Origin of the sequence: Paraburkholderia rhynchosiae (genome assembly GCF_002879865.1) — a bacterium.
In the GTDB taxonomy this organism is placed as follows: domain Bacteria; phylum Pseudomonadota; class Gammaproteobacteria; order Burkholderiales; family Burkholderiaceae; genus Paraburkholderia; species Paraburkholderia rhynchosiae.
Window position 1 is genome coordinate 56,631 of sequence record NZ_PNXY01000001.1, and the last position, 230,686, is coordinate 287,316.

Annotated in this window: 198 protein-coding genes, 1 tRNA gene, 1 other RNA gene and 1 riboswitch (1 of these 201 running past the window's edge); of the genes, 96 read left to right on the forward strand and 104 right to left on the reverse strand. The window is 62.6% G+C overall.

Annotated features, from left to right (window positions below):
* Positions 1 to 400: 400 nt before the first annotated feature.
* From C0Z16_RS00290 to C0Z16_RS00310, 5 genes are all read left to right on the forward strand, one after another.
* Positions 401 to 1,177: an ABC transporter substrate-binding protein gene (locus tag C0Z16_RS00290; RefSeq protein ID WP_102630250.1), complete on the forward strand. Its 777-nt coding sequence runs from the start codon at positions 401 to 403 to the stop codon at positions 1,175 to 1,177.
* Between the two features lie 334 nt (positions 1,178 to 1,511).
* Positions 1,512 to 2,201, forward strand: coding sequence for an ABC transporter permease (locus tag C0Z16_RS00295; protein ID WP_102630251.1), 690 nt, complete (start codon positions 1,512 to 1,514; stop codon positions 2,199 to 2,201).
* Entirely contained in the window at positions 2,198 to 2,911 is a 714-nt protein-coding gene (locus C0Z16_RS00300) for an ABC transporter permease (RefSeq protein ID WP_102630252.1), read from the forward strand. The genes C0Z16_RS00295 and C0Z16_RS00300 overlap by 4 nt, the downstream gene beginning before the upstream one ends.
* A 45-nt stretch (positions 2,912 to 2,956) precedes the next feature.
* A complete protein-coding gene (locus tag C0Z16_RS00305) occupies positions 2,957 to 3,736 on the forward strand; it encodes an ABC transporter ATP-binding protein (RefSeq protein WP_102630253.1) in 780 nt (259 codons plus the stop codon).
* A 617-nt stretch (positions 3,737 to 4,353) separates the two neighbouring features.
* Entirely contained in the window at positions 4,354 to 5,478 is a 1,125-nt protein-coding gene (locus tag C0Z16_RS00310; protein WP_102630254.1) for a porin, read from the forward strand.
* Between the two features lie 208 nt (positions 5,479 to 5,686).
* Here the strand turns inward: C0Z16_RS00310 and glnK are convergent, their stop codons facing one another.
* Together glnK and C0Z16_RS00320 are read right to left on the reverse strand one after the other, a co-directional pair.
* Positions 5,687 to 6,025, reverse strand: a complete 339-nt coding sequence (gene glnK / locus C0Z16_RS00315; protein ID WP_102630255.1) for a P-II family nitrogen regulator — start codon at positions 6,023 to 6,025, stop codon at positions 5,687 to 5,689.
* 154 nt (positions 6,026 to 6,179) lie between these two features.
* Positions 6,180 to 7,907: an NAD+ synthase gene (locus C0Z16_RS00320; RefSeq protein WP_102630256.1), complete on the reverse strand. Its 1,728-nt coding sequence runs from the start codon at positions 7,905 to 7,907 to the stop codon at positions 6,180 to 6,182.
* Positions 7,908 to 8,062: 155 nt separating this feature from the next.
* Here C0Z16_RS00320 and C0Z16_RS00325 point away from each other — a divergent pair, with 155 nt between their 5' ends.
* Positions 8,063 to 9,232 carry a GNAT family N-acetyltransferase gene (locus C0Z16_RS00325; protein WP_102630257.1) on the forward strand — a complete coding sequence of 390 codons (1,170 nt, stop codon included), beginning with the start codon at positions 8,063 to 8,065 and terminating at the stop codon, positions 9,230 to 9,232.
* Between the two features lie 9 nt (positions 9,233 to 9,241).
* Positions 9,242 to 9,568: a GIY-YIG nuclease family protein gene (locus C0Z16_RS00330; protein ID WP_102630258.1), complete on the forward strand. Its 327-nt coding sequence runs from the start codon at positions 9,242 to 9,244 to the stop codon at positions 9,566 to 9,568.
* A gap of 52 nt (positions 9,569 to 9,620) precedes the next feature.
* On the opposite strand, the gene C0Z16_RS37685 is transcribed toward C0Z16_RS00330, so the two are convergent.
* The 3 genes from C0Z16_RS37685 to ppa form a co-directional block, all read right to left on the reverse strand.
* The gene (locus C0Z16_RS37685; protein WP_158244468.1) at positions 9,621 to 9,851 is read right to left on the reverse strand and encodes a hypothetical protein; all 231 of its coding nucleotides are present in this window, start codon (positions 9,849 to 9,851) and stop codon (positions 9,621 to 9,623) included.
* Positions 9,848 to 11,956, reverse strand: a complete 2,109-nt coding sequence (locus C0Z16_RS00340) for an FUSC family protein (protein WP_102630260.1) — start codon at positions 11,954 to 11,956, stop codon at positions 9,848 to 9,850. The genes C0Z16_RS37685 and C0Z16_RS00340 overlap by 4 nt, the downstream gene beginning before the upstream one ends.
* Before the next feature lie 309 nt (positions 11,957 to 12,265).
* On the reverse strand, positions 12,266 to 12,793 hold the full coding sequence (gene ppa, locus C0Z16_RS00345; protein ID WP_102630611.1) for an inorganic diphosphatase: 528 nt from the start codon (positions 12,791 to 12,793) through the stop codon (positions 12,266 to 12,268).
* A 276-nt stretch (positions 12,794 to 13,069) separates the two neighbouring features.
* On the opposite strand from ppa, the gene C0Z16_RS00350 reads away from it, so the two are divergent.
* From C0Z16_RS00350 to C0Z16_RS00380, 7 genes are all read left to right on the forward strand, one after another.
* The gene (locus C0Z16_RS00350; protein WP_102630261.1) at positions 13,070 to 14,509 is read left to right on the forward strand and encodes an aldehyde dehydrogenase family protein; all 1,440 of its coding nucleotides are present in this window, start codon (positions 13,070 to 13,072) and stop codon (positions 14,507 to 14,509) included.
* Positions 14,510 to 14,564: 55 nt separating this feature from the next.
* A complete protein-coding gene (locus tag C0Z16_RS00355; protein ID WP_102630262.1) occupies positions 14,565 to 15,323 on the forward strand; it encodes an SDR family oxidoreductase in 759 nt (252 codons plus the stop codon).
* A 175-nt stretch (positions 15,324 to 15,498) separates the two neighbouring features.
* Positions 15,499 to 16,818, forward strand: coding sequence for an MFS transporter (locus C0Z16_RS00360; protein WP_102630263.1), 1,320 nt, complete (start codon positions 15,499 to 15,501; stop codon positions 16,816 to 16,818).
* A gap of 250 nt (positions 16,819 to 17,068) precedes the next feature.
* Positions 17,069 to 17,884: a helix-turn-helix transcriptional regulator gene (locus C0Z16_RS00365; protein ID WP_102630264.1), complete on the forward strand. Its 816-nt coding sequence runs from the start codon at positions 17,069 to 17,071 to the stop codon at positions 17,882 to 17,884.
* Between the two features lie 227 nt (positions 17,885 to 18,111).
* Positions 18,112 to 19,503: an MFS transporter gene (locus tag C0Z16_RS00370; protein ID WP_244201119.1), complete on the forward strand. Its 1,392-nt coding sequence runs from the start codon at positions 18,112 to 18,114 to the stop codon at positions 19,501 to 19,503.
* A 117-nt stretch (positions 19,504 to 19,620) separates the two neighbouring features.
* A complete protein-coding gene (locus C0Z16_RS00375; RefSeq protein ID WP_102630265.1) occupies positions 19,621 to 21,318 on the forward strand; it encodes an FAD-dependent oxidoreductase in 1,698 nt (565 codons plus the stop codon).
* Positions 21,319 to 21,346: 28 nt separating this feature from the next.
* Positions 21,347 to 21,526, forward strand: coding sequence for a hypothetical protein (locus C0Z16_RS00380; RefSeq protein ID WP_102630266.1), 180 nt, complete (start codon positions 21,347 to 21,349; stop codon positions 21,524 to 21,526).
* A 39-nt stretch (positions 21,527 to 21,565) separates the two neighbouring features.
* Here the strand turns inward: C0Z16_RS00380 and C0Z16_RS00385 are convergent, their stop codons facing one another.
* From C0Z16_RS00385 to hemC, 13 genes are all read right to left on the reverse strand, one after another.
* Positions 21,566 to 22,648 carry a GlxA family transcriptional regulator gene (locus tag C0Z16_RS00385; protein WP_244201120.1) on the reverse strand — a complete coding sequence of 361 codons (1,083 nt, stop codon included), beginning with the start codon at positions 22,646 to 22,648 and terminating at the stop codon, positions 21,566 to 21,568.
* Positions 22,649 to 22,743: 95 nt separating this feature from the next.
* Entirely contained in the window at positions 22,744 to 23,544 is an 801-nt protein-coding gene (locus C0Z16_RS00390; RefSeq protein WP_102630268.1) for a crotonase/enoyl-CoA hydratase family protein, read from the reverse strand.
* Between the two features lie 2 nt (positions 23,545 to 23,546).
* Positions 23,547 to 25,145: a class I adenylate-forming enzyme family protein gene (locus tag C0Z16_RS00395; protein WP_102630269.1), complete on the reverse strand. Its 1,599-nt coding sequence runs from the start codon at positions 25,143 to 25,145 to the stop codon at positions 23,547 to 23,549.
* Between the two features lie 18 nt (positions 25,146 to 25,163).
* On the reverse strand, positions 25,164 to 26,354 hold the full coding sequence (locus tag C0Z16_RS00400) for an acyl-CoA dehydrogenase family protein (RefSeq protein WP_102630270.1): 1,191 nt from the start codon (positions 26,352 to 26,354) through the stop codon (positions 25,164 to 25,166).
* Positions 26,355 to 26,367: 13 nt separating this feature from the next.
* The gene (locus C0Z16_RS00405) at positions 26,368 to 27,246 is read right to left on the reverse strand and encodes a nitrilase-related carbon-nitrogen hydrolase (RefSeq protein WP_102630271.1); all 879 of its coding nucleotides are present in this window, start codon (positions 27,244 to 27,246) and stop codon (positions 26,368 to 26,370) included.
* A 35-nt stretch (positions 27,247 to 27,281) separates the two neighbouring features.
* The gene (locus tag C0Z16_RS00410) at positions 27,282 to 28,178 is read right to left on the reverse strand and encodes a glycine betaine ABC transporter substrate-binding protein (protein WP_102630272.1); all 897 of its coding nucleotides are present in this window, start codon (positions 28,176 to 28,178) and stop codon (positions 27,282 to 27,284) included.
* 36 nt (positions 28,179 to 28,214) lie between these two features.
* On the reverse strand, positions 28,215 to 28,934 hold the full coding sequence (locus tag C0Z16_RS00415) for an ABC transporter permease (protein ID WP_102630273.1): 720 nt from the start codon (positions 28,932 to 28,934) through the stop codon (positions 28,215 to 28,217).
* Positions 28,935 to 28,936: 2 nt separating this feature from the next.
* Positions 28,937 to 30,049 (reverse strand): ABC transporter ATP-binding protein, encoded by a 1,113-nt coding sequence (locus tag C0Z16_RS00420; protein ID WP_102630274.1) that lies wholly within the window; start codon positions 30,047 to 30,049, stop codon positions 28,937 to 28,939.
* A 2-nt stretch (positions 30,050 to 30,051) separates the two neighbouring features.
* Entirely contained in the window at positions 30,052 to 30,777 is a 726-nt protein-coding gene (locus C0Z16_RS00425; protein ID WP_102630613.1) for an ABC transporter permease, read from the reverse strand.
* 340 nt (positions 30,778 to 31,117) lie between these two features.
* Positions 31,118 to 32,470 (reverse strand): MFS transporter, encoded by a 1,353-nt coding sequence (locus tag C0Z16_RS00430; protein ID WP_102630275.1) that lies wholly within the window; start codon positions 32,468 to 32,470, stop codon positions 31,118 to 31,120.
* A 602-nt stretch (positions 32,471 to 33,072) separates the two neighbouring features.
* Positions 33,073 to 34,263: a heme biosynthesis protein HemY gene (locus C0Z16_RS00440; RefSeq protein ID WP_102630276.1), complete on the reverse strand. Its 1,191-nt coding sequence runs from the start codon at positions 34,261 to 34,263 to the stop codon at positions 33,073 to 33,075.
* Between the two features lie 2 nt (positions 34,264 to 34,265).
* Positions 34,266 to 36,284, reverse strand: a complete 2,019-nt coding sequence (gene hemDX, locus C0Z16_RS00445; protein ID WP_102630277.1) for a fused uroporphyrinogen-III synthase HemD/membrane protein HemX — start codon at positions 36,282 to 36,284, stop codon at positions 34,266 to 34,268.
* Positions 36,284 to 37,312: a hydroxymethylbilane synthase gene (gene hemC, locus C0Z16_RS00450; RefSeq protein WP_102630278.1), complete on the reverse strand. Its 1,029-nt coding sequence runs from the start codon at positions 37,310 to 37,312 to the stop codon at positions 36,284 to 36,286. Before hemC ends, hemDX begins: the two co-directional genes overlap by 1 nt.
* A gap of 425 nt (positions 37,313 to 37,737) precedes the next feature.
* Between hemC and ppc the strand changes: the two genes are divergently transcribed.
* The gene (ppc, locus tag C0Z16_RS00455; protein WP_102630279.1) at positions 37,738 to 40,938 is read left to right on the forward strand and encodes a phosphoenolpyruvate carboxylase; all 3,201 of its coding nucleotides are present in this window, start codon (positions 37,738 to 37,740) and stop codon (positions 40,936 to 40,938) included.
* 140 nt (positions 40,939 to 41,078) lie between these two features.
* Here the strand turns inward: ppc and C0Z16_RS00460 are convergent, their stop codons facing one another.
* Entirely contained in the window at positions 41,079 to 41,831 is a 753-nt protein-coding gene (locus C0Z16_RS00460; protein WP_102630280.1) for a class I SAM-dependent methyltransferase, read from the reverse strand.
* A gap of 181 nt (positions 41,832 to 42,012) precedes the next feature.
* On the opposite strand from C0Z16_RS00460, the gene C0Z16_RS00465 reads away from it, so the two are divergent.
* The 5 genes from C0Z16_RS00465 (at position 42,013) to C0Z16_RS00490 (ending at position 47,254) form a co-directional block, all read left to right on the forward strand.
* Complete coding sequence (locus C0Z16_RS00465) at positions 42,013 to 42,837, forward strand: helix-turn-helix transcriptional regulator (protein WP_102630281.1); 825 nt, start codon at positions 42,013 to 42,015, stop codon at positions 42,835 to 42,837.
* 209 nt (positions 42,838 to 43,046) lie between these two features.
* On the forward strand, positions 43,047 to 44,453 hold the full coding sequence (argH, locus tag C0Z16_RS00470) for an argininosuccinate lyase (RefSeq protein ID WP_102630282.1): 1,407 nt from the start codon (positions 43,047 to 43,049) through the stop codon (positions 44,451 to 44,453).
* A gap of 178 nt (positions 44,454 to 44,631) precedes the next feature.
* Positions 44,632 to 45,168, forward strand: a complete 537-nt coding sequence (locus C0Z16_RS00475) for an energy transducer TonB family protein (RefSeq protein WP_102630283.1) — start codon at positions 44,632 to 44,634, stop codon at positions 45,166 to 45,168.
* Positions 45,169 to 45,587: 419 nt separating this feature from the next.
* Complete coding sequence (locus C0Z16_RS00485) at positions 45,588 to 46,895, forward strand: MFS transporter (protein ID WP_102630285.1); 1,308 nt, start codon at positions 45,588 to 45,590, stop codon at positions 46,893 to 46,895.
* A 179-nt stretch (positions 46,896 to 47,074) separates the two neighbouring features.
* Positions 47,075 to 47,254, forward strand: coding sequence for a hypothetical protein (locus C0Z16_RS00490; RefSeq protein WP_102630286.1), 180 nt, complete (start codon positions 47,075 to 47,077; stop codon positions 47,252 to 47,254).
* Positions 47,255 to 47,315: 61 nt separating this feature from the next.
* On the opposite strand, the gene C0Z16_RS38015 is transcribed toward C0Z16_RS00490, so the two are convergent.
* Entirely contained in the window at positions 47,316 to 47,453 is a 138-nt protein-coding gene (locus tag C0Z16_RS38015) for a hypothetical protein (protein WP_167403473.1), read from the reverse strand.
* A gap of 553 nt (positions 47,454 to 48,006) precedes the next feature.
* Positions 48,007 to 49,011 carry a lipopolysaccharide heptosyltransferase I gene (waaC, locus tag C0Z16_RS00495; RefSeq protein ID WP_102630287.1) on the reverse strand — a complete coding sequence of 335 codons (1,005 nt, stop codon included), beginning with the start codon at positions 49,009 to 49,011 and terminating at the stop codon, positions 48,007 to 48,009.
* A gap of 212 nt (positions 49,012 to 49,223) precedes the next feature.
* Here waaC (C0Z16_RS00495) and C0Z16_RS00500 point away from each other — a divergent pair, with 212 nt between their 5' ends.
* Positions 49,224 to 50,702 (forward strand): chloride channel protein, encoded by a 1,479-nt coding sequence (locus C0Z16_RS00500; protein WP_102630288.1) that lies wholly within the window; start codon positions 49,224 to 49,226, stop codon positions 50,700 to 50,702.
* A gap of 73 nt (positions 50,703 to 50,775) precedes the next feature.
* Here the strand turns inward: C0Z16_RS00500 and minE are convergent, their stop codons facing one another.
* The 8 genes from minE to C0Z16_RS00540 all read right to left on the reverse strand — a co-directional run bounded on the left by minE (position 50,776) and on the right by C0Z16_RS00540 (position 57,693).
* A complete protein-coding gene (minE, locus tag C0Z16_RS00505) occupies positions 50,776 to 51,033 on the reverse strand; it encodes a cell division topological specificity factor MinE (RefSeq protein ID WP_020065213.1) in 258 nt (85 codons plus the stop codon).
* A gap of 14 nt (positions 51,034 to 51,047) precedes the next feature.
* Complete coding sequence (gene minD / locus C0Z16_RS00510) at positions 51,048 to 51,863, reverse strand: septum site-determining protein MinD (RefSeq protein ID WP_063495093.1); 816 nt, start codon at positions 51,861 to 51,863, stop codon at positions 51,048 to 51,050.
* 102 nt (positions 51,864 to 51,965) lie between these two features.
* Positions 51,966 to 52,796: a septum site-determining protein MinC gene (minC, locus tag C0Z16_RS00515; protein ID WP_102630289.1), complete on the reverse strand. Its 831-nt coding sequence runs from the start codon at positions 52,794 to 52,796 to the stop codon at positions 51,966 to 51,968.
* Between the two features lie 204 nt (positions 52,797 to 53,000).
* Complete coding sequence (locus C0Z16_RS00520) at positions 53,001 to 53,534, reverse strand: GNAT family N-acetyltransferase (RefSeq protein ID WP_102630290.1); 534 nt, start codon at positions 53,532 to 53,534, stop codon at positions 53,001 to 53,003.
* A gap of 187 nt (positions 53,535 to 53,721) precedes the next feature.
* Positions 53,722 to 54,507, reverse strand: coding sequence for a type I methionyl aminopeptidase (gene map / locus C0Z16_RS00525; RefSeq protein ID WP_102630291.1), 786 nt, complete (start codon positions 54,505 to 54,507; stop codon positions 53,722 to 53,724).
* Positions 54,508 to 54,765: 258 nt separating this feature from the next.
* A tRNA-Ser gene (locus tag C0Z16_RS00530) sits at positions 54,766 to 54,855 on the reverse strand.
* A 164-nt stretch (positions 54,856 to 55,019) separates the two neighbouring features.
* Positions 55,020 to 56,315, reverse strand: a complete 1,296-nt coding sequence (gene serS / locus C0Z16_RS00535; RefSeq protein ID WP_102630292.1) for a serine--tRNA ligase — start codon at positions 56,313 to 56,315, stop codon at positions 55,020 to 55,022.
* Between the two features lie 64 nt (positions 56,316 to 56,379).
* Positions 56,380 to 57,693 carry a replication-associated recombination protein A gene (locus tag C0Z16_RS00540; protein WP_102630293.1) on the reverse strand — a complete coding sequence of 438 codons (1,314 nt, stop codon included), beginning with the start codon at positions 57,691 to 57,693 and terminating at the stop codon, positions 56,380 to 56,382.
* A 229-nt stretch (positions 57,694 to 57,922) separates the two neighbouring features.
* Here C0Z16_RS00540 and cytX point away from each other — a divergent pair, with 229 nt between their 5' ends.
* Positions 57,923 to 59,239, forward strand: a complete 1,317-nt coding sequence (gene cytX, locus C0Z16_RS00545) for a putative hydroxymethylpyrimidine transporter CytX (protein WP_102630294.1) — start codon at positions 57,923 to 57,925, stop codon at positions 59,237 to 59,239.
* 94 nt (positions 59,240 to 59,333) lie between these two features.
* On the opposite strand, the gene speB is transcribed toward cytX, so the two are convergent.
* Positions 59,334 to 60,323 (reverse strand): agmatinase, encoded by a 990-nt coding sequence (speB, locus tag C0Z16_RS00550; protein WP_102630295.1) that lies wholly within the window; start codon positions 60,321 to 60,323, stop codon positions 59,334 to 59,336.
* Positions 60,324 to 60,493: 170 nt separating this feature from the next.
* Here speB and C0Z16_RS00555 point away from each other — a divergent pair, with 170 nt between their 5' ends.
* Positions 60,494 to 61,405: a LysR family transcriptional regulator gene (locus C0Z16_RS00555; protein WP_102630296.1), complete on the forward strand. Its 912-nt coding sequence runs from the start codon at positions 60,494 to 60,496 to the stop codon at positions 61,403 to 61,405.
* An 82-nt stretch (positions 61,406 to 61,487) separates the two neighbouring features.
* Here the strand turns inward: C0Z16_RS00555 and lolA are convergent, their stop codons facing one another.
* Together lolA and C0Z16_RS00565 are read right to left on the reverse strand one after the other, a co-directional pair.
* Positions 61,488 to 62,219 (reverse strand): outer membrane lipoprotein chaperone LolA, encoded by a 732-nt coding sequence (gene lolA, locus C0Z16_RS00560; protein WP_102630297.1) that lies wholly within the window; start codon positions 62,217 to 62,219, stop codon positions 61,488 to 61,490.
* A gap of 328 nt (positions 62,220 to 62,547) precedes the next feature.
* Complete coding sequence (locus tag C0Z16_RS00565) at positions 62,548 to 64,863, reverse strand: DNA translocase FtsK (RefSeq protein ID WP_102630298.1); 2,316 nt, start codon at positions 64,861 to 64,863, stop codon at positions 62,548 to 62,550.
* Positions 64,864 to 65,210: 347 nt separating this feature from the next.
* Here C0Z16_RS00565 and trxB point away from each other — a divergent pair, with 347 nt between their 5' ends.
* The 5 genes from trxB (at position 65,211) to C0Z16_RS00590 (ending at position 69,591) form a co-directional block, all read left to right on the forward strand.
* Positions 65,211 to 66,212: a thioredoxin-disulfide reductase gene (gene trxB, locus C0Z16_RS00570; protein WP_102630299.1), complete on the forward strand. Its 1,002-nt coding sequence runs from the start codon at positions 65,211 to 65,213 to the stop codon at positions 66,210 to 66,212.
* A gap of 171 nt (positions 66,213 to 66,383) precedes the next feature.
* Positions 66,384 to 67,139, forward strand: coding sequence for a Smr/MutS family protein (locus C0Z16_RS00575; protein ID WP_102630300.1), 756 nt, complete (start codon positions 66,384 to 66,386; stop codon positions 67,137 to 67,139).
* A 13-nt stretch (positions 67,140 to 67,152) separates the two neighbouring features.
* Positions 67,153 to 67,773 (forward strand): trimeric intracellular cation channel family protein, encoded by a 621-nt coding sequence (locus C0Z16_RS00580; protein WP_102630614.1) that lies wholly within the window; start codon positions 67,153 to 67,155, stop codon positions 67,771 to 67,773.
* A 142-nt stretch (positions 67,774 to 67,915) separates the two neighbouring features.
* Positions 67,916 to 68,575, forward strand: a complete 660-nt coding sequence (locus C0Z16_RS00585) for a glutathione S-transferase family protein (RefSeq protein ID WP_102630615.1) — start codon at positions 67,916 to 67,918, stop codon at positions 68,573 to 68,575.
* 98 nt (positions 68,576 to 68,673) lie between these two features.
* Positions 68,674 to 69,591 (forward strand): LysR family transcriptional regulator, encoded by a 918-nt coding sequence (locus C0Z16_RS00590; RefSeq protein ID WP_102630301.1) that lies wholly within the window; start codon positions 68,674 to 68,676, stop codon positions 69,589 to 69,591.
* An 82-nt stretch (positions 69,592 to 69,673) separates the two neighbouring features.
* Here C0Z16_RS00590 and C0Z16_RS00595 read toward each other — a convergent pair whose 3' ends face one another.
* From C0Z16_RS00595 to C0Z16_RS00610, 4 genes are all read right to left on the reverse strand, one after another.
* Positions 69,674 to 70,789: an ABC transporter ATP-binding protein gene (locus C0Z16_RS00595; protein WP_102630302.1), complete on the reverse strand. Its 1,116-nt coding sequence runs from the start codon at positions 70,787 to 70,789 to the stop codon at positions 69,674 to 69,676.
* Positions 70,790 to 70,909: 120 nt separating this feature from the next.
* Positions 70,910 to 71,767: a carbohydrate ABC transporter permease gene (locus C0Z16_RS00600; protein WP_102630303.1), complete on the reverse strand. Its 858-nt coding sequence runs from the start codon at positions 71,765 to 71,767 to the stop codon at positions 70,910 to 70,912.
* Positions 71,757 to 72,695, reverse strand: a complete 939-nt coding sequence (locus tag C0Z16_RS00605) for a carbohydrate ABC transporter permease (protein ID WP_102630304.1) — start codon at positions 72,693 to 72,695, stop codon at positions 71,757 to 71,759. Before C0Z16_RS00605 ends, C0Z16_RS00600 begins: the two co-directional genes overlap by 11 nt.
* A gap of 227 nt (positions 72,696 to 72,922) precedes the next feature.
* The gene (locus C0Z16_RS00610; RefSeq protein WP_102630305.1) at positions 72,923 to 74,170 is read right to left on the reverse strand and encodes an ABC transporter substrate-binding protein; all 1,248 of its coding nucleotides are present in this window, start codon (positions 74,168 to 74,170) and stop codon (positions 72,923 to 72,925) included.
* A gap of 546 nt (positions 74,171 to 74,716) precedes the next feature.
* Here C0Z16_RS00610 and zwf point away from each other — a divergent pair.
* The 4 genes from zwf to C0Z16_RS00630 all read left to right on the forward strand — a co-directional run bounded on the left by zwf (position 74,717) and on the right by C0Z16_RS00630 (position 79,944).
* Positions 74,717 to 76,180: a glucose-6-phosphate dehydrogenase gene (gene zwf, locus C0Z16_RS00615; RefSeq protein ID WP_102630306.1), complete on the forward strand. Its 1,464-nt coding sequence runs from the start codon at positions 74,717 to 74,719 to the stop codon at positions 76,178 to 76,180.
* 49 nt (positions 76,181 to 76,229) lie between these two features.
* Positions 76,230 to 76,976 (forward strand): 6-phosphogluconolactonase, encoded by a 747-nt coding sequence (pgl, locus tag C0Z16_RS00620; protein WP_102630307.1) that lies wholly within the window; start codon positions 76,230 to 76,232, stop codon positions 76,974 to 76,976.
* On the forward strand, positions 76,954 to 78,870 hold the full coding sequence (locus C0Z16_RS00625; RefSeq protein ID WP_102630308.1) for a bifunctional transcriptional regulator/glucokinase: 1,917 nt from the start codon (positions 76,954 to 76,956) through the stop codon (positions 78,868 to 78,870). The genes pgl and C0Z16_RS00625 overlap by 23 nt, the downstream gene beginning before the upstream one ends.
* A 147-nt stretch (positions 78,871 to 79,017) precedes the next feature.
* Positions 79,018 to 79,944, forward strand: coding sequence for a bestrophin family protein (locus C0Z16_RS00630; RefSeq protein WP_102630309.1), 927 nt, complete (start codon positions 79,018 to 79,020; stop codon positions 79,942 to 79,944).
* 35 nt (positions 79,945 to 79,979) lie between these two features.
* Here C0Z16_RS00630 and C0Z16_RS00635 read toward each other — a convergent pair whose 3' ends face one another.
* From C0Z16_RS00635 to apbC, 5 genes are all read right to left on the reverse strand, one after another.
* Positions 79,980 to 80,705: a lysozyme inhibitor LprI family protein gene (locus C0Z16_RS00635; protein WP_102630310.1), complete on the reverse strand. Its 726-nt coding sequence runs from the start codon at positions 80,703 to 80,705 to the stop codon at positions 79,980 to 79,982.
* Between the two features lie 2 nt (positions 80,706 to 80,707).
* Positions 80,708 to 82,993 (reverse strand): arginine/lysine/ornithine decarboxylase, encoded by a 2,286-nt coding sequence (locus C0Z16_RS00640; protein WP_102630311.1) that lies wholly within the window; start codon positions 82,991 to 82,993, stop codon positions 80,708 to 80,710.
* Positions 82,994 to 83,080: 87 nt separating this feature from the next.
* Positions 83,081 to 83,650: a dCTP deaminase gene (gene dcd, locus C0Z16_RS00645; protein WP_102630312.1), complete on the reverse strand. Its 570-nt coding sequence runs from the start codon at positions 83,648 to 83,650 to the stop codon at positions 83,081 to 83,083.
* A 272-nt stretch (positions 83,651 to 83,922) separates the two neighbouring features.
* Entirely contained in the window at positions 83,923 to 84,456 is a 534-nt protein-coding gene (locus C0Z16_RS00650) for a superoxide dismutase family protein (RefSeq protein ID WP_102630313.1), read from the reverse strand.
* A gap of 130 nt (positions 84,457 to 84,586) precedes the next feature.
* Positions 84,587 to 85,675, reverse strand: a complete 1,089-nt coding sequence (apbC, locus tag C0Z16_RS00655) for an iron-sulfur cluster carrier protein ApbC (protein WP_102630314.1) — start codon at positions 85,673 to 85,675, stop codon at positions 84,587 to 84,589.
* A 385-nt stretch (positions 85,676 to 86,060) separates the two neighbouring features.
* Between apbC and C0Z16_RS00660 the strand changes: the two genes are divergently transcribed.
* Together C0Z16_RS00660 and metG are read left to right on the forward strand one after the other, a co-directional pair.
* Positions 86,061 to 86,714, forward strand: a complete 654-nt coding sequence (locus tag C0Z16_RS00660; protein WP_102630315.1) for an OmpA family protein — start codon at positions 86,061 to 86,063, stop codon at positions 86,712 to 86,714.
* Between the two features lie 399 nt (positions 86,715 to 87,113).
* Entirely contained in the window at positions 87,114 to 89,252 is a 2,139-nt protein-coding gene (metG, locus tag C0Z16_RS00665) for a methionine--tRNA ligase (RefSeq protein WP_102630316.1), read from the forward strand.
* 143 nt (positions 89,253 to 89,395) lie between these two features.
* Here the strand turns inward: metG and C0Z16_RS00670 are convergent, their stop codons facing one another.
* Positions 89,396 to 93,949 carry a translocation/assembly module TamB domain-containing protein gene (locus C0Z16_RS00670; RefSeq protein ID WP_102630317.1) on the reverse strand — a complete coding sequence of 1,518 codons (4,554 nt, stop codon included), beginning with the start codon at positions 93,947 to 93,949 and terminating at the stop codon, positions 89,396 to 89,398.
* A gap of 28 nt (positions 93,950 to 93,977) precedes the next feature.
* Positions 93,978 to 95,834, reverse strand: coding sequence for an autotransporter assembly complex protein TamA (locus C0Z16_RS00675; protein ID WP_102630318.1), 1,857 nt, complete (start codon positions 95,832 to 95,834; stop codon positions 93,978 to 93,980).
* Positions 95,835 to 96,159: 325 nt separating this feature from the next.
* Between C0Z16_RS00675 and C0Z16_RS00680 the strand changes: the two genes are divergently transcribed.
* From C0Z16_RS00680 to panD, 4 genes are all read left to right on the forward strand, one after another.
* The gene (locus tag C0Z16_RS00680) at positions 96,160 to 96,345 is read left to right on the forward strand and encodes a DUF3460 family protein (protein ID WP_102630319.1); all 186 of its coding nucleotides are present in this window, start codon (positions 96,160 to 96,162) and stop codon (positions 96,343 to 96,345) included.
* A gap of 17 nt (positions 96,346 to 96,362) precedes the next feature.
* Positions 96,363 to 97,232: a segregation and condensation protein A gene (locus C0Z16_RS00685; RefSeq protein ID WP_102630320.1), complete on the forward strand. Its 870-nt coding sequence runs from the start codon at positions 96,363 to 96,365 to the stop codon at positions 97,230 to 97,232.
* A gap of 199 nt (positions 97,233 to 97,431) precedes the next feature.
* On the forward strand, positions 97,432 to 98,265 hold the full coding sequence (panC, locus tag C0Z16_RS00690; protein WP_102630321.1) for a pantoate--beta-alanine ligase: 834 nt from the start codon (positions 97,432 to 97,434) through the stop codon (positions 98,263 to 98,265).
* Positions 98,266 to 98,318: 53 nt separating this feature from the next.
* Entirely contained in the window at positions 98,319 to 98,705 is a 387-nt protein-coding gene (panD, locus tag C0Z16_RS00695) for an aspartate 1-decarboxylase (RefSeq protein WP_094783245.1), read from the forward strand.
* A gap of 182 nt (positions 98,706 to 98,887) precedes the next feature.
* Here the strand turns inward: panD and C0Z16_RS00700 are convergent, their stop codons facing one another.
* Positions 98,888 to 99,526, reverse strand: a complete 639-nt coding sequence (locus tag C0Z16_RS00700; RefSeq protein WP_102630322.1) for a ParA family protein — start codon at positions 99,524 to 99,526, stop codon at positions 98,888 to 98,890.
* A gap of 258 nt (positions 99,527 to 99,784) precedes the next feature.
* On the opposite strand from C0Z16_RS00700, the gene C0Z16_RS00705 reads away from it, so the two are divergent.
* Positions 99,785 to 100,204 (forward strand): PaaI family thioesterase, encoded by a 420-nt coding sequence (locus C0Z16_RS00705; protein ID WP_102630323.1) that lies wholly within the window; start codon positions 99,785 to 99,787, stop codon positions 100,202 to 100,204.
* Positions 100,205 to 100,366: 162 nt separating this feature from the next.
* Here C0Z16_RS00705 and C0Z16_RS00710 read toward each other — a convergent pair whose 3' ends face one another.
* Together C0Z16_RS00710 and C0Z16_RS00715 are read right to left on the reverse strand one after the other, a co-directional pair.
* Positions 100,367 to 100,783 (reverse strand): DoxX family protein, encoded by a 417-nt coding sequence (locus C0Z16_RS00710; RefSeq protein ID WP_102630324.1) that lies wholly within the window; start codon positions 100,781 to 100,783, stop codon positions 100,367 to 100,369.
* Positions 100,784 to 100,941: 158 nt separating this feature from the next.
* Positions 100,942 to 102,402, reverse strand: a complete 1,461-nt coding sequence (locus C0Z16_RS00715) for a cobyric acid synthase (RefSeq protein WP_102630616.1) — start codon at positions 102,400 to 102,402, stop codon at positions 100,942 to 100,944.
* Between the two features lie 238 nt (positions 102,403 to 102,640).
* On the opposite strand from C0Z16_RS00715, the gene cobU reads away from it, so the two are divergent.
* The 4 genes from cobU to C0Z16_RS00735 all read left to right on the forward strand — a co-directional run bounded on the left by cobU (position 102,641) and on the right by C0Z16_RS00735 (position 106,268).
* Positions 102,641 to 103,195 carry a bifunctional adenosylcobinamide kinase/adenosylcobinamide-phosphate guanylyltransferase gene (gene cobU / locus C0Z16_RS00720; RefSeq protein ID WP_102630325.1) on the forward strand — a complete coding sequence of 185 codons (555 nt, stop codon included), beginning with the start codon at positions 102,641 to 102,643 and terminating at the stop codon, positions 103,193 to 103,195.
* Positions 103,195 to 104,130, forward strand: a complete 936-nt coding sequence (gene cbiB, locus C0Z16_RS00725; protein WP_102630326.1) for an adenosylcobinamide-phosphate synthase CbiB — start codon at positions 103,195 to 103,197, stop codon at positions 104,128 to 104,130. Before cobU ends, cbiB begins: the two co-directional genes overlap by 1 nt.
* Positions 104,131 to 104,146: 16 nt before the next feature.
* Positions 104,147 to 105,271: a threonine-phosphate decarboxylase CobD gene (gene cobD, locus C0Z16_RS00730; RefSeq protein WP_102630327.1), complete on the forward strand. Its 1,125-nt coding sequence runs from the start codon at positions 104,147 to 104,149 to the stop codon at positions 105,269 to 105,271.
* 85 nt (positions 105,272 to 105,356) lie between these two features.
* The gene (locus tag C0Z16_RS00735; protein WP_102630617.1) at positions 105,357 to 106,268 is read left to right on the forward strand and encodes a cobalamin-binding protein; all 912 of its coding nucleotides are present in this window, start codon (positions 105,357 to 105,359) and stop codon (positions 106,266 to 106,268) included.
* A 27-nt stretch (positions 106,269 to 106,295) separates the two neighbouring features.
* Here C0Z16_RS00735 and cobC read toward each other — a convergent pair whose 3' ends face one another.
* Genes cobC through C0Z16_RS00765 form a run of 6 tightly spaced genes read right to left on the reverse strand, consistent with a single transcriptional unit; the run spans position 106,296 to position 112,603 of the window.
* Positions 106,296 to 106,886, reverse strand: coding sequence for an alpha-ribazole phosphatase (gene cobC / locus C0Z16_RS00740; protein ID WP_102630328.1), 591 nt, complete (start codon positions 106,884 to 106,886; stop codon positions 106,296 to 106,298).
* Complete coding sequence (locus tag C0Z16_RS00745) at positions 106,871 to 107,656, reverse strand: adenosylcobinamide-GDP ribazoletransferase (protein ID WP_102630329.1); 786 nt, start codon at positions 107,654 to 107,656, stop codon at positions 106,871 to 106,873. The genes cobC and C0Z16_RS00745 overlap by 16 nt, the downstream gene beginning before the upstream one ends.
* On the reverse strand, positions 107,653 to 108,717 hold the full coding sequence (gene cobT, locus C0Z16_RS00750; protein WP_102630330.1) for a nicotinate-nucleotide--dimethylbenzimidazole phosphoribosyltransferase: 1,065 nt from the start codon (positions 108,715 to 108,717) through the stop codon (positions 107,653 to 107,655). The genes C0Z16_RS00745 and cobT overlap by 4 nt, the downstream gene beginning before the upstream one ends.
* Positions 108,718 to 108,752: 35 nt before the next feature.
* Entirely contained in the window at positions 108,753 to 109,592 is an 840-nt protein-coding gene (locus C0Z16_RS00755) for an ABC transporter ATP-binding protein (protein WP_102630618.1), read from the reverse strand.
* Positions 109,589 to 110,713, reverse strand: a complete 1,125-nt coding sequence (locus tag C0Z16_RS00760; RefSeq protein WP_102630331.1) for a FecCD family ABC transporter permease — start codon at positions 110,711 to 110,713, stop codon at positions 109,589 to 109,591. The genes C0Z16_RS00755 and C0Z16_RS00760 overlap by 4 nt, the downstream gene beginning before the upstream one ends.
* 27 nt (positions 110,714 to 110,740) lie before the next feature.
* A complete protein-coding gene (locus tag C0Z16_RS00765; RefSeq protein WP_102630332.1) occupies positions 110,741 to 112,603 on the reverse strand; it encodes a TonB-dependent receptor domain-containing protein in 1,863 nt (620 codons plus the stop codon).
* An 89-nt stretch (positions 112,604 to 112,692) separates the two neighbouring features.
* Positions 112,693 to 112,960, reverse strand: a riboswitch (cobalamin riboswitch).
* A 218-nt stretch (positions 112,961 to 113,178) separates the two neighbouring features.
* On the opposite strand from C0Z16_RS00765, the gene C0Z16_RS00770 reads away from it, so the two are divergent.
* From C0Z16_RS00770 to C0Z16_RS00790, 5 genes are all read left to right on the forward strand, one after another.
* The gene (locus tag C0Z16_RS00770; RefSeq protein ID WP_102630333.1) at positions 113,179 to 113,535 is read left to right on the forward strand and encodes an ATPase; all 357 of its coding nucleotides are present in this window, start codon (positions 113,179 to 113,181) and stop codon (positions 113,533 to 113,535) included.
* Positions 113,532 to 113,846, forward strand: coding sequence for a cell division protein ZapA (locus C0Z16_RS00775; protein WP_102630334.1), 315 nt, complete (start codon positions 113,532 to 113,534; stop codon positions 113,844 to 113,846). Before C0Z16_RS00770 ends, C0Z16_RS00775 begins: the two co-directional genes overlap by 4 nt.
* A gap of 137 nt (positions 113,847 to 113,983) precedes the next feature.
* A non-coding RNA gene (gene ssrS, locus C0Z16_RS00780) (6S RNA) lies at positions 113,984 to 114,165 on the forward strand.
* Between the two features lie 196 nt (positions 114,166 to 114,361).
* Positions 114,362 to 114,820: an EVE domain-containing protein gene (locus C0Z16_RS00785; protein WP_102630335.1), complete on the forward strand. Its 459-nt coding sequence runs from the start codon at positions 114,362 to 114,364 to the stop codon at positions 114,818 to 114,820.
* A 189-nt stretch (positions 114,821 to 115,009) separates the two neighbouring features.
* Positions 115,010 to 115,741 carry an SIMPL domain-containing protein gene (locus C0Z16_RS00790; protein WP_102630336.1) on the forward strand — a complete coding sequence of 244 codons (732 nt, stop codon included), beginning with the start codon at positions 115,010 to 115,012 and terminating at the stop codon, positions 115,739 to 115,741.
* Between the two features lie 93 nt (positions 115,742 to 115,834).
* Here C0Z16_RS00790 and lgt read toward each other — a convergent pair whose 3' ends face one another.
* Together lgt and C0Z16_RS00800 are read right to left on the reverse strand one after the other, a co-directional pair.
* Entirely contained in the window at positions 115,835 to 116,734 is a 900-nt protein-coding gene (lgt, locus tag C0Z16_RS00795) for a prolipoprotein diacylglyceryl transferase (RefSeq protein ID WP_102630337.1), read from the reverse strand.
* Between the two features lie 107 nt (positions 116,735 to 116,841).
* Positions 116,842 to 117,834, reverse strand: coding sequence for a LysR family transcriptional regulator (locus tag C0Z16_RS00800; protein ID WP_102630338.1), 993 nt, complete (start codon positions 117,832 to 117,834; stop codon positions 116,842 to 116,844).
* Between the two features lie 131 nt (positions 117,835 to 117,965).
* Between C0Z16_RS00800 and ilvD the strand changes: the two genes are divergently transcribed.
* Both ilvD and C0Z16_RS00810 read left to right on the forward strand, forming a co-directional pair.
* Positions 117,966 to 119,639, forward strand: coding sequence for a dihydroxy-acid dehydratase (gene ilvD, locus C0Z16_RS00805; protein ID WP_102630339.1), 1,674 nt, complete (start codon positions 117,966 to 117,968; stop codon positions 119,637 to 119,639).
* 148 nt (positions 119,640 to 119,787) lie between these two features.
* The gene (locus tag C0Z16_RS00810; RefSeq protein ID WP_102630340.1) at positions 119,788 to 120,129 is read left to right on the forward strand and encodes a c-type cytochrome; all 342 of its coding nucleotides are present in this window, start codon (positions 119,788 to 119,790) and stop codon (positions 120,127 to 120,129) included.
* Between the two features lie 78 nt (positions 120,130 to 120,207).
* Here C0Z16_RS00810 and C0Z16_RS00815 read toward each other — a convergent pair whose 3' ends face one another.
* The 3 genes from C0Z16_RS00815 to C0Z16_RS00825 form a co-directional block, all read right to left on the reverse strand.
* Complete coding sequence (locus C0Z16_RS00815) at positions 120,208 to 120,984, reverse strand: DUF2486 family protein (protein ID WP_102630341.1); 777 nt, start codon at positions 120,982 to 120,984, stop codon at positions 120,208 to 120,210.
* Between the two features lie 90 nt (positions 120,985 to 121,074).
* Complete coding sequence (locus C0Z16_RS00820; RefSeq protein WP_102630342.1) at positions 121,075 to 121,491, reverse strand: DNA polymerase III subunit chi; 417 nt, start codon at positions 121,489 to 121,491, stop codon at positions 121,075 to 121,077.
* Between the two features lie 61 nt (positions 121,492 to 121,552).
* Positions 121,553 to 123,079 (reverse strand): leucyl aminopeptidase, encoded by a 1,527-nt coding sequence (locus C0Z16_RS00825; RefSeq protein ID WP_102630343.1) that lies wholly within the window; start codon positions 123,077 to 123,079, stop codon positions 121,553 to 121,555.
* A 137-nt stretch (positions 123,080 to 123,216) separates the two neighbouring features.
* Between C0Z16_RS00825 and lptF the strand changes: the two genes are divergently transcribed.
* From lptF to C0Z16_RS00840, 3 genes are read left to right on the forward strand one after another with little or no spacing between them, the layout of a single operon-like run.
* On the forward strand, positions 123,217 to 124,314 hold the full coding sequence (gene lptF / locus C0Z16_RS00830; RefSeq protein ID WP_102630344.1) for an LPS export ABC transporter permease LptF: 1,098 nt from the start codon (positions 123,217 to 123,219) through the stop codon (positions 124,312 to 124,314).
* A 3-nt stretch (positions 124,315 to 124,317) separates the two neighbouring features.
* The gene (gene lptG / locus C0Z16_RS00835; RefSeq protein WP_102630345.1) at positions 124,318 to 125,466 is read left to right on the forward strand and encodes an LPS export ABC transporter permease LptG; all 1,149 of its coding nucleotides are present in this window, start codon (positions 124,318 to 124,320) and stop codon (positions 125,464 to 125,466) included.
* Positions 125,467 to 125,477: 11 nt separating this feature from the next.
* Positions 125,478 to 125,858, forward strand: a complete 381-nt coding sequence (locus C0Z16_RS00840; RefSeq protein WP_102630346.1) for a sirohydrochlorin chelatase — start codon at positions 125,478 to 125,480, stop codon at positions 125,856 to 125,858.
* 74 nt (positions 125,859 to 125,932) lie between these two features.
* Here the strand turns inward: C0Z16_RS00840 and cobA are convergent, their stop codons facing one another.
* The 6 genes from cobA to C0Z16_RS00870 all read right to left on the reverse strand — a co-directional run bounded on the left by cobA (position 125,933) and on the right by C0Z16_RS00870 (position 132,184).
* Positions 125,933 to 126,688: a uroporphyrinogen-III C-methyltransferase gene (gene cobA, locus C0Z16_RS00845; RefSeq protein WP_102630347.1), complete on the reverse strand. Its 756-nt coding sequence runs from the start codon at positions 126,686 to 126,688 to the stop codon at positions 125,933 to 125,935.
* Positions 126,689 to 126,740: 52 nt separating this feature from the next.
* A complete protein-coding gene (locus C0Z16_RS00850; RefSeq protein WP_102630348.1) occupies positions 126,741 to 128,057 on the reverse strand; it encodes a sulfate adenylyltransferase subunit 1 in 1,317 nt (438 codons plus the stop codon).
* Between the two features lie 24 nt (positions 128,058 to 128,081).
* Complete coding sequence (gene cysD, locus C0Z16_RS00855; RefSeq protein WP_102630349.1) at positions 128,082 to 129,044, reverse strand: sulfate adenylyltransferase subunit CysD; 963 nt, start codon at positions 129,042 to 129,044, stop codon at positions 128,082 to 128,084.
* 125 nt (positions 129,045 to 129,169) lie between these two features.
* Positions 129,170 to 129,931, reverse strand: coding sequence for a phosphoadenylyl-sulfate reductase (locus tag C0Z16_RS00860; RefSeq protein WP_102630350.1), 762 nt, complete (start codon positions 129,929 to 129,931; stop codon positions 129,170 to 129,172).
* Complete coding sequence (locus tag C0Z16_RS00865) at positions 129,928 to 130,482, reverse strand: DUF934 domain-containing protein (RefSeq protein WP_102630619.1); 555 nt, start codon at positions 130,480 to 130,482, stop codon at positions 129,928 to 129,930. The genes C0Z16_RS00860 and C0Z16_RS00865 overlap by 4 nt, the downstream gene beginning before the upstream one ends.
* A 22-nt stretch (positions 130,483 to 130,504) precedes the next feature.
* A complete protein-coding gene (locus C0Z16_RS00870; protein ID WP_102630351.1) occupies positions 130,505 to 132,184 on the reverse strand; it encodes a nitrite/sulfite reductase in 1,680 nt (559 codons plus the stop codon).
* Between the two features lie 227 nt (positions 132,185 to 132,411).
* On the opposite strand from C0Z16_RS00870, the gene C0Z16_RS00875 reads away from it, so the two are divergent.
* The 5 genes from C0Z16_RS00875 (at position 132,412) to C0Z16_RS00895 (ending at position 139,521) form a co-directional block, all read left to right on the forward strand.
* Entirely contained in the window at positions 132,412 to 133,353 is a 942-nt protein-coding gene (locus C0Z16_RS00875; RefSeq protein WP_020065144.1) for a CysB family HTH-type transcriptional regulator, read from the forward strand.
* A gap of 43 nt (positions 133,354 to 133,396) precedes the next feature.
* Positions 133,397 to 134,557, forward strand: coding sequence for an ABC transporter substrate-binding protein (locus C0Z16_RS00880; protein ID WP_102630352.1), 1,161 nt, complete (start codon positions 133,397 to 133,399; stop codon positions 134,555 to 134,557).
* Positions 134,558 to 134,794: 237 nt separating this feature from the next.
* Positions 134,795 to 135,988 carry an efflux RND transporter periplasmic adaptor subunit gene (locus C0Z16_RS00885; RefSeq protein ID WP_102630353.1) on the forward strand — a complete coding sequence of 398 codons (1,194 nt, stop codon included), beginning with the start codon at positions 134,795 to 134,797 and terminating at the stop codon, positions 135,986 to 135,988.
* Between the two features lie 15 nt (positions 135,989 to 136,003).
* Positions 136,004 to 139,198: an efflux RND transporter permease subunit gene (locus C0Z16_RS00890; RefSeq protein WP_102630354.1), complete on the forward strand. Its 3,195-nt coding sequence runs from the start codon at positions 136,004 to 136,006 to the stop codon at positions 139,196 to 139,198.
* Between the two features lie 62 nt (positions 139,199 to 139,260).
* Positions 139,261 to 139,521 (forward strand): hypothetical protein, encoded by a 261-nt coding sequence (locus C0Z16_RS00895; protein WP_102630355.1) that lies wholly within the window; start codon positions 139,261 to 139,263, stop codon positions 139,519 to 139,521.
* A gap of 36 nt (positions 139,522 to 139,557) precedes the next feature.
* On the opposite strand, the gene C0Z16_RS00900 is transcribed toward C0Z16_RS00895, so the two are convergent.
* The 6 genes from C0Z16_RS00900 to C0Z16_RS00925 form a co-directional block, all read right to left on the reverse strand.
* Positions 139,558 to 140,706, reverse strand: coding sequence for a Gfo/Idh/MocA family protein (locus tag C0Z16_RS00900; protein WP_102630356.1), 1,149 nt, complete (start codon positions 140,704 to 140,706; stop codon positions 139,558 to 139,560).
* A 35-nt stretch (positions 140,707 to 140,741) separates the two neighbouring features.
* Positions 140,742 to 141,791, reverse strand: coding sequence for a sugar phosphate isomerase/epimerase family protein (locus C0Z16_RS00905; RefSeq protein ID WP_102630357.1), 1,050 nt, complete (start codon positions 141,789 to 141,791; stop codon positions 140,742 to 140,744).
* 69 nt (positions 141,792 to 141,860) lie between these two features.
* Positions 141,861 to 142,823: a substrate-binding domain-containing protein gene (locus tag C0Z16_RS00910; protein ID WP_102630358.1), complete on the reverse strand. Its 963-nt coding sequence runs from the start codon at positions 142,821 to 142,823 to the stop codon at positions 141,861 to 141,863.
* A gap of 99 nt (positions 142,824 to 142,922) precedes the next feature.
* Positions 142,923 to 143,936 carry an ABC transporter permease gene (locus tag C0Z16_RS00915; protein ID WP_102630359.1) on the reverse strand — a complete coding sequence of 338 codons (1,014 nt, stop codon included), beginning with the start codon at positions 143,934 to 143,936 and terminating at the stop codon, positions 142,923 to 142,925.
* Positions 143,917 to 145,404: a sugar ABC transporter ATP-binding protein gene (locus tag C0Z16_RS00920; RefSeq protein WP_102630360.1), complete on the reverse strand. Its 1,488-nt coding sequence runs from the start codon at positions 145,402 to 145,404 to the stop codon at positions 143,917 to 143,919. Before C0Z16_RS00920 ends, C0Z16_RS00915 begins: the two co-directional genes overlap by 20 nt.
* A gap of 3 nt (positions 145,405 to 145,407) precedes the next feature.
* Positions 145,408 to 146,460: a LacI family DNA-binding transcriptional regulator gene (locus C0Z16_RS00925; RefSeq protein WP_407070647.1), complete on the reverse strand. Its 1,053-nt coding sequence runs from the start codon at positions 146,458 to 146,460 to the stop codon at positions 145,408 to 145,410.
* Between the two features lie 318 nt (positions 146,461 to 146,778).
* Here C0Z16_RS00925 and C0Z16_RS00930 point away from each other — a divergent pair, with 318 nt between their 5' ends.
* The 3 genes from C0Z16_RS00930 to C0Z16_RS00940 all read left to right on the forward strand — a co-directional run bounded on the left by C0Z16_RS00930 (position 146,779) and on the right by C0Z16_RS00940 (position 149,392).
* Entirely contained in the window at positions 146,779 to 147,432 is a 654-nt protein-coding gene (locus tag C0Z16_RS00930; protein ID WP_102630362.1) for a protein-L-isoaspartate O-methyltransferase family protein, read from the forward strand.
* A gap of 72 nt (positions 147,433 to 147,504) precedes the next feature.
* Positions 147,505 to 147,828, forward strand: coding sequence for a rhodanese-like domain-containing protein (locus C0Z16_RS00935; protein WP_102630620.1), 324 nt, complete (start codon positions 147,505 to 147,507; stop codon positions 147,826 to 147,828).
* Positions 147,829 to 147,841: 13 nt separating this feature from the next.
* Positions 147,842 to 149,392, forward strand: a complete 1,551-nt coding sequence (locus C0Z16_RS00940) for a TolC family outer membrane protein (RefSeq protein ID WP_102630363.1) — start codon at positions 147,842 to 147,844, stop codon at positions 149,390 to 149,392.
* 195 nt (positions 149,393 to 149,587) lie between these two features.
* On the opposite strand, the gene C0Z16_RS00945 is transcribed toward C0Z16_RS00940, so the two are convergent.
* Positions 149,588 to 150,424 (reverse strand): alpha/beta fold hydrolase, encoded by an 837-nt coding sequence (locus C0Z16_RS00945; protein WP_102630364.1) that lies wholly within the window; start codon positions 150,422 to 150,424, stop codon positions 149,588 to 149,590.
* A gap of 344 nt (positions 150,425 to 150,768) precedes the next feature.
* On the opposite strand from C0Z16_RS00945, the gene C0Z16_RS00950 reads away from it, so the two are divergent.
* From C0Z16_RS00950 to C0Z16_RS00965, 4 genes are all read left to right on the forward strand, one after another.
* On the forward strand, positions 150,769 to 151,266 hold the full coding sequence (locus tag C0Z16_RS00950; protein ID WP_102630365.1) for a DUF2844 domain-containing protein: 498 nt from the start codon (positions 150,769 to 150,771) through the stop codon (positions 151,264 to 151,266).
* A gap of 29 nt (positions 151,267 to 151,295) precedes the next feature.
* Positions 151,296 to 152,612 (forward strand): DUF3443 domain-containing protein, encoded by a 1,317-nt coding sequence (locus tag C0Z16_RS00955; protein WP_102630366.1) that lies wholly within the window; start codon positions 151,296 to 151,298, stop codon positions 152,610 to 152,612.
* Between the two features lie 151 nt (positions 152,613 to 152,763).
* Entirely contained in the window at positions 152,764 to 153,216 is a 453-nt protein-coding gene (locus C0Z16_RS00960) for a DUF2844 domain-containing protein (protein WP_102630367.1), read from the forward strand.
* A gap of 32 nt (positions 153,217 to 153,248) precedes the next feature.
* Positions 153,249 to 154,778, forward strand: a complete 1,530-nt coding sequence (locus C0Z16_RS00965; RefSeq protein WP_102630368.1) for a DUF3443 domain-containing protein — start codon at positions 153,249 to 153,251, stop codon at positions 154,776 to 154,778.
* Positions 154,779 to 154,892: 114 nt separating this feature from the next.
* On the opposite strand, the gene C0Z16_RS00970 is transcribed toward C0Z16_RS00965, so the two are convergent.
* Positions 154,893 to 156,224 (reverse strand): aspartate aminotransferase family protein, encoded by a 1,332-nt coding sequence (locus C0Z16_RS00970; RefSeq protein WP_102630369.1) that lies wholly within the window; start codon positions 156,222 to 156,224, stop codon positions 154,893 to 154,895.
* A gap of 404 nt (positions 156,225 to 156,628) precedes the next feature.
* Between C0Z16_RS00970 and urtA the strand changes: the two genes are divergently transcribed.
* From urtA to ureG, 13 genes are all read left to right on the forward strand, one after another.
* Positions 156,629 to 157,927 (forward strand): urea ABC transporter substrate-binding protein, encoded by a 1,299-nt coding sequence (gene urtA / locus C0Z16_RS00975; protein ID WP_102630370.1) that lies wholly within the window; start codon positions 156,629 to 156,631, stop codon positions 157,925 to 157,927.
* Positions 157,928 to 158,280: 353 nt separating this feature from the next.
* The gene (gene urtB / locus C0Z16_RS00980) at positions 158,281 to 159,942 is read left to right on the forward strand and encodes an urea ABC transporter permease subunit UrtB (RefSeq protein ID WP_102630621.1); all 1,662 of its coding nucleotides are present in this window, start codon (positions 158,281 to 158,283) and stop codon (positions 159,940 to 159,942) included.
* A gap of 1 nt (position 159,943) precedes the next feature.
* Positions 159,944 to 161,137, forward strand: a complete 1,194-nt coding sequence (gene urtC / locus C0Z16_RS00985) for an urea ABC transporter permease subunit UrtC (RefSeq protein WP_102630371.1) — start codon at positions 159,944 to 159,946, stop codon at positions 161,135 to 161,137.
* Positions 161,134 to 161,997, forward strand: a complete 864-nt coding sequence (gene urtD, locus C0Z16_RS00990) for an urea ABC transporter ATP-binding protein UrtD (RefSeq protein ID WP_102630372.1) — start codon at positions 161,134 to 161,136, stop codon at positions 161,995 to 161,997. Before urtC ends, urtD begins: the two co-directional genes overlap by 4 nt.
* Before the next feature lie 30 nt (positions 161,998 to 162,027).
* A complete protein-coding gene (urtE, locus tag C0Z16_RS00995) occupies positions 162,028 to 162,720 on the forward strand; it encodes an urea ABC transporter ATP-binding subunit UrtE (RefSeq protein ID WP_102630373.1) in 693 nt (230 codons plus the stop codon).
* A 100-nt stretch (positions 162,721 to 162,820) separates the two neighbouring features.
* Complete coding sequence (locus tag C0Z16_RS01000) at positions 162,821 to 163,726, forward strand: urease accessory protein UreD (protein ID WP_102630374.1); 906 nt, start codon at positions 162,821 to 162,823, stop codon at positions 163,724 to 163,726.
* Positions 163,727 to 163,993: 267 nt separating this feature from the next.
* Positions 163,994 to 164,797, forward strand: coding sequence for a transporter substrate-binding domain-containing protein (locus C0Z16_RS01005; protein ID WP_102630375.1), 804 nt, complete (start codon positions 163,994 to 163,996; stop codon positions 164,795 to 164,797).
* 139 nt (positions 164,798 to 164,936) lie between these two features.
* Positions 164,937 to 165,239 carry an urease subunit gamma gene (ureA, locus tag C0Z16_RS01010; RefSeq protein WP_006048588.1) on the forward strand — a complete coding sequence of 101 codons (303 nt, stop codon included), beginning with the start codon at positions 164,937 to 164,939 and terminating at the stop codon, positions 165,237 to 165,239.
* 36 nt (positions 165,240 to 165,275) lie between these two features.
* Positions 165,276 to 165,581 (forward strand): urease subunit beta, encoded by a 306-nt coding sequence (locus C0Z16_RS01015; protein ID WP_102630376.1) that lies wholly within the window; start codon positions 165,276 to 165,278, stop codon positions 165,579 to 165,581.
* Positions 165,582 to 165,636: 55 nt separating this feature from the next.
* Positions 165,637 to 167,343 carry an urease subunit alpha gene (gene ureC, locus C0Z16_RS01020; RefSeq protein WP_102630377.1) on the forward strand — a complete coding sequence of 569 codons (1,707 nt, stop codon included), beginning with the start codon at positions 165,637 to 165,639 and terminating at the stop codon, positions 167,341 to 167,343.
* A gap of 2 nt (positions 167,344 to 167,345) precedes the next feature.
* Positions 167,346 to 168,029 carry an urease accessory protein UreE gene (gene ureE / locus C0Z16_RS01025; protein ID WP_102630378.1) on the forward strand — a complete coding sequence of 228 codons (684 nt, stop codon included), beginning with the start codon at positions 167,346 to 167,348 and terminating at the stop codon, positions 168,027 to 168,029.
* Complete coding sequence (locus tag C0Z16_RS01030; protein WP_102630379.1) at positions 168,016 to 168,696, forward strand: urease accessory protein UreF; 681 nt, start codon at positions 168,016 to 168,018, stop codon at positions 168,694 to 168,696. Before ureE ends, C0Z16_RS01030 begins: the two co-directional genes overlap by 14 nt.
* An 11-nt stretch (positions 168,697 to 168,707) precedes the next feature.
* Positions 168,708 to 169,361, forward strand: a complete 654-nt coding sequence (ureG, locus tag C0Z16_RS01035) for an urease accessory protein UreG (protein WP_102630380.1) — start codon at positions 168,708 to 168,710, stop codon at positions 169,359 to 169,361.
* Between the two features lie 23 nt (positions 169,362 to 169,384).
* Here the strand turns inward: ureG and C0Z16_RS39290 are convergent, their stop codons facing one another.
* The 5 genes from C0Z16_RS39290 to C0Z16_RS01060 all read right to left on the reverse strand — a co-directional run bounded on the left by C0Z16_RS39290 (position 169,385) and on the right by C0Z16_RS01060 (position 174,574).
* A complete protein-coding gene (locus C0Z16_RS39290) occupies positions 169,385 to 169,516 on the reverse strand; it encodes a hypothetical protein (protein ID WP_279635043.1) in 132 nt (43 codons plus the stop codon).
* A 58-nt stretch (positions 169,517 to 169,574) separates the two neighbouring features.
* Entirely contained in the window at positions 169,575 to 170,882 is a 1,308-nt protein-coding gene (gene waaA / locus C0Z16_RS01045; protein ID WP_102630381.1) for a lipid IV(A) 3-deoxy-D-manno-octulosonic acid transferase, read from the reverse strand.
* A 67-nt stretch (positions 170,883 to 170,949) separates the two neighbouring features.
* Positions 170,950 to 171,834, reverse strand: coding sequence for a Kdo hydroxylase family protein (locus C0Z16_RS01050; RefSeq protein WP_102630382.1), 885 nt, complete (start codon positions 171,832 to 171,834; stop codon positions 170,950 to 170,952).
* Positions 171,835 to 171,883: 49 nt separating this feature from the next.
* Positions 171,884 to 172,885: a lipopolysaccharide heptosyltransferase I gene (waaC, locus tag C0Z16_RS01055; RefSeq protein ID WP_102630383.1), complete on the reverse strand. Its 1,002-nt coding sequence runs from the start codon at positions 172,883 to 172,885 to the stop codon at positions 171,884 to 171,886.
* A 294-nt stretch (positions 172,886 to 173,179) separates the two neighbouring features.
* Positions 173,180 to 174,574, reverse strand: coding sequence for a phosphomannomutase/phosphoglucomutase (locus tag C0Z16_RS01060; RefSeq protein ID WP_102630384.1), 1,395 nt, complete (start codon positions 174,572 to 174,574; stop codon positions 173,180 to 173,182).
* Between the two features lie 248 nt (positions 174,575 to 174,822).
* Here C0Z16_RS01060 and C0Z16_RS01065 point away from each other — a divergent pair, with 248 nt between their 5' ends.
* The 6 genes from C0Z16_RS01065 to C0Z16_RS01090 all read left to right on the forward strand — a co-directional run bounded on the left by C0Z16_RS01065 (position 174,823) and on the right by C0Z16_RS01090 (position 181,504).
* Complete coding sequence (locus tag C0Z16_RS01065) at positions 174,823 to 176,085, forward strand: oligosaccharide flippase family protein (protein ID WP_102630385.1); 1,263 nt, start codon at positions 174,823 to 174,825, stop codon at positions 176,083 to 176,085.
* Positions 176,082 to 176,915, forward strand: a complete 834-nt coding sequence (locus C0Z16_RS01070; RefSeq protein WP_102630386.1) for a glycosyltransferase — start codon at positions 176,082 to 176,084, stop codon at positions 176,913 to 176,915. The genes C0Z16_RS01065 and C0Z16_RS01070 overlap by 4 nt, the downstream gene beginning before the upstream one ends.
* Before the next feature lie 68 nt (positions 176,916 to 176,983).
* Positions 176,984 to 178,132: a glycosyltransferase family 4 protein gene (locus tag C0Z16_RS01075; protein WP_102630387.1), complete on the forward strand. Its 1,149-nt coding sequence runs from the start codon at positions 176,984 to 176,986 to the stop codon at positions 178,130 to 178,132.
* 12 nt (positions 178,133 to 178,144) lie between these two features.
* Positions 178,145 to 179,167 carry a UDP-glucose 4-epimerase GalE gene (galE, locus tag C0Z16_RS01080; protein WP_102630388.1) on the forward strand — a complete coding sequence of 341 codons (1,023 nt, stop codon included), beginning with the start codon at positions 178,145 to 178,147 and terminating at the stop codon, positions 179,165 to 179,167.
* Positions 179,168 to 179,701: 534 nt separating this feature from the next.
* Positions 179,702 to 181,123, forward strand: a complete 1,422-nt coding sequence (locus C0Z16_RS01085) for a UbiA family prenyltransferase (protein WP_102630389.1) — start codon at positions 179,702 to 179,704, stop codon at positions 181,121 to 181,123.
* Between the two features lie 126 nt (positions 181,124 to 181,249).
* Positions 181,250 to 181,504, forward strand: coding sequence for a DMT family transporter (locus C0Z16_RS01090; protein WP_244201122.1), 255 nt, complete (start codon positions 181,250 to 181,252; stop codon positions 181,502 to 181,504).
* A 236-nt stretch (positions 181,505 to 181,740) separates the two neighbouring features.
* Here C0Z16_RS01090 and C0Z16_RS01095 read toward each other — a convergent pair whose 3' ends face one another.
* Positions 181,741 to 183,375, reverse strand: a complete 1,635-nt coding sequence (locus C0Z16_RS01095) for a methyl-accepting chemotaxis protein (protein WP_102630391.1) — start codon at positions 183,373 to 183,375, stop codon at positions 181,741 to 181,743.
* 253 nt (positions 183,376 to 183,628) lie between these two features.
* Here C0Z16_RS01095 and C0Z16_RS01100 point away from each other — a divergent pair, with 253 nt between their 5' ends.
* Positions 183,629 to 184,729: an MraY family glycosyltransferase gene (locus C0Z16_RS01100; protein WP_102630392.1), complete on the forward strand. Its 1,101-nt coding sequence runs from the start codon at positions 183,629 to 183,631 to the stop codon at positions 184,727 to 184,729.
* Between the two features lie 113 nt (positions 184,730 to 184,842).
* On the opposite strand, the gene C0Z16_RS01105 is transcribed toward C0Z16_RS01100, so the two are convergent.
* Genes C0Z16_RS01105 through C0Z16_RS01115 form a run of 3 tightly spaced genes read right to left on the reverse strand, consistent with a single transcriptional unit; the run spans position 184,843 to position 188,743 of the window.
* Entirely contained in the window at positions 184,843 to 186,726 is a 1,884-nt protein-coding gene (locus C0Z16_RS01105; protein WP_102630393.1) for a polysaccharide biosynthesis protein, read from the reverse strand.
* Positions 186,727 to 186,737: 11 nt separating this feature from the next.
* The gene (locus tag C0Z16_RS01110) at positions 186,738 to 187,772 is read right to left on the reverse strand and encodes an MraY family glycosyltransferase (protein WP_175130606.1); all 1,035 of its coding nucleotides are present in this window, start codon (positions 187,770 to 187,772) and stop codon (positions 186,738 to 186,740) included.
* An 11-nt stretch (positions 187,773 to 187,783) separates the two neighbouring features.
* Positions 187,784 to 188,743: an NAD-dependent epimerase/dehydratase family protein gene (locus C0Z16_RS01115; protein WP_102630623.1), complete on the reverse strand. Its 960-nt coding sequence runs from the start codon at positions 188,741 to 188,743 to the stop codon at positions 187,784 to 187,786.
* Between the two features lie 499 nt (positions 188,744 to 189,242).
* Between C0Z16_RS01115 and C0Z16_RS01120 the strand changes: the two genes are divergently transcribed.
* From C0Z16_RS01120 to C0Z16_RS01165, 10 genes are all read left to right on the forward strand, one after another.
* The gene (locus C0Z16_RS01120; protein ID WP_102630394.1) at positions 189,243 to 190,214 is read left to right on the forward strand and encodes a glycosyltransferase; all 972 of its coding nucleotides are present in this window, start codon (positions 189,243 to 189,245) and stop codon (positions 190,212 to 190,214) included.
* Entirely contained in the window at positions 190,211 to 192,382 is a 2,172-nt protein-coding gene (locus C0Z16_RS01125) for a glycosyltransferase family 2 protein (RefSeq protein ID WP_102630395.1), read from the forward strand. Before C0Z16_RS01120 ends, C0Z16_RS01125 begins: the two co-directional genes overlap by 4 nt.
* Entirely contained in the window at positions 192,375 to 195,155 is a 2,781-nt protein-coding gene (locus C0Z16_RS01130; protein WP_102630624.1) for a glycosyltransferase family 4 protein, read from the forward strand. The genes C0Z16_RS01125 and C0Z16_RS01130 overlap by 8 nt, the downstream gene beginning before the upstream one ends.
* Positions 195,152 to 196,219 (forward strand): glycosyltransferase, encoded by a 1,068-nt coding sequence (locus tag C0Z16_RS01135; RefSeq protein ID WP_102630396.1) that lies wholly within the window; start codon positions 195,152 to 195,154, stop codon positions 196,217 to 196,219. Before C0Z16_RS01130 ends, C0Z16_RS01135 begins: the two co-directional genes overlap by 4 nt.
* A complete protein-coding gene (locus C0Z16_RS01140) occupies positions 196,216 to 197,199 on the forward strand; it encodes a glycosyltransferase family 4 protein (RefSeq protein WP_102630397.1) in 984 nt (327 codons plus the stop codon). The genes C0Z16_RS01135 and C0Z16_RS01140 overlap by 4 nt, the downstream gene beginning before the upstream one ends.
* 1 nt (position 197,200) lies before the next feature.
* Positions 197,201 to 198,256, forward strand: a complete 1,056-nt coding sequence (locus C0Z16_RS01145; protein ID WP_102630398.1) for a glycosyltransferase family protein — start codon at positions 197,201 to 197,203, stop codon at positions 198,254 to 198,256.
* Between the two features lie 15 nt (positions 198,257 to 198,271).
* Positions 198,272 to 198,865, forward strand: a complete 594-nt coding sequence (locus C0Z16_RS01150; RefSeq protein WP_102630399.1) for a histidine phosphatase family protein — start codon at positions 198,272 to 198,274, stop codon at positions 198,863 to 198,865.
* The gene (locus C0Z16_RS01155; RefSeq protein ID WP_102630400.1) at positions 198,862 to 199,740 is read left to right on the forward strand and encodes a hypothetical protein; all 879 of its coding nucleotides are present in this window, start codon (positions 198,862 to 198,864) and stop codon (positions 199,738 to 199,740) included. Before C0Z16_RS01150 ends, C0Z16_RS01155 begins: the two co-directional genes overlap by 4 nt.
* A gap of 99 nt (positions 199,741 to 199,839) precedes the next feature.
* Positions 199,840 to 200,571 carry a class I SAM-dependent methyltransferase gene (locus C0Z16_RS01160; RefSeq protein WP_102630401.1) on the forward strand — a complete coding sequence of 244 codons (732 nt, stop codon included), beginning with the start codon at positions 199,840 to 199,842 and terminating at the stop codon, positions 200,569 to 200,571.
* 304 nt (positions 200,572 to 200,875) lie between these two features.
* The gene (locus C0Z16_RS01165) at positions 200,876 to 202,030 is read left to right on the forward strand and encodes a methyltransferase domain-containing protein (protein ID WP_102630402.1); all 1,155 of its coding nucleotides are present in this window, start codon (positions 200,876 to 200,878) and stop codon (positions 202,028 to 202,030) included.
* A gap of 29 nt (positions 202,031 to 202,059) precedes the next feature.
* Here the strand turns inward: C0Z16_RS01165 and C0Z16_RS01170 are convergent, their stop codons facing one another.
* The 20 genes from C0Z16_RS01170 to C0Z16_RS01265 all read right to left on the reverse strand — a co-directional run bounded on the left by C0Z16_RS01170 (position 202,060) and on the right by C0Z16_RS01265 (position 225,502).
* Positions 202,060 to 205,242, reverse strand: a complete 3,183-nt coding sequence (locus C0Z16_RS01170) for a hypothetical protein (RefSeq protein ID WP_102630403.1) — start codon at positions 205,240 to 205,242, stop codon at positions 202,060 to 202,062.
* 52 nt (positions 205,243 to 205,294) lie between these two features.
* Complete coding sequence (locus C0Z16_RS01175) at positions 205,295 to 206,104, reverse strand: glycosyltransferase family 2 protein (RefSeq protein WP_102630404.1); 810 nt, start codon at positions 206,102 to 206,104, stop codon at positions 205,295 to 205,297.
* Between the two features lie 21 nt (positions 206,105 to 206,125).
* Complete coding sequence (locus C0Z16_RS01180) at positions 206,126 to 206,482, reverse strand: DMT family transporter (RefSeq protein ID WP_102630405.1); 357 nt, start codon at positions 206,480 to 206,482, stop codon at positions 206,126 to 206,128.
* Positions 206,479 to 207,312, reverse strand: coding sequence for a sugar phosphate isomerase/epimerase family protein (locus C0Z16_RS01185; protein WP_102630406.1), 834 nt, complete (start codon positions 207,310 to 207,312; stop codon positions 206,479 to 206,481). Before C0Z16_RS01185 ends, C0Z16_RS01180 begins: the two co-directional genes overlap by 4 nt.
* Positions 207,309 to 208,103 (reverse strand): NAD-dependent epimerase/dehydratase family protein, encoded by a 795-nt coding sequence (locus tag C0Z16_RS01190; RefSeq protein ID WP_102630407.1) that lies wholly within the window; start codon positions 208,101 to 208,103, stop codon positions 207,309 to 207,311. The genes C0Z16_RS01185 and C0Z16_RS01190 overlap by 4 nt, the downstream gene beginning before the upstream one ends.
* Entirely contained in the window at positions 208,100 to 209,239 is a 1,140-nt protein-coding gene (locus C0Z16_RS01195) for an NAD(P)/FAD-dependent oxidoreductase (protein WP_102630408.1), read from the reverse strand. Before C0Z16_RS01195 ends, C0Z16_RS01190 begins: the two co-directional genes overlap by 4 nt.
* A 20-nt stretch (positions 209,240 to 209,259) precedes the next feature.
* Positions 209,260 to 210,273 (reverse strand): glycosyltransferase, encoded by a 1,014-nt coding sequence (locus C0Z16_RS01200; RefSeq protein WP_244201123.1) that lies wholly within the window; start codon positions 210,271 to 210,273, stop codon positions 209,260 to 209,262.
* 344 nt (positions 210,274 to 210,617) lie between these two features.
* Positions 210,618 to 211,745: a glycosyltransferase gene (locus C0Z16_RS01205; protein WP_102630410.1), complete on the reverse strand. Its 1,128-nt coding sequence runs from the start codon at positions 211,743 to 211,745 to the stop codon at positions 210,618 to 210,620.
* A gap of 11 nt (positions 211,746 to 211,756) precedes the next feature.
* Positions 211,757 to 213,013 (reverse strand): glycosyltransferase, encoded by a 1,257-nt coding sequence (locus C0Z16_RS01210; protein ID WP_102630411.1) that lies wholly within the window; start codon positions 213,011 to 213,013, stop codon positions 211,757 to 211,759.
* Entirely contained in the window at positions 213,006 to 214,127 is a 1,122-nt protein-coding gene (gene wecB, locus C0Z16_RS01215; protein WP_102630412.1) for a non-hydrolyzing UDP-N-acetylglucosamine 2-epimerase, read from the reverse strand. Before wecB ends, C0Z16_RS01210 begins: the two co-directional genes overlap by 8 nt.
* Positions 214,124 to 215,734, reverse strand: a complete 1,611-nt coding sequence (locus C0Z16_RS01220; RefSeq protein ID WP_102630413.1) for a polysaccharide deacetylase family protein — start codon at positions 215,732 to 215,734, stop codon at positions 214,124 to 214,126. The genes wecB and C0Z16_RS01220 overlap by 4 nt, the downstream gene beginning before the upstream one ends.
* Entirely contained in the window at positions 215,731 to 217,113 is a 1,383-nt protein-coding gene (locus tag C0Z16_RS01225) for a phenylacetate--CoA ligase family protein (protein WP_102630625.1), read from the reverse strand. The genes C0Z16_RS01220 and C0Z16_RS01225 overlap by 4 nt, the downstream gene beginning before the upstream one ends.
* A 263-nt stretch (positions 217,114 to 217,376) precedes the next feature.
* On the reverse strand, positions 217,377 to 218,153 hold the full coding sequence (locus tag C0Z16_RS01230; RefSeq protein WP_102630414.1) for an ABC transporter ATP-binding protein: 777 nt from the start codon (positions 218,151 to 218,153) through the stop codon (positions 217,377 to 217,379).
* Between the two features lie 4 nt (positions 218,154 to 218,157).
* Positions 218,158 to 218,979 (reverse strand): ABC transporter permease, encoded by an 822-nt coding sequence (locus C0Z16_RS01235; RefSeq protein WP_102630415.1) that lies wholly within the window; start codon positions 218,977 to 218,979, stop codon positions 218,158 to 218,160.
* Between the two features lies 1 nt (position 218,980).
* A complete protein-coding gene (locus C0Z16_RS01240; RefSeq protein WP_102630416.1) occupies positions 218,981 to 220,399 on the reverse strand; it encodes a mannose-1-phosphate guanylyltransferase/mannose-6-phosphate isomerase in 1,419 nt (472 codons plus the stop codon).
* A 303-nt stretch (positions 220,400 to 220,702) separates the two neighbouring features.
* Entirely contained in the window at positions 220,703 to 221,629 is a 927-nt protein-coding gene (rfbD, locus tag C0Z16_RS01245) for a dTDP-4-dehydrorhamnose reductase (protein WP_102630417.1), read from the reverse strand.
* Positions 221,630 to 221,640: 11 nt separating this feature from the next.
* Entirely contained in the window at positions 221,641 to 222,192 is a 552-nt protein-coding gene (gene rfbC / locus C0Z16_RS01250) for a dTDP-4-dehydrorhamnose 3,5-epimerase (RefSeq protein WP_102630418.1), read from the reverse strand.
* Entirely contained in the window at positions 222,177 to 223,070 is an 894-nt protein-coding gene (gene rfbA, locus C0Z16_RS01255) for a glucose-1-phosphate thymidylyltransferase RfbA (protein WP_102630419.1), read from the reverse strand. Before rfbA ends, rfbC begins: the two co-directional genes overlap by 16 nt.
* Positions 223,071 to 223,080: 10 nt before the next feature.
* Entirely contained in the window at positions 223,081 to 224,142 is a 1,062-nt protein-coding gene (rfbB, locus tag C0Z16_RS01260) for a dTDP-glucose 4,6-dehydratase (RefSeq protein WP_102630420.1), read from the reverse strand.
* A gap of 448 nt (positions 224,143 to 224,590) precedes the next feature.
* Positions 224,591 to 225,502, reverse strand: coding sequence for a GDP-mannose 4,6-dehydratase (locus tag C0Z16_RS01265; RefSeq protein ID WP_102630421.1), 912 nt, complete (start codon positions 225,500 to 225,502; stop codon positions 224,591 to 224,593).
* Positions 225,503 to 225,706: 204 nt separating this feature from the next.
* On the opposite strand from C0Z16_RS01265, the gene C0Z16_RS01270 reads away from it, so the two are divergent.
* Positions 225,707 to 226,591, forward strand: coding sequence for a symmetrical bis(5'-nucleosyl)-tetraphosphatase (locus C0Z16_RS01270; RefSeq protein WP_102630422.1), 885 nt, complete (start codon positions 225,707 to 225,709; stop codon positions 226,589 to 226,591).
* An 87-nt stretch (positions 226,592 to 226,678) separates the two neighbouring features.
* Here the strand turns inward: C0Z16_RS01270 and C0Z16_RS01275 are convergent, their stop codons facing one another.
* The 4 genes from C0Z16_RS01275 to pyrR form a co-directional block, all read right to left on the reverse strand.
* Positions 226,679 to 227,518, reverse strand: coding sequence for a lysophospholipid acyltransferase family protein (locus C0Z16_RS01275; protein ID WP_102630423.1), 840 nt, complete (start codon positions 227,516 to 227,518; stop codon positions 226,679 to 226,681).
* A gap of 81 nt (positions 227,519 to 227,599) precedes the next feature.
* Positions 227,600 to 228,880 (reverse strand): dihydroorotase, encoded by a 1,281-nt coding sequence (locus C0Z16_RS01280; protein ID WP_102630424.1) that lies wholly within the window; start codon positions 228,878 to 228,880, stop codon positions 227,600 to 227,602.
* 95 nt (positions 228,881 to 228,975) lie between these two features.
* Positions 228,976 to 230,001: an aspartate carbamoyltransferase catalytic subunit gene (locus tag C0Z16_RS01285; RefSeq protein WP_102630425.1), complete on the reverse strand. Its 1,026-nt coding sequence runs from the start codon at positions 229,999 to 230,001 to the stop codon at positions 228,976 to 228,978.
* 197 nt (positions 230,002 to 230,198) lie between these two features.
* Positions 230,199 to 230,686: the 3' portion of a bifunctional pyr operon transcriptional regulator/uracil phosphoribosyltransferase PyrR gene (gene pyrR, locus C0Z16_RS01290; protein WP_102630426.1), read on the reverse strand. 64 nt of this gene lie beyond the right edge of the window; the window shows 488 of its 552 coding nt (coding positions 65-552); its start codon lies beyond the right edge, outside the window; the stop codon is at positions 230,199 to 230,201.

The following is a 230,686-nucleotide window of genomic DNA, read 5'->3' on the forward strand; positions in this document are numbered from 1 at the left end:
GTACTCCCGGTGAAATTGACGATGGCCAGAATGTATGGGCTGAACGCGCGCCGGACAATCGGGCGCGAACGCACCGGATCGTTTCGCAAATCGGCGTAATCGGGATTCGACCGCGGCAGATCTGGCTGCGGTCTGTCCGGCGTACGCGTCGCGCATACACAACGCCCGTGCGTCAACGCTGCCGCAGTGGACATCGCGCACTGGCGCCGGGCCCCTGTTCGGGTAAAATACCGCGCTTTTCAGCGCACATGGTGGCCGAAGGCGCGCCCGCGCGGTGAAAAGCGGCGCGGAAAACCACACCGGTGCAACAATTTTGACCGCCTAGAATAGCGACGGCCGGCCACAAGCCAACGCTCGCCGAGATCGGACATCACGACGATCAGTTCGACCCAGGAGAAACATGAACAAGCTCGCACTGTGCGTAGCGCTTGCCGTCATGGCCACCGGCGCCATGGCTAAAGAATGGAAAACAGTACGCATCGGGGTGGACGCCAGCTACGCGCCGTTCGAATCGAAGGCGGCCAGCGGCCAGGTAGTCGGGTTCGACGTCGATCTGACCCGTGCACTCTGCGCAAAAATGAACGTCAAGTGCGTCTGGGTCGAGCAGGATTTCGACGGCATCATCCCGGCACTGAAGGGCAAGAAGTTCGACGCGATCGTGTCGTCGCTGACCGTCACGGACAAGCGTCGCCAGCAGATCGATTTCTCCGACAAGCTCTTCGACGCCCCTGCCCGCATGATCGCCAAAGCCGGCTCGCCGCTCCTGCCTACCGCTGAATCGCTGAAGGGCAAACGCGTCGGCGTGGAACAGGGCACGACCCAGGAAGCCTACGCAAAGGCCTATTGGGAGCCGAAAGGCGTGACCGTGGTGCCCTATCAGAACCAGGACCAGGTCTACGCGGATCTCACGTCCGGCCGGCTCGACGCCGCGCTGCAAGACGAGATCCAGGCCGACGCCGGTTTCCTCAAAACGCCGCGCGGCAAGGGCTTCGCCTGGGCCGGCCCGGAAGTGAAAGACCCAAAGACGATCGGCGAAGGCACGGCCATCGGTCTGCGCAAGGAAGACGCCGAACTGAAGGCAATGTTCAACCGGGCGCTGGCGCAGGTTCATCAGGACGGCACATTCACAAAGCTCGAAAAGCAGTACTTCGACTTCGAGATTTATCCGGGCCACTGAGCGGGATACCGACCGGACCACTGCCCCGGCAACCAGCCAGCGGTCCGTGAAGCGTCCCGTCAAACGTCCGTCAAACGCGCCCTGTCAAGCGCGGCATCAACGAAACTCGGGGCTCGCCCGCATGGGCTTCCCCCGGGCTTCGTAATACAGTCGGTCTAGTTTCAAAGAGAGTCAAAAAGCGCGCTGCAAGGCCGGCAACGGCCATGCAGTCATGATTTGCACAGCGGTGCGCTGTGCACTGCGGATCACGGCGAGCGAGGCTCGCGGTACATGCGGTGCAGAGCCGGCCGCGTCTTTCGCGGTGTGTCGCAAACGCATCGTCAAGGACCCCCTTATGCTCCTTCAAGGCTACGGCCCGCTGCTTGTCAACGGCACCTGGCAAACCGTCAAACTGGCGGTGTTGTCGCTGGTGCTCGCCTTCTTGCTGGGCCTCGTCGGCGCGGCGGCGAAACTGTCGAAGAACCGCTTCTCCCACGGCGCCGGCACGGTTTACACCACGCTCGTGCGCGGCGTGCCGGACCTCGTGCTGATGCTGCTTCTCTTCTACAGCATCCAGATCTGGCTAAACAATCTGACCGACCTGCTCGGCTGGGACCAGATCGACATCGACCCATTCGTGGCCGGCGTCGCGGTGCTCGGCTTCATTTACGGCGCGTACTTCACCGAGACGTTCCGCGGCGCGTTCCTCGCCGTGCCGCGCGGCCAGCTCGAAGCCGGCGCGGCCTACGGCATGACGAGCTGGCAGGTCTTCTCGCGCATCATGTTCCCGCAGATGATGCGCTTCGCGCTGCCAGGCATCGGCAATAACTGGCAGGTGATGGTCAAGGCCACGGCGCTCGTGTCGATCATCGGCCTCGCGGATGTCGTCAAGGCTTCGCAGGACGCGGGCAAAGGCACCTTGCGGTTCTTCTTCTTCACCCTGCTTGCCGGGGCGATCTATCTCGTCATCACCACAGTGTCCAACTTCGTGCTGATGTACCTCGAAAAGCGTTACTCGACTGGCGTGCGAAAGGCGGATCTATGATCGAGATCATTCAGGAATACTGGCGCAACTATCTCTACACCGACGGCTACCGCTTCACCGGCCTCGCGATCACGCTGTGGCTGCTGGTGGTGTCGATCGGGCTCGGCTTCTGCCTGTCGATTCCGCTCGCGGTAGCGCGCGTCTCGAAAAAGAAATGGCTCGCGGCTCTGGTCTGGCTCTACACGTACATCTTCCGCGGCACGCCGCTCTACGTGCAGTTGCTGCTTTGCTATACGGGCTTGTACAGCCTCGAGATCGTTCGCAATCACGAGCTGACCAACGCGTTCTTCCGCCAAGGCATGAATTGCACGCTGCTCGCGTTCACGCTGAACACCTGCGCGTACACCACCGAGATTTTCGCCGGCGCGATCAAGGCGACGCCGTATGGCGAAATCGAAGCGGCGCGCGCGTACGGCATGTCGTCCTTCACGTTGTACCGGCGCGTGATTCTGCCCTCGGCGCTGCGCCGCGCGTTGCCGTACTACAGCAACGAAGTGATCCTGATGCTGCACGCCACGACCGTCGCATTCACCGCGACCGTGCCGGACATTCTGAAGATCGCCCGCGACGTGAACTCGGCCACGTATCAGTCGTTCAATGCGTTCGGTATTGCCGCGCTGCTCTATTTGTGCATTTCTTTCGCGCTCGTGTGGCTGTTCCGCCGCGCCGAGCACCGCTGGCTCGCTTACCTGCGGCCGCAAGGCAAATAACCCGAGGCACCGCGCCCAGCACGTCAGCAAGCCCCAAGGATTCTGATGAACACCAGGAAGCAAAAGCTCTTCGTCGACGAGCTTCACAAACAGTACGGCGATAACGAAGTCCTCAAGGGCGTGTCGCTGAAGGCCAACGCCGGCGACGTGATCAGCGTAATCGGCTCATCCGGTTCGGGCAAGAGCACGATGCTCCGCTGCATCAACTTCCTCGAGCAGCCGAACGCCGGGCGCATCTTCGTGGACGGCGAAGAAGTCCGCACGCAGGTCGCCAAAAACGGCGCGCTGCGCGTGTCCGATCCGAAGCAGTTGCAGCGTGTGCGCACGAAACTGTCGATGGTGTTCCAGCACTTCAACTTGTGGTCGCACATGAACGTGCTCGAGAACATCGTCGAGGCGCCGGTCAATGTGCTCGGCCTCAAGCGTAAGGAAGCGGAAGATCGCGCTCGCGAGTACCTGGAAAAAGTCGGCCTTGCGCCGCGTCTGGAGAAGCAATATCCGTCGCATCTGTCGGGCGGCCAGCAGCAACGCGTGGCGATTGCGCGCGCGTTGGCGATGCACCCGGACGTGATGCTGTTCGATGAACCGACCTCCGCGCTCGATCCCGAACTGGTTGGCGAAGTGCTCAAGGTGATGCAGACGCTCGCCGAAGAAGGCCGCACGATGATCGTCGTCACACACGAAATGGCGTTCGCGCGCAACGTGTCGAATCACGTGATGTTCCTGCATCAAGGTCGCGTCGAAGAAGAAGGCCATCCCGACGAGGTGTTCAAAAACACCCGCAGCGAACGTCTCAAGCAATTCCTTTCCGGAAGTCTCAAATAGCTAACATGTCGCACAGCCTGGTATTTGAGATTCAGGCACGGGCTGTTAATCGCGGCTGTAGTCGAAGTAGCATTACAAGGCGCTTACGGGCGCCTTTTTTGTTTCGGTGACCTCTGTATTCTTGTCTTTTCGGCCGCGAAACCTTTACCGCGCCGCCCTTCCAGTGCTGCGTTTTCGCCCTACCTTGCCGTATCGGAAGCGTCAATAGTGGCAATCCTTGATCTTGTCCGCGCTGATCCGTGATTCCCTTATCGCATAAGGGATTCGAGCGTTTTCCCACGCTCTGTGGCCGGCTGTTGCGCACATCGGTATTGCAATTTGGAGACACAGGCCAACGCCGGTACTAATTTCTTCTCCCACTCAAGTGTATTTTTGATAAATTAGTAACCAAAGTAGCAAAACAAAGTTGATTAAAAGTAGTTTTACTTCAAAGCACAGAGGAGAACCGGTCGGCGAGGGATCGGCATGACGACGAGATGGCCCCAAGGCTACACGTCAGGACAGGAGACCTATCCGCCCGCTAATCTCCCTGGTACCGATTTCTGTTCGGCGCGGCCTGCGTCCGAACACCATTCGCAGTACTGGGTTTCACTTTTTGACAGGGTATGGAGGAGAAGATGAAGAAAGCTTTGCTCGCCGCTGCGCTGATGTCGGCCGGTGTTGTTGCGCATGCTCAAAGCAGCGTGACACTGTATGGCCGCCTGGACGCGGGTCTCGAATATATCAGCGGTCTGCCGAACGCCACCTATACCGGTTCTACCTCGCGTTTTCGTGCGGAAAGCGGTGACTGGGGCACGAGCCTGTGGGGCATGAAGGGCGTCGAAGACATCGGCGGCGGCAACAAGGTCCTGTTCCAGTTGGAAGGCTCGTTCAACACTATGACGGGCGCGGGCCCTGGCGGCGGCGGTCTCTTCAATCGCTGGGCAACGGTCGGTCTGTCGAACAATGCGTACGGTACGTTGACGATGGGCCGTATGCTCTTCATTTCGAACGGCGTGTGGGACTTCGACCCGTTCGGTCAATCGAACTGGTCGTCGGCATCGCTGGTGCGTGGCCGCAACTGGCCGCAATCGAGCAACAACATCGCTTACCAGTCGCCGAAGTTCTACGGCTTTGACGTGTACGGCCAGTACGCACTGTCGAACGCGACGAACTGGAACGGTAACGGCACGACCCCGCAAGGTCGTGAAGCCGGTCTGCAACTGACGTACACCTCGTCGCTGTTCCAGGTCCGCGGTCTCTACGACGAAATCCGCAACAGCGCGAACGGCAACTTCACGAACCCGTTCACCGCGTCGCGCGAATACACGGCCGCTTTCAACGTGTTCCTCGGTCAGTTCAAGATCCAGGGCGCGTACCAGGCAGTCCGTACGTCTGCTGCTGCAACCGCGGCAGGCACGTCGCCGACGTCGCTCGATCACGAATGGGGTGGTGTGACGTGGCAAGCCACGCCGGCTGCCGCACTGATCGCTGCGGTGTATCACGTCAACGCGAACAAGGGCGGTGGCAACGCCACGATCTACACGGTCGGCGGTTCGTACAACCTGTCCAAGCGCACGTTGCTGGACATCCAGATCGCGACCGTGCGCAACAGCAAATCGGCTAACTTCGGTCTGGACGCCAACAACGCAGGCAATGGCGGCAACATCACCGCTTCGGACGGCACGGTCTCGTACAACGAGAACCCGCTGCATGGCCACAGCCAGACCGGCGTGTACGCAGGTATTCAGCACTCGTTCTAATCGAACGGTGTTCCCCGAAGGGATTTTCCTTCGGGGCGTAGTCAGAAGTTCTTCAAGAGAATCTTTTTCACGCTGCTGCGAGAGGCGCGTATCGGTGCGATGTCCGAAAGGGTATCGCACCGTTTTTTATTGGCGCGGGCGCTTTGGCTGGCGCTGGCTCGCGCGGTTTGGTCCATGGGCCGGCGCACCGCTTCGGTGCGCGAGCGGCTTAGACTGCCGCCTCGTTTTCCTCGCCCGTACGGATGCGAATGACGCGCTCCACGTCCGCGACAAAAATCTTGCCGTCGCCAATCTTGCCGGTGCGCGCCGCGCCGATGATCGCGTCGATCACCTGGTCGCACTGCGTGTCAGCGACCACGACCTCGATCTTCACTTTCGGCAGGAAGTCGACCACATACTCTGCACCACGATAGAGCTCGGTATGGCCTTTCTGCCGGCCAAACCCTTTGACTTCGGTAACGGTCAGGCCCGTGAGGCCGACTTCAGCGAGCGCCTCGCGCACTTCGTCGAGTTTGAACGGTTTGATGACTGCGGTGATGCGCTTCATGGCGAACCTCGTCTCGTGATTGGAAGAGTGGAAGGGAAATGGATGATTTTTATTCTACGCCGCGCCGGATGCGTTGCGGCAATCCGGCGGTCCGGCGATCCGGCGATCCGGCGGTCCGGCGCGCTTCAGTCAGTGAGAGGCGAGCGGCGTCGGCTCACTCCACCGGTTCGGTATAGCGCGACGTGATCGGATAGCGCCAGTCGCGGCCGAACGCGCGATGCGTGACGCGAATGCCGATCGGCGCCTGACGGCGCTTGTACTCGTTGATCTTGATGAGCCGCGTGACGCGCTTCACGTCTTCGGTTGCATAGCCGGCGGCGATGATTTCCGCGAGCGAGCGGTCCTCTTCCATGTACATGCGCATGATCGCGTCCAGCACGTCATAGGACGGCAAGCTGTCCTGGTCCGTCTGGTTGTCGCGCAATTCCGCCGACGGCGCGCGCGTCAGAATCCGCTCCGGAATTACGTCCTGCTTGCTAAAAGCCGTGGCCTGATTGCGGTAGTGGCAGAGGCGATAGACGAGCGTCTTCGCGATGTCCTTGATCACCGCGAAGCCGCCGGCCATGTCGCCGTAAAGCGTGCAGTAGCCCACCGCCATCTCGCTCTTGTTGCCGGTGGTCAGCACGATGGAGCCGAACTTGTTCGACAGCGCCATCAATAAGGTGCCGCGGATGCGGGCCTGAATGTTCTCTTCGGTGGCGTCTTCGGCGAGGCCCTCGAACTCTTTCGCGAGCGAGCCGCGGAACGCGTCGAACATCGGCGCAATCGCGATCTCGTCGTAGCGCACGCCGACGCGGCGCGCCATGTCGGCGGCGTCGGTGGTCGAGATGTCGGCGGTGTAGCGCGACGGCATCATCACCGCGCGCACGCGGTCCGCGCCGAGCGCGTCGCACGCCACCGCCAGCACCAGCGCCGAATCGACGCCGCCGGATAGCCCTATTAGCGCGCTGGGAAAACCGTTCTTGTTCACGTAGTCGCGCACGCCCATCACGAGCGCCGCATAAACCTGCGCTTCAAGCGAGAGCTCGGGCGCGATGCCGTCATTGGCTTCACTGCGCAACGGTGCGCCGGTTTCGAATTCGACGATCGCAGTCGCCTCCTCGAACTGCGGCATCTTCGCGACCAGTTCACCTTGCGCGTCGAGCACGAACGAGCCGCCGTCGAACACCAGCTCGTCCTGCGCGCCAACCATGTTGACGTAGACCATCGGCAGCCCGGTCTCGCGAATCCGCGCGCGCAGAATGTCGAAGCGTACCGCTTCCTTGTTCAGGTGGAACGGCGAGCCGTTTGGAATCAGCAGCACTTGCGCGCCCGCCGCCTTCGCCATTTGCGCGGCCGACGCATGCCATGCGTCTTCGCAGATCACCACGCCGTACTTCACGCCATCCAGTTCGAAAACGAACGGCTGCGGGTCTGACGCAAAATAGCGCTTCTCGTCGAACACTTCGGTATTGGGCAGATCCTGCTTGCGGTAGGTGCCCGCCACCTTGCCGTCGACCAGCAGCGACGCCGCGTTGAACGTATCGACCGGCGGCACGCCGCGCTCAATTGGCGCGTTTGCATTACCATGACCGTGCGCCGCGCTGTTCGCCACCCGGCTGTTCACCAGTTCTCGCAGCGGATGCCCGACGATCACATGCAAGCCGGCCAACGGCTTCAGTTGCCCGGCGAGGTCTGCTAACGCCGCGGCGCTCGCGGTATAGAACGCGGGACGCAGCAGCAGATCTTCGGGCGGATAGCCGGACAACGCGAGTTCAGGCGCGATCAGCAGCTTCGCGCCGGCCTTGTGCGCGTCACGCGCGGCAGCGACGATCTTCGCGACGTTGCCAGCGAAATCGCCGACGGTGACATTGATTTGAGCAAGAGCGATTCGTGTCTTCATGGCAGGATCGACAGGCAAGCGAAGGGCTTGCGGAGGGCTTGCAAATAACGCGGCTTGTTATTAGCTCGACGGAACGGGCAACTTGGATAAACGAACGACGCAGCGCATAAACATCTTTAACGCGCCCCGTCGCTCATTGGGAACAGTCACACAGATTGAATCAGGAACGCTTTGATTATCGCACGGGCATTCTGGCGTCGCCCTCCGAGGTGGACGCGGCCGAATGGAATGCCCTTCTCGCTCAGCAGCCGCAGCCCACGCCGTTTTTGCGGCATGAGTTCTTGAGCGCACTGCATGCGACCCGATGCGCGGTCGCCGATACCGGCTGGGCGCCGCAATTCGTCACGCTGACCGATCCGCGCACCGGCAAGCTCGCGGCGGCTGCGCCGGTTTATCTGAAGGGCCACTCGTACGGCGAGTATGTGTTCGACTGGGCGTGGGCCGACGCGTACAAGCGCAACGGCTTGCCGTACTACCCGAAGCTCTTGTGCGCGGTTCCGTTCACGCCGGTGCAAGGCAACCGCCTGCTCGCCGCCGACACGCACGCGCTCCGGCATCTCGCGGCCACGTTGATGGCATTCGCCGAGCAAGCGGACGTCTCATCGCTGCACGTGCTGTTTCCGACCGAAACAGAAGCGAACGCGCTCACCGAAATGGGCATGATGCAGCGCGAAGGCGTGCAGTTTCACTGGCTGAACGACGGCTACCGCGACTTCGACGATTTTCTTTCGACGCTCGAACAGAAGAAGCGCAAGAACATTCGCGCGGAACGCCGCAAAGTGCGCGAGGCCGGCGTCACGATGCGCCGGATTCGCGGCGAAGACATTCAGGACGCCGACTGGCGGTTCTTCAGCAAGTGCTATCGGCAAACTTACCGCGAACACTTTTCGACGCCGTATCTGAACCTCGATTTTTTCCGCATGATCGGCGCGTCGATGCCGGAAAATCTGCTGCTGGTGATCGCCGACTATGAAGGCAAGCCGATCGCGAGTTCACTCGTGGTCTACCAGCGCGACGCGAAAACCGGCGGCACGCTGTATGGCCGCTACTGGGGCGCGCTCGAACACGTGCCGTGTCTGCACTTCGAAACGGCGTACTATCAGCCGCTCGAATTCTGCATCGAAGAAAAACTCGGCGCGTTTGAAGGCGGCGCGCAGGGCGAACATAAAATGGCTCGCGGCTTCTTGCCGACGGTCACGCGCTCAGCGCACTGGCTTGCGCATCCCGCTTTCGCCGATGCCGTCGGCCACTTCCTCGACAATGAAAAGAACAGCATCCACGCGTATGTCGACGAGCTGCGCGAACACAATCCGTTTAAAGGCTGACGCGCGTCCATGGCGTGGTTTCTCTATCTGCTCGAATGCTCGGATGGCAGCGTCTATACGGGCATCGCCACTGACGTGCAAGCGCGCTTCGACAAACACCTGAGCGGCACCGGCGCGCGTTATACGCGTTCGCGCAAACCAGTGCGCGTGCTGGCGTCGTTCGAATTGGCGGACCGCTCCAGTGCTTCGCGCGCCGAGTATTGGGTCAAGCGTCTCGCGCCTTGCGAAAAGCGCACGCTCGCTGCGGGCGGACGGACGCTCGAATCTGTCGTGCCGTTGCCCGAACCGATTGTGACTACCGCCGAGCAGACGACCGAGGAAAACGGCACACCGTGACGGTACGCGCCTTGGTGCCTCCAGTGCTTTGGCCTGTTGGCCCTCTTCGCCGTCAGCCGCTTCCTTTGCTCTTTGCTCTTTGCTCTTTGCTCTTTGCTCTTTGCTCTTTGCTCTTTGCTCTTTGCTCTTTGCTCTTTGCTCTTTGCTCTTTGCTCTTTGCTCTTCGCTCTTCGCTCTTCGCTCTTCGCTCTTCGCTCTTCGCTCTTCGCTCTTTGCTCTTCGCTCTTTGCTCTTCGCCACCAGCTTCAGCTCCCAGCCCTTCGCCTTCAGCTCTTGCCTTCACCCCCGCGCCTCGCGCATGCGCTCGGTGAGCAAGCGCTGCATCAACGCAAGCTCTCCCACCGCATCCGCCTCCAGCGACGTCAACCGCTCGCGCGCGGGAAGCTCGTGCCGCAGCGGCGGAATGGTCCGATTCAACGCGGCCTCGATATCGGCGTTCACGGCCGCCATCCACGCGCGAAGCTCGTCGTGCATATTGCGCCGGTTTGCACTCAACCGGAGTTGCGTCGCCGTGCCCGCCATCTTGCGCAGCACGCTCAGCACCGTCAGCGTCACGGTGTCGGCCATCGAATCCTCGAGTTTTTCGAGGCGGATGCGCGCGATCGCTTCCTCGGCGTTATTGCTGCCGAGGCCCGCCGCGCGGCGCAAGCGTTCCATGTCCTTTTCGCTTCGACGAGGCGACTCGAGCGCCGCATTCAGATACGCCAGATTGGCGCGCACTGCGTCGCTGAGATACGCGCGGTAGTCGGTCTTTTCGCGCGTCGGCCAAAGGTAGAACGTCGCAAAGAGCGCCAGCACACAGCCGAGCACATTGTTGCCTAGACGCGTGAGCGCGTACGCGAATTCATTCGCGCCCGGTGTCGCGAAGTCGGCCACGAGGACGAACGTCGGCGTCAGGAACAGCACGAACAGGCTGTAGCTGACCGGGCGCAATGCCATCGTCGCCATCACCAGCGGAAAGACCGCGAGCGAAATGCCGAGCGGCGAATGAATCGCATAGCCGATGCCCGCCGCCAGCACGCCCCCGACGATGCTGCCCGCCGCGCGCTCGATACTCCGTGGCCAGGTGGCGGCAATCGACGGTTGCAGAATCAACAGCGTCGCCATGGTCGCCCAGTAGCCGAACGGCAACGCGAACGCGCGGATCACGAGGAAGCCTGCGGTCGTCGTCACGCCGACGCGCGCCGCGTGGCGCAAGCCGACGGACTCCGGCGACAGATTCGCCTTCAGCGTCGACCAGATTCGCGCGAGCATTGCAGCGGCGCTGTGGCGCCAGCGCGGCGGCGGCGACTGCACCGGCGCGAAGTCGACGAGTTCGAAGTCCGACTTCAGCGTCACAGGCTCCATCAACACGGTTTCAAGACGCCGCGCAAGCCGCCGCAAACGCAGTTGCAATCCAGCGAGATGCGTCCAGCGCGCTTCGTTGGCATCCGCGCCGATGCTGCGCAGCATCTCGCTCATGCCCGTCAGGAGATGAGCCGCGCGCGTGGTGCGGTTGGCGCGCCCCGCGTCGCCGGGCATTTTTTCACACGCGCCCGAGACGGCGATCAGATAGGCGAACAACGCCTCGCCTTCGGTCAGTAAGCCGAGTAATGCGTCGTAAGTCTCGCGGCCGCCCGTTCTCGTCGCCGGCACGCTCGCCAGCGCCTTGCGCGAGCGTTCCAGCGCGGCCCGCGCATCGGCGCGAAATTTCGCAGCATGCGTCGCCCATTCGCCGGGCGTGCTGCGTTGCTGAAGCAGACGCGCGCTGTCGAACGCAATGTCCGCGAGCCGCAGATAAACCGCGCGCAGCGAAGACCGGCTTGCGCCGAACGGTTGAATGCGCCACACGGTCAGGCTCAGCGCGACCGCGAACAGACATCCGATCAGATAGACGCCGAGAAACGCGAGTCCTTCGCGGACGTCGCGCATGGGCCGGTCCACCATTACGACGCACGCGGTCGCGGCGAGAATCGTCACCTGCGAAGTCGCCGCGCCCCAGATGCGGCCAAACGCGCCGAGACTCGTGAAGGCCAACACCGCGAGCGCCGCGAGCAGCGTTCCCCCGGCCGACGCAAAAGCGGTGAGGCCACCGCATAACGTCGATAGCAGCGCGAAGCCCATCATCGAAGCGAAGCGCGCGCGGTTGGAACCGGCGGCATCCGCGAGACAGGTCCAGAAGGCGCCGATCGCAGCCCACGCGAAAGTCGGATCGTGCAGCAGGTTGCCGAGCGCCAGCATTGCCGTCGACGCGCACGCCGCGCGCAGGCCTTCGGACAGACTGGCCTCGCTGGCCGAGAACGACACCATCCATACCGGCCGCTTGCGATAGATCGCCGTCACGATCGCATACAGCCGATTGGACCAGCGAGGCGAGGAAGACGGCGGGTTGGACTTGCGGCTCATCATCCGGATGGTGTGCTCCTGAAGCTCGCGTGGCGCTGCGTCATTGCAGCGACGCCCACGGCTCGGACAATCCGCCGCGGGCGACAAACGACACGAATCATAAGGGTTTACACCTAGATATAAAAATGCGTTCCGTTCATCGCCGCAATGCACTGCGGCTATATACAGCATGCGTGGGGCCGCGCAATGCGACTCGTACGGCGGACGCCGAATAAAAAACCGCGCGGCCTTATCGGGCTCGCGCGGTCTTTTTGCAGGGGGCCGGCTGGATCGAAGAATCAATGATTCGGTTCGATCAGCGCGCCGAGCCGCTTACTTCTTGTAGTTCGCCACGCCTTCGCTGATTTCCTTGTGCGCGGCTTCGAGGTCCGCCCAGCCTTCGACCTTCACCCACTTGCCCTTCTCTAGCGCCTTGTATTGCTCGAAGAAGTGCTTGATCTGGTCTTTCAGGTACGCCGGGACGTCGTCGATCGACTTCAGATCGGCGGTCATCGGGCAGATCTTGTCGTGCGGAACGGCGATCAGCTTCGCGTCCACGCCGGATTCGTCGGTCATTTGCAGCATGCCGAGCGCGCGTGCGCGAACCACTGAGCCTGCCAGCAGCGGGAACGGCGTGATCACCAGCACGTCGACCGGGTCGCCGTCGCCCGACAGCGTTTGCGGAATGAAGCCGTAGTTGGCCGGATAGCGCATGCCGGTGCTGATGAAACGGTCGACGACGAGCAGGCCCAGATCCTTGTCGGCTTCGTACTTCACCGGGTCGCTTTGCGCCGGGATTTCGATGATGACGTTGAAATCTTGCGGAAGGTCTTTGCCTGCGGGGACGTGATTGAAGCTCATGAGCGCTCTCTGGTCAGATGGAATTCGGAGCACGGCATGCGGCGCGTGGGCTCGAAGGGCATGCGTCGTGAAACTCGCCTCGAGCATGAGCGCTGCGGCCGGACAGTACGGAATGCGCCATTATAGCCAATCGGCCGATGGCATCCGTCGCCGGATCGGCGCGATAATCGTCTGGCGTCTTTCGATTGTGCCCGTGGTTTGTGAACACCGCGTAACCGCGTCCGGTTGCTTGTGCGTCGGTCGTGCACCGGTTACGCGACATCTCAAGGAGTCTGCATGGAAGAAGCCCGACACTTCATTGGCGGCGAGTGGTCCGCTGCTTCTGGCGGCGAGACGATCGCCGTGCTCGATCCCTCGGACGGCCAGCCGTTCACGCAGCTTGCACGCGGCACCGCGGCGGATATCGACGCCGCGGTCCACGCCGCGCGCCGCGCGTTCGAAGGCGCATGGGGCGCGGCAAGTGCGGCCGAACGCGGACGTGTGCTGTACCGGCTGTCCATGCTGGTCGCCGCGCGGCAGGAAGAACTGGCGCAACTCGAAGCGCGCGACACGGGCAAGCCGCTCAAACAGGCGCGCGCCGATTCTGCCGCGCTCGTGCGCTACTTCGAGTTCTACGCCGGCGCGGCGGACAAGCTGCATGGCGAAACACTGCCCTACCAGGCCGGCTACACCGTGATGACGATCCGCGAGCCGCATGGCGTAACCGGCCACATCGTGCCCTGGAATTATCCGATGCAGATTTTCGGCCGCAGCGTGGGCGCGGCGCTTGCCACGGGCAACGCATGTGTCGTCAAACCGGCTGAAGATGCGTGTCTCTCGGTGCTGCGCGTCGCAGAACTCGCGGCCGAAGCGGGCCTGCCCGCAGGCGCGCTGAATATCGTCACCGGTTATGGACATGAAGCGGGAGCGGCGCTCGCGCGTCACGCGGGCATCGACCATATTTCGTTTACCGGCTCGCCCGAGACCGGCAAGCTGGTCACGCAAATGGCCGCCGAAAACCATGTGCCGGTCACGCTCGAACTGGGCGGCAAATCGCCGCAAATCGTCTTTGCCGATGCGGACCTCGACGCCGCGCTGCCCGTACTCGTGTCGGCGATCGTGCAGAACGCTGGGCAAACCTGTTCAGCGGGCAGCCGCGTGCTGATCGACCGCGCCATTTACGAGCCCTTGCTCGACCGGCTGAGCGGCGCGTTCAATGCGCTGCGCGTGGGCCCCTCGCACGCGGACCTGGATTGCGGCCCGCTCATCAACGCGAAGCAGCAACGGCGCGTGTGGGACTTTCTCTCCGACGCGCAGCACGACGGCATTGCGATGGCCGCGCACGGCGAGGTGATTCCCGAAGCGCCGGAAAGCGGCTTCTACCAGGCGCCCACGCTATTGCGCGATGTGCCCGCGAGCCACCGTCTCGCACGCGACGAAGTGTTCGGACCCGTGCTCGCCGCCATGTCCTTCAGCGACGAAGACGAAGCGCTCGCGCTCGCCAACGGCACACAATACGGACTCGTGGCCGGCATCTGGACGCGCGACGGCGCTCGGCAGATGCGTCTCGCGCGGCGGCTGCGCTCAGGCCAGGTGTTCATCAACAACTATGGCGCGGGCGGCGGCGTCGAATTGCCGTTCGGCGGCGTGAAGCATTCGGGCCACGGGCGCGAGAAGGGTTTCGAGGCGCTGTACGGCTTCACGGTGCTGAAGACCATTGCCATCCGGCACGGCTAGTTCTTGCTACGCGCTGGTTCACGAATCAACACTCACAACAAATAGCGGAGACATCATGCGGTTGACAGGTAAAACGGCCATCGTCACGGGTGGCGGCTCAGGTTTCGGCGAAGGCATCGCGAAGACCTACGCGCGCGAAGGCGCGAACGTCGTGGTCAACGATCTCAACGGTCCCGCCGCCGAGCGCGTTGCGAGCGAAATCGCGCTGGCCGGCGGCAAGGCCATCGCGGTCGCGGGCAACGTCGCGCAACGTGAGGACTGGCAAAAGCTGCGCGAGGCGGCGCTCGAGGACTTCGGCAGCGTGCAGATCGTCGTCAACAATGCGGGCACCACGCATCGCAACAAGCCGGTGCTCGAAGTCACGGAAGCGGAGTTCGACCGCGTCTACGCGGTGAACGTCAAAAGCATCTACTGGAGCGTGCAGGAATTCGTGCCGTACTTTCGTGAGCAAGGCGGTGGCAATTTCATCAATATCGCGTCGACGGCGGGCGTGCGGCCGCGCCCCGGACTCGTCTGGTACAACGGCAGCAAGGGCGCGGTGATCATCGCGAGCAAGTCGCTCGCCGTGGAACTCGGCCAGGACCGCATTCGCGTGAACTGCGTGAATCCGGTGATCGGCGAAACGGCGCTGCTTTCGGAATTCATGGGCGTCGAAGATACCCCCGAAAACCGCCAGCGCTTTCTCGCCGGCATTCCGCTCGGACGCTTCTCGACGCCGCAGGACATCGCCAACGCCGCGCTCTATCTGGCTTCTGATGAGGCGGAGTTCATCACCGGCGTGTGTCTGGAAGTGGACGGCGGGCGCTGCGTGTAGCGGCTGCATGTAGCCTCGCGCCGCCGCATTCGTGTGTCCTGAGCAAGGGCCGTTCACGCACGGCCCTCGCCGGGCTCAGTGTTTTCCCCCGGTATCTATTTGCCGTGCGAGCCGCGCCGCGCGGCTAGAATCGATCGACGCGGCACTTCAAATCCACAAGAAGAGAGGAGACACCATGGCTAGTCCCGCAGATCCGCTCCACCATCCCGGCGCGGGTGCGCCACCTTCCACTTTCGAAGAGGCCACCTACCGCAAAGTCAACTGGCGGCTCGCTCCGCTCCTGATGCTCTGCTACGTGGTCGCGTATCTGGACCGCGTGAACGTCGGCTTCGCCAAGCTGCAAATGACAACCGACCTGGGCTTAAGCGATGCGGTGTATGGCTTCGGCGCGGGCATTTTCTTTGTCGGCTATTTCTTCTTCGAAATCCCGAGCAATGTGATCCTGCACAAGGTGGGCGCCCGAGTTTGGATCGCGCGGATCATGGTGTCGTGGGGCGTGATCTCCATGCTGACCATGTTCGTCACTACGCCGACCATGTTCTACGTGATGCGTTTCCTGCTCGGCCTGGCTGAAGCGGGCTTCTTCCCCGGCATCATTCTGTATCTCACCTACTGGTATCCGTCGCATCGGCGCGGCCGGATGACGACATGGTTCATGACGGCCATCGCGCTGTCGGGTGTGATCGGCGGTCCGGTGTCGGGCTTTATCCTCAAGACGTTCAATGGCATGAACGGCTGGCACGGCTGGCAGTGGCTGTTTCTGCTCGAAGGGATACCCTCGGTGCTGGTCGGCATTCTGGTGTTCGTCGCGCTCGACGACCGCATTTCGAAAGCGAAGTGGCTGACGAAGGAAGAACAGGATCTGCTGCAGCGTCACGTATCCGCCGAAGAAGCTACCAAGCACGACATGCCGATCCGCCAGGTGCTCACGAATGGCCGCGTGCTGATGCTGAGCTTCACTTACTTTTCGTTCGTGATGGGTCTCTATGGTGTGAGCTTCTGGCTGCCGACTATTATCAAGGCGACCGGTGTGACCGATGCGTTGATGATTGGCCTGCTTTCCGCGATTCCGTTCGCGGCGGCAGTGGTAGCGATGGTGTTCGTCGCGCGCAGCGCGGATCGTCATCGCGAGCGGCGCTGGCATATCGCACTCCCGGCGTTTGCGGGGGCGATTGGGCTGGTGCTGTCGGTCGTGTGGGCGCACAACACGTTGCTCGCGATGGCATCTCTCACGCTTGCGACTATGGGCATTCTCACTACGTTGCCGCTGTTCTGGAGTTTGCCTACGGCGATCCTTGCGGGGACGGGTGCGGCGGCTGGGATCGCGATGATTAATTCGATCGGGAATCTGGCGGGGTTTCTCAGTCCGTATGCGGTTGGGTGGTTGAAGCAGGTGACTGCGGCTAATGATTCGGGGATGTATATGTTGGCGGCATTTATGGTTTTGGGCGGGTTGCTTGCGGTTAGTGTGCCGGCGAAGATGGTTAATCGATGAGTTGAAGTGGATTGCTGGTCTTGAAGCCCGGGCGGCGATGTGCCGCTGGGGCTTTGTCTTCCCGGAGGCAGAGCCGCGGGCTGGCGCGAGAAACTGGCCGCTTGGCCGAGGTGCCGTCAGACGGCGGATAAAAGCGGCTTGTGTCAGGGGGTGGGCGGGGGTAGTCAGCCATCTCCGGTCTTTCGATTGAAATCTGAGTCGGACGTTCGGCGTCTAAAATCGGGGTAACGTAAACTTTCCGAAGCCAATCATGCGCTCATGGCGGCTCGATCGTCCCAGCCCGTCGGGACAGTTGGATCTTTCGCGGGCGACAAGCCTGGTCACATCCATCGGGTGTGCCGATTCCAATGCGTTTGCCGCGGAAGTCTTGAAGCTGCTGGGGAATGCCGCAGGAATCTCGCAGTGCACCGTATTTGCATACGAATTTGGCACACGCCCCAGGACGATATCCGTGGCAGATCACCGTGGCGGCCGATTTTTACGCGACGTAGCAGATGCCTACGCTAAACGCTTCTACGCCCTCGACGGCAATCAAACGATCGTCTCGGCAGCCAGTTCCCAGAAAAGTTCGGTCGTCCTGCTGCATCAGCAAACCAGCGAAGACGTCTTGCACGAGGATTACCGCGCTGCTTGCTATCACCGGCCCAATGTGTCGGGCCGGCTTTCCCTTTTGCTGCAGCCGTCGCAGGGCGTCTGGCTGTCAGTCAATCTCTATCGCGACCGTAGGCATGGACATTTTCACCAGAACGAAATCGCGCTGATTGAGGCCTACGCCCCGCTGATCGCTCAGGCGGCCGGGCATCATTACACGCTCTGTGGTCAGATTCAGACCGGTATTCCGCAGTTGATGTTGACTCGGGTCCGCGGAATCTGCCCAGATTTGTCCAGGCGAGAACTCGATGTGCTCTGCGGCGTTCTGGAGGGCCGCACCGCGCAAGAGATCGGGGAGCTGATGGGTATCAAGCCCTCCAGCGTCGTGACCTACCAGAAGCGCGCCTATCGCCGCCTTGGAATTTCGAGCCAACGCCAGTTATTCGCCTTGTGCCTGGCTCCCGGCAGGAATTGATCCCGCACTGTCCCGCCAGTCCGACGACGGCTGCTCACGCCGCCGCGTGACGCAAAGGGTTTCTCCTGGTCCATCTCGCCCTTCAAGATGTACCCAATTTGGGGACATCGCGAAATAGCGGCACTCCATACTCCAGTCATCGCCATACCTCGCCTCCCGGCCGAGCTTGACGCGATTGCATTGAGTGCGCTGCGCTCGAGATAGACCTCCACGCGGAGACAACCTACATGGAAACGACCCGATCGGCCGATCACGGCCCGTTGCGCGAAGAGCGTTCGGACGCCGCCGGACCGGACCCCGCCTTGCTTGAAAAGCATGTCATGGCCAAAGTCTCGCGGCACCTGCTGTGGTTCCTCTTCGCCCTGTTCTTCTTCTCGTTCCTGGATCGGATCAATATTGGATTCGCCGGACTAACCATGATGAAGGATCTAGGGCTTTCGGGAACCCAATTCGGTCTGGCCACGACGCTGTTCTATATCGCCTACATCGCGTTCGGCATTCCGAGCAACATCGTCTTGGCACGCATTGGCGCAAGGAAATGGATTGGGTCCATCATGATCGCGTGGGGACTGGCATCCACGGCAACCATGTTTGCGTCCAGTCCGAACACGTTATATCTGCTGCGCGTTTTGGTCGGCGTGACCGAAGCCGGGTTTCTGCCGGGCATTTTGCTCTACATGACCTACTGGTTTCCGAGTGCCTATCGCGCGAGAGCCAATGCCTTGTTCATGATTGCAATGCCGGTGACGGCCGCCGTGGGCTCCGCGCTGTCAGGATACATCCTCGCACTGGACGGGACCCTCGGACTCAAAGGGTGGCAATGGCTGTTTTTTCTGGAAGGCTTGCCCTCGGCAATCTTGGGACTGGTTGTGTTCGCCTATCTGCATGATGCCCCGGAAAAGGCAAGCTGGCTCAGCGCGGGTGAGAAGCGCAAGCTGTCACAGACACTTGCAGCGGAGCACCAGGCCGATCCCGTGCCCCGCGCGTCGGCAACGGCAGAAAGAAGCCTTGTCAGCGAACTCGTCTCGCCGACCGTGATCAAGTTTGCACTCGCGTATTTCTGCCTCGTCAACACCCTCGCCATGGTCGCGGTCTGGACACCGCTGATCGTGAAGAGCTTCAGCGCTGACGCGAGCAACCGCACTATCGGTCTGCTGGCTGCAATTCCGCAAATCTGCACCATCGTCGCGATGATCTGGTGGGGAAGACGTTCTGACCGGAAGCAGGAGCGCAAATGGCATCTCATGCTGCCTATGCTGTTCTCCGCTGCTGGCTGGCTTTGCACGGCTTACTCGGCAAACCCCGTCATCCAGATGCTGGGGATCTGCCTGGCGTCGGCAGGGTCGTACACCGCCATGTCGATCTTTTGGACGACGCCGGATCACGCCCTGAGCTTCCGGGCCCGTGCCGTCGGCATTGCAGTGATCAATGCCACTGGCAATATCGGCTCGGCCTTGAATCCGCTGGTGGTGGGCTGGCTGAAAGACCTGACGCACAGTTTCTCCGCTGGGTTGCTTTACGCGGCGGCACTGCTTGTGATCGGCGCCATCGTAGTGGCGGTGCTGCCGATCGAGCCGACGCGCCAGCGCCGCACTGAACCATCAGGCAGCCTTGGTTAGAGGGAGCTTGCTGCGCCGATTGTGCGACTCCAACTACGACAAATGTCTGGCGACGAGATACAGCCCATGCACGGTCCCCAGCCGCACTTCGCCCAAGAATTCGTTAAGGAGCAAACAATGGAATTTAAACCGTATCCCTTTTCTGCAAAAAAATACGCAGCCAAGGTGCCCCAACTGGACAACGGCATCGAGGCGAGGCGACATGCGGTTACGATCGTTGGCGGCGGTCCGGTCGGACTGACCGTTGCCCTCGGCCTCGCGAACCATGGCGTTCCCTCGGTATTGATCGAGGCCGACGACTCCGTGTGCTACGGCAGTCGTGCTATCTGTATCTCGCGCCGAAGCCTGGAAATCATCGAGCGCCTGGGCGCAGCGGACGGATTTCTGAAAACCGGCCTGCCGTGGGCTGGCGGGCGCAGCTTCTACCGCGACACTGAAGTGCTGCATTTCAAGATGCCGCAGGACGAGGATCAAAAGCTGCCGCCCATGGTGAACCTCGCCCAATACCATATCGAGCAATTCCTGTTGGACGCCGCAGAAAAGAAAGCGGATCTGATTGACATCCGCTGGCAGACGCGGGTCACCTCGATCGATTCGCGTGCGGACGGCTGCACGCTGAACCTCGCGACATCCGAAGGCCCCTATTCGCTCAACACGGACTGGGTCGTCGCGTGCGATGGCGGGCGCAGCACGATTCGCGAGGCGCTAGGGCTGCAACTCAAGGGCACGAGCTACGAGGGCCGCTATGTGATCGTCGATATCGAGCTTGAGAGTGACCGGCCGACCGAACGCCTGGCTTACTTCGACCCGTCGTCCAATCCGGGTTCCACCGTCCTTGTTCACAAGCAGCCTGACAATGTCTGGCGCATCGATTATCAACTGCGTGACGGCGAAGACGCTGAACAGGCGGTGAAGCCGGAAAACGTGATCCCGCGGGTGCAAAGCTTGTTGGACATGATGGGCGAGAGAGGCGATTGGTCACCGATCTGGATCACCATCTACAAGGCCAATGCGCTGACCCTGGAAAGCTATCGTCACGGCCGCGTATTATTTGGTGGCGATGCAGCTCACCTGGTCCCGATTTTTGGGGTGCGCGGCGCAAACTCCGGCATTGACGATGCGGACAATCTGGCGTGGAAACTGGCCTTTGTGGTGCGGGGTCTCGCGTCCGGGGGACTGCTCGACAGCTATTCGGCCGAGCGTGTGTTTGCCGCCCACGAAAACCTCAGTTACGGCACAAAGAGTACAGAATTCATGGCGCCGCCGTCGTTCGCCTTCGATCTGATGCGCAAGGCCGTGCTGAGTCTCGCGATCAAGCATGAATGCGTGCGTTCCTTGATCAATCCGCGGCAGACCTCGGCAATCACGTATACCGCGTCGCCGCTAAATGCTGCGGAAACAGAGCCCGGCGCATTTACGCGGGGGCCGGTGCCCGGCGCCGTTCTCCCCGAGTGCCCGTTGACGATCGTCGAGGGCGGTAACGCGAGCGCAGCTCACCTGACAGACCTTGTCACCCCCTGTTTCACGGCCTTGTATTTTAGCGAAGACGGCAGGGTACCCGCGCAGTTCTCTGCGCTCGAAGAAACACTGCAAGGCGAGACCCTGCCGTTCAAGGTGATTCCCCTGACTGCGCATCTGCATCCTGAGACTAGACGCGATCACAACTGGGACCACACGGGTAGGCTGTTTGCCATGTTCGGCGCCAAACCGGGCACCGTCTATCTGGTTCGTCCTGACGGTCATGTGCTCGGACGCTGGCATGCGGCAGCAGCTGCGGACATTACCGCGGCCATCCACCACGCCCTTCACACGTGATCACGATCGATCTGATAAGGAGAACGCCATGACCGACAGCGACCTCGATACCATCTATACCCGACTGTGCAAGACCATGACGCAACTGGGCGAGGCCAACGCATCCTTGTTTCTCGCACGTTTTGCGATGCTCGCGATCCATACGATCGACGACCCGGCCGTTGCGCTGCACCTGATCGACGATGCAAGCGAGGGGATGCCTGAATAAGTGCCGGGTTGCGGCGACAGCCCTATCGCAATGGCAACTTCACTTGCCCCTGGCGGCACGTTCCTGTCCGGGCGTGATGTCAAAGAGCTTCCGATAACACCGCCCCAGATGCGAGGCGCTGGCAAACCCGCACTGCATCGCAATGTCGAAAATGGACGATGTCGATTCATGCAGAAGCTTTTGCGCCGCCTTCAGGCGCACGCCGAGATAGAACTGCGAGGGTCCCATGCCGAAATGCTTGAGCCACATTCGCTCGAACTGGCGAGGCGAAATGCCGACTAGCGAAGCAAGCGTCTGCACGGCGACGGGGCGTTCAATGTTTTGCTCCATCAGCGTAATCGCGTTGACGATGCGCCGATCCTCGATTCCATAGCGCCACTGAATCGCCATCTTCTGGCTTTCCTGTGACGCACGAATACGCGTATGCAGAAACTGGTCGGCGACATCGGCAGCAAGCCGATGGTTATGCGCGCGAGCGATGACGTCCAGCATCAGATCGATCGCGGCCGTGCCGCCGCCGCATGTAAGTCGGTCACCATCGATGCAGTAAAGCTCACGCGTGACCGTTAGCGAGGGAAACTCGTCGGCGAGCGCTTTCAATGCTTCCCAATGGATCGTGCAACGCCGCTTGTCGAGAAGCCCGGCGCGCGCCAGGATCATCGTGCCGAGGCTGACGCCACCGAGCGGTTTGCCTGTCGCGGCGTAGCGGCGCAAAAAATCGAACACCCGCTCGTTGCGGTAGTTCTCCACGCCGATGCTTGCCACCACGAACAGTTGATCGACAGCAATGGACGAGGTCATTGCCGATTCAGGCTGCAGCGAAAATCCTGAACTCGACGACACCGGCTCGCCGTCGGCGCTGATGAGATGCCAGCTATAGAGCGCCTTGCCGCTCATCCGGTTAGCCGCGCGCAGCGGCTCGCTCGCGGAACTGAGCGCCATCATCGAAAAGTTCGGCACCAGAAAGAAACCGATGCGTTGCGTTCCGGGCCGCCGCTCGTGGCTGGAATCCGCCGCGCTCTGCGTGTGCGCGGCAGCGAGTGCGCCCCCGCCCGCCGGTGGCAACTGCGCATGGCGCGCGGCGGCGGGTTGCGGCCTCTCGTCGTTGATTGTCCTGCGCATGTCCATGCTGGATTGGCCAAGGTGGCAAAACTGTCGCATATTGCGCCGCGCCGGTCCATCGCCTCGTTCGTTGCGATTTACCTGTCAGACCGACATCAATCGCCAGTGTAATTCGGCGCGCGCTTTTCGAAAGTTGCTGCAAGCGCCTCGCGGTGATCCGCTGTGCGATGCACGATTCCCTGGAACGCCGCCGAAAGTTCCAGCAGGCTCGGCAGGTCCATCCGCTGTCCTTGGCGAATGAGGCGCTTGCTCATGCGCAACACGTTCGGCGGATTGCTTGCGATGCGTGCCGCCAGTTCCTTCGCCGCGGACAGCAGTTCCGGGTCCGGCACGACCCGCGACACGAGGCCCCAGTCGAGCGCGCATTGCGCATCGATAGGCAAGCCCGTGAAAATCATCTCGGCTGCGCGCGAGAGCCCGATCGCGCGAGGCAGCAACCACGCTCCGCCGTCGCCGGGAATAATGCCGATTTTTGCAAAGCTTTCCGCGAACAGCGCACTGCTTGCCGCGATACGGATATCGCACATCAGTGCGAGATCGCAGCCCGCGCCGTGCGCCGGTCCGTTGACGGCGGCGATGCAAGGCACGTCGAGTTCGTGGAATGCGCGCGGAATGCGTTGAATGCCGCGCCGGTAGTTCTCGCGTATTCGCGCGGAGTTGCCGCTGAACGTGCCGATCTCGTCGCGCATGTGTTTGATGTTGCCGCCTGAGGAGAACGCGGGACCCGCGCCCGTCAGCACGATTGCGCGCACGTTCAGATCGGCTTGCGCGCGTTCGAGGCTCGCTACGAGCGCATCGACCACTTCCATTTCAGTCAGTGCGTTGCGTGTTTCAGGACGGTTCAGCGTGATTGTCGCAACACCGCCGTCCAGTTCGTAAAGTACTGGTTCGTTCATGATCACGTTCCCGTCCGCAAAAGATTCTGGTCCACCGAAGCAGCCAGCTCGCGCCGCAGCACCTTGCCGCTCGGATTCAGCGGCAACCGCTCAAGAAACAGCACTTTCTTTGGCCGCTTGTACGGCGCGAGGTCGTCACTGGCCTTGCAGAATGCAATGATCGCGTCTTCCGTCAACTGGGCGTCGCTGCGCACGACGAACGCCGTCACCGCCTGGCCCCACTTCGCGTCCGGCACGCCGATCACCGCGGCCTCCTGCACGCCAGGGCAGTGATACAACACCTCTTCGACTTCTCGCGGATAGATGTTCTCGCCGCCGGAGACGATCATGTCGTCCGCACGACCGCGGAAGTGGAAATAGCCGCCCTCGTCGACGCTGAACAAATCGCCCGTATAGAGCCAGCCGTCGCGAAACCTCCGGGCCGTTTCACCCGGGTTGTTCCAGTACGCGCGTGCAAGTTGCGGGCCGCGCACGATCAGTTGGCCCACCTCGCCACGCTCGACACTTTCCGTCGAAGGCACGGCGCGATCGGGGTCGTTCGTCACGACGCGGCAGGTGCTAATCAGCGTCGGCTTGCCGCACGACCCAAGACGCGAGAGCGCATCGCGTGGATGCAGGAGCAGCGTGAGGCTCGCTTCCGTCATGCCGTAGCCGTTGTACACGTTCGGACAGAACTCATCGATCACCCGTTGCATCGCCGCGGCGGGAATGGCCGCGCCGCCTGTGGTGATCATCCGCAGACTGCTGTGATCGGTCTGCGTGAACGATGGATGAAACAGCATGTCCTGGATCTGCGTCGGCACGGCGAAGAGCGTCGTGACGCGATAGTGCGCGATCGCGGCGAGCGTGCGCTGCGGATCGTAGCGCGGCAGCACGATGTTGGCCGCGCCGACCATCAGGTGCGGCATGAAATACGCCTGCATGCCGCCGACATGGTAAAGCGGCGCGATATGGAGCGCCGAATCGGTGCTGGTCAGGCTGTACTCCATCACGCAGTTCGTGGCGATCGCCACGTCGTTGCCATGCGTGTGGATCGCGCCTTTCGGGCGCCCCGTCGTGCCCGACGTGTACACGAGCGCGGAGATATCGTCGGGCTTGAGCGGAGGCAGCGGCGCATCGCGATGGCGCGTGCCGTCTATCAGCGCATCGAAGTCGTGATGATGCGAGGGCGCATCGTAATGATCGGGCTCATCGCCGGGGCTTGCATGCCCTGTCACACGAACGTAGATGCGCAGATCGGGCAGACCCTGTTCGATCTTCACGACGACCGGCTGCATCGAGTCGTCGTAGATCAGCACGCGCGCACCGGCATCGCGGATGATGAACACCGCTTCGTTCGCGGACAGCCGGTAGTTCATCGGTACGGCGATCGCGCCAAGCAACTGGCAGGCAAGATAAGCGGTGGCCGTTGCGTCGGACGTCTTTTGAAAAATTGCAACGCGGTCCGTTTGCCGCACGCCCAGGTCGAACAGCGCCTGCGCGAGTCCGCGTACGCGCGCGTCCCACTGCGCGTAGGTAAAGCGCGCGTCGCCGCAGACCAGCGCGAGACGGTCGGGGTACTTCGCGACCGTGTTTTCGAACAGCGAGGTAATGGTCAGCATGATGGAAATGGAGTGCGCTCAGAGGTTGATCTTCAGATCGGGGAGATCGCGCGACGCGATCAGGTATTTCGCCATTTCCGACGTCCCCCCGACAATCGTCAGCGCGCGTGCGTCGCGATACAGCTGTTCGGCACGGCCGTATTCCTTGGTGAGGCCATCGCCACCCAATATCTGCACCGTTTCGTTGACACAGAAATTCGCCGTCTCCGTTGCGACGAGCTTGGCCATTGCCGCTTCCTTCATCAGTGCCTTTCCGTCGGCGCCGGCGTCGTACATCTTGGTGGCGCGATAGGTGATGAGCTCGGCGGCGTCGATGCGCCAGCTCATCTGCGCGATCTTGTCCCAGATCAGTTGCTTGCAGCCGAGGAATTGGCCGAATGTCTTGCGGCTTTGCGCATGCGCACGCGCGATTTCGAACGCGCTGCGCGCGACGCCGAGGCCCGAGCCGCCCAGAATCGCGCGCTCGAAGTTGAACATGCCGCGCATGATCGCGGAGCCCTCGCCCGCCTTGCCCAACAGGTGATCGGCGCGCACGCGGCAATTGTCGAACCTGACCTCGCCGACGATGCAGCCGTGCCGGCCCATGAACGTATAGTTGCGCGGAAAGCTGATGCCGTGGGCGTCCTTCGGCACGGCCACCGCGGTGATGCCCGGCTTCGACGTGCCATCGCGCGGCGTGATGCCGTAGGCGATATAGACGTCCGCTACCGAAGCGTTGGAGATATAGCGCTTGAAGCCGTTGACGACCCATTCGTCGGTACGTGCGTCGTATTCGACGCGCGTTTGGATGTCAGCGGAATCGCTCCCCGTGCCGGGCTCGGTCACGCAGATCGCGCCGACCGCGCGGCCGGCCAGAATCGGTTCGAGATACGCATCGCGCAATGCCTCGCTCGCGTGACGATGCAACGGGTATGCGCAACTCAACGCCGTAGCAATGGTCGTTTCGAATGCATAGTTGATCGCGGACGCTTCTTCCGACAATATCGTCGCGTGCGTGAGTCCGGGCTTTGTCAGCGAGCCGCGGTACAGGTCCGCGAACATCAGTCGCAGATAGCCGGCTTCGGCCAGTGCGCGCACCACACGTTTGACGGCGTCCCAGTCGCGGCGGTCTTCTATATCGGCGGCGCGCGGCGCGAGTTCGCGCTGCAGAAAGGCCCGCACTTCCGCGCGAAACGCGCGGTCTTCGTCGGTAAGGAGAAAATCTTGCATGGCGGACGACGCTTCAGGTGTTGACGTGTGACTGAGCCGCACGGATGCCGCGGCCCGCATAGACCCGTGAATCGCGCACGGTAGGCAGCAGGAAACGCGCTTCGCGCAGCGCTGCATAATCGACTTCGCCAACGACCAGTTCTTCCTCGGTGGTCGAGCCCATAGCGACTGTGTTGCCGAACGGATCGAGAACGCGCGACCCGCCCCAGAAACGCAGCATGCCTTCGGTGCCGATCCGATTCGCCATTACCACGGCGACCCCGTAGGTCACCGCGTAGAAGCGCAGGTTCAGTTCCCATGCAGAGGGATTGTCGAAGCCGCCGCCCACCGCCTCGCGCGCTGAACTGATCGGCGCGGCGAGCAGCGTCACGCCGTCGCACATCAGGTCATGCACGAGCGCGGGGTTCCACAGGTCGTTGCAGATGGGCGTGGCGACGCGCCAGTCGCGGTCGATCCCGAATGCGCCAAGTTCCGCTCCCGGTGCGTAATACAGTCCATCGCGCAGCTTGCCGTAGGTCGCCAGTTGAATCTTGCGATGCACGTGCACGATCCTTCCTTGCGTCACAGTCGCCTGACTGTTGTAGAACTGGCCGCCTGGCGCTTCTTCGATGAAACCGAACGACGTGTAGAGACCGACGCTCGCTTCCGCAAGCGCCGCAATGGCCGGGTGATCGACGCGCAGTGCAAGCTGCAGCGCGTCTTTGCCCGCGCTATGTCCGCACAGCGACAATTCGGGGAACAGCAGCAACATGACGCCGCGCTGGCGCGCTTCGGCGATCATGCTCAGATGCTTGCCGAGGTTGGCGTCGAGATCGCCGTAGGAACTGTCGATCTGCGCGGCGGCGACTTTCAGCGCGCTGTCTCGCGGCGCGTCGAGGGAAGACGAAGGCATGTTCTTGTCTCTCAGGTTGGATCGGGTCGCGAGCGTTACAGCAGACCCGCTTGCTTCAGGAAGTCATGCGAGACTGCGCTGAACGATTTCTTCTGGACATCGACTGATGCGTTCAAACGAGCCATCGTCGGCGCGTCGAGCTTTGCCGAGAGCGAGTTCAGGATCGGGCCGAGCTTCGGATTGGCGTCGAGCGTCGCCCTGCGGATCACGGGCGTGAGCGCATAGGACGGAAAAAAGCCCTTGTCGTCCTTCAGAATGACGAAGTTGAATGCCAGCACGCGGCCATCCGTGGCGAAAACGAGCGCGATGTCTACCTGACGGTCCTTCAGCGCCTGATACGTGAGACCCGAGTCCATCCGCTTGACCTCGTCCTGCGAAAATTCGAAGCCGTACAGCTTTTGCAGCGGACGCAACCCGTCGGGGCGAGCATAGAACTCCGAGTTAGACGCAAAGCTCAGCGTCTTGCCGGACTTGATGGTTCTCGCGAGATCGCTCAAGGTCACGATGCCGAGCTTCTTCGCTTCGTCCTGATTCATCGCGAACGAATACGTATTGTTCGCGCGCGAAGGATCGAGCCACACCAGGCCCTTGCCCGCATCCAGTTCCTTTACCTTCTTGTAGGTATCTTCCGGCGACAAGCGGTCATTGATCTTGTTGTACGTGATCAGCGACGTGCCTGTGTATTCCCAATACACGTCGACCTGTCCATTCTCCTGCGCCGCGCGCAACACCGCGCTGCCCAGGCCGTCCTTTTTGGTGACGGTGAAACCCTTGGCCTGCAATAGCTCGGTCGTCATTTCGGCGAGCAGTTGCTGTTCCGTGAAGTTCTTGCCGCCGACCACGACATTTGCGGCCGCGCAGCTAATGGTCCACGACGACGCAAGAGAAAGGGCAACGAGCGCGCAGGCCCGCTTGAAGAAGGCAGTGTTCATGATGTCCTCGAAGAAACGCGTATGCGTGTGATTGAACTAGCGTTGGGGAGTGACGCCGCGCGACACGAGATGCACCTGCATCTGGCCGATGAGCACGTCGGTGAGAACCGCGAGCACCGCGGTGGGAATCGCGCCTGCCAGCAGCATCGAAAAGTCGTTCATGTCGATGCCGGTAAAGATCAACTCACCGAGTCCACCGCCGCCCACGAGAAATGCAAGCGGCGCCGTGCCGACGGTAATGGCGAGCGCGGTGCGAATGCCCGCGAAGATCACATAAAGCGCGTTGGGCAACTCGACGCGCAATAAGACCTGCGTCGGTGTCATGCCCATGCCGGTGGCCGCTTCGATCAGCGAGCGCGGCACCGCGCGCAAGCCTTCGAGCGTGTTCAGCACGATGGGCAATAAAGTGGCCACCCACAACGCGAAGATCGACGGCCAGCGGCCGATGCCGAGCACGCTCATAGCGAGCGCGAGCAGCGCGAGCTTTGGCACGGCCTGCCCCATGTTGAGCGTCTGCAGGAGCGCTTGACCGACACGGGCGTGTTTGCCCGACTCCCGGCTCAGATAGACGCCCAGCGGCACGGCAATGACGATTGCAAGCCCGCCTGCGATGGCGACCATCGTCATCTGTGTGATGGACTGGTAGACGATATCGCTGCGATATTGCGCAATGGATAGAAGCCAGTTGTCCGCGCGCGCTTGCAGCGGCGCAGCACAAGCGAACAGGACAGCGCAGCGTGAGAGTAGCGTTCTCATGCTCAGGCCTCCGCCGGCAGACGCAACATGTCGACAATGTGCGCCTGACTCACGTAACCGACGAAGCGGCCGTCTTCGTCGACCGTCGCCAGCCAGGATTGCCCGAGTGCGAACATCGACGAAATCACGCTGCGCAGGTCGTCGGTATGACGCGCCACGCCGTGCACCGGTTTCGCGTGAGCTGCCGTCAGCGTGCCCTCTATCTCGCTGAGCGCCGCAGCGTTGAGACAGCCTTGCGGCTTGCCCGCTGCATCGAGCAACACGATCTGTTCGACGCCGTGCAGTTCGAGCAACGCCCGTGCGCGCTCGCTGCTGTCGCCCACGCGTGCGGCGCACTCGCAGGCCGACAAAGCGTCTTTGGCACGCACGAGGCGCAGGCGCTTCAATGCTCGGTCCGCGCCCACAAAACCGGCAATGAACGGGCTCGCGGGCCTTGCGAGAATCGTGTCTGGTGTGTCGAACTGTTCGAGCCTGCCTGCGCGAAAGATGGCGATGCGGTCGGCCATCTTCACCGCTTCGTCAATGTCGTGGCTCACGAACATGATCGTCTTTTTCACCTGCTGCTGAATGCGCAGGAACTCGTCCTGGATCAGCTCGCGGTTGATCGGGTCGATTGCGCCAAACGGTTCGTCCATCAGCATGACGGGCGGGTCGGTCGCGAGCGCGCGGGCTACGCCGACGCGCTGCTGCTGGCCGCCCGAAAGATCCTTCGGATAGCGCGACAGATAGATCGACGGATCGAGCGCCACGATCTCCAGCAATTCGGCCGCGCGGCGCTTTGCCTTCGCTTTGTCCCAGCCGAGCAGACGCGGCACCACGCTGATGTTCTCCTCGACCGTCATGTTGGGGAACAGCCCGATCTGCTGGATCACGTAGCCGATCTGGCGGCGCAATTCGACCACTTCGAACTCGTCGGTATCGCGGCCGTCAATGAAAATCTTGCCCGAACTCGGCTGGATCAGACGGTTGATCATCTTCAACGTGGTCGTCTTGCCGCAGCCTGACGGGCCGAGCAACACACAGATTTCGCCCGCGCCGACCTCCATGTCGATGCCGTCGACCACCGGGGCGCTCGCGCCTTCATAGCGCTTCGAGATGCTGGAGAGCTTGATCATGGTTATTGCGCGTGATGAGGAGATTTACGGAACGACGCCCACGCGCCGAGACGCAATGCCAGTCTGCCGGTACGCGACGGGCTGCGAAGGCCCTTCGGTGTCAGCAGACGTTGCACCCAGCCGAGGCCGTAGTCGGCGGCGATAGCAAGAACGCTCACGAGAATCGCGCCGGCAATCAGCTGACGCGGGTCCGATTGGGAGATGCCGCGGCTGATCAGCTTGCCGAGCCCGCCGGCGCCGATATAGGCGGCGACGGCGGCAATGCCGACATTGATCACCACGGCCATGCGCACGCCGGCCATGATGATGGGCAGGGCAATGGGAATCTCGACTTTCCACAGACGCTGGCGCGTAGTCATGCCAATGCCGCGCGCGGCTTCGCGCAACGCCGGGTCGATATTGGTGATCGCCGTGTACGTGTTGCGCACGATCGGTAGTTGCGAATAGAGAAACAGCGCAATGACCGTCGGCAGAAAGCCGATGCCCTGGCCGATCACCGACAGAACCGGGATCATCAGACCGAACAACGCAACCGATGGAATGGTCATCAGGATCGCCGCGAGGTACAACACGATCTTCGCGGCGCGCGCATTCGCTGTGATCACGATGCCGAGCGGCACGCCTGTGAGAATGGCGAGACCGACACCGACGCCGACGATCTCAACGTGCTCGACGGTGAGCCTGATGATCGACGCCCAGTTGTCGAGCATGAAAGCAAGGGTTTCCACGTTGTCTCCCGTTCCGGCGTTGACGGCCTGTTTCAGGCGCGTGTCGGTGTGCTTCGCTATGCGCCAAAGATAGCCGGACAAAACTGGGAACCCTTCATCTGCATTCGACGTCGTTTGTCACAAAAGCGACATCGCGATTTGGGCGCGGCGCATTCGCCTTACGGAATGGCGCTCGGACGAGGAACAGCTAAGGGTAATCCCCGTCCTTCAAGCGACAGGTCGCGGCCGCGAGGAGATCTTGGAGAATTCGGGAAAGGTGGCTGGCAGGATGTGCTGGACGCCATTCGCCGGACGACGGCTCAGGCTCGACGCTTCGCCTGTGAGCACGCGTGGCTTCCGGTTATCGCCCTTGCTGACGCGACACGCTGCGCACCGTGAGCATGGCGAGCGCACCTGTGACGAGCGCCGTGAACAGATAGAGCCCGGACGGGCCCGCGACCGCCATCGTCGCGGAGGCAAGTGTCGGCCCGGCGCTCGCACCCACAGAGAAGATCAGCAGCAGACCGGCGCTTACGGCGACACGCTCATCGGCCGGAATGCAGTCGTTCACGTACGAAGTGACGACGCCGTACATGGAGAACGCCACCGCCACATAGAGATAGCCGAAGGCCCGGATCAACCCGTCCTCGCGCAGCAGGAACAACAACACGCTCAGCGAGCCGGCGATTGTCGCGAGACATAGCAGCACCTTGCGCCGGTCGAACCGGTCGGCGAGCCGCGCGACCGGCCATTGCGGCACGAGCGCCGCGAGCAGCGCGAAGCCCATGAAGTGCGACACGTCCGCCACCGCATAGCCGACGCGCCGCATGAACACAGGCTGCATCGTATAAAACGCACTGTTGAGCGCGCCGGCCGACAGACACGCGGCTACGCCGAGCGGCGCCCAACGATAGATGCTTCCCAGCCCTGCAAGCCCGCGCGCGAGACGCGAGCCATATGCGGAACGAGAAGCGTCGAGCGCGCCGGCGGTTGCTGGCGCGGTGCCTGCGAGCGCGACCGGGATCAACGACGCCGTGAACAAAGCGGCGACGGCGCTGAAGAGCTCGAAGCTGCCCGGGTCCGCAAGCCCGATGAGGAACTGCCCCGTGCCGACACCGAGATAGTTGGCGATCAGATAGGCGGAGAACACGCGGCCCCGCTGAGCGTTGCTCGCGACCTGATGCAACCAGCTTTCGACGACCGTGAAGATGCCGACAAGACAGAAGCCCGTGACGAAGCGCAGAACGGCCCACATCGCGGCCGCGCCCCATACCGCGTAGCCGAGAGCGCAGCATGCCGAGGCCGCCGCGAACGTGACGAACGCGCGGTGATGACCGACGCGTGTGATCAGCGCGCCGCCATACATGGCGCCCAGCAGGAAGCCGATGTAATACGCCGATTGCACGACCCCCACCACGATCGACGGCGCCTGCTGCTGGATGAGGCGCAGCGAGATGAGCGTGCCGAGCAGGCCGTTTCCGGTGATGAGAATCGCGTAGCCCAACAGGAGGACCGCAGTCGAGCGCAAGCTTCCGACGACCGGCGCGGCCTCGAGGACAGAAGCGGCGGGTTCGGCGCCCACGGCCGGCTCGCCCGACTGGACAGCGGCGCTGAGAGAACCCGTGCCTTGCCACCGGTCGGTAAGCGGTTGCGCGTCCGATAAAAAGGACGCGCCTGTCGGCTGAGGGGCCGCCGGTTCGCATGCCTGTTTCATTCGGGCTGAGTCTCGTTCTTCGTGTGCGGCACGGTTATAGCGACGTGGCGGGCTTTCTTCCTTCGAATGTAGCGGTCCGCCGCCTCGCGCGCATGCCGCGAACACGACGTCCGCTAGCAGCAAAACGACATTCTGTCGCGCTCCGGGCCGGCCGCGGCGCGGTCGCTCGATCCTGCAGGTCCTCTGCTCGTCTATACGACACCGTCAGAAGCTGCTCGAATTGCTGCTGGACACGGCAGAGGACTATCAGCAGGAACTCGAATCCGACCGTGAACTGTTCAAGGTGATTGCCGTCGATGCGAAAGGCGTCCCGCAAAGCCGTATCACCGCGCGCCACGCGACGAAGCTGCTCGCCGAGGCATCGCAGAGACAGAGAGAAAGCTCCCCGTCGCCACGAAAAACGCGACGTGCCCAAAAACGCTTCCGCGAAGCGCGCTGCCACGTTGGCCGCGAATGTCATGCAGCCCCCGGCCGCCGCGCCACACTGAACACGCGCAGCACAAAAAGAAATGGCCACAGCGTCATCGCGCTGTGGCCATCGAATAGCAGTTTCAGCAGAGTCGTGTCGAGCTTAACGATCCAGCGTCGCTCGACCGCGAACCTCACACAATATTCATCGCCAACGCACTCTCGCGGTAATGCTGGCTCGCCTTCTCCGTATCACCAAGCTGCTCATGTAAGCGAGCCAACGCACGGTGCGAACGAATCTTCAGCGTCTCATTATCAGCGAGTTTTAGCGCGCGTTCGAGGAATGACTGCGCCTTACCCCACAACTGTTGATGCAGACACAAGCGCCCCAACGCGAACAGCAAGTCCGCATCTTCCGGACGATCCCTCTGCCACGCTTCTGCCTTCTGGATCAGCGGCAACGCGTCGCCGCCAGCCGTATCCGGATAGCGCCGCAGCAACCGCGCATCCCAATTCTGCGCGAGCGCTTCCTCGACAATCTTGCGCGCCTCCTGCGGACGATTCAACGCGACCAGCAGTTCGGCGGCAAGATCGGCGAGACGTGGCGAATGACGCTCGGTCGGCGTGAGCGAATTCCACAGTTCGAGCAGCGCATCGGCGTTATGCCGACGATCGCGCAGCAGGTTCTCCGCCGCCAGTTGCCGCAACCGTACGGCCACAGCCGGATGAATCGCCTCGCGCTTCTCGAGCGTCTTGACGAGCTTGAGCACCTCGCCCCAGTTCTTCAATTGCTGTTGCGCGCGCAACATGATCTGCTGCGCGTGAATGCGCCGCCCGCCCTGCGATTGCATTTCGGTGAGCGCGGTCAGCGCGCCGTCCGCGTCGCGGCCGTCGGCGCGCATGTCGGCGGTGGCCATCAAACGCGCGTCCTGCCAGTCGGCTTCGTCGATCTGCGCGAGCCATTCGTCGCGCCGCGCATATTCATGCATGCGATGCGCCGCAGTGGCCGCGATCAAACCGGCCGCGCCCTTGTTGTCGCCATTCGCGAGCGCGTCTTTCGCCGCTTTCTCGGCGCGCGAAAAACGTCCGGCGTACAGGTTGCCGATCGCGTCACGCAGCGCGGCGTGCGCCTTCGCGACGCGCGAGCGCGCACGGTAGGCGGCCACGCGTTGCGGCATGCGCCAGATGTTGCGCACGATGCGCAAGAGCGCATACAGCAGGATGAACAGCACCACCAGTCCGACCACGAACAGATTCAACGAGATGTCGACGCGGTACGGCGGATACACCAGCAGCACCTGTCCCGTGTCGAAGCGTCCGACCACCGCAAGCACGACCGCGACGGTAAACAGCAACGCAAGCCATAGAAGTCCCCGGATCGCCATGATTAACCCCGGCTCCGGTATTGATTGACGGCCTGCAGGCTCGTGTTCAGATTCGGCAATTCGACCGCGGCCGAACCGGCATCGACCTGCTTGATGAGATCGACGACGGTCTGCGTTTTCTTCGACGACGTGTCGAAGTAGCGCGTCAGCGCCGTTTGCGCTCCCTGCAGGTCGGACTTCAGCGTGGTCTGGTTGCGCGAGAGCAGCGCGAGGCGCGCCGACAGCAGACGCAGCTTCACGTTCTCACGCACGAAGTAACCTTGATCGGGCGCGACCATCATCGCGTCCGCGTTGTCGATGCGGCGTACTTGCACGAGGCTCGTCAACTGCTGGCCAATGCCGGTGGTCACTTCGCGCCACCACACTTTCCAGCGCGGCTCGCCGGTGGCCGCGGCCACCTTGGCTGTGTCCGCCCATGTCGCCGCGCGCGGCGTCGCATGTGCAATCGGCGCCTCGCCGGAGAGCGGCAAGCTGTCGATCTGATCGACCGCATTGTCGAGCTTGATCGCGAGACCCGTGAGGTCAGTGGAAGGCGCGGCCTTCAGCTTGTCGATGTCTTGCGCGATGGCCTTGCGCACCGCGACCACTTGCGGGCTGTCCGACGCCGCAAGCCGCGTGTCGGCGCTTTGCAGCGCGAACAGCGCAAGCTGCGTGTTGCCGGTGAGCTGCAACTGCTGGCTCGCCGCCGACAGCATCTGGCCGACTTCGGCGAGCGTCCAGTCGTCGCGATTACGCGCGAGGTCGGCGTACTGCTGCTGCAGTGCCTGCTGTGCGGCCTGTGCATCGGCGAGCTTGCCTTCGAGTTGCGCGACCTGGGAGCCCGATTGATGCACCGTGGCAAGCGCCTGCTCGGTCTTGATGCGCAGTTCGTTGGTCTGCGTGTCGTTCGCCTGCTGACGTTGCGCGAGCTGCTGCTCGGCGCGCTCCAGCTTGCGATTGAGCGCATAGCCGCCCACGCCCGCAGCGCAAGCGATGACCACGACGACAAACCACAGCAGCGGTCCGCTCGCGCTGCGGCGCTTTTGCGCTTCGTATGGCGTGAAGGGTTGGTTCGGCGGCAAGGCAGCGGTCGCGGCCGGCTGGGGTGAAGCGTTCGTGGATGCGTTCGTTTCAGTCATGCGTGATTTAGCCGGTGAATGAGCCGGATTGGACGATACCGGTTGAACTACGGGAGGCTGGGCGGCAAGCAGGGCGTGGGCAATGCGTTCGTCGCCCGCGCCGGACACCGTAATCCTATCAAAACCCAATGCCCGCGCGGTCTCAGCAATACGGGGATGCGGCGTGACTAGCGTGGCGTGTTTGAGCTGCGCGACTTCGTCGGCGGTGAGATGCTCTTGCGCGAGTTCGTGCAGATTGCGCACCCCCTCCGAACTGGTCAGAAGCCATGCATGCGGCTCACCTGCAAGCAATGCATGCACGCGCGCCCAGGCGCCGATCGAAGGCTCCGGCGCGACACGCCGGTACGCCGCGACCGTCTCGACTTCCGCGCCGGCTTCGCGCAGACGGTCGGCGAGCCACTCGCGGCCGCCGTCGCCGCGCACGATCAGAACGCGCTTGCCTTCGAGATTCGCCTCGCCGAGCGCCGAGTCGATCGCGGCGAAGAGGCCTTCGGAATCGAAACGTCCGCTATCGTCGTCGGCGCCGGATGCGGGACTGATGACCTGGTGCGCCGGGGCGCTAACCCCGTGACGCGCGAGCGCCCGCACGCTGCCCGGCCCGACCACGCCGACCGGCAATGCATGCGGCCAGATCGCGCCGCTGCGGGCGAACGCGTGATCGATCGCGTTCGGCGACACGAATACGACAAGCGCATAGCGGTCAAGCGAGGTGAGCGCGGCGCGCAATGGCGCGTCGTCGGCGACGGGCGCGATGTCGATCAACGGGAAGTCGAGCGTGGCGATGCCAGCTGCGGACAAGCGCGCGATCAGTTCGCTCGACTGACCGGCCGGTCGCGTAATCACGACCGTGAACGCCGCCTTGCCGACGGATGACGATGCGTTGCCTGGAATGTCGGCCGCCATCAGTCGCCGGACACCGCGCTATCCGCGGCGCCCGTGCTTGTGCCCGAGGCTGCAGAACCGCTGGCCGCGCTGGCTGCACTAAGCGCACGAACGATGTCCATCGCGCCCTGCTGTTCGAGCGCGCTCGCCACTTCCTGACCCAATGCGAGGGCGCGCTCGACGGTCGGCGCGGGCGCCGACGCCTGCGCGCTCAGCACGCGCTGACCGTCGGGCGTGGCCACGATGCCGCGCAGATGCAGCGCGCCGTCATGCCATATCGCGTACGCGGCCAGCGGCACTTCGCAACTGCCGCCGAGCGCGCGCGACACCATGCGCTCCGCTTCGACGGCAGCCGCCGTATGTTCGTGATGCAGTGGCGCGAGCCAGGCCGCGAGGTCGGCGCGATCCGCGCGAATCTCGATGCCAAGCGCGCCCTGCCCCGCCGCGGGCAAGCTGTCTTGCGGATCGAGCAGCGCGCGGATCCGCTCGGCCAGACCCAGACGCTTCAGGCCGGCAGCCGCCAGAATGATCGCCGCGTAATCGCCGCGATCGAGTTTCGCGAGTCGCGTATCCAGATTGCCGCGCAGCGGCCGCACCTCTAGATGCGGATAGCGCATGCGCAGCATCGCTTCGCGGCGTAAGCTCGACGTGCCGACCACGGCACCCGCGGGCAGCTCGGCAAGCGAGTCGTAATCGTTCGAGACGAACGCGTCGCGCGGATCTTCGCGCTCCATGATCGCAGACAGCGCGAAACCGGCGGGCAATTCCATCGGCACATCTTTCAGCGAGTGCACGGCGAGATCGGCGCGGCCATCGGCGAGCGCGGCTTCCAGTTCCTTGACGAAAAGGCCCTTACCACCCACCTTCGACAAAGTGCGATCGAGAATTTGATCGCCACGTGTCGTCATTCCGAGAATTTTTACGTCGCAAGATGGATATAATTTGTGCAGCGCACATCGCACATGCTCCGCTTGCCACATGGCCAGGCGGCTCTCTCGCGACGCAATCACCAGCGTGTGAGGTGGCGCGGAAAACGTCTCGGTGTTCATTAGCTTGTCGATTGAATGACGGGATGTTGACGGAATCTCATAACAATCAATGTTAGCACGCGCCCCTGGGTTCGCCCTTCGGTTCGCCCGCCTGTTGGCCTTATGGATCAAGGCGCGGCGGGGCGTCATGTCAACGCGGTATCGACGCAGGAGACGGGCTTCGCGCACCGCGCGTCTGCCCTGTGCCGGCGGTGTTCACGCACGGTCGTTCGCGCAGCGCTGCGCCGCATGCGCGATGATGCAATGCGGCGCAACTTGCGTCGTATGCGTCTGTCGTGCGAGCGCGCCCGGCCATCCTCCCCGGCGTACCGCCATCGGTGCATACCGTTTCATTCAGTTCACGTTGCAGTTCAGTGCAGTTCCGAGTTCCGCAGCAGCAGTTATCAATCACTTAACAGACCCTGGCTTCCCTGAGGAAACCCATCGTGACGTCTTCCGGATCGGCGCGCTCTGCCCGCCGCAACACTGCATCGCCCAACGCTTCCACTGCCGACGCCGCCGCGTCCACCGCTTCGCTATCCTCCGAAGCAGGCGCCGCCCAGCCGGCCAAAGCTAAACGCGCGACAAAGAGCGCTCAGGCTGAGAGCGCCGCGAAAGCCATCAAGGCTGACAAAACGTCGGCGCCCGTCAAAGCGAAGAAGGCCGCCAAGGCCGCGAACGCGGCAGACAGCTTGAAAGCTTCGAAGACGGACAAGACGACGCAAGCCGCCTCCACTAGCAAGAAGGCGAAAGCGAAAGACAAAGCCGACGATAAAGCGCCGAACCTGCAAGCAGTATCCGATGACACCGTCGTCGCCGCGCCGAAAACCAACGGCCGCACGCGCGCCGACAAGGATCACCCGCTGTTTCAGGACATCCGCTATCTGGGGCGCCTGCTCGGCGACGTGCTGCGCGAACAGGAAGGTGACGCGGTGTTCGACGTCGTCGAAACGATCCGTCAGACGGCCGTGCGTTTTCGCCGCGAAGACGACAACGCGGCCGCGCAAACGCTCGACAAGAAACTGCGCTCGCTCAGCCCCGAGCAGACGGTCAGCGTGGTGCGCGCGTTCAGCTACTTCTCGCATCTCGCGAACATTGCCGAAGACCGCCACCGCAATCGCCGCCACCGCATTCACGCGCTGGCCGGCTCGGCGGCGCAGCCGGGCACCATCGCCTACGCGCTGGAGAGGCTCGTCGAAGCGGGCGCCGCGGCAACGCCCGTGTTGCAGCAGTTTTTCAACGACGCGCTCATCATGCCTGTGCTGACCGCACACCCCACGGAAGTGCAGCGCAAGAGCATTCTCGATGCGGAGCACGATGTCGCGCGCCTGCTCGCGGAACGCGATCAGCAGTTGACCGACCGGGAACGCGCGCACAACGAAGCGATGCTGCGCGCGCGCGTCACCTCGCTGTGGCAAACGCGGATGCTGCGCGACTCGCGGCTCACCGTCGCCGATGAAATCGAAAACGCGCTGTCGTACTACCGTGCCACCTTCCTCGAAGAAATTCCGGCGCTCTACGCCGGTATCGAAGAGGCGCTGAAGGAGCACGGCCTCGAAGCGCGCCTGCCGCCGTTCTTCCAGATGGGCAGCTGGATCGGCGGTGACCGCGACGGCAATCCGAACGTCACGGCCGAAACGCTCGAACACGCGATCGCGCGTCAGGCCGCGGTAATCTTCGAGCACTACATGGAGCAGGTGCACAAGCTCGGCGCGGAGCTGTCCGTGTCGAACCTGCTCGCCGGCGCGAGCGACGAACTCAAGGCGCTCGCGGAAATCTCGCCCGACCAGTCACCGCATCGCACGGACGAGCCGTACCGGCGTGCGCTGATCGGCATGTACACGCGGCTCGCGGCAAGCGCACGCGTGCGTCTCGGCGAAGGCAGCGTGCCGGTGCGCAGCGCAGGCCGCGGCGTGCCGCCGATACGCGCGACGCCCTACGGCGACGCCGCCGAATTCGTGCGCGACCTGCACGTGCTGATGGATTCACTCACCGAGCATCATGGCGCGCCGCTCGCCACGCCGCGTCTCGCGCCGCTCGCGCGCGCGGCCGAAGTATTCGGCTTCCATCTGGCGAGCATCGACTTGCGCCAGAGCTCGGACATCCACGAAGCGGTGATCGCCGAACTGCTCAAGCACGCCGGTGTTCATGACGACTACGCCGCGCTGTCCGAAAGCGAGAAGCTCGACGTGCTGCTCGCGGAACTCGCGCAGCCGCGTCCGTTGCGCCTGCCGTACGCCGAGTATTCGGATCTCGTGAAGAGTGAACTCGGCGTGCTCGAAGAAACGCGTGTCACGCGTGAAAAATTCGGCGCGCGGGCGGTCCGTAATTACATCATTTCGCACACGGAGACGGTCAGCGATCTGGTCGAAGTGATGCTGCTGCAAAAAGAAACGGGCCTCTTGCAAGGGCAACTCGGCAACGCGAACAATCCGGCCAAAGCCGCGCTGATGGTGATCCCGCTCTTCGAGACGATCCCCGACTTGCGTAACGCGCCGCATATCATGCGCGATCTGCTTGCGCTGCCGGGCGTCGACGCGATCATCGAACATCAGGGCAACGAGCAGGAAGTGATGCTCGGCTATTCGGATAGCAACAAGGACGGCGGCTTCCTCACGTCGAATTGGGAGTTGTATCGCGCCGAACTCGCGCTCGTGTCGCTGTTCAATGAACGCGGCATCACGCTGCGCCTTTTCCACGGACGCGGCGGCACCGTCGGCCGGGGCGGCGGCCCGACCTATCAGGCGATTCTGTCGCAGCCGCCAGGCACCGTCGACGGTCAGATCCGTTTGACGGAGCAAGGCGAAGTGATTGCGAGCAAGTTCGGCAATCCGGAAATCGGCCGGCGCAATCTGGAAACCGTGGTGGCCGCCACGCTCGAAGCATCGTTGCTGCCGCACGGCACCGCGCCCGCGGAATTGCCGGTGTTCGAAGCCACGATGCAGCAGTTGTCCGATGCGGCCATGGCTTCGTATCGAGCGCTGGTATATGAAACGCCCGGCTTCAAGGAGTATTTCTTCGAGTCCACGCCGATTTCGGAGATCGCCGAGTTGAACATCGGCAGCCGTCCGGCGTCGCGCAAATTGCAGGATCCGAAGCAACGCAAGATCGAGGATTTGCGCGCAATTCCGTGGGGCTTTTCATGGGGCCAATGCCGCCTGCTGCTGACCGGCTGGTACGGTTTCGGCAGCGCGGTCGCCGCGTATCTCGACAGCGCGCCGAGCGACGCCGAACGCGGGCGCCGTCTCACGTTGCTGAAGAAGATGCACAAGAGCTGGCCGTTCTTTTCGACGCTGCTGTCGAACATGGACATGGTGATGGCGAAGACCGACCTTGCGGTGGCTTCACGCTACGCGGCGCTCGTCACGGACAAGAAGCTGCGCAAGCACGTGTTCGAGCGGCTCGTCGCGGAATGGGAGCGCACGTCGAAGGTGTTGTCAGAGATCACCGGCAAAAGCGAACGGCTCGCGGAAAATCCGCTGCTTGCGCGCTCGATCAAGAACCGCTTCCCGTATCTCGATCCGCTGAATCACCTGCAGGTGGAACTGCTCAAGCGTTACCGCGCGGGCGACACGAACGCACGCGTGCGGCGCGGGATTCATTTAAGCATCAACGGGATTGCGGCGGGGTTGCGGAATACGGGCTAGGTCTTTGCGGGATGTAAAAGCTGCGCGTCAGGCGCCGCTGCAATGCGATAAAAGCCGGACGCGGAACAACAGGCCGCGTCCGGCTTTGCCGTTTTTCCGGCGAGCGAGCAAGACAGGCTGTTCGCTCGCCTTTCGCAAACTCAACACGCCTCAATCATCAACGCATCCAGCTTGAACGAGCCGTCTTCCTTCACGTCGAAATATTGCCGCACTTCATCCGGCGAATCGCGCCACAGCGACTGAATCGCCACGATGCGCGGCTCGGGCGTGCGCATACGCGCCACCCACGAACTGAACTCGATGTCGATGCGCCAACGCTCGCGAATCGACGCATTGAAACCCGCGGCTTCGAACAGCGCGATCCATTCGTCGGCGCGGTAATCGCGGATATGCGAGCCGTCGCGCAACAGCTCGATTGCCTGAATATGCGTGTCGAGCAGCGGATGGTCGATGCCCGCGATATCGATGAACAGCACCTTGCCGTCCGGCTTCAGCACGCGCCGCACTTCGGCAAGCGCGGGCGCGACGTCGTGCCAGTGATGCGCGCTCATCCGGCTGATGACCCAATCGAACGTGTGATCGTCGAACGGCAGTTTTTCCGCCGCGCCCTGCTGCGTGCGGATGTTCGCGAAGCCGCGATCCTTCGCCGCGCCTTCGACCGTTGCGAGCATGGGCGCGGCGATGTCGTAGGCGACCACTTCTTTCGCGTGTGGCGCGACTGCGAAGCTCGCGTGGCCCGCGCCGCAGCCCATGTCGAGCACCGTCGCGTCCGGCGTCGCGGCGATCGATTCGGCCAGTGCGCGCAGATCGGCGCCGGTTGCGTGGGTCGGACTCGTTAAATAGGCGGCGGCGGTCGAGCCAAAGGCGTCGGCGACCTGATCGTGATGCTTCATGGAAGGCTCCGGTTGTCTGCGTGGGTCTACGTAGGTCTGTGTAGGTAGCGTTGCGAGGCGTGCTTTCGCTTCTGCCGTTTTTTGCCACTACGCCGCTACAATAGAGCCCGCCGTGTACCGGTACAAGTTAAGCAATTATTCTGGTATCTATACCACCCTCCTCACGCGCCGCAACAATCGAATGATCACGCGAACCAGCACGCCGTCTTCCGCCGACCAGCCGCCGCCGCTCGACGCCACGCCCGCGCGCGCGCTCGGCGACTTCATCCGCGCGCATCGCGAACGGCTTTCGCCGCAAGCGGTCGGCCTGCCGCCGGGTCCGCGCCGCCGCACGCCGGGTTTGCGTCGCGAGGAAGTAGCACAACTGTGCGGCGTGAGTCCGACCTGGTACACGTGGATCGAGCAAGGGCGCCCGGTTTCCGCTTCCGCCGATGCACTCGCGCGCATCGCGGTCGCGCTGCAATTGTCGCGCGCAGAGCGGGCGTATCTGTTCGAACTGGCCGCCCAACGCGATCCGGCCGAGCCCGATCCGGCCGCCGCCGATGCGCCGGCCACGCTGCTCGAAACCGTGCAGCTCGTGAATGCGCCGGCCTATGTGCTCGACCGTCAATGGAATGCGCTTGCGTGGAACGAGCGCGCCGCCGGTCTTTTCGTCGGCTGGCTGGATGGCGCGCATGACCGCAATCTGCTGCGCTACACGTTCACGGAATCGGCGGCGCGCGAGTTGATCGTCGATTGGGAAACGCGCGCGCGGCGGCTTGCCGCAGAATTTCGCGCCGATTCGATCCGCCATCTGAACGACGCACCCACGCGAGCGCTGATCGATTCGCTGACGGCCGCGAGCGACGCGTTCGCGCGCTTCTGGGCTTCGCAGGATGTCGGCGGCCGCGAAGGCGGAAGGCGCGAATTCAACCATCCGCGCGATGGCCGTCTCGTCTACGATCAGATCACGTTCAAGCCCGCGCATCGCGAGGATTTGAAGCTCGTTGTGCTGGTGCGGGAATAGAGCGCTGCCTCGCACCGACCGCACAGTCCGCCCGAAGCGCCCCCGTTCACACGACGGCCACGCCTCCCGCCAGTGTTAAAATCCTTCTCTTTCTTCGCTTCGGTGGCGCCTTTGCATACCTGCCATGTGCACCCGCGCCGTCAGCCTCTGCACCGCTCGACCTCTTGCCCCTTAACTGCCGCGTAACTGCCGCTTAACTGCCCAACACCATGACGTCCCAACTGCACAAAAAAGGCGAAGCCTGGTCGGCTCGCTTCTCGGAGCCGATGTCGGAACTCGTCAAACGCTACACGTCGTCGGTTTTCTTCGACAAGCGTCTGGCGCTCGTCGACATTGAAGGGTCGCTCGCGCACGCCTCGATGCTGGCCGCGCAGAAGATCATCGCCGCCGACGACCTCGCCGCGATTCAACGCGGCATGGCGCAGATCAAGGGCGAGATCGAGCGAGGCGAGTTCGAATGGCAACTGGATCTCGAAGACGTCCATCTGAACATCGAAGCGCGCCTGACGGCGCTGATCGGCGATGCCGGCAAGCGCCTTCACACGGGCCGCTCGCGTAACGACCAGGTCGCGACCGACATCCGCCTCTGGCTTCGCGGCGAGATCGACCGGATCGGCGAGTTGCTGAAGGAACTGCGCACGGCGCTCCTCGATATGGCGGAGAAGAACGCGTCGACCATCATGCCCGGCTTCACGCACTTGCAGGTCGCGCAGCCCGTCACGTTCGGCCATCACCTGCTTGCCTACGTCGAAATGTTTTCGCGCGACGCTGAGCGCATGCTCGATTGCCGCAAGCGCGTGAACCGTCTGCCGCTCGGCGCGGCGGCACTCGCCGGCACGAGCTATCCGATCGACCGTCACGCGGTAGCGAAGACGCTCGGCTTCGACGGCATCTGCGCGAATTCGCTGGATGCAGTGTCCGACCGCGACTTCGCGATCGAATTCACGGCTGCGTCGGCACTCGTCATGACGCACATCTCGCGCTTCTCGGAAGAGCTCGTGCTGTGGATGAGCCCGCGCGTCGGCTTCATCGATCTGGCTGACCGCTTCTGCACCGGCTCGTCGATCATGCCGCAGAAGAAGAACCCGGACGTACCCGAACTCGCGCGCGGCAAGACCGGTCGTGTGAACGGTCACCTGATGGCGCTGCTCACGCTGATGAAGGGCCAGCCACTTGCGTACAACAAGGACAATCAGGAAGACAAGGAACCGCTGTTCGACACCGTCGACACGGTGGCCGATACGCTGCGCATCTTCGCTGAAATGGTGGCGGGTATTTCGGTGAAGCCGCAAGCCATGCGCGATGCCGCATTGCAAGGCTTCTCGACGGCGACCGATCTGGCCGACTACCTCGTCAAGCGCGGCCTGCCGTTCCGCGACGCGCACGAAGCCGTTGCGCTGGCCGTGCGTATCTGCGCGGACCGCGGCTGCGATCTCGCGGATCTCACGCTCGACGAAATGCGCGCGGAATTGCCGAACGTCGCGCATCTGATTGGCGACGACGTGTTCTCGTATCTGACGCTCGAAGGTTCGGTCGCGAGCCGCAATCATGCGGGCGGCACCGCGCCCGAGCAGGTGCTCGCGGCGGTCCAGGCTGCACGGCAAGCGTTGAAGTAAAGCGTTGCGCGCCCACATTCGGCGCGCTCATGCGCGGCAAATTGCGAAGGCGAACTCGTTGGCGAGTTCGCCTTTTTTCTTTGGTGGTCGTGGCCGCATACGGGGGCGAACGCGGATTGAAACCCCGCGGTTTTTGACTACCATCCAAGATAGGTTCCGCCCTTTGTCGTGGTCCATCATGCTTACCCGCACGCGCTCCTTCCGCACTCTGACTGAATGCAACACCCCCCGCGTCTGCGCATGGTTGCCACGCTCGCGCGGCACCGCATTAATGGCGTTGCTGGCACTCGCTTTCGCCGGCTGCACCTTCACACCGCCGACACGACCGGTCGTCACGACGCCGCCCGCTGCGGTCAACAGCTTGACGCTCGATCAATATCGCGATGCCGTCGCGCGCCGCATCATCGAGCGCAATCCTTCGTACGTGTTGCGCGGCAAACCGCAAGCGATGCTGCGCTCGCTCGTCGTCGTGTCGTTCACGGTCGATCGCAATGGGCAGGTGGTGGAGTCGTCGGTGTATCGCACGAACGGCGACGACGAAGCCGAACGCACCGCGCTCGCCACTCTGCGACGTGCGTCTCCACTGCCATTGCCGCCAGGCAAATTGTTGAACGGCCGAGGCCAAGTCGAGCTATTCGAAGACTGGCTCTTCAACGACGACGGCAAGTTCCAGTTGCGCGAACTCGCCTCGCCGCAAGAGCTGACCATCGACTGAACGCGGCCTGGCCGATCGGCTAGCCGCCTTGCTGCGCGAGCGCCGCGCTCGCTATAATTTTCCGATTCCCTCGCCGGAGCCTTCCGGTATGGCTCAGGCCGCCCGCTCATCCGCGGCGCGGTTCGCAGCCGATTGTCGCGGCGCCGCGCTATCCGCGAGCGTCACGCAAGATCCTCGTTGCTTTGTTGCCTCGTTGCTTTGTTGTCATGCACGCTGACAACGCGCGCATTCGCGCGCGAGCCGCAACGGCCGGCGTTGTATGCTGCCAAAGCGTCGCGCGTCGGATCGACTGCAAAAGCAAACTCGAAGCACCCGGGCAATTCGACACGAGCGCGCACGAACCTGAACAAAGATGCCGATTGAGCACGCCGGCGCCATCGCGCGGCGCATGCCGGCATCACGATATATGGAGACCTTGCATGTCCACATCGCCGATTTCCGCGGCCGAGCCCAATGCGGCTGGGCAGACCAACAGCGCGCGAATCATCTTCGCGAGCTTCATCGGCACCGCGATCGAGTTCTACGATTTCTATGTCTATGCGACCGCCGCGGCGCTCGTCATCGGCCCAGTGTTTTTTCCGCATGGCTCGGCAACGGCTCAGGCCTTGTCGGCTTTCGTCACGTTCGGCATCGCGTTCGTCGCGCGACCCATCGGCTCGTTCCTGTTCGGCCACTTCGGCGACCGCATCGGCCGTAAATCGACACTGGTCGCCTCGCTGCTCGTGATGGGCGTCTCCACCACGCTGATCGGCTTCGTGCCGGGCTACGACTCGATCGGCAGTCTTGCACCGATCCTGCTGTGCATCTTGCGCTTCGGCCAGGGCATCGGGCTCGGCGGCGAATGGGGTGGCGCAGCGCTGCTCGCCACCGAAAACGCGCCGCCCGGCAAGCGCGGCTGGTTCGGCATGTTCCCGCAACTTGGTCCGTCGGTCGGCTTTCTCGCCTCCAACGGATTGTTCTTCGCGCTCGCGATGTCGTTGAGCGATGAGCAATTCCGCAGTTGGGGCTGGCGCGTGCCGTTCCTCGTCAGCGCGGTGCTGGTCGCGCTGGGCCTCTATGTGCGCCTGAAGATTGCTGAAACGCCGGCCTTCCAGGCCGCTATCGAACGGCAGGAACGCGTGAAGGTGCCGATCGCGACGCTGTTGTCGCGGCATTGGCTGCCCATGCTGCTGGGCGCGCTGGCGATGGTGGTCTGCTACACGCTGTTCTACAACGCGACCACTTTTTCGCTGTCGTACGGCGTGTCGGTGCTGCACATTCCGCGGCAGACCTTCCTCGGGCTGCTGTGCATCGCGGTAGTATTCATGGCGCTCGCGACGCCGCTCTCGGCATGGGCAAGCGACCGCTACGGCCGCAAGCCGGTGCTGATCGTCGGCATCGTTGCGGCTGTGCTGTCGGGCTTCACCATGGCCCCGCTTCTCGGCAGCGGACAGACATCTCTTGTGCTGCTGTTTCTCATCATCGAACTGTTTCTGATGGGCGTGACGTTCGCGCCGATGGGCGCGCTGCTGCCCGAGCTGTTTCCCACCAACGTGCGTTATACCGGCGCAGGTGTGTCGTATAACCTGGGCGGGATTCTCGGCGCATCGGTCGCGCCGTACATCGCGCAGATGCTCGCCGCGCGCGGCGGGCTACCGTGGGTCGGCGCGTATGTGTCGATCGCCGCAGCTGTTAGCATGATCGGCGTGTTGTGCATGCGCGAGACACGCGACTCGCGCATGATGTGACGAGCTTGACCTGACAGGCGGGGCGCGTCGGCGGTTTAACGCTGAAGCCCCGCCTGGCGCACGTTTTCCTGAGTGAATCCCCTGCCTTGCGCGCTTTTTTGACTTGCCTATACTCGGCTGAATAAGCTCGGCTGAATAAGCTCGACTCAAATAAGTTCGTGGCGAACAGGGAGGCCCGGATGAATCTTCATCTTCATAATGCCGACGTCGTAATGATCATTGCGCTCGCGCTGCTGTGTTCGCTGCTGCTCGCCCTGCGCTTTCGTCCAGCCACGTGGAAGGGCATTGTGGTCGAGGCGCTGGCGGCGAACGCGGCTGCCATCGCCGCAGTAATCGCGTTCGAAGTGCTGCTCGCATGACGCCGAGGCAGCCACGGCCTGTTCGCGGTTCGCGACGCGCGGCTGCTGGGCAGCGCCGCGCTTAACGATAGTAGTAGCCGTGATGGTGGTAGTAGCCGCCACCGCCTCCGTAGTAGCCCGGTGCCGGAGCGACGATGCAGCCGCCCAGCGTGGTGGCGAGCACGGTGCCGGCGATCAGGGTCAGGATCAAGCGTTTCATATTGTTCTCCGTCGAGTCAGATTCGTTCGAGAAATCCCGAATGACTCGATTGAACACGACGCGCGCTTCCCAGAACGTTGCCAGTTGTAAGGGAAGATCACACGTGTGTTACACGTTCGCCGGCGTTGTGCCGCTTTATCGAAGGCGGGCAAGACGGGCACACATCGGAATAAACCAGCGCCTATACTGACTTGAGCCTGCCGCCGCAGCGCGGGCCTGGCCGATGTTGCGTTGCGGGTCCCCGTTGCGATACCTGGCGCTAGCCAGATGCGGATCGCCAGAAGCGCGGACATCCGCGTGGTATCAAAACCAAGCCGCGGTGCACCGAGCGCAAACATGTCGGCTCAACGAAAAGCGACAGATTTAACAACCGTGTAATGAGCGCTCGCCGCTCGACCCGCACTTGCGCGGCACTTCGAATCTTCTTCGCCCGACGTTCCCCGACGCGGGCGTTTCAGGGGGCGTTACGTGACAGGGCCGGTTCGCATAGGCACCCTACGCGTCACGCCCTTTTCTTTTGAGCAAACGAATGCGGCCGCAAGACAAACCGCCCTCAGGCTGCGGCCGAACGGTGCTGCGCGGCGACGGCCTGCGGCCCGCTATGCACGTAGTCGATTGCATCGAGCACAGCGCTGATGGGCGGCACCGAAAAGCCGTCGCCGACCGACATCGAACGAAATGGCGCTTCCACGCCGCAATGCGACGGCGACGTCGCGACGAAGATCATGACCGTGCGCTTTTGCAGCGCGTGCGCGAGATGGACGAAGCCGGTATCCGTGCCGACCACCAGCGCGCAGGCGTCGATCATTTGCGCGATTTCCGTCACGCTCATCTTCGACAGAACGATCGAGCCCGGGACTTGCGCGGCGATTTGCTCCGCCTCGACGCGCTCGCCCTCCGAACCCCACGGCAAGACCACGCGAAAGCCACGTTGCGCCAACTCCCTGCCGACTACTGCCCAATGCGTGAGCGGCCACTTCTTGTCGTCTTTCGATGTCGCGTGAAACAGCGCGGCGACCGGTGCGTTCTCGCCCCGGAACGGCGGCTTTGCCGGCTCGGGCAAACGCAGGTTATAGACCGGCGGGCCTTCAACTTCGTAGCCCAACGCCTCGCCGGCGCTAATGCGCATGCCGTGCCACGCATTGCATTGCGGACGCGGACCGAACCGTCCGCTATAGGCAAACGCGGCGCCGCGTTCGCCCAGATCTTGAGACTGGTAGCCGATACGCCGTGACGAACGCGCGAGAAACGCGATAATCGCGCTTTTGTACACGCCGTGAATGTCGATGATGTAATCGTAGCGATGCGCGCGCAATGCCGAGACGGACTCGGCGATGGACTTGAAATCGGCCCACCGGCGCGCTTTCTTGAAGCGCCGCAGCGGGGCAAACAGCACGCGGTCGATGCCCTTGCACCACTGCGCCACTTCGGCGAATGCTTCGTCCACGGCCCAATCCACCTGAACGCCGGGAAACGCGCGTTTGATATCCGCAACGACGGGCAGCGCTTGCACGATATCGCCGAGTGAGGTGACCTTGACGATAAGGACTCGCTTCATTGAAGGCCTTTGGTTGTTCAAAACGTCAAAGCATTTTAGCCGACGAATGGAATAGTCTTTGCGGAACCGGACAGTGCTGCCGGCCCACAATCAATACGGCGCGTTACATCGGCCGCCTTACAGTTTGCCTTTTTACTATATTTCAAAACACTTTCATACGGTTTTGCATTATCTGCGAGCTTTATACTTAACCCTTTGCTCATCAGGTACTCATGTCCCGAGCGCAACCTCTTCTTTCTTCCGGGATCGTGCGCCGCGCGAGACGCCTCTGGCGCCAGTACGGCATCTTCTGGCTCGGCGCGATTGCGGTCGGCCTCGTCGCGGTGCTCTACGCGAGGCTGATCGACTGGGGTTACGGTGAATTCCTCGCGGTGCAGCGCGAGCATGTGTGGGCGCCGCTGATCATCACGCCCACCGTGGCGGCGCTCGCTGTGTGGCTCACGCGCAAGTTCTTCCGTGGCGCCGAGGGCAGCGGCATTCCGCAGGTCATCGCCACACTTCATTCGAAACCCGGCGAATACGGCGCACGGCTGCTGTCGTTCCGCATTCTGCTCGGCAAGATCGCCGTGTCGTTTCTGGCGATTCTCGGCGGCTTCACGATTGGCCGGGAAGGACCGACCGTGCAAGTGGGCGCGGCGCTCATGTTCAATTTGCGCAAGCTTTATCCGCGCTCGAATGCGCTGATCGAACGGCAACTGGTGCTCGCCGGCGCGGCGGCGGGATTGTCGGCGGCGTTCAATACGCCGCTTGCCGGTATCGTGTTTGCGATCGAGGAGTTGACGCGCAGTTTCGAAGCGCGCGCGAGCGGCGTGCTGATTACTGCCATCATCATTGCGGGTGTGATTGCGCTTGGGTTGAACGGCAACTACACGTACTTCGGCACCATACAGATCGGCGCGCACTTTCCCGATCTGCTCGCGGTGGCGGTCCTGCTCACGGCGATCATCACGGGCATCGCGGGCGGCGTGTTCTGCTGGCTGCTGCTTAACACCGCGCGCTGGATTCCGGCGCCGCTGCGCCAATTGCACGGCGAGCGGCCTGTCGCGTTCGCCGCGTTGTGCGGCTTCGTGATCGCGGTGGTGGGCATCGTTTCTGGGGGCACCACGTTCGGCAGCGGCTATGCGGAAGCGCGCGGACTGCTCGACGGACACGGACAGATCCCGGTGTTCTATCCGTTCCTCAAGATGATTTCGATGGTGGGCTCATACCTGCCCGGCATTCCGGGCGGCATCTTTGCACCGTCGCTGTCGATCGGCGCGGGCTTCGGCAATCTGCTGCACATGGTGTTCGGCTCGATGCAACTGCCGATGCTGATCGCTCTCGCGATGGTCGGCTATCTGGCCGCCGTCACACAATCGCCGATCACGTCGTTTGTGATCGTGATGGAAATGATCAACGGTCACGCGCTCGTGATTTCGCTGATGGCGACCGCGCTCGTTGCGAGCCGAGTGTCGCGCTTTTTCGCGCCGCCGCTTTACGAGGCACTCTCCGAACGCTATGTAGCCCCTCTGCCGCAGCCGGCGCCCGCACCGGTGCCGGAAGTGCCCGAAGTGGACGCGCCCGAGCCAGTGGCCGAAGCGATTGCCGGAGAGCCTTCCACTGGGCCTTCCATCGAGTCTTCCACCGAGTCTTCCACCGAGCCGCCGGCTGAGACGCCAACTGAAGCTGGCCCAACCGCGCCCCGGCCATAAGCCGCGCTCGTCAGTTCACCCCCGGCGCGCGCATCGACGTGCGCCGCGCCGGCCTGGCTAGTCCGCCGCGGGCTTACAAGGTCTGCGGAATTTCGATCTTGACCTCGAGCACTTCCAGGTCGTCCTGGCGCTCGAGGCTTACGCGGATGTCGTCGTCGGAAATCCGCACGTACTTCGAAATCACGGCTACCAGTTCGCGTTGCAACGCAGGCAGATAATCGGCGGGAGCATGACCGCCGGCGCGCTCATGCGCGATGATCAACTGCAGGCGTTCCTTCGCTACCGACGCGGATTTCTTCTTCTCGCCCAGCAAAAACGAAAGAATCGACATAACGTGCGCTCCCCTTACTTGGTGCCGAAGAGGCGCTGCAGCAGCCCGGGCTTCTGGTAATCGGTAAAGCGAAGCGATTTCTGCTCGCCGAGGAAACGCGATACGACGTCTTTATAAGCTTCGGCCACATCAGTGCCGTCGAGGTGCACAGCCGGCAGCCCCTGATTCGACGCGTGCAGCACCGCTTCCGATTCAGGAATCACGCCGATCAGGTCGATGCGCAAAATTTCCTGGATGTCGGTCAGCGAAAGCATTTCGCCTTCGCTCACGCGCTTCGGGTTGTAACGCGTAATCAGCAGGTGTTCCTTGATCGGCTCCTTGCTTTCGATCGCGCGCTTGGTCTTCGACGAGAGGATGCCGAGAATACGGTCCGAATCGCGCACCGACGACACTTCCGGATTGGTCACGATCAGCGCTTCGTCGGCAAAGTGCATCGCGAGCAGTGCGCCCGATTCGATGCCCGCCGGCGAATCGCACACGATAAATTCAAAGTCCATCGCGATCAGGTCGTTGATGACCTTCTCGACGCCTTCCATGGTCAGCGCGTCTTTGTCACGCGTTTGCGAGGCCGGCAGGATAAACAGGTTCTCGCACTTCTTGTCCTTGATGAGCGCCTGGTTCAGATTGGCTTCGCCCTGAATCACGTTGATCAGGTCGTACACCACGCGGCGCTCGCAGCCCATGATGAGATCGAGGTTACGCAGGCCGACGTCGAAGTCGATCACGGCGGTTTTGCTGCCGCGCAATGCGAGGGCTGATGCAAAACTCGCGCTCGTGGTCGTCTTGCCCACGCCACCTTTGCCCGATGTCACCACAATGATTTTTGCCATTACCCTTACCTTGTGTTCGTCAAATTCGTCAATTATGTGCGGCCATATTTCGCGCGAAACGCCGCGTGCCGCAAACCTTCGGCACAGCGCGCTTCACGACGCTTACGTGAGCCGCAATGGTTCGATCATCAACTTTTCTTCTTCGAGCCAGATCTGCACCGGCTTGCCAAGCACGTCGGCCGGCAGCGGGTTCTCAGTCGTCCGATAGATGCCCGCGATCGAGATCAGTTCCGGTTCGAGACACGTGCAGAAAATGCGCGCGTCGTGATTGCCTTGCACGCCGGCCAACGCACGGCCGCGCAACGGCGCATAAATATGGATGTTGCCTTCCGCGATGACCTCCGCGCCGTAGCTCACGAGCCCGAGCACGACCAGATCGCCCTTTGCGTAGATGCGCTGACCGGAGCGCAGCGGCTTCTCGACCACCATGGTTTGCGAAGACGTGGCAAGACGCACGGGCTCGGCGGCGGACGCAGGCTCGGCCGGCGCAGTTGCGGGCATGCTCGTGGCAGCGGTTGCGGCTTTTGCTTCGGCTTCGGCTTCGGCTTCGGCCTTGGCCGTGCCGGCGGGCGGTGTGCTCGCGGTGTCTTCGTCAGCGGATTTCGCGGCAGCGCCACGGCGGTCGCGCGCTTCGAGCAGCGGCAATGCGCACTGCGTTGCCCACGTCTGCTGCGCGTCGGCGACCACGCCGACCGGACGCATGCGCACGCTCTCCAGCAAATGCGCGATCTCAGCGAGCGGCATGCGTTCGTTTTCAGCGAGGCGGCGCACGTCGATCGCGACGACGTCGTTAGCGAAAAACTCGGGGGTCGCCTCGAAGCGCCGGGTCAGCTCGGCACGCATGGCATCGAGGTCGGTTGTCTTGACCACAAACAGGAGCGTGTCGACGGAACCGCTGCGGAGTTCGAAAAAGGGCGATTTCTTGGGCGACATAACGTTCGGCAAAAATTTTGCGTATTTTACAGGCGTCCAGGCGTGCGGCGAGATTTTTTGCCGGACAACGAGCGGCTACTATCCGCATGCTGCCGCGCAAACACGATCAGGCCGCGCCGCGTATGAACGAGCCGGGCAGGAATGCAGTGGAGATGCGGACGGACGATGAAATGCGGGCGGCAGACTGTTGCGCCGCTCGATAGATCACTGCTCAAGTGCTGGCGAGTTTAACGGCACGTGGCGAACGAGCAGACTTTCGACTTGCTCAGGCGCACGAGCGACGCGCCGGTGCTCGCCGGTCGGACCGAAGCCGAGAGCTTCGTAAAAGCGCATGGCGTTGCGATTGGAGTCGGTCACCCATGCGTAGATTTCCGTGGCGCCCTCATTGGCGAGCCAGCCGCTGGCGGTATCGACCAGCAACTCTCCGCCACGCAGATGCCGTACCGCCGGCGCCACCCACAACTCGCAAACGAATGCGCGGCGCTCCGCGGTATCTTCGAAATGTGCTTCGATGAGTCCGGCCGGATGACCCTCTGTATAGAGGATAAAAGTGCTGACGGTGAGAGAAACTGCGTGCTTCGCGGCGACGACGTCGAAGCTGGCGGCGTCCGCGGACAATGCGTCCTCTAGCGTTGCGCCGAAGGCGTAGGGTGCCTCCCGCAGCGACGCAGTACGGAGTTCGCGGAAAACGGCGCCCTGATCAGCGGCGATACGGCGAACGGTCAATGACGGACTCATGCAGACGAAAACCCCTTGAAACCTTAAGGCGTAGCTTTAACCGAACCGGCGCGCGAGTCAAATCATTCTTCGCCGGGCGATGTTATCGCGCGAGCCGGTTCACGCAAAGCACGCATCAACTACGGAGCATTTCGCGCGCCCGGCGCCGTGCGACCTGCGCGCCAACGCTATGCGAAGCCTGGCTGGCTCACGGCGCCTGGTAGCTGCCGGTACCGTCCGGCCAGGGCGTAAGGAGTTCATAGCCGTCGTCGGTGACGGCGATCATGTGTTCCCACTGCGCCGACAACGAGCGGTCTTTGGTGACCACCGTCCAGCCGTCGCGCAGTACGGTGGTGCCGGCGCGGCCGGCGTTGATCATGGGCTCGATCGTGAAAACCATGCCCGGCTTCAGACGCACACCCTGCCCCGGCTGGCCGTAATGCAAAACCTGTGGGTCTTCGTGATACACCTTGCCGATGCCGTGGCCGCAATAGTCGCGCACGACCGAGAAGCCGTCGCGCTGCGCCACGCTCTGGATTGCATGGCCGATATCGCCAAGCGTCGCGCCCGGTTTCACTTCGCGGATGCCCGCGAGCATCGCTTCATAGGTCGTATCGACGAGTTGACGCGCCACCGTGCTCGGCTGGCCGACGCAATACATGCGGCTCGTGTCGCCGAAGTAGCCGTCCTTGATGATGGCCACATCGATGTTGATGATGTCGCCGTCCTTCAGCACTTCGCTGCGGTTCGGAATACCGTGGCACACCACCTGATTGACCGATGTGCAGACGGTCTTTGGAAAACCCAGGTAGCCGACATTGGCCGGAATCGACTTTTGCGTGTTGACGATGTAGTCGTTGCACAGTGCGTCCAGCTCGTCGGTGGAGACACCGGCCTTCACGTGCTCGCCGATCATGGCCAGCACGTCGGCCGCGAGTCGGCCTGAAATACGCAGTTTGGCGATGTCGTCGGGAGTCTTATAGGTAATGGCCATGAATTCGGTCGATGGGTTCGAAGGTGGGTCGATGTTCAATCGAACGGAACGGCCAATTGTACAGAGGATCGGTGCGGGGGCCGGGGTAAAGCGGAGGTGGCGGTTTGTGAGCCAGTGGTTGGCGTGGTTATTCGGGGCGGGCGCAACAATAAGTTAGCATCGCTTGTGAATGCGTGATGTGCCGCCTAACGCCGGAGTGACAAACAACTTGCCAGGCAGAAACGAAAACAGGCCCCGAAGGGCCTGTTTTCTAAAGTCTGGCGGAAAGGGTGAGATTCGAACTCACGGTACCCCTAAAGGTACACTGGATTTCGAGTCCAGCGCATTCGACCACTCTGCCACCTTTCCGTGTTTTCCAACTCGCCGCGACAAGGCGGTTTTGTCAGATTCAAGCGGGTCGCTGCTTGAGAGAGAAAGATTATAGAACAGCTGATTTCGATTTCCAAGTCCCTTGCCGAAAAAATTTCGAAGAGACCTGCAATCCAATCACTCGTGGCATCAGCCGAAATCAATCAGCCCGCCGGCACTTCCAGCCGTTCGACGGCGCCCAGATACGGCCGCAGCGCCGCCGGCACAGTCACCGAACCATCGGCGTTCTGGAAGTTCTCCAGTACTGCCACGAGCGTGCGGCCCACAGCGAGGCCGGAGCCGTTCAGCGTATGCACGAGCTCCGGCTTGCCTTGCGCATTTCGATAACGCGCCTGCATGCGGCGAGCCTGGAACGACTCGGTGTTCGAGCAGCTCGAAATCTCGCGATAGGTGTTCTGCGCCGGCACCCATACCTCGAGGTCGTAGGTTTTCGCCGCCGAGAAGCCCATATCACCGGTGCACAGCGTGATCACGCGGTACGGCAATTCGAGTTTCTGCAGAATCACCTCAGCGTGGCCGACCATCTCCTCCAACGCGTCATACGACGCTTCCGGCGCGACGATTTGCACCATCTCCACCTTATCGAACTGATGCTGACGGATCATGCCGCGCGTGTCGCGTCCATACGAGCCCGCTTCCGAACGGAAGCACGGCGAATGCGCGGTCAGCTTGATCGGCAAAGCGCTCGCTTCGACGATGCTGTCGCGCACCGTGTTCGTCAGCGAAATTTCCGATGTGGAAATCAGATATTGCGTGACCGTGTTTTCGCCGCCGCCCTTCTCGACGCGGAACATGTCGTCCGCGAATTTGGGCAGTTGGCCCGTGCCGTACAGAATCTCCGGATTCACAATGTACGGCGTGTAAATCTCCGTATAGCCATGCTGCTGCGTATGCGTGTCGATCATGAACTGCGCAAGCGCGCGATGCAGCCGCGCAATCTGCCCGCGCAGCATCGTGAAGCGCGCGCCCGAGAGCTTCGCGCCGGTCTCGAAATCGAGGCCGAGCGGCGCGCCGACATCGACGTGATCCTTCACCTCGAAGTCGAACTGGCGCGGCGTGCCCCAGCGGCGCACTTCGACGTTCTGCGCTTCGTCGCGGCCAACGGGCACGCTCTCATGCGGCAGATTCGGCACGCCGAGCAGCAGATCCGACAGACGCTTCTGAATATCGTCCAGCTTCGCCGCCGACGCCTTCATCTCGTCGCCAATACCGCCAACTTCCGCCATCACAGCCGAAGTGTCCTCGCCCCGCCCCTTCATCGCGCCGATCTGCTTCGACAGGCTGTTGCGGCGCGCCTGCATTTCTTCGGTACGGGTCTGGGTATCGCGGCGTTCCGCTTCGAGCGCGGTGAAGGCCGCCACGTCAAGGATATAGCCGCGGTCGGCGAGGCGTTTCGCGACGCCGTCGAGGTCTTTGCGCAGCAACTGGATGTCGAGCATGAGATGGGGCGGGTATTCGTTGTATGAAGGTGGGATTTTAGCGCACCGGCGCGACTGAACCGTCTCAACCTTTCTTCGGCTTGTTCTCGCTGCGCCATTGCGCATCGAGTTCCGCAAGACGCGCCATCTTGTCGCCGATCTTGCCTTCGAGACCGCGCGGCGTCGGCGTGTACCAATGCGGATCGCGCATGTTCTCCGGCAGGTACGTCTCGCCGGCCGCGTACGCATCAGGTTCGTCGTGCGCGTAGCGATACTCGTGGCCGTAGCCGAGTTCCTTCATCAGCTTGGTTGGCGCGTTGCGCAGATGCACGGGCACGCCGCGCGACTTGTCCTTGCTCACGAAGCGGCGCGCTTCGTTATACGCGTTGTAGCCGGCATTCGACTTCGGCGCGACCGCCAGATAGATGATCGCCTGAGCCAGCGCAAGCTCGCCTTCGGGCGTGCCGAGTCGCTCGTAAGTCTCGGCGGCATCGAGCGCGATGCGCGCGGCGCGCGGGTCGGCGAGACCGATGTCCTCCCACGCCATGCGCACGATGCGGCGCGCCAGATAGCGCGGGTCGGCGCCGCCATCGAGCATGCGGCAGAACCAGTAGAGTGCGCCGTCCGGACTGCTGCCGCGCACCGATTTATGCAGCGCGCTGATCTGGTCATAGAACGCGTCGCCGCCTTTGTCGAAGCGGCGCAGATTCTCCGCGAGCGCGCTGCCGAGCAACGCACCGTCGATCTCCGTGGTCTTCTGCTGTGAAGCCGCGCGCGCGACGATTTCGAGGTTGTTCAGCAGCTTGCGGCCGTCGCCGTCGGCGGAACCGATCAGCGCTTCGCGCGCTTCGTCGGTGAACGTGAGGCCGCCGAGTTCCTGTTGCGCGCGCTCGAGCAGCTCGCCCAACTCTTCTTCGGTGAGACTTTTGAGTACGTACACGGCCGCACGCGACAGCAACGCGCTATTCACCTCGAACGACGGATTCTCTGTCGTCGCGCCGATAAACACGAACAGGCCCGACTCCACGTGCGGCAAGAACGCGTCTTGCTGACTCTTGTTGAAGCGATGCACTTCGTCGACGAACACGAGCGTCTGATGCCCGTTCGCGCGATGAATCTGCGCGGTCTCGACCGCCTCGCGAATGTCCTTCACGCCCGAAAGCACCGCCGACAACGCGATGAACTCAGCATGGAACGCATCGGCCATGAGCCGCGCCAGCGTGGTTTTGCCGACGCCGGGCGGGCCCCAGAGGATCATCGAATGCGCTTCGCCGGATTCGAATGCGACCCGCAACGGCTTGTTCGGGCCGAGCAGGTGCTTCTGGCCGATCACTTCGTCGATATTGCGGGGCCGCAGGCGTTCGGCGAGCGGGACATTGGCACGGGGTTCTTCGAACATGACGTTTTGGGGATAATCTCGGCTTTTCCGGACGCGGTCCGCGCGATGGTCCGTGTGATGGTCGACCTCAACGCGGCGTGCTGCCGGATGAGCGCAAAGCCGGCGCGAGGAAGGTGCCGGCAACGTTCTGCATTATGACAGTGACGGCGTCCGGGCGAGGCCGCACATCTCGATCGCGCGCAAACTTGCACGCAACACCAATAGAAACAGGACTCAGGGATAAGACCAGATGGCACAAGATCCACTCGCCGGCGACGCCGGTTCCACCTACGCGCCGCTCACGCCGGTGCCCGACGCGCGCCGCGCATTCCGAACCGGCGACGCCTTCGCGCTCTGGTTCTCGCTCGGCATTGGCCTGCTGGTCGCGCAAGCCGGCGCGCTGCTGGTGCCGGGTCTTTCGCTGCCGCTTGCGTTGCTGGCGATCGTGATCGGCAGCGTAATCGGCGTGATTCTGCTGGCGCTGGCGGGCGTGATCGGCACGGACACCGGGCTCGCGGCGATGTCGTCGCTGCGTCCGACGCTCGGCGTGCGCGGCGCGTCGGTGCCCGCCGTGCTGAACGCCGTGCAACTGGTCGGCTGGGGCTCGTTCGAGGTGATCGTGATGCGCGATTCCGCCGATGCCCTCGCCAAACAATCCTTCGGCCTCTCGATGCCGCTGATCTGGACCGTCATCTTCGGCTTGCTGGCGACGCTGCTCGCGATCAGCGGGCCGCTGTCGTTCGTGCGGCGCTTTCTGCGCACATGGGGGATCTGGCTGCTGCTTGCGGGCGCGGCATGGCTCACGTGGAATCTGCTCGCGCAACACGACCTCGCTGCGATGATGCGCCGTCCCGGCACGGGCGAGATGCCGTTCGGCGGCGCCATCGACCTTGTGGTGGCGATGCCGCTTTCCTGGCTGCCGTTAATTGCGGATTACACGCGCTTTGGCCGCCGCTCCGGCGACACATTTCGCGGCACGCTGCTGGGCTACGGGATTGCGAACATCTGGTTCTATGCGTTGGGCGCGGTCTACGGTCTCGCCGCGGGCGGCGGTGACGCGCTGCTGACGAGCGCGCTTGCGCAAGCCGGCGGCGGACTCGCATTGCTGCTTATTCTGATCGACGAAGTGGACAACGCGTTCGCCGACATTCATTCGGCAGCCGTTTCGACAGGCACGTTCTGGACGCGCGGCAGCGTGCCGATGCTGTCGGCGGCATTCGGCGCGCTGTGCACGTTGATCGCGCTGCTGGTGCCGATGGCGAAATATCAGAACTTCCTTCTGCTCATCGGCTCGGTGTTCGCGCCGCTTTTCGGCGTGGTGCTGGTCGATCACTTCATTGTGCGCAAGCGCCGTATCGAAGCCGCCGTGCTCGCCGACGTGCGCGGCCGATACGGGTTCTCTGGCGGCTGGCATCTGAGCGCGTTCATTGCGTGGGCGATCGGCATTGCCGCTTATCAGGCGATCAACCAATGGTTGCCGAATCTGGGCGCGACGCTGCCCGCGCTGGTGATCGGCGCGGCGTGTTATCTCGCGTTCGTGTCGACGCGTAAAGCGGCTTACGCGTAAACCTGTAAATTCGCCGTTGCGAAGAAAAGGCCTGCATCTGCAGGCCTTTTTCGTTGCAGCCGCCATGCCGCGACAGGTCACACGGCGGGCAAGCTCAGCGAGCAGCCGTCCGATATTCGACGCCCGGCAGCACGCACAACAACTCGAACGCGAGGTTCGCGGCGAGCAGCGCCGTCGTGCCGAACGGATCGTACGGCGGCGCAACTTCCACCAGATCGCAGCCGACGATGTTCAAGCCGCGCGCCCCACGAATGATTTCGAGCGCCTGCGGCACCGTCAATCCGGCGATTTCCGGCGTGCCCGTGCCCGGCGCAAACGCCGGATCGATACCGTCGATATCGAACGTGATGTAGACCGGGCCGTCGCCCATACGCTCGCGCACGCGCGCCATCAGCGGCGCGAGCGACTGGTTCCAGCACGCCTCGGCCTGCACGACTTCAAAGCCCTGATCGCGGCACCAGTCGAAATCTTCCGCCGCGTAGCCGGTGCCGCGCAAACCGATCTGCACGACACGCTCGCAATCGAGCAAGCCTTCCTCCACCGCGCGACGAAACGGCGTGCCATGCGCGATCTTCTCGCCCATCATCGTGTCGTTAACGTCGGCGTGCGCGTCGACGTGAATCAGACCGACCTTGCCGTGCTTGCGATGAACCGCGCGCAGGATCGGCAGCGCGATGGTGTGATCGCCGCCGAGCGTGATCGGCTTGCAATCGTGCTGAAGAATTTCGTCATACGCGGTTTCGATACGCGCGATCGAATCGTGCAGGTTGTACGGATTAATCGCGACATCGCCGAGATCGGCTACTCGCAGCGAATCGAACGGCGCCGCGCGCGTCGCCATGTTGTAGGGGCGCAGCAGCACCGATTCGCTGCGGATCTGGCGCGGCCCGAAACGGGCACCGGTGCGGTTGGACGTGCCGAGATCGAACGGCACGCCGACGAAACACGCGTCGAATCCCTCGGCGGAGCCGACGTTCGGCAGCCGCATCATCGTCGCAATGCCGCCGCAGCGCGGCATCGCATTGCCGGACAGCGGCTGCGGCCGTTCACCGGCTTCGGGAGAAATGAAGGAAGAACTATTCATCGTGGCTCGGCAATGAAAGAGTGCAGCAAGCGAAGAGCGGCGGAACCGGCCGGAGGAATGCATGAAAATCGCACCGTACCGGGCGAATCTCCATTCTTGAGCAGTTTTTGCGAATTTGAAATAGCCGCGCAATAACCTTCACATCGATTGCGAGCGATGTATCCTGACGCATGTTCTCCCAACTCACCGACCTTGATCTGCGGCTGATCCGCGTGTTCCTTGCCATCGTCGACGCGGGCGGCGTCTCGCCGGCCCAAGCCACGCTCAACATCGGCCAGTCGACCATCAGCACGCAGCTCGCCACGCTGGAAACGCGTCTGGGTTACCGCCTATGCGAGCGCGGCCGCGGCGGCTTCCGCCTGACCGCGCGCGGCGAACAGTTCGTCGATGCCGCTCGCGCGCTGCTCGGTGCGGTCGACAGCTTCGGCATGCAGGCGCGCAATGTGGGCCGCAAGCTGGTCGGTACGCTGGACGTCGGCATGATCGGCCATACGCCCGTGTCGGCAAGCGCGCGCATCAGCGACGCAATCGGCCGGTTTCGCTCGCGCGATCAGTCGGTGCGTTTTTCAATTCTCGTGCGCTCGCCGGGCGAGCTCGAGGAACTGCTGCTCAATGGGCGGATTCAGGTCGGCATCGGCTATTTCTGGCATCGGGTGCCGTCGCTCCAATACACCGAGGTGTTCGCCGAAGAGCAGTTCGCGTACTGCGCGAAGGGGCATCCACTGTTTGCTTCGGCGGGAGAAGTGTCGCTCGCAGAAGCCGCGGCTCACGAATGGGCGTGGCGCAGTTATCCGTTGCCGGAAGCCGAAACTTCGACGACGCCGCGCAACGTCACCGCGGTCGCGGACAACATGGAAGCGGTCGCGATGCTCGTGCTTTCCGGACATCACCTCGGCTATCTGCCGGGACATTTCGCTGCGCCGTTTGTCGAGCAAGGGCTGCTCGCCGCGTTGAATCCGGCCCTCATGCGTTACCGCGTCACGTTTCATATGGTCACGCGGGCGCGACAGCATCGGACGGATATTGTCGAAGCGTTCATCGACGATATGAAGGCCGCGCATGCGCTTGACGCGAAAGAGTAGCGCGCGCACCGCGTGCTATCGGCTATAAAAAAGCCGCGCATCTAGCGCGGCTTTCAGGCCAACATCAAATCACGGCGACGGCTTATCCGTTGATCACATCCGCGCCCTTCGGCACGGTGAACTTGAACGCGTCGGCGGGCAGTGGCGGATTCTTCTGGATGTTCGAGAACGTCAACAACGTCACGTTGCCGAACACGTCGTGCAATTCCATCGCCTCGAGGTTTCCGTCCTTGAAGCCGATGCCCACGCGCTGAAATTGTGTGTCCTTCGCTTTCGGCGTGAGTTCCAGCCAGTCGATGCCGGCCTTCACACCTGCATCGCGCAGCGTGAAGTTCTTATCCAGATCGTTGCTGCCGAACAGGATTGCCGCCGGGCTCGCACCGAGCGCGCCGCCGAGGCTTCGCACCGTCACCTGGTTCAGATCCTTGTCGTACACGTAGAGCTTGTCGCCGTCCGCTTGCAGCAGTTGCGCATAGGGCTTTTCGTATTGCCAGATGAACTTGCCCGGACGCGCGAACGTGAACGTTCCACTCGACGTGCCGTTCTTGCCGCCGCCCGTGGTGGACAACACGCCGCTTGCGCCGCTCGCCGCTTGCGCCTTGCTGGGCGCGCGCACTTCCTGCTGCACGAAGGTGCCGCGCGCCGAGTGAACTTGCGCGACGAACGCCTTCAACTGCTCGGTGCCGCTCGCAAAGGCCTGTGAAGCGACGAGCATCGACGCGCCGATCGCCACCGTGCCGACGCTGCGCGCGATTGCGCGGGCAAACCGGCCCACGCTACAGGATTGAGCGTGCTGCTGCGCGAATAGCTGCATATGATTTTTCTCCCTTGATTGAATTCGTTGAGCGGCCGGAGACTTGCGGCGCATGGCCAGGAGCGGTTTGGCGCTGACTTCGGCCAAGGCATGAAGTGCGAAGCGCGCGGCAAGCCTGAGACAAACCCAACGCAAAGCTAACGCAAAGCGTAAGGCAAATCCACGAAGCTGCAACGCTCGCGGCCAACGTTATCAGCGAGCTTATACAGCCAGCCTTAAGCGAGGCTTAGAAGCCCGGCTTAAGAGCCTGGCTTAAGAGCCCGGCTTTGACGCGACGCCAAACTCGCACGCAGAGCATGACCCGCCACCGGCGCGTTGCCAGCGCGGCTTAGTCCGCCTCGCGCGCCGGCGCGAGAATCTCGCGATTGCCGTTCGATGACATCGCCGATACCACGCCAGAATTTTCCATTTGTTCGAGCAGACGCGCCGCGCGGTTGTAGCCGATGCGCAAATGCCGTTGCACCAGCGAGATCGACGCGCGCCTGTTTTTCAGCACCACATCCACCGCCTGATCGTAGAGCGGGTCTGACTCGCCGTCGCCCGAGCCGCCTGCGCCAGCGCCCGCCGAGCCTTCGTCGCCCTCACCCGTCACGCCGCCCTCGAGAATGCCCTCGATATAGTTCGGCTCGCCCTGTTCCTTGAGCTTGTCGACGACGCGATGCACTTCCTCGTCCGATACGAACGCGCCGTGCACGCGCACCGGCAGGCCGCTGCCCGGCGGCAGATAGAGCATGTCGCCCATGCCGAGCAGCGATTCAGCGCCCTGCTGATCGAGAATCGTGCGCGAGTCGATTTTCGACGACACCTGGAACGCCATTCGCGTCGGCACGTTGGCCTTGATGAGCCCGGTAATCACGTCCACCGACGGACGCTGCGTGGCGAGAATCAGATGGATGCCGGCCGCGCGCGCCTTCTGCGCGATCCGCGCGATCAGTTCTTCGACCTTCTTGCCGACCACCATCATCAGGTCCGCAAGTTCGTCGATCACGACGACGATGTTGGGCAGACGCGTGAGCGGCTCCGGCTCGTCCGGCGTGAGGCTGAACGGGTTCGGCAGCTTCTCGTCGCGCTTGGCGGCTTCGTCGATCTTGTTGTTGTAGCCCGCCAGGTTGCGCACACCGAGCTTGCTCATCAGCTTGTAGCGCCGCTCCATTTCGGCGACCGCCCAATTGAGCGCGTGACCGGCCTGACGCATGTCCGTCACGACCGGACACAGCAGATGCGGAATGCCTTCGTAGACGCTCATTTCGAGCATCTTCGGATCGATCAGGATCATGCGGACCTGGTCGGCGCTCGCCTTATAGAGCAGCGACAGAATCATCGCGTTGATACCGACCGACTTGCCCGAACCGGTGGTACCCGCGACTAGCAGGTGCGGCATCTTCGCGAGATCCGCGCATACGGGCTTGCCGCCGATGTCCTTACCGAGACCCATGGTCAGCGGCGACGCCGCGTCCGCATAAACCGCCGAGCCGAGAATCTCGGAAAGGCTCACGGTCTGGCGACGCTGATTCGGCAATTCGAGCGCCATGAAATTCTTGCCGGGAATCGTTTCCACGACGCGGATCGACACGAGCGACAGCGAACGCGCGAGGTCTTTCGCCAGATTCACGATCTGGCTGCCCTTCACGCCGGTGGCGGGCTCGATCTCGTAACGCGTGACAACCGGACCCGGATACGCGGCGACCACGCTCACGTCGACGCCAAAGTCCTTGAGCTTTTTCTCGATCAGACGCGAGGTGAATTCGAGCGTATCCGCCGAGATGGTTTCCTGCGCGGCGGGCGCCGGATCGAGCAGCGAAATAGGCGGCAACGTGGAATCGCCCGGCAGGTCCGTGAAGAGCGGCACTTGCCGTTCTTTCTCGACGCGCTCCGACTTGGCCGGTGTGACAACCGGCGGCACGATCATGACAGGCTCGTGTTCCTCGATGCGCACGCGGCCCTTTTCGACCTTGCCTTCGCGCTTCACTGCGGCCGCTTCGCCCAGTTTGCGGTCGCGCCCGGCCTCGCGGCGCAGCTTCGCGAAGGTCACCGCCGAAATGATCGACTCGCCGACCTTTTCCGACACCGACAGCCACGAGAAACGGAAATACAGCGACAGGCCGATGCCGAGCACGATCAGCAGCGCCAGCGTGCCGCCCGTGAAACCGAGCGCATGCGACACGCCACGCGCGACCGCCTCTCCGATCACGCCGCCCGGCGCGCGCGGCAACTGCACCTTGAGCGACCACATGCGCAACGCCTCGATGCCATCACATGCGAGCAGCACAAGCATGAATGCAAAGGCGTCCGCGAGCCAGCTCACGTCGCGCGGTGCGTCTTCCTGTAATTCCTCGTGACGCGTGATGCGCTTGTAGTTCGCGGAGATATGGCGGCCGAGCAGCACGATCCACCAGTAAGCGGACAGGCCGAACAGCAGCAGCAGAATGTCCGACGTCCACGCGCCCACGCGGCCCGCCCAGTTAGCGATGTGCTCGACCTGGGCGGCATGCGTCCAGCTCGGGTCGCGCCGGCTATAGCTGACGAGCGCCATCAGCAGGAAAACGCCGAGCGCGACCTGCAGAATCCAGCGGATTTCGGTGAAGAGGCGCGACATGCGGTGCGGCAATGCCTGCGCGCTCGCGGAATAAGGAGCTTTTGCCATTGATCCTGTTGCGTGTGTGGCCAATCCGGTGCGTCGAGCCGCGGGCCGAGCCTCGCCCGGCGCGGCTGCGGGCGCGACACCGGCGAGCCGAAACTTCGATCCGGCCTATTGTAAACGCAGTGCCCCGCGCGAGGCTGTAAATGACAGTAACCTGGCCGATTGCCGACACGCATTGATCGGAGGCCGCGCGACGAGCACACGCCGCAGACTATCGCCGCGATCGGAAAGCTTCATGGAGCAGGCCGCCGCCCCGCCCTTTATAATGCCCGACTGATACCCATCTACAGTTTCAGCTCAAGTCGCGCGGCCTCGCATGGGCGAGCAGCGCGCCGTAAAAGGATTCAATCATGCCAGCAACTTCCACGAAACATGCCAAGGTTCTGATTCTCGGTTCCGGTCCCGCCGGCTATACGGCCGCGGTCTATGCGGCGCGCGCCAACCTCGCGCCGGTGCTCGTCACGGGTCTCGCGCAAGGCGGCCAGTTGATGACCACTACGGACGTCGAAAACTGGCCCGCCGACGCCAACGGCGTGCAAGGCCCGGAACTGATGGCGCGCTTCCTGGAGCACGCTGAGCGCTTCAACACGGAAATCATTTTCGACCACATTCATACGGCCAAACTGAACGAGAAGCCGATCCGCCTGATCGGCGACTCGGGCGAGTACACGTGCGATTCGCTGATCATCTCGACTGGCGCATCGGCGCAATACCTCGGCCTGCCGTCCGAAGAAGCGTTCATGGGCAAGGGCGTGTCGGCCTGTGCCACTTGCGACGGCTTCTTCTACAAGCAGCAGCATGTGGCCGTGGTCGGCGGCGGCAATACCGCCGTTGAAGAAGCGCTGTACCTGTCCGGTATCGCGAAGAAGGTGACGGTGATCCATCGCCGCGACAAGTTCCGCGCCGAGCCGATCCTGATCGACCGGCTGCTGGCGAAAGAAAAGGAAGGCGTCGTCGAGATCAAGTGGAACCATACGCTCGATGAAGTGACCGGCGACCAGTCCGGCGTGACCGGTTTGCGCGTCAAACATACGCAAACCGGCGAGACGACCGACATCGCGTTGCAGGGCCTGTTCGTCGCGATCGGCCATAAGCCGAACACGGACATCTTCGAAGGCCAGGTGGAGATGAAGAACGGCTACATCATCACGAAGGGCGGCCTGAACGGCTTTGCGACCGCCACCAGCGTGCCGGGCGTGTTCGCCGCCGGCGACGTGCAGGACCACGTGTACCGTCAGGCGATCACGAGCGCGGGCACGGGCTGTATGGCCGCGCTCGACGCGCAGCGCTATCTGGAAACCATCAACGAGATGGCCGGCGAGCACGCGATGAGCCAGGAAGCCGAGCGTTGATCGGCAGCGCTTTCGCGCGAACGCAACGGTAAAATGGCGGTTGGGCCTTGCCCGGCCGCTTGCTCGATGGAAGGCCGCGGCTGACAAGCCAGCGGCCTTTTTGCATTCGGGTCGCGTCCCCGTTACGCCAGGCGCCGCGTGACCGAATTACTTTCCGCGTGTATTTCCGCTATGCCGAAGAACCACCCTCATCCGAACGAGCCCAAGCGCGCCCGCGCCGCCGCGCGACCCGCGCCGGAACCGGCTGCGCCGGTCGCCAGAACCAAGATCGAGCCGGCTGCGGGCCTCGCCGGCCTTGGCGCGTTGCGCGATGCGTTGAAGGTCGATGCACAACGTCGCGAGCGCGAACGCGCGGCCGCGGCGGCTGCACAGCGTGAAGCGGCCGCGGATGCGGATCTGTTCCGCCGCGAGATCGGCGTAATTGCGCCGCTCGCGGTGCCGCCGCGCGCGTCGTTGCCGCGCAATCCTCCGCCGCCGCTGCCCGTGCAGACGCGGCTCGACGAAGAAGCCGTGTTGCACGAAGCCATTTCGGACGAGTTCGATCCCGAGGTGCTGCTGGAAACCGACGAAACGCTCTCCTACTGCCGCCCCGGCGTGAGCCAGGAAGTCGTGCGAAAACTGCGGCGCGGCGACTGGATCGTGCAGGCGCAAATCGATCTGCACGGCATGCGGCGGGAGGAAGCGCGCGAGGCGCTGGCTGAATTCATCCGCGAATCGGTGAAGCGCGGTTTGCGGTGTCTGCGCGTGATTCACGGCAAGGGTCTGGGATCGGTCGGCAAGGAACCGGTGCTCAAGGGCAAAGTGCGCGCGTGGCTCGTGCAGAAGAACGAGGTGATTGCGTTTTGCCAGGCGCGTCCGCATGACGGCGGCGCCGGCGCTGTGGTCGTGCTGCTGCAGCCGGGCGCCACGCCGGCTCAGGCCAAGTGACGGAGCCGCGGTGATCCATCCCAGGCTGACGCTCGCGCTGACCATCATGGAGGCGCTGGCGATCTTCGCCTACGCTATTTCCGGTTTCATTGAAGCGAGGACCCGCCGGCTCGACGCCGTCGGCACCTTTCTCGTCGCAATTGCCACAGCCTTCGGAGGCGGCACGCTACGCGACGTGCTGCTGGAGCGCCGCCCGTTTTACTGGGTCGAGCATCAGGAATATCTGATCGCGATCTTCGTGATGTCTCTCTTCGCACCCACGCTGCTGAAGATGACTTCGCGCCTGCTGTCTGAGCGCGTGCTGCTGGTCGCCGACGCAATCGGCCTCGGCCTTTTCAGCATCGCGGGCACCTCGATTGCGCACGACGCCCAGATGCCGTGGTTCACGTCCGTGATGATGGGTGTGGCGACGGGCGTATTCGGCGGTGTAATTCGCGACGTGCTGTGCAACGAGGTGCCGTTGATTCTGCGTGATTCGCGGCCCTACGCGACATGCGCTTTCGTCGGCTGCTGGCTGTATGTGTTGCTGGATTATGTGAACTTCGACACGGTGTATAGCGTGCTGGCCGCCACCGCTTTCATTCTGCTCGCGCGGCTCGTGACGTTCAGGTTCGATGTGCGGTTGCCGCATTAGCGGTCTTTGCGGTGGCAGTCGTAGCGTGCGTTGCTCGCCGGCGGACTGTCGATTTGCGCCGCCTTCGTTCGTCGTCATGTAAACGCGGCCCAGCGGTCTTCGCCGGCCCGCGGTGAACCCGCCCTCCTTCAAGGTGACCACGATGAGCATCAAGCTATACGCCCACCCCTTTTCCTCTTACTGTCAGAAGGCCCTCACCGCGCTCTACGAGAACGGCACGCCGTTCGAGTTCCGCCTGCTCGCGCACGACGATCCACAAACCATGGCCGAGTTTGCCGCGCTGTGGCCGATCAAACGCTTTCCGGTGCTGGTCGACGGCAGCCGGACGGTGACGGAGGCGAGCATCATCATCGAATACCTTGGCTTGTATCATCCGGGGCCGGTGCCGCTTTTGCCGGCCGACGCGCGCGCGGCGCTCGAAGTGCGCAGCATGGATCGCTTCTTCGACAACTATATTTCGACGCCGCAGCAAAGAATCGTCTACGACAGCCTGCGTCCCGAAACGGAGCGCGACGCGCGCGGCGTCTCGGAAGCTCGCGCGATGCTCGACACGGCATACGCGTGGCTCGACAACGTAATGGCCGGGCGCGAATGGGCCGCGGGCGACACTTTCAGCCTCGCCGATTGCGGCGCCGCGCCGTTTCTCTTTTACGCTGACTGGACGCATGCGATCGATCCGGCGTTTGCCCATGTGCGCGCCTATCGAGAGCGGCTGTTGGCGCGTCCGTCGTTCGCACGCGCGGTCGACGAAGCGCGGCCGTATCGTCCGCTCTTCCCGCTCGGCGCGCCCGACCGGGACTGAGCGCGGCCGCCCGTCATCCACCCTTGCGGACAACATTAATTCCAGCCTATACACTTCACGTCAAAAGCTATTTCCGCTAATCACTCACAAGGCCAAACATGGACCGTTTCGAAGCGATGGAGATATTTACGCGTGTGGTCGAGGCGAACAGCTTCACCAAAGTATCCGAATCGCTCGACCTGCCGCGCGCCAAAGTCAGCCGGACGATTCAGGCGCTGGAAGAACACGTCGGCGTGCGGCTGTTGAACCGTTCGACGCGCCAGGTCAGCGTTACTGAGGACGGCGCGCTGTTCTACGACCGCTGCGTGCGCATTCTCGCGGAAGTCGCCGACGCCGAATCGTCGCTGTCGAACAAGCGCGAGAATCCGGTGGGCACGATCCGCGTCGATACGTCCGGCACGCTCGCCCGTGCGCTGCTGCTGCCCGCGCTCGACGATTTCTACCGGCGCTATCCGGAAATCGACGTACGGCTCGGTCTCGCCGACCGCAATATCGACCTGATCCAGGACGCGGTGGATTGCGTGATCCGCATGGGCACGCCGGAAGAGTCGAGTCTCGTCGCGCGGCGCATCGGCCAGGCGCGGATCGTCACGTGCGCGTCGCCCGCGTACCTGGAGAAGTACGGCACGCCGACCACGCTGGAACAGTTGAGCGAGCATCGCGCCGTCAATTATGTGTCGGCCCGCACGGGCAAGACTTTTCCGTTCGAATACGAAGTGAACGGCGAGATCGCCAAGGTCGCGATGAAAAGCGTGCTCGCGGTGAACGACGGATCGGTCTACATTCGCGCGGCCGCGCTCGGACACGGCATGATCCAGCCGTCGCGCTTCATGGTCGCGCATCTGATCGAGCGCGGCGTGCTCAAGGAAATCCTCACGGACTACACGAGCCCCAGCACACCGCTGTCGATCCTTTACGCGCATCGCCGCAATCTGAGTTCGCGGCTACGCGCGTTCACCGAATGGGTCACGGAACTCGTGCGCAATAATCCGGACCTGCGTATTCCGGAGGCTTGACGCCTTCCAGCGAAAAACCCCTTGCGTCTCTCGACGCAAGGGGCTTTCTTCCATTCAGACGAATGCGACGGTCAGATCCGGTTCAGGCAATCCGCTCTTCATTCGACGGATCGAACAACACCGCCTTCGACGCATCGAACAGCAGCGTCGTGTTCGTCAACGGCTGCGGATTCGAAGCCGGATGCACGCGGCTCACCACGCGCTTGCCGTTGACTTGCGCGAACACGAGCGTGTCGGGACCGGTCGGCTCGATCACGTCGACCTTCACTTCGATCTGTTGCAGCTTGCCGTGGTCGCCGTGCGCGCCGCGCGAATCGGTGATTCGTTCCGGGCGCAAGCCGAGAATCACTTCGCGGCCGACGTGCGACTTGACCTTCGCCGAATCGAACGGCAGGTTCAACGCCGTGCGTGCGACTCCCGTGTCAAGTTCGAGGCCAATGCCCGCGCCCTGCTCGACGAGCTTGCCTTGAATGAAGTTCATCGGCGGCGCGCCGATGAAGCCGGCCACGAACAGGTTCGACGGCGAGTCGTAGATTTCCTGCGGCGCGCCAAATTGCTGCACGATGCCGTCCTTCATCACGGCGATGCGGTCGCCGAGCGTCATCGCTTCGATCTGATCATGCGTCACGTAGACGATCGTCGTGCCGAGGCGTTGATGCAGCAGCTTGATTTCCGAACGCATTTCGATACGCAGCTTCGCGTCGAGGTTCGACAGCGGCTCGTCGAACAGGAACATCACCGGATCGCGTGCAAGTGCACGGCCCATGGCCACGCGCTGACGCTGGCCGCCGGAAAGTTGGCCCGGCTTGCGGTCCAGCAGATGTGTGATTTGCAGTGTGTTCGACACGCGGTCGACAATCTGCGCCTGTTCCTGCTTCGGCACCTTGCGGATGTTCAGGCCGAACGAGATGTTCTCGCGCACCGTCATGGACGGATACAGCGCGTACGACTGAAACACCATCGCGATATCGCGGTCTTTCGGCGACAGGTTGTTCACCGTCTTACCGTCGATCTGGATCTCGCCCTTGGTCACGGTTTCGAGACCAGCGATCATGTTGAGCAGCGTCGACTTACCGCAGCCCGAGCCGCCGACGAGAATCAGGAACTGGCCGTCTTCGATGTCGATATTGACACCCTTCAGAACCGGCACCCCATTCGGGTAAGTCTTGTACACGTCACGGATGGAAAGGCTTGCCATGCTGTGAATCCTCTTGTCTCTGGTACTGCTTGAAAACGTCTTCGGGTGACGGCGGTGCTTCACGCGTTCATGCACGAAGCGCCGCCGCGCTCGGATGGTTTAGCCTGGACTGACCTGGCGTTAGCCCTTCACTGCGCCCGCCGTCAGGCCGCGCACGAAATAGCGTCCGGCGACGATGTAGACCAGCAAGGTCGGCAACGCGGCGATGATCGCGCCGGCCATGTCCACGTTGTATTCCTTCACGCCGGTCGAGGTGTTCACGAGGTTGTTCAGCGCCACCGTGATCGGCATCGAATCGACGCCGGAGAACACAATCCCGAACAGGAAGTCATTCCATATCTGCGTGAATTGCCAGATCAGGCACACCATGAAAATGGGCAGCGACACCGGCAGCAGAATCTTCGTGAAGATCGTGAAGAAACCCGCGCCGTCGATACGCGCCGCCTTCACGAGTTCAGCCGGAATGCTGACGTAGAAGTTGCGGAAGAACATCGTGGTGAACGCGATACCGTAGATCACGTGCACCACCACCAGACCGGTCGTAGTGTTCGACAGGCCGAGCATGCCTTCGAAACGCGCCATCGGCAGCAGGATCGCCTGGAACGGAATGAAGCAGCCGACCAGCAGCAACGTGAAGATCGGATCGGCGCCGCGAAAACGCCAGTGCGTCAGCACATAACCGTTGAACGCGCCGATGATCGACGAAATCAGCACCGCCGGTATCACCATGCGCACGGAGTTCATGAAGAACGGCTGCATGCCGTCGCAACGAACGCCGGTACACGCGCCGCTCCATGCCTTGATCCACGGATCGACGGTCCAGTGCGAAGGCGGCGTGAGCAGGTTGCCGGTGCGCAACTGGTCGATGTCCTTGAACGACGTCGACAGCATCACGTACAACGGGAACAGGAAGTACAGGGCAAACAGAATCAACGCCGCGTAAATGACGGCGCGGCTGATCGTCATCTTAGGCTGCATTGCGGGTGCTCCTCGATTCCAGATACATGAGCGGCACGAGCACGGCCACGACGGTTGCGAGCATCATGATCGACGATGCCGCGCCGACGCCGAGTTGCCCGCGATTGAACGAAAACGTGTACATGAAAATCGCCGGCAGCGACGACGAAGTGCCCGGACCGCCCGCCGTCAATGCGACCACCAGGTCGAAGGTCTTGATCGTGATGTGGCAAAGAATCAGCAGCACGGAGAAGAACACCGGACGCATGCTCGGAATCACGATTTTGCGGTAGATGGTGGGCAAGTTCGCGCCGTCCATCTGCGCGGCCTTGAAGATTTCACTGTCGACACCACGCAGTCCCGCGAGGAAGAGCGCCATCACAAACCCGGTGGATTGCCACACCGCCGCAATCACGACGCAGAAAATCGCCTTGTCCGGATCGCCCAGCCAACTGAACGAGAAGCTCGTCCAGCCCCAGTCGTGAAAGACTTTTTCGAGGCCGATGCTCGGCGTCATGATCCATTGCCACGCGGTGCCGGTCACGATGAACGACAACGCCATCGGGTAAAGAAACACCGCGCGCAGCGCGCCTTCGTTGCGGATCTGCTGATCGAGCAGGATTGCGAGGAACAGGCCGAGCCCGATACAGATACCGATGAACGGGATGCCGAACCAGCCGAGGTTCGCAGCCGACGTCCAGAACACGTCGTTATCGAACAGTTCGCGATAACGGTCGAGACCGACAAAATCATAACGAGGCATCAGCCGCGAATTGGACAGCGACAGATAGCCGGTGATGGCAATGAAGCCATACACGAAGACCAGGCTGATGACGACGCTGGGTGCGAGCACCAGCTTCGGAATCCAGCGATCGGCAAGGGCCGCCATGGGCGATACGCGGCGGGCGACGTTAGCCGTTTTCCCGTTTCCGCTGATAGAAGCAGTCACTACTCGACTCCTGCTGAAACTGTACCGCCGGGCCGCTCACGTATGATGCACACGACAAACCTGACAACGTGAGAACGCAAACAAACGCGAAGCCGCAACGGTATAGGTGTGACTCTATGAAACCAGGGTGAAGCCGCCTGCATCGGCGCGTGCAGCGTGTCGCAATCCAACGCAATCAGCGGCGCGAAGCAGCGCCCCCGATTGGACACGCCGCTTCACTGCTTCACTTACTTGGTCTTCGCTGCCTTCGCGAGCGCTGCAACCGCGCTCTTCGAATCCTGCTGCGAGTTCATGAACTTCGTGACCACGTCGGAGATCGCGCCGGCTGCTGCATCCGGCTGAGCCATGCCGTGCGCCAGCGAAGGCACATAGCCGCCCGACTTGATCGCGACCTGTTCATCCGCGTACGACTTCTTCGCGCAGTCGTCGAACTTGGTCATCGACACGCCCAGACGAACTGGAATCGAGCCCTTGTTCAGGCTGAACTGTTCCTGAAATTCCGGCGACATGATGGTCTTGGCGAGCGCCAGTTGACCCGGCGTTGCAGCCTTCTGGCCCTTCTGCTGGAAGAACACGAAGGAGTCGACGTTGAACGTGTAGGCCTTTTCCGTGCCCGGCACGGCAGCGCACACGTAGTCCGAACCCGACTTCTTGCCGGCGTTGGCGAATTCGCCCTTCGCCCAGTCGCCCATGAACTGCATGCCGGCCTTGCCGTTGATGACCATCGCCGTTGCCAGGTTCCAGTCACGGCCCGTGCGGCCCGCGTCGAAGTAACCCTGAATCTTGCGGACCGTGTCGAACACGCCGACCATCTTGTCCGACGTCAGCGTCTTTTCGTCGAGGTCGACCAGCGCCTTCTTGTAGAAGTCCGCGCCTTGCGACAGCACGACGTCTTCCCACAGCGTCAGGTCTTGCCACGGCTGGCCGCCCATCGCGATCGGCTGGATGCCCGCGGCCTTCATCTTGTCGGCCACCGCGAAGAATTCAGGCCACGTGGTCGGCACTTTGCCGCCTGCCTTTTCGAGCGCTGCCTTGTTGATGTACAGCCAGTTCACGCGATGCACCGAGAACGGCGCCGCGACGTAGTGACCGTCCGCGTGCATGATCTTGTCGATTTCCGGCGGCAGGTTCTTCTTCCAGTCGCCCGCGACGGAGTCGATCGGCACCAGCACGCCTTGCGAAGCCCAGTCCTGGATCAGCGGGCCTTTGATCTGCGCGGCGCTCGGTGCATTGCCCGAGATCACCTGCGTCTTGAGTGCCGTCATGGCAGCCGCGCCCGCGCCACCCGCAACCGCAAAGTCCTTCCACGTGTAACCCTGCTTCGTCATGTCGTCCTTGAGGACGCCGACGGCTTTCGATTCGCCGCCCGAAGTCCACCAGTGCAACACTTCGACCGACTCGGCAGCCTGCACGGCCGAGACGCCACACATCAGACCTGCGGCGCACAAAGCGCCCATGATCGCGCGAAATTTCATTGCTTATCTCCTCCAGACACCTGAACAAAAAACAAATGGCCCCTGATGTCGCCAGGGTGCTGTGGTTGGTTCAAAACAGGCAAAACACTGGGCGATCGAGCACGGTCGGGCGCATGCGCGAAGCATGTGCCGGCGGACCGATGTTCGGCCGCTGGAAGCTCAAGAGATGAGTGGTTCGGGATGCAACTGATTGTCTCCTCTTTTGATTTTTGCCTGCCCGCGTCGCGCGGCAGACTCGAGGTGCACTGCACGTCAAACGAGGCAACCGGCGCCTGCCGGCGCGCGACTCCCCGGCGTTCCGGTAACGGCCGCCGGGGGCATGCCGGGCTATGCCGGCACGCAATGTCCGTTAACATGCAGGAGACGCCCGCCGATTAGCGAAAACGCGCAACCTTGCCTGACAGCGCACGCTTTTTTCATCGAATTAGCGCTACCTCTTGATTTGGATTGTAGTTAAACTACAATTCAGTGTCAAAAAAAATTTTATCGGACTACGGTCGCCCTTTTTGCTCCATTCCGGCGGCCCCAGGACATCGACGGAGACTCATGCAAACCGATTCAAGTTTCACCTTCGTTCTCTTCGGCGGAACCGGCGATCTGTCGATGCGCAAGATTCTCCCCGCACTGTTTGAAGCGCACCGTGCGGGCGGCATGCTGGCCGACAGCGGCAAGATCGTCGCGGTGGCGCGCCATGCGGCCGATCGCGGCGAGTACCTTCAGTGGGTCAACGAGCACGTCAAGCCGTACGTATCGAAGAACGGTGTCGACGAAACGGCGTGGGCCAGCTTTCTCGAACGTATCGAGTTCGTGAAGATCGACTTGGGCAATCCGGAAGACTTCACGTTGCTTCGCGATGCGGTCAAGGACCTACCGGGCATCCGCGTGTTTTATCTGGCCACCGGCCCGTCGCTGTTCGTGCCGATCTGCCGCGCGCTCGCCTCGGTCGGGCTCAATGAGAATGCGCGCATCGTGCTCGAAAAGCCGCTCGGCTACGACCTCAAGTCGTCGAATGCGATCAACGACGCGGTCGGTGAAATCTTCGCTGAAGAACAGATCTACCGGATCGACCACTACCTCGGCAAAGAGCCCGTGCAGAACCTGCTGGCGCTGCGCTTCGGCAATGCGCTGTTCGAGCCGCTATGGCGTCGCGAGTGGGTCGAAAGTATCCAGATCACGATTGCCGAGGAACTCGGTGTCGAAGCGCGTGGCGATTTCTACGACAATACCGGCGCACTGCGGGACATGGTGCAGAACCATTTGCTGCAACTGCTTTCGATTGTCGCAATGGAGCCGCCGCATTCAATGGACTCGGACTCGGTCCGCGACGAAAAGCTGCGCGTGCTGCGTGCGTTAAAGCCGATCGATCCGCTCGACATCGGCAAAGTTGCGGTGCGCGGCCAGTATCATTCGGGCGGGATTCGCGGCAGTGCGGTGCCGGCCTATGCGACGGAACCCGGCGTGAAGCCGAACAGCACGACGGAAACCTTCGTCGCGTTGAAAGTCGAGATTGAAAACTGGCGCTGGGCTGGCGTGCCGTTTTTCCTGCGCACCGGCAAACGGCTTGCGGACCGCGTCGCGGAAATCGTCGTGAATTTCCGTGCGGTGCCGCACTCGGCGTTGGGTGTTTCGGCGTTGCGCGCGGGCGCGAATCGTCTGGTGATCCGCTTGCAGCCGAACGAAACCATTCGTCTCTACTGTCTCGCGAAGCAGCCCGGCGAAGGCATGAATCTCGCAAGCGTTCACCTGGATCTCGCGTTCGACCAGTTTTTCCGCGAAGGGCAGATGGAGGCGTATCAGCGCCTGCTGCTCGACGTGATCAACGGCCGGCTCGCGCTGTTTGTGCGACGCGACGAACAGGAAGCCGCGTGGCGTTGGGTCGAACCGATCCTGAACGAATGGAAGGCTTCGAACAAACCGCCGAAGCCGTATGCATCGGGTACCTGGGGTCCTGCCGCCGCCAGCGCGATGCTCGCGCAGCACGGCACCTGCTGGCTCGAAGAAGAGAATTGATTCACGGCGGATTTTCGCAGATCTAACAAAAAAGCAGCACGGAGGAGAAGTGATCGAGCTTCACGCTTTCGACGATCAACGCGCCCAATCCGACGCGTTGGCGAAGGCGGTTGGCGACGCGTTACATGCATCGCTGGCCGCACAGACGGCAACGTCGGACGCCGGTATATCCGGCGCGTCCACAGCCGGCACATCCACTGCCGGCGTGCGCCCGGCCCTGCTTGCCGTGTCCGGCGGCAGCAGTCCGCGCTCGTTCCTGGAGACGTTGTCCACGCAAAGCTTCGACTGGGCGCGCATTGCCGTGACGCTGGTCGACGACCGCTGGGTGCCGGAGACGGACAGCGCAAGCAACTCGCAACTCGTGCACGCCACGTTGCTGCAGAACGCCGCGAAGAACGCAACCTTTTGGCCGCTCGCCGACACCACGCAGGATCTGCACTCTCACGTTGCCGCGCTGAACGCGGATGCGCGTTTTGCCGGCGCCCCCGACGTCGCGATTCTCGGCATGGGTGAAGACGGCCACACTGCGTCGATCTTCGCCGACGCGCCCGAATGGGATCACGCGATCACTACGACCGAGCGCTTCGTCGCCGTGCATCCGGGCAGCGCGCCGCATGCGCGTGTGAGCTGGTCGCTGTCCGCGCTGAAAGAAGTGAAACACCTGTTCTTGCTGATCGCCGGACCGCGCAAGATGGACGTGCTGAATGCCGCCGCATCTTCGCTACAAAAAAATGCCATCTCGCAGTTGGCAAACGACAAGGGAGTGAGACTCGATGTCTACTGGTGTGCAAACTAAGGCTGCTCCGGGCGCGGGCCAGCACGCCGATGGACCGAGGCTGCTGGCCGACATCGGCGGCACGAACGCGCGCTTCGCGCTGGAAACCGGCCCGGGCGAGATCGGCTCGGTGCAGGTCTACCCGTGCGCGGCTTACCCGGGCGTTGCCGAAGTCATCAAGAAGTATCTGAAAGACATGAAGATCGGCCGCGTGAATCACGCGGCGATTGCGATTGCGAACCCGGTCGACGGCGATCAGGTCAGCATGACGAATCACGACTGGAGCTTCTCGATCGAAGCGACGCGCCGCGCGCTCGGCTTCGACACGCTGCTCGTCGTGAACGACTTCACCGCGCTCGCCATGGCCCTGCCAGGCCTGACCGATGCGCAACGCGTGCAGGTCGGCGGCGGCACGCGCCGCCCGAACAGCGTGATCGGGCTGCTCGGTCCGGGCACCGGCATGGGCGTGTCGGGCCTGATTCCCGCCGACGACCGCTGGATCGCGCTCGGCAGCGAAGGCGGTCACGCCACGTTCGCGCCGGCCGATGAGCGCGAAGACATCGTGCTGCAATACGCGCGCAAGAAGTGGTCGCACGTATCGTTCGAGCGCGTGGCCGCGGGGCCCGGTATCGAAGTGATTTACCGTGCGTTGGCGGGCCGCGACAAGAAGCGCGTGGCGGCGAACGTCGACACGGTCGAGATCGTCAAACGCGCGCTGGAAGGCGAGCCGCTCGCAGCGGAATCCGTCGACGTGTTCTGCGGCATTCTCGGCACCTTCGCGGGCAATATCGCGGTGACGCTCGGCGCGCTCGGCGGCATTTATATCGGCGGCGGCGTGGTGCCGCGGCTCGGTGAGTTCTTCGCGCGCTCGTCGTTTCGCAAGCGCTTCGAAGCGAAAGGCCGCTTCGAGGCGTACTTGCAGAACGTGCCGACCTATGTAATCACCGCGGAATATCCGGCGTTCCTCGGCGTGTCCGCGATTCTCGCCGAGCAGTTGTCGAATCGCGCGGGCGGCAGTTCATCGGCGGTATTCGAACGGATTCGTCAGATGCGCGACGCGCTCACGCCGGCGGAGCGCCGCGTCGCCGATCTCGCGTTGAATCATCCGCGCTCGATCATCAACGATCCGATTGTGGACATCGCGCGCAAGGCCGACGTGAGTCAGCCCACCGTGATTCGCTTCTGCCGCTCGCTCGGCTGTCAGGGTCTGTCGGATTTCAAGCTAAAGCTCGCAACCGGTTTGACCGGCACGATTCCGGTGAGCCACAGCCAGGTGCATCTCGGCGATACCGCGACGGATTTCGGCGCGAAGGTGCTGGACAACACCGTCTCCGCGATTCTTCAGTTGCGCGAGCATTTGAACTTCGAGCACGTCGAGCGTGCGATCGACCTGTTGAACGGCGCACGGCGCATCGAGTTCTACGGCCTCGGCAATTCGAACATCGTCGCGCAAGATGCGCACTACAAATTCTTCCGTTTCGGTATCCCGACCATTGCTTACGGCGATCTGTACATGCAGGCGGCTTCGGCTGCGCTGCTCGGCAAGGGCGATGTGATCGTCGCCGTGTCCAAATCCGGACGCGCGCCCGAACTGCTGCGCGTGCTTGACGTCGCGATGCAAGCGGGCGCCAAGGTGATCGCCATCACGTCGAGCAACACGCCGTTGGCCAAGCGTGCGACGGTCGCGCTCGAGACCGATCACATTGAAATTCGCGAGTCGCAACTGTCGATGATTTCGCGAATCCTGCATCTGGTGATGATCGACATTCTCGCGGTAGGCGTGGCGATTCGCCGCGCGGTGCCAAGCGCGGACGTTGCTGAAACGGTGGCGAAAGCGCGTCAAGGCGCCGACGACGATGCGACCGCCGTACTCGACTGGCTCAGTCACGGCGCGGCTTCCTCGGCTCGCGATTGATGTCTGTATGAAAGCCACGCTACGGCGTGGCCTTTCATCTCGTGGAATGCGGATAGAAGCATTGCCTGTACGAGTACTGCGCTCCGATAGCGCCGCTCGAACAACAAGCGATAATAGAAACTCCATCGCTCACGGCAAAGCACACCGATGATCATCCGTCCGCATCTCCATTGGTTTCGCATGCTGCTCGCCTGGCGTGGCTCGGTGCTTCCGCAGTTGCTTCCACGGCTCTTTCTCATTTTTGCAATCTCCGTGATTGCGGTCGCCGCGCATGATCATCTGCTGCCGATCTCGCTGAATCTCAACACGACCGCGCCGTTCTCGCTGATCGGCATCGCTCTCGCGGTGTTTCTCGGCTTTCGCAATAACGCCAGCTATGACCGCTGGTGGGAAGCGCGCAAGCTCTGGGGGCAACTGCTGAACGACTCGCGTTCGCTCACCCGGCAGGCGCTCACGCTGCGAGCGAGGCCGTTGCCCCAACAAGAGCTAATCGAATTTTGCGCCGCGCTGGGCGCGCTCGCGCACGCGCTGCGCCATCAGCTTCGCAGGAGCGATCCGCGCGAAGACCTGGCCGCGCGTCTGCCGCCCGCGCTGTTCGAACGCGTGATGGCGTCGCGCTACAAACCGTCGATGTTGATGCTCTATCTCGGCGAATGGGTGCAGCGTCAGGCGCAGGCAGGCGCAATCGACCCGATGGCTGTACTCGCCTTCGACCGGAATCTGAATGGGTTGTCGGATGTGATCGGCGGATGCGAGCGGATTGCGTCGACGCCGCTGCCGTTTGCCTACTCGGTCATGATCCACCGCACGGTGTACTTCTTCTGCGCGTCGCTGCCGTTTGGACTGGTCGACAGCATCGGCATTTTCACGCCGGTGTTCGCGGTGTTTGTCGGGTACACGTTCATGGCGCACGAAGCAATCGCGTCGCAAATCGAGGAGCCGTTCGGCACCGACGATAACGACCTCGCGCTAAACACCATGTCCATCATCATTGAAGACGCGCTGCGCGATCTGCGCGGCGAACCGGCGCTTACGCTGCCCGATCCGCAAGCCGAAAGCTACGCGCTGACCTGATTCTCCCGTGACGCAGTGCGTTGCCGCTTACGGGCCTAGTCGTTGCCGACCGTTTCCGACAAACGCTTGAGCGTCACCACATGTGCACCGATGATGTCGATGCGGCCGCGCTCGTCGACGAGCGGCGTGGTCGCATTCAGATAGGCTGTCCACGCCTTTTGTGCGCGCGTCAGCGTGGGGCGGGAGCGCACCGGCATTTTTGCTTGCAGACGGCGGTAATAGCGGTTCATGTCGAACATCGCGTGTTCGCAGCGCGCGTCCGCGCGGCAAGTACGTGGACCGCGCACGGGATCGCCGCCGGCGCTCGCCTCGGCCACCGCCCTACGCAGCGCGAGCGCCCGGTCGCGCACCGGCTGCAATTGCATATCCGCTTCGGCGAGAACGTACATCGTGCCGCGCGTGGTGGCGAATACCGCCGCGAACAACTGCTTCTCGGCATCGCGCGAGGCCTGCCAGCTCGCCTGGCTCTTTTGCCACTGCCTACGCCGTGCCGACGGCAACTTCGGCTGTAGCTGTTGCCATGCGTTATCCAACGCGGTATTCCAGCCGATGCGCGCGGTGTCCATGCACTGCACCTGCCCCGCCGTCGACGACATATCGCTGCGGGCGAGACACGTGCGCATGGCGGCGTCGATCGGATCGGCGGCGGCAACTTCCGCGCTCGCCGTGAGCGGCGCGAGGCCACACACGAGCGCAAACACAAGCGCGCGAAACTCGCGCCGCCAGCCGCCGTTGTCCGCGAGGAACGCCGTCAGCCGCATTGTCAGACGCGCACGCAATCGACGAAATATTCGATGCGCCCGTTGATCATCTCGCCGACAAGCCCGTGAATGTCCGTGTGGAAACCCGGGAAGCGCTCATTGAACTCGCGCGCGAACCGCAGATAGTTGACGATGGTCTTGTTAAAGCGCTCGCCCGGAATCAGCAACGGGATGCCTGGGGGATACGGCGTGAGCAGAATCGACGTGACGCGGCCTTCAAGTTCGTCGATAGGCACGCGGTCGATCTCGCGATGCGCGAGCTTCGCGAACGCGTCGGACGGCTTCATCGCCGGTTCCATGCTCGACAGATACATCTCGGTCGTCAGGCGCGCAATGTCGTTCGCGCGGTAGACGCTGTGAATCTGCTGGCACAGATCGCGCAGGCCGACCCGCTCATACGTGGGATGCAGCGCGACGAAATCCGGCAGCACGCGCCACAACGGCTGGTTGTTGTCGTAGTCGTCCTTGAACTGCTGGAGTTCGGTCACCATCGAATTCCAGCGGCCCTTCGTAATGCCGATCGTGAACATGATGAAGAACGAGTACAGGCCGGTCTTCTCGACAATGATGCCGTGCTCCGCCAGATACTTCGTCACGATCGCGGCCGGAATGCCGGTTTCGCCGAACCCGCCGTCCATGTCCAGACCCGGCGTGACGATGGTCGCCTTGATCGGATCGAGCATGTTGAAACCTTCGGCGAGCGGGCCGAAGCCATGCCACGAATCGTTCGGGCGCAGCATCCAGTCTTCGCGCGAACCGATGCCTTCTTCCGCGAACTGGTCCGGTCCCCAGACCTTGAAGAACCAGTCGTCGCCGTACTCGGTATCGACCTTGGTCATCGCTCGGCGGAAATCCAGAGCTTCAGCAATCGACTCTTCGACCAAAGCCGTGCCGCCGGGCGCTTCCATCATCGCCGCGGCCACGTCGCACGACGCGATGATCGCGTATTGCGGGCTCGTCGACGTATGCATCAGATACGCCTCATTGAAGCGGTGCTTGTCGAAGCGGCTGTTTTTCGAATCCTGCACGACGATCTGCGAGGCCTGCGAAATGCCGGCCAGGAGCTTATGCGTGGAGTGCGTCGCGAACACCATCGCGCCGATGCGCGGACGACCCGCGCCGATCGCATGCATGTCCTGATAGAACTCGTGGAATTCCGCGTGCGGCAGCCAGGCTTCGTCGAAGTGAAGCGTGTCGAGCCATTCGCCCAACATTTCCTTGATCATCTCGACGTTGTAGATCACGCCGTCGTACGTGCTTTGCGTGATGGTCAGAATGCGCGGCTTCAGATCGGGATTCTTGGCGAGCGCTTCGCGTGCGAACGGATTCGCCTCGATCTTCTTGCGGATGTTTTCCGGCTCGAACTCCGAACGCGGAATCGGACCGATGATGCCGAAGTTGTTGCGCGTCGGCGTGAGGAACACCGGAATTGCTCCGGTCATCGTGATCGCGTGCAGGATCGACTTGTGGCAGTTGCGGTCCACCAGGACGATGTCGCCGGGTGCGACCGTGCCGTGCCAGACGATCTTGTTCGACGTCGACGTGCCGTTAGTCACGAAAAAGACGTGGTCCGCGCTGAAAATGCGCGCGGCGTTGCGCTCCGAAGCCGCGACCGGACCCGTGTGGTCGAGCAGTTGCCCAAGTTCGTCCACGGCGTTGCAGACGTCCGCGCGCAGCATGTTCTCGCCGAAGAACTGATGGAACATTTGCCCGAGCGGACTCTTCAGAAACGCGACGCCGCCCGAGTGCCCAGGACAGTGCCACGAGTACGAACCTTCTTCGGCGTACTGCACCAGTTCCTTGAAAAACGGCGGCGCGAGCGAATCCAGATAAACCTTTGTCTCGCGGATGATGTGACGCGCGACGAACTCCGGCGTGTCCTCGAACATATGGATGAAGCCGTGCAGTTCGCGCAGGATGTCGTTCGGCAAGTGGCGCGACGTACGCGTTTCGCCGTACAGAAAGATCGGAATGTCCGCGTTGCGGCGGCGCACTTCGGTCACGAACGCGCGCAGCGCGACGATGGCCGCCGCCAGTTCCGGCGTCTCGCCTTCGACAACCACGTTCTCGACGTACGGCAGCAGCTCGTCGTCGTCGATTGAAAGGATGAAGCACGACGCGCGGCTCGACTGCTGCGCGAACGAAGTCAGATCGCCGTAGCTCGTCAACCCGAGCACTTCCGCGCCTTCTTTCTCGATTGCTTCGGCCAAAGCCCGGATGCCGGAACCGGAGATGTTCTCGGAGCGGAAATCTTCGTCGATGATGACGACGGGAAAACGGAACTTCATGGGCGATTCTCCAAAAAGAACGACCGCTGCACTGGATAGATTGCAGCGGTCACCCTGTGTACCTGGTGGGTCAATGCGCTGCCGACGTCACGTCTTCGGCAACGTAACCCCGTGCTGACCTTGATATTTGCCGCCGCGATCCGCGTACGACGTCTCACAAATTTCGTCGCTTTCGAAAAACAGCACCTGGGCGACGCCTTCGTTCGCGTAGATTTTCGCAGGCAAAGGTGTCGTATTCGAGAATTCAAGCGTGACGTGGCCTTCCCATTCCGGCTCGAACGGCGTGACGTTCACAATGATGCCGCAACGCGCGTACGTGGACTTACCAAGACACACGGTCAGCACCGTGCGCGGAATGCGGAAATACTCGACCGTGCGGGCCAGCGCGAACGAATTCGGCGGAATGATGCAGACGTCGCCCTTGAAGTCGACAAACGATTTCTCGTCGAAATTCTTCGGGTCAACGATAGTCGAGTTGATGTTCGTGAAGATCTTGAATTCGTCGGCGCAGCGGATGTCGTAGCCGTAGCTCGATGTGCCGTAGCTGACAATCTTCCGGCCGTCTTCGGAGACGCGAACCTGATCGGGCGCAAACGGCTCGATCATATTGTGCGACTCGGCCATGCGCCGGATCCACTTGTCGGATTTGATGGTCATAGGTGAACGCTGCTCGACGTGAATAACAGGTGTGTGACGGATAACAACCCGGTGTGTGCCGGGCACCTTGCGGCTTACTTTCCCGCTGACGCCGGATCGGCCTGAATGGCTCGCTCAGGAACGGGCTGCATCAGCTGGGCCGCCAGCTACACGCGCTGGCCGGGCACCGCGGCGAAAGGCGCTTATTTTACGCGATCACGAGGATGCTGCCGCACATGCGGCCCGCCGGGGAGGTAACCCTTGGCAACCCGCGGCAACCCCGCGGCGATCGCTCATTGGCGGATCACACCGCAAGCTAGCGCGGCACCAGCGCCATGCTGCGGATAAGCGTAAGGATCTGTCGCGTCGTGATGCAGCAGGACCGCGCGTTGCAACACCGAACGGATGCCGTCGAGCGAGACGTCCGGAGCGACGATGAAGCCGGTCGCCACGCCGTTTGCGTCCGCGTGAATGTTGCCGAGATCGCCTTCGACGCGCGCGCCCGCTTTCAGACGCTCGGCGGCCGGCGAGAACAGCTGGCCGGCGCTGGAGCCGTCGGTGGCGTTGCAGTCGCCGCGCTCGTGGACTTGCAGCGCGTGATCGCTATTGGGCGGCAAGCCCGCGAGGTTGTAGGTGACCTGCACGCCGTCCGAGCGCTCGATGAACGTAACGAGGCCGCGCGCCTGATTGCCCACGGTGGGCAGCAACTGCGCGTCGGCGCGCTTTTCCTGTGGTCTCAGGAATGCGCTGCAGCCGCATAACAGCACGCTGCTGGCAGCCAGCACGATGAACGCATGCACCGCCTGCCCGTCGATTCGTTTTCCCATGCGATCCTCTTGCCGGCTGGTGGCCGCCCCTGCGGCCGCCGAGCCGAACTTGTGAAGTCGACATGATACCGCGAGACAAGGCGCAAATAGACGCCTCGGCCCCCGCCTGGCCCGTCGTCCGAACGGCTCGTCAGGTGTTCTGCACGACGATGCTGGGAAACCTGGACGTCATGTCGCGGGCGCGTTCGGCGATATGCACCGCCACCTTGCGCGCGATCGTCCGATAGATCTGCGCGATGCGCCCTTGCGGATCGGCCACGACGGTCGGCCGGCCCGAGTCGGCCTGCTCGCGGATCGTGATGTCGAGCGGCAGGCTGCCGAGCACGTCGACGCCATACTCCTTGCCCATCCGCTCGCCGCCGCCCGCGCCGAAGATATGCTCTTCATGGCCGCAGTTCGAGCAGATATGCATGGCCATATTCTCGACAATGCCAAGGATCGGAATGCCGACTTTTTCGAACATCTTCAGGCCCTTACGGGCATCGAGCAGCGCAATGTCCTGCGGCGTCGTGACGATTACGGCGCCGGTCACGGGCACGCGTTGCGAGAGCGTCAATTGAATATCGCCGGTGCCCGGCGGCATGTCGACGATCAGGTAGTCGAGATCGCGCCAATTGGTCTGCCGCAGCAGTTGCTCGAGCGCGGAGGTGGCCATCGGACCGCGCCACACCATCGGGTTGTCCTGCTCGATCAGAAAGCCGATGGAGTTGGCCTGCAGGCCATGCCCGGTCATCGGATTCATGGTCTTCTCGTCGGGCGATTCCGGGCGCCCTTCGATGCCGAGCATCAAGGGCAGTGACGGTCCGTAGATGTCCGCGTCGAGTATGCCGACCGACGCGCCCTCGCTCGCCAGCGCGAGCGCGAGGTTCACAGCGGTCGTGCTCTTGCCGACGCCGCCCTTTCCTGACGCCACCGCCACGATGTTTTTAACGTTCGGCAAGAGTTTCACGCCGCGCTGCACGGTATGCGCGGCGATTTCCTGCGACACCTGAATGTGCGCCTGCGCCACGTTGGGCACGGTCTGCAGCGCCTCCGCGAACTGTTTGCGGATCGCATCGAACTGACGCATGGCCGGATAGCCGAGTATCACCGCGACACTAACCGTGTCACCCTCCACGGCGACGTTTTTGATGTTCCTGGCAGCGGCATACGGCCGGCCAGTGTTGGGGTCAGTGACGGCTGCGAGCGCAGCGTCGACCAAAGCCCGATCGATACTCATTGGCACTCCGAGGGAACACTTGCGGCGCGGCGGAATCGAAGTCTCGGCCGCGCGCCAGAATTTGAAAGAAATTGTTAGACAGCATTGCGAAAACCGGTCGTGCCGGGCACCCTTCGGGCAGGCGGACCGCCGGGGACGCATCGCTGCGTGCGCCAGTCATTATTGTAGTGGCTCGCGTCAAGCCCTGCCGGAAGACCCTTCTTCACTGTCGGACCGGGACTGAAGAACGGCCTTAGGTTTTCCGCCGGGGTTCCCCGTATTGTCGAGCAGTCTGCTTTGCTGCCGTGACGTTCGCCGTCCAGGCTTAACGCTGCGGAATGCTTCACCCGCGCGCTTCATTTGCGCGCTTATTCGCGTTATTCGCTTCACTCGAGAGGAATCAAAAATGAATGCAAAAATCATGACTCGCCTGGCTGTTCTGGCCGTTGCCGGCTCCGTGCTGGCAGGCTGCGCTAGCCAACAGGGCACCAACACGGCCGTGGGCACGGGCGTGGGCGCCGGCACCGGCGCGGCACTGGGCGCAATCTTCGGCGGCGGCAAGGGCGCAGCGATTGGCGCCGGGGTCGGCGCCGCGGTGGGCGGCATTACCGGCTACAACTGGCAAGCCATTCACAACAAGCTGTCGGGCGCTACCAAGGGTACCGGCACGCAGATCACCGAGCAGCCGGACGGCTCGCTCAAGCTCAACATCCCGAGCTCGGTCACGTTCGACACCAACAGCTACGCCATCAAGCCGTCGTTCGCGCCGGTGCTGGATCAGTTGACGCAAACGTTGCAGCAGAATCCGGAAGTGGTCGCCCAGGTGGTCGGCCATACGGACAGCACCGGCCAGCCGGCTTATAACCAGACGCTGTCGGTCAATCGCGCGCAAAGCGTGACGGGCTACCTGGCGCAACGCGGCGTCGCGCCGCAGCGTCTGTCGGCAGAAGGCATGGGTCAGAACCAGCCGATCGCCGACAACAATACCGAAGCCGGTCGTGCAGCTAACCGCCGCGTGGAAATCTATCTGCGCGCGACGGCTCAGCACGCCACGCAGTAATCGCAGAGCAGCAGCGTAGAAGAAATTGGGGGTCGGGCGAAAGTCGCGCCGGCCTCCGGCGAGCCGTCCATTCGAGCGTTTCGCCTGCGGCCATCGGGTCGGGATCAAGCCGTGAAATGCGCAGCGAAGAAAATCTCGCACGAGGACGAAAAAATTTCGAACTCTGCCGAAAATCCGCTGTCTCTCTTTACGGTACGTGGTTGGCAATGCCGCCGCGTCACCATTCTCCTCTTGTCGTTGTTGCTCCGGGGTTAATCGCCCCGGTTTTTTTTGGGCGCTCGCTTTTCGCACCGTCCGGTGCGCCACGACAAAGCCGCAGCCCGGCGCGAGCCCGCGCGCAGCGGGTGGCCGCCCTGCTAGAATCGACATTTCGTCCCACCGCAGGCTCCCACCATCCTTATGTCAGCACCCGCAACCGATCTCTCCGCAGGCGCGCCGTCGGGCCGCCGCCAGATTCTCGTCACGTCGGCCCTTCCCTATGCGAACGGGCAAATCCATATTGGCCATCTGGTCGAATATATTCAGACGGACATCTGGGTCCGCACGCTGCGAATGCACGGGCACGAGGTCTACTACGTGGGCGCCGACGACACACACGGCACGCCGGTCATGCTGCGCGCGGAAAAGGAAGGTGTAACGCCGAAGCAGCTGATCGACCGCGTCTGGCAGGAGCACAAGCGCGATTTCGATAGCTTCGGCATCTCGTTCGACAACTATTATTCGACCGATTCCCAGGAGAACCGCGTTCTCAGCGAGAACGTCTATCTTGCGCTCAAGGACGCGGGCCTGATCGAGGCGCGCGACATCGAACAGGCATACGACCCGGTCAAGGAAATGTTCCTGCCGGACCGCTTTATCAAGGGCGAATGTCCGAAATGTGGCGCGAAAGACCAATACGGCGACAGCTGCGAAGTATGCGGCTCGACTTATCTGCCTACTGAACTGGTCAATCCGTATTCGGTGGTGTCGGGCGCCACGCCGATTCGCAAGACGTCCACGCATTACTTCTTCCGCCTCTCCGATCCGCGCTGCGAAAACTTCCTGCGCGCGTGGGTGGGCGGGCTCGCGCAGCCGGAAGCAACCAACAAGATGCGCGAGTGGCTTGGCGACGCCGGCGAAGCGAAGCTCGCCGACTGGGATATTTCGCGAGACGCGCCCTATTTCGGCTTCGAAATTCCTGGCGCGCCGGGCAAGTATTTCTACGTGTGGCTGGATGCGCCGGTCGGCTACTACGCGAGTTTCAAGAACCTCGCGGAAAAGCGCGGGCTCGACTTCGACGCGTGGGTTCGCCAGGGATCGAAGGCCGAGCAGTATCACTTCATCGGCAAAGACATTCTGTATTTCCACACGCTGTTCTGGCCGGCAATGCTCGAGTTCTCCGGCCATCGCACGCCGACCAACGTGTTCGCGCATGGCTTTTTGACCGTGGACGGCGCGAAGATGTCGAAGTCGCGCGGCACTTTCATCACCGCGCAAAGCGTGATCGAAACGGGGCTGAATCCGGAATGGCTGCGCTACTACTTCGCCGCCAAGCTGAACAGCACGATGGAAGACCTCGACCTGAGCCTCGACGACTTCCAGGCACGCGTGAACAGCGATCTGGTCGGCAAATACGTGAACATTGCGAGCCGCGCCGCCGGCTTCCTCATCAAGCGCTTCGACGGCTGCGTGCAGGACAGCGCGATGCAGCATCCGCTGCTCGCCTCGCTGCGCGCCGCCGTACCGCAAATCGCCGCGAACTACGAGGCTCGCGAGTACAACCGCGCGCTGCGTCAGACTATGGACCTGGCCGACGCGGTCAACGCATACGTCGACACCGCCAAGCCATGGGATCAGGCCAAGGACCCGGCCAACGCGGTCGCGCTGCACGAAACCTGCAGCGTCAGCATCGAGGCGTTCCGCCTGCTGTCGCTGGCGCTCAAGCCCGTGCTGCCGAAGCTCGCGGAAGCGGTCGAAGCCTTCCTCGGCATCGAGCCGCTCGTGTGGGCCGACGCCAACGTGCCGCTAAGTTCCACCCGCCCGATCAACGCGTATAAGCATTTGATGACGCGCGTCGATCCGAAGCAGATCGAAGCGTTGCTCGCAGCCAATCGCGACTCGCTGCAAGCCACGCCGGAAGCGGGTGCCCCGGCCGCCGACGCGAAGACCAAGTCCAAAGCGGCGAAGACTGTCGCCGCGGACAAGGACGAAGCGCCCGAAATCATTTCGATCGACGACTTCGCGAAGATCGATCTGCGCGTGGCGAAGATTGTCGACTGCAAGGCGGTGGAAGGTTCGGACAAGCTGCTGCAACTCACGCTCGACGTCGGCGAGGAGAAAACGCGCAATGTATTTTCAGGCATCAAATCGGCGTATCAGCCGGAGCAGCTGATCGGCAAGCTGACGGTGATGGTCGCAAACCTCGCGCCGCGCAAGATGAAGTTCGGCCTGTCGGAAGGCATGGTGCTGGCGGCATCGGCGGCGGACGAGAAAGCCGAACCGGGCCTCTATGTGCTTGAGCCGGACAGCGGCGCGAAGCCGGGCATGCGCGTGAAGTAACGCGCCAGCGCTTACCCAGACTTCAGCCGCAACAAGCAGGACGGCACGCTGTAAAAGGCGTGCTTTTTTTTCCTGCTTCTTTTTTATGGGCCGAGCACGCGATCTTCAAGACAGCCAGAGCGGCAAGAAGGGACGCAAGCACATCACCACTTGATCCGATCATAGCGCCGTGTATAAAGCAGCTCGACTCCCTCGAACGTGCCGCCGTAGGCCGCAACCGACCAGTAGCGCGTGAGGTTGACCGTCGCCTTGATCGCGTTGCTTGCTGACTGCAGCCCTTGCTCATAGCCGATTACGAGCCATTCGTTGATCGCCTTCGACACCATCACCACCTGCGGATCGGTCAGACCGACTTCGCTGCGGCCAATCGAAAACTCGTCGAGCCCGAAAGTCTGCGCGATCCGCTTGCCGCTCGCGCTGCCGAGCAATGCGAGCGCCGTCGTCATCGTGCTTTGTTGGCCGAGGTTGTTGCCCTGATCGGTGCCGTGGCCGAACAGCAGCCAGGAGAGTTTTTCGTTATCCGGCACGTTGGGCTCGGACACGAGTTTCGCGACCGGGAAGTTAACTGTGCCCGTGACCTGCACGCCCGCCTCGACCTGCTGATTGCGGCGCATCGCCAGGATGTTGATGCCCGGATTCGCCACCGGCCCGTTGAACGTGAAGAAGCCGTTCTCGATATTGAGCTTGCGGCCGAACGCGGTGTAGGTCGAGCCCGGCGTCACCCGCACGTTGCCGACCGCGCGCAGCGGCAGGTTCGGCGCGCTCATCGCGGTGATCGTGCCGGTCAGCCCGAGGTCGGCGCCTTGCCCGCGGAAACGGAAGCTGTTGCCGAGGCCGATGTCGATGTTGGCGCGCGGCGCGAACGGACCGATCGGCTTGTTGCTGCCTGGCAGGGGCCGCGGCCGCTCGCCGGCCACGGTGCCGTCCGGCCGCACGACCACCACGTCGTCGCCGAGCTTAGGCGCCGATTTCTCCGGCATGTCGAACAACGCGTGATCGACGACGAATTTGCCGTTGATCGCCATGCCGCCCTGTGCGCCCGCATTCGCGACGCTCGCGCTGCCCGTCAGCGACAAATTGCGGTCTGGCGCGGCGAACAATTCGAGCTTGTCCGCGACGATGCTCGCCGTCAGATCGGGCTGCGCGCCGTCCAGACGCACCCGGCCGGTCGCGCGCAATGTGCCGCTCGCGCCGTGGAATTCGACCTGCTGGAAGTCCACCAGATTCTGCGACAGCGCGATGCGCACGACGCCGTCCTTCAACTGCACGCCCTGATCGACAAGCGTCGCGGAGAGGTTGTCGCCGAGCAGCGAACCCGTCAGATTCGGCTTGGCGACGGTGCCGCCAAGCGCGAGCTTCAGCGCGAGATGGCCGTCGAGCAGGTAACTCGGGCCGAATAGCCCGCCGGTCGTTTTCAGCGACGGCACGTTCGCGTTGACATTGCCGGTGAGCGCGCCTTCCTCGTTGACGGTCAGGAAGCCGTCGCGCGCCACCAGCGTGGTGTGCGCGTCGGCGTCGACCACGCCGATGCGGCTCGCCTGCGCATGCACCGTCGCGTTGAGACGATTGCCGCCGCTGAACTCGGCGCGCGCGGCGATATCCGAAACTCCCAGCGATGCGAGGCCGCGACCGATTTCAACCGTGACATCGCCGCTGCGGCGCTTCAACTGGATGTGGCCGCTCGCCGTCGTGCCGAGCGCGAAGTCCCAGTCGCCGTCGAATATCAGATCGGTCTTGACAGCCGGCGGGGTGCCGGTGATCTCGCGCCGCAAATCCTGTAGACGTGCGACCGAAATGCCGGTCAGGCTGCCCGCCGATTGAACCCTGCCGTGGTCGAAAGCGAACGACTTCAGGCTCAGCACCGCGCCTTCGAGCGTGAGCCGCGTCGCGCCGAGCGTCAGACGGCGAGGCCCGGCGCTTATGGCAAGCGGCGACTCCAGATTCAGTGCCGGCGTGCCACGGTTTTGCAGACGGGTCACCGTGCCGTCCCAACGCGTGCCGTCGCGCGCTTCAGTGAGCTTGCCGTTGGCCGCGAGCGTCAGATCCAGCGGACGGTCCTGCAGCTTGCCGGTAGCCGCGGCTTCGAGCGAATGACTGGCGCGCGTGCCGGTCAGACGCGCTGTGAGCGTGGCTAGATCGACGCCGCCCGCGCTCACATTGCGCGCGTCCGTCGTGAAGACGAGCGCACCGTTCGCGCCGTCGCGCAACTCGGCGTGACCTTCCGCGTGACCGATGCGGTTACTGCTCAACACGACGCTGTCGGCCTTGTAGTTCAGCACCACATTCGGATGCGCGAACGAACCGGTGAGGTCGCCATCCGCGGCGACGAGACCGGCGAGGCCAAAGCCCAGGCGCTCGAGCGCGGGTGCGTCGATGCGAAACCGCAAGCGGTCGCCGCGCGCGCCGAAGCTGCCTTGCAGATCCACCTGATTGCCCGCCACTGACAGGTTTGCGCGGCTCGGCAAGATTCGCGAGCCCGCCAGTTGCACTGTGCCGCTACCGGTGAGCGGCAGACCATCGTAGACGCTCGGGCCCAGCTTGAATTCGGCCTTGGTGGTGAAGACCGGCGCTAGCATGCCGGTCGCGGACAGCGTGCCGTTGACTTTCGCCTCGATCTTGCGCGCTGTCGCCGCGCCGCGTTTCGGCGCGGGCGTCTTGCGCTGGATCACTTCCGTTTTCACGACGGCCTTGCCGGTGTTTCGGACGGCAGCGGCGGCTTTGTCAGCCGGGGCCGCGCTTTTTGCGCCGGCCGTGCTGCCCGCTTCCGCGGCGGCCTGCGCAGCCAGCTTGCTCTTGGCGGCGCTGTGCGGCGCCGCCGGCCCGCTGACCGGCGTGCGCGACGGCATCTGCGACGTCAGCGTCAACGGATCGAAATCGGTCAGTTGCGCCTTGAGGTTATAGGTGGAATTCGCGTCGTGCTTGAGCGCGCCGGACAGATCGATGCGGCCTTTGCCCGACGTGATGCGCACGTCGTTGAAGCTCATCCGCGCCGGGTCCATGGTGAGCTTGCCCTGCGCGCGCAGCGCCGCTTTCGGATCGGCCAGATCGAGCGTGATGCTTTGGATGTCGTCGTTGAGACGGATGCCGACTGGCCCGGAAAGCTGCGTGGGCCGCACCGTGGCCTCGAGCGCGTTCAGGTCCAGACCGGCGACCTGCAGATCGAACTGCCCGCGCTTGCCTGTCAGCACGCCGCCGCCCGTGAGCGTGGCGCTTTTCACGAGCCGTACCGCGAGGTTCGAGACGCGCTGCGCCTGGGCGTCGAGGCGGACGTCGGCGTTGGCGTCGATGAGCGGCAGGAGGTTTTGATCGATTGCGCCGGGGCGGGCGTTGACGATCGAAATGTGGCCAGCGACGGCGAAGCCGGTGGGCGTTTTGTCGGTGCCGGTTTTGTCGGCGGTGCCGCGGTGGTCGGCGCTTGCGGGATGTTCTGCGGTGGAGCGTTGCGCGGGACCGGTTGGAGTGGTCGCACTGGCGTTGCTGGCCGCATGGGTGGCGCTGGTGGCGCTGGTGGCGTTAGTGGCGGGGGTGGCGTTTGTGGCGTTTGTGGCGTTTGTGGCGTTACTGGCGCTGGTGGTCTTGGTGGCCCTAGTGGCGCTGGCTGCGTTGTTCGCGCTCGTTGCACTGGTGGCGCTCGCTGCGTGGCTGGCGCTGGTGGCGTTAGTAGCGCTGGCCGCGCTGGTGACGCCTACGCCACTGCCTGCCCCACCCGCGCCCCCCTCCTGCCCCACTGGTTGCAACTCCGCCCGCACGGCCAGATCGGCGAGCGGCGCTCCCGGCGCGAACGCCTGCGGATTGACATGATTGAAAGTAACCGTGGCGCGTTTCAAAGGCACGTCGCCGAACGGCGTGGCCTCGACCTGCGCGTGCCCGGCGAGCTTCATGCCGCTCGCATCCAGTTCCGCGACCAGGTTCTCCAGCGAGCCGCCCAGATGCCCGCCTACCTGCACCGCTTCGTCGTTGACTTTCCCCGAATAGCCGACGTCGCCAGTCAGTGAAAACGGCCTGACGCCGTCCAGTTTCGCCGAGGCCGTCACCGGGCCGAACGGCGTTTCGAGCCGCTCGATCGCGGCCTCGTGATGACGCCCGTCGCTGCGTCCATGAAAAGCGAAGCGCGAAAACTCGGTGGTCGACGTGCCCTGGCGCAACAGCAGCTTGTCCACCTGGACGTCGCGGATCTCCAGTTGCATCGGCAAGCGCAAGTCTTGCGGCAGCTTCAGCGGCTCGCTGCTGCTCGGCGACGAAGCGCCGATGCGCGCGTCCACCGTACCGATGTGCAGATAGTCGATCGTGAAGCGCCAAGGTTCGCGCGAGAGTCCCCAGCGGCCGGCCGCCCGGTCGATCTGGATGTCGGTGCCGCTGCCGTCGAGCGTGCGCCAGCGCACTGCCCGCAGCCGCACGCCGTTCGCGAGCGCCCCGCCTTCGAGCGTGCCACTCAGCTTGCCGCCCAGCAGCCTGACCGCCGCCTGCCATGCGTACGCGGTGCCGCGCTCGGTCGTGATCGCGCCGTAAAGCAGGCCGAGCGCCAGCGCAAGCAGCAACACCAGCACCGCGACCGTCCAGGCGAACGTTTTCAGCAGCACGCGGCCGACGCGGCGACGCTTCGCCGGCGGCGGTCCGGGCGGTCCAGGCGGTTGCGCACCAGGCGGTCTATCGCCGGGCGGCTGTGCGGGAGGCTGGGCGGAAACGTCCGTGGTCATGCGTGGTTCGGGTAAAAGGAGGTTTCCATCAGAAGGCGATGCCGAGCGTCAGATACGGCCGCACGCTCTTGTTGCGGATCCCGTAGGCCACATCGACATTGACCGGGCCGACCGGGCTGCGCCATCGCGCGCCGACGCCGACGCCCGGATAGAACACTTTTTCGCCCCACGTATCGGTGGCCGTGCCGACGTCGAAGAAGGCCGCCGCGCCCCAGTCGTGCGTGAACCAGTGCTGGTATTCCGCCGACGCCGTCACGAGATATTTGGTGGGCAGCACCGAGCCCTGAACGTTGTTACCGATGCTCTGATACCCATAGCCACGCACCGAGTTCGAGCCGCCGGCACGAAACAGCAGCGAAGCCGGAATGCCGCTTGAACTGCCGCTCGTGAACACGCCGCCGAGCTCGGCGCGAAACACCACGAGGTCTTCCTTGCCGATCGGCAGGTACTGCTGGCCGCGCGCGTAGCCGCGGACAAACGTCTGGTCCGTCAGCGCACCCTTGACCGCGAAACCGGCCTCAACGTGGATCAGGTTGCCTTTGCGCGGGAACAGCAGGTCGTCGGTATTACGCCGGGTCCACGACCACGACGGCACCAGCGCGCGGCTCGTGGTGGGCGCGCCCACGTTCTGATCGAGCCGGTCCTGGTAGAGCAGGATCGCATACGTGTAGTCGATGAATTGCGACGTGCGAGTGCGCTGCACACCGCCACGGATACTGTAGATGCGGGTGTCGGAAACGTCGGTGGTCGTGTAGGACGCCAGCACGCTATTGGTCCATGCGCGCGGCCCCGGCGGCATCGCAAGCTGGATCTGGCCGTATTGCTGGACCTGATCGATGCGGCCGTCGATAGTGAACGGCCAGGCCTTGCCGAACGTGTTCAGATACGAATACGAGCCGCGCACCAGCGCACCGTTATCCGTCGAGTAGCCGACACCGCCGCGAATGCTGTTGTACGGGTACTCGGACACCTTCACATGCAACGGCGTTTCGACCGGCTTCTCGGGGTCGCTGTCCACGTCGATCGCGACGCTCGCGTAGTACGGCGTGTTTTGCAACTGCCGCTGCAATTCGGCGATGCGCTGCAGGTCGTAAATGTCGCCCACCGAAATCGGATTCACATTGTCGACGATCTGTTCGGGATAGCGCCGCGTGCCCGACACGTCGAGCTTGCCCATCGTGAAGGTCGGCCCGCTCTCATAGGCGACCGACAGCTTCGCCTCGTGCGTGCGCGGATCGACGCGCGCCTCCGAGTGATAGATCTTCGCGCCCAGATAGCGGCGCGCCTGCAACGCCTTCAGCGACGCGTTCTTCGCGTCGTCCCATGCGCCCTGCGAGAACGAATCGCCTTCGCGCAGCGAAAAGGCGAAGCGCGCGGCGTTTTCCTGCGCGGGGTCCTCGGTCAGCACCGGGCCGCGGAACGACAGCGAAACCGACGTGATAAGGGTTTGCGGTCCGGGATCGACGCTCACGGTGACGTGCTTCGTGTTGTCGACGGTGCGCACGTCGGTGCGTACGACCGGCGTGAAATAGCCCTGCGTAGCAGTCAGATCGCGTACCTGCTGCGGCGTGGCGGTGATCAGAAACTCAAACTGGTCGTCGCTGATGTCGGGGCGCTTCGCGAACCGCGCGATATCGAGATGCTCCTGGAGCAACTTGCGCAGAGAGCGCGGCGAGGCTTCGACATCGACCTTGTAGCTCGCCGCCGCGCGCGCAGCGTAAGCATGGCCGCCGGCCAGCGTCAGCATCACAATGCCGAACGCAAACCATGTGCGCAGCCAGCGCCGCATCGGCCAGGTGTTGTCCCGCACCGGCCGCGGCGCTTCGCCTGCCTCCGCGGCTTCGCCGTGCCGCACACGCGGCTTTTCGATCGCACACCCCGCCAAGCAGGACCTCCGGCCATGGTTGATGAATTTTGTCGTTCGGGCGCGCAGTGCCGCCGAAGCTCGCTATTTGACCACATTGGCAACGCTGCGCTATCTCTAAACGCGCCCGCCGCGCATGGCGCGGGACCCGGCGCGCCCGCCTTTGACGCGCCGTGCTGCGTGTGGGTTCCCGCCACGCGGGCTAATCACGCATCGCACGCAGAACGTACGGTCTCAGCGGGGTTTTTCGACCACACGCGGCGCATGCGCTAAAATCGCGAAATATAGCGGCGCTCGCAGACAAACTAACGGGCCGCCGCCATTCCCCAACCACGGACGTCGAGCCATGTATCAATCGGACATCACCCAGTTCCTGAACCAGCTCAAGCAACAGAAGCCCAACCTGGAAGCCGAGCAACGCCGCGGCCGGGCCCTGCTGTGGGACAAGCAGCCGGTCGACCTGGAAGAGCGCGCCGAGCAGAAAGCTTCGCGCGTCGAACAGACGCCTTACTCGTACTACCAGAACTTCTGAGCGCCTCGCCGCAACCGATGAGTCACGCCGACGAGGCACACGGCCCGGCTCGGCCTGACGCCGCGCTCGCCGCGCCCGCCACCGATTCGACGCCCGACACCGTCGACGGCATTGCTTTCGCGCGCCTGTACGGCGAGCCGCTCTTCAAGCTGCCGACCGACCTGTACATCCCGCCGGACGCGCTCGAGGTGTTTCTCGAAACGTTCGAGGGACCGCTGGATCTGTTGCTGTACCTGATCCGCAAGCAGAACTTCAACGTGCTCGACATCCCCATGGCGGATGTCACGGTGCAATACCTCGGCTACGTCGACCAGTTGCGCCAGACCAATCTCGAACTCGCGTCCGAATATCTGCTGATGGCCGCGATGCTGATCGAGATCAAGTCGCGCATGTTGCTGCCCGTCAAGAAGGCCGACAGCGGCGACGAAGCCGAAGACCCGCGCGCGGAACTGGTGCGGCGCCTGCTCGAATACGAGCAGATGAAGCTCGCCGCGCAGCGCATCGACCATTTGCCGCAACTCGGGCGCGACTTCCTGCGCGCCGACGTCTATATCGAGCAAAGCATCACGCCGCGCTTTCCGGACGTGAACAGCGAAGACCTGCGCGCCGCGTGGGCCGACGTGATCAAGCGCGCCAAGCTGGTTCAGCATCACAAGATTTCGCGTGAGGAACTGTCTGTGCGCGAGCATATGAGTTCGATCCTGCGGCAATTGCAGAACGCGCGCTTCATCGAGTTCTCCGACCTCTTCGACACGAGCAAGGGCGTGCCGGTCGTGGTGGTCAACTTCATTGCGATGCTCGAGTTGTGCCGTGAGTCGCTCATCGAAATCACCCAGGCCGAGCCGTTCGCACCGATCTATGTGCGCCTCGCCTACTTGCCGGCCTGATGCCGTCACCGGCGCACCGGGCCAGGCCTGCGTGCTCCGCGATGGCCGCCAACGCCTCGTTTCGGTGCGTCCGGCGGCCAAATCCACTACAATCCCGCGCTCCGAACCTGTCATTACCAGTGAGGCCGCGGGCCGCGCAGTAGCCTAAGGTCTTTGCGTCAACCCAGTCTCGCGCCGCGCGAGGAATCCCTGTCCGATCATGAAAGTCATCAGCTCGATCCATGAATTGCGCGACCAGTTGCGCGGCCAGAATCGCACTGCCTTTGTGCCGACCATGGGCAATCTGCATGAGGGCCATCTGTCGCTGATGCGCCTCGCGCGCCAGCACGGCGATCCGGTGGTGGCGAGCATTTTCGTCAATCGTCTGCAGTTCGGGCCGAACGAGGATTTCGACAAGTATCCGCGCACGCTCGAGGCCGATATCGAGAAGCTGCAAAAGGAAAACGTCTACGTGCTGTTCGCGCCGACCGAGCGCGATCTATATCCCGAGCCGCAGGAATATCGCGTGCACCCGCCGCACGATCTGGGCGATATCCTCGAAGGCGAATTCCGGCCGGGCTTCTTCGATGGTGTATGCACCGTCGTGATGAAGCTGATGTCGTGCGTGCAACCACGCGTGGCAGTGTTCGGCAAGAAGGATTATCAGCAGTTGATGATTGTGCGCCGTATGTGCCACCAGTTCGCCGTGCCGACCGATATCATCGCCGCCGAAACCGTGCGCGATACCGACGGCCTCGCGCTCAGCTCGCGAAATCGCTATCTGCAGGCGGCCGAGCGCGCCGAGGCGCCCATGCTGGCGGCCGAACTGAATCGCGTGCGCGACGCGGTGCTTTCCGGCGAACATGACTACCCTGCGCTCGAACGCGCGGCGATGGCTGCGCTGAGCGCGCGTGGCTGGCAGCCCGACTACGTCGCGGTGCGCAAGCGCTCGGATCTGCTGCCGCCAGGCCCGCAAGACGCGAACGCGGAACTGGTCGTGCTGGCCGCCGCCAAGCTGGGTGCGACCCGTCTTATCGATAACCTCGAAATCTGAAACTGTCCCAGACAGCGCAGACACGCGTAAGAAGCTATAAGGATTGACTGGCCATGCAACGCAACATGCTGAAGTCGAAAATTCACCGCGTCGCGGTCACGCACTGCGAGCTCCACTACGAAGGCTCGTGCGCGATCGACGAAGACTTGCTGGAAGCGGCGAACATCGTCGAAAACGAACGGATCGACATCTGGAACATCAACAATGGCGAGCGTTTCTCCACCTATGCGATCAAGGGTGAGCGCGGCAGCGGCATGATTTCGCTGAACGGCTCGGCGGCGCGGCGCGCGCAACTAGGCGACCTGGTGATCATCGCGGCCTTCGCGGTGGTGGATGAAGCGGAGCTGAAGGCGGGCTGGAAGCCGGACCTGGTTTTCGTCGACGAAAACAACCGGATCAAGGGCAGCCGCGACCACGTGCCCACGCAGAACTGGACCTGAGCGACGCCGCTCGCCTAAGTTTTGTTGCAACCGGGCACGGGGCTCTGTGGGCTTGGCCGGGTTAAGCGCGGCTCTTCGGCCCGGCTCCAGCGCCACGTGCCCTATTGAAGCGGGCGGCCATGCCGCCTTTCTCGGGCTGGCTCTGCCGCTTCGGCCTCATTCAGCAAGCGTCAGCATCGGCCTCATCCCTTCCTGCCAGCCCCGTTCGTCCACTCGATGATCGGCTGCCACTGCTCCAGGTCCTTCTCCACCCGGCTTTTGGCGACGTCCCACAACGTCAGACCGTGCGCCGCCAGTTGTACATAGTTCTGCGTGTCGCGCAGATAGCCGAGCACCGGCAGCTTCAGTCCCTCGACGAAACGATGCAACTGCTCCGCTGAGCGCGTGCGTGCATCCACGCGCATGCCGACCACGCCGATCTGGATGGCCCCTTTCCTGACCGCCTTTTCCTTCGCCAGCCGCTCGAGAAATTCCTGGGTGGCGAGAATATCGAACATCGACGGCTGCAGCGGCACGATCACCTTGTCGGCAAGTTCCAGCGCGATATTCATGCGGTTGCCGTGCAGGCCGGCCGGCGTATCGACAATCGCGTGCTCCAGGCCCTTGGGCGGCTTGGCGGGCGTTTCCGGGTTGACTTCCCACGTTTCGATGGCCGGCAACGTGTCCGGCCGCAATGACAGCCACGCGTGCGCCGACTGCTGCTTGTCCAGATCCGCGAGCGCCACCCACTCGCCGGTTGCGGCGAAATAACCGGCCAGATTGGTGGACAGCGTGCTTTTGCCCACACCGCCCTTCGGATTCGCCACCACGATTACCGTCATGAATACTCCCGGAAAGAAGGCTGGACGACGCCAGCCGGTTTGCCGCCTTCTGCTTTGACTTTTGCTTTGACTTTTACTTGAACTTTCTGCTTTGAGCGTCTGCCTTGGTCTGAAGCCGGGCGCACCGGTTTGCAGCCGTCTCAATTCGTCCACCGATCCAGCCGTTGATAATATCGACAAATGCAGCGAGGCCGAAGCCCCCGAACGGCTAATCGGCTGCCTGCATCACCGATTCAACCTTTCGAGGAAACCAACTTCATGAGCAAACTCCGTCCGGAATATACCGTCGAACGCCTGCACGAGCGTCAGAAGGGTACGCTGCCCGGCTTGCTGGGCGTGCATGTGCTGTCGCTGGATGAAGGAATGCTGAGCGCCGAACTGACCGTGCGGGCGGAGTTGCTCGCGCCGAATGGCTTCCTGCACGCGGCCACGGTAATCGGTCTGGCGGACACAGCTTGCGGCTACGCGTGCCTCGCGCATCTGCCGGAGACGGCGCGCAATTTCACGACCGTCGAGTTGAAGAGCAATTTTGTCGGCACCGCGAAGGAAGGCGCGATCCGCGCAGTCGCCAAGGGCGTGCACCTGGGCCGCAGCACGCAGGTATGGGACGCCACGGTCACCGACCCGAACGGCAAGACCATCGCTCTTTTTCGCTGCACGCAGATCGTGCTGTATTGACCCAGGCACCGAAAACTGCAAAAAGCGCGGCGCAACTCGGCGAACTTGCCATGAAAAAAGCACGCAGCCTGACGGCGCGTGCTTTTTCACATACTGCGTGGCTTGATGGGCTTTGTTATGCGGCAACCCGTGCCGCCCTGGCGCTTAGCGGCTTAGCGCCGATCAGGCAGCCGCCGCACTCGGTGCCTTCACGCCGCCCAGTGCGAACGCGCCGCCGCCAAGCAACGACTGCACGACGAGCGTGACCGCCCAGAACGCCGGATACTCCCAGCCGCCATGCGGCGAGCCGAAACCCCAGCCGTTATGCCAATGCGCGGACACCGCGCCGAGCATGAACGGCAGCAGCACGAGCGCGACCCAGCGCACCTGCACACCCAACAACAACGCAATAGCGCCGATCAATTCGACGAACGTCGTCACATAGGCGAGCCATCCCGGCAGTCCGAGCGACGCGAAGAACTGCGCGGTGCCGGGTAGCGTGAAGACGAAAATCTTTTGCAGGCTGTGCGCGAGGTACAGCACGCCAAGGGCGACACGCAAAATCAGGGCCGCCAGATCGGCGGAGCGGTTCGAGTTCATGACCAGTCCTTTGATGAGAGAAGGAGACGGCTCGCGACAAGCCGTCGATGTCCGTGACTTTATTCGAACCAATAGAAGGGAAAAACCGCCGCTGCCGCTTTGATTATTTCTCACGGAGATGCAATCGACGTCCACGGGCGGCGGACAGTGACAAACGGTCACGCCGTCGCGGCAATCAATCTCGCCATATCCACGTGTTCCGCCAGCGTATCGGCGAGCCGATCGAGCGAGGCTTCGCGCAACGCCGGGTAATCGATCGCCTCCGCGTCGCTCAGTCCCGCCCAGGCCAGCAGCGCCGCGCACGCCGCCGGGGTATCGAACAAGCCGTGGACGTACGTCGCGAGAATCTGGCCGTCCGCGGAAATGGCGCCATCGGGACGCGCGGCGCCCATTTGCCCCAACTGCAACGCGGGCGAAACCAGCGCCGCACCTTGCGTCTCGCCCATGTGAATTTCGTAGCCGGACACCTCCGGCGAGCCGGGCAGCGAGAGACGTCCCGTCACGTTTTTCAGCGTCTTTTCGCGTGTCAGCACCGTCGAATAGTCGAGCCAGCCAAGACCCGCCGACGTCCCCGGCGCGCCTTCCACGCCGTGCGGATCGGCCACCTCTCGCCCGAGCATCTGCATGCCGCCGCAAATGCCGATCACCCGCCCGCCGTAGCGCAGATGCCGTTGCAGCACCGCGTCCCAGCCTTGCGCGCGCAGAAATGCCAGATCGCCGGGAACGTTCTTCGAACCCGGCAGGATGATCAGATCGGCGGGCGGCGGCGGTGTGCCGCTTCGCACGTAATGAAAATCGACTTGCGGATGCGCGCGCAGCGCATCGAAATCCGTGTGATTGCTGATGTGCGGCAGCACCGGCACGACCACGCGCAACGTGCGCGCGGCGTCGCCACGCTGCGCCGCGCGCAGTTCGGGCGGCAGCATGTCCTCGGCGTCGAGTGTCAGACCGTGCAGATACGGGACGACGCCCAGCACCGGCTTGCCGGTCTTCGCTTCGAGCCAGTCGAGTCCCGGCTTGAGCAGGCCAATATCGCCGCGAAACCGGTTGATGATGAAGCCGCGCACGCGTGCCTGCTCGCTCGCCGACAGGCATGCAAGCGTCCCCGTCAGATGCGCGAACACGCCGCCCCGGTCGATGTCGGCCACCAGTACGACCGGACAGTCGACCGCTTCGGCGAAACCCATGTTGGCGATATCGCGCTCACGCAGATTGATCTCGGCCGGACTGCCCGCGCCTTCGACGAAAATCGTGTCATACGCAGCTTGCAGGCGCGCATACGACTCCAGCACCGCTTCGAAAGCGACCGGCTTGTAGTCGTGATACGCGCGGGCGTCGAGATTCATGCGCGCCTTGCCGTGGATGATCACCTGCGCGCCGCGATCGCTCGTCGGCTTGAGCAGCACCGGGTTCAGGTCAGTGTGCGCGGCTATCCCCGCCGCCACGGCCTGCAAGGCCTGAGCGCGTCCGATTTCGCCGCCGTCGATCGTTACCGCGCTGTTGAGCGCCATGTTCTGCGGCTTGAACGGCGCGACCCGCACGCCCGCGCGACGCGCGAGCCGGCACAAGCCGGCGACCAGCGTGCTCTTGCCGGCATCGGACGTGGTGCCCTGAATCATCAGCGTGCCGCGCGGCACGGGTATGGCGTTTTGCAGGATCGGATGGGTGCTCACGGAGATGTCGGGCTCGGCGGTGGAGGAATGGTGAAGCGACGGCAGGCGCCTATCACGCGACTATTGCGCCAGTCACGCGATAGTCCACGATAACGGCGCGGTGCTGGAACGCCAATGACGCAGCAGCGAATCGCGGCATTATCCCATCGCGCCTGCTCGCGCTGCACGCCGGTACAATCACGCGATGATTCCCCGCGACCTCACCTTCGTTCTCGGCGGCGCGCGCTCAGGCAAGAGCGTGCACGCGGAACAGCTTGCCGGGCGCAGCGCGCTGCCCGTCACCTACATCGCCACCGCACGCGTGACCGACGACGCCGAATTCAACGCGCGCATCGCGCATCATCGCGAGCGGCGTCCGGCGCATTGGCAATTGCTCGAAGCGGGCGTCGATCTGGCGGGCGCCGTGTCGAAGGCCGACGCGCCTGATCGTTGCACCCTGATCGACTGCCTGACGTTATGGCTCGCCAACCTGCTCTGCCCAGCCGACGGCGACGGCCTGCCTCTGGATCAATACCGCGCCCGCATCGAAGCACTCGAAGCCGCGCTGGCCAACGCGCGCGGCAAAATGATCGTGGTCAGCAATGAAATTGGCCTGGGCGTCGTGCCGCTCGGCGCGGCCACGCGTCTTTACGTCGACGAACTCGGGCGGCTCAATCAGCGCATCGCGGCCTTGAGCACGCAGGCCACGATGATGGTCGCGGGCCTACCGCTCGCGCTCAAAACCGCTGGCGGCGCGTGATGCTGTCGCTTCCTCTCATCGTGACGCTGGCAACCGCGGGCGTGGCCGTCGACCGCTGGATCGGCGAGCCGGGCGGCGCACATCCGCTGGTGGGTTTCGGCAAATGGGCGGCGCGCCTCGAAGCGCATTACAACCGCGGCCGGCGCTTGCGGCTCAAAGGTCTGCTCGCGTGGTCGCTGGCGGTTATGCCGCCGGTGCTGGTCGCGTGGTGGCTCGTCGCCGTGCTGCCGTTTTTTGCGGCGTGTGCGGTGCATGTCGCGTTGCTCTGGTTCGCGCTCGGTGCGCGCAGCCTGCACGATCACATCGAGCCGATCGCGCGGGCGCTCGCGCAACGCGATCTCGCGCAGGCGCGGCTTCTGACCGCGCGGATCGTCTCACGCGAAACCGCCAATGCCGATGAAGCCGCGCTGTCGCGCGCGGCCGTGGAATCGGCGCTGGAAAACGGCAACGACGCGATCTTCGGCGCGCTGTTCTGGTTCGCGATCGCGGGCGGTCCGGGCGCACTCGGGTTTCGTCTGGCCAACACGCTCGATGCAATGTGGGGTTATCGCACGCCGCGCTATTTGCGCTTCGGCTGGGCCGCCGCTCGCCTGGACGACGTGCTGAACTGGATTCCCGCGCGGCTGACCGCCGCGAGCTACGCGCTGCTCGGCGATACACGCACCGCGTGGCGTTGCTGGCGCGAGCAGGCGCCGCGCTGGGACAGCCCGAACGCCGGTCCGGTAATGGCTTCGGGCGCCGGCAGTCTGAATGTGCTGATCGGCGGCCCGGCGGTGTATCAGGGCGCGCTCGAACAACGGCCAACGCTCGGCTTCGGCCATCCCGCGAAGCCCGCTCATATCACGGCCGCGCTGATGCTCGTCGAACGCACGGTCATTCTGTGGCTCTCGGTGCTAATCGTGCTGGCCTTGCTGAGTGTGCCGTTTAATGGCTGACCGAATGTCTCATCGAATGTCCGGCCAAAAGTCAGAGCCAGCGTCCGATCCGATCTCCGAACAGGACGCGGATCGTCAAAACGCTCGCGCCGCGTCGCCTTCGTCCGTTCCTTCCAGCGAACCGTTGACTCACGGCGGCAACTTGCACGAAGCGGCGGAGCGCTACGGCATTCCGTACGCGCAGTGGCTCGACCTGTCGACGGGAATCAATCCGCACGGCTATCCGGTGCCGCCCGTTCCCGCCGATGCATGGCGCCGCCTGCCCGACGAAGGCGACGGCCTCGCCGACTGCGCCGCGCGTTACTACGGCGCGCCGGATGCCGCGCATGTGCTGCCCGTCGCCGGAAGCCAGGCGGCGATTCGCGCGCTGCCCGGGTTGCTGCCGCACGCGCGGATCGGCGTGGCGCCGCTCACCTATAGCGAATATAGACCGGCATTCGAGCGGGCCGGCCACGAAGCGATGCCGCTCGATGTATCGTGGGACGTCTTGCCCGACGCACTCACGCATGTGATCGTCGTGAATCCGAACAATCCGACCGCCGAGCATCTTAGCGCCGCGAAGCTTCTCGATTGGCACGCGCAGCTGAGCGCGCGCGGCGGCACGCTGCTGGTCGATGAAGCCTTCGCGGATACGATGCCCGCGGCTTCGCTCGCAGCTCACACGCATCGCGCCGGTTTGATCGTGCTGCGCTCGCCCGGAAAATTTTTTGGCCTCGCGGGCGTGCGGGCCGGCTTCGTGCTGGCCGCGCCCGCGTTGCTCGACCGCTTGCGCCGCACGCTCGGCGCGTGGACCGTCAGCGGTCCCGCGCGTCACGCCGTGAAGGCCGCGTTCGCCGACCACGCGTGGCAAGAGCAGATGCGCGCACGGCTCGATGCGGACAGCGCGCGCCTGGTTCATCTGCTGGGGGTTCACGGCATTCGCACACACGGCACGCCGCTCTTCGCATGGACCGGCGATGCACGCGCTGCGGCCTTGCACGAAGCACTCGCCGCGCGCGGGATATGGACGCGGCTGTTCCCAGCGTCGGGCAGCGTGCGTTTCGGCTTGCCCGCGAGCCAGGAGGAATGGGGGCGTTTCGAGGACAGCTTGGGTGCGGCGATAGGTGCGATTGGGGCGATAGGCTCGGTAGAACCCGGTTGATTCGACAATGATCGAAATGCCTCGCACGCATTGCAACGCCTCGCAACGCATTCACACACTCAACGCAATCTCAACGCCTGACGCGATGATCCGACTCGCCCGCTTTGCTCTCGCCGTCACGCTGCTCGCCACCGCGTTGCACGCGCATGCCAGCATCACCGTGACCGACGACACTGGCGCTGCCGTCACGCTGCCCGCTCCAGCACAGCGTGTGATCAGCCTCGCGCCGCATGTCACCGAACTGCTATACGCGGCCGGTGGCGGCGCAAAAATCGTGGGCGCGGTCTCGTATAGCGACTATCCTCCCGAGGCGAAACAGCTGCCGCGCGTCGGCGATAACAAGGCGCTCGACCTCGAACGCATCGTCGCGTTGAAGCCCGATCTGATCGTGGTGTGGCGGCACGGCAATGCGCAACGTCAGCTCGACCGTCTGCGCGACTTGCACATCCCGTTGTTCTTCAGCGAGCCGCATCGTCTTGACGATGTTGCTGTCTCCTTGACGAAGCTCGGCCAATTGCTCGGCACCTCTGCAACCGCGGAAAGAGCAGCAGCCGCATATCGTCAGGACATCGCGAGTTTGCGCGCGCAGTATGCGAAACGGCAGGCCGTCAGCGTGTTCTATCAGGTATGGGATCAACCGTTGATGACGCTCAACGGCGAGCATATGGTCAACGACGTAATCGAGCTATGCGGTGGCCGCAATGTCTTCGCCAAACTGCAACCGGTCGTGCCGACAGTCTCGACTGAAGCCGTGCTCGCGGCGAACCCGGAAGCGATCGTCACGGCAGCGCCTGGTGCGACCAAACCCGACACGGCGTTGCCGCAACTCGGCGCATGGCGCGCGTGGCCGCGACTGTCGGCAGTGGCGAACAACAATCTGTTCGCCATCGACGGCGATCTCATCAACCGGCCCGCGCCGCGCATCGCGCAAGGCGCCAAGCAATTGTGCGAAGACCTCGATATCGCGCGTTCGCGCAGGAAGCAGAACGCGCAGTAACGCGCGTTCTGCAAAGCGCCTCAACGCTCACGCATTCCACTTCACGAGCGACCACTGCTGCGCCTCACCGTCCCGGCGCAGCCACACAATGCCGGCAGTTTCCAGCGACCATTGCAAGCAACGCTTGAGCGGCACGTCCAGCGCGAGCGACGCGATCGCACGCATCACGCCCGCATGCGTGACGACATACGCCGGCGATAGCTCGCGGGTTTGCGTGTACGCGTCGAACCATGCGCGCACTCGCACGACGAACTGCGCGACGCTCTCGCCGCCATGCGCACGCGCATGTTCGAAGTTGGACGCCCAGTCATCGAGCAACTGTCGATCGATCGCGTCCCAGCGGCGCTCTTCCCAATCGCCGAAATCCATTTCTTTCAGACGATCGTCGTGACTCAGCACGCAGCCGAAGTCGTTCGCCATCTCCACGGCGAGCGCCGAGCAACGCGTCAACGGGCTCGAGATCACGACGCGGGGCGCCGGCACCTGCAAAGTTGCAAGCCTCAACGCGAGCGCCGCGGACGACACCTCGGCCGCTTCGGCAAGCGCCACATCGCTGTGTCCGTAGCACACGCCCGCGTCGAGCGCGACGGCGGGATGACGGATCAGGACGATATCCATGCGAGCCCCACCAGATAGATGCTCAGTTCAAAAATCTGCTGCGCAAAGCCGAGACAGTCGCCGGTGTAGCCGCCGATGCGCCTGACGAAATAGCGGCCCATCGCAAAGCGCAACGCGACGAGTACCGCGAGCGTCGAGCCGGCGAAGCGCCAGTCCAGCAGATCCAGCCCGCGCAGGCCATCCGGCCATAGCAGCCACGGCAAACCAAAGGCCGCGGCGCATAGCAACGCCCTGCCGCTCAGGCGCTGGGCCACCGGCTTCGCCTTGCCTTCGGCGCGCACATAGTCGAGCGTGGCCAGATAGCTGATCGCGCACGCGCGGCTCGCCGCATGCGCTGCAATCATCAGGCTTGCGGCACGCACCGGCGGTAACGCGGTGAGGGTCTGCCACTTCAGCACGAGCGCGATGACGAGTGCGATGGCGCCGAAAGCACCGATGCGCGAATCGCGCATGATGCCCAGCACATCGTCGCGTGTATAGGCGCCACCGAACGCATCGACGCAATCGGCGAGACCGTCCTCGTGAAATGCGCCGGTTATCAATAATGACGCGGCCATCGACAACAACACCGCGACACCTGCCGGAAACACGCGCAACGCCGCGAGATACACGAGCGCGCTTACGCCGCCGATCAACACACCAACTAGCGGAAAGTAGCGCGCCGCCGCGTTCAGATAATGCGGTTCGTAGCCGACCCATCGCGGCACGGGCACGCGTGTGAAATAGCCGAGCGCCGTAAAGAAGTAGCGCAATTCCGCCAGTGGATTCATGGCGCGTCGCGGGTCGCGACACCGGCCGATTCGAAGCTCGCCATCTCGTTGATGAACGCGCTCGCCGCGCGCAACAGCGGCACCGCGAGCGCCGCGCCGGTGCCTTCGCCGAGCCGCATGTCCAGCGACAACAACGGCAACGCGCCGAAATGATCGAGCATGCGCCGATGCCCCGCCTCATTAGACGCATGCGCGAACACGCAGTACTCGCGCACATTCGGCGCGATGGCGTCCGCGACCAGAAGCGCCGAACTGGCGATGAAGCCGTCGACCAGAATCGTCATCCGCGCTTCGGCTGCGGCGAGATACGCGCCCGCCATCATCGCGATTTCAAAACCGCCGAAGGTTGCAAGCACATCGAGCGGCGTGTTGGATATGTCGTGATGCGCGAGCGCCGCCGCCAGCACGTTGCGTTTTTTCGCGAGCCCGGCATTGTCGAGACCCGTGCCGCGGCCCACGCATTCGTCGATCGGCACGCCGCATAGGCGGCTCATCAAACATGCCGCCGCCGACGTATTGGCAATGCCCATTTCGCCGAAGCCGATCACGTTGCTGCCGAGCGCCGCGTGATGCCGCACGCGCGCGCCGCCGGCTTGCATCGCGATGAGCGCCTGGTCGTGTGTCATCGCCGGTTCGTAAGCGAAGTTGCGCGTGCCCGCTGCAACCGGAATGTCGACGAGTCCGTCCGTGCGCGGCACCGGCGTCGCAATGCCCGCGTTGACGACTTCGAGTTCGATGCCCGCGACGCGGCTCAATGCATTGACCGCCGCGCCGCCCGCCAGAAAATTCGCGACCATCTGCGCGGTCACCGCTTGCGGATAAGGGCTGACGCCTTCCGCCGCAATGCCGTGGTCGCCGGCGAATACGATCAACGCGGGGCGCTCGACCGTGGGACGCGTGGTGCGCTGGATCAACCCCATTTGACGCGCGAGCGTTTCGAGCCGGCCGAGACTGCCGGGCGGCTTCGTCTTTGTATCGATGATGTGTTGAAGTTCGTCGCGCAACGTTTGATCGAGCGGTTCGACTTGGGGCAATCCGGACAAGCGTGGCGTGGAAGTCATAGGTTCGTAGAGATAGATGAAGTTTGTTCTGGCTGTCAGCTTGCCGGTTTGTCATGCGCGGAACCGGATTCATGACGCGAGCGCGGTGCGGGAATCAGCGCCTCATGCTCGCCGTCGCGAATCAGAATCAGCGGATAGCCGAATACGCGGCTCGTCAGCGCGGGCGTCAGTACTTCGTGCACTGGTCCGGCATAAGCAGCGCCGGCGCCGTCGAGCAGCAGCGCGTGCGTCGAGAAGCGCCGCGCGAGGTTCAGGTCGTGACATGAAAATAGCACGCTCCGCCGCGGCTCCTGTGCCCACTCGCTTAGCGCTTCAAGACAGTCGATCTGATGATGCAGATCGAGATGCGATAAAGGTTCGTCGAGCAGCAACAGCGGCGCTTCCTGACACAGTACCGCCGCCAGCGCCACGCGCTGACGTTCGCCGCCGGAAAGCGACAGCACGTCTCGCGCAGCCAATGCGGTGAGGCCCAACAATTCCAGCGCGGCGCGCGCGGCCTCGCGATCGGCTTCGCGCTCCCAACCCCAGCCGGTCAAATGCGGGAAGCGGTTCAGCATCACGATGTCGAGCACGCTCGCGCTGAATGCATCCGGTGCGCTTTGGGGCATCAGCGCGCGGCGCTGCGCGAGTTCCTGCGCGTGCCAGTCGGCGAGCCGCACGCCATCGAGTTCGACATGCCCCGCCGATGGTTGCAACAGACCCGCGAGCGTGGACAACAGCGTCGTCTTGCCCGCGCCGTTCGGACCGGCGACGCACCAGACCTCGCCCGGATAAAAGGTATGCGTGAAGGCGTCGAGCAACGTGCGCGAGCCGGCACGCAATGTCATGCGCTGTGCGCTGAGCACGGGCTGGGCAAACTTGGGCGTGTGCATCATCGGCGGCTGCGCAGCAGCATCCACAGAAAGACCGGCACGCCGATGATCGACGTGATCACGCCGACCGGCAGTTGCGCCGGTGCGATGACCATGCGCGCGATCAGATCGGCGCCCATCACCGCGACGCCGCCGCCGAGCGCCGCGGCGGGCAGCAGCATGCGCTGATCGTTGCCGAACGCGAGCCGCAACATATGCGGCACGACAAGCCCGACAAAGCCGATGGTGCCCGCCGTCGTCACCGCCGCGGCCGCAGCGAGCGACGCCGCGAGATACACGCGCAATCGCAGGGGCATCACCGCAACGCCCAACGCTTGCGCGGCAGCGTCGCCCCGCAACAGCACGTTAAGGCGCGGCGCAACGGGCACGATTGCAATCAGCACGACGGCGAGCGCGGCAAGCGCCGTCCACGGCATCGCGTTGCCATTGAGGTCGCCCGTCAACCAGAACAACATGCCGCGCAGACGATTGTCGGGCGCAACATTGAGCAGCAACGTGATCAGCGCGCCCCAGCCCGCCGCGATCACCGCCCCCGTCAGCAGCAAACGCGGCGACGTGTCCTGCGGTTCGCCGCGCCACAATTCGCGGCGCGCGAGACCGAGCACGAGAAGAATCGACACAAAGGCGCCCGCGAACGCGGACGCATCGACGAGCCACCATGCGCAGCCGGCGATCATCGCGACGAGCGCGAAAGTCGCGGCGCCGCCCGATACGCCTAATACATAGGGCTCCGCGAGCGGATTGCGCAACAGCACTTGCAGCAGTGCGCCCGCCAATGCGAGCAACGCGCCGCAAGCGAAGCCGGCTAACGCACGGGGCAAACGCAGCGTGCGGACTATTTCGCCGGCGAGTAGGTCGGCTTGAGAAGCGGCTTGAGAAGCAGCTTGAGAAGCAGCTTGAGACCCGGCTTGAGACCCGCCTTCAGACGCGGGCAATACTGACGACGCATGCATCGGCGACAGCGCCGCGATCACGCGCGAGGGCGCGAGCGAGACGCTGCCCAAAGTGAGCGAGGCCATCAACACGGCGAGCGCGATGACAGCAAGCACGAGCCAGACGACAGCGGCGCGCTTCGCGCTCATGGCGTGAAGCGTGACGGGCATTGAAGCCGGATGGCGGCTCATCGGCGCGTTCTCAACCTGGCGAGCGCGTCACTGCTGCTGCCAACCGACCATGACATACGCACCGCGCCGCGGCGAGTTATACGAGTAGGCCGTTTCATAGTCCTTGTTCAACAGATTCTGGATTTGCGCGGCCACGTACCATGCCTTTGTGATGTTGTAGCGCGTGGACAGATTCACGATACCGTAGCCGCCCAGCTTGCCGCTGCTGTCTTCGCGCGGCCCGCTCACGATCCACTCGCCACCCACGCGCCAGCCCGCAATGCTGCGATTCACCGCCAGCGACGCGAAACGCCGCGCGCGCCGCAACAAGTCCGCCTCGTTGTCCAGGTCGACGGGATTTTGCAGCGTCACCGACGCGCGCACGTCCGTCTTGCCCACATGTCCGCTCCACGATCCTTCGAGTCCCTGCACTTTCGCATGACCGACGTTCTCCGCCAGATAGATGCCCGGCGTTACCTGCCGATAGTCGATCAGATTCGAATAGCGCGTCTGGAAAGCACTCAAACGCATCACGCCGAGCGCATTCGACGCATACTGCAACGCTGCTTCTATCGAATGACTGCGCTCGGGCTGGATCGACGGATTGCCGCTAATCGGATAGTACAGATCGTCGAAGCTCGGCGCGCGAAACGAATCCGCATAGCTTGCGCTTAGCTTCCAGTTCGACGTGATGTCAAAACCATAGCCGAGATAGTAACTGTTCGCCCCGCCGAAATCGGAGTACTGGTCGCGCCGCACGTTGGCCTGGATCTGATTGCGCCCGAAGCGTCCCGTATAGCCGGCAAAACCTGAGTTCACATGACGCGTGGGCGCCGCAAAGGTATCGGAATCGAGGCTCTGGTCCAGGCGTTCGTAACCGACGCGCAGTTTCTGCTGCGTGGCCAGCGCGAAATCGTTCTGCCACGTGTACTGCCGATTGTCGGTATCGAAGCGGTAGTCATACAGCCCATTGGTGTTCGACACGCTGCGGTCGTCGCCTTCCGAAAGAATGAAGTGCGTGGTCCACCAGCCGGTCAGCTTCCCGTTTGCGGACGCAGACACCTGCCGCACTTTCGTGTACAGGTTGTTCAGATCGGTCGGCACGCCGTACGCATTGTCGTAGCTGTTGTTACCGTTCGACTGGAAATAGCTGATGCCCGCGTCCCACTTGTCGTTGAACTTGTGGCGCAGCGAAGCCGAGATGCTTTCGTTCAGATAGCCGTTGGCATTCGGATTCGCACTGGGCGCCTCGCGCGGATTGAGCGCGGAAAAGCCGTCGTCTTTCGAACGCGAGAGTGAAACGCTGAAGGTCGTGCGGCCGTCTTTATCCAGTGCGCCGTTCGCGCCGACCTGCTGCGTCTGCGTGTGATAGCTGCCATAGCCCAGCGAAAAATTGAAACGCGGCGGGTGATCGCCACCGTCTTTGGTGAACACCTGGACGACGCCGCCGATCGCACCCGAGCCATATAACGCGGACACGTTGCCGTTCACTACTTCGACATGATCGATCTGATCGAGCGGAATCTGCGCGATTTGCGCGGTGCCGAGACTCACCGAATCGACGCGCACGCCGTCGATCAACACGAGCGATTGCGTCGACGACGCACCTCGCAAATACAGGCTCGTTGTCGAACCAGGGCCACCTGTACGCGAGATCTGGGCGCCGGGCGCGAGTTGCAGCAGGCCGGGTAGATCCGTCGCGGTGGTGTCGGCAAGGTCCTGCTGATCGAACAGCGAGGTCTGCGGGATGGTATCGGCAAGCGCTTGCGGTCCGCGCTCCGCGGTGACGACGACCGGCGATAAAACAGTGAACGATGCATCGGCGCTCTGAGGTGTGACGGCCTGCGCGTGGACGACGCGCGGCAGCCCTGCAAACGCGAGCAACGCCGCGCGGGCGATGGGGGACAGCATGGAATGAGATTCCCGTGGATGACGTGCGCGGCCCGCTTCCCCGCAGGCCGTCGCGTAACGAGGCACGCCCGCGTTTGACAATTCACGCGCATGCGCCTCTCCCTCTGGCCGGTATCCGGGCTGACGACGTGTCGATCCCGCCTTCCCACGCGTGACGCGCAGTGGCACACTCGCGTGTTGAACCGGAACACGCGATGGGAATCGAACTGCAAACGTGAACTGCAATGACGAATGCGGTCGCTTACCGTTGCGGGGGCAGCGCAGGTTCGCGCGTTCTTGTGAACGGCGCGCCCTGCTTCCCGTTTAACTGCGCGCAAAATGGAAATGCACGCGGGCACCAGAGTGCGGCCAGTTTATGAGCGCCCTCGGGGTCCGTCAAGAATGCGAGCCACGAACGCGATTCATCCGGACAGGTGCGAAGTATTGTCCGACGCGATCTCCGGCACACGAGTACTTTTTCATCTTCAGTTGAAAAAAGCCTGCATAAAGCGGTGTTGTTACGTCTCGAAACGAGACAATTGTCGGAACGTGCGACATTCCGCGCTAAAATGCGATGTCTTTAGAGGACGCAGCACATGCTCACCGAACTCGAAACACTCTCACAGAATATCGGCAAGCTGATCGCGATCAGCCAGCGCCACAATGAAGCGCGCATCGCGCTCGAAGAGCAACTCGCCCAGTCCCGCGCCGAAGCTAAAGCCACGCGCACGGAACTTGCGCTGCTGCGCGAGGAACGCGATGCACTGCAAGCGGAACGCGATGCGCTCTCCGCCAAGATCGACGACGCTCAGGTGCGTCTGAACGCGATCCTCGAGAAATTGCCGCGAGCGCGCGGTCACAACGAGCCGGACAACCAGCTCGATCTTCTCGAGACCGCTCCGCACCAGGTCGAAACGGAGAGCGACGCCACTCGCCACGGAGAAAATGCATGACCACGAAGCAGATCGAAGTATCGATTCTCGGCGTGCCCTATCGCCTCGCCTGCTCGCCGGAAACGGAAGCCGCGTTGCTCGAGGCAGTCGCGCGAGTCGACGCCGAAATGTCGAAGATCCGCAATAACAGCAACGTACGCGGCACGGATCGTATTGCCGTTATGGCTGCGCTGTCCCTGGCATCGGAACTGCTTAGGCTGCAAACGAGCGTGCGTCACGGAGAAGCATTTCCCGCTGAAGAAATCCGGCGTACAATGCATCAAATGAACGAACAACTAGGTACTGTGATCGAGCAGTACAGCATGCAGTAAGCAGCATGTAGCCGGTCTTTGGGTCGGCTGCGGATTCAAGCGGAGTAGGTCCCGAAGTAACTGAGCAAAGCGTGCGGGCATGCACGAGCAATACTCGGCAAACGTTTGAATTGAATCGTTTCAGCTTCATCGGTTTAGCTTCCCTGCCTGGTTCGCCAAGGTCATATATTCCTTGAACCAATGCCATGTGCACGGTTGCGGAAATTTGTAGCACGGGCGTGCGCGTCACTCTGTCTGATGTACCCGAAGTGCTGCTAACTGCGACCAATTCTGAACCCCCGGTTCAGGATGCCGGCCTAGCGGCTAAGGCGGGGACCTTATTTAGAACGGCATCGGACTTCGGTTCGGTGCCGTTTTTGTTTGGGCCTTACTTGTCTGTGCCTTGCTTGGGCCTTGCTTGGGCCTTGCTTGGGCCTTGCTTGGGCCTTGCTTGGGCCTTGCTTGGGCCTTGTTTGCGTCTGAATTTTCCCGCTTCTTTTCCCGCTTCTTCAAACCCTTAACGTTGAGTTCGATTCATGCGCTACTGGCTAATGAAGTCCGAACCGGACGAAGCAAGCATCGACCATCTCGCTAACGCACCGCATCGCACGCTGCCGTGGACGGGTGTGCGCAACTATCAGGCGCGCAATTTCATGCGCGACGTGATGCAGGTGGGCGACGGTGTGCTGTTCTATCACTCGAGTTGTCCGGAACCTGGCATCGCAGGACTCGCGGAGGTTTCCTCCACCGCTTATCCGGACCCGACTCAGTTCGACAAGAAGAGTCCCTATTACGACCCCAAGTCGTCACAGGAAACACCGCGCTGGCTGCTCGTCGACGTCGTGTTCAAGAAGAAGATTCCATTGATTCCGCTTGCCGCGTTGCGCGAGCACGAAGAGCTGAAAGACATGCGCGTGCTCGCCAGAGGCAACCGTCTGTCGATCACGCCCGTGACCGAAGCCGAGTGGCGCTTCATCACAACGCGGCTCGTTTGATCCACTTCGTGCCGTTGACAGGCACCGCATGCGACGCTGCAAACCGAACGTTACAGCAAGGTTAAATCGGGGAACCAAGCTCAGGTTACAAGCGCCTAACGGAGTCGCGAACGGGACGGGCAAGCACCGTGCCATTGCATGACGCTCGCTCCCATCGTGCGCAACCCTGTTCAAGCAAGGAGTCCAACAATGAAGAAAAACACCGCACGTATGCTCGCTTTCGCGGTTGTCTGCGCGGCGCCTGCCGCGCTCGCGCTGACGCCCGCCATGGCGCGCGCGCAGAATGTCGTGCCCTATCAACCGGCCGGCGTGCTGTCGCTGAACGCGCAGGCCAGCGCGAATGTGCCGCAAGACGTCGTCGACATCACGCTCTTTTATGAGCAGGAAGCGAGCGATCCGTCGGCGCTCACGTCAACGCTGAATCAGCGCGCCGATTCGGCGCTGCAAAAAGCCAAGGGTGTGAGCGGCGTGACGGCACGCACCGGTTCGTTCTCGATTTATCCGTCCACCGATCGTGACGGGCGTATCTCCGCATGGCGCGGCCGCACGGAGGTCGTGCTCGAGTCGCACGACTTCGCCGCGGCATCGAAGCTCGCGGGGCAGATGGCATCCATCATGCAGGTCGGCAACGTGCAGTTCTCGTTGTCGCCCGCCGCGCAGCGCGCCGCCGAACAGAAGCTCACCGGCGAGGCGATCAAGTCGTTTCGCGAGCAGGCGGCTTCATCCGCACAGGCGTTCGGCTACAACGGCTATTCGATTCGCGAGGTCAACGTCGGGCACAACGGCGCGATGCCGCGCCCCGTCATGATGATGAGCGCGCGCGCCATGAGCGCCGACGCCAAGATGTCGGCGCCAGTGCCGATCGAAGGCGGCACGTCGACGGTGACGGTCAACGTATCGGGCTCGGTGCAGATGAAATAGCACGCCGTGTAAGACGCTGTTCGTTCGGCACGAGAGCAAACGCCACGGCATGCCGTGGCGTTTTTTTATCGATCGGGCGCAGCGTGCTATGCGTTACGACAGAGCGTGCGCCGGTTCGCTGCGGCCACGGCGATACGACCACACTAGCATGGCAATGCCCACGAGGATCATCGGCAGCGAAAGCCACTGGCCCATCGACAGGCCCATTGCCAGCAATCCGAGGAAATCGTCCGGTTCACGTGCGAATTCGACGATGAAGCGCGCGAGGCCATAGCCGATCAAAAACACCGCGGAAATCGCGCCGAGCGGCTTCGGTTTGCGCGAGAAGAAGAACAGCACGAAGAACAGCGCGACGCCTTCCAGCGCGATCTCGTACAACTCCGACGGATGACGCGGCAGCATGTGATATTGCGCGAACACTTCGTTCAAGTGCCATTGCGCGGCGAGTTGCGGATGCGCGGCGAGCCACGCGGCGTCGTCCGGCGCTGCGCCTGGAAAGAGCATCGCCCACGGCGCGGAAGGATCGGTCACGCGGCCCCACAGCTCACCGTTGATGAAGTTGCCGAGGCGCCCCGCCGCGAGTCCGGTCGGCACCATCGGCGCGACGAAGTCGGTGACTTGCAGCCACGAGCGTTTGCGTTGGTACGCGAACAGCACCATCGCGAGCGTCACGCCGAGAAATCCGCCGTGAAACGACATGCCGCCTTCCCACACCTTGAAGATGTCGAGCGGATGCGCGAAATAAAAGCTCGCCTTATAGAACAGCACGTAGCCGAGCCGGCCGCCGAGGATCGTGCCGAGCACGCCGTAAAACAGCATGTCGTCGATGTCTTTCGGCGTCCAGCCTTGCGCCGCGACGAACGGCAAACGCAGCCGCAGCCGGCCGACGACGATCGCCGCGATGAACGCGACGAGGTACATCAGTCCATACCAGCGCACGGCGAGCGGCCCCAGATGAATGGCAATGGGGTCGAAATTCGGGTGAATGAGCATCGTGTTGTTATGGGCAGTTCGGGTTCAGAAAATTTTGTATTGAAGACGAGCGGCTTGCGCAGTATGCGTTGGACGGCTCGGCGTGCAATGCGTTCGCCGCCGTTACGCTAATTACGGGACGCGGCCGGTTGCGCCTCGACGGTGGCCGCATGCGCCCGCACGATTTCGATGAAGCCCGCGAGCACCGGACTGACCTCCGCGGTGCGCCACACAAGACCGGTCTCGATAGCGGGCACCGACTCGGACAACGGCCGATAAACGACGCCGGTTCGGCGCAGGTTACGCAACGATTGCGGCACCAGTGCGACACCCATGCCGGCCGACACCAGGCTCACGATGGTCTGCATCTGGATCGCCTCCTGCCCGACGCGAGGCGCGAGCCCCGCCACGCCGTAGCAATCCATAATGATGTCATAAAAGCCTGGGGCCAAACGTCTTGGGAAGATCACGAGCGGCGCATCGGCGACGTCGCGCAGGCTGATCGGCGTGTCGAGCCACTCGGCGCGCGGGTCTTCGACGCTGCCGCCACTGCCACCATTGCGACCCAAACCCGCCGCCGTTTCCGTCGACATCGCGATCACCAGCGGCTCGCGTGCAATCGGCAGCCAGGAGAGCTGCGTGGCGTGGCGCGACGGCAGCGGCGCGATCACAAGACCGGCGTCGATGCGCCCGGCCACGAGTTCGTCCACCTGCACGTCGCTGGTCGCCTCGGTCAGTTCGAGCCGCACGCGCGGATGACGCGCGCCGAAGTCGCGCAGCAGGAGCGGCAACAAGCCGTAGTCCGCCGTCGACACGAAAGCCAGCGACAGCACCCCCGCCTCGCCGCGCGCAAGGCTCTGCGCGAGCGGCCGCAAGCCCTCCGCGCCCGCCAGCAGACGCTGGACTTCCGGCAGCAGATCGGCGCCCACCGGCGTCAGTTCGACCGAACGCTTGGTACGCGCGAACAGTTCGACGCCGAGCGTCTCCTCGAGCGAACGAATGGCCTGCGAGAGCGGCGGCTGCGTCATCGACAGGCGCGCGGCGGCGCGGCCGAAGTGCTTTTCTTCGGCGACGGTCACGAAATAGCGCAACTGGCGCAGGTCGGGAATGGCAGGCAGCATGATTAATACATTTTACGACCTAATCGGCCCTCAATAATATATTGGACACGCGCTTCGCAAAACTGCATCCTTGCGCGACGCGTCGGAACTACACTGGACCGACGAGCAAAACAAAACAGACTGGAGTTCCCATGGCATACAACCGTCGTTCGAAGAACATCACGCAAGGCGTGGCGCGTTCGCCGAACCGCTCGATGTACTACGCGCTCGGCTATCAGAAAGAAGATTTCGACAAGCCGATGATCGGCATCGCGAACGGCCATTCGACCATCACGCCGTGCAACGCCGGCCTGCAGCGTCTCGCCGACGCGGCCGTGGCCGCCGTCAAGGGCGCGGACGCGAATCCGCAGATCTTCGGCACGCCGACCATTTCGGACGGCATGTCGATGGGCACCGAAGGCATGAAGTACTCGCTGGTGTCGCGCGAAGTGATCGCGGACTGTATCGAGACGTGCGTGCAGGGCCAGTGGATGGACGGCGTGGTCGTGATCGGCGGCTGCGACAAGAACATGCCGGGCGGCATGATCGGCCTCGCGCGCATGAATGTGCCGGGCATCTACGTGTATGGCGGCACGATCCGTCCGGGCAACTGGAAGGGCACTGACCTGACCATCGTGTCGTCGTTCGAAGCGGTGGGCGAATTCACAGCGGGCCGGATGTCGCAGGAAGATTTCGAAGGGATCGAAAAGAACTCGTGCCCGTCCACGGGTTCGTGCGGCGGCATGTACACCGCCAACACGATGAGCTCGTCGTTCGAGGCGCTCGGTATGTCGCTGCTGTATTCGTCGACGATGGCCAACCCGGACCAGGAAAAGGTCGACTCGGCAGCCGAATCGGCACGCGTGCTCGTCGAAGCGGTGAAAAGGGATCTGAAGCCGCGCGACATCATCACGAAGAAGTCGATCGAAAACGCCGTGTCGGTCATCATGGCGACCGGCGGCTCGACTAATGCCGTGCTGCACTTTCTGGCAATCGCGCACGCCGCCGAAGTGGAGTGGACCATCGAGGACTTCGAGCGCATGCGCAAGAAAGTGCCGGTGATCTGCAACCTGAAGCCGTCGGGCCAGTTCGTCGCGACGGATCTGCACAAGGCCGGCGGCATTCCGCAAGTCATGAAGATTCTGCTCGACGCGGGTCTGCTGCATGGCGACTGCATCACCATCACCGGCAAGACGCTCGCTGAAGAACTGAAGGACGTGCCGAGCAAGCCGCGCGCCGATCAGCAGGTGATTTTCCCGATCGAGCAGGCGCTGTACAAGGAAGGCCACCTCGCGATCCTGAAGGGCAACCTCGCGGAAGACGGTGCGGTCGCGAAGATCACCGGCCTGAAGAACCCGGTCATCACCGGTCCGGCTCGCGTGTTCGACGACGAGCAAAGCGCGCTCGAAGCGATTCTCGCCGACAGGATCGTGGCCGGCGATGTCGTCGTATTGCGCTATCTCGGCCCGAAGGGCGGTCCGGGTATGCCGGAAATGCTGGCCCCGACTTCGGCGATCATCGGCAAGGGTCTCGGCGAAAGCGTCGGCCTGATCACCGACGGCCGTTTTTCGGGCGGCACGTGGGGCATGGTGGTCGGTCACGTCGCGCCGGAAGCGTTCGTGGGCGGCACGATCGGCCTCGTGCAGGAAGGCGACTCGATCACCATCGACGCGCACAAGCTTCTGCTGCAACTGAACGTCGACGACGCGGAACTGCAGCGCCGCCGCGCCGCATGGCAGCAGCCGAAGCCGCGTTACACGCGTGGCGTGCTGGCCAAGTACTCCGCTCTCGCTTTGCCGGCCAACAAGGGCGCGGTAACGGGCTGAGGCCGAACGGTCTCTGAACGGCGGGCGGGCTGCACGCACGAGCCACAGCCCTACGTAAAAGCGAGAGGGGCGCACGAAAAACCGTGCGCCCCTTTCCTTTTATAATGCTCGCACCACAAGTCGGGCAACTGCACCGGCGGAGACCAGAATGAAATCAATGTCGTATGCGATGCTTGCAGCGGCTGCTGCGCTAGGCGTCATGTCGATCGGCGTCAGTCCGGCCGCGCATGCCGAGGCCGCGACCGGACTCGCGCTTGCCCAGCAGCAGAACTGCATGAGCTGTCACTCGGTTGCCCGTCCGTTCATGGGACCGGCGCTGCACGATGTCGCCGCGAAATATGTGGGCCGCCAGGACGCCGCCACCTATCTGCAACACAAGATTCTGGACGGCAGCACGGGCGTGTGGGGCCAGGTGCCGATGCCCGCGAATACGCAGCTCACGCCGGAGCAGGCGGCCACGCTGGCGGGCTGGGTCTTGACGCTGAAGTAACGCGGCTTGATTTAAACCGCACGCTTCGGCTGACGGCGCGCGGCAAGGGCGCGTCCCGCTTAAGCGCCGATATCTCGACTAATGCGTACCGCCCGTGCGTCGCGCGATCTCCGCTTCCACCGCTTCGCGCACCCAGCCAGTCATTTCGCTTTCGAGTGCTAGCACCACTTCGCGGGTGATCTGATCGACGAGCCGCGTCGTATGTTCCTGCACGGCGCTGCGGCAGCGCGCTTCGATGATGCCGCGTCCATCGCCCGCAAACAATCCGGCAAACCGTTCACGCAAACGCTCGGCGATCAGCTCGGCATCGACGCCGGATGGCCCCTGCCCGCCCGCTTCGTGAGAAAAGTCCGGCGGCACTGTTGCGCCCGCCTCGAGCGGCGTCGGCGGCTCCGCCCGATCGAACACGCCCGCCGATGCCGCGAGCGCTGCGTCTCGCGCATGTTCCGCTTCAGCAGCATGATGCGACCGCGAATGCTTTTTCCCGTGAGCATGGTGGGCCGGACGCGCATGATGAGCCGGATGTGCGCGAGCGGCGGGATGCGCCGCTGCTGCCGAGCTCGCAGCGGTAGCCACAGCCGGCTCCGGTGCAAGCACCGGCTCGGGCGCACGCGTTTCCTCCGGCGTGAGGACGGGCTGCGGCGCGAGTTCGGGCTCCGGCTCCGGCTCCGGCTCCGGAGCCGCGGCCAAGCCTGGCTCGCGAAGCTCCTCCGCTTCACGTGACGTTGGTGCGGCCGGCGCAGCCGGCGCAGTAGGTGCGGCTGCGCCGCTCTCCGGCTCGCGCCGTTGGGCCGCCTGGCCCGGCACGAGGACCTCGTGCAGAATCGGAATCGAGTTGTCGTTGGGATCGGACACGTGCGCTCTCCGTGTTTGAGTCGTAGCGGAAGCAGGCCGCGTGTGCGCCGAATCCCTTAGACCAGACACAACGCGACGCAAGCGGAAGACCTAGCCGCCCTGCTTGTAGTTGTTCAAAGCATAGCCGCGATCGCGATAGAAGCGATAGCGTTCGCGGCCCGCAATGAGCTCGTCGGGTGCGTTACCGACCACTTCCAGCAATCTTTCGAAGCGCGCGAATTGCGCGGGCACGCTCGCACCCAGATTGAGCAGCACCTGATGATGCGGGACGTCGTCGAGATTCTCGGCCAGCACGATCGGCGTTTGCGCGGCGAGCGGCGTGCCCGCCATGCAGTGCGGTACGAAGTCGAGCGGCGAGAAAGTCCACAGCTGTTCGTCGAAAGCGCGCAGGCGCTCGGGCTCGGCGACCACGATGGTCGGCTGCCCCGCCTGGTACGCCTTGCGCACCAGGCGGCACGCGTACAGCAGCGAGTCGCCGACGTTCGAGTGAAAGTCGATTCGCGTCATCGGCGGCTCCGCTTTGCGTCGAGTGAGACCGCTCGCACGCGTGCAACGTTACTGCGATGCGTCATTGCGCGGCGCGACCGTCCGCGGCCCGGTCGATCAGGAACTGCGCGAGCAGCGGCACGGGACGGCCCGTCGCGCCCTTCGCCGCACCGCTCTTCCATGCCGTGCCGGCGATGTCCAGGTGCGCCCACGGGTAGGAATCCGTGAAGCGCGACAGGAAACACGCCGCCGTGACGCTGCCGGCCGGTCGGCCGCCGATGTTCGCCACATCTGCAAAATTCGACTTCAGCTGGTCCTGATACTCGTCGTCGAGCGGCAGGCGCCAGGCCGGGTCCGATGCTTCGCGCGATGCATCGAGCAGCTCACCCGCCAGCGCGTCGTCTTTCGAGAACAGGCCGCTGTTGTGATGACCCAGCGCGATGATGCAAGCGCCCGTGAGCGTGGCAATGTCGATCACCGCAGCCGGCTTGAAGCGCTCCGCATAGGTGAGCGCGTCGCACAGAATCAGGCGGCCTTCGGCGTCCGTGTTCAACACTTCGATCGTCAAACCCTTCATGCTGGTGACGATATCGCCCGGCTTGGTGGCCGTGCCCGACGGCATGTTCTCGACCGCCGGAATGATGCCGACCACGTTGATCTTCAGGCCCATTTCGGCGACGGCGCGCAACGTGCCTAGCACCGAACCGGCGCCGCACATGTCGTACTTCATTTCGTCCATGCCTTCGCCTGGCTTAAGCGAAATGCCGCCCGTGTCGAACGTCACGCCCTTGCCGACCAGCACAACGGGCGCGGCCTTCGCGGCGCCGCCCTGGTACTGCAGCACGATGAATTGCGCGGGTTCGACCGAGCCGGCCGTGACCGACAGGAACGAGCCCATCTTCAACGCTTCGCACTGTTTTTCGCCGAGCACCTCGACCTTCAGCTTCCAGTCTTTCGCGAGCTTCTTGGCGCTGTTCGCAAGATAGGTCGGCGTGCAGACGTTGCTCGGCAAATTGCCGAGATCGCGCGTGAGATCCATGCCGTTGGCGAGCGCCGCGCCCTGCTTTGCGGCGAGCTTGGCGGCCTTCTCGTCGCCGGTATTCACGCTGAACACGATGCGCTTTAACGCGCGCACCGAGTTATCCGGCTTGCTCTTCATTTGCGCGAACTTGTAGGTCAGTTCGCGCAGCGCGAGGATTGCGGCGCGCACGCCCCAGTCGGCCGAACGCTCGAGAATAGGTAGCTGGGCCAGCGTGAACGTGACCTGCACGATCCTGGTGGCGAGGAGCGCGCGCCATGCCGCGCGTACCGCTTCGCCATAGGCTTTCTGGCTGAAAGCGTCCTGTTTGCCGAGGCCGACGAGCAGCACGCGCGACGCGCCGATACCTGAGACTTCATGCAGAAACAGCGTGGCGCCGGCTTTGCCGTCCATGTCGCCGGCCTTGATGATGCGGGTCAGCAAGCCCTTGGTGGCCGCGTCGATCTCAAGTGCGGCGCCCGAGAGCGTTTGCGACTCGAACACGCCGATTACGATGCAATCCGATTTCCCCGTGAGGAAACCGTTTGACGAGCCTTTGGTCCAATCACAGGCTTTTATGCTAAAGTCCATCGCGCTTGTCCTCGGATAAAATCTGGGCTTAGGATGAAAGCCGCAATTATCCGCTATTTTTCCCGCGGCGGCTGCACCGGAGGCGTGACGGAAAGCAATCCGCGCGTCGCTGAGAGCGCCCCCTCTCGTCATCAATAATGATCTTCGAACGCTCCCTCCAGCGCGAACTCGCGTATACGGCTGGTGCCGTGTTCATGGTTCTCCTCACGCTCGTGCTGACCACGATGATGATCCGCATCGTCGGCTTCGCAGCTTCGGGCGAGATCGACCCGCGCGACGTGCTGGTCCTGATCGGCCTGACCGTGATCGGCTACCTCGCAATCATGCTGGTCGCCACGCTGTTCGTGTCGATCCTGTTCGTGCTGACACGCTGGTACAAAGACTCCGAGATGGTCGTGTGGCTGTCGTCGGGCGTCAGTCTCACGCAATTCATCAAGCCTATCGGTATGTTCGCCACGCCGATCGTCATCCTCATCATGTTCTTTGTGTTCGTCGGCTGGCCGTGGTCGAATCAGCAAAGCAAGCTGATCCGCGCGCGCTTCCAGCAGCGCGACGAAGTTTCGCTGCTCGCGCCGGGCCAGTTCCGCGAATCGGCTGCGAGTCACCGCGTGTTCTTCATCGAGAAGATGTCACCCGATCAGGGCCACGTGGAGAACGTGTTCGTGACGAGCACGGAGAACGGCAAGGTCAACGTGGTCGTGTCGAAGAACGGCCATACCGAAACGCATAAGAACGGCGACCGCTTCGTCGTGCTGGAAAACGGCCGCCGCTATGAAGGCGAGCCGGGGCACCCCGATTTCCGCATCATGGAATTCGAGCGTTACGGCGTGCGAATCGAGAGCCAGCCGGTCGTCAATACGCCGACCACAACCGGTACGCCCACGCTTACGCTGCTGCGCAATCCGACCAGGGACAATCTCGCGGAATTCGCATGGCGCGCGGGGCTGCCGCTCATTGCGATCAACCTGATGCTGCTGGCCATTCCGCTCGCGCATCAAAACCCGCGGCGCAGCCGCACGATCAATCTCGTGATGGCCGTGCTCATCTATCTGACCTATTCGAATCTATTGAACGTGGTGCAGTCGTGGATCGAGCAAGGCAAGATGTCGTTCGGCGTTGGACTCGTGATTCTGCATGTGATCGTCGCGGCGATTGTGGCGTTCATCTTCTGGCTGCGCGTGCGCAACCGGCCGCTATTCACGCGGGCCATGTTTAGCCGTTCGCAGGGGGCCTGAACGATGCGCATTTATGAAAGGTACTTCGCGCGTCAGGTCTACCTCACGTTCGTCTTCATTCTGTTCGCGTTTTCGGGTCTGTTCTTTTTCTTCGACCTGATCAACGAACTGAATTCGGTCGGCCACGGCAACTACAAATTCCAGTACGCGGTGCTGCGCGTCGCGCTGCAAACGCCTTCGCGATTCTACGAAATCATTCCAGTCGCCGCGTTGATCAGCGCGATCTACGTGTTCGCGCAGATGGCGGCGAATTCCGAGTACACCATTTTCCGCGTATCCGGGCTCGCCACCAACCAGGCGCTGCGCTCGCTGCTGAAGATCGGCATTCCGCTCGTGTTTCTCACTTACCTGATTGGCGAAGTGGTCGGTCCGTACACCGATCAGTTGTCGGAACGTGTGCGGCTCGAGGCTCTGGGGTCGTCGGTATCGAGCAATTTCCAGTCCGGCGTGTGGGTGAAAGATACGCTCACCGCGCGCGCGGACGGCGAGCAGGTCACGCGCTTTGTCAACGTCGGCGAACTGAAGCCTGACGCGACAATCAGCAACGTGCGGATTTACGAATTCGATTCAAAGTTCCGGCTCTCGAACGTGCGCATTGCGAAGACCGGCGTCTATCAGCCGCCGGGTCATTGGCAATTGACCGGCGTGACCGATACGCAATTGATCGACGTGCCCCCTCCGCCAGGCACGCCAGCCGATGCGTTGAACCCGGTGTATCGTGCAAAACAGGTTGCGCTGCCTGAATATTCGTTGCGCTCGGAACTGACGCCGCAGATTCTGTCGGTGCTGCTCGTGTCGCCGGATCGGATGTCAATGTTCAATCTGTTCCGCTACATCCAGCATTTGACCGAAAATCATCAGGACACGCAGCGCTACGAGATTGCGCTATGGCGCAAGGTGCTGTATCCGTTTGCGGTATTCGTGATGCTGGTGTTGTCGCTGCCCTTCGCGTATTTGCATACGCGAGCCGGCGTGGTCGGCGTGAAGGTGTTCGGCGGGATCATGCTCGGCATGAGTTTCCAGTTGTTCAACACACTGTTCTCGCATATCGGCACGCTGAACACGTGGCCCGCGCCGTTGACGGCGGCGACTCCGGGATTGGTGTATCTGGTCTTGGGACTGGTCGGGCTGAAGTGGGTCGATCGCCATTAGGAGCCTTTGTCATGGCTACGCATGGGTTGGTGTTGTTCGGGCATGGCGCGAGGGATGTGCGCTGGCGCGAGCCGTTTGAGCGGCTTGCGCAGAAGCTGCGCACGGCGCGTGCTTCTGGCGGCGGCGATGGACTCGTCAGGTTGGCTTTTCTTGAGTTGATGGAGCCGGATTTGCTCTCGGCAGTGGGCGAGCTCGTTGCGGACGGCTGTGAGGTGGTCACCGTTGTGCCCGTGTTTTTTGGGCAAGGTGGGCATATCAGGAAGGATTTGCCGGAATTGATTCAGCGCTGTCGGGACGCGCAGCCTTCCGTTGAAATCAGATGCGCTGTGGCCGTTGGTGAAGATGATGCTGTGCTTGATGCTGTCGCAATGTATTGTCTGCGGCAGGTTTGATGCGGTGGCTTCCACCGTCGATTGGCGACGCGTTTCAACCAGGCTGAACGCCGCACCGCCACGCCGTCAAGGACCTAAGCCGCCACCAACATTCCACCCGCCGACCGAACCACGCTGATCTGCCGCGCCGCAAACGCCTCGCCAATCATCAACAAACTTGGCTGCGAAGCATCCACCCATCTTTGCGCTTCGCCAGCAGCGAGTTCTTCGAGCGTCAGCGTCAACATCCGCTCACGCTCGGTACTGCAAGCCTCGACAATCGCGACAGGCGTGGAAACAGGCTTCCCGGCATCGATCAACTGCTGCGCAATCTCAACGCCGCTATCACGCCCCATGTAAAACACGAGCGAATCGGCATTCACCTGCTCGCGAATTTCATCGGACCCCGGCGCGCGGCTGAACGTCGCCAGTGCGACACTGCGCGACACGCCGCGCAGCGTCAACGAGCGCTTTAGCGAAGCCGCACTAGCCAACGCGGCCGTAATCCCAGGCACCACCTCATACTCGATGCCGGCCGCCTCGAGAGCGCGCATCTCTTCATCGGCTCGGCCGAACAGCATCGGATCGCCGCCCTTCAGCCGCACCACCACTTCGTGCTCCAAAGCGGCATCCACGATCTGCTTGTTGATGAACTGCTGCGCCGTCGACAGTTGTCCGCAACGCTTGCCCACGGCAATGCGCCGCGCGTGGGACGGCGCGTAGTCCAGCATTGCGGGCTCGACCAGCGCGTCGTGCAAGACCACGTCGGCGGTGGCGAGAAGCCGCGCGCCGCGTACCGTAATCAGGTCCGCAGCGCCCGGTCCCGCACCGATCAGATAAACCTTACCCATTTGCCTAAGCCTGTTCGTCAGAGCGCTCGCGGTGCGCGGCAGCGCTAACCGCTTACGCCGAAAACGCCCGGATCATCCCGGCGGCGACGGTGTGATGCGTCGCTTCGTCGATCAGCACGAATGCGCCCGTGCCGGGATGCGAGTCGTACACGTCGCACACCAGCGGCTTTTGCAACGTCAGCGCCACGCGGCCGATGTCGTTCATCGCCAATTCCTTGCGATCGGTCGACTGCGACAGCGTATGCACGTCGAGCACTTCCTTGATCGAACCGATGCGCGCGAACACCGTGTTGGTGGTCTGCTTCAACAGATACTTGCGCTGCGTGGAGAGCGGCGTGTCGTCGAACCAGCACAGATCAGCTTCGAGTTTCTTCGCCGGTTCCGGCGCGGCTTCCCGCAGCACGAACGTATCGCCGCGCGACACGTCGACGTCTTCTGCGAGACGGATCGTCACCGTTTGGCCCGCAAACGCGCGATCCACGGCAGCCGTGCCGCCCACCACCGGCGCGATGATCTCGGCAACCGTCGCTTCACGATTGGCCGGCAGCACGACGACCGTGTCGCCGACCTTCACTTCACCCGCTTCGACGCGGCCCATGTAGCCGCGGAAATCGTCGGCCTGACTGCCGTCCTGGCGCGCCACCCATTGCACCGGAAAACGCAGCGCCTGGCCCGTCGCCACTTCGACCGGCAACGCTTCGAGCAGATCGAGCAGCGGTTCGCCCGCATACCACGGCATGCTCTCGCTGGCGGTCACAATGTTGTCGCCCTTGAGCGCCGACACCGGCACGAAACGCACATCGCTCAAACCGAGCTGGCGCGCGAGTTCGACATACGCGTCACGAATCTCGTTGAAGCGCGCCTCGCTGTACTCGACCAGATCCATCTTGTTGATGGCGACGATCACGTGCTGCAAGCCGAGCAGCTTGACGATGGCGCTATGACGCTTGGTTTGCGGCAGCAGTTGCGCGACGCCGTCGATGAACGTCACGCGCGTTGCGTCGACGAGAATAATCGCTGCATGCGCGGTCGACGCGCCCGTCACCATGTTGCGCGTGTACTGCTCGTGGCCAGGCGTATCGGCGATGATGAACTTGCGCTTTGCGGTCGCGAAGTAACGGTACGCCACGTCGATTGTGATGCCCTGCTCGCGTTCGGCTTCGAGGCCGTCCGTCAAGAGCGACAGATCGATTTCGTCGCCAACGGTACGCTTGTTCTTCGCGCGCGACAGCGCAGAAAGCTGATCGCTCAACACGGCCTTGCTGTCGTACAGCAGGCGGCCGATCAACGTGCTTTTGCCGTCGTCCACACTACCCGCGGTAATGAAACGCAGCACGCCGAGGTCTTCTGGTTGATGAATGCCACTCATGATTGTCTTGCCCTCGTCGTGTGCTTAGAAATAACCCTGCTTCTTACGCTGTTCCATCGCGGCTTCGGAGACCTGATCGTCCATCCGCGTCGCACCGCGTTCCGTGATTTCGGTCACGGCTGTTTCGGCAATGATCTTCTCGAGATCGTCCGCGTCGCTCTCAACCGGGCACGTGCAGCTGATGTCGCCAACAGTGCGGAAACGCACCTGCGCCGTTTCGCTGACTTCACCTTCGCGCATCGGCGTGAGCGGCGTGACCGGCACGAGCAGGCCATTGCGTCGAACGATCTCGCGTTGATGCGCGTAATAGATCGACGGCAGTTCGAGCTTTTCGCGAGCGATGTATTGCCACACGTCCAGTTCGGTCCAGTTCGAGATCGGGAACACGCGCAGATGCTCACCGTTATGCAGACGCGCGTTGTAGAGGCTCCACAGTTCCGGGCGTTGCGCTTTCGGATCCCACTGGCCGAATTCATCGCGGAACGAGAAGATGCGCTCTTTCGCACGGGCCTTTTCTTCGTCGCGGCGGGCGCCGCCGATCAGCGCCGTATAGCCGTGTTGTTCGATGGTTTCGAGCAGCGTCACGGCTTGAGCGGCGTTGCGCGAATCCGTTTCGCGGCGCAGACGCACCGTGCCGCGCTTGATCGAATCTTCAACGTGACCGACCACCAGTTCCGCGCCAATCTCTTTCGCGCGACGGTCGCGGAAGTCGATCACTTCGCCGTAGTTGTGACCCGTGTCGATATGCACGAGCGGAAACGGCAGCACGGTCTTGCGATTTGCGCCAATGCCGAAGGCCTTCAGCGCAAGCGCGAGCACGACGACCGAATCCTTGCCGCCCGAAAACAGCAGCGCCGGCTTGCTGCATTCGGCAACCAGTTCGCGCAGGATGTGAATCGACTCGGCTTCGAGCCAATCGAGGTGATCCATCCGGTTCACCGTGTTGGCAAGCGGAGCGTTGATAGTGGAATCGAGCGTGGTGCTCATGTTTGGGTCCTTCGTTGATTCGCTTGTCGAGCGGCTGCTCGTGAAAGCGCAAATATTCAAATCGGTATGTGCGGCGGCGCGACGAAAAGCCAAGTGCTCGACGCCACAAAAATCAAGCCGGTACGTCAGGCCGGAGCGTTCTCGCTGCGGTCGACTGCAATAGGCGTAATGGTCGTGATATGGAGTCCGCATTCCTTCGTATCGCGCGACTCCCACCACCAGCGGCCCGCGCGGCTATCTTCGCCGGGGCGCACGGCACGCGTGCAAGGCTCGCAGCCAATGCTCGGATAACCGCGCGCATGCAGCGGATTGACGGGCACGTCGAACGCTTTCAAGTAATCCCATACGTCGGCTTCAGTCCAGTCCGTGAGCGGATTGAACTTCGCGATGTTGCGCGCGGCGTCGTGCTCTTCCTCGTGCAATTCGGCACGCGTCACCGACTGCTCGCGGCGCTGGCCCGTGATCCATGCGCTCACGTCCGACAGTGCGCGGTTCAACGGCTCGACCTTGCGGATTTCGCAGCAGCGCTTGCGCAGATCGACGCTTTCATAAAACGCGTTCAGACCATGCGATGCGACGTATTCGTCGATTGCGGCAGCCTGCGGATGGAACTGCTCGATGTCGTAGCCATAGCGCTCTTTCACACGATCGATCATGCCGAGCGTCTCGGCATGCAAGCGGCCGGTATTCAACGAGAAGATGCCGATCTTCACGCCGCGCGACAAAATGGCGTGCGTGAGCAACATGTCTTCGGCGGCGAGGCTGCTTGCCAGTTTCACGTTGGCGTGACGTGCGGCGATCGAATCGAGCAGCGCGTCAAGGCGCTCGACTTTCGCGGCGAGTTCCGGCGCGAGCGATTGCAATTGCGACGGGACGGCGGCGCTCATGCCGGGACCTTTTGCGAAGCAGAGGCGGAAGCCGAAGCAGCACGGCGGCGGAACAGCGGGGCCGGTTCGTCGAACGCGCCCTGGTACTGCACGGTAAAGTCGTCGAACGCTTTCAGTGCGTCGCTGATGTCCTTGTCCGCGCGCACCGCGAAAGCGTCGAAGCCGCAGCGGAACATCAAACGCACCTGATCGCGCAGCACGTCACCGATGGCGCGCAGTTCGCCCTTGTAGCCATAGCGTTCGCGCAACAGGCGGCCGATGCTATAGCCGCGGCCGTCGCGAAACACCGGGAAGTCCACAGCGATCACCGCAATCTTGTCGAAGTCGCCGGCAATGTCCGCCGGTTCGCTGTCCGGCGCGAGCCACACGCCGAGTTCGGCGGCAGTTCGCGACGCGCTCAACGCATCGCGTTCAGCTTGCCAGAATGCGAGCGGCACAAGCACTTTGCCGGCCGGCAGTTCATTCACCGCGGGCAGGGAACCGTCTTCCGCCGGGCGCACCACCGTCCAGTCATCGTTGACGATCGCGCGGTTCTTGATGATAGAAGCCATCTGTTCTGTATCCTTTGCGCGGTTACGCATGAGCCGGTTGACGCGACGCGTACACGCGTTCCTTGAACGGGGCGATGCCGATACGGGTGTACGTATCGATGAAACGCTCGCCTTCTTCGCGGTTTTCAACGAACGTGTCGATCACCTTCGAGATCACGTCCGGCATTTCTTCCGCCGAGAACGAAGGGCCGATCACGCGGCCGAGGTGAGCGCCCGTCGCGCCCGTGCCCTGCTCGCCGCCGAGCGTCACCTGATACCACTCCGAGCCGTCCTTATCGACGCCCAGAATGCCGATATTGCCGACATGGTGATGACCGCAAGCGTTGATGCAACCCGAGATGTTCAGCGACACGTCGCCGAGGTCATACACGTAGTCGAGATCGCTGAAACGTTCCTGAATGGCAAGCGCAATCGGAATCGACTTCGCATTTGCGAGCGAGCAGAAATCACCGCCCGGGCACGCGATGATGTCAGTCAGCAAGCCGATGTTCGCCGTCGCGAAACCTTGCGTCTTAGCCTTTTCCCACAGCGCGAACAGGTCGCGCTTCTTGACGTTCGCGAGAATCAGGTTCTGTTCGTGCGACACGCGAATCTCGCCCAGCGAATACTCGTCGGCCCAATCGGCGACCGCTTCCATTTGCGCGTCGGTTGCATCGCCCGGCGCAACAATGCCGTTCTTCAGCGACAGCGTGACGGCTGCATAACCCGACACCTTATGCGGACGCACATTGCGCTCGACCCAGCGTGCGAATGCGCGGTTTTCCAGCAGATGCTTTTCGAACGATGCGTCCGTGTCGGCCAGCTTCTCGTACACCGGCGGCTGGAAGTATTGCGACACGCGATCCAGTTCGGCTTGCGTGAGCGTCGAAGGACCGTCCTTCAGGTGCTGCCATTCTTCTTCGACTTGCGCGGCGAACTTCTCGGGGCTCAGCGCCTTCACGAGAATCTTGATGCGCGCCTTGTACATGTTGTCGCGGCGGCCGTAGCGGTTGTACACACGCAGCACGGCTTCGCTGTAGGTCAGCAGGTGTTGCCACGGCAGGTCTTTGCGGATCACCGCGCCGACAATCGGCGTGCGGCCCAGACCGCCACCGGCCAGAATATCGACCACCAGTTCGCCCTGAGCATTGCGTTTCACGTACACGCCCATGTCGTGAATCTGCACAGCCGCACGGTCTTCGTGCGAACCTGACACGGCGATCTTGAACTTGCGCGGGAGCCACGCGAATTCGGGGTGAAATGTCGACCATTGACGCAGAATTTCCGCCCAGGGACGCGGATCGACGAATTCGTCGGGAGCCACGCCTGCGAACTGATCGGCGGTAATGTTGCGGATGCAATTGCCTGAGGTCTGAATGCCGTGCATCTGCACCGAGGCGAGCTTGCGCAGAATCTCCGGCGTTTCCTCGAGCTGGATCCAGTTGTACTGGATGTTCGAGCGCGTGGAGAAATGGCCGTAGCCGCGGTCGTGCTCGCGCGCGATCGTGGCGAGCATGCGAAGCTGGTCGCTGCGCAGATTGCCGTACGGAATCGCGATGCGGTGCATGTACGCGTGGCGCTGATAGTACAGGCCGTTCTGCAGACGCAGCGGACGAAACTCCTCTTCGCTCAATTCGCCCGACAAGCGGCGGCGAACCTGATCGGCATACTGCGCGACCCGTTCATCGACGATGGTCTGGTCGTACTGATCGTATTGGTACATTCGGGGACCCCAATTTTTTGCGTTACCGCGTGACCCGCGGCGGTCCGGCTCCGCCGCGCTCAGAACGTCCGTGTTTGTCAGCAGGATCGAGTCAGGGTTTAGACCTATCTCTCATTTGCTTATAACAAACACAGATATCCATATTGAAAAAGATGGACAGATCGTAATAAACTCGCCTTATATTTCAAACGACTAAAAAATTCTTTTGATATGCGGAGAGGTTATATATGAACCTGCACCAGTTCCGCTTCGTGCGCGAGGCCGTCCGGCAGAACTTCAATCTGACAGAAGCGGCCAAGGCACTGTATACAAGCCAGCCGGGCGTTTCGAAGGCGATCATCGAGCTCGAGGACGAACTGGGCGTCGAAATCTTCACACGGCACGGAAAGCGCGTGCGCTCGTTGACCGAGCCCGGCCGCATCATACTTCAGTCAGTCGAGCGGATCCTTCAGGAAGTCGAGAGTCTGAAGCGCGTCGGTAAAGACTACGCGGCCCAGGATCAGGGCAACCTCGTGATCGCCGCCACACATACCCAGGCGCGCTACTCGCTGCCCGCCGCCATCGCCGAGTTCAAGAAGCGCTTTCCGAAGGTCCACCTTTCGATTCTGCAAGGGAGCCCGACCCAGGTTGCCGAGATGGTGCTGCACGACCAGGCCGACCTCGCCATCGCCACTGAGGCGATCGCCAACTATAAGGAGCTGGTCTCGCTGCCGTGTTTCCAGTGGCATCACGTGGCGGTGATGCAGCCGGATCACCCGCTGCTCGACCGCAAGCTTTTGTCGCTGGATGATCTGACCCAGTATCCGCTGATTACCTACGACAACGCGTTCGCCGGCCGCACCAAGATCAACGAGGCGTTCCGGCTGCGCGGACTGCATCCGGACATCGTGCTGGAAGCGATCGACGCCGACGTGATCAAGACCTATGTGGAACTGGGTCTCGGCGTCGGCATCATGGCGGACATTGCGTTCAACGCGGAGCGCGACCGCCATTTGCGCGCGATGCCGGTCGGCCACCTGTTCGGCAGCAACGTAACGCGAGTCGCGCTGAAACAGGGCGCGTATCTGCGCAGCTATGTGTACACGCTCGTCGAACTGCTGTCGCCGAGCATGAACCGCAAGCTGATCGAACAGGCGCTCAAGGGCGAACACGAAACCTACGAACTCTGAACTCACCACCGCTTCTCGCTATCCCCGCTACGGAGACCCATCGATGATGTCGCATAACAACAAACTTCGCGGCCTCGCCGCTCTCGGCGCTCTTTTGTTCGCCACTGCCGCACATGCCGACATCAAGGTCGGCGTCGATCTGTCGAGTACCGGCCCCGCGGCCGTGATCGGCATTACGAGCAAGAACGCAATGCTGATGTGGCCGGCCACCATCGCCGGCCAGAAAGCCGACTACATTTTTCTCGACGACGCCTCCGACCCCGGCGCCGCGGTGCGCAACATCCGCAAGCTCATCAACGAAGACCACGTCGATGTGGTCGTCGGCCCGAACATCACGCCGGCCGCCATGGCCGCGCTCGATCCGGTCGCCGGAAGCCAGACGCCGATGATCACGCTGATCGGCTCGGCGAGCGTAGTGGAGCCGCAAGAAGGCAAGAAAGTATGGGCCTACAAGATGGCGCAGACCGACAGCGCGATGGCCGACGTGATGACGCGCTACATGTCGAACCACAACGTGAAGACGGTGGGCTTCATCGGTTTCGCGGACGGCTACGGCGAAAGCTGGCTCAACGAGTTCAGCAAGTTCGCGGCGCTGCGCCACATTCAACTGGTAGCGACCGAGCGCTATAACCGCACGGACGCGAGCGTGACCGGCCAGATTCTCAAGCTGATGGCCGCGAAGCCCGACGCGATTCTGATCGCTGGCGCGGGCACGCCGACTGTGTTGCCGCAGCGCACGCTGATCGAGCGCGGTTTCAAAGGCCCCATTTATCAGACGCATGGCATCGCGACGCCCGAGTTCATCAAGCTGGGCGGCAAGGACGTGGAAGGCACGCTGTTCCCGACGCAGCCGGTCGTGGTGGCGCGCACGCTGCCGGCCGATCATCCGGCGAAAAAGGCGGCGCTCGCGTTCGCGAACGACTATGAGGCGAAGTACGGGCCGGGCAGTGTGACGCAATTCGCGGGCGATGCGGCCGGCGTCTATCCGCGTTTGCAGGACGCGGTGGCGCGCGCACTGAAGACCGCGCAGCCGGGCACTCAGGCGTTCCGCGTTGCGTTGCGCAACGAACTGGAACACGCGCATGAGCTGGTCGTGCCGAATGGTGTGGTCAATACGAGCGCGAAGGACCACGTGGGGCTGGATCAGCGCGCGAGCGTGATGGGCACGATCAAAAACGGCAAGTTCGTTTATTTGAGTCAATAAGCCCGTGAGACGGTCTGGGGGCGCGCCGTTCAGGCGCTGGGTGCTCAACCTGCTGCCCAAGCGTCATGCTCAAACTCTGCGCCGCAGCCTCCGTGTACCATGCTGACGGCCAGCTTGCGGTGAGCGCGGGCTCAGGCTAATTTGCCGATTTTGCGACGAGCGCGCGGCGCGCCCGCTCGTCGAGGCCACCGCCGAATCCGCGTGTATCGCCAATCCGTGAAGTCCGTCAGATCGCGCATGCTAAAGACCAGAAAACGCATCATCATCGCCGCTGTCGTTGCCGTCGTGATCCTCGCCATCGCGATCGCCCAGGCGATCAGAAAGCGCGAGACTCCCGCCGCCGCGACGGACACGGTTTCTTCCGTCATCGAATTCAGCCCCGACGACCTCACCACGGTCAGCCGCCGCACGCTCGTCCAGACGCTACCGCTCACCGGCTCTCTGCGCGCCGTCACGCAAGCCGCGGTCAAATCGAAAGTAGCCGGCTCGGTACTCGAAGTCGCCGTGCGCGAAGGCGACGCGGTCAAGACCGGCCAGATCCTCGCGAAGATCGACGCGCGCGACTATGTTGCCCGCGCCGAGCAAAGCCGCGGACAGATGGCCGCGATGGCGGGCCAGCTCGACATCGCGCGGCAAACGCTCGAGAACAATCGCGTGCTGGTCGAAAAAGGCTTTATTTCGAAGAACGCGTTCGACACCGCGCAAAGCCAGTACGAGATCGCGCGCGCGAATCTCGATGCGGCGCGCGCGGCGCTGGCGTCGTCGAATCTCTCGCTCGCCGATACCGTTGTGCGTTCGCCGCTCGACGGACAGATCGCGTCGCGTTCGGTCGAGCCAGGCGAAAAGGTCGCTGTGGATACCAAGCTGTTCGACGTGGTCGGTTTGCGCACGCTCGAACTCGAAGCGCCGGTGCCGGTCGGCGAGATCGGCCGCGTGCGGATCGGTCAGCCGGTGCAGATCGCGTTCGACGGCATCGACGCGCCCGTAGAAGGCGCGATCACGCGCATCAATCCGGCCGCGCAGCTAGGCTCGCGCTCGATCATGGTCTATGTGCAGGTCGCCAATCCATCGGGCACGTTGCGCGTGGGCATGTTCGGCACGGGCACGATTTCCGTAGGCAGCCGGCCCAACGTGCTCGCGGTGCCCGCCACCGCGGTGCGCACTGACGGCGCGCGTCACAGCGTCTATGCGCTCGTCGGCGGCAAGCTGGTCGAGCAGCTCGTGCAGACCGGCATCACGGGCGACGCTGACGGCGGCACGTGGACCGAAATCGTCGGCGGCCCGCTCGCAACCGGCCAGCGGATCGTGAAGAACAATCTCGGCTCCTTGCGCATCGGCAGCACGGTGCATATGGTGCCCGCGACCGGAGCCACGACGCCGACGTCCACGTCCGCGCCCGCAGCCAGCGCGCCCGGCTCCGGCCAACGCTGAGCGGAGCCCTGGCCCATGTGGTTTACGCGCATCAGCATTGGCAACCCGGTGCTCGCCACAATGATGATGATGGCCTTCCTCGTGATGGGCCTCTTCTCATATCAGCGGCTCAAAGTCGATCAGTTCCCCGACATCACGTTTCCGATTGTGGTCGTGCAGACGGCGTACCCGGGCGCATCGCCGGAATCGGTCGAGTCGGATGTCACGCGCAAGATCGAGGAAGCCGTCAACACGATCAGCGGCATCGATCAGATCACGTCGCGTTCGTACGACGCCCAATCGGTCGTGATCGTGCAGTTCGATCTCGCGGTCGACGCCGTGCAGGCCGCCCAGGACGTGCGCGACAAGATCGCGCTGATCCGGCCCGATCTGCGTGACGGCGTGAAGGAGCCGCGCGTACTGCGCTACGACCCGGCTGATATGCCGATCGTGACGGTAGCGGTATCGAATGCGCCGGGCGCGTCGCTCTCCACGCGCGATCTGACCACCGTTGCCGATCAGATCGTGCGCAAGCGACTGGAGACAGTGCGCGGCGTCGGCTCTGTGTCGCTCGTCGGCGGCGTGAAGCGGCAAGTGCAGATCGACGTGAATCCGCAGAAGCTGCAAGCGCTCTCGGTCGGCGTGGATCAGGTGATCCGCGCGGTGCAGAACGAGAACCAGGAGATTCCCGCCGGGCCGCTGACGTCGAACAGCGTCGAGCAGGCCGTGCAGGTGAAGGGCCGCTTCGAGACGCCGGCCGACTTCAAGCGGATCATCGTCGCGCGGCGCGGCGCGCAGTCCGCGATTCCCACGGCTTCGTCCACCACGCAGCCAGTGACGCTCGATCAGGTCGCCGACGTGATCGACGGTCAACAGGAAGCGGACAGCATGGCGCTGCTGAACGGCCGGCGCGCGCTGTTTCTGTCGATCATCAAGGCGCAAGGCGAAAACACGGTCGATGTCGCCCATGGCGTGCGCGCGGAAGTCGCGCGCTTGCAGCCGCAATTGCCGCCCGGCGTAAAACTCGACATCACCGACGACTCGTCGATCAACATTGAAGAGAGCGTCAACGAAGTGACGCGCACATTGCTCGAAGGCGCCTTGCTGACCGTGTTGATCGTGTTCCTGTTTCTCGGCTCGTGGCGCAGCACGGTCATCACCGGACTCACGCTGCCCATTGCGCTGATCGGCACGTTCGCGGTGATGTACGCGTGCGGCTTCACGGTCAACGTGATCACGCTGATGGCGCTGTCGCTGTGCGTGGGCCTCCTGATCGACGACGCAATCGTGGTGCGCGAGAACATCGTGCGCCACGTGCAGCTCGGCGCGGACCATCGCACGGCGGCGCTCGACGGCACGAAGGAAATTGCGCTCGCCGTGCTCGCAACGACCTTCTCGATTGTCGCGGTGTTTTTGCCGGTCGGCTTCATGGGCGGCATCATCGGCCGCTTCTTCCATCAGTTCGGCATCACGGTCGCCGCCGCCGTGCTGATCTCGATGTTCGTGTCGTTCACGCTCGATCCGATGTTGTCGTCGATCTGGCCGGACCCCGATCTGCACGACGCGGACACCGGCCGCAAAGGCTATCGTTATGGGCGGCTTATCGAGCGTTCGCTGCATCTGTTCGACAGGCAGATCGAGCGACTCACCACGTTCTATCAACGTCTGCTCGACTGGTCGCTCGGACATCGCGCGATCACGCTCGTGGTGGCCGCGGCAACTTTCTTCGGCAGCCTGTTTCTGGTGCCTTTTGTCGGCACCGAGTTCGTGCCGAACGCGGACTTCTCCGTCACGAAGATCGGCTTGAACACGCCCGTGGGCACCTCGCTCGCAGCGACGTCGGAGAAAGTCCAGCAGGTCGAGGCGATTCTCGCCACGTATCCCGAAGTGCGCTTCACGTACGCGACGGTCAACTCGGGCTACACGCAAGGCAAGAACAACGCGCTCATCACCGTGCGCCTGAAAGGCCGGCGCGACCGTGCGCGCGGCGTGGCGGAACTGAATCAGGTGTTTCGCGCGCGGCTTGCCTCGGTGGCGGGGGTGACGGTAACCGAAATCGGCATGCCGGACGGCGCGGGCAGCACGAAGGCGATCCAGTTGAGCTTGCAGGGCGAGAACATGGACGAATTGCGCCGGCTCTCCGAAGCGGCCCAGGTCCGCATGCGCAAGATTCCCGGGCTCGTCGACCTCGATTCGAGCCTGAAGGCGGACAAGCCCATCGTCGCGGTGAATGTGAAGCGCGAGCTGGCGTCCGACCTCGGCGTGGGCGTGGCCGACATCGGCACCGCATTGCGGCCGCTGCTTTCCGGCGACGCGATCAGCACATGGCGTGCGCCGGACGATCAGGACTACGACGTCAGCGTGCGTTTGCCGCGCGCGCAACGCCAGGACGTCGACGATCTCGCTAGGCTGATGATCGCCACCAATCGCACCGACTCGAATGGCGCGCCGGTGCTCGTGCCGCTGCGGCAAATCGCGGACATCGTGAGGACGACCGGGCCCGACGTGCTGAACCGCCGCGACCTGCAGCGAGAGGTCATGCTGACGACGAACGTGAACGGCCGCTCTTCCGGCGAAGTCGCGTCGGACATTGCAAAGACGCTCGACGCAATGCATCTGCCCGCCGGTTATCACTATCGCTTCGAAGGCTCGACGAAAAGCATGAACGAGTCGTTCGTGTATGCAGTCGAGGCGCTCGCACTCGCGGTGATTTTCATCTACATGATTCTCGCGTCGCAGTTCGCGAGCTTCGCGCAACCGCTCGCGATCATGGCGTCGCTGCCGCTGACGCTGATCGGCGTGCTCATCGCACTGCTGTTGTTCGGCAGCACGCTGAACATGTTCTCGATCATTGGCTTCGTGATGCTGATGGGACTCGTCACCAAAAACGCCATCCTGCTTGTGGACTTCGCGAACCAGGCACGACGCGGCACGCTGCTCGACGCATCGGGCAAAGGGCGCGTGATGGAACGGCGCGAGGCGTTGCTCGAAGCGGCACGCGTGCGTTTGCGGCCCATTCTGATGACAACGCTCGCGATGATCTTCGGCATGCTGCCGCTCGCCGCCGCGCTCGGCGAAGGCGGCGAGCAACGCGGGCCGCTTGGGCAGACCGTGATTGGCGGCGTGATTACGTCGTCGATCTTGACGCTCGTCGTCGTGCCGGTGGTGTACACCGTGCTGGAGGATTGGGCGGATTGGCTTCGGCGGAAGTTGCAGCGCCGGACGCGCTAAGGCGCGCGCCGTCGGCGAAATTGTTAAAGTAGGAGTCTTTCCCTGACTAGCAGTCCCACATCATGCGCACCACGCGAGCCATCCACGCTGTCGAGCGGTTGAAAACGCGCAGCGGCAATCCGCAGTTCGCCGCGATCAGCCTCTCCGGCGGCCTCTTCTATCTCGTCGACAAATCGAGCGGCACCGACAAGAAAGTCTCCGATCCGCTCACGCTCGACGACTTCGTCAAATTCGTCGATGCGTACGGTCCGCCAAAACCGCGCAAGGCCAGCAAGCTCGACATTGCCTTCGAAGCTCAGATCAAGAAAAGCAAGGGCGGTTGACGCAAATCGGCCACGTAGCGGTACGGCGTGGCTTTATCACTTTTCGATCTCGCGCCACTGCCCATCCGCTGCATTGCTTGCGAGCACCGCATCGATAAAGCGCAGGCCCGCCACGCCGTCCTCCACTGTCGTCAGCAGCAGACTCTCCGCAGGTAACGCGCGGCCCTCGTCCAACGCTTCTATCTGCAACGCGGCGTCTTTATACAACTGCGCGAACGCTTCCAGATAACCTTCGGGATGACCCGGCGGCACGCGCGTCGCATGGGCCGCGCTCGCGCCGCTCACGCGTCCACGCGTCAAGCGCTCCGCTGTTCCGCCGAGTGGTGTGAACCACAATTCGTTCGGGTTCTCCTGGTCGAAAGCAAGGCTAGCTTTCGTGCCATACACGCGCAGACGCAATGCATTCTCCGCGCCGCTTGCCACCTGGCTCGCCCATAGCATGCCGCGTGCGCCGTTCGCATAGCGCAGCATCGCCTGCACGTGATCGTCGATGCGGCGTCCCGGCACAAACGTATGCAACTCAGCCGAAAGCGCCACAGGCGTCATGCCCGTGACGAACGCGGCAAGATGGTATGCATGCGTGCCGATATCGCCGAGGCAGCCCGCCGGTCCCGCTAACGCCGGGTCCGTGCGCCAGCCAGCCTGCTTGTTCAGGCCGCCGGTTTCGATCGGCTCGGCCAGCCAGTCTTGTGCGTATTCGACCTGCACGACGCGTATCTGGCCCAGTTCGCCCGCTTCGATCAACTCGCGCGCGTGACGCGCCAACGGATAGCCGGAGTACGTATGCGTCAGCGCAAAGAGCTTGTTCTTCTCGCGAGCGAGTTTTGCGAGCGCTTCGCCTTCGGCGAGCGAAATGGCGAGCGGCTTGTCACATACCACATGAATGCCCGCTTCGAGAAACGCGGTGGCAACCGGCGCATGCAGATAATTCGGCGTGACGATCGCGACGGCGTCGATGCCGTCGTCGCGCGCGGCTTCTTCTCGCGCCATTTGCTGCCAATCGGCGTAGCTTCGCGCGATGCCCACCTCGGCGGCGCTCGGTCGCGCGCGTTCGGGATCGGACGACAACGCACCTGCCACCAGTTCGAATCGATCATCGAGGCGCGCCGCGATCCGATGCACCGCGCCGATAAACGCACCCTGCCCGCCGCCGACCATACCCAACCTGAGCCTTCTGTATGGCATCGTGCCCGCTCCCTTCGCCTAAACGTGCAATGCGCTCAGATACCGAGCACACGCTTTAACTGCGCTGCATCGACACCGCTGCCCGCGAAATCGTCGAATGCATGTTCGGCCACGCGGATGATGCGCTCGCGAATAAACTCCGCGCCTTCACGTGCGCCGTCATGTGGATGCTTGAGCGCACACTCCCATTCAAGCACCGCCCAGCCGGGGAAGTCGTATTGCGCCATCTTCGAAAAGACCGCGCGAAAATCGATCTGCCCGTCGCCGAGCGAACGAAAGCGCCCCGCGCGCTCCACCCAGCCGCTATAACCGCCATACACACCCTGCTTGCCGTTCGGCCGGAACTCCGCGTCCTTCACATGAAACGCCTTGATGCGCTCGTGATAGATGTCGATAAACGCGAGGTAGTCGAGTTGCTGCAAAACGAAATGGCTTGGATCGTAGAGGATATTCGCTCGCGAATGCTGTTGTACTGCATCCAGAAAACGCTCGAAAGTGACGCCGTCGTGCAGGTCTTCACCTGGATGCAATTCGTAGCACACGTCCACGCCGGCGGCGTCGAAGGCATCGAGAATCGGCGTCCAGCGGCGCGCGAGTTCGTCGAACGCGGCTTCGATCAAACCGGCCGGGCGCTGCGGCCACGGGTACAGGTACGGCCACGCGAGCGCGCCGGAAAACGACACATGCGTGGTCAGCCCCAAACGCTGCGACGCCTTCGCTGCGAGCTTCAATTGCTCGATGGCCCACTGCGTGCGTGCAGCCGGATTGCCACGCACATGCGGCGCCGCGAAGCCGTCGAACAATGTGTCATACGCGGGATGGACGGCCACGAGTTGGCCTTGCAGATGCGTCGACAATTCGGTGATCGTGACGCCCGCGTTTTCCACGGTCTCGCGCAATTCGTCGCAATACGCCTGACTCGACGCGGCCTGCTCAAGATCGATCAATCGTGTATCGCACGGCACCTGAATGCCCTTGAAGCCGAGACCCGCGGCCCAGCTAGCCAGATGCGCGAGATTGTCGAAAGGCACCTCGTCGCCCATGAATTGCGCGAGAAAGATCGCCGGACCTTTGATGGTTCTCATCGTATGGTTCCTTTAGCCGGGACGCGAACGCCGCGAGCGCGCCCCGCTGCCGATAAGCGCTGTTAAAAATCAGAACGGCGAGTCCGGGAAGTAAAACTGCTGCGCGTTTTCCTTCGTGATCAGCACCGACGGAATAATCGTCGTGGCCGGCAGCTTCTCGCCTTTCAGACGTGCTTCGGCGGTGAGCTTGATCGCGTCGTAGATGAATTTCGGCGAGTACGACACGTCGGCCTTGATGAGCGGCGCGCCGTCCATCACGTTCTTCACCATGCCCTTCGAGCCCGCGCCGCCGAACACGATCTTGATGTCGCTGCGTTTCGCCTGGTCTATGGCCTTCAGTACGCCGACCGCCATGTCGTCGTCGGCGGCCCATACGGCGTCGATGTGCTTGAAGCGCGTGAGGTAGTCCTGCATCACCTTGAACGCGTCGTCGCGATTCCAGTTCGCGTATTTCGCGTCCAGGATCTTGATGTTCGGATAGCCCTTCAGCACGCCGGTGAAGGCGGTCCAGCGTTCGTTGTCGAGCGTCGTCGGAATGCCGCGCAGCGCGACAATGTCGCCCTTGCCGTCGAGCGCTTTCGCCAGATATTCAGCGGGGATTCTGCCGAATGCGGTGTTGTCGCCGGCCACGTACGCATCCTGTGCGCTGTTGTCAGTCAGGCCGCGATCCACCACCGTCACATACACGCCCTTCTTCTTCACCTGTGCAACCGGCTGCGTGAGCGACGCCGATTCGAACGGGAAAATCACGAGCGCATTGATCTTGTTCACCGTGACGAGATCCTGCAACTGGTTGGCCTGTTCTGGCGAGCCGGCCGCTGTCTTCACGATCACTTTCAGATTCGGATGCATTTTCTCGAGATCGGCTTTCGCCTTGTTCGCCCACCAGACGATGCCGCCCGTGAAGCCGTGGTCGGCTGTCGGAATCGCGACGCCTAATGTGACCTTGTCGTCGGCGCGCGCAATGCCTGCCGTGCCCAGTATCCCCAACGCCAGCATGCCGGCGCCGATCGCTCGAATGACGTGCTTCATGGTTGTGTCTCCAATAGGTGCTGTTATGAGGCGTTCGTGCGCCCCGTCTCCTGAACCAGCCTGTCAGACCTGCCGTTGTTTCGCTTTGAACCGCTACCGCTATCGCCGTCCACGTTGAACGAACGCGACGAAGATAATCACCACGCCCTGCACCGCCGCGTTCAGATACACGCTGATGATGCTGGTGAGATTCAGAATGTTGGCGATCACCGAGAGCAGGATTGCGCCGATCACCGTGCCGATCACGCGTCCTTCGCCGCCCTTCAGCGCCGTGCCGCCCACCACAACGGACGCAATCGCTTCGAGCTCCCAGAGCAAACCGGTGGTCGGCGTCGCCGAGCCGAGGCGCGGCACATATAGCACCGTGGCGACGCCGACGCAGATACCGAGCAGCACATACGTGACGATCTTGACGGTATCGACGCGAATCGCCGCATAGCGCGCAACCTGTTCATTCGAGCCAATCGCCTGCACGTGACGTCCGAACGCAGTGCGATTCAGAATCAGCGCGCCGCCCGCCGCCGTCACGAGGAACACCCAGATCGGCACGGGCACGCCGAAGAGGCTCGCGTAATAGACCGGTCCATATAGATCGGATAACGAATTATCCAGTGTCAGCGCGCCACCGTCGGCGAGCCATGTCAGCACCGCGCGAAAGATGCCCAACGTGCCGAGCGTGACGATGAACGGCTCGATGCGTCCTTTGGTAATCAGCAGGCCGTGCGCGCACCCAAACAGTCCGCCGAGCACGAGCGCGAATGCAATGCCCAACGTCACGATGACGAGCGGCGCGAACGTATGTCCGCCGATGCCCGCCGCGAGCCCGTTCATCAGCCAGATCATGCTGCCCGCGATCAACGCCGCCATCGAACCGACCGACAGATCGATGCCGCCCGAAATGATCACGAAGGTCATGCCCACCGCGATGATGCCGATGAACGACGTGCGCGTGAGCACGTTCATCATGTTGTCGAGCGTGGCGAAATCGCGGTTGAGCAGCGTGCCGACGATACACAGCGCGATCAGGCCGGCGAGCGGCCCAAGCGCATACAGCCGATGCGCAAAGCGCAACGCGCGGCCGGATTGCACGGCTTCAGTGGGTGCCGGTCGCATGGGCGATCAACTCCTCTTCGGTCAGATGTTCGAGCGTGAGCGTGGCTTGCAGGCGTCCCGCGCGCATCACCGCAACGCGATGACACAAGCCGATCAGCTCGATCAGTTCGGATGAAATGACGATCACCGCGCGGCCCTGCGCGGCGAGACGATGAATCAGGAAATAGATGTCGCGTTTCGCACCCACGTCGACGCCGCGCGTCGGCTCGTCGAGCACGATCACGTCCGGCTCTGGTTGCAAAAACTTTGCGAGCGCGAGCTTCTGCTGGTTGCCGCCCGACAGCATGCGCGCGCGGCTCGACAGGTCGCCCGTGCGAATGCCGAATTCGCTCACGGCGCTTTTCAATGCTTCGCGGCCCGCTTTCATGTCGAGCAGCGGATGCGCGTAGCGTTCGAGCGTCATCAGCGTGACGTTGTCCTGCAGGCTCAGGTTCACGTGCAGGCCCTTGCCTTTGCGGTCTTCGCTGAGATACGTGAGGCCGTGGCGCATTGCGTCGCGTGGGCTCTTTAGATCGACGGGACGGCCCGCGATTTCGATGCGTCCCGCCGTGCGCTTGCGCAAGCCGATGATCGCTTCGAACGCTTCGGTGCGGCCCGCGCCGACGAGTCCCGCGAAGCCGAGCACTTCGCCGGCTCTCACGTCGAAGCTTAGATCGTCGACCCATTCGGGTACGGCGAGCCCTTCTACTTTCAGTGCAACCGGCGCGGCCGTGGACACGGTGATCTTCTCGGGGAACATGTCGGACACGTCGCGGCCGACCATCAGATTCGCCATTTGTTGCCGCGCGAGCGACGCCGTTTCGTTGCGCGCGACGAAGCGGCCGTCGCGCATCACGATCACTTCATCGGTGATGCGCTCGACTTCATCGAGCTTGTGCGAGATGTAGACGATGGTCACGCCATCGGCCTTCAACTTCGCCATCAGCGTGAAAAGCCGTTCGGTTTCGGACGGCGTGAGCGTTGCTGTGGGCTCGTCCATGATCAGGAGACGCGCGCGGCGCGACAGCGCTTTCGCGATCTCCACCATCTGCTTTTCCGCGACGATCAGTTCGCGCACCTTTGTATCCGGCGCCTTGTCGAGGCCGACTTGTGCGAGATAGCGTGCGGCTTCGGCGCGCATCGCCGCATCGTCGACGAACCAGCCGCGCCGCTTCTCGTGACCCAGATACATGTTCTGCGCGATCGTCAGATGCTCGGCGAGATTGAACTCCTGGTGAATCAATACGATGCCTTGCGCCTCCGCGTCGCGCGAACCGGCAAAGTGCTGCGCATGACCGTCGACCAGCAACGTGCCCGATGTCGCGCTTTCATAGCCGGCAAGAATCTTCATCAGCGTCGACTTGCCCGCGCCGTTCTCGCCGAGCAAACCGTAGATGCGCCCCGGCGCGAGACCGAAGCTGACCCCGTGCAGCACGCGCACGGGTCCGAAGTCTTTGCGGATGTCGTCGAAACGGATAGCGAGGCTCATGGTTCACGTGCTCCCGCGAATCACGAGCCGGTGCGGCAGCAGCACGCCCGGCACGTTTGCCAGCGGATTGGCGAGCCGCTGCAACAACAGGCGCGCGGCGGTCTCGCCGAGTTCGCGCATGGGCTGCGCGATCGTGGTGAGCGGTGGATCGACTTGCGCGGCAATCGAGATGTCGTCGAAGCCGACCACGGCGACGTCGTCCGGAACGCGTTTGCCGATGCTGCGCAAGCCGTGAAGCACGCCCGTCGCGAGCGTGTCCGACACGGCGAAGATCGCGGTCGGCGCGTCTGGCGACAGCATCAGCGTGGCCGCCGCCGACGCGCCCGCCTCGTAGTCGAGGCTGTTCAGATTCATGCGCCAGCCGTCGAGCGGCGTGATGCCCGCGTCGGTCAGCGCATCCAGATAACCCTGCTGACGCTGCCGCGCGTACAGATAGTCGATGTCGGAATTGATCAGGCCGATGCGCCGATGGCCGCGCGAGAGCAGATGCCGCACCGCGTCGCCCGCGGCCCGATAGTTGTCTATGCCGACATACGGCACGCCCACCGCCGGATCGAACTCGCAGCACGCGACCCACGGCAGCGCGCCGGATGCTTCGCCGAGCGCCTGCTGGATCGTCGCCGGGTCGAGACAGATCGCTCCGTCCGCGCGGCGGCGGCGCAGCAGATCGAAGTAGCTGCGCTCACGGCCGGGGTCCGCGCCGGTATCGCACAAAAGCATGAAGTAGCCGTGCTGGCGCGCGACGCTGTCGATGCCGCGCACGATCTCCGCGTAGAACGGGTTGCCGAAGTCGGGGACCATGGTGAGCAACAGCCGGCTTTCGGCGGTGCGCAGATTGCGCGCGAGTTCGTTGACGCGGTAGCCGCTGGCGTCGATGGCGGCCAGCACCTTGTCGCGGGTCGCGGGCCGCACGTTCTCGTGGGCGTTCAGCACGCGCGACACCGTCGCCACCGAAACGCCCGCCTGCCTTGCGACGCCGGCAATCGACAGCCCTTCCGCCCCGCGTAGCGAGCGTCGGAGTGGCCGCGACCCCGGCTCGACGCCGGTCGCGGGCAACGCCGCAGGCTTTGCTTTTGATGTCGATCTGGACAAGGGAGCGGCTTCGAAAATGTAATCGATTACATTTTTGGGCGATAGCGAGCGGAATCGCAAGGCCAGAATGCTAGGGATTAACACGGGGGAGGCCGGACCAAGCGCGGACGAAAGCGTGCACGACCGCGCTGCCCGCCTTGCCCCGGAACCCTGGCGCCATTTGGTACAATCCCGCAGTTACCCTGCCGTGGCTTGCTGACTGCTCTTCGCGGACTGTCTGCGAAAGCCGCCGCGCAGTGGAAAAATCGCAAAACTCGCCAAACCTGAACCGCCAAACCCACCATGAACATCGAGCAAGCGCGTTTCAACATGATCGAACAGCAGATCCGCCCCTGGGAAGTGCTCGACCAGGACGTGCTGAATCTGCTGTCGATCGTCAAGCGTGAAAACTTCGTCCCGGCCGTTTACCGCGACCTGGCTTTCGTCGACTTCGAAGTGCCGCTGCCGGCCGGTCAGCACATGCTGGCGCCGCGCGTCGAAGCCCGCGTGCTGCAGGAACTGGCGGTGAAGAAACACGAAAGCGTGCTCGAAATCGGCGCCGGTTCCGGTTATATGGCTGCGTTGCTCGCGCATCGCGCGCAACACGTGCTGACGGTCGACATCGAACCGGAACTCGCCGAACTGGCAAAGACCAACCTGATCGCCAACGGCGTGCTGAACGCGGAAGTTGCGACCGGCGACGCCGCGCGCGGCTGGGCCGCCGCGGCTCCGTACGACGTGATCTGCGTGTCGGGCGGTCTGCCCGTGCTGCCGCAGGAAATCCTCGAACACCTGAAAATCGGTGGCCGTGTGGCGGCGTTTGTCGGTACTGCGCCGGTCATGAAGGCGCAGATCATCACGCGTATCGACGAAAAGCAGTACCGCATTGCCGACGTGTTCGAAACGTACGTCGAGCCGCTCGTCAACGCCGTGCAGCCGCCGCGCTTCAAGTTCTGATCCGCAACGCTCACTTGCATGTTGATACGGACGGCCGGCGCGCCGCCGTCCTTTGAACCGGATGTCCCGCTGATGCAAAACCTGACCGCCCCCGCACTCGCCGAATGGCTCGCCGACACATCGCGCCCCGCGCCCGTACTGCTCGACGTGCGCGAGCCGTGGGAAATCCAGACGGCGTCGATCGCCGGCGCCGTGGCGATTCCCATGCGTGAGATTCCCGCGCGCAGCGAAGAACTCGACGACGACGCGCAGATCGTTTGCGTCTGCCATCACGGCGCCCGCAGCGCCCAGGTCGCGATGTTCCTCGAGTCGCGCGGCCACGCCAACGTCTTCAATCTGCAAGGCGGAATCGACGCGTGGTCGCGTCAGGTCGACCCGTCGGTTCCGACCTACTGAGCGCCCACGTGCGATGAAGCGTCAGCGCGCGCCGGCTCTGGCGTCTGCTCTGGCGCTCGCTTGCGGGCTCGCCTATGTATTTCACGCGCTGCCCGCGCAGGCCGTCGGCCTATCCCAGCTCTACGACGAAGCGCTTTCCAACGATGCGCAGTTGCAAAGCGCGCGCGCCGCGCTCGCCGCCAACAGCGAGGAACTGCCGCTCGCGCGCGCCAAACTGCTGCCGCAACTCTCCGCGTCGCTCAATGGCAGCCGTCAGAACACGGACTTCGGCGGCGGCTTTCCGGCCTCGTATGGCAACAGCTACGGCTACGTGATTTCGCTCACGCAGCCGCTGATTCATGTGGATAGCTGGTACGGCTATGCGCAGGGAAAGCTGGCCGTGGCTTCGGCGCAAGCGTCGTTTGCGCAGGCGCGCCAGGATCTGATCGTGCGGCTCGGCCAGGCCTACTTCGACGCGCTCGCAGCGCAAGACAGCCTCGCAATATCGCGTTCGCAGAAGGCGTCGATTGCGCAGCAACTCGAGTCGGCGAAGCGTTCGTTCGAAGTGGGCAATACCACGATCACCGACACCAACGAAGCGCAGGCCAAATACGATCAGGCGATCTCACAGGAGATCGCCGCGCAGAATGATCTCGCGGTGAAGCTGGCGGGGTTGCAGCAGATCGTCGGGCATCCAGTCGAGCATGTCGACGGTCTCGCCGCCGGTGCGCCGTTGCCGCCGCCCGTGCCTGCCGACATCAATCAATGGGTCGATGCCGCGAGCGACGCGAACTATCAGGTCGTGCTCAAACAGATCGCGCTCGATAACGCGCAGCGCGAAACGTCGAAGGCGAAAGCGGGCCATCTGCCGACCGTCGATCTGGTCGCGAGCCGCTCGCATAGCAGCCTCGGCGCGGCGGGCGCCGGCAACTTCGGCGGGAATTTCGGCGGCGGCTTCGGCAGCGGCGCGAATACGCTCTCGTCCGGCACGCCCGCGCTGGCTGCGGAACTGGGCAACTTCGGGTCTTCCTATACGAACAGCACGATTGGCGTGCAAGTCACCATTCCGCTCTTCGCCGGCGGCGCAACGCAAAGCCGCGTGCGCCAAACGCTGGCGCTCGAAGACCAGGCCGCAGCCGATCTCGACACCGCGCGCCGCAACGCGGCGCTATCGGCGCGCCAGGCGTTTCTCGGCGTGGTCAGCGGGCTCGCGCAGGTGCGCGCGCTACAAACCGCCGAGCAATCCGCGCGTACTTCGCTCGAATCGAATCTGCTCGGCTATCAGGTCGGCGTGCGCATCAACATCGACGTGCTCAACGCGCAGGACCAGCTCTTCTCCGCGCGCCGCGATCTGGCGAAGGCGCGTTACGACACGTTGATCAACAGCCTGAAGCTGAAGGCCGCGACGGCGAATCTCACCGATCAGGACGTGCTGCAACTGAGCACACTGCTTTCTCCCGTCGACGATGGTGCATTGACCGCGCTGCCGCAAGCGCCGACGGTGCCGCATCCGGGCGTCGCGGCCAAAGGCGCGGCGGGGAAGCTCGGGCGGCGGAGCGTGCCGAACACGCCGACGGGTCGGTAGGCTGCGCGCTTCTCTCTTCTCTCTTTGCCGACGGCTGCCCGTATGCGGTACGCCAAATTGCATGGGATGAAATCGCGGAGCAGCGGTTTATAGCGGGCGCCGCCACACATCCGCGCTGCCGGCGCCCGTTCGTTGCATCGTGCTATTCGCATCAGCAAGCCCGCCGCGAATGCGGGCTCACTCATGCCATTGCGACTACCCCTGCACGAAAGCAAGAAGATCCGCGTTGAGAACCTCTGCATTCACCGTCAACATTCCGTGCGGAAAGCCTGGGTACGTTTTCAGCGTCCCGTTCTTGAGCAGTTTGATCGACTTCAGCGCCGCATCGGCCATCGGGACGATCTGGTCGTCATCGCCGTGCAGTACCAGCGTCGGGACGGTAATGGCCCGAAGGTCTTCGGTCTGGTCCGTTTCCGAGAAGGCTTTGATGCCTTCGTAGTGCGCCTTCGCACTGCCCATCATGCCCTGGCGCCACCAGTTCTGAATCACGCCTTGATGGACGGTCGCACCCGGTCGATTGAAGCCGTAGAACGGACCGGCTGGAACGTCGACGAAGAACTGCGCGCGATTGTCGGCAAGCGCCTTGCGGAAGCCGTCGAAAACTTCGAGCGGCAGACCTTCGGGATTGGCTTCGGTCTTGAGCATCAGCGGCGGGACGGCACTCACCAGAACCGCCTTGGCGACGCGGCCCGCAGGCTCCCCATGCTTCGCCACATAACGAGCCACCTCGCCGCCGCCGGTTGAATGGCCGATATGCACTGCATTGCGAAGATCGAGCGCTTCGACCACGGCGAAAGCGTCCGCGGCGTAGTGATCCATGTCATGCCCGTCGGATACTTGCGACGAACGGCCGTGGCCGCGCCGATCATGAGCGATCACCCGATAACCCTTCTGGACGAAGAAGAGCATCTGCGTATCCCAGTCGTCGGAAGACAACGGCCAGCCGTGATGGAAGACGATGGGCTGGGCGTCTTTCGGACCCCAGTCCTTGTAGAAAATATCGACGTTGTCTTTCGTTGTGACGTACGGCATGGTCATTTTCCTCTTTCACGTTTTCGAGCATTAACCGGACATTCGTCACCCGGCACCAGTGTTGCGAAAGCCACCCATGGCGGCAGCCAGCTGTGAAGCGAATTGCAGAAGAAGATGGCAGGAGAATACGGACAGACGGACCGTTATGAAAGCGCGCTGTTTGAGAACGATTGTTGCACCTTTGCAATAGTCCTCGGGAGGCGGTTATAGCCGGGTCGCTCAACCGCAACCGCAACCGCATCGCGATTTTTATTGCGCTGCTTCCCCCATTCTATTGGGAAGTTTCCCAAGGTTTTACGAATACTACACAGGCACCATGCTCGGTTCATTCAGGGAGCCGTGTGATGAGACTAATGAAGATCGCGATGCTGGCCGTAACGTTGTTGCCGCTCTGGTCGTATGCAGCGTTGGGCGGCGCGCCCTCCGCGCCCTCCGCGGCGACCTCGGTGCCATTCACTCCGACCATGCTGCTCGCCACCACGCCGCAGTCCGCCTCCGCGACTGATCAGCCGGCGAGCGGCCTGGCCAGCGCTGCGCCCTACTCGATGCGCCAATCGGTCGACGCCAACGGCGTCACGATCCGCGAATACGTGCTGCCGAACAACGTCGTGTTCGCCGTCACGTGGGACGGGCCGATTCGGCCAAATATGCGCGCGTTGCTCGGCAGCTATTTCCCCAACTACGTTGCCGCGGGGCAAAGCGGCGTGCGTGGCTCGGGACCGCTGATCGAAGGCACCGATGATTTCCGCATCGAATCTGCCGGCCGACTGGGCCGGTTCTTCGGCATGGCGTGGGTGCCGCGTCTGACGCCCGCGAGTGTGCGGCCGGGCGACCTCGAATAAACGGGCGTTCAGCTCTCAGAGAACAACATATGAACACATTGAAGAAGACGCTTTCGCTCGCCGCGGTCATCGCGGTTTTTGCGCTTTCCGCTTGCGGCGGCGGAGGCAGCGGCGGCGGGTCGGGCAATCAGGGCAACAATTCGGCCGGCTGGAACGCCACGCCGGACTGGACGCCGCACGGCGCGGGCGGTTCCGGCAGCACCGGAAATGCGTCGCAGCCCGCCCCCGGCGACAACACGGCGACGGTCAGCGTCGACAATACGATGGGCGGCGTCAACATGCTCAAGGCCTCCATCAAGGTATGCGTGCCGGGCAGCCAGAACACGCCGCAATGCGTGACTCTGGACAACATGCTGGTCGACACCGGCTCAACCGGCGTGCGCATTGCGGCGCGCGCCATTCCCACGCTGGCCCCGCTGCTGCTCACGCAAGTCGGCGCAGTGGACGACAACAGCGGCTCCGCGCCCATCGTGGAATGCATGCCGTTCGCGTCGGGCTACATGTGGGGCTCGGTCAAGCGCGCCGACATCACGATCGGCAGCAAGACGGCGAGCAATCTTCCGATTCAGGTGTATTCGGATGGCATGTTCACCACGCCGGACGACTGCTCCAATTACGGCGCCGATATCGGTGGCTCCGGCTCAGCGCGCATAAACGGCATCATCGGCATCGACAATTTCACGAGCGACTCGCTCGACGCTGTCACGACGGCGATTCCTGGCAATTACTACTATTGCCCGTCGCAGAACGCCTGCAACAGCACACGCATGCTGGCGAGCAAGGAAGTCAGGAACCCCGTTGCCGCATTCGCAACCGACAACAACGGCACGGTCATCCGTCTGCCAGCCGTGCCGGCCGGCGGCCAGGCAACCGCGACAGGTCAACTCGTGTTCGGCGTCGGCACGCAGCAGAACAACACGTTGCCGACGACCGCAACCGTGCTGGCGATCGACAAATACGGTTCCTTCACGACGCAGTACCAAGGCCAGGTCTTCACCCGCAGCGTGATCGACAGCGGTACCAATTTCTACGCTTTCCCGGACAGCACGATTCCGACCGACGCGAACGATTGGTACACGCCGACCGGCACATTGAACCTGAGCGCAACGATGGAATCCACGAACGGCACGGGCAAGCCGGTCGAGATGCCGTTCTCGATCGCCAATGCGGCCAGCCTGCGGTCGACCGGCTATTACGCGTTCAATAACATGGGCGCGTACTTCTCCTATCGCAAGAAGAACAGCATGTTCCTCTGGGGACTGCCCTTCTTTTATGGCCGGGACATCTACACGGTGATCGGTAACGCCAGGATCGGCAATCAGACGGGACCGTTCGTCGCATTCTGACGACGACTGCCTGATCCTGCCGGATCACAGGAGGCGCGGCGTCATCGCCGCGCCTCCTTACGTCATTTCTTACTCCACATTCAGCCTTATCGGGCCATTCCGATATGGCCACGCTGGCAACATGCTCCGACCTGTTTTCTGGAGCGATCTGATGAATTTTGTGAAGGCCACGCTGGTCATTGCGGTCATGTTGCCGCTGGCTTCTTATGCGGCATTGGGCGGCGCGCCAGCGGCGGGCGCGCCATCGCAGTCGTTGCTCCGGTCCGCAGCGGCTGTTGCCACGCCCGCCGCTGCCGCGCCGTACACCGTGCGCGAATCGCGCGGCGCCGACGGCGTCACGATCCGTGAATACGTGTTGCCGAGCAACGTCGTGTTCGCAGTCGCGTGGCAAGGGCCGGTGCGCCCCGACATGACGGTGCTACTCGGCAACTACTTTCAGCGCGCCGCGTCCGCGGGCGCGGGACATCCTCGCGGCACAGGTCCGCTGATCGAACGCAGCGGCGACTTTGAGATCGAGTCGGTAGGTCGGCCGGGGCATTTCTCCGGCAAAGCACTTCTGCCGCGCCTCCTGCCCGCCCAGGTCCGTGCCGAAGACATCCAGTAACGCGGCGCGTCGGCTCAACGAATAACACAACAATGAACACTTTCAGCAAGACACTTTGCTTCGCTTTGCTAACGACCAGCGTGGGCCTGTCGGCCTGCGGCGGTGGGGGTAATGGCGATGACGGGAACTCGAACACGAGCCTGAGCAACGACAAGGCGGCTCCTTCGAGTCCCGTTTCAAGCCCCGCTGCGGGTCCAAGTCCAAGTCCAAGTCCAAGTCCAAGTCCGAGTCCGAGTCCGACGCGAGTGCCGGTGCCAGCGCCAACACCCGCCCCCGCACCGACGCCAACGCCAACGCCAACGCCGGCACCCAAGCCGACGCCAACTCCAGCACCAACGCCGAGACCAACGCCAACTCCGGCTCCCGCTCCGACACCAACGCCAGCCCCGACTCCGACTCCGACTCCAACGCCAACCCCAACCCCAACTCCCGCCACCAACACCAACACCAACACCGCCCCCATCGTCGTCGAACGCTGGACCGGCGGCTATGCCAACACGCCATATGTAAGCGTCACGTTCTGCATCCCCGGCGTGCAAGGCGCGAATCAATGCGCGACGATCGACCACATGCTGCTCGATACCGGCTCGGCGGGCGTGCGTGTGTTGGCGAGTGCGTTGGGCTCCGCGCTGGCGGGGCGCCTGCCTGCCCAGACGGGCGCCACCGACGACCCCACTCACGGCGCGCCGATCACCCAATGCGCAATCTTCGCATCGGGCTACACGTGGGGGTCGGTCAAGCGTGCGGACGTGACCCTCGGTGGGAAGATGGCAGGTAATCTACCGATTCAGGTCATCAGCGATGGCTCAAATGCCACGCCGTCGGACTGCGCGTCGCGCGGCATCGCGGACATTGGCAGTGTCACGGAACTCGGCGCAAACGGCGTGATCGGCATTGGCTCCGCGGTACGCGACTTTCCGCTTGCCGCGCAATATGTGTTGCCGGCGACGTACTACTATTGCCCGTCCACGGGTTCGTGCACAAGCACGCGCGTCCCGCTCGACACGCAGATCATGAATCCGGTTGCCGACTTCACGACCGACAACAACGGCACAATCATCCGCCTGCCCGCGTTGCAGCCTGGCGGCCAGACAAGCGCGACAGGTGAACTTGTGTTTGGCATCGGAACGCAGCAGAACAATGCGCTGCCGTCGAGCGCGAATATCATCCCGCTCGACAGCAGCGGCTTTTTCACGACCGCGTACAAAGGGAGCACGTTCGGTAACAGCGTCATCGACAGCGGCTCCAACACGGGCATCTTCCAGGATACGGCCATCCCGTTCGACGCATGGGGCCGCTACACACCGGCGACCACGCTGAGCCTTTCGGGCCTGCTCAAGGCGACCAGCGGCGCAGGCACGTCCGCGACGGTGCCGTTCCAGGTGGCCAATACGGCGAACCTTCTCGCCAGCACCTACGCCGCCTTCGACAACATCGCGTCCTACACGTCGGTCTCCAGTTACTTCATCTGGGGCTTGCCGTTCTTCTTTGGTCGCAACGTCTACACAGCGCTCAACGGTTCGCGCGCCGGATCGCAGACCGGACCGTTCGTTGCATTCTAGGCAAACCGCCGCAATGCGCCAGGGAAGCATGAGGCCGGCGCGATAACGCACCGGCCTCTTTTCACATCATCCTTTGAATAACAGAAGCAATCAGAAACAGGTGGAAAAAGACCGTCAATTGGTCTCTCTCAACACCTCGGCCACCGTGCCGAAGATCTCTTCGATCTGCGCCTCCTCGATGATCAGCGGCGGCGAGAACGCCAGAATGTCGCCGGTATAGCGCGTCAGCACGCCCTTCTGAAAGCAGCGCACGAACACGTCGTAAGCACGCGCGCCCGGCGCTCCGTCGCGCGGCGCAAGTTCGACGCCGCCCACCAGCCCGAGATTGCGCACGTCAATCACGTGCCGTTCGCCGCACAGCTTATGGATCGCGCTTTCGAAAAGCGGCGCCATCCGCGCGGCCCGTTCGAACAACTGCTCGCGCTCGTACAGGTCGATCGTCGCGCACGCCGCGGCGGCTGCGATCGGATGCCCCGAGTACGTGTAGCCATGAAACAGCTCAATGCCGCCCGGCGCACCGTTCACGATCGAGTCGTGAATCTGACCGCTTGCCGCGACGGCGCCCATCGGAGCGGCCGCATTATTGGTGCCCTTGGCCATCGTCAGCAGGTCGGGCGTGACGCCGAAGTACTGTGCAGCGAACGGCGCGCCGAGACGGCCCCAACCGGTGATGACTTCGTCGAAGATCAGCAGGATGCCGTGCTTGTCGCAAATCTCCCGCAACCGCTGCAAATAGCCTTGCGGCGGAATCAGCACGCCTGTCGATCCAGCCACCGGCTCGACGATCACCGCGGCAATCGTCGACGCATCGTGCAGCACGACGAGCCGCTCCAGGTCGTCGGCGAGATGCGCGCCCCAAGCCGGCTGCCCTTTTGAATAAGCGGCCTCCTTGATGTTCAGGGTATGCGGCAAATGATCGACCGACGGCAGCAGCGCACCCGAAAACGCTTTGCGGTTCGGCGCGATACCGCCCACCGAAATTCCGCCGAAGCCGACGCCGTGATAACCGCGCTCACGTCCGATGAAGCGCGTGCGCTGGCCCTCGCCGCGCGAGCGGTGATAGGCAAGCGCGATCTTCAGCGCCGTATCGACGGCTTCCGAGCCTGAGTTCACGAAGAAGATGTGCTTCAAATCGCCCGGCGTGCGCCGCGCGATTTTCGTGGCGGCCTCGAATGCTTTGGGGTGGCCCATCTGGAAGGTCGGCGCGAAATCCATTTCGGCGGCTTGGGCCTGAACCGCGGCGACGATTTCATCGCGGCAATGCCCGGCGTTGACGCACCACAGCCCCGCAGTCCCGTCGAGAATGCGCCTGCCATCGTGCGTTGTGTAGTACATGCCCTTCGCGCTCGCGAGCAAGCGCGGTGCGCTCTTGAACTGGCGATTGGCGGTGAAGGGCATCCAGAAAGCGGACATATCGGGTGGGTTGGCACCGGCGGCCTCGGTCATCTCATGTCTCCTGTCGACGGTCGATCGGAGTTAGCGCCTCAGCACTTACCCCTGTCCCATACAAAGTAAGCCTGAGTGGTCTTCCAGTGTATGCACAGCACGCCCCATGCACAACGCGGCGGCGCACGTGCACCGCCAAAGCCCCTTGGCGGATTGACACGCTTCTTCGCGGCGCGGCGCGCACCCGAACGAGGCGCATCGCAGACATGTGCACCAGATTCGTACGCCAAGCCGCATTAGCCGGCTCCCGTCGAGCCGCGCCGCAGCGTGCGAAGGCGCACCGCGAGCCGCATCCGTCGCATGGCATGTGCCTTGCAGTACACGAGCGGCAAGTCATGCGGGATAAGCCCTGTGGCTGAGATCGACGCCCATAAACATTCATCATCAATGGCAAGGGGATATACATGAAACGTCGCAGTCTGTTGAAATTCGGCTCCATGTCGGGCGCGCTCGCGCTTGCAGGTCGCGCGCCGTTTGCGCATGCGCAGTCGAGTAGCGGTCCGATCAAGGTAGGTATCCTGCATTCCCTGTCGGGCACGATGGCGATCTCGGAAACGTCGCTGAAAGATACCGCGCTGATGACGATCGCGGACATCAACAAGAACGGCGGCGTGATGGGCCGTCAACTCCAGCCGGTGGTGGTCGACCCGGCGTCGAACTGGCCGCTCTTCGCCGAAAAAGCGCGTCAGCTGATCACTCAGGAAAAGTGCGCCGTGGTGTTCGGCTGCTGGACCTCGGTATCGCGCAAGTCGGTGCTGCCGGTGTTCGAGGAACTCAACGGCCTGCTGTTCTATCCGGTGCAGTACGAAGGCGAAGAAATGTCGCGCAACGTGTTCTATACCGGCGCGGCGCCGAACCAGCAGGCGATTCCCGCAACCGAATATCTGATGAGCGCGGAAGGCGGCGGTGCGAAGCGCTTCTTCCTGCTCGGCACCGACTATGTCTATCCGCGCACGACCAACAAGATCCTGCGCGCGTTCCTGAAGTCGAAGGGCGTGCAGGAGGCCGACATCCAGGAGGTCTACACGCCGTTCGGCCACAGCGATTACCAGACCATCGTCGCGAATATCAAGACCTTCTCGCAAGGTGGCAAAACGGCCGTGATCTCGACGGTGAACGGCGACTCGAATGTGCCTTTCTATAAGGAACTCGGCAACCAGGGGCTGAAGGCGTCGGACGTGCCGGTCGTCGCGTTTTCGGTCGGCGAGGAAGAGCTGCGCGGCATCGACACGAAGCCGCTGGTGGGCAACCTCGCGGCATGGAACTACTTCATGTCGGTGCGCAGTCCGGCCAACGAGAAGTTCAAGAAGCAATGGGCTGCGTGGGTCAAGGAGAAGAATCTGCCCGGCGGCACGAAGCGTGTGACCAACGACCCGATGGAAGCGACTCTTGTCGGCATCCACATGTGGAAGCAGGCGGTAGAGAAGGCAAAGAGCACGGACGTCGACAAGGTACGCGTGGCGATGGTCGGCCAGCAGTTCGCGGCGCCGTCGGGCTTCACGCTCGAAATGGACGGCAATCACCATCTGCACAAGCCGGTGATGATCGGCGAAGTACGCGCGGACGGTCAGTTCAACGTCGTGTGGCGGACCAAGACCGCGGTTCGTGCGCAGCCGTGGAGCCCGTTCATCGCCGGCAATTCGAGCAAGCCGGATGTGGTCACTTCGATCCCCGCGTTCCTGAAGCGCTCACGGACCGCTTGACGGCACGGCGCGTTGCGGCGGCTCGCGTGGCCGTCGCAATGCGTTGACGTGGACTCGCGACGAGCGTCAGCGTGCGCCGCCTTGCATCGCAAGTTCGCAGCGGAAGTTCGCCGCGGAAGTTCCCAGCGGAAGTTCGCCGCGATACTGCGATGCACGGCAAGCGATTGGACCGCGCCACTGGCGAGCGCGCAATGCCAGCCGCGATGCTTGCGGCGGGTTCCACTCGACGCATGCCCCATGCGATTCGGTGCTCTAACGAAGCCGCGAAGGGCGCGGCGCAACATCGGCAGGCATCCAATCGGCGCGACGCGAGCGTTGCAGCCCACTCCGCCGGTAATTCTTCAAAGGCCATCATGGCGTTTTCATTCCTCACTTTTGCACGGCGGTTCGCGCAACGCGGCGCCAACAGCGCCGCTTTCGCCTTTGCCGCTTATGCGCTGGTCGGGCTCGTGGCCTCGGCGCCGCATAGCGCGTTCGCGTTAAGCGCCGCCGATGTCGCCCCGCTCGCCGCCGACGACTTCGACGCGAAATCCGCGGCCATCGACAAACTCATCGCCAATCACGACAAGGAATCGCTCGCGGTGTTGAAAGCGTTGTCCGAAGACAGCGTGCTCGCCACCGATGCGGGCGCCGTCTTGCTACAGGACGGCGACACCACGCGCGACGCGGTCAACGGCAAGACCGTGGCCGCCAGCGACGCCCAGCCCGTGACGCTGAACAATCTGCTGCGCTCGAAAGTGGCGGGCGCGCTTTCAGGTCTGCAACTCGACTCGCCCGATAAGGCGACACGCGAAGACGCGATCAACGCGCTCCTGAAAAATCCCGATCCATCGATCAAGCCGCTCGTCGACGCGGCCCGCGCGAAGGAAACCGATCCCGCGCTGAAGAAGCGTCTCGACACACTGTGGGCGATGACCGCGCTGCACGACACCGACGCGGCCAGGCGCCTGGAAGCCGTGCAGCTGGTCGCCGCACGGCACGATCTCGACATGAACGAACTGCTGCGTCCGCTCGTCGCGAAGAAAGCGGACGGCACGTTCGCCGAAACCGACGCTCGCGTGCGGGCCGCCGCGCAAAGCGGTATCGACGAACTCGATGCGATCCAGCGCCGCAGCCAGATCGCCGGCACGCTGTTCGCGGGCTTGTCGCTCGGTAGCGTGCTGCTGCTCGCCGCGCTGGGTCTTGCGATCACATACGGGCTGATCGGCGTCATCAACATGGCGCACGGTGAATTTCTGATGATCGGCGCGTACGCCACGTATGTCGTGCAGAACCTCTTTCAGCGCTTCGCGCCCGGCGCGTTCGACTGGTATCCGCTCCTCGCGGTGCCCGCTTCGTTCGTGGCGGCGGCGCTCGTCGGCATCGTGATCGAGCGGCTTGTGTTGAAGCATCTGTATGGCCGTCCGCTCGAAACGCTGCTGACCACCTTCGGCATCAGCCTGATCCTGATTCAGGCGACGCGCATGCTGTTCGGCGCGCAGAACGTGCAGGTGGTCAACCCGGCATGGATGAGCGGCGGCGTGACTGTGCTGCCCAATCTGATTCTGCCGTACAACCGGCTGGCGATTCTGGCGTTCTCGCTGATCGTCGTCGGGATTGCGTGGGCCGTGTTGACGAAGACGCGCCTCGGACTCTTCGTGCGCGCCGTCACGCAAAACCGACGCATGGCTGCATGCGTCGGCGTGAAGACCGCGCGCGTCGACTCGTATGCGTTCGCGTTCGGCGCGGGCATCGCGGGGCTGGGCGGCTGTGCGCTCTCGCAGATCGGCAATGTCGGACCGGACCTCGGGCAGAGCTACATCATCGATTCATTCATGGCGGTTGTGCTGGGCGGCGTCGGGCAACTGGCGGGCACAGTGATCGGCGGCTTCGGGCTCGGGCTCGTCAGCAAGACCATCGAGCCGTTCTGGGGCGCGGTGCTCGCAAAGATCGCGGTACTCGTACTGATCGTACTGTTCATCCAGAAGCGTCCGCAGGGCATGTTCGCCCTCAAGGGCCGTAGCGCGGAGGCATGAGATGACATCTGCGACCTCGTCTTCAACCGCATCGGCTCATGTCGGTGCAACGGGCGGCAACACCGCCAGCCGCGTTGCGCAGTCCGGTTTCGCCCTGGGCTTGCCGCCGCGTCCGGCGCTGCTGTCGCGGCGCGCGTGGCTCGCGCTGATCGCGTTGATCGTCGTGTTCGGACTGGGCGTGCCGTTCGCTACGCTCGTGGTGCCGGAAACGAGCCCGCTGCATCTGTCCGCTTACGCGACGACGATCACCGGCAAGTTCATGTGCTACGCGATCGCTGCGCTCGCGCTCGATCTGGTGTGGGGCTACTGCGGCATTCTGAGCCTCGGCCACGCGCTGTTCTTCGCGCTCGGCGGCTACGCGATCGGCATGTACCTGATGCGCTCGATCGGCCACGAAGGCAAGTACGGCAGCGACCTGCCCGACTTCATGGTGTTTCTCGACTGGCATCAACTGCCGTGGTACTGGGAAGGCACGCAGCATCTCGCCTATGCGCTGCTGCTCGTCGTGCTGGTGCCGGCGATGGTGGCGTGGGTGTTCGGCTTCTTCACGTTCCGCTCGCGCGTGAAAGGTGTCTATCTGTCGATCATCACGCAGGCGATGACGTTCGCCGCCATGCTGCTTTTCTATCGTAATGAAACGGGCTTCGGCGGCAATAACGGTTTCACCGACTTCAAGCGCATTGGAGGCTTTCCGATTACGCATCCCGGCACACGCACTGGCCTGCTGCTGATCACGTTCGCTGTGCTGGTCCTCGCGTTCATCGGCGCGCGCGCGATCGTCACGTCGAAGCTCGGCCGCGTTGTCACCGCCGTGCGCGACGGCGAAACGCGCCTGATGTTCCTCGGCTACAGCCCGCTCGCGTACAAGCTGTTCGTGTGGACCGTGTCTGCGGTGCTGTGCGGCATTGCCGGCGCGTTGTATGTGCCGCAGGTCGGCATCATCAATCCCGGCGAGATGTCGCCTGGCAATTCGATTGAAATGGCGATCTGGGTCGCCGTGGGTGGACGCGGCACCTTGGTCGGGCCGATTGTCGGCGCGTTTGCAGTGAACGGCGCGAAGAGCTTCTTCACGGCGAACTTCCCTGAATACTGGCTGTTCTTCCTCGGTCTGATTTTCGTGCTGGTCCCGCTGTTTCTGCCGAACGGCATCATGGGACTCGTGGAACTCGTGACGCGCAAGAGGAACCGCTCATGAACGAAAACCCGATGGTTCCCGATCTGGCCTTGCCCGAACAACCTTCCGAACATGCGTTGAGCGGTGTCGCGAGCATGGGGCACCTCGTTGTGCCCGGCGAGATCGACGTTTCGCACGGCACGATCCTGTATCTCGAAGACGTGACTGTGAGCTTCGACGGCTTTCGCGCGTTGAATGCGCTGACGCTTTCTATCGACGCCGGTGAATTGCGTTGCATTATCGGCCCGAACGGCGCGGGCAAAACGACCATGATGGATGTGATCACAGGCAAGACCGGGCCTGATTCAGGCAAGGTGTTTCTCGGCCAGTCCATCGATCTCACGCGGATGAACGAGCCGTCCATCGCCCGTGCCGGCATTGGGCGCAAGTTTCAGAAGCCGACGGTTTTCGAGCAGCATCCCGTGTGGGAAAACCTCGAACTTGCAATGAAGACCGATAAGGGATGGCTCGCGTCGTTGCGCGCGCGGCTCGATCGCGAAGCGCAAGCGCGCATCGAGGAAACGCTGGTTTTGATCGGGCTTGAAAGCGAGGCACGGCGTCTTGCCGGCGAACTGTCGCATGGGCAGAAACAGCGGCTGGAAATCGGCATGTTGCTGATGCAGCAACCGGCGCTGCTGCTGCTCGACGAACCCGCGGCCGGCATGACCGACGACGAGACGATGCAGTTGGCCGAACTGCTCAATCACCTGCGCGGCACGTGCTCGATGATGGTCGTGGAACACGATATGGAGTTCGTGAAGGCTTTATCTGGCGAGACCGGTAAGGTCACGGTGATGGCGGAAGGGCGCGTGCTCGCGCACGGCTCGCTCGACGAAGTCAAACGCGACGAGACCGTGATCGAGTCTTATCTTGGTCGATGAGTGGGCCGGTGAATCAAAGGGTCGAACGACATGCTTGAAGTAGAAAACCTGAACCAGTACTACGGCGGCAGCCACATTCTTCGCGATGTGAAGCTCACCGTGCCCGACGGCAAGCTCACCGTGCTGCTCGGCCGCAACGGCGTGGGCAAGACAACGCTCTTGCGCTGCCTGATGGGCGTCGTGCAGACGAAGAGCGGGTCAATTGCATGGCGCGGCGCGGCGATTACGAAGCTGCCGACTTATTCGCGCGTCGAAAAAGGGCTCGCGTATGTGCCGCAGGGACGTGATATTTTTCCGCGGCTTACGGTCGAAGAAAATCTGCTGGTGGGCGCGGCTAGCAAGAAAGCGCCGAAGAAAATTCCCGATCGCATTTACGAACTGTTTCCGGTGCTTAAGGATATGCGTAGCCGTCGCGGCGGCGATCTGTCGGGCGGTCAGCAACAGCAGCTCGCGATTGGGCGCGCGCTGATGAGCGATCCGCAACTGCTGATTCTCGATGAGCCGACCGAAGGCATTCAGCCGTCGATCATTCAGGACATTGGGCGCACGCTGCGTCAACTCGTCGAGGAAATGGGAATGACCGTGTTGCTCGTCGAGCAGTATTACGACTTCGCGAAGGACATTGCCGACCGGTATTGGGTGATGAGCCGTGGTGAGATCGTCACGGGCGGTGAAGGTGTCAATATGGATACCGATGGCGTGCGTGCGCTGATCGCCGTGTGACTCGGGGGCGCTGATGGGCGTGCTATGCTCGGCGCGTTCTGTGGCGCGTCGTCTTGTGCCGCATGCTCTGTCCTAACACGTCGATCGCACGTTCATTCGCATGTCGCTTCACGAAAATCACGTCACGCTCGCTGCCATGCAACCCGAAGCGCAACCCCAGGCGCAGACCGGTGCGCATGCGCAATGGCGCGCGTGTCTCGAACTGGGGTTCGTCAGGCAGGGTGAGCGCACTGCCCTTCAGCATCGGCTGCATGATGGGCCGTTGCGTGTGCAGCGGCCGCTATATCCCGAAGGTCAGGCCATCTGTCACGCGGTGATCGTGCATCCGCCGGGCGGGATTGCGGGCGGCGATCAACTGGATATCGATGTGAATGTCGGCGCCGATGCGCATGCGGTAATCACGACGCCCGGCGCGACCAAGTGGTACAAATCCAATGGACGCGCCGCGCGGCAGAACATCGCCGTGCACGTCGGTCAGAATGCGAAGCTCGACTGGCTGCCGCAGAACAATATCGTTTTCGATCACGCCAATGCGATGCTCGATTTTTCGCTGACGCTCGATGAGGGCGCGACAGCGATGGGTTGGGATGCGACGCAGCTTGGGCGACAGGCGGCGGGCGAGCGGTGGTCCGACGCGAGCTTGCGCGCGGTGTCGCGGATCGTGCGTGCGAACGGCGAGCTCTTGTGGCTCGAACGTGCGAGTCTCGTCGCCGATGATCCGCTGCGCGATGCGGCGCAAGGGCTCGGCGGGTTTCCCGCCTATGGAACGCTTTGGGCCGTTGGCGCAGGTTGCGATGACGCGCTCGCTGAAGCGCTGAGCGCACAACTTCCATTCGATGACTCCGTGCGCGCGGCGGCTTCTTGCGTGACGAGTGGCGTGTTACTCGTGCGGGGTGTTTCGCGATCGATGGAGACGTTACAGCGCGCTTTGACGCAATGCTGGTTGCAGTTGCGGCCTGTTGTGCATGGGGTTGAAGCGGTGCCTTTGAGGATTTGGGCGACGTAGGTTTGTTGCTGGCCCGAAAACCACCAAACGTTCGTCTAACGCGGCATCAACGCGTGCTCTCCCACGAACATCCCATCCGCTTTCACCGCGTAAGACAAACCCGCACCAAGTCCGGGCAATCGCCAGCCCTCTTCTGGTGCGCAACGCCGCAAACCTCCCCGCCAGCCCCCGCCGCACCACGATGGCACATACCTTGCGTCGCTAGCGCCCGATGCTGCCGCGCCTTCGACGTCAGCCGCCTGCCCGCCACCACCACAGCTACTACAAATGAACCGACCAACGCTTCGTTCCGCACGCCGCACCTTGCTCGCCGCACTGCTGCTCTCCCCCATCCTCGCCCTTAACGCGCCGGTGGCGCACGCCGACACGCTCGACAACATCGCCAAGGCAGGCGTACTCAAAGTCGCCGTACCGGAAGACTATCCGCCGTTCGGCTCGGTCGGCGCCGACATGAAGCCGCAAGGCTATGACATCGACACCGCCGCGCTGCTGGCTAAGTCAATGAACGTGAAGCTGGAACTGGTGCCGGTCAACAGCGCGAACCGCATCCCCTATCTGCAAACGAACAAGGTCGACCTCGTGATCTCGTCGCTCGGCAAGACGCCGGATCGCGAGAAAGTGATCGACTTCTCGACACCCTACGCGCCCTACTACCAAGGCGTGTTCGGTCCCGCCGACATCAAGGTCGGTGGCCCCGCCGATCTGACCGGCAAGACGGTCGGCGCAACGCGCGGCGCGCTCGAGGAACTCGGTCTCACGCAAATGGCGCCGAACGCCACGATCAAACGCTTTGAGGACAACAACGCCACCATCGCCGCGTTCCTGTCGGGCCAGGTTCAATTGATCGCCGCGGGCAACATCGTCGCGGCCGCGATCCTCGCGAAGAATCCGCCGCGGCGTCCGGAGCCGAAGTTCGTCATCAAGAATTCGCCCTGTTTCGTCGGCATGAACAAGAACGAACCGCGCCTCCAGCAGAAGGTGAACGCCGCCATTGCCCAGGCAAAGCAGGACGGCACGCTCAACACGATGTCGAAGAAGTGGTTCGGCGCAGCGTTGCCCGCCGATCTGTAAGCGCGTCGTTAGCCGGACCTGATAGCGTCGTTGTCGCTGTCCCATCCGGCATCGCATGGCTCGCGTCCGCGAACCGCAACGCCTATCATTGTCGCAGCCTGATCCGCCCGGATCAGGTGCAACCCAACGCACTCATTCGATGAAGCTGACACCTCGCGAGAAGGACAAGCTGCTGATCTTCACCGCCGCGCTGCTCGCCGAACGGCGCCGCGCGCGCGGCCTCAAACTGAATTATCCGGAAGCGGTCGCCTTCATCACCGCCGCGCTGATGGAAGCGGCACGCGACGGCAAGACCGTCGCCGAGGTCATGCACTACGGCACGACGCTGCTCACTCGCGACGACGTGATGGAAGGCGTGCCCGAGATGATTCCCGACATCCAGGTCGAAGCCACCTTTCCCGACGGCACCAAGCTCGTCACCGTTCATCATCCGATCCCTTGATTCGCTGAACCTCGCTAAACCTATTAAGGCACGCCCATGATTCCCGGCGAACTCATCACCGACGACGGCGAACACGAACTCAACGCGGGCCGCGCCACCGTCACGGTGGTCGTGTCGAATACCGGCGACCGCCCGGTGCAGATCGGCTCGCATTACCACTTCTACGAAGTGAACGACGCGCTCGCCTTCGACCGCGGAGCCGCGCGCGGCTTCCGGCTGAACATCGCGGCGGGCACCGCCGTGCGTTTCGAGCCTGGCCAGGAGCGCACCGTCGAGCTTGTCGAACTGGCCGGCGACCGTATCGTCTACGGCTTCAACGGCAAGGTGATGGGCAAGCTGTGACGCGCCGCGCGCGCTCATCCGCTTGAACCGCCCTGCTCATTTCCGGACTCACATCATGACCTTACGCATTGGCCGCCGCGCATACGCGGAAATGTTCGGCCCCACCACCGGCGACCGCGTGCGGCTCGCCGACACCGAGTTGCTGATCGAAGTCGAACGCGACTTCACTACCTACGGCGAAGAAGTGAAATTCGGCGGCGGCAAAGTGATTCGCGACGGCATGGGCCAATCGCAGCGTGTGCACGCCGACGTCGTCGATACCGTTGTGACCAACGCGGTGATTCTGGATCACTGGGGCATCGTGAAGGCCGATATCGGCATCAAGAACGGCCGTATTGCTGCAATCGGTAAGGCAGGCAATCCCGACATTCAGCCGAACGTGACGATCGCAATCGGCGCATCCACGGAAGTCATTGCGGGCGAAGGGCTGATCGTCACGGCGGGCGGCATCGACACGCACATTCACTTCATCAGCCCGCAGCAGATCGAAGAGGCGCTCGCCAGCGGCGTGACGACGATGCTCGGCGGCGGTACGGGTCCGGCCACGGGCACGAACGCGACCACCTGCACGCCGGGTCCGTGGCATCTCGAACGCATGCTGCAAGCGGCCGATGGCTATCCGATGAATCTCGGCTTTCTCGGCAAAGGCAACGTGAGCCAGCCGCAGCCCGCGCTCGAGCAGATCGCCGCGGGTGCAATCGGTTTGAAGCTGCACGAGGACTGGGGCACGACGCCGGCCGCGATCGACAACTGCCTCTCCGTCGCCGACGATACCGACACGCAGGTCGCCATTCACACGGACACGCTGAACGAAGCCGGTTTTGTGGAAGCGACCGTAGCCGCGTTCAAGGGCCGCACGATCCACACGTATCACACGGAAGGCGCAGGCGGCGGCCACGCGCCGGACATCATCAAGGTGTGTGGCGAAGCGAACGTGCTGCCCTCGTCGACGAATCCCACGCGACCCTACACCGTCAACACGCTCGAAGAGCATCTCGACATGCTGATGGTGTGCCACCACCTGGACCCGTCGATTGCGGAAGACATTGCGTTCGCCGAATCGCGGATTCGCCGCGAGACCATCGCCGCCGAAGACATCCTGCACGATCTTGGCGCGCTCTCGATGTTGTCGTCGGATTCGCAGGCAATGGGGCGCGTGGGCGAAGTGATCATTCGCACGTGGCAGACCGCGCACAAGATGAAGGTGCAACGCGGCGCGCTGCCCGAGGACAGCGCACGGCACGACAACTTCCGCGCGAAACGCTATGTTGCCAAGTACACGATCAACCCGGCGATCACGCATGGCATTGCGCATGAAGTCGGTTCGATCGAGCCGGGCAAGTGGGCGGATCTCGTGTTCTGGGAGCCGGCGTTCTTCGGCATCAAACCGTCGTTGATCCTGAAGGGCGGGATGATCGCGATGGCGCAGATGGGCGACCCCAACGCGTCGATTCCGACGCCGCAGCCGGTGCATTATCGCGAGATGTTCGCCACACGCGGCGGTGCGCTCGGACGCACGTCGCTAACCTTCGTTTCGCAACTCGCCGCCGATGCAGGCGTCGCCGAGCGCTATGGCCTGAACAAGCGTATCGTGGCCGTGAAGAACTGCCGCAACATCACGAAGGCGGACATGATTCACAACGCGTGGCGCCCGTCCATCAGCGTCGATCCAGAAACCTATCAGGTGATTGCCGATGGTCAATTGCTGACCTGCGAACCGGCAACCGTGCTGCCGATGGCGCAACGCTACTTTCTGTTCTAACCATGCGTACTCTCGACAAACTGCTGGCGCCGCATCTGAAGCTCGCACCCGTACTCGTGAAGCGCGCGCCGACGCTGACCCTCGCTTTCGACGAGCGTCGCAAGAGCCGCCTTGCGGCCACGCTCGATAACGGCGAAGAAGTGGCCATGCTGCTGCCGCGCGGCACGGTGCTGCGCGACGGCGATGTTCTGGTCGCCGACGACGGCGGCCTCGTGCGCGTGATCGCCGCGCCGGAAATGGTGCTCGTGGTGCGCGCGAAAGATACGTTGACGCTGACGCGCGCGGCTTATCACCTGGGCAATCGCCATACGCCGGTGGAAGTCGGCGCCGATTATCTGAAACTCGAATACGATCCGGTGCTTGCCGATATGCTGAAGCGCATCGGCGCGACGGTCGATCAGGTTTCGATGCCGTTTCAGCCAGAGCCGGGCGCCTATGGCGGCGGTCATAAGCATGGGCACGACGAGACTTTCGCCGAAGACTATGCGCTGGCGCAGCAGGTGTTCGGCGAGCATCATGGGCATGGGCATTCGCACGATCATGAGCACGGGCATGGCCACGGCTCACAAGGTCACTCGCACGATCACGGCCACGAAAATGGCCACGATCACAACCACGACCACAGCGACCACGTCCACGACGAATCTTGCGGCCACGCGAATCTCCACCACCATGCGCATCGCTGAACTCACGGCGCTGCTGCACCTTGCGTCGCCGGCGCTGCCGATTGGCGCGTTCAGCTACTCACAGGGTCTTGAAGCGGCGATCGAAGCGCGGCTGATCACCGACGCCGATTCGGCGCGTGACTGGATCGCAAACGGTCTCACCGATGTGCTCGCGCATGGCGAACTGCCGTTCCTCGCGCATCAGATGGAGCGCTGGCGCACGCACGACGCCGCCTCTCTCGCCCAAGCCAACAGCGAATTCCTCGCGAGCCGCGAGTCGGCCGAATTGCGGCGCGAAACCGAACAGATGGGCTGGTCGCTGCGGCAATTGTGCGAGTCGCTCGAATGGGGCGACGCGGCGCGGCGCGCAACGCTTGCGTCGATGACGCCGCTCGCGCAACCCACGGCTTTCGCCTTTGCCGCTTATGCACACGACGCAGCTATCGACGCCGCTCTCGCCGCCTATGCATTCAGTTGGGTGGAGAACCAGGCCGCCGCCGCATTGAAAGCCGTTCCACTGGGGCAGGTTGCGGGGCAACGCATCATCGTCGCGTTACGCGAGCCGATCGATGCGGCAGTAACGCGCGCCTTGGCCACGTCGCCCGAAAACATCAACACCTTCGCGCCGCAACTCGGCATTCTGTCGGCGCGTCACGAGTCGCAGTATTCGCGGCTCTTTCGCTCATAACACGATCCATCATGAACGCACCTCATCACCCTGCTCACTCGTCCGTCCGCACGAAAAAACTGCCGCCACTGCGTGTGGGCGTCGGCGGCCCGGTTGGCTCGGGCAAGACCACGCTGCTCGAAATGCTCTGCAAGGCGATGCGCGAACAGTACGACCTCGTCGCCATCACCAACGACATCTACACGAAAGAAGACCAGCGTCTGCTGACGGTGGCGGGCGCATTGCCGGCCGAGCGGATCATGGGCGTCGAGACGGGTGGCTGTCCGCACACCGCGATTCGCGAGGACGCGTCGATCAACCTCGAAGCGGTCGACCGCATGCTCACGCGCTTTCCGGATGCGGACATCGTCTTTATCGAATCGGGCGGCGATAACCTGGCGGCGACCTTCAGTCCGGAACTATCGGACCTGACCATTTACGTAATCGACGTGGCCGGTGGCGAAAAGATTCCGCGCAAGGGCGGCCCGGGCATCACGAAGTCGGACCTGCTCGTGATCAACAAGACGGACCTCGCGCCGATGGTCGGCGCGAACCTCGACGTGATGGCGTCGGACGCGAAAAAGATGCGCGGCGAGCGGCCCTTTGTGATGTGCAATCTGAAGGCGCTCGACGGGTTGGATGAGGTGGTGCGGTTTATCGAGCGCAAGGGGTTGTTGAAGGTTTGAGGGCTGAGGCGCCCTTCGACAACTCACTCGCCCGGATGGCACTCCACGAGAAACGCCATCATGTCGGTGGCGTCGGGACCGACATCCGGTGTATAGCGCGTTTCTTCGCCTTCACCACGGAACATGCCCCACTCGAGCGCTTCATTGCGCGCCACGATGCGATGCAGAAGGATATACGATTTACTCGCGAAGAAGCGCGCACGCCGCAGTCCCTCACTCCGGCAATACCGCCATCAACACATCGACCGTGCGCGCGGTCGCGCCGCGATGGCGTGCGGCGAATGCCGACGCCGCGCCGCCCATTGCGAGCCGACGCGCCTTGTCGTTGAAGAGTTCGTGTAGCGCACGCGCCAGATCGGCCGGGTCCTGGACCTGCACGGCGGCACCCGCGGCAACCGCATCGGCCGTGGCCTGCGTGAAGTTGAACACGTGTGGCCCAATCAACACAGGGACGCCCACCGCACACGCTTCGATCAGATTCTGGCCACCGAGCGGCAACAGACTGCCGCCGATAAACGCCACGTCCGACGCGGCATAGTAAGCGCCCAGTTCGCCCATCGAATCGCCGAGCAGCACGTTCACGTCCGCGGGCAAAGCCGGCACGCCGCCGCTCGCGGCCGCCGACGCCACCTTTGCATCGGGCGCCCATGTAGAACGCCGCGCGAGCCGCAGCCCCGCTTTCTCCACGAGCGCCGCCACTTCGTTAAAACGTTGCGGATGACGCGGCACGAGGATCAGCAGCGCGCCCTCGATGCCGAGCGCAGCGAACGCTTGCAGCACAAGTTCCTCTTCGCCTTCGCGCGTGCTCGCCGCGACCCACACTGGCCGCGCGCCGATTGCCGCGCGCCACGCATGACCGCGTGCCGCCAGTTCGGGCGGCGTGCTCATATCGAACTTCAGGTTGCCGAGCACCGCGACATTGCGCGCGCCAAGCGCGGTCAGTCGTTCTGCGTCAGATGGACTCTGCGCCAGCACGCGCGCGAAGCCGCCGAACACGTCTTTGGTCGCGCCGCCGAATTTCGCCGCGCGCTTATACGAGCGCGCCGACATCCGCGCATTGGTCAGCACCAGTTGAACATCCGCACGACGGCATTCGTCGATCAACGTCGGCCACACTTCGGTTTCCATCACCAGACCCAGCGACGGCCGCCACGCGCGCAGAAAACGCCGCACCGCGTGAGGCATGTCGTACGGCAGATAACTGCGCAAGACACGGTCGCCGAAAATCTCCTCGCCGGTTGCGCGGCCGCTCGGCGTCATGTGAGTCAGCAGAATGCGCGCGTCGGGACGCGCCTTGATCAGCGCGTCGATCAGCGGTTGCGCGGCGCGCGTCTCGCCAACCGACACCGCATGCACCCAGATCAACGGCGCATTGTCTTCCGGCAGACGTCCGCGCGAATAACCGAAACGCTCGCCGATATATTGACGATAGCCGCGCTCCTTGCGAGAACGGATCAAAAGACGCAGAACGGCGAGTGGCGCGACGATCCACCAGAGCGCGTTGTAGATTGCCCTCAGCATCGGCGCTCCGCATTGTCAAGCGCGCGACGAGAGAACCAGCCTCGCGAATCCAAACAAGCCGCGGCGCTCAAACCAGCGCCCTGCCCTTCAGGCGTTCAAGTATGCCGAGCGGCGCACACTCGGGCTGCACCATCGCCTTGACCGGCAGAAAGAAAGTCTGTTCGAGCATAAACTGGCCGGACATCACCGCGTGCGAGGTCTGATCGGAGAAACACACCCACACGCTGCCCGGCGGAAACGGCACGGTCTCCTGCGGGCTCGTCTTCTGATACTCGAGGTCGGCCTTCATGCCGTCGTGCAGATTCAGCATCAGATGGTCGTACTCGCTGCGCAGCGATTTCGTCACGTGCAGCAGATTCAGCAGCCACGCGGCGCCCGGCATTTGCGGCTTGATGCGCGGCAGGAAGCGTTTGGCCATGTCCTCGAACGGTTCGCCGACACGCCATACGCGCGGCACGCCATTCGGATTGACGTTGGTGAAGACACGCAGAATGCGCTCGCCGTAATTCGGCCGCGACGGAAAGGCGTCGATGTGCAAGCGGCTATCGTCTTTGCGCCACGATGTTTGACGCGTTTCCACCTGATGCAGCCGCAGACTCGTGGGCGCGACGCGCAGCTTGCCGTTGTATTCGGGGAAGAGTTCATCGACCAGCGTGCGCGCATTGATCTGATAACGCGCGATCAACGCGCGCACCGCGGACTGCGTGACGGCGTCGCCAACCACGCCATGCAATGCGCCGCCATTGGGCTCCAGGCTGATGTTCTTGCGGTTCGGATCGGCCAGCGCGGGGTCGAGCAGCGCCTGCTCGCCGCCTTCGATAGCGAAGCGCAGGTTCGGGAAATACAGCACTTTGCCGCGTTCGACGCCGGCGAGCAGCGTCTCGCGCGGCACGGACAGATTGCGCCCGTGCCAGTCGGCGTTCGCTACTTCGATGATCTGGGTTTCGTTCATGATCGCCCTTGAAAACGGATGAAGCGTAAGGCGAAGCGCGCCGGACGAATTACAGCAGGCCGAAGCCGGCAAGCGCGGACTTCACCTGTTGCAGCGTGGGCGGTTGCCCGGCCGTGCCGAGATTGACGACGTTCGGCGACCAGTAGCCGCCGGTGCGCCATGCTGTGGCGAAATTGTACAACTCGACCGTCGGCCGCTTCAGCGCCGCCGCGATGTGAACTAGACCTGTGTCAACGCCGACCGTCGCGGCTGCGCCTTCGATCAGACCGACCACCGCGGGCAAGGACAGCTTGGGCGGCACGATGGCGGCCGCGCCGAATTCCTTCGCAAGACGCTCGCTCGTCGCGCGCTCGGCCTCGCTGCCCCAAGGCAATACGATCGATGCGCCGCGCCGTACGAGCGACTGCCCGAGCTCGATCCACGCGGTGTCGGGCCATTGCTTGTCGGCGCGCGAGGTCGCGTGCACGAACACGACGTAAGGCACCGGAAGATTCAGATTGGCCGCCGACAACGCCAACGCCGCGCGCCCGGTATCGATGCCGAAGTCGATTTCGTCGGTGGCTTGCGGCTGCGGGTCGTTCAGCGCAGCGGCCACCAGTTGCCGCGTGCGTTCGACCACATGCGTGCGCGGCTCGATCGGCACGCGCTTGTCGTAGAAGAAACGCACGGGCCATTCGAAGCCGGCGCCATCGGTACGATTCGCGAGGCCGACAAGCGGCCCGCGCGCCATGCTCGCGACCCATGCGGTCTTGATCAGCCCCTGGCAGTCGATCACCAGATCGTAGTTCCCGGCGGCGAGCGCACGGCGGAACGCGCCGATCTCGCGCCAGTTGTCGGCCGACAGAATGCGCTTGCGCCAGCGCCGCAGCGACACGGGAATCGCGCGCCGCACGCCGCCGACCAGTTCGACGAGCCCCACGAAGCTTTCCTCGACGAGCCAGTCGATCTGAGCCTCGGGATGGCGGCGCCGGATGTCGGCGATCACCGGCATGTTGTGAACGACGTCGCCCAGTGACGACACCCTCACGATCAATATCTTTTGCACGCTCAAGAGTGGGAAAACCGGTTATCCGGCCCGAAGATGCGTTGGAAGAGCCCCCACCTGCCGCTTCGCGCCAGCCCCCCGAGGGGGTGAGAAAACTTGGGACGGCCCGGCGTTTTAATAACAGCGCCCCCACCTGTCGCTTCGCGCCAGCCCCCCGAGGGGGTGAGAAAACTTGGGACGGCCCGGCGTTTTCTCATGAGGACGGCAATTCTAGCGCGACACAGCCAATTGGCATGAAAAAACGCGGCGCGGTAAGTGAAACCCGCGCCGCGTTCGGAACGATGGCCGCCGTTCGAGCGTCTAGAACGGCAGTTTCGCGTCGGCCTTCTCCGCGAGAATCACACGGCGGAAGTCTTCCTGGATGCGCTTGAGCGCCGCGTCGTTATCGGCTTCGAAACGCATCACCACGACCGGCGTTGTATTCGACGAACGCGCAAGGCCGAAGCCGTCCGGATATTCGACACGCAGGCCGTCGATCTTCACGACATCGTCCGCGCCGGTGAACTTCGCGTTCTGCTGCAAGCGCGCGATCAGTTCGAAGTTCTCGCCTTCTTCAAGCTTCAGTTGCAGCTCGGGCGTGGAGTGGGAGTTCGGCAGCGAGTTCAGCAGCTTGCTCGGGTCTTCCACACGCGTGAGGATTTCGAGCAGGCGCGCTCCCGTATAGAGGCCGTCGTCGAAACCGTACCAGCGATCCTTGAAGAACACGTGGCCGCTCATTTCGCCCGCGAGCGGCGCACCGGTTTCGCGCAGCTTCGCCTTCACGAGCGAGTGACCGGTCTTCCACATGAGCGGCTCGCCGCCCTTGTCCTTCACCCACTTCGCGAGGTTGCGCGTGCACTTCACGTCATAAATGATCTGCGCGCCCTTGTTGCGCGAGAGCACTTCTTCGGCGAACAGCATCAGTTGGCGGTCCGGATAAATAATCTGTCCGTCTTTAGTGACTACACCGAGACGGTCGCCGTCGCCGTCAAATGCGAAGCCGATTTCCGCGTCCGTTTCCTTCAGCGCGCGAATCACGTCCTGAAGATTTTCCGGGTGAGCCGGGTCCGGGTGATGATTCGGGAAATTGCCGTCGATCTCCGTGAACAGTTCGACCAGTTCGCAACCGAGCTTCTTGAAGAGCTTCGGCGCGAGCCCGCCGGCGACGCCGTTGCCGGTATCCACCACGATCTTGATCGGGCGCGTGAGCTTGACGTCGCTCGCAATGCGTTCGAGATACGCATCAGCAATATCGTACTCAGCGTAGGTGCCGCTGCCTTCGGAGAAGTTTTCGTCGACGATGCGCTGATGCAGCGCGAGAATCTGCTCGCCATAAATAGCCGCGCCACGCAGCACCATCTTGAAGCCGTTGTAATCCGGCGGATTATGACTACCCGTCACGACGATGCACGAATCGACGCGACGTTCGCCGCCGTCGAGCTTCAACGGCACGCTCGCCGCGAAGTAACCGACCGGCGTGGGCACCATGCCGACATTGACCACGTCGACACCGGCCGCACGCAGGCCATCCGACAAGGCCTGGACCAGCTCGGGACCCGACAGGCGGCCGTCACGCGCGACCACCACGGCGTCGCCACCTTGTGCACGCACTTCGCTGCCGAACGCACGGCCAATCGAACGCGCTGCATCAGCATCGAGCGTCTTGCCGATCACACCGCGAATGTCATATGCCTTGAAAATAGATTTGGAGATCATGTTGGCTCACTTGCGTGCAATAGAAAATTTTGACCGGCACAGTCATGCGGAATCGGTAAATCATAGCGATCCGACATGATGCTGCGCCCTTGCCGGAAGCGATCCGGTTCCAACTTATAATTGCGCTTTTCGGACCAGCCTGGTAACGCCATTCTAATGCTTAGACGCCCTCCATTTGTAAAGTTGCCGCCGCGACGGCCGGCCGGGTGGGCAGACTCGCGTCAACGGAATTGGCGAGCGCTCACCGGATGCTGACGCTCAAACGCTTCGCCAATCCGGACGTCACACGCGCCTTCACGAATATTGTCTGGCTCGGCCTCGAACGGCTCACCCAAATCGGCGTGGCCATCGTGATCAGCGGCATACTCGCGCGTTATTTCGGGCCCGACACGTTCGGTAAATGGCAATACGCCAATACGCTGCTGCTCGTGCTCTCGCCCATCACCTGGGTATGCGGCGCGGAAATCCTGGTGCCCACCATCGTCGAGCGATCGCCCGCGCAACTCGGCACCGTGCTCGGCAGCGCCTTCACGCTGCGCTTTTCGGTGTCGGTGGCGGCGTTGCTGCTCACGTGGCTCGGCATTGCGCTCAATTTCTTCGATCCACTGGTCGGCGCGATGCTCGCGGGTCTCGCCGTCACGATGCTGTTTCGCGAACCGTTCGTCGGCGTGATCAACGCGTGGCTGCAAAGCATGACGTACAGCAAGCCGCAATTGCTGACGAGCATGAGCACGGCGGTGCTCAAAGCGGGCCTCGTCTATCTGCTCGTGCGCGCGGCCGCTGAACCCTCGCGCTTCGGCTGGCTGTGGGCGGTGGAGTCGGCGGCTATCGGCAGTGTACTGATCGTCTATTACATTCGTCGGCATGGCGGCAAGCTGGGCTGGCATCTCGACCGCTCGCTCTTCAAACACTTTGCGAGCGCGGGTACGGTGTTCTGGCTCGGCCTGATCTGTATGTACCTGTTCCTGAAACTGGATCGGCTCATGTTGGAGCGGGCTATTTCCTTTGCCGATCTCGGACGCTATTCCGCCGCGCAACAGTTGAACGAAAACTGGATCACGCTCGCGCTGATGTTGGCGCAGACCATCGCGCCCGCGTTTGTCTACCGTGTGCAGCAGGCCACGCACTTGCGCCGGAACATATGGCGCCTCACCGCGATGACCGCTGCATTGATGATCGCCGGCGCGATCGTGCTCGATGTGCTCGCGGGCTTTATCATCCGCAGCGTGTTCGGGCCGGGGTTCGAAGGCGCTATCGAAATTTTCCGGTGGGCCGTGTGGCTCTCCGTGCCTGCGGGCATCGAGGCTATCGGCAATCTCGTCGTGCTGAAATACCAGGCGAAGTTCGTGTTGCTATTCAAATGGCTGCTCGCGCTCGCGGTTGCATTCGTCGTCAATCTGCTGGCGATTCCGCGGCTCGGCGCTTATGGTGCGCTCGTTGGCCTTGCATGCGGTTATCTCGCGGCGGCGTCAGTTAATCTTTATTACATTCGTTTCAAATTGCGCCCATGACGCTTCCTGTCGTCGACACGCCGCCGCACTGCCTCGAGGACGTTGCAGTCCTGATGCCCGCCTACAACGGCCAGGCCGACGTCGATCTGACGCTGGCGTCGTTCAACGAGAGTGCGCTGGTGCATGTGCTGATCGTCGATGACGGCAGCACGCCGCCTATCGTCGCGCCAACGCTCGCCAACATGCGGATCGAAGTGTTGCGCATGCCGAAGAACGGCGGCATCGAGCGCGCATTGCAAACCGGTATCGAAGCGCTCGCGCAGCGCGGCTTTCGCTATGCGGCGCGTATCGACGCGGGCGATCGCAGCGTGCCGCAACGGCTTGCGAAGCAGCGCGCGTTCATGGAAGCGCACCCGCAAGTGGCCGCGCTCGGCATGTGGACACAGGTGATCACGCGCGCCGGCGCGCCGCTTTTCATGCTGACGCCGCCCGCCGAACCTGCGGCGATCCGTCGACTGCGCTTCTTCCGCTCATGCCTCGCGCATCCCTCGATGATGCTGCGTATCGACGCGGTACGCGCCGTCGGCAACTACCGCGCGAGGTATCCCTCCGCTGAAGACCTCGACCTGTTCGTACGCCTGATGGAGCGCTACGACTGCGCGAATCTGCCGGAACTGGGCCTCTATTACGAGCTGAACGAAGGCGGCATCAGCGCGACGAAGCGGCGCCGCCAGGTGCTGTCTACGCTGCGGCTGCAACTGCGCTACTTCAACGTCGCCAATCCCTACGACTGGTTCGGCCTCGCCAAGAACCTGCTGCATCTGATCACGCCTTACCGCGCGTTGCAGCGGGTCAAACGCAGCCTGCTCGCGCCGCGCGCGAGTCATTGATGCGTCAGTGTCAGCGCCCATCGCTATCGTCCGTTCGCCCTTTCATTCACCGCCGAGTTCGTTCCCGCATGAAGCCAGCTTTGAAGTCGACGCCCGCGTTGCGCATTACACTCGTGTGTAATACCGCCTGGGCAATCTATACGTACCGGCAAGGGCTGATTCGCATGCTGGTGGGACGCGGCGTCGACGTGACAGTGCTCGCGCCGCGCGACCGCACTTTCAGTCTGCTCGCGGCAATGGGCTGCCGCTGCATCGAATTACCGGTGGCCTCCAAAGGCACCAATCCGCGCGACGACCTGCGCACGCTGGTTTCGCTGTACCGGCAATACCGCACGATCCGCCCGCACGTGGTGTTTCATTACACGATCAAGCCGAATATCTACGGCTCGATTGCGGCGAAGTTGGCGGGCGTGCAGTCGGTCGCCGTGACAACGGGCCTCGGCTATGTGTTCATCCAGCAGAGCCGCGCCGCGCAGGTGGCGAAAAAGCTGTATCGTTTTGCGTTCCGTTTCCCGCGCGAAATCTGGTTTTTGAATCGCGACGACCAGAGAGCGTTTGTCGAACAGAATTTGTTAGTGCATCCTGAACGCGCCCGGCTGTTGCACGGCGAAGGGGTCGATCTCGATCAATTCGGCTTTACGCCCCTGCCCGAGCGCGCGGAATTCAAGTTCGTGCTGATCGGCCGTTTGCTGTGGGACAAGGGCGTCGGCGAATACGTGGAAGCCGCGCGACGTCTGCGCGAACGTTATCCGCAGGCGCGTTTCCAGTTGCTCGGTCCGGTCGGCGTCGACAATCCGAGCGCGATCACGCGCGACGAAGTGGCGGCATGGGAACGGGAAGGCATCATCGAATATGCCGGCGAGGCGCATGACGTGCGGCCTTTTATCGCCGATGCGGATTGCGTTGTCTTGCCGTCGTATCGCGAAGGCGTGCCGCGCACGCTGATGGAAGCGTCGGCGATGGGCCGGCCGATTGTCGCGACCGACGTGCCCGGCTGCCGCGAAGTGGTGGCGCATGGCGTCAATGGATTGCTTTGCGAAGCGCGCAGTGCGGAAAGCCTCGCGGCCGCGCTCGCGCACATGCTCGACATGAGCGGCGCCGAGCGCCGCGCCATGGCTGAACGCGGCCGGCAGAAAGTCGCGCAGGAGTTCGACGAACGCGTCGTCGTCGAAACGTATAAGGACCTGGTGCAAAAAATGACGGGCGTATTACTTTAACGGAGCAACAGCATGACCACGAAGGGCACGATTCTGGTAACGGGCGGCGCGGGCTTCATCGGCTCGCACACCTGCGTCGAACTGCTGAACGGTGGCTACGACGTCGTGGTAATCGACAATCTCGTGAACAGCAACCGCGAGTCGCTGCGGCGCGTGGAGCAGATCACCAGCCGCGCCGTGACCTTTTACGAAGCCGACGCGCGCGACACAGCGGCGCTCAACCGTATTTTCGACGCGCACCCGATTACCGGCGCGATCCACTTTGCGGCGCTGAAGGCGGTGGGCGAATCGGTCGCGAAGCCTATCGAGTACTACAGCAACAACGTAGGCAGCCTGCTCGCGCTGCTCGGCGTGATGCGAGATCGCAACGTCAAGCAGTTCGTGTTCAGCTCGTCGGCCACCGTGTACGGTGTGCCGAAAAGCTCGCCGATCGACGAATCGTTTCCGTTGTCGGCCACCAATCCGTATGGCCAGTCGAAGCTGATCGCGGAACAGGTGCTGCGCGATCTCGAAGTGGCCGATCCCTCGTGGCGCATTGCCACGCTGCGTTATTTCAATCCGGTCGGTGCGCATGAGAGCGGCCTGATCGGCGAAGATCCGGCGGGTATTCCGAACAACCTGATGCCGTATGTCGCGCAAGTCGCGGTCGGCAAGCTCGAAAAGCTGCGCGTGTTCGGCGGCGATTATGAAACACCGGATGGCACCGGCGTACGCGATTACATCCACGTGGTCGATCTGGCGCGCGGGCATCTTGCCGCGCTCGATGCGCTCGTCAAGCGCGATGCGAGCTTCGTCGTGAATCTGGGAACCGGCCAGGGCTATAGCGTGATCGACGTCGTGAAGGCGTTCGAGAAGGCGTCAGGGCGCCCTGTGCCTTATGAGATCGTGGCGCGCCGTCCGGGTGACGTGGCGTCGTGCTTTGCCGCTCCGGCGGCAGCGCTGGAACTGCTCGGCTGGCGCGCGGAGTTCGGCATCGAAAGAATGTGTGCGGATCATTGGCGGTGGCAGTCCGCGAATCCGAACGGCTTTAACTGATTCATCTATCACAGTTATTTCGCACGCATGCCGTGAAGTGCGGCGTGTGTGCGTGTCTGCAGTCCGGCTCCCGTCTTCCTTGCTTCCATCCGGTTTCTTTCTTTAAGCCCTCTTCCGACAGATCCGGTAACCGGATGTCTGACAGTGACCTCTACTTTCGAACGGCGCGCGTGCGACGGCATGCTCGATTACGTCGTTCATGTTCTCCGCGTCGACATCCGACATCACCCTGAGATTCGGCGGCGCACGAGGCGCACTGCCGAAGTCTGGATCAGATGATTCAAGTCCGCGGCGAGACGGTAATCGGTGCCGATAGTGTCAGGTATTTGTTAGGTAATGCACTGAACAAAGAAAGAATGAAACGCCATAGAGGTTCTTCAACCGCGCGCAAGACGGGCGAGAAAATTGTCATGTCGCTGGCACGTGTTGTAGCGCACAGATGGCAGACCAACTCTCAAGTTAACGTGTAAGGCCGACGGCTGGGGCCCGATCCGCTTTGTGCATGCACATGTAACGAGAGAAGGTGGTGCTGAAATGGCTGAGATAAGCGTTCCCCTTTGCGTCGATCTTGACGGCACTCTGACATCGACGGACTTGCTCGTTGAATCCTTCCTCGTGCTCGTCAAAAGGAATCCGGTCTATTTGCTTGTTTGCATCGTTTGGCTGCTCCGGGGAAAGGCTTGCCTGAAAGCTCAGATCGCCAAGCGCGTTTCCATCGACGTCTCAGTGCTGCCTTATAACATCGGTTTCGTCGATTTCCTGCGCGAACAACGAAAGAATGGCCGGGACCTCTATCTTTGTACAGCCTCGAATCAACAGTTCGCTGATCAGATCGCGAGTCATTTTGGCTTCTTCAAGGGCGTACTCGCCAGTGACGAAGCGCGCAATTTCAAGGGAAGCCATAAGGCCTGCGCGCTGATAGAACAATTTGGCGTTCACGGATTCGACTATTGCGGCAATGCGCTAGCTGATGTGCCCGTGTGGGAGCAGGCGCGCCAGGCGATTGTCGTAGGGAATCGGCACATTGCAGCGGCGGCGGGGAAGGTCAACGAGACTACTGTCTTTTTCGAACAGAAGCGTTCGTTTTTACGTCTGACGATCACGGAGATGCGCGTCTATCAGTGGGTCAAGAACTTGCTGATTTTCGTGCCGCTCCTCGCGTCGCATCGTTTTACCGATCCGCCGACGCTACTGGCAGAAGTGATTGCATTCTTTTCGTTTAGCTGCTGCGCCTCGGCCGTTTATCTGCTGAACGATATGCTCGACCTGGATGCGGACCGCCGTCATGCCAAGAAACGCAACAGGCCGCTCGCGTCGGGACAATTACCGCTGACGTATGGAATGATGCTTACGGTGACGCTGATCGTCGCGGCGGCTGTCCTGGCATCCCAGTTAGAACAACGATTCCAGGTTGTACTGGGTACTTATTTCGTCGCTACGCTTGCCTACTCGTTCAAACTGAAACGCATTATGCTCGTCGATGTGTTTACTCTTGCCGCGCTGTATACGGCCCGTATCATCGCGGGCGGTGCAGCCGGCGATATCCTTTTGTCAGACTGGCTAATCATGTTTTCAGTGACGATCTTCCTCAGTCTCGCAATGGTCAAGCGTTATACCGAACTCGATGGACTATTCCGTAATGGCAGGGCTTCTGCCTTGGGACGCGGTTACGTCACGCACGACCTGGGCATCCTGCGTTCGTTCGGAACAGCGTCGGGGTATGTAGCCGTTCTGGTGCTTGCACTTTATTTGAACTCATCGGATGTTCGAGTGCTCTATCGCCATCCCCATGCTTTGTGGGTGCTTTTCGGCCTGCTGTGGTATTGGGTAAGCCGAGTGTGGATGCTCGCGTTTCGCGGCGAGATGCACGATGATCCTATCGTCTACGCAGTCAAGGATCGCACCAGCCTACTCGTCATTCTGCTCTGTGTCGCCACGGTCATTGTTGCAGTCTGACTTACCGATTCTTTTGTCATGCCATACATCACACTTCTGCTAAGTGGCTCCTGTAGCGCGCTCGCAAGTATTCTTCTTCGCCTTGCCGGAAGGTTGCCGCCAGATAGCGGCGCGCTTCTTTTTGGCTTGGCCGCGCGTCCTCTGTTTTACCGATGCGGCGCGTTGGGTGCCTATGGCGCGGGCTTCGTGCTCTACGCGATCGCGTTGAAGCGCGTCGAGCTGAGCGTCGCGTATCCGATGATGGTTGCGGTGACAATTCTTGAAATACTGCTGTTCGGCATTGCTTCGGGGGACGGCGCCTCTTTGCGCACCGTTGCCGGGGCAGCGCTACTCATTGCGAGCGTGCTGTTACTTTACGCACCTAGTCCCGCGCACGCTTGAGAAGCGGTTGGCGAGCGCGACCGTCATGGCGTTTAACGGCCTTCGCTTTTTCATTTCGTCGATTGACGCGGTAGGCTCCTTTAAGCCAAGCGGTGTCTTCGCCGCGAGCAGTCCATACGCTTGTGATAAGGCGGTCGAGATAGTCCCACAAACAACAAGCGAGCGGTTCCAGGCCGTGCTCGGCGCGCGAATACGGGGGCGCAGAGTAGCGTTGGAACGCGGATGGCCTACAGAGATCAGGTGCTGTGCGATAGCGATGATGCACGGCTGCGGCTGCCGGAATCCGATGACGCCCGGTCACGAGTGGCCACGACTGACGCGTTGCGGTCAAGCCGGAACACCGCAACCGCGTCGCGCAATACAGCCGCCTGTTCTTCCAGCGATTTCGCTGCCGCAGCCGCTTCTTCCACCAGCGCCGCGTTGTGCTGCGTCACTTCGTCGATCTGCGAGACGGCCTTGTTAACCTGCTCGATGCCGTCGCTCTGCTCCAGCGCCGCGGCCTCGATTTCTCCCATGATGCCGGTCACGCGTTCCACAGCCTGCATCGCCTCGTTCATGGTGCGGCTTGCCTCGGCCACAAGCGACGCGCCCTGATCCACCTGAGCCGCCGAATCACCGATCAGCTCCTTGATCTCCTTCGCCGCCGCGCCCGAGCGCTGCGCGAGGCTGCGCACTTCCGATGCCACCACCGCGAAGCCGCGCCCCTGCTCGCCCGCGCGCGCCGCTTCGACGGCCGCGTTCAACGCGAGAATGTTGGTCTGAAACGCAATGCCCTCGATCATGCCGATGATTTCCGACACCTTGCGCGACGACTCGCTGATGCCGTCCATCGTTTCGGTGACGCGCGACACGACTTTGCCGCCGCGTGTGACGGTATCGAGCGCGCCATGCGCAAGCCGGTTCGCCTGCTTTGCGTTGTCTGCGTTCTGCTTCACGGTCGCCGACAACTGCTCCATGCTTGCCGCTGTCTGCTGAAGCGCCGCGGCCTGCTGCTCGGTGCGCGCGGACAGATCCGTGTTGCCCGACGCAATTTCGTTCGCGCCCTGCGTGATGGCCGTCGTGCTGCCGCGCACCTGCGACACGGTTTCGACAAGACCGTCACGCATCTTCGTCAACGCGCTCAGCAACTGGCCCATTTCATTGCGCGACTGGCTCTTGATCGCCACCGTCAGATCGCCTGCGGCCATGCGCTCGAAATGTTCGACGGTCGCGTTGACCGGCTTGATCAGCGCCGCCGACAACGCCAGACGCGCCGCCACGCCAATCGCGATTGCCAGCGCGCCGATCGCGGCGAACAACAGCGTGGCCATCTGGAAGCGCTGCGCGCCGGTCTCGGCCTGTCGGTGCTGATTCTCCCTCTGCGCGTGTTCGAGTGCGTCAATGGACTTCGAATATGTGGCGTAAAACGCGTTCGCCGTCTCGCCCTGAATGTTGCGGAACGTATTGAAGTCGAAGTCGGTCAGCGCCTTGAATTCCGGCTCGATCGCCTTGTCGACGAGCGCGCTGCGTGCCTGCTCCACGCTCTGCGCGAGCTTCTGCTCCGCGTCGCTCGAAAACGGGCCGGCCATGTAATTGCGGAAGTCCTTGTTCGATTCCATCAGCACCTTGTGTGCGGCCGGCAGCAGATCGTCGGTCTGCTTGCCGATGCTGAAGAGCGTTTGATAGGAGCCCAGCGCGAGTTGCACTTGCAGGAGCTTCTCGGAACTGGCCTTCAGATGCGACAACGCGGCCGCACTGCGCTGCGTGTCGTCGAGGCTGCTGTTGGCGAGCTTGAGCGCGCCATAGCCGACGCCGATCACGGTCAGCAGGAAGGCAACGAACACGCTGATCACCAGCGTCAGGCCGCCACGAATTGTGATGTTGTTTAGCATTGGGTCTCCGGAACGGTCTTGTCGATCCGCGGCGAGTGCGTCTATCCACCCGCGCTATCTACACTTCGCCGCATCCAGGTTAACGACGCGTCGCGGTCCTCGCTGAATAGGTGGAATCCATGACTGGCATGGGTTTGCGGGCGATTTTCGCCTCACTATCTGGGATATTTCGCGGCTTGCTCGAGCCCGGCGTTTTTCGGGGCGTCACGCGTTTCGTTTGTATAATTCGGCGTCTTCGCTCAGGCCCACTTTCATGCTTAGTTTTGCGCTCGGCTTTCTCGTTTCACTGCTGATCACGCTGTTGATCGTGCGCTATGCGCATCTGCATGAAAAATTTTCGACCGACACCGATCTGGCCGGCGTGCAGAAATTCCATGTGCATCCGGTGCCGCGCATCGGCGGAACGGGGATTCTGCTCGGGCTGATCGTCTCGGCCGTGCAACTGCGCTATGCATATCCCGCTGTGTCGGGCGGCATTCTCGGGCTGATTGCGTGCGGCATGCCGGCCTTCGGCTCGGGCCTCGTCGAAGATCTCACCAAGCGGGTGTCGCCGCTCGCCCGCCTCGTCTGCACGATGGCCGCCGCCGCGCTCGCGTATTTCCTGCTGGATATCGCGGTCACACGCATCAGTGTGCCGCCGCTCGACTTCCTGCTCTCATATGCGGTGATCTCCTGCGCGGTGACGGTGCTGGCGGTTGCGGCGCTTGCGAACGCGATCAATATCATCGACGGCTTCAACGGGCTCGCGTCGATGGTCGCGTTCATGATGTTCGCGTCGCTCGCTTACGTAGCCTTCCAGGTGCACGATCCCATTGTGCTGTCAGCGTCGTTCATGATGATGGGCGCGGTGCTCGGCTTCTTCATCTGGAACTTCCCGGCAGGGCTGATTTTTCTCGGCGACGGCGGCGCATATTTCATCGGCTTCATGCTCGCCGAACTATCGATCATGCTGGTGATGCGCAATCGCGATGTATCCGCGTGGTATCCGGTGCTGCTTTTCATGTACCCGATCTTCGAGACGTGCTTCTCGATCTACCGGAAGAAATTCATTCGCGGGATGTCGCCGGGCATTCCCGATGGCGTGCATCTGCACATGCTGGTTTATAAGCGGCTGATGCGCTGGGCGGTCGGCGCGCGCACCGCACGCGAACTGACGCGGCGCAATTCGCTGACGTCGCCATACTTGTGGTTGTTATGCCTGATCGCGGTCGTGCCGGCCACGTTGTTCTGGCGGCATACGCTGCATCTTTTCTGCTTTGTGGTGGTGTTCGCGGCGACGTATGTGTGGCTCTATGTGAGCATCGTGCGCTTTAAATCGCCGCGGTGGATGGTGGTCAGGAAAACGAAACGGTAAGAAGAAAAGGCGCCGGAGGCGCCTTTTTTCATGCGGTGCGTTGCCTTCTCTGAAGGAAGCGCAACCGCAACTTCGACCGCAAACAACCACGGTATCGCCCTTCGCAAAGAGCTTCACGAAGCCCGCGTCATCTGCGCCGGCACGCTGCGCAACGCGGTCGGCGTCGCTGGCTGATATTCCGACACCCAACGGCGCAAGTCGCGGCGAACTTCATCGTCGGTGGGAACGCGGTGCTGCATCAGCCACGGAAGCAGGTTGTCGATCAGGCTATCCGGCACTTCACGCGCCCGCGCGATGCGCAGTTTCGGATGCGGCGTGCGCGTCGTGGTTTCGTCGTCCGCGAGCAGTTCTTCATAGAGCTTTTCGCCCGGACGCAGGCCCGTGAACACCACGCGAATCTGCTCTTCGGTAAAACCGTACAGGCGGATCAAATCATGCGCAAGATCGGCGATGCGCACCGGCTTGCCCATGTCGAGAATGAAAATCTCGCCGCCATGCCCCATGCTCGACGCCTGCAGTACGAGTTGCGACGCTTCGGGAATCGTCATGAAAAAGCGCGTGATTTCCGGATGCGTAACCGTGACGGGACCGCCGCGCGCGATCTGCTCCTGGAACTTCGGAATCACGCTGCCCGCGCTGCCGAGCACATTGCCGAAGCGCACGGTTTCGAACTGCGTGCGCCGCGTGCCCTGCTGTTGCAGCGACGAACACACCATTTCCGCGAGGCGCTTGCTTGCGCCCATCACGTTGGTCGGATTGACGGCTTTGTCGGTGGAAATCAGTACGAAGCGGGCGACGTCGTGACGGATTGCCGCGCGTGCCACGCGATAGGTGCCGAGCACGTTATTTCGCACCGCCTGCCACGCGTTCACTTCTTCCATCAGCGGCACATGCTTGTAGGCCGCCGCGTGGAAGACGATATGCGGGCTGTAGCGCGCCATGACCTGGTCGAGCAGCAGTGAATCTTTCGCGTCGCCGATGATCGGCACCACCGACACTTCCGGATACCTGTCGGTCAGCTCTTCGTTGAGCCGGTAGATGGAGAACTCGGAGACGTCGAACGCAACCAGTTGGACCGGGCCGAAGCGCAAAATCTGCCGGCACAGTTCCGAGCCGATCGAGCCGCCTGCGCCGGTCACCATCACAACGCGGTTCTTCAGCAGCGCTTCGACGTGATCGGTGTCGATCATGACCGGATCGCGACCCAGCAGGTCTTCCAGGTCAATGTGGCGCACGCGGGAGAGGAACGCCTGACCTTGCGTGAGCGGCGTCAGCGCCGGCAGCGTCATCGCGCGAACGCCAGCGCGCACGCACAGCGTTGCAATGCGCCGGTGCGCTTCTACCGAAGCCGACGGCACGGCAATGATCACGTGCTCGACTTTCAGATCGGCGGTGATCTTCTGCAGATCGCTGATCGCGCCGAGCACGCGGTAGCCGTATATTTCGCGGCCCTGCTTGACGGCATCGTCGTCGAGCAGACCCGCAAGACGCCATTCGCCGGAGCGCTTCAACTCACGCACAAGGTTCGCGCCCGCGTTGCCCGCGCCCAGCACGAGCACCGGCTTGCCCTGGCCGACGAGGCCGCCGTAGCGATAGAACTCCTTGGCCGCGCGATAAAGCGCGCGTGAGCCGCCCATCGCGAGGAACAGCAGCATGGGCGAGACGATCAACACCGAGCGCGGCACCACAGGTGCCGGCTGCAACAGCGCCGATCCGATCATGACGACGAGCGCGCCGACGCCGATCGCTTTGGCGATCCGCACGAGGTCGGGCAAGCTCGCAAAGACCCACATGCCCCGATACAGGCCGTAGCTGCGGAACATCACGGCGTAGATCAGCAGCACCCAGATTAGTGCATGCAAGCCGCTCGACCAGAAGGGCCCCGGCACCGGGCCGTTGAAGCGGATCACATAGGCCAGCAGCCAGGCGAGAGCCACCGCGCATAGGTCGAACGCAAACGCACTGAACGAAAGCCATCGGGCTTTGAATCTTTTCATTGCGTAGAACCTCAGGATTGCCCGGAACGAGACACATGGCGTCGCCAGTGCCGATCAATGCAAAGCCCCGCGACGACGAGCACGACGGCCCATGCGGCGACAACCAGCCATTGATTCGGGACAGCAAAATCCAGTGCCCATAAAGCAAGCATTATGCCCGCCGCCATGAAGAAATACCAAATGCGCGCCGTCGATGCATGCCCAACGCCGGACTGCACCAGTCTTTGATAGTAGTGTTCGCGGTGCGCTTGCCAAAATTTTTCGCCGCGCAGCAGGCGCTTGGCGAGCGTGACGGACGCGTCGCCGATGAACGGCGAGAAGCTCACCGCCGGAAACCAAACCGGCCACACGCCCTCGCGCCAGCCCCAGTAGCCGAGCGCGCCGGCGAGAAAGCCGAGTGGGATCGATCCGGCGTCGCCGAGAAAGATTCGCGCAGGGTGGAAGTTGAACAGAAGAAAGCCCGCTGCGGCGCCCGCCACCACGATAGATGCAATCGCGAGCGCGGGGTCCGGCTGGCTCGAAATCGACGCGGCGATCGCGTAGCCGCCGAAGCCGAACATCGCCATGCCGCCCGCCAGCCCGTCTGAGCCGTCCATGAAATTGTATAAATTGACCAGCCAGACAAGTAAAACTGCCATGGCCGCGAGAGCCCACCAGGAGACATCCGCCGGATAGACGATGATCAGCGCCGCCACCGCCGCCGCATGACCGCCGAAGCGCACGCGGGCTGGCAAGCCGCGGCGGTCGTCGATCTGCGACAGCGCCGCGAGCAGCGCCGCCGCCAGCGCGGGCAGCCAGAGCGCCGGCGCCGCAAACACCATCAGCACGACGGCGACCGGCACAATACCCCAACCGCCGACGCGCGGCGTGGGGCGCGTATGCAGCGAGCGGTCGTTGGGAATGTCGGTGGCAAGACGCCAGGCGAGGCCGGTTTTGAGCAGCGCGTACAGGATCGCCGCGCACGCGCACAGCGCGACGGCGCCCCACAGGAGCAAAACAATGGCGTGATGGCCAGTGTAATGAGCGGAAAGCGAAGCAAGTGGCATCAAAAGTACGTTCAGTGCGTGGCGCGATACCAGGCCGCCGTTTCCAGCAGGCCATGTTCGACCGTATGCGGCGGATACCAGCCGAGGCGTTCGCAAATGTGCGAACTGTCGAGGCGCAATTCGCCGATCAGACGGCCGACACGCGCCGAGCGGCCGGTCAGCCGGCCGGCAAGACGCAGCATCCCGACCGGGACCGGCACGAGACGCGCGGGCGCATGCAATTGCGTGGCGAGCGCTCTCGCGAGTTCGCAGACGCTTAGATCGCGGCCGTCGGTGACGTTGAAGGTCTGACCGGCAGCGCGTGGATCGGTCGTGCAATGGACCAGCGCGTCCGCGAGGTTATCGACGAACACGAGGCTGCGGCGCGCGTGAACCGAACCGAGCGGCAACGGAACGCCTCGCGCGATGGCATCCATCAGTTGCAGGAAGTTGGCGCGCACGCCTGGGCCGTAGACCAGCGGGGGCCGCACAATCACGATTTCGAGGCCCGACTCCCGGCCATATTCAAGTAGCGCATATTCGGCTTCGAGCTTGGAAATGCCGTAGGGATCGGCGGGGGCCGGCTTGTCGGTTTCCGCAATGGGCCGGCCGGCGCTGCTCTCGGCCACCGCCTTGATGCTGCTCACGAAGACGAAGCGGCGCGCGCCCGCGCGGCGCGCCGCCGCGGCGACTCGCAACGCGCCGGTGACATTGGTCGCGCGGTACGCCGCGAGCGGATCGGCCGTGGTTTCCCGCATCATGTGGACGCGGGCCGCGAGATGGATCACCGCGTCGCATGGCATGCCCATGGGCCAGCGCCCTTCGAGACCGTGGAAGTCGTCCCCGTCGAAGAGCCATTCGCGCACGCCCTCCGCAGCCGTCTGTGCGCCGCGCACCAGACCCGCGACCGTATCTCCGCGCTGCAGCAAGGCCTTCGACACCGCCTTGCCGACGAAGCCATTGGCGCCCGTCAAAAGCACGCGCTGGGTCATGGACGCGCCTCTGAATCCGTCGGTACCGGCCATGTTCGCGAGCGCATTTGGGCGACGTTCGCCCCACCCCGGCACGGCGGGAAAGGCTGATGAGACACGATACAATCTGGCATCGGCGGCGGTGTTCAGGAAGTTTAGCTGGGAAGGTATTGTATGCGGGCAACTTCCGCTTCGGCCCCCTCGCGCCGATCTTGAGGTGCGGATTAGGCGCTAAAATGTGCCCGCATCCGACCGGCCCGATGGGGCCGGCCACGGCCGAAAGCGGGTCAGCGGCCTCGGGCCGGGATAAAAAACGGGCGGCTGCCTCGCGAGTGCGGTCCAAACACTTCGTAACATCTCAAACATATTCGCGCATGTGGAATTCGTGGTTTCGATCCGACGTGCTCGACGACAGCACAATCAAAAGCTCGCCCCCGCGCGGCGTGAGCGTACAACGGCCCGCGCCCCGGCGAGGCGCAAATCCGTCTGAAGAAAACGTTTGAGCAAAAAGAGCCCACCTATGAAAGTGCTGTTTGCCACCTACCCGATGGCATTCCACACCCCCGGAGGCGGAGAAATCCAGTTGCTTGCCTATCATAAGCATCTGCCCGCGCATGGTGTGGACGTTACGCTATTCGACCCATGGAATCCGCGGTTTCTCGAACACGACGTGGTTCATTTCTTTTCGTGCGTCGGTGGCTCGGTCCACTTCTGTAACTTTGTTAAACAGTTGGGCTTGCCGCTCGTCGTTTCGTCTAGCCTGTGGGTGACCGAGGAGACGAAGCATCTCTATCCGATCGGCGAAATTCATCATCAGTTTTCGCTTGCGGACCGCGTGGTCGCCAATTCGGAGATCGAGTGCGAGACGCTCGCGCGTATCTTCGACCTGCCGCGCGAGAAGTTCGTCAGCGTGCTCAACGGCGTCGAACAGAGTTTCTATGAGCCGGTTGCGCCAGAACTTTTTCGCGGCCAACTCGCGATCCATGACCGATTCATTCTGAACGTGGGCAATATCGAGCCGCGCAAGAACCAGCTGGCGCTTATCAAGGCCATGAAGTCGTTCCCCGAACTGAGGCTCGTGCTGATCGGCCACCAACGCGATCCCGAGTATGCGAAAGCCTGCTTCGCCGCAGGCGGCGACCAGGTCATCTATGCGGGAACGCTCGCGCACGATTCGCCCGTGCTGCGCTCTGCGTACGCGGCATGCGAAGCGTTCGTGCTGCCCAGCACGCTGGAAACACCGGGACTCGCCGCACTCGAAGCTCACGCCGCGGGCGCTCGCCTCGCGGTCACGAAAGTTGGCTCTACCGAAGAATACTTCGCGGAGCACGTGGCCTATCTCGATCCGTCGAACGTCGGCAGCATTGCTCAGTCGATTCGCGACGCCCTCGCACATAAGCGCACCGGCACGTCGAGCACGGCGCGCGACCTGACGTGGCAAGCAGTCCTGTCACCCCTGAAAGACCTCTACGATTCCCTGCTAAGAAAATGAAATTCGATCTTCGTCCTCTGAACAACGTCGAGCAATCCTCGAACGCCGACTTTTCCTGGCAGGCAACCAACAACGACCCGCAGTTGGAACTGGTGGGTTGGGAGGCTCTGTCGGGGCGGGCCGCGCGCATTTCGTTCGAACTCAAGACCGACGCAACGGCGGCATCGCCCTGCATGCTCTACGTCGACGCCGGTTCGGGCATGTCCGAGCATAGCGCGATCGGACTGAATGTCGACGCAAGCGGCAAGGTCGAACAAGACGTGGCGTTTCCCAAGCTCGCGGGCCCGATCCGCTTCGATCCGATCGCGCTGCCGGCGCTCTTTTCGGTGACCGGCCTCAAAATCCAGGTGCTGGACGAGACCGAGTGCTCGCCGGAAATACTGGCGCGCGCGCGCCGCATCGCTGCATGGCGCGGCGGTCCTTTGCCGGCCACCGCGCCGATCGTCGGGGAGTCGTATCAGCAATGGCTCGACTCGCACGAGCCGCCCAAGTCGATCTATCCGCAACTGCGCGAGCGTTCGAAAACATTTGCATTGCAGCCGAAGGTCAGCATCGTAATGCCGACGTACAACACGCCGGAGAAGTGGCTGCGCAAGGCGCTCGATTCAGTGATCGACCAGGTGTACGAGAACTGGGAGATCTGCATCGCCGACGACTGCTCGACCAAACCCGAAGTCAAGGCGGTGCTCGACAGCTACGTCGCGAAGTACGGGGATCAGGTGAAGGTCGCGTATCGCACGACCAACGGCCACATCAGCGCGTCGAGCAACACGGCGTTGGAACTCGTCACGGGCGAGTTCGTCGGTCTGCTCGATCACGACGACGAACTGCATCCCCTCGCGCTCTATTGCGTGATCGAAATGCTCAATGCGCACCCGGACGCGCAGCTTATCTATAGCGACGAAGACAAGATCTCGGAAGAAGGCGAGCGCTCGGACCCGTACTTCAAATGCGACTTCAACTACGATCTGTTCCTGAGCCAGAACATGATCTCGCACTTTGGCGTATATAAGACGTCGGTGCTGCGCGACATCGGCGGTTTCCGTACCGGACTCGAAGGCTCGCAGGATTACGACTTGGCGCTGCGCGTGATCGATCGCGTCGGGCATGACGTGGTCTATCACGTTCCGCGCGCGCTGTATCACTGGCGCATCATTCCCGAGAGCACGGCGAGCGGCCACGAAGCCAAGCCGTATGCGCACATCGCCGCCATGCGCGCGATCGACGACCATCTCGCGCGCAACAACATCAAGGCGCACACCATCCACGCGCCGGGCACGCACGCGTTCAACAAGGTCGTCTACGAACTTCCGGACGTGCTGCCTTCGGTGGAGATCATCATTCCGACGCGCGATTCGGCGGCACTCGTCGAGCAATGCGTGGAATCGGTGCGTCAGAAGTCGACGTACTCCAACTTCCGCATCACGATCATAGACAACGGTTCGGTCAAGCAGGAAACGCATGACCTGTTCGCTCGCCTGCAAACGGACGAGCGTATCAAGGTCGTGCGCGACGACTCGCCGTTCAATTACTCTGCGATCAACAACCGCGTCGCGCTCGCAAGCACCGCCGACTTCGTCTGTCTGATGAACAACGACATCGAAGTCATCAACGCGGACTGGCTGGAAGAAATGGTCTCGGTGGCGATTCAGGCGAACGTCGGCGCGGTCGGTGCGAAGCTGCTGTATCCGGACGACACCATTCAGCACGGCGGCGTCGTGCTAGGCGTGGGCGGCATCGCGAGTCACGCGCACAAGCATTTTCCGAATACCATGGCCGGCTACTTCGCGCGCGCGCGTCTGCGCAATGCGATGAGCGCCGTCACCGCGGCCTGCCTGCTGATTCGCCAGTCGATCTACAAGGAAGTCGGCGGCCTCGATGAAGAGCTGCACGTCGCCTACAACGACATCGACTTCTGCCTGCGGGTGCGCAAAGCCGGTTATCGCAACGTGTGGACGCCGTATGCGGAGCTCTATCACCACGAGTCGGCCACGCGCGGCGCGGAAGATACGCCCGAAAAAATCAGCCGCTTCAATCAGGAATCGGAACTGGTTCGCCAACGCTGGGGCGATCTGTTGATGAACGATCCGTACTACTCGCCCAACCTGACGTTGACGGCGGACGACTTTTCGTTCGCATGGCCTTCGAGGATTGCCGACCTTGCCTAATCTGGGAATCAACAAGAACAAGACCGCCTGGCTGGCTGAGTATCGCCATCCCTCGCCAGGCGAACTGTTTTGCCTGCCGAGCGCGATTTACTTTCTGATGAAGTTCAGAGCCGATCTCGCGCGCTTCAACTCGAAGGCGCTGAACGACCGGATCACGCTGTACTTCTGGTGGGAAATGACGGCGCGGGAAACCTATCCCGACTTCGAATGGGTTCTCCGTCACGAAGACGTCGAATATCTGCGGCAGCTCGACAACGAAACGCTGATCGAGCGGCATCCCGAGGCCGTGACGTATTGGCTGGGATCGAACGCGCCTAGCGTGCTCGACAGCAAGCATCTCGCTGAAACGCTGCTCGAACCGCAAACAGTGTTCGAGGAAGCCGAACTGCAATTGCCCCGGCTGATCACGATGATCGTCGGAAGCCGTGGCGATCTTTCGCAGGCATTCGATCTCGGCACGCTGAGCGGCTATCTGAATTGCCTCGACTGGTGGGAAGCGCATGGGCAGGATGCCTGCCGCAGAGTGACCTGGAGACCGCCCGTCTCGTGGCCGAAGCTGAGCGAGGCAACCGAGCCGAGGGGCGGTGCACAAGCCGGCGCACTGCCCTTTCCGCGCTTTCTCGCGCTGATTACAGCGGAGCGGCACGATCTGCGCGGCGCGTTCGACCTCACTACGTTCATCGGTAGACTGGCGTGCCTGAGCTGGTGGGAAGAGCACGGTCATCTTGAATATGCGCGCATCAAGTGGTCGCCGGCACCGATCGGCGGTGCAATGCTCGAACCCGTCGAACCCGTCAGCGACGGCGGCCTGCACGTGCCGCGCTTCATCTCGCTGATCATCGCTGAGCGGCCCGATCTGCAAAGTTCGTTCAATCTGCGAAGCTTCACTGGCCGGCTCAGTTGCCTGTCATGGTGGCTCGAACATGGGCAACTCCAGTACCGCGCGATCAAGTGGGTGCCGCCCACGGCGCCGCGCAATCTCGTCGAGATGGAAGCGGACAAAGGCCGGCACTGCTTACCCTTGCCGCTGTTTCTGCGTCTGATTCTGAACGAGCGGCCTGACTTGCAGGCTGTGTGTCCGCTGGATACGTTTATCGGCCGTCTCAAGGCGCGGTCGTGGTGGGTCGAGCACGGACAGTTCGAATACCCGGCGATTCGCTGGGTCGCGCCGGCCATGCCCGCCGATCTGTTCGAGATGGAAGCCGGCGAGCGTTGCGCGCTGCCGCGCCTGCCGCGATTCCTGAATCTGATCTGGAACGAACGCGCGGACCTGCAAGCGGCGTTCAATCTCGACAACTTCGGCGCGCGCCTGAGCTACGAATCGTGGTGGGACCAGAACGGCCAGAGCGAATATCCGGCGATCAAATGGTCCGCGGCCGGTCTCGCCCATGCGCTCGCTGGCATGGACGAGAAGCACGAGCCCGGCATGTCCCAACTGCCGCGCTTCCTGGAGCTAATCACACGCGAACGCCCGGACCTGCAAAGTTCGTTCGACGTCACGACTGAGACCGGTCGTGCTCAACTCGTGCAATGGTGGAACGAGTTCGGCGGCCGCGAATATCCGTTGCTGGACTGCCTCAAGGTGCATAGCGCGGAAAGCACCGCCAACGGAGATTCGAGCCGGCCGCCGCGCTACCGCGCGCATGTCGAAGGCAAATATGGTTACGGCGTGAACGTGGTGGGCTTTCCGCAAGGCGTGCTGGGTCTCGGTGAAGACGCCCGCATGGCCGCACGCGTTTTTCAGTTGACGTCGACGCCGGTGGTGCTCGTCAATGCGCCGATGTCTGGGCCCGCGAAGCTGGACAATTCGGTGGACCATCTGCTGAGCGACGAACTCAAGTACGACATCAGCCTGATTTGCCTCCCGGCGCCGGAGATGGTGCGCCTCGCGCTGGAAGGGGGCCGCAAACTGATCGACGCGCCCACTCACAAGATCGGCGCGTGGCCGTGGGAATTGCCTCACTGGCCGAGCGCGTTCGGCAAAGTGCATCAGATGGTCGATGAAATCTGGGCGCAAAGCAAGTTCGTGCAAAGCGTGTATAGCCGGCTCGGCGACACGCCGGTCTATCACATGCCAATGGCCGTCGAAGTGCCTGCGCCAGTCGACCCTAGCCGCAAACGTTTCCGCTTGCCGCCGAACGAGTTTCTGTTCTACCTGATGTTCGACGGCAACTCGTGGCTCAGCCGCAAGAATCCTCTCGCCGGCGTTCAGGCTTTCAAGCAGGCTTTCGGCGAAAGCTCGCCTGGCGTGGGGCTCGTCATCAAGGCAATGAACGTGCGCGACGACGATCCGGTGTGGCGCGCGGTCTGCGAAGTGACGGCCGGCGACAGCCGCATTCACATCGTCTCGGAGCGCCTGAGCCGCCAGGATTCGACCGACTTCATGGCGTGCTGCGACGCCTACATTTCGCTGCATCGTAGTGAAGGGTTCGGCCGTGTGATCGCCGAAGCCATGGCGCTGGGCCAACCTGTGGTTGCGACGAACTTCTCCGGCAACGTCGATTTCTGCGAACCGGACACGGCGTTTCTTGTCGACGGCGAACTCGTGCCGCTGCGGCCCGGCGACTATCTGTTCTCCGAAGGCCAGTACTGGTGCGATCCGGACGTGTCGATTGCGGCGGAACAATTGAAGCGCATGATCGAAGACGTGCCGCTGCGCGAGCGCATCGCGCAGGCGGGCAAGGCGCGCATCGAGCGGGACTATTCGGTTGAAGCCGTCGCGCGCGCCTATGCGCGGCGCCTCGCCGATATTGCGGGAGGGCGGACAAAATGAAGCTGCATGTGTGCGCTCCCGATATTTTTTCCGGCGACGCGGTAGGCAACCACTGCCTCGGCCTCGCTCGCGCGGCGCGGCGTCTCGGCGTGAGCGTCGAACTGTACGCGCAGCGCTACGACGTCGGCACGATCCAGGTTCGTCCGTTCGAAGACCTGTTCGCGAATGTAGCTGCAGACGATATCGTGCTGCTGAGCTACTCGATCTTCGATCCGTATCTCGAACAGCTCCTCGCGTTGCCGTGCAGAAAGGTGTGCTATTTCCACGGCGTGACCGATCCGCAACTGCTGCGCGAACTCGAACCGCGCACCGCGGAACTGTGTGACAAGGCGCTCGCGCAACTGCCGTTGCTGCGCGCATTCGAAACCGTGGTGGTGAACTCGCACAACACGGCGCAGAGTCTCGCTGGCGTGATCGCCGCGGCGGCAGTGAAAGTGATCCCGCCGGTTTTCGCCGACATGCCCGCATTCGAGCGCGAGACGGCGCCGGCCACGCGCATGCTGCGCGAACCCAATCTGCTGATGGTGGGCCGTGTGGTGCCGCATAAGCGCATCGAGGACGCCATCGACATTCTCGCGTTGTTGCAACAGCGCGAATTCAACGCGAGCCTGACGATTGTCGGCAGTGCCCCGAACTATGATTATCTGAAGCTGCTAATCAATCGCGCACGCGACCTAGGCGTTCTGGAGCGCGTCGATTTCAAAGGCATGCTAGACGACGCCGATCTGTTCGAGTGCTACGACATCGCCAGTGCGTTGCTCGCGATGAGCCGGCACGAAGGGTTCTGCGTTCCCGTGCTGGAAGCAATGCATTTTGGCAAACCGGTTTTCGTTCGCGGCGGCACCGCCGCACAGGAAATCTGCCCGGCGGATTGCGTGTTCGCTGGGAACGCGGATCTGTCCGCTTGGGCGTCGGCCATTGCGAATCGTCTCGGTGCGCCCTCGGGCGCAAAGCCGATCGACGATGCGTATGTCGCCCATGCAAACAGCGTGCTTCAGCGCGCGAGCGATGCTGTCTGGCGCGGCGTACTGATTGAGCCCAGTGCTCAGGGAAAAAGCGTATGACCGGGCTTAAATTCATTCTGACCACCTATAGCACCGCGTTCACCGTCAGCGGCGGTGGCGAATCAGAGCTCGTGCAGGTCGCGGAGATCCTGAAGGGGTCGGGCGTTCATACGGACATCTACGGTATTGGCAGCCGCCCGCTCAGTTTCTACGATGGCGTGATCCACTTCTCCGTGCACGCCGACGGTCACGCGATCCTGCGGGAAGCCGCGAGCCGCAACAAGCGCATTTTTCTGTGGCCGAACGTGTGGTGGCTCGGTCCTGTGCCGCCAAGCGAAGTCGAACGTATTCAGCAAATGATCGGTTTGGCACATAAGCTGCTGTTCAAGTCGCACGCGGAACTCGACAATTTCACCCAATACATTCAAGTGCCGGCGGAGAAAATCGAAGTCGTACCTACTTGCGTTTCGAACCGCTTTCTCGCGCCGCCGGACAAAGATTTGATGTCGACCGTGTCCAACAGCATGGATTTCGCTCTGTGCCTCGGACTGATCGAGCCGATCAAGAACCAGTTGCAGACCATCCGCGCGCTGAACGAAATCAAGCTCGACGGCCTGTTTGTCGGTGGTGCGCGCGACGACGTGTACTACCGGCAATGCGTGGCCGAAGCGCATCCGGGCATCGCCTTCCTGCCGTTCATTCAGCCTTGCAGCGCGATGCTTCGTTCGATCATCGCGAACTGCAGCGTGATGGTCGAGCCGAGCATCGATCCGCCTGGCCGCTCGAGTCTCGAGGGCGCGATCATGCAGAAGCCACTCGTCATGTCGGACGGGCCATGGCAGCGCGAGCATTTCGAGGACGGCGTCTGGTACACGTCCACCGACTCCGTGAGCGCGATTGCCTCGGCAATCACCGGCGCAATCAATGACGCCGACCGCGAAGCCAGAATCGCGGCCACGTATGAGCGCGTCATGGCGCGTCATTCGGCTTCGACCATCGGCCCTCAAATCGCTGCGCTGCTCGCGCGGGAAAGTATTTGACATGCCGAAGAATCCTCGCCTACTTGTTGTTCAGCGAATTTCGCTGTCGCACGACAGGTTGATGTCGCGGTCCATTGCTGCCCGCTTCGGCCCGTTGCTCGGCTACATGGCGCACAACCAGATGCTCGAATGGGAAGAGATCGTCGAGAGCGACGTGACGGTCGGGCAATTGCGGCGTTTCGATGCGGTGCTGTTCAACAAGCACAGCTCGAACCGCGCGACGGATGTCATGCGCATGGCCAACGACCTCGGGCTGCGCACCATCTACGATATGGACGACTGGATCATCGACTTGCCGATGTACAGCGTCACCGATCTGAACGACGACTTGCTGGCGAACATCACGTGGCTGATTCGCCAGGCGTCGATTGCGACCGTCTCGAACGAAGCGCTGCGCAATAAGCTGCGGCGCATCAGGCCGTCGGTCGTCGTGATTCCCAACGGCTTCGATCATGACTCGCTGCCTTCCGGCCCGTCGAGCTGGCATGAAGCAACCCCGCCAAAAATCCTGTTCTCAAATACGGACGGCATCAAGCTGGTTCAGTTCAGGAAGGAATTCTTCAAGGTGATCGTCGAATTCCTCGAACGGCATCAGGACGTGTCACTCGAATTCTGGGGCGACGGCTTTCCGGAAATGTCGCGCATTCCGCGCCTTGTTTCCAAGGGCTTTATGGAGAACTCCGCGTATAAAGCCGCGATTCGCGATGCAGGTTATATGTTTTCGATCGTGCCGCTCGGCGGACGTGAAGACCCCGACGCATTGTTCTTCAACAGTTGCAAGTCGTGCATCAAGTACATCGATTACGGCAGCCTCGGCATTCCCGGCATCTATTCGCGTTCGCCCGTGTACGAGGAAGCCGTGGCGGACGAAGAAACCGGCCTGCTGGTGAACAACACGGCTGAAGATTGGGCCGCCGCCATGGAAAAGCTGTATCAAGACAAACAATTGCGCGACTCGTTGCGGCTCAACGCGCACGCCGACACCCATGCGCGGTTCGGCCTCGCCAGTCCCGCGAAGATTTTCCTTGAACTTGTCACCGGCGAAAATCCGGTCTGAACGGAGCGCGACAATATGGATCTTTTATTGATCAGACACGGCCAATCGGTCGCGAATGAAAAGGGACTGCTGATTTCGACCGACAAGGACGGACTCACCGATCTCGGCAAAACGCAGTCGATCAATCTTGCGGCCACGCTCGATCGGCTCGGGTTCAAGCCGTCGCGCTTTTATTGCAGCCCTTGGGCACGCGCGCGAGAGACCGCGGAACTGCTATTCGATGCAACCACGCCGATCATCTACGACGCGCGGCTCGCGGAAACGCACCCCGGCGTCTATGGGTCGTGGCTCGAGGCGGAGTTCAATCGCAGCTTTCCGGACTTCAACGCGAACATCAGAAACCGCTACGAGAGCGGCGAATCGCATCTCGACATGGCCGAGCGTGTGCAAGCATGGGTCGAGTCCGAAGTGCGGCCGCATGTGAATGAGAGCGGCTTGACGGCTGTCGTCGCGCATGGCGGGCCGATCAGCGTCGTGTTGCAGCATCTGCTCGGCGTGCCGATCGAGACGCACTACCCGAGCTTCACCGTGCCAAATGCGTCGTTCACATATCTGAAATGGCGCGCGGATCTGAACCGCTATTGTCTCGAACGCGCAGGCCACGTATGAGCAAGACCGTTGCGATATTCGAGCCGATCTACTCGCAGGATCAAACGCTGACCTGCGCGGAATTCCTGCCGCTGGTGCGCGCCGACAATGCGCGGCCCGAGTGGCGTGAGTTCAAGATTCTGACCGACATGTATCGCAACGGCGATCATCTGCGGCACGACTATACGGGGCTCTTTTCCCCGAAGTTCTCGCTCAAATCGAAGATCGCGGGCAGCGCGTTCCTGGATTTCGTGCAACGCTGTGCCGGCGTCGACGTCTGCTTCATCAATCCGTTTCCGCAGCTCGCTTACTGGTCGTATAACGTGTGGATGCAAGGTGAGCAGGCGCATCCTGGTCTGACCCACGCGGCCCAAGCGCTTCTCGATGCAAGCGGCGTTGAGATATCGATCAAGGATACGCCGCGGCACGGGCCGGGGACATTGGCGTACTGCAATTTCTGGGTCGGCTCGCGCCGGTTCTGGGACGAGTACGTCGGACAAACACTGCTGCCGATCGCCGATTTTCTCGAAGCGAACCCATCGCACGAAGCGGCAATCGGCGTGATGACCGATACGCTGCACACGGACCCAGCGCCGTTTTTGCCCTTCATTGTCGAGCGCCTGTTCAGCACTTATATTTCTTTGCATCCCGAACTGCCTCGCGCCGCCTATCCGTTCGACGCTGAAGCCGTGCGTGAGTACTGCATCAACGACTTCGAGAAGCTGCTGTTCAACCGCATGGAAACCAAGATCGATCGAGCGGATGCGTCCGGCGCATTCGAACCGGCACTGATCGAACAGATGGAAACGGTCTGCGCTTTGTGGCAAAAGCATTTCTTCGACTTCTACGCAACGCGGCAACATCCGCACACAGGGCAGCCGGTTCGGATCGAGTAGACGGCGCCCCGCTGGCCTTGTTTTTGATGCAGCACGTTTGACCTGACGCACTAGGACCCGGCGCGAGTCGGAGGCAGTCACTTCCAGAGAGAAACGCATATGCAGTCAGCACGCATTCATCCCAACGACGACATGTTTCATGGCTCGACTGAGCACTACGCGTCGGTCGGCACGCAGATGGCCGACTTTGTGTCTCATGCAGCCGGGCTCGCGAACGCACCGTCGCCGAACGTCCTTGAATTGCCGTGCGGTTATGGACGCGTAACACGTCACCTCATATCCCGTTTCGAGCCGCAACAGGTCCATGTGGCCGACATCATGTTGCCGGCGGTCGACTTCTGCACCGAGGAATTCGGCGTCAATGCGTATTGCATTGTCGACCCGGTGTACGAGTTCAAGAACGTTCCCGATGAGTTCTTCGAGGTCGCCGCGCTCGGCTCGTTGATCACCCATTTGTCTGGCCACAACGCCCGCACGGTGATGAAGCACTTCTTGCAGAAATTGAAACCAGGCGGCGTCGCGGTCGTCACCACGCATGGCGAGCGTTCGCGCGAAATTCTGGAAAGCGTGGACTGCTATCAAGTCGGCGACGCCGCGCGCGCCCATTTGCTGGCTAGCTACGATGCGGGCCAATACGGCTTCGTGAACTATATGCCCGATCATTCGCTGGAAGCCAAGACCGTCGATTACATCGGGGACAGCTACGGTATCGCACTGATTCCGCACCGATGGGTCAGCGACGTCTGCGACGAAAACGGCTTCGAGATTCTTGAATACCGTCGTGGCGGATGGGACAATCATCAGGACGTTTTCTTTATCGCCCGCAACTGAGCTATTCTTGGATCGGTTAGCAATCGCGGACAGGTCCCATCGCCGTTATTAAGCCAGCATCTGTTCGTTGGCCGAAAGCTACCGACACTGCGACAAACCGATCAGTCGTCCGGAAATTTTTGCTTCATGCAGCGCCTGCTCGATGCACGCGCTCCCTTCATCGTCTGAGACTTGCGACAAGCAGCGTTTGCCACCGCCGGCGTCGCCTGGCGCATGCACACTGATCCATCTTTTCCGGCTTTGCGTCATGACCCGCGACGCATAAGTCGCGCGACTCAGGATGCAGTTCGAGTGAGGAGACGACATGACGAAGGAAAGCAATGAGCGAGACATCGCTGCACGAGAGAAGCGTCGAACCCGTCTGCTGCGGGGACTCAATCTGAAGGAAAGCGTTGGAGTCGAAATTGGCGCGCTGTGCTGGCCACTCGTTCGCAAAGACGACGCCGCGAAAATCATCTATGTGGACCACACCGACACCCCGCACCTGCGTCACAAGTATGGTGATGATCCACAGGTCGACGCAAACCAGATCGTCGACGTGGATGCGGTTTGGGGCGCGAATACGCTGCATGAAGCCATCGGCGGCCAGTATGTCGACTATGTGGTGGCATCACACGTCGTCGAGCATGTTCCCGACCTCGTCACATGGCTGCGCGAACTGGCAGCCGTGCTCAAACCGACCGGCGAGGTGCGTCTCGCGGTGCCCGACAGGCGCTTTACCTTCGACTACTTCAGACGCGAAAGCCGTCTGCCAGAAGTTCTGACGAGCTACGTGGAACGTGCGCGCGTGCCTCATCCATATTGCCTGCTCGATCACTGCCTCAACGCGGCCGACATCAGTACCTCAGAGGCATGGCGCGGGCGTATGGATCAGGTCTCCGCAAGGCGGCATCACACGTGGCAAGGCGCAATGCAGCTAGCGCGCGACGCCTTCGAGAACGGTACCTATCACGACGTCCATTGCTGGGTTTTCACACCTCGATCGTTCGCGAATCTCATCGCGGACCTGTGCGAAATGAACCTGCTCGATTTTGCGTGCGAAGACTTCGCCGACACTGCGCGAAACGGCATGGAGTTTTCCGTTGTGCTGCGGCGTTCGTGTGACCGGCGATACATCGCGGAAAGCTGGCAACGCACGGCACGCGCGGCCAAAATCGCGACGCCCGGTACTTCGTGGTGGCGAGCGCGGCGCATGTGGGAAGAGTTACGTCGTGGCCGGGACGACACGCGAGCCACCTCGCGCGTTTGCGGGCAGAAGAGCGATCTCGATGCTGTCGAACCGCTCGTGTTTCCGCCCGGTTTCGATGCTGCCGGATATCTCGCTGCTAATCCCGACGTACGGGAGGCGGGCGCGGATGCCGCAACTCACTATCGGCATTTCGGGTGGCGGGAGGGACGGGCCATTCGGCCATTAAAGACGCCCCCCGAACAGCGCATGCCCGTTGCATCAGCAACCTGACAAATCAAACAAATACGGGACGCCGCCCCCTATCGGAAAACATTCCGTTGAAGAAGCGTCACGTTCTTTAAGCCGATCGCGCCGCACGCCCCAGGATTCGCAAGGCTGATCTGCAGTCCATTGACACGCTGCAGGGTTAGCCAGCGCGGATACGCATCGATCGGGACGATAAGCAGGCCGTCGTCGGCATTGAAGTGCAACTGTCCGGCCGCAGTTGCTCCTGCCACCTGAGTGCCATACCACGACACCGTCAGCCTGGGCTCAGCGAGGCGGTCGAAGCAGGTGAAGTCGAATCGCAAGATACCTGCTGCATGGCCCGACAGCTTAAGCGAGGAAACATCGTAGCTAACTTGCGGATTGCCGCCCGCCACCGTGTATTGGCCAGCTTGCGCAACAAGGTCGCGCAATTGAGATGTCGACGAATCGAGTGCGGCGACCGTGAACATCTTCTTCGCGAGCGACCGGTTCGAGCGTCCCCATGCCACCGGGATCTCGCCAAGGTCGGGAGCGGAAAATGCCGCATCGAGCATAGCCATGCGGAACTCGCCCGCAGACGATGCGTTCAGCAACACATCGTTTGCAGCGGGATAACCGACTTTGGTCGGGTCGAGCGCACCGCCGTCGAGCCAGACAGTATGCTGCTCGGCACTGAACCTCGTCACTTGGCGCCGTTGCCCGTCGGCGAGGAGCAATTGGGTGCCCACGGCAAAGGCGGACATGGGCATGTCGCTGTCCAGCAGCAACGCCGCCTCGTTCCTCAAGACGCCTCGCTGCCACTTATCGTCCGTGAGATTTTTCGCCACGACAGTCACGCGTTGGCCCAGGTCAGCGGCAGCCGCTCGCTTGCCGCTATAGCCGAGAATGACGCCGTCCGCCCAAACTGGCGTGTAGCGATCGATCACGAAGCGATAGAGCACCGGGTCGCGCAACGCGAGCCCGCCGCCGTCGTAAGCAAGGTTGCCAGCCCCGAGTAATGCGATATCCGGCAGATGCTCTGACAGCCGTTCCACCGCGCGCTCCTGCTGGCGAACCAAGGCCATGTTGTATGGCGCCGTGACTGCCATTGTCACCGGCCGATTCATATAGAATGTCCGCGCGTTGCGCGAGGTTACATCGAGGTAGCCTACCCCCGGCGGCAGCACGCTGTTCAGCAGCGTGTTCAGCTTGATGAGGTTGGCCCACTGCTCATCCTGGACCATCGCCCGCCCGATGTTCGGCATACCCACTTCCGCGCCGTTTTTCGTGGGGCCAATGGCGATGGACGGCGCGGCCGCGGTGACAGCCGTGGAGAACGCAAGCGTCGTGTAATTGAGCGTCGCACTGGCGCCGGCGACCGCAATGACCAATGCGACGCGGTGTCGCGGCTGGATCGCATGCCAGGCGACGATCGGGATGAGCACTGCCCAGCCAAAAATAGCCGCGAGACCGGCGCGTGACAAGTCGCCCGCATCGATTCGTCCCATCGAATAGGGCGTCAACAACAGCGTAAAAAGCAGAACGACGACGGTCGGCAGGAACGCGGGATTGTCGGCGCCGCGACGCCTGACAATCACATAGGCCAGCATCAGGCTGAAGAACGGAGCGACGATCCAGGACATGCGCACCGCTTCGAACACGAGCCCGGACTTCGGCCCGTTCGTGTTCCAACTCGCGTCCCAAGGAATGCCGTACGCGACCTGATTGATAGGTCCGTTCTCGAGCACATAACGGATTGCGCCAAACAGCATAGGGACGAACGGCGTGGCGATGGCGAGCATGACAAGCGTGACGCAAACGGCCGCCAGCACTTTTAGTCCCGCCCGCTCGCGGCCGCGCCAGATACGCCATAGCGCTTCAAGTGCCAGCAGGCCAGAGGCGGCCGCAAGCAGCAGGCCTGCTGGCGGCACGCCCAATACCACGATCGGCGCCGTGACGAGCCACACTCCGAGCCACCGCGCCGGAGTTGCTCTCAGCGAGGCGCTAAACCAGAGGCAGAGAAACGGAGTGAAGAACAAAAACGCACTTCTACCGCCGATGAAAAATGTCGCGACGAACGCCAGGTTTAAACTCCCCGAAAACCGGAAAAGAGCGAGAAACGTGATCAGCGACAGCAAGGTCGAACCGAGTCGATTTGCATCGGCGATGCTTGCCGCCGTTCCGTCGTAGAACAGCAGTGAAAGGAGCCCCGGAAGGTCGTCCTCCATGAATCCGTGCGGCGCGATGTAACCAACGTACGGCACGACGCCTTTGACATAAGACCACCAGCCGAGCAGGTTCTGCCCGAACTCATAGTCGTTCGTGGAAAGCGCCGGTCCGATCGTGTTGCCAAACTTGAACGCAACGAGCAGTCCAAACAAGGCAAGCGGCGAAAACAGCGCCTTGAAGGATGCGCGTTCGCTTCGACGATAGTTGCGGTAGCGGCGAACCACATCGACGATACCCGCGAGCATGAGCGCTACGACTAGCGCCTTTAGCGACCAGGTGGTCGAATATTTGGTCAACGATCCATCGGGTAACGCGAGTCGCGCGGGATAGAGCGTCAGATAGAAAAACGGCAGTCCGAGCTGACCGATCAGAAGCGTGCCGGGCAAAAAGCGCACAAGCCACCGCGCGTTAACAGCGGATACCAGCACCGCGACAAACAGGACAGCGATAACCACATGGCTTACCTTCGCATAGCGATCCACCTGCATCAAACCGAAGATGGAAACGGGCGCGCGGCCTACCGCCAGCGCCAGTTCGAGCGGCAATAGAGCGACGATGAACGCGGCAAAGAGACCAAGCCCGACAACGGCGGGCGAGTGTTGACCCGCTCTTCCGCGCTGACACCACGTATGCGCGACTAGCACGATCACCGCGGATGCTGAGATCAACTGCATGGCGTGATCTGCGGACGAGCCGGTAACAAGGCCCGCCGCCACCACGACCGACGGCACTGACCACCACAACAGTTGTTCGGATAAGTCTTGCGCCCACCCGGCAGAGCCGCGCTTTAGCCTCTTCATCTGCGAAGACAGCACAATCAAACCGAGGAACAACACCGCGATCAGCAACGGCGGCGTGACGAGATCCTGGAATTTGGTCTCGGCCTGCCACGTGATCCGGCCCACGATGAAATCGGAATAGGTCGGCGCCAGCGTCATGCGCAAACCGAGAGCAAGTGCGGCAGCAGCCAGGACAGCCGACGCCACCGCGACACTCAGTTTTTCTGTATTGGTTAACTGGTTTGACATTCAATGTCCCGTTCGTTGCCGATCCGGCCCATTTGGTTCGCCGCCCTTCTCGTCAGGAAGGGTTATATGCGCCGAAACAGGCCTTGAATAGCACTTGCAGCACTGAGAGGTTGCCCCGTACGCTGCTGATCTTGGTCGGCACTTCGCCCTTGGGATAACGTCGCGTAGTCGCCAGTTCGACACAGCGGTACCCGAGCTTAGGTACGCGGTAGGACAGGTACGCGAGCAATTCGTAAGTGTTGAAGACGTCGCGAAACGGCGCGACTCGAGGATCCAGCAACATCTTGCGACTGTATGCGCGAAAGCCCTGCGTGGTGTCTGTCCAGCGAAAGCCAGAGAAGAGGCTCAGCATCGGCGCATGAATCAGCCGGATGGCGAGGTCGCGGGACTTGGGGGTGTTTTCGGCGATGCCGCCGGAAAGATAGCGGGACGCCTGGACGAAATCCACGCCGTTTTGCAACTCCTCAATAAAGCGCGGGATCGCGTCGGGGTCGTCCTTATCGTTGCCGTCGATAGTCACGATGCCCTCATACCCTTCGTCCAATGCGAACGCATAAGCACAGCGCAATTGCGCGCTCAACTTCCCGGGTCCGGTCTTGAGGAGCAGCGTGCGCACCCCTTTGCTCGTGAGGAACTCATGTTCGAGCGACCCGTCAGTACTGCCGCCGTCAACGATGATGACGTCAGCGGCTTCATGAATACGAAGCGCCGCCATCCGTTCGAGCAGATTGCGGATGCGGGCACCCTCGTTTATGACGGGAATCACCACGCACCACGGACTGCGCCCCTCGGAATCGAGTTGTACCTTGAACGCGGGGACCCGCCAACCTGCTCGGACTTGCTCGGATATGTCTTGTTTCATTGAATCTGCAATCCTCGGATCTCACCCTACGCGGGCAGTAATGAGTGCAACGCCTGCGACGATGAACAGGATCCCCACACCGACGGTCCAGGGAAAAGGCTCACGGAATATCGCCACCGACAGAATGGCCACGCTTGCAATGGCGCCTGCGGTCAGCACCGGCTGCGCAACGTTTAAAGGCAGACGGCTGAGCGCTGCCGCGTAAAGCAGAAAGGCCGCGCCGTACAATGCGAGACCGAGCCAGAACGGCCCATTCTTCAGCGCACCAACGGGGTCGCTGATGCTCGGAAAACGGCGCGGCGGCATCATCGCTATCTTGACCAGCACACTGGCGGACGCATTTGACGCGATGCCCAAAAAAAGGATCAGCCACTTCATGCAGACGCTCCGTTTGCCGGGCGGTAGCACCGGACCGCTTCGGCGACGGCGCGGCGGACTGCATCAATCGCAGAGCCTGATTTCGGCGCTAGCATCTCGATGGACACGACGTGCGCAGGCAACTTCTCGGTCAAAACTGTGGCAATAGCAGCATGGTTGGCGCCGCCCTCGCCCAGCGTTACGAGACCCGGCTCGCTTGCATGCACGTGTCCGATCAGATGTTCGTAATCGGTCACGACCTGCCACGGGTTTTCTTCGTTGATCGTGACGGCGCCCGTGTCCAGTTGCATCCGGATGGCTGGGTGCGCGACTGCCGACACTACGGTCGCCGTATCGCGGCTATTCGTCATGAAATTGGCGCCGTAGCACGGCGGATTGGGCTCGAGGCAGACGACCACGCCATGCTCGGCAGCAATGTCGCCAAGGCGGCGAAAGAATGCGACCGCGATATCGTGGGCGGCCTCATCGGCCAGACCTGTGCGGTCGCGATTGCGGGGCGAGCCGAATACGAGCCTCGTCCCGCCCAGGCCTGCGCCGATGCGGCAGACCGCACGCAAATGCTCGAGCATTGCTTGTTGCGATTCCGCGGTACCGAACAGATTGAGTCCGCTTGTGCCGAACAGCAGCGACTGCATGCCCGTGATTTCGATCCCGCGCTCTGCCCACCACGCGCGAACGCGCTGGATGTCCGCCGCCTCGGCGCATTTGGGATCGGGGAAGTACTTGCCCGGCGCGACATCGACGGCGTCGACGTTGTGCTGCTTCAAAATGGCCGCGGCATGCTGATCATCCCGGACTTCCCATGCAATGTTCGAAATGGCGATTCTCATCCCTGCCCCTCTGCCGCAGCAGGCAGCGTGCGGCGTTCGGACTGCGCATACGATCTGACGGCCTGGATCGTCTCGCGCCGGCTGTACTGATACGGGCCGGAAGCACCGAATAGCGCCGCATGCTTTGTGCGGAAATCGTAGTTTGCGGGCTGCGCTTGCGTGGCCTGCTCGAAGCGCTTACCAAAACCCTGCTCCGCCAGTTCCGCCACGCTGATCGGCTCAGCGGTCAGATGCACGAGTTTGAGCCCGCCAGCCAGCGCGGTCTGAATATCCGCCCACAGATTCACCATCGGGTAGAACTGGAATGATCCGCGGCTGTCGATGGTGTGCAGATTGTTATCGTTTAGGAGATCGAAAATGACGTTCTTGCGCAATCCCGGCCCCACGAGGCCAGGCAGGCGGACGATAAGATGCCGCGCAAAATTCTTTTCGACAAACTTCTCGAGCAGGCGCCGGTGCAAGCCATAAGCGTGCAGCCCTTCCTCGTCCACCGGCGTGCTCTCGTCGACGCCGATAGGCTGGCGAAATACGTCGACGGTGCTAATCAGCACAAACGTGCCGCATTGGACCGCGGACAGATGCTCGATCAACCCCTCGATCTTCTCGCGATCCGACTCCGGTTCGGCGTTCGCAATCCACTTCTGCGCAGGCGCGCCCGCGCCGAGCACAAGGTCGAATGATTGGCCGCGAATATCCGATATGTTCGTCGAGCGGAATCGCGCATCGAAATGTTTCTGTTTCAGCAGCGTCGAGCCGACAAACCCCGTGTATCCGATCAGTGCGTCGTTCATGTATCTGTTCCCAGTACCGTTGATGTTTGTGAAGTGGAAATAAAAGTCTCAGTGTCCAGCTTCTCAAGCACATCGTAGATGTTGTCGATCTTGCCGCCCAGAATCGAAAAGAGTCCTTGCGATGCAGGGTCTTGCTCGAACAATATCGGACGGCCGTCGTCTCCTTCGTTCTTTACGAGAACCGTTTTGACCTCGAAGAGCGATTCGACGTACTGCGCATCGTAAACCGCGGGGAAATAGCGCCCGACGTCCCGCATCATCCGGTCCACGCGGCTCTCGCGATCGTATTCCCCGAGGCGCTCATAGGGATCTGCGCCAGGTGCGTCCATCCAGCTCGAATGCGGCGTGTAGCGCACATGCGAAAGCGTATGAAGGCCGCGCGCGGGAAAGGGCATCATGGAAAAAAAAGGGCCGTCCATGACGGTCACGCCGAATTCGCTCAACTCTGGCACGGTTTCGACCAGCGCCATCTCCGTAATCTCATGCTTCAGTTTGGTCTGGGTGCCGCAAAAGTCCCCCTCGAATTGATTCAGGCCACTGTAGGTGCAGTTAAATACATATTTGGCATGCAAGGTCGAACGGCTCTCGTCGTCGCACTGGAGCGCAAAACCTTCGCCCCGCCGATGAATACTTTGGACGCGCGTGCCGAGCCTCACGTCGACACCGAACTCAGCCAGTTCCTGCCGCGCCCATTCGGCAAGTTTCGTGGAGTCAAAAGCATACTCCTCGACAAGAAACACCTGCTCGATCAGGCGCGGTTCGAATAACTCGCGCACCTGCTGCGGCGCCGGCTCGAGACTGGCGCCGATTTCACGGCAGAAGCGCTCGAATTGCTTCGCCGTCACCTTCGAATTGCGCCTGGCGATCGCGTACACCTTGGTGAAATCACGGTTCACCACCTCGGGAAAGTCGCGGACAAAACGCGGCAGGTTCACACGGCTGCGGAACGCGGTCGTGAAGCTGCGCGGATAGTGGTAGCCGTTGTGAACGCGCGCCTGATTGTTGTAGGACGCTCGCGCAAGCAACGTGGGCTCGCGCTCGATCAGCGTCACCGTTTTCAGGCCTCGCTGCTTCATAAGGTAAACGGCGATCGCCGTTCCGTAGAAGCCACCGCCTATGACTACGGCATCTTGCATGAGCCAATCCTCCCGTTCGCTCAGGAGGAATGCATCGAGTCGTTCACGTGCTCGCCCTGCGCCCCTGGCAATCTGACGTCTTCGATATTCAGCTTCTGGCGGCGTGTCATGACGCTGCTCGTAAATTCCTGCGCGACATGGTAGAGAGGACCTTCGTTGCTGAGCCGCGCCATCTGCAGGATGTACTCGCCCAGCACTAGCAACACCAGCGAGATCAGGAAAAACATGCCGGATTGCTGCAGCGACAGGGTCACCCAACCTGGCGCCACGTTGGACTTCAGCAGACCGATCGCAATCACGTAAATGGAGTAGATCAGGTTCGACACTGCGCCAAACAGCGACAACGCGGTGACAAGCCGCATGGGCGCCTTCGTCGTCGATACAAGCAGACGAATGCCGCGATCGATGCTGTGCGATAGACGTTTCGCCTGCGGCGCCTTGGGCGGCGCGCTATAGCTGAGATTTGCGCGCGCAAAACCGCCGGTCGCCGGCAGATAGCGGTACGTGAGCGCGGGCATGGGATGCTGCAGCATGAAGTTGATGACGCGCTTGCTCAGCAAGCGGTACTGAGGCGCGTCTTTTGCCAGATGCACGCCGTTGGACCACTTGTACAACGCGTTAAAGGCGCCGAGGCAAGTTCGGTAGGCCCAGCTTTGCGCCGGCTTCTGCTGGTTCGCGGCGAACACGACGTCGGCGCCGCTCGCCGCTTTGTCGAGCATGGTGGGCAGAAAGCCGATGCCGTCCGTCAACGGATCCACTACGGCGACGAAATCGCCGAGCGCGTTTTCGAGGCCTACCCAAGACGCGGTGTCCGAATCGACCTCCTTCGTCAGCGCATACACCTGCAAATTCGGCAAGCCCTGCTCGCCCGCCAACCGTTTGAGCACGGCGACACTATCGTCATCGGACGCGTTGTCCACCACGATGAGCTCGTAATCGCTGACGAGATCGACCATGACAATCGCGGCATCTTTCAGGATAGCTTCTAGATCCCACGCCTGATTACGAACGACAAATACAACGGACAAGAACACTGGGAAAAACACCACCTGCCCCCTTGGGAAAGACCTAGCCTACGCGAAACCATTCTGTGATACCCGGCGCGCAGCGCCTCAATATCCAGACGGCAAGGTTCACTAGTGATTGCCCCGCTTCTAGCGACTCGTCACGGGTCGCTTTCACTTGGGAACAGCTTCGAATGCCAGAAAACTCGATCTCGTCCGGCCCTCTCTCGAGTCGACGCCCTCACAGGCTCTACGGCTCCTTTCTGAAACCTTGCCAGGTCACGGAAAATGCGCCAACTATGCCGTTACAAGTTATTTCTGGCAAGTTGTTTCATTTGCAAAATAAGTTTTGCAGCCGCGAAAGGCAGGAGGTCTTAGCCCAACACCTCCTCGTAAAGGCCGCGATACGCATTGCCCAAAGCCGGCCCTGAAAACAACCGCTCGTAGCGTTCGCGCGCCGCCGCGCCCATTTTCCGCGCGAGTACCTCGTCGTTCACCAACTCATTGACCGCGGCCGCAAACCGGACCGGCGCCTCGGGCGGCACCACTAAACCCGTCACACCGTGCTCGTTCACATACGACGTGCCCGAGCCCATTTCGCAGCAGACCATCGGCTTTCCGAACATTTCGGCCTCGACCAGCACCATGCCGAATGCCTCCGAGCGCAAATGCGATGGCATCACCAACGCGCGGCAGCCACTCAGCAATGCTACTTTCTCTTCATGCGACACCTGCCCGGCAAACACCACGTTGTTTGCGCCGACTTCGCACGCAAGCGCGGTAAGCCGCTCCATCTCCGGTCCCGATCCAGCAATGACAATCTTCGATGCGATCGAGGGCGCCGCTTCGATCAACGTATGCAGCCCCTTGTAGTACCGCAGAACCCCGAGCGCGAGCACGTAAGGTTCGTCGCCGAGTTGCAGCCGGTGCAGACAGCGAGGCGAGAAACGGCCGAGCACGGGATCATCGCGGTAATCGATGATGCCCAGCGGAATAGCCTTGAGACGCCCTTCATCCACGACACTCGTCAGAACCGGGCTGCTTTGCGCATAGACGGCCGACGTCGCCACCACCGCCGACATGGAGCGCAACGTCGAGCGCATCAGCGGTCCGTACACATAACCCAGCGCACGCTGGCGCACCACGTCCGAGTGATACGTCATCACGGTGGGTTTCTTGACCCGACCGAGCAGATGCAGCACGTCGGCGAACGGCCACGGAAAGTGGAAATGCAGGATATCGACCGATTCCGCCTGTGCCCTGTATTGCCGCAGTGACTCCAGCCCACCGAGGTCGCAGGAAGCCGGTGCCGCCCATGACCGGGAGCGCGTCACAATGCCCTCCGGAAAACGCACTTGGCGCGGCACTGGATTCGGCGACAGCGTGAAGATTCCCGGCTCCACGCCGCATGCGCGCGTCGACAGGCTAATCTGACGGATAGCCTCCTGAAGACCGCCCGGTGGGTCGGGAAAATACGTGCGGTAGATATGCAGGACTTTCATGCGGTCATCACTTACGCGACGGCGTCCAGCGAAGCGGGCCGGCCGCCGCCCGGCGCATGGCCCTGGAACGTGATCGCGAGCATTTTGTCGAGCCTGCGTTCCCACGTGTTCTCGCCAACCGCCGCGACCGCCTCCGCGGCGGAGAGCTTGCCGCGCGCCAACTGTTTTTCGACCGCGGCAATGAATGCATCCGCATCGCCGCCCACTTCGAGACCCGTGTGCGGCTCCTTCGCGAAGTCGAGCGGCGTGGACACGACCGGCAAGCCGGCCGCGAGGTACTCGTAGAACTTCATCGGGAACATCGAGCGGGTGTACTCGTTGAGCAAGGTCGGCAGCACGCCGACACGCATGCCGCGCAAATATTGCGGCAACGATTGATAGCTGCGGTAGCCGAGCAGATGCACGTTCGGCAAGCGCGCCAGTTGCGCGAGCAGTTCGCTGCGCTGCCCTTCCCGCTCCTCGCCGATGATCACCCACTGCCATTGCGGCCGCGCCTGCGCCGTCTGCATCAGCAACGGAAAGTCGACCTTGAAGTCGGACAGCACGCCGTGATACACGAGCCGCGGCTCGGGAATCGCAGCAAGTTCGGCGGGTATCGCGTCTGGAGGCCCGTCGGCGCGCGCGGTGCCGAAGTGCGCGTCGTCCACCACATTGCCGAAAAAATGCGTGTTGCGGTTAAAAGGCAGGCAGGTTTCCTTCAATGACATTGCCGTCGTGAAGACCGCCTCACATTGGCCGAGCAACGCCTGCTGAGCGGCGCGAAACGCTTTTATGTCTACGCCGGGAATCTGCGCGATATCGTCGACGCAGTGATACACGAGCGGCCCACGCGGCAGCCTCGCAATCGCATCGAGCATGTACGGGTGATACGTCCAGACGACAGGATCTTTATACCGCCGCGATTTAGCAAAGCGGGCCACGGAAAAGCGCAGCAGCGCCTGATTTAGCGGGCGCACGAACGGCATATGATGCCCGGCCGGCACCATTAGCGGCGAAAGAACCCAGATGTTCTCCGCGCGCCGCGGCGGTCCGAGCACGAGTGACTGCACGCCGCGCCACAAGCGGCGCCACAGACGTGCCCAGTCGCGGCCGCTCCCCACCTTTGGCGAACGGAAGCCCACGCTCTCCACATACAGCACGCGCCAGCCGCGCGCGGCGAGAATGCTCGCCGTATGCTGCTTGTTGGTCCAATAGGGTTCGTCCCAGTCGGCGGTGGAAAACAGCACGCAGTCGCGCGCGGCCGATACCGCATCCTTGCCGTCAACCAATGAACACCTCGACCGGTCGGCCCAGCAGACTCTCGACGATACGTCGCGAGGCCAGCCCGTCGCCATAAGGATTCGCACGATTGTGCAGCGCCTCGCGGCGTGCCGGATCGTCGAGCCAGCCCGCCACCGCGCTTTCGATACTCTCAGGCGCCTGGCCCGCGAGCGTCGCGAATCCGGCGTCGACGCCTTCACGGCGCTCGGTGTGATTGCGCATCACGACCACCGGCACCCCGAAGGTCGGCGCTTCTTCCTGAATGCCGCCGGAATCGCTGACCACAACCGCGCTGCGGCTGATCAGATACAGGCTCGTCGGATAGTCGACTGGTTCGATCAGCGAGAGATTCGCGATGCCGTCCAGTTCGCGATGCACCGGGCCGCGCACGGCCGGGTTCAGATGCACAGGAAAAATCCAGCGGTAAGCGCTGTAGCGTTGACACAGATCGCGCAGCACGCGGCAAATGTCCTGCAACACGTCGCCGAAATTTTCCCGCCGATGGCACGTGACCAGAACGTGCTCCTGCTCCGCGCCGTGCCATTCGGGCAGTGGGCTCTGTGGCGGCGTGGCGCTCCAGCTTTGCCGGACCTCGGCAATCGCGTCCACGACCGTATTGCCCGTGACGACGATTTTTTCAGCGGCAATGCCTTCGCTCAGCAGATGCTGGCGCGCGAGTTCGGTCGGCGCGAAATGCCGCGTGGCGATGCGGCCGAGCAGACTGCGATTCGCTTCCTCGGGGAACGGGCTCTTCAAATCGCCGGTGCGCAAACCGGCTTCAACGTGACCCACGGCGATCCCACGATGAAACGCCGCGAGGCCGGCGCAAAACGCCGTCGTCGTGTCGCCCTGCACGATCACCCAGTCGGGACGTATTTCGTCGAGCGCGCGGTCGAGCGCGGCAATGAGGCGCGACGACAGCGAGTTCAACGATTGCCCGGCGCTCATCGTGTCGAGCGTCAGGTCGGGTTCTATGCCGAAAAACGCGAGCGCTTGCGCGGCCATGTCCTTGTGCTGGCCGCTCGCGCAGACCACCGTGTCGACTTGGGCACGCAACGCGCGCACGACAGGTGCGAGTTTGATCACCTCGGGCCGAGTGCCCATCACCACCATGACTTTCATTGCAGTGACTTCCCCGCTTGAACCTGCACGTGAGCGCCGCGAAATTCGACGCCAAGCGTCAAGGGCATTGAAGCTGCCGCCGAAGCCGCGCTTGTTAGGGTTTCTGAACTAGCCGGCGTCAGTACGCGAAACTCGCGGCCGTCTCCGACAACCTGCGCGAGCGACCGGAACTTGAGGAAATCGAGCGCGGCTTCTTCATGAAAAAACAGCGGCTTTCGCGCCTTGCTTCTGATGTAGGCGATGAATGACTCGTGAGCGTCGATGCGCTGCGCCTCGTCCCCCCAACCATACGTGTAACGTTCGGAGAACGGATGATCCAGATAACCGAACAGCGTGTTAGTCGCGTACGCGTAGTCGAAAGCCTGCTTGAAGATCGCAAGCGGGTCGCCGTCCTTGAGCATGCAATCGCCGTGCAGCATGCACTGCTGGCTATGCGCGACGAACCCTGCGGGCATGCCCGCGAGCGCGCCGCCGCGAGCAGTCAGAAACTCCGGATCATTGCGAATGATTCCGCCGACGCAGCCTTCGAAACCGGCGTCGGCGAGACCGCGCATTGCGTAGGGTGGCGACTGGTGAAACGGCGACACGGCGTAGCGCACCGGCACGCTCGTCGCTGCTTCGAGCAAGGCCGCCGATTGCATGCCTTCCGCGAGGGCATTGTCATAGGTGCCGCCCCAGTTCGGCGCATGCGTGGCTGTGTGCGATAGGACCGCGCCCTGTGTCCTGTCGTCCAGGAGTTCGCGCAGAATGGCGTGCTGATTCGGACGGTTCAGGTTCTGCGTATGGACCGCGAGCGTGAACGGCACGCCGAGACGCCGATAGGCTTGCCACAGCGGACGCGCCGATTCGACGTCTTCATCGCAATCGAGGCGCGACGTGATGGCCGCGTCGTAGCCCCACGGCAATTCGCTCAACACCGGCTGACACGGCAGCTTGTCCCCCCGATAGCCCGACAGAAAATTTTCAACCAGGCGCCATTCGAACGAATCGCATGGGCCAACCGGCCGGTTGAACCACAACACGCTCGACGTGCCCGCGTCCGTCAGCGCGGCGTAGGAGAACTGCCGGTCGCCGCTCAGATAGATCGCCGCTAGCTCATCTTCGGCTGGCACTTGCACTGCCTGGCCAACTGCCCACATCGAGCCGTCGCCGCGAATGGCGCCGAAGCCCAGGTTGTTCCACTCGTCGGCGAAATCGAAACGCTCGAACGGACGATGCCATTGTTGGCCGCCAAGCGTCTGCGCCAGTGCGCCGTAGAGCACGACCGCCGTGCTCTCGCGCGCCTCGCCGGACGGGGCCGGCGCGCTACGGCTCGCGGCTGCGAGGTCGGCGGCCGGGTTTCCCCTTTGATAGCGAAGATAGTCGGCCAGCGCGATCGGCATGTTGCCGAACACAACAAGCTTGCGAGGCCGGGCGCACAACCAGGCGATCAGGTCGGCGCTCCAGCCATCGGGCGCGTCGACGGCGACCACAATGTCCGGCGCCATGCCGCGCAGCAAGCTACGCGAGATCGCTTGCACCTGCGTTGCGCTGACCGAGCGCTGCACAGCGGCCCGCACATGGTGGCCGGCTTCGGCTGATGCGTTCGAGGAAAGAATTCCAATCATGCAGTCACCACGTGACGGAATTTGGCCCGGCTGCCGACGCGCACAAAATCGTCGTGACCGACATAAGCGATCGAAAACGCGTCTTGCCAGAAGTGGCGCAGCTTCGCGGTCGTTTCGTCGGCATTCGCGGTGGGCTCGAGCACGATGCGCAACGTGGGCGGGGAAGTTCGCAGATCGATCTGAAACTCCTGAATGCCGCCGACGCGGTGATCGAGCATATCCTGAATGTGATGCGTGGGATGCGCGACCCCGTTGATCGGCACCACGTCATGAATGCGGCCGACCACATTGGTAAGGAAAAACCCCTTGTCGGTTTCCTGCACGCGCGCGAGGTCGCCCGTTGCATAGCGGATCAGCGGCATCAGCTTGTTGCGAAAACCCGTAAACACGAGTTCGTGCGCGCCGTCTGGGTTGCCCTCCGAAAGACGGCTTTCCGGCCATCCCTCGGATTCGAGAATCTGGAAGCCGCCTTCGTGGCCGTCGAGTTCGTAGGCCATCACGCCAAGTTCGGCGAGGCCATAACGGTCGATCACGCGGCAACGCAGCGCCGACGCGATCATCTCGCGCGCGTGCGGCTCGAGCAATTCGCCGCTCGATTCGAACACGTGGAACGCCTTGCCGCCGCCATATTTGCGCTGCACGTAGCAAGCGAGCGCGTACATAGTGGACGGATGCGAGTGGGCGAGATAAGGCTTGCGACGCTTGAGCGTCTGCCACATTTCCTCGAGGCCCTGATCGTCGATACGGTCGAAGAAAATATTGCTGCGGTTCATCGCGAAGCATTTGAAGTCTTCACGCGACGGCCATTCCGGAATCACCTCGTCCGGGAAACGGCATGCAAAGTGAAGCTCCGAGCGATGGCGCAATTTGCCGATGCGCTCGCGGCAGTAATTGGTGACCGCCGACGAGTAATCCGCGCCTTCCTGATCGTAGTAAATCGTGGTCGACAAACCCGTCGAGCCGCCGGTCTTGCACGCGTGATGCTGGCCCGCTTCGAGCGGCCCGGACAACAGGCGCGGCCCCTGCTCGCGGATGACGTCTTTCGTCAGATACGGAAGCTCTTCCAGATAACGCGCGTCCTGCCTGATTTTGGCGGGATCGAACTGCTTCGCCTGGAACAGATCGCGATAATACGGCACGTTAGCGCCAGCGAACTCCAGCATGGCAGCCAGGCGTTCGAGCGCGACGCGCCGGCGATGCGGCATGGGCAGCGTGTAATGGTCGCGTAGTTCCTGAATCTTCGGACGCACGCTGCGTTTTTCGCGGCTCTCGGCGATCGGATAGGCGATGTAGCCGCCTGCGAAACCCTTGAGCGTGCGAAACGGCTGGCGCACCAACAGGGATTCGGAATAACGCAGAAATGGATGATTAGCTCGCATGAAGTTCGAACCTTGTTGCGCCTCTCTTGCGCCTGGCTGCTGCCGTCGAACGCGCCGCGACAGATTCGCGGGCGCTTCCAACAGCACAATTTGTATTTAAGCGCGAAGCTTCGCCTGAAACGGAAAATGCGCGGAACCACGCGACATGCGCATCCGTTTCGCTGACTCGCAATATGCAATCCCGCGACCTCTATCGCCGTACGGCTAATTCGCTGGCGACGCCGCCGTCGATGCCAATGCAAACGCCAACGCCAACGCCGACTTCAGTGCGGCAGCTGTGCGGTGTGACTGACGAGCGGGCCCTCGCTCTCGACCGGCGGAAGCACGGGTTCGTCCGCGATCATCCGGCCGTGCTCCATCGAAATCTTGCGATTGCAGACGCGCGCCACCAGCTTAGGATCGTGCGACGCGACGACCAGCACCGACGCCTTGCCGACGAGACTCTCCAGCCGTTCGGCCGCCTTGATGCTGAACTCGGCGTCGCCGACGCTCAGCCACTCGTCCATGATCAGAATGTCGGCTTCGACGCTCGTGGAAATCGCGAACGCGAGGCGCAGCATCATCCCGCTCGAATAGGTGCGCACCGGCAGGTTCAGGTAGTCGCCCAATTCGCTGAAATCAGCAATCTCGTCGATCTTGCTGCGGATACGTGCCGGCTTCAGGCCGTCGAGAATGCCGCGCAGATAGATGTTTTCGAAACCTGTTGCGTCGGGGTCGAGGCCCATCGACACGTCCAGCAGAGACGCAATCTTGCCGTGCACCTTCAGCTCGCCGCGCACCGGCGCATACACGCCCGAGAGCGTGCGCAGCAGCGTGGTCTTGCCGGAGCCGTTATGGCCGACGAGGCCTACGCGCTCACCCTCCGTGAAGCTGAAGGTCAGGTCGTCGATCGCCTTGACGATCGCATGGCGGCCTGCATCCTGGCCGATCCGGCCACCCGTCGTGAGATTGAGCACCGCCTTTTTCAGTGAGCGATGCGAGTTCTCGTAAATCGGAAATTCGACGGAGATGTTACGAGCGACAATCGATGAAGAACTCACAATATCAAAGCCAGTAAGGAACGCGATTACGGAAACGTTTCATCAGAAATTGCGCGAACGCAAAACCGACGATCAACAAGCCGATGGACCAGGCCCACGACTCCCAATGAGTCGGACGGCCAGTCAGCGGCGCACGCACCGTTTCGATCAGGTGGTAGAGCGGGTTGTAGTCGGCGATCCAGCCGCGGTCCTTCAGAATTTCCGGCGACCACATGACGGGCGTGAAAAAGAACACGACCTGAATGAGATTCGTGACGATTGGCGGAATGTCGCGAAAGCGCGCACACAGCACGCCGAGCGTGACACCGAGCCAGACGCCGTGCAACAGCAGAATGCCGAGTGCAAAAGGCACAAGCACGAACTCCCAGCCGGGCCAGCGTCCAAACGCGAGGAGCAACACGACGACCACCGGCAGGCTATGCAGCAGGATCACGAAGTTGCGCCACGCGATCCGGCACACGTGCACGGTGAGCGGAAGCCGGATCTGCTTGATCAGATATGCCGCTCCGATGAACGCGAGACACCCTTCGTTGGCGACTGAAGCGAGATATGCCCAGACGACGAGTCCGACCGCGAGGTACGGCAGGTAGTCGGAGATTTCCTGATGCAGCAGCGTGGAATATAGCGCGCCAAGCACGACGACCATGATGATCGTGCTCAACGTGAACCAGAACGGGCCAAGGACTGAACGGCGATAGCGCTGACGGATGTCGTGCCAGCCGAGCGTGCCCCAAACGCGCACGGATTTCATGCCGACGACCAGGTCGTCGTTCTGCGTGTGGCGCGTCAGGTCTTCAGTGCTGTCGTTGATAAAAGTGATGTCCATCTCAAGTACGTCCGTAAATGTCTTCGAAGCGGACGATATCGTCTTCGCCCAGATATTCGCCGCTCTGCACCTCGATCATCACGAGCTCGACGACGCCCGGATTTTCGAGGCGATGTTTGTGACCCGCCGGGATATAAGTCGACTCGTTGGTCGACACGAAGAATTCCTCCTCTCCGTTGACGACCTTGGCCATGCCGCTGACCACCACCCAATGTTCGTTGCGATGATGATGCATCTGCAAACTGAGGCTTGCGCCGGGTTTGACTTCGATGCGTTTGATCTTGAAGCGCGGGCCTTCTTCGAGGACGGAGTAAGTGCCCCACGGCCGGTGCACCGTGCGATGCACCTTGTACGTTTCATGACCGCGCGACTTCAGTTCGGCGAAGATCTGCTTCACGTCCTGAGCGCGATCCTTGTCTGCGATCAGTAGCGCGTCTGGCGTGTCAATCACGATCAAATTTTCGACGCCCACGGCGCCGATCAGCCGGTTGCCGCCGCGCAGATAGCAGTTCTTCACGTCGAACAGCAGTGCTTCCCCTTCCACGCGGTTGCCGCTGCCGTCCGCCGGCGACAGATCGCTCAGCGCTGTCCACGAACCCACATCGGTCCAGCCGATATCGCAACGCACCACCGCGGCGTGCTCGCACTTTTCCATCACCGCGTAATCGAACGAGACGTCGGGCACCTCGCCGAAACAGCCAGGCTCGAGGCGGATTTGCGCGCCACCGTCTGTGCCTTGCGCCGACGGCGATTTCTCCATGCAATCGGCTGCGGCATTCAGAATGTCGGGACAGTGCTGCCGCATCTCCTTGAGAATGGTGCGCGCGGTGAAGCAGAACATGCCCGAATTCCATACGAACTTGCCCGACGCCAGATACTCGCGGGCTTTTTCGAGCGACGGTTTTTCGACGAAACGCACGACATTCTCGCCGTCCGCCTCGATATAGCCGTAACCGGTCTCAGGCGTTTGCGGCTGCATGCCGAACGTGACTACCTTGCCTGCCTGCGCAAGCTTTTGCGCAGCCGCCACCGCCGTGGCGAACGCCGCCTGGTCCGCGATCAGATGGTCGGCGGCAAGCACCAGCATGACCGTTTGATCGCCGTGCGCTTTCGCCGTGTGCAGCGCCGCTGTCGCCACAGCAGCCGCGGTGTTGCGGCCGAACGGTTCGAGAATGAACGAGGTCGTGCAGCGCTTCATGTTCACTTCGCGGAAATCGTCTTCGGTTTTGAAGAACAACTCGCGATTGGTTACCGTCAATACTTCCTTCACACCGGGCAGCGCGACCGCGCGCAAGAAAGCCTTTTGCAACAGGCTCTCGCCATCCGCCAGACGGATGAACGGCTTGGGATGCGATTCGCGCGAGACCGGCCATAGCCTCGAACCCGCCCCGCCGCACAGAATGATCGGTAACAAACTCACATGCTCCCCTTCAATAACCGCATTTATTACTTGATCGCGTTGCCGCGCGCACTCACGGCACGCCGCAACGTGATAATCAGCAGAACCCACAAATCGGATGATGCGAGCGGCGCGCGCCTTCGACGCACACGGCACGACCCTAGTTTGCCGGCCGGAGCAAGTGTCACAGGACGATCAATATTCTACCCTTGCCCTCTTTCACTATCGTCAGGAAGTGTGGGCCCGGGCGCCCGGAGCGCACCGCGTGCTTCAGACGATGACGTGATGGTTGTGCAAGGCGGGCTGGCAGCGCCCCCAACGACGTCAGGAACGTGCGGCAGGCGACTTCGGGAAACCGCCCGTCAGGCACAGCTTCAACGCATCCCGCCAATGCGGCGCCGCGAGCCCGAACACCTGCACGAGCTTCTCGTTCGACATGCGCGAATTGGACGGACGCGTGGCTGGCGTCGGATAGTCGGCGGCGGGAATCCGCAAGGTATTCGGCCGGTTCGGCAAGTCCGCGAGTTCGAAGATGGCCGACGCGAAACCGTGCCACGACGTCGAGTCGCCGGCGCACAGGTGATAGATGCCCGAACGCTCATCCCACCACGACGCGCTGTCTTGCGCGGCAAAGGCCTGCGCGCTCATGTGCGCGGTGAGCGTGGCGATCGTGTTGCACCAGGTGGGCGCGCCGAACTGATCGGCGACGACTTTCAGCTCGTCCCGCTCGGCACCCAGGCGCAGCATGGTGAGCAGGAAGTTCTTGCCGCGCGTGCCGTATACCCAGCTCGTACGCAGCACCAGATGATTGACACCCGTTGCCGCAATCGCCTGTTCGCCGGCGAGCTTCGTGCGCCCGTACACGTTCTGCGGATCCGTCGCATCGCTTTCGACGTAAGCGCCTTCCTTCTCGCCGTTGAACACGTAATCCGTCGAATAGTGGATCAGCGCCGCGCCGAGCTTCTTCGCTTCTTCGGCAAGCACGCCCGGTGCCTCGCCGTTGATGCGCATCGCAAGCTCCGGCTCCTGCTCCGCCCGATCGACCGCCGTATAGGCCGCGGGATTGACGATCAGCGTGGGCTTCACGTCGCGGACCACGGCGCGGATCTGATCGAGATTCGACAGATCCATGGTCGAGCGGTCGACGGCGACAACCTTGCCGAGCCCTTGCAGCGTGCGCGCGAGTTCGTAACCGACCTGCCCGTTCACGCCGGTGACGAGGATCGTCCGCTTGCCATCATGTGCGCTCATGCGGCGGCCCCTTATGCGTAGACTTCGGCGTCGGCAAGACGCTTGCCCGCGGCATCCTTCGCGGCCAGCAGCGGCTCGAAGTCGATCGGCCACTCGATGCCGATCTCCGGATCGTTCCACACGATGCTGCGCTCGTGCTCGGGGAACCAGTAGTCGGTGGTCTTGTAGAGAAACTGCGCGGACTCCGACAGCACGACGAAACCGTGCGCAAAGCCAGGCGGCACCCACAACTGCCGATGGTTTTCCACTGACAGCGTCACACCCACCCACTTGCCGAAGTTCGGCGAACCCTTGCGGATGTCCACCGCGACATCGAACACTTCGCCTTCGACCACGCGCACGAGCTTGCCCTGCGCGTGCTGAATCTGATAGTGCAGGCCACGCAGCACGCCCTTCGCGGAGCGCGAATGATTGTCCTGCACGAACTCTACGCCGGTCGCCACGTGCTCCGCGAACTCCACGGCATTGAAGCTCTCATAGAAATAGCCACGGGCATCGCCGAACACCTTCGGCTCGATGATCTTGACTTCAGGCAGCGCGGTAGCGGTTACTTGGATGGCCATGCAACGTGGTCCGTAAGAATGTTTTGCAGATACTGTCCGTAGGCGTTCTTCGCGAGCGGTGCGGCGAGCGCCAGCAACTGCTCGCCGCCGATCCACTGCTGGCGGTACGCGATCTCTTCGGGACACGCGACCACCAGACCCTGACGCTTCTGCAAGGTCGCGATGAACGTGGCGGCTTCAATCAGCGAATCGTGCGTGCCCGTGTCGAGCCACGCATAGCCGCGTCCCATGATCTCGACATTGAGCGCGGCGTTGGCCAGATAACGCGAGTTGACGTCGGTGATTTCGAGCTCGCCACGCGGCGACGGCTTGATGTCCGCAGCGATGTCGCACACCTGTCTGTCGTAGAAATACAGCCCGGTGACCGCGTAGTTCGAGCGCGGTTTGACGGGCTTTTCCTGGATGGAGAGCGCGCGGAACTGCTTGTCGAATTCGACCACGCCGTAACGCTCCGGATCGTGCACGTGATATGCGAACACGGTCGCGCCATCCGTACGAGCATCGGCGCTGGCGAGCTGCTTCGCGAGATCGTGGCCGTAGAAGATGTTGTCACCAAGAATCAGCGCCGACGGGTCGTTGCCCACGAACTCGCGCCCGATGATGAACGCCTGCGCAAGCCCGTCCGGCGAGGGCTGGACCGCGTACTGGATGTTCATGCCCCACTGGCTGCCGTCGCCGAGCATCGCTTCGAAGCGCGGCGTGTCCTGCGGCGTGGAGATGATCAGCACATCGCGAATGCCCGCCACCATCAGCGTGGACAGCGGGTAGTAGATCATCGGCTTGTCGTAGACCGGTAGCAACTGCTTGGAGACGACATGCGTGATCGGATAGAGCCGTGTGCCCGATCCGCCCGCGAGAATAATGCCTTTGCGCGCCATTGCCGTGCCCTTACGCGCGCTGCGCGTAGTTGGTCTCTACCCACTTCCGGTAGTCGCCCGAAGCGACTTCGTCCGACCACGCCTGATTGTCGAGATACCACTGGACCGTCTTTGCAAGACCCGTCTCAAAGGTTTCGGCAGGCTTCCAGCCAAGTTCGCGCTCGAGCTTGCGGGCGTCGATTGCGTAACGGCGGTCGTGGCCCGGACGGTCCTTCACGTAGGTGATCTGATCGCGGTACGAGGCGCCCGCCTTCGGACGCAACTGGTCGAGCAGATCGCACAGCGTGTGCACGACGTCCAGGTTCTTCTTCTCGTTCCAGCCGCCGATGTTGTACGTCTCGCCCGGCGTGCCGCGCGCGAGCACTTCGCGGATCGCGCTGCAATGGTCGCCGACATACAGCCAGTCGCGCACGTTCTGACCGTCGCCGTACACGGGCAACGGCTTGCCGCCGAGCGCGTTGGCGATCATCAGCGGAATCAGCTTTTCGGGGAACTGGTACGGGCCGTAGTTGTTCGAGCAGTTCGTGGTGAGCACGGGCAAGCCGTACGTGTGATGGTACGCGCGCACCAGATGGTCCGAACCCGCCTTGGTCGCCGAGTAAGGGCTGTTCGGCGCGTACGGCGTGGTTTCCGAGAACTGCGGATCGGTGGCGGACAGCGAGCCGAACACTTCGTCGGTCGAGACGTGCAGGAAGCGGAACGCGGCTTTATCGGCCTCGCCGAGCGTGTTCCAGTAGCTGCGCGCGGCTTCGAGCAGCGTGAACGTGCCGACCACGTTGGTCTGCACGAAATCGGCCGGGCCGTGGATCGAGCGGTCGACGTGGCTTTCGGCGGCGAAGTGCAGTACGGCGCGCGGCTTGTGCGCGGCGAACAGCGCGTCGAGCGCGGCGCGATCGCAGATGTCCGCGCGCACGAAGACGTGCTGGGGGTTGCCCTGTTGCGACTTGAGCGTGCCCAGATTGCCGGCGTACGTCAGCTTGTCCACATTCAGCACTGCTTCGTCCGACGTGTTCAGCCAGTCGAGCACGAAATTGGCGCCGATAAAGCCGGCACCGCCCGTTACCAGGATCATGAAATTCCCTTCCAGATGTTGGCGGCGGTCAGGCCTTGTTCGCCGGGCGCCCGCCACGCGTTGTGGAGTCCGATTCTTTCGACGCCTGCCGCTGTTGAACACCGCAAGCAGACGCTCAGACGCCAATCTTATGAAGCCCCGATTATAAAGCGGCCCGGAACAAAAACTAGAACCCTAACAACTTGAAACAGCTTGACAAGTCTGGCTTTCGGTGCATTTTCCGCCCTTATTTCGCGGAAATAATGCGGCTTGCGGGCCGGCGCCGCGCGCGGAACGGGGGGCGCAAGTCAACGGCGCGCTGCTCGGTGGGCAGCGCGCCGAACAATCCTCAAAATAACTGTGGAAGCGTGGAGAAGCAGGAAGAAGCTGGAATAAGCACGAACAAGCGGCGCGCGGGCGAGCGCATTGACACGCATTACGACGCGCGGATGGCCAACGCCCAACTGTTTCAGGCCGCCAGCATCCAGCGCAGCGTATCCATGAACGGAATGGCCTGCACCTCGGGCACCAGCGAGCGCAGCTTGGCGGGCGAACCGGCCAGCACCTTTACATCGGTTTGCCGGACGAAAGCCGGATTGATGTGCACCTGCAGTTCGTGCCCAGTCAGTTCGCTTGCGGCTGACAGAATCTCGCGCAGTGTATAAGGCGTGCCGGTACAGACGTTCACCGTCTCGGCGGCGGCATCGGAATCGAGTAGGGCTTCGTAAGCGCTCGCCACATAGCGCACGTCCGAAAAATCGCGCGCGACGTCGATATTGCCAAGCTCGATAGCCGGCTCGCGACGCGCGAAGTGCTCGACGATCTTCGGCACGAGGAAGTTCGACGCCTGTCCGCGGCCCGTGTAGTTGAATGGCCGCACGATCACGATAGGCAACCGGTCGAACCAGGTTCGCACCATCGTTTCCATGGCCGCCTTGCTGGCCGCATAGTGATTGACCGGCGTGACCGGAAAGCTCTCGTCGATCGCATCGCTCGTCACGTTGCCATACACATTGGCGCTGCTCGCAATCAACAGCTTGCGCGGCGTGTGGCCTGTCGCGGCGCACGCTTCGAGCAGATTCAGCGTGCCAATCACGTTGACGCGGTAAAAGTCGAGCGGATCATCATGGCCCACGAAACTGATCGCGGCAAGATGCACGATGTAGTCGGGCCGCGCGGTTTCGATCACGCGCCGGCAATTTTCGGGCGACGTAATGTCGAGCCTGAGCCGCGTGGGCGTTTCCGGCTCATCGCGGCCCGCGAAGGTTTCGATCACGGTATGGCCGTGACGAAGCAGGTTATCGACCAGATAGCGGCCAGTGAAGCCGCTCGCCCCGGTGACGAGCGTGCGGACGGGTTGCTTCGCATGGGAAGACGACATGCTTTCTCCGTTCACTAGGGTCATCCTGTTGTGATGCAATATCGCGCCGGTAGTTCGCGGCAGCCCGTGGCGAGAGCCGCCGGGGCCGCACCGCGCGATGCCGGTGCTTCAAACGGGCTATTATGTCACGCTCGCTTGCTGCACTGCCCACACGCGGCACGCCCCGTGCGTCGCCCCGTGTATCGAACCGCAAACATTTCCTCGATGACACCGTCCACCGCACCTTCATCCGCTTCTTCAATCTCGCAGCAGCATCCGGTACCGCTTGCTTTCGGCGATCTGCAAGGTTGCCGCGCGCCTTTCCAGCGACTGCTCGCAAAGGCCGCGCCGCCAGCCGGCACCCCGCTGTGGTTCGCTGGCGACCTGATCAACCGCGGCCCAGAATCGCTGGCCACGCTGCGCGATATCATCTCGCTCGGCGATCGCGCGGTGCCGGTGCTCGGCAATCACGACCTGCATCTGCTGTCGGTATCGGCGGGGATTCGCAAGTCGAAAAAAGGCGACACGATCGACGAGATTCTCGCCGCGCCCGATGCCGCCGACCTGCTCGAATGGGTCCGCCACCGTCCGATCGCGTACTACGAAAACGGCATGCTGATGGTACATGCGGGCGTGGTGCCGCAATGGGACGTGGCACTGACGCTCGAACTCGCCGACGAATTGCAGCGGGCGCTGCGCGCGCCGAGCTGGAAGGAAACGCTCGCCGGTTTGTACGGCAATGAGCCGAATCTCTGGACGCCGAACCTGAAGGGCATCGAGCGGCTGCGCGTGACGTGCAGCGCGTTGACGCGGCTGCGCTTCTGCAACGCCGAGGGCGTGATGGACTTTAGTAGCAGCGGCGGCCTGAACGCCGCGCCGCCGGGTTGCATGCCGTGGTTCGACGTGCCGTGGCGCAAGACAGCGGACGTCACCGTCGTGTTCGGCCATTGGGCCGCGCTCGGGTTGACGTTGCGCGAGAACCTGATCGGGCTTGATTCAGGGTGCGTATGGGGCGAAAGGCTGTCGGCGGTGCGGCTCGCGCGCAATCCCGCGGAACGCACGTTGACTCAGGTCCAATGCGACAACTGCAGATCGAGCGGCGGCAATTAGACGGTAGGCGGAGAACGCACAATCGCCTGGTGAGCGGCCTGGGCGATCAACGTGCTCGATCAGACGATACGCGGAACGCTGAAACGCTCAGATGCTCGGCGAGCGGCCCGACTGTTCGACGGGCTCAATCAGCGTTTCCGTGGTTGCAGACGATTCCGCCTGCTCCATGACGAGCGCGCCGCTCGTTGCCGTGCCGCCCTGCATCTCCCGCAACGCGCTCGCAATCACGCCCTCAGCCTCCGCCGCCAATGTGCGGCGGTCTGCGCCGGGCGCGATCGGCGCGCAGACGTACACATGCGCGGTCAACGGCCCGCCGCGCAGCAACAGATTCAGCGAGTCGGCGAGCGAGAGGTCGTCGATATAGGCAGGCGCGGTGGATTGCCGGCCCTGCGCATTTTCATACATGATGCACAACGGCTGCACCGGAGCGGAAGCCGACACCGCCGCCTGAAACATGTTCGCGTGAAACGGCAGCAGCGCGAGACCATCGGACGTGGTGCCTTCCGGAAACACGCACATCAGTTCGCCCGCGGCCAAACGGTCGGACAACTCGTGCATGATCCGCTTCGCGTCGCTGCGTTTCTCGCGCTGGATGAACACCGTATCCAGCTGCTGCGCGAGCCAGCCGACCAGCGGCCATTGACGGATCTCCGCCTTCGACACGAACGGCGTGGGCCGCCACGCATTGATCACGTAGATGTCGATCCACGAGATGTGATTGGCCACCACCAGCGCGCCGCGGTCGAGCCGCGCGCCATCGTTATGTACGACGAGCCGCATGCCGCACAGGCGCAGCATCTTCAGCGACCATTCGCGATTAAGCGCGTGACGCCTGTCGGCGCCGGCCTTGGGAAAGCGCGTCGCGACGATCCACATGCCGTGCAGCAGATGCACGATGAGACGAGCCTTGCGTAACGCGAGCTTCATGGTCGGAGCTTTCTCTAGCAGGTCGATTCGGTGTTAGTGCGGCGTTGATGCGGCGTTGATGCGTGGGCCATGCGGCGGCTGTCAGCGCTGCTCGAACGCGACGCGACCGGACACGATGGTCGCGCGCACGCGCGCCGGCAGTTCGTAGCCGAGGAACGGTGTGTTATGCCCCTGGCTCTTCAACGCGCGCGGCTCGACGCGCCAATGCGCGTGACGGTCGAACACGCAGAGGTCCGCCACACTGCCCACCGCGATACGGCCGGCAGCGTCCAGCTTCAGCACTTCGGCCGGCGCCGCCGTGATGCGGTTCAGCGCCTTCGCAAGCGGCAAGCCGGCTTCATCGGCCCACTTGACCGTCAGCGACAGGAACAGCTCCAGGCCTGTTGAACCCGGCGTCGCTTCGGCGAACGGCAGCAGCTTTTCGTCGTCGTCGACCGGTGTATGGTCCGAGCAGATCGCGTCGATGGTGCCGTCGACGAGACCTGCGCGAATCGCATCGCGATCGCGCTGTTGACGCAGCGGCGGATCGAGCCGGAACTGCGCGTCGAAGTAGCCGATGTCGAGGTCGATCAGATGCACGTGATTCACGGTGACGTCGCACGAAACCGGCAGGCCCTCGGCCTTCGCCTCGCGCATGAGCGCAATGCCCGCCGCCGACGACACATGCGACAGATGCACCCGTGCTCCAGTCACGCGCACGAGTTCGAAAATCGTATGGAGCGCGATGGTTTCCGCCGCCACGGGCACGCCGGAGAGGCCGAGCCGCGACGCCAACGCGCCGCTCGCGGCCACACCGCCCTTGCCGAGATAGGCGTCGACGGGACGCAGCCACACCGTGTAGCCATAGGTCTTCGCGTATTGCAGCGCGCGCATCAGCACCTGCGTGTCGACCACCGGCGCGTCGGCCTGCGAAAAGCCGATGCAACCCGCCTCCGTTAGCTCGACCATTTCGGTGATGACTTGGCCTTTCAGGCCAACCGTCAACGCGCCGAGCGGATACACATGCGCCTGATCGAGATTGCGCGCGCGAAACTTCAGCATTTCGACGAGGCCCGGTTCGTCGAGCGTCGGGTCGGTGTCTGGCGGACACACGAGACTCGTCACGCCGCCCGCCAGCGCCGCGGCCATTTCCGATTCGAGCGTGGCCTTGTGTTCATAGCCCGGCTCGCGCAAGCGCGCGGCCAGATCGACGAGACCCGGCGCGATGTGTAGACCGCGGGCGTCGATGGTTTGCGTCGCCTCGAAGTCGGCGGGCGCGTTGCCGAGCGCGACGATCTTGCCCGCCGCGATAAAAATGTCCTGCTGCTGTTCGGTGCCCGCTGCCGGATCGATCAGCGTGCCGCCTTGAATGTGAATCTTCATGCGCTACCTTAATGTTTCAGCTGTTTGGCCAGGTTCTGCGTGATTTGCCGTCTGCCGTGTGTTGGTGTCTGGGTGCGCGCGTATGCGTCTGCACATCAATCGTTGTTGCCCGCGACAATTCCCATCACCGCCATGCGCACCGCGATACCGAACGTCACCTGATTCAGAATCACCGATTGCGGACCGTCGGCCACTTGCGAGTCGATTTCGACGCCGCGGTTCATCGGGCCTGGGTGCATGACAATGGCATCCGGTTTGGCGAGCGCGAGACGCTCCGGCGTCAAGCCCCAGCTCTTGAAGTATTCCTGCGCCGACGGCAACAGCGCGCCGCTCATCCGCTCGTTCTGCAAACGCAGCATGATGATCACGTCGACGTCTTTCAGCCCTTCGTCCAGGTTGTGGAACACGCGCACGCCCATCTGTTCGAGGCCGCCCGGCAGGAGTGTGCGCGGACCGATTGCGCGCACTTCCGGCACGCCGAGCGTGGTCAACGCATGAATGTCCGAGCGCGCGACTCGCGAATGCAGAATGTCGCCGACAATCGCCACGCGCAAGTTCGTGAAGTCTTTCTTGTAGTGGCGGATCGTGTACATGTCGAGCAGACCCTGCGTGGGGTGCGCATGACGGCCGTCGCCGGCGTTGATCACGTGCACGTGCGGCGCACAGTGCTGTGCGATCAGATACGGCGCGCCGCTCGACGCATGACGCACGACAAACATGTCGGCATGCATGGCCGACAGATTGTTGATCGTGTCGAGCAGCGATTCGCCTTTGCTCGTCGACGACGCATTGATGTTCAGATTCAGCACGTCCGCCGACAGACGTGTCGCGGCGATCTCGAACGTGGTGCGGGTGCGCGTCGAGTTTTCGAAGAACAGATTGAACACCGATTTGCCGCGCAGCAGCGGCACCTTCTTCACCTCGCGATCCGTCACGCTGACGAACTGGCTCGCAGTGTCGAGAATGTGATTGACGATCGCCTTCGGCAAACCTTCGATCGACAACAGATGCTTGAGCTCGCCGTTTTTCGTGAGCTGCGGGTTGCCCTTCAGGAAGCCATAACGGAAGCGCTCGGTGGCGCTATCGGCGGAATCCTGCGGAGCCTGGATGGGGGTGTTCATGATGTACCTGCTTCAAATACGGGCTTCAACGTGGTGTGGCGGTGCTGAATGGGTTGGGCGTGTGCGGAACGTCGGTCACTGCGGCGCCGCTCCTGGCCGTTTGCGCATGGTGCCGCGGCTGTTCGCGCTTTGCGCTGCACTTTGATTGCGCGCGCCTCGATGCAGTCCGTCCCCACTCTCGCGACTCGATGCCGGGCTCAATCGACGCGTGCTTCAGTGTGAAAGGTGAAACGCGGCTGGTCTGCGCCACTCTCGCTGCCGCGTTCTTCGCGCGCCAGCACGAGCGTGGCGTCGGCGGACACATCCACCACGCCGCCGACAAAGCGCGCCGCCACCGGCAACTCACGTCCGCCGCGATCGGCAAGCACCGCCAGTTCGACCGCTGCCGGACGGCCATAGTCGTACAGTTCATTGAGCGCCGCGCGGATCGTGCGGCCGGTGTACAGCACGTCGTCGACAAGCACGATGCGGCGGCCGTCGACGGAAAAAGGCAGCGACGTCGGGCTCGCCTGTGAGTGCAAACCCTTTTTGGCGTAGTCGTCGCGATGCAGCGCGACGTTGATCACGCCGAAACTCGCCAGGTTCAGGTCGTGCGCGAGCCGCTCGGCGAGCCACGCGCCTCCGCTGTGGATGCCGGCCAGCACGGCGCCCTCGGCACCGTCCTGCGCTGCACCGAGCTTGTCGC

Coding starts and splice junctions, on each gene's coding strand:
- argH (WP_102630282.1), top strand. CDS start 43,047: ATGACGTCCCAACTGCACAAAAAAGGCGAAGCCTGGTCGGCTCGCTTC.
- minD (WP_063495093.1), bottom strand. CDS start 51,863: ATGGCAAAAATCATTGTGGTGACATCGGGCAAAGGTGGCGTGGGCAAG.
- ureE (WP_102630378.1), top strand. CDS start 167,346: ATGCGTACTCTCGACAAACTGCTGGCGCCGCATCTGAAGCTCGCACCC.
- C0Z16_RS00955 (WP_102630366.1), top strand. CDS start 151,296: ATGAACACATTGAAGAAGACGCTTTCGCTCGCCGCGGTCATCGCGGTT.
- C0Z16_RS01115 (WP_102630623.1), bottom strand. CDS start 188,743: ATGACCCAGCGCGTGCTTTTGACGGGCGCCAATGGCTTCGTCGGCAAG.
- C0Z16_RS00865 (WP_102630619.1), bottom strand. CDS start 130,482: ATGGCTTCTATCATCAAGAACCGCGCGATCGTCAACGATGACTGGACG.
- C0Z16_RS01180 (WP_102630405.1), bottom strand. CDS start 206,482: ATGAAGTGGCTGATCCTTTTTTTGGGCATCGCGTCAAATGCGTCCGCC.
- C0Z16_RS00945 (WP_102630364.1), bottom strand. CDS start 150,424: ATGCCGTACGTCACAACGAAAGACAACGTCGATATTTTCTACAAGGAC.
- C0Z16_RS00860 (WP_102630350.1), bottom strand. CDS start 129,931: ATGAGCGCCGCCGTCCCGTCGCAATTGCAATCGCTCGCGCCGGAACTC.
- C0Z16_RS00800 (WP_102630338.1), bottom strand. CDS start 117,834: ATGCTGCCTGCCATTCCCGACCTGCGCCAGTTGCGCTATTTCGTGACC.
- C0Z16_RS00755 (WP_102630618.1), bottom strand. CDS start 109,592: ATGATGCACACGCCCAAGTTTGCCCAGCCCGTGCTCAGCGCACAGCGC.
- cobT (WP_102630330.1), bottom strand. CDS start 108,717: ATGACTTCCACGCCACGCTTGTCCGGATTGCCCCAAGTCGAACCGCTC.
- C0Z16_RS01160 (WP_102630401.1), top strand. CDS start 199,840: ATGCAGTCAGCACGCATTCATCCCAACGACGACATGTTTCATGGCTCG.
- C0Z16_RS00415 (WP_102630273.1), bottom strand. CDS start 28,934: ATGAGAACGCTACTCTCACGCTGCGCTGTCCTGTTCGCTTGTGCTGCG.
- C0Z16_RS00475 (WP_102630283.1), top strand. CDS start 44,632: ATGCTTACCCGCACGCGCTCCTTCCGCACTCTGACTGAATGCAACACC.
- minE (WP_020065213.1), bottom strand. CDS start 51,033: ATGTCGATTCTTTCGTTTTTGCTGGGCGAGAAGAAGAAATCCGCGTCG.
- lptG (WP_102630345.1), top strand. CDS start 124,318: ATGCGCATTTATGAAAGGTACTTCGCGCGTCAGGTCTACCTCACGTTC.
- cobC (WP_102630328.1), bottom strand. CDS start 106,886: ATGGATATCGTCCTGATCCGTCATCCCGCCGTCGCGCTCGACGCGGGC.
- C0Z16_RS00400 (WP_102630270.1), bottom strand. CDS start 26,354: ATGCAAGATTTTCTCCTTACCGACGAAGACCGCGCGTTTCGCGCGGAA.
- C0Z16_RS01195 (WP_102630408.1), bottom strand. CDS start 209,239: ATGCAAGATGCCGTAGTCATAGGCGGTGGCTTCTACGGAACGGCGATC.
- C0Z16_RS00700 (WP_102630322.1), bottom strand. CDS start 99,526: ATGACGGTAATCGTGGTGGCGAATCCGAAGGGCGGTGTGGGCAAAAGC.
- C0Z16_RS00710 (WP_102630324.1), bottom strand. CDS start 100,783: ATGAACTCGAACCGCTCCGCCGATCTGGCGGCCCTGATTTTGCGTGTC.
- ppa (WP_102630611.1), bottom strand. CDS start 12,793: ATGAGCTTCAATCACGTCCCCGCAGGCAAAGACCTTCCGCAAGATTTC.
- C0Z16_RS01280 (WP_102630424.1), bottom strand. CDS start 228,880: ATGAAGATTCACATTCAAGGCGGCACGCTGATCGATCCGGCAGCGGGC.
- C0Z16_RS00915 (WP_102630359.1), bottom strand. CDS start 143,936: ATGCGACCGGCACCCACTGAAGCCGTGCAATCCGGCCGCGCGTTGCGC.
- C0Z16_RS00365 (WP_102630264.1), top strand. CDS start 17,069: ATGCGCTCATGGCGGCTCGATCGTCCCAGCCCGTCGGGACAGTTGGAT.
- C0Z16_RS01285 (WP_102630425.1), bottom strand. CDS start 230,001: ATGAACACCCCCATCCAGGCTCCGCAGGATTCCGCCGATAGCGCCACC.
- C0Z16_RS00520 (WP_102630290.1), bottom strand. CDS start 53,534: ATGAGTCCGTCATTGACCGTTCGCCGTATCGCCGCTGATCAGGGCGCC.
- C0Z16_RS01190 (WP_102630407.1), bottom strand. CDS start 208,103: ATGAACGACGCACTGATCGGATACACGGGGTTTGTCGGCTCGACGCTG.
- C0Z16_RS01175 (WP_102630404.1), bottom strand. CDS start 206,104: ATGAAACAAGACATATCCGAGCAAGTCCGAGCAGGTTGGCGGGTCCCC.
- panD (WP_094783245.1), top strand. CDS start 98,319: ATGCAACGCAACATGCTGAAGTCGAAAATTCACCGCGTCGCGGTCACG.
- C0Z16_RS00540 (WP_102630293.1), bottom strand. CDS start 57,693: ATGTTCGAAGAACCCCGTGCCAATGTCCCGCTCGCCGAACGCCTGCGG.
- C0Z16_RS00810 (WP_102630340.1), top strand. CDS start 119,788: ATGAAATCAATGTCGTATGCGATGCTTGCAGCGGCTGCTGCGCTAGGC.
- cbiB (WP_102630326.1), top strand. CDS start 103,195: ATGCTGTCGCTTCCTCTCATCGTGACGCTGGCAACCGCGGGCGTGGCC.
- C0Z16_RS00680 (WP_102630319.1), top strand. CDS start 96,160: ATGTATCAATCGGACATCACCCAGTTCCTGAACCAGCTCAAGCAACAG.
- C0Z16_RS01125 (WP_102630395.1), top strand. CDS start 190,211: ATGAAATTCGATCTTCGTCCTCTGAACAACGTCGAGCAATCCTCGAAC.
- C0Z16_RS00575 (WP_102630300.1), top strand. CDS start 66,384: ATGCCGAAGAACCACCCTCATCCGAACGAGCCCAAGCGCGCCCGCGCC.
- C0Z16_RS01265 (WP_102630421.1), bottom strand. CDS start 225,502: ATGTCGTCTTCCCATGCGAAGCAACCCGTCCGCACGCTCGTCACCGGG.
- C0Z16_RS00870 (WP_102630351.1), bottom strand. CDS start 132,184: ATGTACCAATACGATCAGTACGACCAGACCATCGTCGATGAACGGGTC.
- cobA (WP_102630347.1), bottom strand. CDS start 126,688: ATGGGTAAGGTTTATCTGATCGGTGCGGGACCGGGCGCTGCGGACCTG.
- C0Z16_RS01100 (WP_102630392.1), top strand. CDS start 183,629: ATGCTTAGTTTTGCGCTCGGCTTTCTCGTTTCACTGCTGATCACGCTG.
- ureA (WP_006048588.1), top strand. CDS start 164,937: ATGAAGCTGACACCTCGCGAGAAGGACAAGCTGCTGATCTTCACCGCC.
- C0Z16_RS01030 (WP_102630379.1), top strand. CDS start 168,016: ATGCGCATCGCTGAACTCACGGCGCTGCTGCACCTTGCGTCGCCGGCG.
- C0Z16_RS00295 (WP_102630251.1), top strand. CDS start 1,512: ATGCTCCTTCAAGGCTACGGCCCGCTGCTTGTCAACGGCACCTGGCAA.
- urtE (WP_102630373.1), top strand. CDS start 162,028: ATGCTTGAAGTAGAAAACCTGAACCAGTACTACGGCGGCAGCCACATT.
- C0Z16_RS00900 (WP_102630356.1), bottom strand. CDS start 140,706: ATGCCATACAGAAGGCTCAGGTTGGGTATGGTCGGCGGCGGGCAGGGT.
- C0Z16_RS01110 (WP_175130606.1), bottom strand. CDS start 187,772: ATGCCACTTGCTTCGCTTTCCGCTCATTACACTGGCCATCACGCCATT.
- C0Z16_RS01120 (WP_102630394.1), top strand. CDS start 189,243: ATGAAAGTGCTGTTTGCCACCTACCCGATGGCATTCCACACCCCCGGA.
- cytX (WP_102630294.1), top strand. CDS start 57,923: ATGGCACAAGATCCACTCGCCGGCGACGCCGGTTCCACCTACGCGCCG.
- C0Z16_RS00290 (WP_102630250.1), top strand. CDS start 401: ATGAACAAGCTCGCACTGTGCGTAGCGCTTGCCGTCATGGCCACCGGC.
- C0Z16_RS00340 (WP_102630260.1), bottom strand. CDS start 11,956: ATGATGAGCCGCAAGTCCAACCCGCCGTCTTCCTCGCCTCGCTGGTCC.
- urtC (WP_102630371.1), top strand. CDS start 159,944: ATGACATCTGCGACCTCGTCTTCAACCGCATCGGCTCATGTCGGTGCA.
- C0Z16_RS01000 (WP_102630374.1), top strand. CDS start 162,821: ATGTCGCTTCACGAAAATCACGTCACGCTCGCTGCCATGCAACCCGAA.
- glnK (WP_102630255.1), bottom strand. CDS start 6,025: ATGAAGCGCATCACCGCAGTCATCAAACCGTTCAAACTCGACGAAGTG.
- C0Z16_RS01140 (WP_102630397.1), top strand. CDS start 196,216: ATGACCGGGCTTAAATTCATTCTGACCACCTATAGCACCGCGTTCACC.
- C0Z16_RS01105 (WP_102630393.1), bottom strand. CDS start 186,726: ATGAAAAGATTCAAAGCCCGATGGCTTTCGTTCAGTGCGTTTGCGTTC.
- map (WP_102630291.1), bottom strand. CDS start 54,507: ATGGCCATTACCTATAAGACTCCCGACGACATCGCCAAACTGCGTATT.
- C0Z16_RS00770 (WP_102630333.1), top strand. CDS start 113,179: ATGCTCACCGAACTCGAAACACTCTCACAGAATATCGGCAAGCTGATC.
- C0Z16_RS00420 (WP_102630274.1), bottom strand. CDS start 30,049: ATGATCAAGCTCTCCAGCATCTCGAAGCGCTATGAAGGCGCGAGCGCC.
- C0Z16_RS01095 (WP_102630391.1), bottom strand. CDS start 183,375: ATGCTAAACAACATCACAATTCGTGGCGGCCTGACGCTGGTGATCAGC.
- C0Z16_RS01050 (WP_102630382.1), bottom strand. CDS start 171,834: ATGAACGAAACCCAGATCATCGAAGTAGCGAACGCCGACTGGCACGGG.
- C0Z16_RS00310 (WP_102630254.1), top strand. CDS start 4,354: ATGAAGAAAGCTTTGCTCGCCGCTGCGCTGATGTCGGCCGGTGTTGTT.
- C0Z16_RS01145 (WP_102630398.1), top strand. CDS start 197,201: ATGCCGAAGAATCCTCGCCTACTTGTTGTTCAGCGAATTTCGCTGTCG.
- C0Z16_RS00650 (WP_102630313.1), bottom strand. CDS start 84,456: ATGGGAAAACGAATCGACGGGCAGGCGGTGCATGCGTTCATCGTGCTG.
- C0Z16_RS00320 (WP_102630256.1), bottom strand. CDS start 7,907: ATGAAGACACGAATCGCTCTTGCTCAAATCAATGTCACCGTCGGCGAT.
- C0Z16_RS00820 (WP_102630342.1), bottom strand. CDS start 121,491: ATGACGCGAATCGACTTTCACTCGAACGTCGGCGACTCGCTGCTGTAC.
- C0Z16_RS00685 (WP_102630320.1), top strand. CDS start 96,363: ATGAGTCACGCCGACGAGGCACACGGCCCGGCTCGGCCTGACGCCGCG.
- hemDX (WP_102630277.1), bottom strand. CDS start 36,284: ATGGCGGCCGACATTCCAGGCAACGCATCGTCATCCGTCGGCAAGGCG.
- C0Z16_RS00565 (WP_102630298.1), bottom strand. CDS start 64,863: ATGGCAAAAGCTCCTTATTCCGCGAGCGCGCAGGCATTGCCGCACCGC.
- dcd (WP_102630312.1), bottom strand. CDS start 83,650: ATGACCATCAAATCCGACAAGTGGATCCGGCGCATGGCCGAGTCGCAC.
- C0Z16_RS00640 (WP_102630311.1), bottom strand. CDS start 82,993: ATGAAGTTCCGTTTTCCCGTCGTCATCATCGACGAAGATTTCCGCTCC.
- C0Z16_RS01075 (WP_102630387.1), top strand. CDS start 176,984: ATGAAGCCAGCTTTGAAGTCGACGCCCGCGTTGCGCATTACACTCGTG.
- C0Z16_RS01085 (WP_102630389.1), top strand. CDS start 179,702: ATGGCTGAGATAAGCGTTCCCCTTTGCGTCGATCTTGACGGCACTCTG.
- C0Z16_RS01270 (WP_102630422.1), top strand. CDS start 225,707: ATGACACCGTCCACCGCACCTTCATCCGCTTCTTCAATCTCGCAGCAG.
- cobD (WP_102630327.1), top strand. CDS start 104,147: ATGTCCGGCCAAAAGTCAGAGCCAGCGTCCGATCCGATCTCCGAACAG.
- C0Z16_RS00600 (WP_102630303.1), bottom strand. CDS start 71,767: ATGCAGCCTAAGATGACGATCAGCCGCGCCGTCATTTACGCGGCGTTG.
- C0Z16_RS00395 (WP_102630269.1), bottom strand. CDS start 25,145: ATGCTGACCATTACCTCGCTGTTCGAAAACACGGTCGCGAAGTACCCC.
- C0Z16_RS01070 (WP_102630386.1), top strand. CDS start 176,082: ATGACGCTTCCTGTCGTCGACACGCCGCCGCACTGCCTCGAGGACGTT.
- waaA (WP_102630381.1), bottom strand. CDS start 170,882: ATGCTGAGGGCAATCTACAACGCGCTCTGGTGGATCGTCGCGCCACTC.
- C0Z16_RS00970 (WP_102630369.1), bottom strand. CDS start 156,224: ATGACCGAGGCCGCCGGTGCCAACCCACCCGATATGTCCGCTTTCTGG.
- C0Z16_RS00410 (WP_102630272.1), bottom strand. CDS start 28,178: ATGAACACTGCCTTCTTCAAGCGGGCCTGCGCGCTCGTTGCCCTTTCT.
- rfbA (WP_102630419.1), bottom strand. CDS start 223,070: ATGGCGCGCAAAGGCATTATTCTCGCGGGCGGATCGGGCACACGGCTC.
- C0Z16_RS00405 (WP_102630271.1), bottom strand. CDS start 27,246: ATGCCTTCGTCTTCCCTCGACGCGCCGCGAGACAGCGCGCTGAAAGTC.
- C0Z16_RS01235 (WP_102630415.1), bottom strand. CDS start 218,979: ATGGACATCACTTTTATCAACGACAGCACTGAAGACCTGACGCGCCAC.
- rfbB (WP_102630420.1), bottom strand. CDS start 224,142: ATGATCCTGGTAACGGGCGGTGCCGGCTTTATCGGCGCCAATTTCGTG.
- C0Z16_RS01135 (WP_102630396.1), top strand. CDS start 195,152: ATGAAGCTGCATGTGTGCGCTCCCGATATTTTTTCCGGCGACGCGGTA.
- C0Z16_RS01155 (WP_102630400.1), top strand. CDS start 198,862: ATGAGCAAGACCGTTGCGATATTCGAGCCGATCTACTCGCAGGATCAA.
- C0Z16_RS00875 (WP_020065144.1), top strand. CDS start 132,412: ATGAACCTGCACCAGTTCCGCTTCGTGCGCGAGGCCGTCCGGCAGAAC.
- ureC (WP_102630377.1), top strand. CDS start 165,637: ATGACCTTACGCATTGGCCGCCGCGCATACGCGGAAATGTTCGGCCCC.
- rfbC (WP_102630418.1), bottom strand. CDS start 222,192: ATGGCCATCCAAGTAACCGCTACCGCGCTGCCTGAAGTCAAGATCATC.
- C0Z16_RS00765 (WP_102630332.1), bottom strand. CDS start 112,603: ATGCTGTCCCCCATCGCCCGCGCGGCGTTGCTCGCGTTTGCAGGGCTG.
- C0Z16_RS01220 (WP_102630413.1), bottom strand. CDS start 215,734: ATGATTGGAATTCTTTCCTCGAACGCATCAGCCGAAGCCGGCCACCAT.
- speB (WP_102630295.1), bottom strand. CDS start 60,323: ATGAATAGTTCTTCCTTCATTTCTCCCGAAGCCGGTGAACGGCCGCAG.
- urtA (WP_102630370.1), top strand. CDS start 156,629: ATGAAACGTCGCAGTCTGTTGAAATTCGGCTCCATGTCGGGCGCGCTC.
- C0Z16_RS38015 (WP_167403473.1), bottom strand. CDS start 47,453: ATGAAACGCTTGATCCTGACCCTGATCGCCGGCACCGTGCTCGCCACC.
- C0Z16_RS00500 (WP_102630288.1), top strand. CDS start 49,224: ATGTCCCGAGCGCAACCTCTTCTTTCTTCCGGGATCGTGCGCCGCGCG.
- C0Z16_RS00625 (WP_102630308.1), top strand. CDS start 76,954: ATGTCTACTGGTGTGCAAACTAAGGCTGCTCCGGGCGCGGGCCAGCAC.
- zwf (WP_102630306.1), top strand. CDS start 74,717: ATGCAAACCGATTCAAGTTTCACCTTCGTTCTCTTCGGCGGAACCGGC.
- C0Z16_RS00935 (WP_102630620.1), top strand. CDS start 147,505: ATGCAAAACCTGACCGCCCCCGCACTCGCCGAATGGCTCGCCGACACA.
- C0Z16_RS00370 (WP_244201119.1), top strand. CDS start 18,112: ATGGAAACGACCCGATCGGCCGATCACGGCCCGTTGCGCGAAGAGCGT.
- C0Z16_RS00760 (WP_102630331.1), bottom strand. CDS start 110,713: ATGAGCCGCCATCCGGCTTCAATGCCCGTCACGCTTCACGCCATGAGC.
- C0Z16_RS00940 (WP_102630363.1), top strand. CDS start 147,842: ATGAAGCGTCAGCGCGCGCCGGCTCTGGCGTCTGCTCTGGCGCTCGCT.
- hemC (WP_102630278.1), bottom strand. CDS start 37,312: ATGAACACCGAGACGTTTTCCGCGCCACCTCACACGCTGGTGATTGCG.
- C0Z16_RS00910 (WP_102630358.1), bottom strand. CDS start 142,823: ATGAAGCACGTCATTCGAGCGATCGGCGCCGGCATGCTGGCGTTGGGG.
- C0Z16_RS01275 (WP_102630423.1), bottom strand. CDS start 227,518: ATGAAGCTCGCGTTACGCAAGGCTCGTCTCATCGTGCATCTGCTGCAC.
- C0Z16_RS00920 (WP_102630360.1), bottom strand. CDS start 145,404: ATGAGCCTCGCTATCCGTTTCGACGACATCCGCAAAGACTTCGGACCC.
- C0Z16_RS00715 (WP_102630616.1), bottom strand. CDS start 102,402: ATGATTCAGGGCACCACGTCCGATGCCGGCAAGAGCACGCTGGTCGCC.
- trxB (WP_102630299.1), top strand. CDS start 65,211: ATGCCAGCAACTTCCACGAAACATGCCAAGGTTCTGATTCTCGGTTCC.
- C0Z16_RS00630 (WP_102630309.1), top strand. CDS start 79,018: ATGATCATCCGTCCGCATCTCCATTGGTTTCGCATGCTGCTCGCCTGG.
- C0Z16_RS00350 (WP_102630261.1), top strand. CDS start 13,070: ATGGAAGAAGCCCGACACTTCATTGGCGGCGAGTGGTCCGCTGCTTCT.
- C0Z16_RS00775 (WP_102630334.1), top strand. CDS start 113,532: ATGACCACGAAGCAGATCGAAGTATCGATTCTCGGCGTGCCCTATCGC.
- C0Z16_RS01185 (WP_102630406.1), bottom strand. CDS start 207,312: ATGAGAATCGCCATTTCGAACATTGCATGGGAAGTCCGGGATGATCAG.
- C0Z16_RS00950 (WP_102630365.1), top strand. CDS start 150,769: ATGAGACTAATGAAGATCGCGATGCTGGCCGTAACGTTGTTGCCGCTC.
- C0Z16_RS00490 (WP_102630286.1), top strand. CDS start 47,075: ATGAATCTTCATCTTCATAATGCCGACGTCGTAATGATCATTGCGCTC.
- C0Z16_RS01225 (WP_102630625.1), bottom strand. CDS start 217,113: ATGCGAGCTAATCATCCATTTCTGCGTTATTCCGAATCCCTGTTGGTG.
- C0Z16_RS00330 (WP_102630258.1), top strand. CDS start 9,242: ATGGCGTGGTTTCTCTATCTGCTCGAATGCTCGGATGGCAGCGTCTAT.
- C0Z16_RS00965 (WP_102630368.1), top strand. CDS start 153,249: ATGAACACTTTCAGCAAGACACTTTGCTTCGCTTTGCTAACGACCAGC.
- C0Z16_RS00375 (WP_102630265.1), top strand. CDS start 19,621: ATGGAATTTAAACCGTATCCCTTTTCTGCAAAAAAATACGCAGCCAAG.
- ureG (WP_102630380.1), top strand. CDS start 168,708: ATGAACGCACCTCATCACCCTGCTCACTCGTCCGTCCGCACGAAAAAA.
- C0Z16_RS00790 (WP_102630336.1), top strand. CDS start 115,010: ATGAAGAAAAACACCGCACGTATGCTCGCTTTCGCGGTTGTCTGCGCG.
- C0Z16_RS00300 (WP_102630252.1), top strand. CDS start 2,198: ATGATCGAGATCATTCAGGAATACTGGCGCAACTATCTCTACACCGAC.
- C0Z16_RS01060 (WP_102630384.1), bottom strand. CDS start 174,574: ATGATCTCCAAATCTATTTTCAAGGCATATGACATTCGCGGTGTGATC.
- C0Z16_RS00555 (WP_102630296.1), top strand. CDS start 60,494: ATGTTCTCCCAACTCACCGACCTTGATCTGCGGCTGATCCGCGTGTTC.
- urtB (WP_102630621.1), top strand. CDS start 158,281: ATGGCGTTTTCATTCCTCACTTTTGCACGGCGGTTCGCGCAACGCGGC.
- cobU (WP_102630325.1), top strand. CDS start 102,641: ATGATTCCCCGCGACCTCACCTTCGTTCTCGGCGGCGCGCGCTCAGGC.
- C0Z16_RS00840 (WP_102630346.1), top strand. CDS start 125,478: ATGGCTACGCATGGGTTGGTGTTGTTCGGGCATGGCGCGAGGGATGTG.
- C0Z16_RS00825 (WP_102630343.1), bottom strand. CDS start 123,079: ATGGACTTTAGCATAAAAGCCTGTGATTGGACCAAAGGCTCGTCAAAC.
- waaC (WP_102630287.1), bottom strand. CDS start 49,011: ATGAAGCGAGTCCTTATCGTCAAGGTCACCTCACTCGGCGATATCGTG.
- C0Z16_RS00895 (WP_102630355.1), top strand. CDS start 139,261: ATGCGCACCACGCGAGCCATCCACGCTGTCGAGCGGTTGAAAACGCGC.
- wecB (WP_102630412.1), bottom strand. CDS start 214,127: ATGAAAGTCATGGTGGTGATGGGCACTCGGCCCGAGGTGATCAAACTC.
- C0Z16_RS00635 (WP_102630310.1), bottom strand. CDS start 80,705: ATGCGGCTGACGGCGTTCCTCGCGGACAACGGCGGCTGGCGGCGCGAG.
- lolA (WP_102630297.1), bottom strand. CDS start 62,219: ATGCAGCTATTCGCGCAGCAGCACGCTCAATCCTGTAGCGTGGGCCGG.
- C0Z16_RS00380 (WP_102630266.1), top strand. CDS start 21,347: ATGACCGACAGCGACCTCGATACCATCTATACCCGACTGTGCAAGACC.
- panC (WP_102630321.1), top strand. CDS start 97,432: ATGAAAGTCATCAGCTCGATCCATGAATTGCGCGACCAGTTGCGCGGC.
- minC (WP_102630289.1), bottom strand. CDS start 52,796: ATGTCGCCCAAGAAATCGCCCTTTTTCGAACTCCGCAGCGGTTCCGTC.
- C0Z16_RS00735 (WP_102630617.1), top strand. CDS start 105,357: ATGATCCGACTCGCCCGCTTTGCTCTCGCCGTCACGCTGCTCGCCACC.
- C0Z16_RS00305 (WP_102630253.1), top strand. CDS start 2,957: ATGAACACCAGGAAGCAAAAGCTCTTCGTCGACGAGCTTCACAAACAG.
- C0Z16_RS00745 (WP_102630329.1), bottom strand. CDS start 107,656: ATGAATCCACTGGCGGAATTGCGCTACTTCTTTACGGCGCTCGGCTAT.
- C0Z16_RS00880 (WP_102630352.1), top strand. CDS start 133,397: ATGATGTCGCATAACAACAAACTTCGCGGCCTCGCCGCTCTCGGCGCT.
- urtD (WP_102630372.1), top strand. CDS start 161,134: ATGAACGAAAACCCGATGGTTCCCGATCTGGCCTTGCCCGAACAACCT.
- C0Z16_RS00785 (WP_102630335.1), top strand. CDS start 114,362: ATGCGCTACTGGCTAATGAAGTCCGAACCGGACGAAGCAAGCATCGAC.
- C0Z16_RS00595 (WP_102630302.1), bottom strand. CDS start 70,789: ATGGCAAGCCTTTCCATCCGTGACGTGTACAAGACTTACCCGAATGGG.
- C0Z16_RS00890 (WP_102630354.1), top strand. CDS start 136,004: ATGTGGTTTACGCGCATCAGCATTGGCAACCCGGTGCTCGCCACAATG.
- C0Z16_RS01065 (WP_102630385.1), top strand. CDS start 174,823: ATGCTGACGCTCAAACGCTTCGCCAATCCGGACGTCACACGCGCCTTC.
- ilvD (WP_102630339.1), top strand. CDS start 117,966: ATGGCATACAACCGTCGTTCGAAGAACATCACGCAAGGCGTGGCGCGT.
- C0Z16_RS01205 (WP_102630410.1), bottom strand. CDS start 211,745: ATGAAAGTCCTGCATATCTACCGCACGTATTTTCCCGACCCACCGGGC.
- C0Z16_RS00905 (WP_102630357.1), bottom strand. CDS start 141,791: ATGAGAACCATCAAAGGTCCGGCGATCTTTCTCGCGCAATTCATGGGC.
- C0Z16_RS00390 (WP_102630268.1), bottom strand. CDS start 23,544: ATGAACGAACCAGTACTTTACGAACTGGACGGCGGTGTTGCGACAATC.
- rfbD (WP_102630417.1), bottom strand. CDS start 221,629: ATGAGCGCACATGATGGCAAGCGGACGATCCTCGTCACCGGCGTGAAC.
- C0Z16_RS00670 (WP_102630317.1), bottom strand. CDS start 93,949: ATGACCACGGACGTTTCCGCCCAGCCTCCCGCACAGCCGCCCGGCGAT.
- C0Z16_RS01015 (WP_102630376.1), top strand. CDS start 165,276: ATGATTCCCGGCGAACTCATCACCGACGACGGCGAACACGAACTCAAC.
- C0Z16_RS01165 (WP_102630402.1), top strand. CDS start 200,876: ATGACGAAGGAAAGCAATGAGCGAGACATCGCTGCACGAGAGAAGCGT.
- C0Z16_RS00440 (WP_102630276.1), bottom strand. CDS start 34,263: ATGGCGATCCGGGGACTTCTATGGCTTGCGTTGCTGTTTACCGTCGCG.
- C0Z16_RS00385 (WP_244201120.1), bottom strand. CDS start 22,648: ATGCGCAGGACAATCAACGACGAGAGGCCGCAACCCGCCGCCGCGCGC.
- lgt (WP_102630337.1), bottom strand. CDS start 116,734: ATGCTCATTCACCCGAATTTCGACCCCATTGCCATTCATCTGGGGCCG.
- C0Z16_RS00360 (WP_102630263.1), top strand. CDS start 15,499: ATGGCTAGTCCCGCAGATCCGCTCCACCATCCCGGCGCGGGTGCGCCA.
- C0Z16_RS00705 (WP_102630323.1), top strand. CDS start 99,785: ATGAGCAAACTCCGTCCGGAATATACCGTCGAACGCCTGCACGAGCGT.
- C0Z16_RS01005 (WP_102630375.1), top strand. CDS start 163,994: ATGAACCGACCAACGCTTCGTTCCGCACGCCGCACCTTGCTCGCCGCA.
- C0Z16_RS00960 (WP_102630367.1), top strand. CDS start 152,764: ATGAATTTTGTGAAGGCCACGCTGGTCATTGCGGTCATGTTGCCGCTG.
- apbC (WP_102630314.1), bottom strand. CDS start 85,675: ATGAGTATCGATCGGGCTTTGGTCGACGCTGCGCTCGCAGCCGTCACT.
- C0Z16_RS00610 (WP_102630305.1), bottom strand. CDS start 74,170: ATGAAATTTCGCGCGATCATGGGCGCTTTGTGCGCCGCAGGTCTGATG.
- C0Z16_RS00660 (WP_102630315.1), top strand. CDS start 86,061: ATGAATGCAAAAATCATGACTCGCCTGGCTGTTCTGGCCGTTGCCGGC.
- metG (WP_102630316.1), top strand. CDS start 87,114: ATGTCAGCACCCGCAACCGATCTCTCCGCAGGCGCGCCGTCGGGCCGC.
- cysD (WP_102630349.1), bottom strand. CDS start 129,044: ATGAGCACCACGCTCGATTCCACTATCAACGCTCCGCTTGCCAACACG.
- C0Z16_RS00930 (WP_102630362.1), top strand. CDS start 146,779: ATGAACATCGAGCAAGCGCGTTTCAACATGATCGAACAGCAGATCCGC.
- C0Z16_RS01150 (WP_102630399.1), top strand. CDS start 198,272: ATGGATCTTTTATTGATCAGACACGGCCAATCGGTCGCGAATGAAAAG.
- C0Z16_RS00885 (WP_102630353.1), top strand. CDS start 134,795: ATGCTAAAGACCAGAAAACGCATCATCATCGCCGCTGTCGTTGCCGTC.
- serS (WP_102630292.1), bottom strand. CDS start 56,315: ATGCTCGACATCCAGTTGCTGCGCAAAGACCTCGACGGCGTCGCGAAA.
- galE (WP_102630388.1), top strand. CDS start 178,145: ATGACCACGAAGGGCACGATTCTGGTAACGGGCGGCGCGGGCTTCATC.
- C0Z16_RS00590 (WP_102630301.1), top strand. CDS start 68,674: ATGGACCGTTTCGAAGCGATGGAGATATTTACGCGTGTGGTCGAGGCG.
- C0Z16_RS00460 (WP_102630280.1), bottom strand. CDS start 41,831: ATGAAGCATCACGATCAGGTCGCCGACGCCTTTGGCTCGACCGCCGCC.
- C0Z16_RS00850 (WP_102630348.1), bottom strand. CDS start 128,057: ATGAGTGGCATTCATCAACCAGAAGACCTCGGCGTGCTGCGTTTCATT.
- C0Z16_RS00430 (WP_102630275.1), bottom strand. CDS start 32,470: ATGAAACAGGCATGCGAACCGGCGGCCCCTCAGCCGACAGGCGCGTCC.
- C0Z16_RS00585 (WP_102630615.1), top strand. CDS start 67,916: ATGAGCATCAAGCTATACGCCCACCCCTTTTCCTCTTACTGTCAGAAG.
- lptF (WP_102630344.1), top strand. CDS start 123,217: ATGATCTTCGAACGCTCCCTCCAGCGCGAACTCGCGTATACGGCTGGT.
- C0Z16_RS01170 (WP_102630403.1), bottom strand. CDS start 205,242: ATGTCAAACCAGTTAACCAATACAGAAAAACTGAGTGTCGCGGTGGCG.
- C0Z16_RS00485 (WP_102630285.1), top strand. CDS start 45,588: ATGTCCACATCGCCGATTTCCGCGGCCGAGCCCAATGCGGCTGGGCAG.
- C0Z16_RS00355 (WP_102630262.1), top strand. CDS start 14,565: ATGCGGTTGACAGGTAAAACGGCCATCGTCACGGGTGGCGGCTCAGGT.
- C0Z16_RS00465 (WP_102630281.1), top strand. CDS start 42,013: ATGATCACGCGAACCAGCACGCCGTCTTCCGCCGACCAGCCGCCGCCG.